The organism is Escherichia sp. MOD1-EC5950 (assembly GCF_002965345.1).
GTDB classification, from domain to species: Bacteria; Pseudomonadota; Gammaproteobacteria; order Enterobacterales; family Enterobacteriaceae; genus Escherichia; species Escherichia marmotae.
Genome location: NZ_PTSR01000002.1, coordinates 57,672 through 284,167, shown reverse-complemented (window position 1 = coordinate 284,167; position 226,496 = coordinate 57,672). Strand labels below are relative to the sequence as shown.

235 protein-coding genes, 2 tRNA genes, 1 other RNA gene, 7 pseudogenes and 1 other annotated feature (2 of these 246 cut by a window edge) are annotated in these 226,496 nt (G+C 50.0%); of the genes and pseudogenes, 124 read left to right on the top strand and 121 right to left on the bottom strand.

Features of this window, described 5'->3' with window-relative positions; genetic code table 11:
- Positions 1-127 carry the 5' end (the start) of a DNA-binding transcriptional regulator HexR gene (gene hexR / locus BEA93_RS03725; RefSeq protein WP_105224300.1) on the bottom strand. 743 nt of this gene lie to the left of the window's left edge, so the window shows 127 of its 870 coding nt (coding positions 1-127); it begins with the start codon at positions 125-127; its stop codon lies off the left edge, out of view.
- A 22-nt stretch (positions 128-149) separates the two neighbouring features.
- Here hexR and BEA93_RS25180 point away from each other — a divergent pair, with 22 nt between their 5' ends.
- From BEA93_RS25180 to kdgA, 4 genes are all read left to right on the top strand, one after another.
- On the top strand, positions 150-449 hold the full coding sequence (locus tag BEA93_RS25180) for a hypothetical protein (protein WP_000155615.1): 300 nt from the start codon (positions 150-152) through the stop codon (positions 447-449).
- A gap of 15 nt (positions 450-464) precedes the next feature.
- On the top strand, positions 465-1,940 hold the full coding sequence (zwf, locus tag BEA93_RS03715; protein ID WP_000301721.1) for a glucose-6-phosphate dehydrogenase: 1,476 nt from the start codon (positions 465-467) through the stop codon (positions 1,938-1,940).
- Positions 1,941-2,174: 234 nt separating this feature from the next.
- On the top strand, positions 2,175-3,986 hold the full coding sequence (gene edd, locus BEA93_RS03710) for a phosphogluconate dehydratase (RefSeq protein WP_001516259.1): 1,812 nt from the start codon (positions 2,175-2,177) through the stop codon (positions 3,984-3,986).
- Positions 3,987-4,023: 37 nt separating this feature from the next.
- Positions 4,024-4,665: a bifunctional 4-hydroxy-2-oxoglutarate aldolase/2-dehydro-3-deoxy-phosphogluconate aldolase gene (kdgA, locus tag BEA93_RS03705; protein WP_000800529.1), complete on the top strand. Its 642-nt coding sequence runs from the start codon at positions 4,024-4,026 to the stop codon at positions 4,663-4,665.
- A 55-nt stretch (positions 4,666-4,720) separates the two neighbouring features.
- Here the strand turns inward: kdgA and purT are convergent, their stop codons facing one another.
- Positions 4,721-5,899, bottom strand: a complete 1,179-nt coding sequence (gene purT / locus BEA93_RS03700) for a formate-dependent phosphoribosylglycinamide formyltransferase (protein ID WP_001516260.1) — start codon at positions 5,897-5,899, stop codon at positions 4,721-4,723.
- Positions 5,900-6,040: 141 nt separating this feature from the next.
- Between purT and yebG the strand changes: the two genes are divergently transcribed.
- From yebG to ptrB, 4 genes are all read left to right on the top strand, one after another.
- A complete protein-coding gene (gene yebG / locus BEA93_RS03695) occupies positions 6,041-6,331 on the top strand; it encodes a DNA damage-inducible protein YebG (RefSeq protein ID WP_000257577.1) in 291 nt (96 codons plus the stop codon).
- Between the two features lie 66 nt (positions 6,332-6,397).
- Positions 6,398-6,754: a protein YebF gene (gene yebF / locus BEA93_RS03690; protein WP_001516261.1), complete on the top strand. Its 357-nt coding sequence runs from the start codon at positions 6,398-6,400 to the stop codon at positions 6,752-6,754.
- Between the two features lie 306 nt (positions 6,755-7,060).
- Complete coding sequence (locus BEA93_RS03685) at positions 7,061-7,720, top strand: tellurite resistance TerB family protein (RefSeq protein ID WP_000024720.1); 660 nt, start codon at positions 7,061-7,063, stop codon at positions 7,718-7,720.
- Positions 7,721-7,928: 208 nt separating this feature from the next.
- Entirely contained in the window at positions 7,929-9,989 is a 2,061-nt protein-coding gene (gene ptrB / locus BEA93_RS03680; RefSeq protein WP_016248631.1) for an oligopeptidase B, read from the top strand.
- On the opposite strand, the gene exoX is transcribed toward ptrB, so the two are convergent.
- From exoX to holE, 3 genes are all read right to left on the bottom strand, one after another.
- Positions 9,986-10,648: an exodeoxyribonuclease X gene (gene exoX / locus BEA93_RS03675; protein WP_000944296.1), complete on the bottom strand. Its 663-nt coding sequence runs from the start codon at positions 10,646-10,648 to the stop codon at positions 9,986-9,988. The two genes, ptrB and exoX, sit on opposite strands and share 4 nt — an antisense overlap.
- 24 nt (positions 10,649-10,672) lie before the next feature.
- Positions 10,673-11,329, bottom strand: coding sequence for a carbon-nitrogen hydrolase family protein YobB (gene yobB / locus BEA93_RS03670; protein WP_105224301.1), 657 nt, complete (start codon positions 11,327-11,329; stop codon positions 10,673-10,675).
- Positions 11,330-11,429: 100 nt separating this feature from the next.
- A complete protein-coding gene (gene holE / locus BEA93_RS03665; protein ID WP_000916764.1) occupies positions 11,430-11,660 on the bottom strand; it encodes a DNA polymerase III subunit theta in 231 nt (76 codons plus the stop codon).
- A gap of 138 nt (positions 11,661-11,798) precedes the next feature.
- Between holE and yobA the strand changes: the two genes are divergently transcribed.
- From yobA to pphA, 4 genes are all read left to right on the top strand, one after another.
- Positions 11,799-12,173, top strand: a complete 375-nt coding sequence (gene yobA / locus BEA93_RS03660) for a CopC domain-containing protein YobA (protein WP_000168753.1) — start codon at positions 11,799-11,801, stop codon at positions 12,171-12,173.
- 3 nt (positions 12,174-12,176) lie between these two features.
- Positions 12,177-13,049: a copper homeostasis membrane protein CopD gene (gene copD / locus BEA93_RS03655; RefSeq protein WP_000879335.1), complete on the top strand. Its 873-nt coding sequence runs from the start codon at positions 12,177-12,179 to the stop codon at positions 13,047-13,049.
- Positions 13,050-13,061: 12 nt separating this feature from the next.
- Entirely contained in the window at positions 13,062-13,403 is a 342-nt protein-coding gene (locus tag BEA93_RS03650) for a YebY family protein (protein WP_000976465.1), read from the top strand.
- A 409-nt stretch (positions 13,404-13,812) separates the two neighbouring features.
- Positions 13,813-14,469: a protein-serine/threonine phosphatase gene (gene pphA / locus BEA93_RS03645; RefSeq protein WP_000806226.1), complete on the top strand. Its 657-nt coding sequence runs from the start codon at positions 13,813-13,815 to the stop codon at positions 14,467-14,469.
- Here pphA and BEA93_RS03640 read toward each other — a convergent pair whose 3' ends face one another.
- The 5 genes from BEA93_RS03640 to yebS form a co-directional block, all read right to left on the bottom strand.
- Complete coding sequence (locus tag BEA93_RS03640; RefSeq protein WP_001516263.1) at positions 14,470-14,661, bottom strand: YebW family protein; 192 nt, start codon at positions 14,659-14,661, stop codon at positions 14,470-14,472.
- A gap of 104 nt (positions 14,662-14,765) precedes the next feature.
- Positions 14,766-15,002 (bottom strand): YebV family protein, encoded by a 237-nt coding sequence (locus tag BEA93_RS03635; RefSeq protein WP_001516264.1) that lies wholly within the window; start codon positions 15,000-15,002, stop codon positions 14,766-14,768.
- A 115-nt stretch (positions 15,003-15,117) separates the two neighbouring features.
- Positions 15,118-16,557: a 16S rRNA (cytosine(1407)-C(5))-methyltransferase RsmF gene (rsmF, locus tag BEA93_RS03630; protein WP_024193571.1), complete on the bottom strand. Its 1,440-nt coding sequence runs from the start codon at positions 16,555-16,557 to the stop codon at positions 15,118-15,120.
- A gap of 79 nt (positions 16,558-16,636) precedes the next feature.
- Positions 16,637-19,270: a lipid-binding membrane homeostasis protein YebT gene (gene yebT, locus BEA93_RS03625; protein ID WP_105224302.1), complete on the bottom strand. Its 2,634-nt coding sequence runs from the start codon at positions 19,268-19,270 to the stop codon at positions 16,637-16,639.
- The gene (yebS, locus tag BEA93_RS03620; RefSeq protein WP_105224303.1) at positions 19,239-20,522 is read right to left on the bottom strand and encodes a membrane integrity lipid transport subunit YebS; all 1,284 of its coding nucleotides are present in this window, start codon (positions 20,520-20,522) and stop codon (positions 19,239-19,241) included. Before yebS ends, yebT begins: the two co-directional genes overlap by 32 nt.
- Before the next feature lie 129 nt (positions 20,523-20,651).
- Between yebS and msrC the strand changes: the two genes are divergently transcribed.
- The 4 genes from msrC to htpX all read left to right on the top strand — a co-directional run bounded on the left by msrC (position 20,652) and on the right by htpX (position 25,085).
- Positions 20,652-21,149 (top strand): L-methionine (R)-S-oxide reductase, encoded by a 498-nt coding sequence (gene msrC, locus BEA93_RS03615; RefSeq protein WP_001043873.1) that lies wholly within the window; start codon positions 20,652-20,654, stop codon positions 21,147-21,149.
- 96 nt (positions 21,150-21,245) lie between these two features.
- On the top strand, positions 21,246-21,944 hold the full coding sequence (proQ, locus tag BEA93_RS03610) for an RNA chaperone ProQ (protein ID WP_105224304.1): 699 nt from the start codon (positions 21,246-21,248) through the stop codon (positions 21,942-21,944).
- A gap of 19 nt (positions 21,945-21,963) precedes the next feature.
- Complete coding sequence (prc, locus tag BEA93_RS03605) at positions 21,964-24,012, top strand: carboxy terminal-processing peptidase (protein ID WP_001516268.1); 2,049 nt, start codon at positions 21,964-21,966, stop codon at positions 24,010-24,012.
- Positions 24,013-24,203: 191 nt separating this feature from the next.
- Positions 24,204-25,085: a protease HtpX gene (gene htpX, locus BEA93_RS03600; RefSeq protein WP_000984500.1), complete on the top strand. Its 882-nt coding sequence runs from the start codon at positions 24,204-24,206 to the stop codon at positions 25,083-25,085.
- Between the two features lie 46 nt (positions 25,086-25,131).
- Here the strand turns inward: htpX and BEA93_RS03595 are convergent, their stop codons facing one another.
- Positions 25,132-26,505, bottom strand: coding sequence for an MFS transporter (locus BEA93_RS03595; protein WP_010376166.1), 1,374 nt, complete (start codon positions 26,503-26,505; stop codon positions 25,132-25,134).
- A 176-nt stretch (positions 26,506-26,681) separates the two neighbouring features.
- Here BEA93_RS03595 and kdgR point away from each other — a divergent pair, with 176 nt between their 5' ends.
- Entirely contained in the window at positions 26,682-27,473 is a 792-nt protein-coding gene (gene kdgR, locus BEA93_RS03590; protein ID WP_001262177.1) for a DNA-binding transcriptional regulator KdgR, read from the top strand.
- Between the two features lie 154 nt (positions 27,474-27,627).
- On the opposite strand, the gene BEA93_RS03585 is transcribed toward kdgR, so the two are convergent.
- The gene (locus BEA93_RS03585; RefSeq protein ID WP_001211005.1) at positions 27,628-27,867 is read right to left on the bottom strand and encodes a YobH family protein; all 240 of its coding nucleotides are present in this window, start codon (positions 27,865-27,867) and stop codon (positions 27,628-27,630) included.
- Positions 27,868-28,024: 157 nt separating this feature from the next.
- On the opposite strand from BEA93_RS03585, the gene mgrB reads away from it, so the two are divergent.
- The 5 genes from mgrB (at position 28,025) to rlmA (ending at position 30,531) form a co-directional block, all read left to right on the top strand.
- Positions 28,025-28,168: a PhoP/PhoQ regulator MgrB gene (gene mgrB, locus BEA93_RS03580; protein WP_000714549.1), complete on the top strand. Its 144-nt coding sequence runs from the start codon at positions 28,025-28,027 to the stop codon at positions 28,166-28,168.
- A gap of 74 nt (positions 28,169-28,242) precedes the next feature.
- Entirely contained in the window at positions 28,243-28,530 is a 288-nt protein-coding gene (locus tag BEA93_RS03575; RefSeq protein ID WP_001006870.1) for a YebO family protein, read from the top strand.
- Positions 28,531-29,189: 659 nt separating this feature from the next.
- Positions 29,190-29,306, top strand: a complete 117-nt coding sequence (locus BEA93_RS03565) for a DUF2627 domain-containing protein (protein ID WP_032141266.1) — start codon at positions 29,190-29,192, stop codon at positions 29,304-29,306.
- Between the two features lie 39 nt (positions 29,307-29,345).
- Positions 29,346-29,555 carry a transcription antiterminator/RNA stability regulator CspE gene (gene cspE, locus BEA93_RS03560; RefSeq protein ID WP_001062678.1) on the top strand — a complete coding sequence of 70 codons (210 nt, stop codon included), beginning with the start codon at positions 29,346-29,348 and terminating at the stop codon, positions 29,553-29,555.
- Between the two features lie 166 nt (positions 29,556-29,721).
- Entirely contained in the window at positions 29,722-30,531 is an 810-nt protein-coding gene (rlmA, locus tag BEA93_RS03555; RefSeq protein ID WP_000010094.1) for a 23S rRNA (guanine(745)-N(1))-methyltransferase, read from the top strand.
- Here the strand turns inward: rlmA and mntP are convergent.
- From mntP to manX, 5 genes are all read right to left on the bottom strand, one after another.
- The gene (mntP, locus tag BEA93_RS03550; RefSeq protein WP_001027737.1) at positions 30,528-31,094 is read right to left on the bottom strand and encodes a manganese efflux pump MntP; all 567 of its coding nucleotides are present in this window, start codon (positions 31,092-31,094) and stop codon (positions 30,528-30,530) included. The genes rlmA and mntP overlap by 4 nt on opposite strands.
- 417 nt (positions 31,095-31,511) lie before the next feature.
- Positions 31,512-31,970 (bottom strand): DUF986 family protein, encoded by a 459-nt coding sequence (locus tag BEA93_RS03540; protein ID WP_105224305.1) that lies wholly within the window; start codon positions 31,968-31,970, stop codon positions 31,512-31,514.
- Between the two features lie 54 nt (positions 31,971-32,024).
- Positions 32,025-32,876, bottom strand: coding sequence for a PTS mannose transporter subunit IID (gene manZ, locus BEA93_RS03535; RefSeq protein WP_001516270.1), 852 nt, complete (start codon positions 32,874-32,876; stop codon positions 32,025-32,027).
- Between the two features lie 12 nt (positions 32,877-32,888).
- Complete coding sequence (gene manY, locus BEA93_RS03530; RefSeq protein WP_000406934.1) at positions 32,889-33,689, bottom strand: PTS mannose transporter subunit IIC; 801 nt, start codon at positions 33,687-33,689, stop codon at positions 32,889-32,891.
- A gap of 62 nt (positions 33,690-33,751) precedes the next feature.
- Positions 33,752-34,723, bottom strand: coding sequence for a PTS mannose transporter subunit IIAB (manX, locus tag BEA93_RS03525; protein ID WP_000150534.1), 972 nt, complete (start codon positions 34,721-34,723; stop codon positions 33,752-33,754).
- A gap of 316 nt (positions 34,724-35,039) precedes the next feature.
- Between manX and BEA93_RS26050 the strand changes: the two genes are divergently transcribed.
- Both BEA93_RS26050 and yoaE read left to right on the top strand, forming a co-directional pair.
- The gene (locus BEA93_RS26050) at positions 35,040-35,198 is read left to right on the top strand and encodes a protein YoaL (RefSeq protein ID WP_269471531.1); all 159 of its coding nucleotides are present in this window, start codon (positions 35,040-35,042) and stop codon (positions 35,196-35,198) included.
- Positions 35,186-36,742 (top strand): CNNM family cation transport protein YoaE, encoded by a 1,557-nt coding sequence (gene yoaE / locus BEA93_RS03510; RefSeq protein ID WP_000395006.1) that lies wholly within the window; start codon positions 35,186-35,188, stop codon positions 36,740-36,742. The genes BEA93_RS26050 and yoaE overlap by 13 nt, the downstream gene beginning before the upstream one ends.
- A gap of 3 nt (positions 36,743-36,745) precedes the next feature.
- Here yoaE and BEA93_RS03505 read toward each other — a convergent pair whose 3' ends face one another.
- The 4 genes from BEA93_RS03505 to pabB form a co-directional block, all read right to left on the bottom strand.
- Positions 36,746-38,344, bottom strand: a complete 1,599-nt coding sequence (locus BEA93_RS03505; RefSeq protein WP_001516271.1) for an EAL domain-containing protein — start codon at positions 38,342-38,344, stop codon at positions 36,746-36,748.
- Positions 38,345-38,473: 129 nt separating this feature from the next.
- Positions 38,474-39,838, bottom strand: coding sequence for an L-serine ammonia-lyase (gene sdaA / locus BEA93_RS03500; protein ID WP_000624308.1), 1,365 nt, complete (start codon positions 39,836-39,838; stop codon positions 38,474-38,476).
- Positions 39,839-40,021: 183 nt separating this feature from the next.
- A complete protein-coding gene (locus BEA93_RS03495; protein ID WP_000456725.1) occupies positions 40,022-40,600 on the bottom strand; it encodes a CoA pyrophosphatase in 579 nt (192 codons plus the stop codon).
- A gap of 3 nt (positions 40,601-40,603) precedes the next feature.
- Entirely contained in the window at positions 40,604-41,965 is a 1,362-nt protein-coding gene (gene pabB, locus BEA93_RS03490) for an aminodeoxychorismate synthase component 1 (RefSeq protein WP_016261954.1), read from the bottom strand.
- Between the two features lie 73 nt (positions 41,966-42,038).
- Here pabB and BEA93_RS03485 point away from each other — a divergent pair, with 73 nt between their 5' ends.
- Together BEA93_RS03485 and BEA93_RS03480 are read left to right on the top strand one after the other, a co-directional pair.
- Positions 42,039-42,218, top strand: a complete 180-nt coding sequence (locus tag BEA93_RS03485) for a YoaH family protein (RefSeq protein ID WP_000457334.1) — start codon at positions 42,039-42,041, stop codon at positions 42,216-42,218.
- A 6-nt stretch (positions 42,219-42,224) separates the two neighbouring features.
- On the top strand, positions 42,225-42,677 hold the full coding sequence (locus BEA93_RS03480) for a pentapeptide repeat-containing protein (protein ID WP_105224306.1): 453 nt from the start codon (positions 42,225-42,227) through the stop codon (positions 42,675-42,677).
- 91 nt (positions 42,678-42,768) lie between these two features.
- Here the strand turns inward: BEA93_RS03480 and BEA93_RS03475 are convergent, their stop codons facing one another.
- Together BEA93_RS03475 and BEA93_RS03470 are read right to left on the bottom strand one after the other, a co-directional pair.
- Positions 42,769-43,068 (bottom strand): DUF1889 family protein, encoded by a 300-nt coding sequence (locus BEA93_RS03475; protein ID WP_001112001.1) that lies wholly within the window; start codon positions 43,066-43,068, stop codon positions 42,769-42,771.
- 419 nt (positions 43,069-43,487) lie between these two features.
- Positions 43,488-43,832, bottom strand: a complete 345-nt coding sequence (locus tag BEA93_RS03470) for a RidA family protein (RefSeq protein WP_010376144.1) — start codon at positions 43,830-43,832, stop codon at positions 43,488-43,490.
- Between the two features lie 131 nt (positions 43,833-43,963).
- On the opposite strand from BEA93_RS03470, the gene BEA93_RS03465 reads away from it, so the two are divergent.
- The 5 genes from BEA93_RS03465 to rnd all read left to right on the top strand — a co-directional run bounded on the left by BEA93_RS03465 (position 43,964) and on the right by rnd (position 50,335).
- On the top strand, positions 43,964-45,874 hold the full coding sequence (locus BEA93_RS03465) for an ATP-dependent DNA helicase (RefSeq protein WP_000128825.1): 1,911 nt from the start codon (positions 43,964-43,966) through the stop codon (positions 45,872-45,874).
- Positions 45,875-45,931: 57 nt separating this feature from the next.
- Positions 45,932-46,627, top strand: a complete 696-nt coding sequence (tsaB, locus tag BEA93_RS03460; RefSeq protein ID WP_061090873.1) for a tRNA (adenosine(37)-N6)-threonylcarbamoyltransferase complex dimerization subunit type 1 TsaB — start codon at positions 45,932-45,934, stop codon at positions 46,625-46,627.
- 39 nt (positions 46,628-46,666) lie between these two features.
- A complete protein-coding gene (gene yeaY, locus BEA93_RS03455; protein ID WP_000290579.1) occupies positions 46,667-47,248 on the top strand; it encodes a Slp family lipoprotein YeaY in 582 nt (193 codons plus the stop codon).
- Positions 47,249-47,452: 204 nt separating this feature from the next.
- Positions 47,453-49,138, top strand: a complete 1,686-nt coding sequence (fadD, locus tag BEA93_RS03450; protein WP_105224307.1) for a long-chain-fatty-acid--CoA ligase FadD — start codon at positions 47,453-47,455, stop codon at positions 49,136-49,138.
- Positions 49,139-49,219: 81 nt separating this feature from the next.
- Positions 49,220-50,335 (top strand): ribonuclease D, encoded by a 1,116-nt coding sequence (rnd, locus tag BEA93_RS03445; protein ID WP_123057406.1) that lies wholly within the window; start codon positions 49,220-49,222, stop codon positions 50,333-50,335.
- Between the two features lie 97 nt (positions 50,336-50,432).
- Here the strand turns inward: rnd and BEA93_RS25545 are convergent.
- Positions 50,433-50,543, bottom strand: a pseudogene (locus BEA93_RS25545) (tartrate dehydrogenase); the annotation flags it as partial.
- Between the two features lies 1 nt (position 50,544).
- On the opposite strand from BEA93_RS25545, the pseudogene BEA93_RS03435 reads away from it, so the two are divergent.
- The 5 genes and pseudogenes from BEA93_RS03435 to BEA93_RS03415 form a co-directional block, all read left to right on the top strand.
- Positions 50,545-50,865 (top strand): annotated as a pseudogene (locus BEA93_RS03435) (LysR substrate-binding domain-containing protein); the annotation flags it as partial.
- Between the two features lie 126 nt (positions 50,866-50,991).
- Positions 50,992-51,630 (top strand): leucine efflux protein LeuE, encoded by a 639-nt coding sequence (gene leuE, locus BEA93_RS03430; RefSeq protein ID WP_000457213.1) that lies wholly within the window; start codon positions 50,992-50,994, stop codon positions 51,628-51,630.
- Positions 51,631-51,801: 171 nt separating this feature from the next.
- A complete protein-coding gene (gene yeaR / locus BEA93_RS03425; protein ID WP_000939314.1) occupies positions 51,802-52,161 on the top strand; it encodes a DUF1971 domain-containing protein YeaR in 360 nt (119 codons plus the stop codon).
- A 3-nt stretch (positions 52,162-52,164) separates the two neighbouring features.
- Positions 52,165-52,347: a DUF1869 domain-containing protein gene (locus BEA93_RS03420; RefSeq protein ID WP_000513737.1), complete on the top strand. Its 183-nt coding sequence runs from the start codon at positions 52,165-52,167 to the stop codon at positions 52,345-52,347.
- 148 nt (positions 52,348-52,495) lie between these two features.
- A complete protein-coding gene (locus tag BEA93_RS03415) occupies positions 52,496-52,744 on the top strand; it encodes a GlsB/YeaQ/YmgE family stress response membrane protein (protein WP_000512152.1) in 249 nt (82 codons plus the stop codon).
- Between the two features lie 58 nt (positions 52,745-52,802).
- Here BEA93_RS03415 and yoaJ read toward each other — a convergent pair whose 3' ends face one another.
- The 3 genes from yoaJ to BEA93_RS03400 are packed head-to-tail and all read right to left on the bottom strand — an operon-like array spanning position 52,803 to position 54,036.
- Positions 52,803-52,877, bottom strand: coding sequence for a protein YoaJ (yoaJ, locus tag BEA93_RS03410; RefSeq protein WP_001386836.1), 75 nt, complete (start codon positions 52,875-52,877; stop codon positions 52,803-52,805).
- A 2-nt stretch (positions 52,878-52,879) separates the two neighbouring features.
- Positions 52,880-52,978 (bottom strand): YoaK family small membrane protein, encoded by a 99-nt coding sequence (locus BEA93_RS03405; protein WP_001219350.1) that lies wholly within the window; start codon positions 52,976-52,978, stop codon positions 52,880-52,882.
- A gap of 32 nt (positions 52,979-53,010) precedes the next feature.
- Positions 53,011-54,036 (bottom strand): sensor domain-containing diguanylate cyclase, encoded by a 1,026-nt coding sequence (locus BEA93_RS03400; protein WP_001516275.1) that lies wholly within the window; start codon positions 54,034-54,036, stop codon positions 53,011-53,013.
- A 184-nt stretch (positions 54,037-54,220) separates the two neighbouring features.
- Here BEA93_RS03400 and BEA93_RS03395 point away from each other — a divergent pair, with 184 nt between their 5' ends.
- On the top strand, positions 54,221-54,475 hold the full coding sequence (locus tag BEA93_RS03395; protein WP_001516276.1) for a putative hemolysin: 255 nt from the start codon (positions 54,221-54,223) through the stop codon (positions 54,473-54,475).
- Positions 54,476-54,496: 21 nt separating this feature from the next.
- Here the strand turns inward: BEA93_RS03395 and BEA93_RS03390 are convergent, their stop codons facing one another.
- Positions 54,497-54,844 carry a DUF488 domain-containing protein gene (locus BEA93_RS03390; RefSeq protein ID WP_001516277.1) on the bottom strand — a complete coding sequence of 116 codons (348 nt, stop codon included), beginning with the start codon at positions 54,842-54,844 and terminating at the stop codon, positions 54,497-54,499.
- A 97-nt stretch (positions 54,845-54,941) separates the two neighbouring features.
- Positions 54,942-55,388: a DUF441 domain-containing protein gene (locus tag BEA93_RS03385; RefSeq protein WP_001516278.1), complete on the bottom strand. Its 447-nt coding sequence runs from the start codon at positions 55,386-55,388 to the stop codon at positions 54,942-54,944.
- Positions 55,389-55,557: 169 nt separating this feature from the next.
- Here BEA93_RS03385 and yoaI point away from each other — a divergent pair, with 169 nt between their 5' ends.
- Positions 55,558-55,662, top strand: coding sequence for a small membrane protein YoaI (gene yoaI, locus BEA93_RS03380; RefSeq protein ID WP_050558860.1), 105 nt, complete (start codon positions 55,558-55,560; stop codon positions 55,660-55,662).
- On the opposite strand, the gene yeaK is transcribed toward yoaI, so the two are convergent.
- The 5 genes from yeaK to yeaG form a co-directional block, all read right to left on the bottom strand.
- On the bottom strand, positions 55,663-56,166 hold the full coding sequence (gene yeaK, locus BEA93_RS03375) for a mischarged aminoacyl-tRNA deacylase (RefSeq protein ID WP_016248639.1): 504 nt from the start codon (positions 56,164-56,166) through the stop codon (positions 55,663-55,665).
- A gap of 42 nt (positions 56,167-56,208) precedes the next feature.
- Positions 56,209-57,699, bottom strand: coding sequence for a diguanylate cyclase DgcJ (gene dgcJ / locus BEA93_RS03370; RefSeq protein WP_001516279.1), 1,491 nt, complete (start codon positions 57,697-57,699; stop codon positions 56,209-56,211).
- Positions 57,700-57,879: 180 nt separating this feature from the next.
- Positions 57,880-59,223, bottom strand: a complete 1,344-nt coding sequence (locus BEA93_RS03365) for a sensor domain-containing diguanylate cyclase (protein ID WP_001516280.1) — start codon at positions 59,221-59,223, stop codon at positions 57,880-57,882.
- 278 nt (positions 59,224-59,501) lie between these two features.
- Entirely contained in the window at positions 59,502-60,785 is a 1,284-nt protein-coding gene (locus BEA93_RS03360; RefSeq protein ID WP_000219671.1) for a YeaH/YhbH family protein, read from the bottom strand.
- Positions 60,786-60,908: 123 nt separating this feature from the next.
- Positions 60,909-62,843 (bottom strand): protein kinase YeaG, encoded by a 1,935-nt coding sequence (gene yeaG, locus BEA93_RS03355; protein WP_001019882.1) that lies wholly within the window; start codon positions 62,841-62,843, stop codon positions 60,909-60,911.
- Positions 62,844-63,278: 435 nt separating this feature from the next.
- On the opposite strand from yeaG, the gene mipA reads away from it, so the two are divergent.
- The gene (gene mipA, locus BEA93_RS03350) at positions 63,279-64,025 is read left to right on the top strand and encodes a scaffolding protein MipA (RefSeq protein ID WP_000163778.1); all 747 of its coding nucleotides are present in this window, start codon (positions 63,279-63,281) and stop codon (positions 64,023-64,025) included.
- Between the two features lie 89 nt (positions 64,026-64,114).
- Positions 64,115-64,969: a methylglyoxal reductase YeaE gene (yeaE, locus tag BEA93_RS03345; RefSeq protein WP_001186329.1), complete on the top strand. Its 855-nt coding sequence runs from the start codon at positions 64,115-64,117 to the stop codon at positions 64,967-64,969.
- A 50-nt stretch (positions 64,970-65,019) separates the two neighbouring features.
- Here the strand turns inward: yeaE and BEA93_RS03340 are convergent, their stop codons facing one another.
- Positions 65,020-65,904: a D-hexose-6-phosphate mutarotase gene (locus tag BEA93_RS03340; RefSeq protein WP_105224309.1), complete on the bottom strand. Its 885-nt coding sequence runs from the start codon at positions 65,902-65,904 to the stop codon at positions 65,020-65,022.
- Positions 65,905-65,987: 83 nt separating this feature from the next.
- Positions 65,988-66,983: a glyceraldehyde-3-phosphate dehydrogenase gene (gapA, locus tag BEA93_RS03335; RefSeq protein WP_000153502.1), complete on the bottom strand. Its 996-nt coding sequence runs from the start codon at positions 66,981-66,983 to the stop codon at positions 65,988-65,990.
- Positions 66,984-67,324: 341 nt separating this feature from the next.
- Between gapA and msrB the strand changes: the two genes are divergently transcribed.
- Both msrB and BEA93_RS03325 read left to right on the top strand, forming a co-directional pair.
- Positions 67,325-67,738 (top strand): peptide-methionine (R)-S-oxide reductase MsrB, encoded by a 414-nt coding sequence (gene msrB, locus BEA93_RS03330; RefSeq protein ID WP_038355617.1) that lies wholly within the window; start codon positions 67,325-67,327, stop codon positions 67,736-67,738.
- Between the two features lie 41 nt (positions 67,739-67,779).
- Positions 67,780-68,052, top strand: a complete 273-nt coding sequence (locus BEA93_RS03325; RefSeq protein ID WP_010376102.1) for a YeaC family protein — start codon at positions 67,780-67,782, stop codon at positions 68,050-68,052.
- Positions 68,053-68,205: 153 nt separating this feature from the next.
- Here the strand turns inward: BEA93_RS03325 and pncA are convergent, their stop codons facing one another.
- The 4 genes from pncA to sppA form a co-directional block, all read right to left on the bottom strand.
- Positions 68,206-68,847: a bifunctional nicotinamidase/pyrazinamidase gene (pncA, locus tag BEA93_RS03320; RefSeq protein ID WP_001120524.1), complete on the bottom strand. Its 642-nt coding sequence runs from the start codon at positions 68,845-68,847 to the stop codon at positions 68,206-68,208.
- Between the two features lie 155 nt (positions 68,848-69,002).
- Positions 69,003-70,019 carry an asparaginase gene (gene ansA / locus BEA93_RS03315; protein ID WP_001516285.1) on the bottom strand — a complete coding sequence of 339 codons (1,017 nt, stop codon included), beginning with the start codon at positions 70,017-70,019 and terminating at the stop codon, positions 69,003-69,005.
- A gap of 131 nt (positions 70,020-70,150) precedes the next feature.
- The gene (locus BEA93_RS03310; protein WP_001030440.1) at positions 70,151-70,861 is read right to left on the bottom strand and encodes an SIMPL domain-containing protein; all 711 of its coding nucleotides are present in this window, start codon (positions 70,859-70,861) and stop codon (positions 70,151-70,153) included.
- A 115-nt stretch (positions 70,862-70,976) separates the two neighbouring features.
- A complete protein-coding gene (gene sppA, locus BEA93_RS03305; protein ID WP_001259890.1) occupies positions 70,977-72,833 on the bottom strand; it encodes a signal peptide peptidase SppA in 1,857 nt (618 codons plus the stop codon).
- 161 nt (positions 72,834-72,994) lie between these two features.
- Here sppA and BEA93_RS03295 point away from each other — a divergent pair, with 161 nt between their 5' ends.
- From BEA93_RS03295 to topB, 3 genes are all read left to right on the top strand, one after another.
- The gene (locus BEA93_RS03295) at positions 72,995-73,546 is read left to right on the top strand and encodes an NAD(P)H nitroreductase (RefSeq protein WP_016261959.1); all 552 of its coding nucleotides are present in this window, start codon (positions 72,995-72,997) and stop codon (positions 73,544-73,546) included.
- Between the two features lie 116 nt (positions 73,547-73,662).
- Positions 73,663-74,706, top strand: coding sequence for a selenide, water dikinase SelD (selD, locus tag BEA93_RS03285; protein WP_061090877.1), 1,044 nt, complete (start codon positions 73,663-73,665; stop codon positions 74,704-74,706).
- Between the two features lie 4 nt (positions 74,707-74,710).
- Entirely contained in the window at positions 74,711-76,666 is a 1,956-nt protein-coding gene (gene topB, locus BEA93_RS03280; RefSeq protein WP_016248644.1) for a DNA topoisomerase III, read from the top strand.
- Between the two features lie 165 nt (positions 76,667-76,831).
- Here topB and gdhA read toward each other — a convergent pair whose 3' ends face one another.
- On the bottom strand, positions 76,832-78,175 hold the full coding sequence (gdhA, locus tag BEA93_RS03275) for an NADP-specific glutamate dehydrogenase (protein WP_000373052.1): 1,344 nt from the start codon (positions 78,173-78,175) through the stop codon (positions 76,832-76,834).
- Positions 78,176-78,506: 331 nt separating this feature from the next.
- Between gdhA and BEA93_RS03265 the strand changes: the two genes are divergently transcribed.
- Entirely contained in the window at positions 78,507-78,779 is a 273-nt protein-coding gene (locus BEA93_RS03265) for a YnjH family protein (RefSeq protein ID WP_000085224.1), read from the top strand.
- Here BEA93_RS03265 and BEA93_RS03260 read toward each other — a convergent pair.
- Positions 78,739-79,152 carry a pyrimidine (deoxy)nucleoside triphosphate diphosphatase gene (locus tag BEA93_RS03260; protein WP_000781858.1) on the bottom strand — a complete coding sequence of 138 codons (414 nt, stop codon included), beginning with the start codon at positions 79,150-79,152 and terminating at the stop codon, positions 78,739-78,741. The two genes, BEA93_RS03265 and BEA93_RS03260, sit on opposite strands and share 41 nt — an antisense overlap.
- An 86-nt stretch (positions 79,153-79,238) precedes the next feature.
- Here BEA93_RS03260 and BEA93_RS03255 point away from each other — a divergent pair, with 86 nt between their 5' ends.
- Positions 79,239-79,859, top strand: coding sequence for a CDP-alcohol phosphatidyltransferase family protein (locus tag BEA93_RS03255; protein ID WP_001516289.1), 621 nt, complete (start codon positions 79,239-79,241; stop codon positions 79,857-79,859).
- Between the two features lie 8 nt (positions 79,860-79,867).
- On the opposite strand, the gene ynjE is transcribed toward BEA93_RS03255, so the two are convergent.
- From ynjE to xthA, 9 genes are all read right to left on the bottom strand, one after another.
- Positions 79,868-81,175 (bottom strand): thiosulfate sulfurtransferase YnjE, encoded by a 1,308-nt coding sequence (ynjE, locus tag BEA93_RS03250; protein ID WP_016248645.1) that lies wholly within the window; start codon positions 81,173-81,175, stop codon positions 79,868-79,870.
- Positions 81,176-81,241: 66 nt separating this feature from the next.
- On the bottom strand, positions 81,242-81,895 hold the full coding sequence (locus tag BEA93_RS03245; protein ID WP_016248646.1) for an ATP-binding cassette domain-containing protein: 654 nt from the start codon (positions 81,893-81,895) through the stop codon (positions 81,242-81,244).
- Positions 81,895-83,430, bottom strand: coding sequence for an ABC transporter permease subunit (locus BEA93_RS03240; RefSeq protein WP_016261962.1), 1,536 nt, complete (start codon positions 83,428-83,430; stop codon positions 81,895-81,897). Before BEA93_RS03240 ends, BEA93_RS03245 begins: the two co-directional genes overlap by 1 nt.
- On the bottom strand, positions 83,403-84,569 hold the full coding sequence (locus BEA93_RS03235; protein ID WP_105224310.1) for an ABC transporter substrate-binding protein: 1,167 nt from the start codon (positions 84,567-84,569) through the stop codon (positions 83,403-83,405). The genes BEA93_RS03240 and BEA93_RS03235 overlap by 28 nt, the downstream gene beginning before the upstream one ends.
- Positions 84,570-84,578: 9 nt before the next feature.
- On the bottom strand, positions 84,579-85,127 hold the full coding sequence (locus BEA93_RS03230; RefSeq protein WP_105224311.1) for a carboxymuconolactone decarboxylase family protein: 549 nt from the start codon (positions 85,125-85,127) through the stop codon (positions 84,579-84,581).
- Positions 85,127-85,834 carry a TVP38/TMEM64 family protein gene (locus BEA93_RS03225; RefSeq protein WP_016248648.1) on the bottom strand — a complete coding sequence of 236 codons (708 nt, stop codon included), beginning with the start codon at positions 85,832-85,834 and terminating at the stop codon, positions 85,127-85,129. The genes BEA93_RS03230 and BEA93_RS03225 overlap by 1 nt, the downstream gene beginning before the upstream one ends.
- A 14-nt stretch (positions 85,835-85,848) precedes the next feature.
- Positions 85,849-86,526, bottom strand: a complete 678-nt coding sequence (ydjY, locus tag BEA93_RS03220) for a lipoprotein YdjY (RefSeq protein WP_016248649.1) — start codon at positions 86,524-86,526, stop codon at positions 85,849-85,851.
- 4 nt (positions 86,527-86,530) lie between these two features.
- Positions 86,531-87,241 (bottom strand): TVP38/TMEM64 family protein, encoded by a 711-nt coding sequence (locus tag BEA93_RS03215; RefSeq protein ID WP_016242631.1) that lies wholly within the window; start codon positions 87,239-87,241, stop codon positions 86,531-86,533.
- A gap of 166 nt (positions 87,242-87,407) precedes the next feature.
- Positions 87,408-88,214, bottom strand: coding sequence for an exodeoxyribonuclease III (gene xthA / locus BEA93_RS03210; protein ID WP_000673938.1), 807 nt, complete (start codon positions 88,212-88,214; stop codon positions 87,408-87,410).
- 444 nt (positions 88,215-88,658) lie between these two features.
- Here xthA and astC point away from each other — a divergent pair, with 444 nt between their 5' ends.
- From astC to ves, 7 genes are all read left to right on the top strand, one after another.
- Complete coding sequence (gene astC / locus BEA93_RS03200) at positions 88,659-89,879, top strand: succinylornithine/acetylornithine transaminase (RefSeq protein WP_016248650.1); 1,221 nt, start codon at positions 88,659-88,661, stop codon at positions 89,877-89,879.
- Positions 89,876-90,910: an arginine N-succinyltransferase gene (gene astA / locus BEA93_RS03195; RefSeq protein WP_016248651.1), complete on the top strand. Its 1,035-nt coding sequence runs from the start codon at positions 89,876-89,878 to the stop codon at positions 90,908-90,910. The genes astC and astA overlap by 4 nt, the downstream gene beginning before the upstream one ends.
- Positions 90,907-92,385, top strand: a complete 1,479-nt coding sequence (gene astD / locus BEA93_RS03190; protein WP_001516297.1) for a succinylglutamate-semialdehyde dehydrogenase — start codon at positions 90,907-90,909, stop codon at positions 92,383-92,385. The genes astA and astD overlap by 4 nt, the downstream gene beginning before the upstream one ends.
- Positions 92,382-93,725: an N-succinylarginine dihydrolase gene (gene astB, locus BEA93_RS03185; protein WP_000993902.1), complete on the top strand. Its 1,344-nt coding sequence runs from the start codon at positions 92,382-92,384 to the stop codon at positions 93,723-93,725. The genes astD and astB overlap by 4 nt, the downstream gene beginning before the upstream one ends.
- Positions 93,718-94,686, top strand: coding sequence for a succinylglutamate desuccinylase (gene astE / locus BEA93_RS03180; protein ID WP_001516299.1), 969 nt, complete (start codon positions 93,718-93,720; stop codon positions 94,684-94,686). Before astB ends, astE begins: the two co-directional genes overlap by 8 nt.
- A 328-nt stretch (positions 94,687-95,014) precedes the next feature.
- Positions 95,015-95,500, top strand: coding sequence for an ATP-independent periplasmic protein-refolding chaperone Spy (spy, locus tag BEA93_RS03175; RefSeq protein WP_001228965.1), 486 nt, complete (start codon positions 95,015-95,017; stop codon positions 95,498-95,500).
- 202 nt (positions 95,501-95,702) lie between these two features.
- Positions 95,703-96,278 (top strand): environmental stress-induced protein Ves, encoded by a 576-nt coding sequence (gene ves / locus BEA93_RS03170; protein WP_016248653.1) that lies wholly within the window; start codon positions 95,703-95,705, stop codon positions 96,276-96,278.
- A 59-nt stretch (positions 96,279-96,337) separates the two neighbouring features.
- On the opposite strand, the gene nadE is transcribed toward ves, so the two are convergent.
- Positions 96,338-97,165, bottom strand: coding sequence for an ammonia-dependent NAD(+) synthetase (nadE, locus tag BEA93_RS03165; RefSeq protein ID WP_016248654.1), 828 nt, complete (start codon positions 97,163-97,165; stop codon positions 96,338-96,340).
- A gap of 200 nt (positions 97,166-97,365) precedes the next feature.
- Here nadE and osmE point away from each other — a divergent pair, with 200 nt between their 5' ends.
- The 7 genes from osmE to chbG all read left to right on the top strand — a co-directional run bounded on the left by osmE (position 97,366) and on the right by chbG (position 103,259).
- A complete protein-coding gene (gene osmE / locus BEA93_RS03160) occupies positions 97,366-97,704 on the top strand; it encodes an osmotically-inducible lipoprotein OsmE (RefSeq protein WP_001039038.1) in 339 nt (112 codons plus the stop codon).
- Positions 97,705-98,004: 300 nt separating this feature from the next.
- Complete coding sequence (gene chbB, locus BEA93_RS03155; RefSeq protein WP_000412169.1) at positions 98,005-98,325, top strand: PTS N,N'-diacetylchitobiose transporter subunit IIB; 321 nt, start codon at positions 98,005-98,007, stop codon at positions 98,323-98,325.
- A gap of 80 nt (positions 98,326-98,405) precedes the next feature.
- Positions 98,406-99,764, top strand: a complete 1,359-nt coding sequence (gene chbC / locus BEA93_RS03150; protein ID WP_016248655.1) for a PTS N,N'-diacetylchitobiose transporter subunit IIC — start codon at positions 98,406-98,408, stop codon at positions 99,762-99,764.
- A 51-nt stretch (positions 99,765-99,815) separates the two neighbouring features.
- Positions 99,816-100,166, top strand: a complete 351-nt coding sequence (gene chbA / locus BEA93_RS03145) for a PTS N,N'-diacetylchitobiose transporter subunit IIA (RefSeq protein ID WP_001516303.1) — start codon at positions 99,816-99,818, stop codon at positions 100,164-100,166.
- 7 nt (positions 100,167-100,173) lie between these two features.
- A complete protein-coding gene (gene chbR, locus BEA93_RS03140) occupies positions 100,174-101,016 on the top strand; it encodes a transcriptional regulator ChbR (protein WP_072274912.1) in 843 nt (280 codons plus the stop codon).
- Positions 101,017-101,135: 119 nt separating this feature from the next.
- Positions 101,136-102,488, top strand: a complete 1,353-nt coding sequence (gene celF, locus BEA93_RS03135) for a 6-phospho-beta-glucosidase (RefSeq protein WP_001072165.1) — start codon at positions 101,136-101,138, stop codon at positions 102,486-102,488.
- A gap of 12 nt (positions 102,489-102,500) precedes the next feature.
- On the top strand, positions 102,501-103,259 hold the full coding sequence (chbG, locus tag BEA93_RS03130; RefSeq protein WP_105224312.1) for a chitin disaccharide deacetylase: 759 nt from the start codon (positions 102,501-102,503) through the stop codon (positions 103,257-103,259).
- A gap of 141 nt (positions 103,260-103,400) precedes the next feature.
- Here the strand turns inward: chbG and katE are convergent, their stop codons facing one another.
- Positions 103,401-105,662: a catalase HPII gene (katE, locus tag BEA93_RS03125; protein WP_001516306.1), complete on the bottom strand. Its 2,262-nt coding sequence runs from the start codon at positions 105,660-105,662 to the stop codon at positions 103,401-103,403.
- Positions 105,663-105,844: 182 nt separating this feature from the next.
- Here katE and cedA point away from each other — a divergent pair, with 182 nt between their 5' ends.
- On the top strand, positions 105,845-106,108 hold the full coding sequence (gene cedA, locus BEA93_RS03120) for a cell division activator CedA (RefSeq protein ID WP_001241549.1): 264 nt from the start codon (positions 105,845-105,847) through the stop codon (positions 106,106-106,108).
- 45 nt (positions 106,109-106,153) lie between these two features.
- Here the strand turns inward: cedA and tcyP are convergent, their stop codons facing one another.
- The 3 genes from tcyP to hxpB all read right to left on the bottom strand — a co-directional run bounded on the left by tcyP (position 106,154) and on the right by hxpB (position 109,100).
- Positions 106,154-107,545 (bottom strand): cystine/sulfocysteine:cation symporter, encoded by a 1,392-nt coding sequence (gene tcyP / locus BEA93_RS03115; RefSeq protein WP_016261973.1) that lies wholly within the window; start codon positions 107,543-107,545, stop codon positions 106,154-106,156.
- Between the two features lie 132 nt (positions 107,546-107,677).
- Entirely contained in the window at positions 107,678-108,268 is a 591-nt protein-coding gene (locus tag BEA93_RS03110; protein WP_001516308.1) for a metal-dependent hydrolase, read from the bottom strand.
- 163 nt (positions 108,269-108,431) lie between these two features.
- Positions 108,432-109,100, bottom strand: coding sequence for a hexitol phosphatase HxpB (hxpB, locus tag BEA93_RS03105; protein ID WP_000106844.1), 669 nt, complete (start codon positions 109,098-109,100; stop codon positions 108,432-108,434).
- A gap of 146 nt (positions 109,101-109,246) precedes the next feature.
- Between hxpB and BEA93_RS03100 the strand changes: the two genes are divergently transcribed.
- A complete protein-coding gene (locus BEA93_RS03100) occupies positions 109,247-109,783 on the top strand; it encodes a YniB family protein (RefSeq protein WP_000222161.1) in 537 nt (178 codons plus the stop codon).
- Positions 109,784-109,823: 40 nt separating this feature from the next.
- Here BEA93_RS03100 and BEA93_RS03095 read toward each other — a convergent pair whose 3' ends face one another.
- From BEA93_RS03095 to pfkB, 3 genes are all read right to left on the bottom strand, one after another.
- Positions 109,824-110,684 (bottom strand): fructosamine kinase family protein, encoded by an 861-nt coding sequence (locus BEA93_RS03095; RefSeq protein ID WP_000267664.1) that lies wholly within the window; start codon positions 110,682-110,684, stop codon positions 109,824-109,826.
- Positions 110,685-110,789: 105 nt separating this feature from the next.
- Positions 110,790-111,080: a type V toxin-antitoxin system endoribonuclease antitoxin GhoS gene (gene ghoS, locus BEA93_RS03090; protein ID WP_000896961.1), complete on the bottom strand. Its 291-nt coding sequence runs from the start codon at positions 111,078-111,080 to the stop codon at positions 110,790-110,792.
- Between the two features lie 100 nt (positions 111,081-111,180).
- The gene (gene pfkB / locus BEA93_RS03085) at positions 111,181-112,110 is read right to left on the bottom strand and encodes a 6-phosphofructokinase II (protein ID WP_000251744.1); all 930 of its coding nucleotides are present in this window, start codon (positions 112,108-112,110) and stop codon (positions 111,181-111,183) included.
- 286 nt (positions 112,111-112,396) lie between these two features.
- Between pfkB and BEA93_RS03080 the strand changes: the two genes are divergently transcribed.
- On the top strand, positions 112,397-113,155 hold the full coding sequence (locus BEA93_RS03080; RefSeq protein ID WP_016261976.1) for a DUF481 domain-containing protein: 759 nt from the start codon (positions 112,397-112,399) through the stop codon (positions 113,153-113,155).
- A 62-nt stretch (positions 113,156-113,217) separates the two neighbouring features.
- On the opposite strand, the gene yniD is transcribed toward BEA93_RS03080, so the two are convergent.
- Complete coding sequence (gene yniD, locus BEA93_RS03075) at positions 113,218-113,325, bottom strand: small membrane protein YniD (RefSeq protein ID WP_001142445.1); 108 nt, start codon at positions 113,323-113,325, stop codon at positions 113,218-113,220.
- A 301-nt stretch (positions 113,326-113,626) separates the two neighbouring features.
- Between yniD and thrS the strand changes: the two genes are divergently transcribed.
- The 14 genes from thrS to selO all read left to right on the top strand — a co-directional run bounded on the left by thrS (position 113,627) and on the right by selO (position 126,379).
- The gene (gene thrS / locus BEA93_RS03070; protein WP_001144185.1) at positions 113,627-115,555 is read left to right on the top strand and encodes a threonine--tRNA ligase; all 1,929 of its coding nucleotides are present in this window, start codon (positions 113,627-113,629) and stop codon (positions 115,553-115,555) included.
- 3 nt (positions 115,556-115,558) lie between these two features.
- Complete coding sequence (gene infC / locus BEA93_RS03065; protein ID WP_001700733.1) at positions 115,559-116,101, top strand: translation initiation factor IF-3; 543 nt, start codon at positions 115,559-115,561, stop codon at positions 116,099-116,101.
- Positions 116,102-116,193: 92 nt separating this feature from the next.
- Entirely contained in the window at positions 116,194-116,391 is a 198-nt protein-coding gene (rpmI, locus tag BEA93_RS03060) for a 50S ribosomal protein L35 (RefSeq protein WP_001124225.1), read from the top strand.
- A gap of 51 nt (positions 116,392-116,442) precedes the next feature.
- A complete protein-coding gene (rplT, locus tag BEA93_RS03055) occupies positions 116,443-116,799 on the top strand; it encodes a 50S ribosomal protein L20 (protein ID WP_000124850.1) in 357 nt (118 codons plus the stop codon).
- A 116-nt stretch (positions 116,800-116,915) separates the two neighbouring features.
- Positions 116,916-117,040 (top strand) — a sequence feature (Phe leader region).
- Positions 116,922-116,966 (top strand): pheST operon leader peptide PheM, encoded by a 45-nt coding sequence (gene pheM / locus BEA93_RS03050; RefSeq protein WP_001386830.1) that lies wholly within the window; start codon positions 116,922-116,924, stop codon positions 116,964-116,966. (Overlaps the previous feature by 45 nt.)
- A 208-nt stretch (positions 117,041-117,248) precedes the next feature.
- A complete protein-coding gene (pheS, locus tag BEA93_RS03045; RefSeq protein WP_000018588.1) occupies positions 117,249-118,232 on the top strand; it encodes a phenylalanine--tRNA ligase subunit alpha in 984 nt (327 codons plus the stop codon).
- Between the two features lie 14 nt (positions 118,233-118,246).
- Entirely contained in the window at positions 118,247-120,634 is a 2,388-nt protein-coding gene (pheT, locus tag BEA93_RS03040) for a phenylalanine--tRNA ligase subunit beta (protein WP_000672317.1), read from the top strand.
- 4 nt (positions 120,635-120,638) lie between these two features.
- The gene (gene ihfA, locus BEA93_RS03035) at positions 120,639-120,938 is read left to right on the top strand and encodes an integration host factor subunit alpha (RefSeq protein WP_001229265.1); all 300 of its coding nucleotides are present in this window, start codon (positions 120,639-120,641) and stop codon (positions 120,936-120,938) included.
- A gap of 100 nt (positions 120,939-121,038) precedes the next feature.
- Complete coding sequence (btuC, locus tag BEA93_RS03030) at positions 121,039-122,019, top strand: vitamin B12 ABC transporter permease BtuC (protein WP_000956546.1); 981 nt, start codon at positions 121,039-121,041, stop codon at positions 122,017-122,019.
- 61 nt (positions 122,020-122,080) lie between these two features.
- A complete protein-coding gene (gene btuE, locus BEA93_RS03025) occupies positions 122,081-122,632 on the top strand; it encodes a bifunctional thioredoxin/glutathione peroxidase (RefSeq protein WP_105224313.1) in 552 nt (183 codons plus the stop codon).
- On the top strand, positions 122,632-123,381 hold the full coding sequence (btuD, locus tag BEA93_RS03020) for a vitamin B12 ABC transporter ATP-binding protein BtuD (protein ID WP_000029478.1): 750 nt from the start codon (positions 122,632-122,634) through the stop codon (positions 123,379-123,381). Before btuE ends, btuD begins: the two co-directional genes overlap by 1 nt.
- A gap of 77 nt (positions 123,382-123,458) precedes the next feature.
- Positions 123,459-123,923 (top strand): C40 family peptidase, encoded by a 465-nt coding sequence (locus BEA93_RS03015; RefSeq protein ID WP_001209789.1) that lies wholly within the window; start codon positions 123,459-123,461, stop codon positions 123,921-123,923.
- Positions 123,924-124,166: 243 nt separating this feature from the next.
- Positions 124,167-124,880, top strand: coding sequence for an EAL domain-containing protein (locus BEA93_RS03010; protein WP_000866247.1), 714 nt, complete (start codon positions 124,167-124,169; stop codon positions 124,878-124,880).
- Between the two features lie 62 nt (positions 124,881-124,942).
- Positions 124,943-126,379 carry a protein adenylyltransferase SelO gene (gene selO / locus BEA93_RS03005; protein WP_001516312.1) on the top strand — a complete coding sequence of 479 codons (1,437 nt, stop codon included), beginning with the start codon at positions 124,943-124,945 and terminating at the stop codon, positions 126,377-126,379.
- 3 nt (positions 126,380-126,382) lie between these two features.
- On the opposite strand, the gene hemP is transcribed toward selO, so the two are convergent.
- From hemP to ppsR, 3 genes are all read right to left on the bottom strand, one after another.
- Positions 126,383-126,574: a hemin uptake protein HemP gene (gene hemP, locus BEA93_RS03000; RefSeq protein ID WP_001516313.1), complete on the bottom strand. Its 192-nt coding sequence runs from the start codon at positions 126,572-126,574 to the stop codon at positions 126,383-126,385.
- A 131-nt stretch (positions 126,575-126,705) separates the two neighbouring features.
- Positions 126,706-127,752, bottom strand: a complete 1,047-nt coding sequence (aroH, locus tag BEA93_RS02995) for a 3-deoxy-7-phosphoheptulonate synthase AroH (protein WP_001082210.1) — start codon at positions 127,750-127,752, stop codon at positions 126,706-126,708.
- Between the two features lie 156 nt (positions 127,753-127,908).
- Entirely contained in the window at positions 127,909-128,742 is an 834-nt protein-coding gene (gene ppsR, locus BEA93_RS02990) for a posphoenolpyruvate synthetase regulatory kinase/phosphorylase PpsR (RefSeq protein WP_105224314.1), read from the bottom strand.
- A gap of 332 nt (positions 128,743-129,074) precedes the next feature.
- On the opposite strand from ppsR, the gene ppsA reads away from it, so the two are divergent.
- Positions 129,075-131,453 carry a phosphoenolpyruvate synthase gene (ppsA, locus tag BEA93_RS02985; protein ID WP_000069391.1) on the top strand — a complete coding sequence of 793 codons (2,379 nt, stop codon included), beginning with the start codon at positions 129,075-129,077 and terminating at the stop codon, positions 131,451-131,453.
- A gap of 56 nt (positions 131,454-131,509) precedes the next feature.
- Here ppsA and BEA93_RS02980 read toward each other — a convergent pair whose 3' ends face one another.
- The 7 genes and pseudogenes from BEA93_RS02980 to ydiK all read right to left on the bottom strand — a co-directional run bounded on the left by BEA93_RS02980 (position 131,510) and on the right by ydiK (position 137,129).
- Positions 131,510-132,469 carry a CoA-transferase gene (locus BEA93_RS02980; RefSeq protein ID WP_085448953.1) on the bottom strand — a complete coding sequence of 320 codons (960 nt, stop codon included), beginning with the start codon at positions 132,467-132,469 and terminating at the stop codon, positions 131,510-131,512.
- A gap of 127 nt (positions 132,470-132,596) precedes the next feature.
- Positions 132,597-133,355 (bottom strand): type I 3-dehydroquinate dehydratase, encoded by a 759-nt coding sequence (aroD, locus tag BEA93_RS02975; protein ID WP_085448837.1) that lies wholly within the window; start codon positions 133,353-133,355, stop codon positions 132,597-132,599.
- Positions 133,356-133,385: 30 nt separating this feature from the next.
- A complete protein-coding gene (ydiB, locus tag BEA93_RS02970; RefSeq protein WP_105224340.1) occupies positions 133,386-134,252 on the bottom strand; it encodes a quinate/shikimate dehydrogenase in 867 nt (288 codons plus the stop codon).
- Positions 134,232-135,138: pseudogene (locus BEA93_RS02965) on the bottom strand (MFS transporter); the annotation flags it as partial. The pseudogene BEA93_RS02965 and the gene ydiB, both read right to left, overlap by 21 nt.
- A 96-nt stretch (positions 135,139-135,234) precedes the next feature.
- Positions 135,235-135,591 carry a YdiL family protein gene (locus tag BEA93_RS02960; RefSeq protein WP_000995294.1) on the bottom strand — a complete coding sequence of 119 codons (357 nt, stop codon included), beginning with the start codon at positions 135,589-135,591 and terminating at the stop codon, positions 135,235-135,237.
- Positions 135,592-135,726: 135 nt separating this feature from the next.
- Positions 135,727-135,832, bottom strand: an RNA gene (gene rprA, locus BEA93_RS02955) — antisense sRNA RprA.
- Between the two features lie 184 nt (positions 135,833-136,016).
- Positions 136,017-137,129 (bottom strand): AI-2E family transporter YdiK, encoded by a 1,113-nt coding sequence (gene ydiK / locus BEA93_RS02950; RefSeq protein WP_001516319.1) that lies wholly within the window; start codon positions 137,127-137,129, stop codon positions 136,017-136,019.
- A 213-nt stretch (positions 137,130-137,342) separates the two neighbouring features.
- Between ydiK and ydiJ the strand changes: the two genes are divergently transcribed.
- From ydiJ to ldtE, 10 genes are all read left to right on the top strand, one after another.
- The gene (gene ydiJ, locus BEA93_RS02945) at positions 137,343-140,399 is read left to right on the top strand and encodes a D-2-hydroxyglutarate dehydrogenase YdiJ (RefSeq protein WP_105224315.1); all 3,057 of its coding nucleotides are present in this window, start codon (positions 137,343-137,345) and stop codon (positions 140,397-140,399) included.
- Positions 140,396-140,806, top strand: a complete 411-nt coding sequence (menI, locus tag BEA93_RS02940; RefSeq protein ID WP_000637992.1) for a 1,4-dihydroxy-2-naphthoyl-CoA hydrolase — start codon at positions 140,396-140,398, stop codon at positions 140,804-140,806. The genes ydiJ and menI overlap by 4 nt, the downstream gene beginning before the upstream one ends.
- Before the next feature lie 99 nt (positions 140,807-140,905).
- Positions 140,906-141,094, top strand: coding sequence for a YdiH family protein (locus BEA93_RS02935; RefSeq protein WP_001516321.1), 189 nt, complete (start codon positions 140,906-140,908; stop codon positions 141,092-141,094).
- A 550-nt stretch (positions 141,095-141,644) separates the two neighbouring features.
- The gene (gene sufA, locus BEA93_RS02930) at positions 141,645-142,013 is read left to right on the top strand and encodes a Fe-S cluster assembly scaffold SufA (RefSeq protein WP_000367150.1); all 369 of its coding nucleotides are present in this window, start codon (positions 141,645-141,647) and stop codon (positions 142,011-142,013) included.
- A gap of 8 nt (positions 142,014-142,021) precedes the next feature.
- A complete protein-coding gene (sufB, locus tag BEA93_RS02925; protein WP_001516322.1) occupies positions 142,022-143,509 on the top strand; it encodes a Fe-S cluster assembly protein SufB in 1,488 nt (495 codons plus the stop codon).
- Positions 143,510-143,518: 9 nt separating this feature from the next.
- Entirely contained in the window at positions 143,519-144,265 is a 747-nt protein-coding gene (gene sufC / locus BEA93_RS02920; RefSeq protein ID WP_016248669.1) for a Fe-S cluster assembly ATPase SufC, read from the top strand.
- Complete coding sequence (sufD, locus tag BEA93_RS02915; protein ID WP_105224316.1) at positions 144,240-145,511, top strand: Fe-S cluster assembly protein SufD; 1,272 nt, start codon at positions 144,240-144,242, stop codon at positions 145,509-145,511. The genes sufC and sufD overlap by 26 nt, the downstream gene beginning before the upstream one ends.
- Positions 145,508-146,728 carry a cysteine desulfurase SufS gene (sufS, locus tag BEA93_RS02910; RefSeq protein ID WP_000144599.1) on the top strand — a complete coding sequence of 407 codons (1,221 nt, stop codon included), beginning with the start codon at positions 145,508-145,510 and terminating at the stop codon, positions 146,726-146,728. The genes sufD and sufS overlap by 4 nt, the downstream gene beginning before the upstream one ends.
- 12 nt (positions 146,729-146,740) lie before the next feature.
- Positions 146,741-147,157, top strand: coding sequence for a cysteine desulfuration protein SufE (sufE, locus tag BEA93_RS02905; RefSeq protein ID WP_105224317.1), 417 nt, complete (start codon positions 146,741-146,743; stop codon positions 147,155-147,157).
- Between the two features lie 148 nt (positions 147,158-147,305).
- A complete protein-coding gene (gene ldtE / locus BEA93_RS02895; protein WP_000817073.1) occupies positions 147,306-148,310 on the top strand; it encodes a L,D-transpeptidase LdtE in 1,005 nt (334 codons plus the stop codon).
- A gap of 63 nt (positions 148,311-148,373) precedes the next feature.
- Here ldtE and lpp read toward each other — a convergent pair whose 3' ends face one another.
- The 3 genes from lpp to ynhH all read right to left on the bottom strand — a co-directional run bounded on the left by lpp (position 148,374) and on the right by ynhH (position 150,535).
- On the bottom strand, positions 148,374-148,610 hold the full coding sequence (lpp, locus tag BEA93_RS02890) for a murein lipoprotein Lpp (RefSeq protein WP_000648420.1): 237 nt from the start codon (positions 148,608-148,610) through the stop codon (positions 148,374-148,376).
- A gap of 310 nt (positions 148,611-148,920) precedes the next feature.
- The gene (gene pykF / locus BEA93_RS02885) at positions 148,921-150,333 is read right to left on the bottom strand and encodes a pyruvate kinase PykF (protein ID WP_000751442.1); all 1,413 of its coding nucleotides are present in this window, start codon (positions 150,331-150,333) and stop codon (positions 148,921-148,923) included.
- Between the two features lie 7 nt (positions 150,334-150,340).
- A complete protein-coding gene (gene ynhH / locus BEA93_RS26045; RefSeq protein ID WP_242664678.1) occupies positions 150,341-150,535 on the bottom strand; it encodes a protein YnhH in 195 nt (64 codons plus the stop codon).
- Between the two features lie 338 nt (positions 150,536-150,873).
- On the opposite strand from ynhH, the gene fumD reads away from it, so the two are divergent.
- From fumD to BEA93_RS25175, 3 genes and pseudogenes are all read left to right on the top strand, one after another.
- Positions 150,874-151,083, top strand: coding sequence for a fumarate hydratase FumD (fumD, locus tag BEA93_RS02880; RefSeq protein WP_000528337.1), 210 nt, complete (start codon positions 150,874-150,876; stop codon positions 151,081-151,083).
- Between the two features lie 122 nt (positions 151,084-151,205).
- Positions 151,206-151,274 (top strand): annotated as a pseudogene (locus tag BEA93_RS25540) (ferredoxin-like protein); the annotation flags it as partial.
- A 54-nt stretch (positions 151,275-151,328) separates the two neighbouring features.
- Positions 151,329-151,475 (top strand): annotated as a pseudogene (locus BEA93_RS25175) (protein YdhT); the annotation flags it as partial.
- Between the two features lie 11 nt (positions 151,476-151,486).
- Here the strand turns inward: BEA93_RS25175 and BEA93_RS02870 are convergent.
- The 4 genes from BEA93_RS02870 to BEA93_RS02855 all read right to left on the bottom strand — a co-directional run bounded on the left by BEA93_RS02870 (position 151,487) and on the right by BEA93_RS02855 (position 153,789).
- Positions 151,487-153,091 (bottom strand): FAD-NAD(P)-binding protein, encoded by a 1,605-nt coding sequence (locus BEA93_RS02870; protein ID WP_001516324.1) that lies wholly within the window; start codon positions 153,089-153,091, stop codon positions 151,487-151,489.
- A gap of 125 nt (positions 153,092-153,216) precedes the next feature.
- Entirely contained in the window at positions 153,217-153,522 is a 306-nt protein-coding gene (locus BEA93_RS02865; protein WP_001516325.1) for a monooxygenase, read from the bottom strand.
- A 109-nt stretch (positions 153,523-153,631) separates the two neighbouring features.
- Positions 153,632-153,708, bottom strand: a tRNA-Val gene (locus BEA93_RS02860).
- Positions 153,709-153,712: 4 nt separating this feature from the next.
- A tRNA-Val gene (locus tag BEA93_RS02855) sits at positions 153,713-153,789 on the bottom strand.
- Between the two features lie 307 nt (positions 153,790-154,096).
- Between BEA93_RS02855 and BEA93_RS02850 the strand changes: the two genes are divergently transcribed.
- Complete coding sequence (locus tag BEA93_RS02850; protein WP_000534319.1) at positions 154,097-155,353, top strand: AIDA repeat-containing protein; 1,257 nt, start codon at positions 154,097-154,099, stop codon at positions 155,351-155,353.
- 40 nt (positions 155,354-155,393) lie between these two features.
- On the opposite strand, the gene mdtK is transcribed toward BEA93_RS02850, so the two are convergent.
- A complete protein-coding gene (gene mdtK / locus BEA93_RS02845) occupies positions 155,394-156,767 on the bottom strand; it encodes a multidrug efflux MATE transporter MdtK (RefSeq protein ID WP_001174974.1) in 1,374 nt (457 codons plus the stop codon).
- 215 nt (positions 156,768-156,982) lie between these two features.
- Here mdtK and BEA93_RS02840 point away from each other — a divergent pair, with 215 nt between their 5' ends.
- A complete protein-coding gene (locus BEA93_RS02840) occupies positions 156,983-157,609 on the top strand; it encodes a riboflavin synthase (protein ID WP_000493961.1) in 627 nt (208 codons plus the stop codon).
- 59 nt (positions 157,610-157,668) lie between these two features.
- Here the strand turns inward: BEA93_RS02840 and cfa are convergent, their stop codons facing one another.
- Positions 157,669-158,817, bottom strand: a complete 1,149-nt coding sequence (gene cfa / locus BEA93_RS02835) for a cyclopropane fatty acyl phospholipid synthase (RefSeq protein ID WP_000098885.1) — start codon at positions 158,815-158,817, stop codon at positions 157,669-157,671.
- Between the two features lie 290 nt (positions 158,818-159,107).
- Positions 159,108-160,319 carry a purine nucleoside transporter PunC gene (gene punC, locus BEA93_RS02830; protein ID WP_016261990.1) on the bottom strand — a complete coding sequence of 404 codons (1,212 nt, stop codon included), beginning with the start codon at positions 160,317-160,319 and terminating at the stop codon, positions 159,108-159,110.
- Positions 160,320-160,431: 112 nt separating this feature from the next.
- Between punC and punR the strand changes: the two genes are divergently transcribed.
- Positions 160,432-161,364, top strand: a complete 933-nt coding sequence (gene punR / locus BEA93_RS02825; protein WP_000269487.1) for a DNA-binding transcriptional activator PunR — start codon at positions 160,432-160,434, stop codon at positions 161,362-161,364.
- Here the strand turns inward: punR and purR are convergent.
- Entirely contained in the window at positions 161,361-162,386 is a 1,026-nt protein-coding gene (gene purR, locus BEA93_RS02820) for an HTH-type transcriptional repressor PurR (protein ID WP_000190977.1), read from the bottom strand. The two genes, punR and purR, sit on opposite strands and share 4 nt — an antisense overlap.
- A 298-nt stretch (positions 162,387-162,684) precedes the next feature.
- On the opposite strand from purR, the gene cydH reads away from it, so the two are divergent.
- Positions 162,685-162,774 (top strand): cytochrome bd-I accessory subunit CydH, encoded by a 90-nt coding sequence (cydH, locus tag BEA93_RS02810; RefSeq protein ID WP_000102278.1) that lies wholly within the window; start codon positions 162,685-162,687, stop codon positions 162,772-162,774.
- 165 nt (positions 162,775-162,939) lie between these two features.
- Positions 162,940-164,109, top strand: a complete 1,170-nt coding sequence (locus tag BEA93_RS02805; protein WP_000701022.1) for an MFS transporter — start codon at positions 162,940-162,942, stop codon at positions 164,107-164,109.
- 146 nt (positions 164,110-164,255) lie between these two features.
- Here BEA93_RS02805 and sodB read toward each other — a convergent pair whose 3' ends face one another.
- Both sodB and mepH read right to left on the bottom strand, forming a co-directional pair.
- The gene (gene sodB, locus BEA93_RS02800) at positions 164,256-164,837 is read right to left on the bottom strand and encodes a superoxide dismutase [Fe] (RefSeq protein ID WP_000007276.1); all 582 of its coding nucleotides are present in this window, start codon (positions 164,835-164,837) and stop codon (positions 164,256-164,258) included.
- A gap of 127 nt (positions 164,838-164,964) precedes the next feature.
- Positions 164,965-165,792: a peptidoglycan DD-endopeptidase MepH gene (mepH, locus tag BEA93_RS02795; RefSeq protein ID WP_038354310.1), complete on the bottom strand. Its 828-nt coding sequence runs from the start codon at positions 165,790-165,792 to the stop codon at positions 164,965-164,967.
- Positions 165,793-166,126: 334 nt separating this feature from the next.
- On the opposite strand from mepH, the gene grxD reads away from it, so the two are divergent.
- Positions 166,127-166,474, top strand: coding sequence for a monothiol glutaredoxin 4 (gene grxD / locus BEA93_RS02790; protein ID WP_000108172.1), 348 nt, complete (start codon positions 166,127-166,129; stop codon positions 166,472-166,474).
- Between the two features lie 48 nt (positions 166,475-166,522).
- Here the strand turns inward: grxD and BEA93_RS25535 are convergent.
- The 6 genes and pseudogenes from BEA93_RS25535 to nemR all read right to left on the bottom strand — a co-directional run.
- Positions 166,523-166,786, bottom strand: a pseudogene (locus BEA93_RS25535) (ATP-dependent helicase); the annotation flags it as partial.
- Positions 166,775-166,894, bottom strand: a pseudogene (locus tag BEA93_RS26285) (hypothetical protein); the annotation flags it as partial. The pseudogenes BEA93_RS26285 and BEA93_RS25535, both read right to left, overlap by 12 nt.
- A 95-nt stretch (positions 166,895-166,989) precedes the next feature.
- Positions 166,990-167,637, bottom strand: coding sequence for a ribonuclease T (gene rnt, locus BEA93_RS02780; RefSeq protein WP_001282288.1), 648 nt, complete (start codon positions 167,635-167,637; stop codon positions 166,990-166,992).
- A 102-nt stretch (positions 167,638-167,739) separates the two neighbouring features.
- Positions 167,740-168,147 (bottom strand): lactoylglutathione lyase, encoded by a 408-nt coding sequence (gloA, locus tag BEA93_RS02775; protein WP_001237802.1) that lies wholly within the window; start codon positions 168,145-168,147, stop codon positions 167,740-167,742.
- Positions 168,148-168,227: 80 nt separating this feature from the next.
- Entirely contained in the window at positions 168,228-169,325 is a 1,098-nt protein-coding gene (gene nemA, locus BEA93_RS02770; RefSeq protein ID WP_000093624.1) for an N-ethylmaleimide reductase, read from the bottom strand.
- A 41-nt stretch (positions 169,326-169,366) separates the two neighbouring features.
- Positions 169,367-169,966, bottom strand: coding sequence for a DNA-binding transcriptional regulator NemR (nemR, locus tag BEA93_RS02765; RefSeq protein WP_061091132.1), 600 nt, complete (start codon positions 169,964-169,966; stop codon positions 169,367-169,369).
- A 102-nt stretch (positions 169,967-170,068) separates the two neighbouring features.
- On the opposite strand from nemR, the gene BEA93_RS02760 reads away from it, so the two are divergent.
- From BEA93_RS02760 to sodC, 3 genes are all read left to right on the top strand, one after another.
- The gene (locus tag BEA93_RS02760; RefSeq protein ID WP_024191872.1) at positions 170,069-170,308 is read left to right on the top strand and encodes a DUF1289 domain-containing protein; all 240 of its coding nucleotides are present in this window, start codon (positions 170,069-170,071) and stop codon (positions 170,306-170,308) included.
- A 48-nt stretch (positions 170,309-170,356) separates the two neighbouring features.
- A complete protein-coding gene (locus BEA93_RS02755) occupies positions 170,357-171,253 on the top strand; it encodes an aldo/keto reductase (protein WP_000250649.1) in 897 nt (298 codons plus the stop codon).
- A 79-nt stretch (positions 171,254-171,332) separates the two neighbouring features.
- A complete protein-coding gene (gene sodC, locus BEA93_RS02750) occupies positions 171,333-171,854 on the top strand; it encodes a superoxide dismutase [Cu-Zn] SodC (RefSeq protein ID WP_000819798.1) in 522 nt (173 codons plus the stop codon).
- Here the strand turns inward: sodC and BEA93_RS02745 are convergent.
- The 3 genes from BEA93_RS02745 to BEA93_RS02735 are packed head-to-tail and all read right to left on the bottom strand — an operon-like array spanning position 171,851 to position 174,959.
- Positions 171,851-173,863 (bottom strand): FUSC family protein, encoded by a 2,013-nt coding sequence (locus BEA93_RS02745; protein WP_105224318.1) that lies wholly within the window; start codon positions 173,861-173,863, stop codon positions 171,851-171,853. The genes sodC and BEA93_RS02745 overlap by 4 nt on opposite strands.
- Complete coding sequence (locus tag BEA93_RS02740) at positions 173,863-174,720, bottom strand: efflux RND transporter periplasmic adaptor subunit (protein WP_105224319.1); 858 nt, start codon at positions 174,718-174,720, stop codon at positions 173,863-173,865. Before BEA93_RS02740 ends, BEA93_RS02745 begins: the two co-directional genes overlap by 1 nt.
- Positions 174,721-174,722: 2 nt before the next feature.
- The gene (locus BEA93_RS02735) at positions 174,723-174,959 is read right to left on the bottom strand and encodes a DUF1656 domain-containing protein (protein WP_000670973.1); all 237 of its coding nucleotides are present in this window, start codon (positions 174,957-174,959) and stop codon (positions 174,723-174,725) included.
- Positions 174,960-175,159: 200 nt separating this feature from the next.
- Here BEA93_RS02735 and slyA point away from each other — a divergent pair, with 200 nt between their 5' ends.
- A complete protein-coding gene (gene slyA / locus BEA93_RS02730) occupies positions 175,160-175,594 on the top strand; it encodes a transcriptional regulator SlyA (RefSeq protein ID WP_001516330.1) in 435 nt (144 codons plus the stop codon).
- Between the two features lie 46 nt (positions 175,595-175,640).
- Here slyA and slyB read toward each other — a convergent pair whose 3' ends face one another.
- A complete protein-coding gene (slyB, locus tag BEA93_RS02725) occupies positions 175,641-176,108 on the bottom strand; it encodes an outer membrane lipoprotein SlyB (RefSeq protein WP_000597202.1) in 468 nt (155 codons plus the stop codon).
- A 274-nt stretch (positions 176,109-176,382) separates the two neighbouring features.
- Between slyB and anmK the strand changes: the two genes are divergently transcribed.
- The 5 genes from anmK to pdxY all read left to right on the top strand — a co-directional run bounded on the left by anmK (position 176,383) and on the right by pdxY (position 180,957).
- A complete protein-coding gene (gene anmK, locus BEA93_RS02720) occupies positions 176,383-177,504 on the top strand; it encodes an anhydro-N-acetylmuramic acid kinase (RefSeq protein ID WP_105224320.1) in 1,122 nt (373 codons plus the stop codon).
- An 84-nt stretch (positions 177,505-177,588) separates the two neighbouring features.
- On the top strand, positions 177,589-177,918 hold the full coding sequence (gene mliC / locus BEA93_RS02715; protein ID WP_000480882.1) for a C-type lysozyme inhibitor: 330 nt from the start codon (positions 177,589-177,591) through the stop codon (positions 177,916-177,918).
- A 58-nt stretch (positions 177,919-177,976) separates the two neighbouring features.
- Positions 177,977-178,633, top strand: a complete 657-nt coding sequence (gene pdxH, locus BEA93_RS02710) for a pyridoxamine 5'-phosphate oxidase (protein ID WP_001516332.1) — start codon at positions 177,977-177,979, stop codon at positions 178,631-178,633.
- Positions 178,634-178,761: 128 nt separating this feature from the next.
- On the top strand, positions 178,762-180,036 hold the full coding sequence (gene tyrS, locus BEA93_RS02705) for a tyrosine--tRNA ligase (RefSeq protein ID WP_001516333.1): 1,275 nt from the start codon (positions 178,762-178,764) through the stop codon (positions 180,034-180,036).
- 60 nt (positions 180,037-180,096) lie between these two features.
- On the top strand, positions 180,097-180,957 hold the full coding sequence (gene pdxY, locus BEA93_RS02700) for a pyridoxal kinase PdxY (protein WP_000789755.1): 861 nt from the start codon (positions 180,097-180,099) through the stop codon (positions 180,955-180,957).
- A 43-nt stretch (positions 180,958-181,000) separates the two neighbouring features.
- Here the strand turns inward: pdxY and gstA are convergent, their stop codons facing one another.
- From gstA to blr, 12 genes are all read right to left on the bottom strand, one after another.
- Positions 181,001-181,606: a glutathione transferase GstA gene (gene gstA / locus BEA93_RS02695; RefSeq protein ID WP_000765734.1), complete on the bottom strand. Its 606-nt coding sequence runs from the start codon at positions 181,604-181,606 to the stop codon at positions 181,001-181,003.
- 105 nt (positions 181,607-181,711) lie between these two features.
- Positions 181,712-183,214 carry a dipeptide/tripeptide permease DtpA gene (dtpA, locus tag BEA93_RS02690; protein ID WP_000100948.1) on the bottom strand — a complete coding sequence of 501 codons (1,503 nt, stop codon included), beginning with the start codon at positions 183,212-183,214 and terminating at the stop codon, positions 181,712-181,714.
- 609 nt (positions 183,215-183,823) lie between these two features.
- Positions 183,824-184,459 (bottom strand): endonuclease III, encoded by a 636-nt coding sequence (nth, locus tag BEA93_RS02680; RefSeq protein ID WP_001030339.1) that lies wholly within the window; start codon positions 184,457-184,459, stop codon positions 183,824-183,826.
- Positions 184,459-185,154 carry an electron transport complex subunit RsxE gene (rsxE, locus tag BEA93_RS02675; RefSeq protein ID WP_001289639.1) on the bottom strand — a complete coding sequence of 232 codons (696 nt, stop codon included), beginning with the start codon at positions 185,152-185,154 and terminating at the stop codon, positions 184,459-184,461. The genes nth and rsxE overlap by 1 nt, the downstream gene beginning before the upstream one ends.
- Positions 185,155-185,157: 3 nt before the next feature.
- Positions 185,158-185,778: an electron transport complex subunit RsxG gene (rsxG, locus tag BEA93_RS02670; protein ID WP_000920812.1), complete on the bottom strand. Its 621-nt coding sequence runs from the start codon at positions 185,776-185,778 to the stop codon at positions 185,158-185,160.
- A 3-nt stretch (positions 185,779-185,781) separates the two neighbouring features.
- Positions 185,782-186,840, bottom strand: a complete 1,059-nt coding sequence (gene rsxD / locus BEA93_RS02665; RefSeq protein ID WP_001516335.1) for an electron transport complex subunit RsxD — start codon at positions 186,838-186,840, stop codon at positions 185,782-185,784.
- Entirely contained in the window at positions 186,841-188,967 is a 2,127-nt protein-coding gene (gene rsxC, locus BEA93_RS02660; protein WP_105224321.1) for an electron transport complex subunit RsxC, read from the bottom strand.
- Entirely contained in the window at positions 188,960-189,538 is a 579-nt protein-coding gene (gene rsxB / locus BEA93_RS02655) for an electron transport complex subunit RsxB (RefSeq protein WP_000991825.1), read from the bottom strand. Before rsxB ends, rsxC begins: the two co-directional genes overlap by 8 nt.
- On the bottom strand, positions 189,538-190,119 hold the full coding sequence (rsxA, locus tag BEA93_RS02650; protein WP_000133193.1) for an electron transport complex subunit RsxA: 582 nt from the start codon (positions 190,117-190,119) through the stop codon (positions 189,538-189,540). Before rsxA ends, rsxB begins: the two co-directional genes overlap by 1 nt.
- 76 nt (positions 190,120-190,195) lie before the next feature.
- Complete coding sequence (locus tag BEA93_RS02645; protein WP_001516338.1) at positions 190,196-190,636, bottom strand: DUF2569 domain-containing protein; 441 nt, start codon at positions 190,634-190,636, stop codon at positions 190,196-190,198.
- 86 nt (positions 190,637-190,722) lie between these two features.
- A complete protein-coding gene (ydgT, locus tag BEA93_RS02640; protein ID WP_000126621.1) occupies positions 190,723-190,938 on the bottom strand; it encodes a transcription modulator YdgT in 216 nt (71 codons plus the stop codon).
- A 268-nt stretch (positions 190,939-191,206) separates the two neighbouring features.
- On the bottom strand, positions 191,207-191,332 hold the full coding sequence (gene blr, locus BEA93_RS02630) for a division septum protein Blr (protein WP_032141301.1): 126 nt from the start codon (positions 191,330-191,332) through the stop codon (positions 191,207-191,209).
- 240 nt (positions 191,333-191,572) lie between these two features.
- On the opposite strand from blr, the gene BEA93_RS02625 reads away from it, so the two are divergent.
- On the top strand, positions 191,573-192,613 hold the full coding sequence (locus tag BEA93_RS02625; protein WP_001282501.1) for an oxidoreductase: 1,041 nt from the start codon (positions 191,573-191,575) through the stop codon (positions 192,611-192,613).
- Between the two features lie 96 nt (positions 192,614-192,709).
- Here BEA93_RS02625 and add read toward each other — a convergent pair whose 3' ends face one another.
- The 3 genes from add to malX all read right to left on the bottom strand — a co-directional run bounded on the left by add (position 192,710) and on the right by malX (position 196,589).
- On the bottom strand, positions 192,710-193,711 hold the full coding sequence (add, locus tag BEA93_RS02620; protein ID WP_000567479.1) for an adenosine deaminase: 1,002 nt from the start codon (positions 193,709-193,711) through the stop codon (positions 192,710-192,712).
- 103 nt (positions 193,712-193,814) lie between these two features.
- The gene (locus BEA93_RS02615; protein WP_001516339.1) at positions 193,815-194,987 is read right to left on the bottom strand and encodes a MalY/PatB family protein; all 1,173 of its coding nucleotides are present in this window, start codon (positions 194,985-194,987) and stop codon (positions 193,815-193,817) included.
- A gap of 9 nt (positions 194,988-194,996) precedes the next feature.
- The gene (gene malX, locus BEA93_RS02610; protein WP_001516340.1) at positions 194,997-196,589 is read right to left on the bottom strand and encodes a PTS maltose transporter subunit IICB; all 1,593 of its coding nucleotides are present in this window, start codon (positions 196,587-196,589) and stop codon (positions 194,997-194,999) included.
- A 174-nt stretch (positions 196,590-196,763) separates the two neighbouring features.
- Here malX and malI point away from each other — a divergent pair, with 174 nt between their 5' ends.
- From malI to uidC, 6 genes are all read left to right on the top strand, one after another.
- Positions 196,764-197,792: a mal regulon transcriptional regulator MalI gene (gene malI, locus BEA93_RS02605; protein WP_001516341.1), complete on the top strand. Its 1,029-nt coding sequence runs from the start codon at positions 196,764-196,766 to the stop codon at positions 197,790-197,792.
- A 113-nt stretch (positions 197,793-197,905) separates the two neighbouring features.
- Entirely contained in the window at positions 197,906-198,673 is a 768-nt protein-coding gene (gene hdhA, locus BEA93_RS02600; protein WP_000483368.1) for a 7-alpha-hydroxysteroid dehydrogenase, read from the top strand.
- Positions 198,674-198,902: 229 nt separating this feature from the next.
- The gene (uidR, locus tag BEA93_RS02595) at positions 198,903-199,490 is read left to right on the top strand and encodes a DNA-binding transcriptional regulator UidR (RefSeq protein WP_000369704.1); all 588 of its coding nucleotides are present in this window, start codon (positions 198,903-198,905) and stop codon (positions 199,488-199,490) included.
- A gap of 383 nt (positions 199,491-199,873) precedes the next feature.
- On the top strand, positions 199,874-201,685 hold the full coding sequence (uidA, locus tag BEA93_RS02590; RefSeq protein WP_001516343.1) for a beta-glucuronidase: 1,812 nt from the start codon (positions 199,874-199,876) through the stop codon (positions 201,683-201,685).
- Positions 201,682-203,055 carry a glucuronide transporter gene (gene uidB / locus BEA93_RS02585; protein ID WP_016248680.1) on the top strand — a complete coding sequence of 458 codons (1,374 nt, stop codon included), beginning with the start codon at positions 201,682-201,684 and terminating at the stop codon, positions 203,053-203,055. The genes uidA and uidB overlap by 4 nt, the downstream gene beginning before the upstream one ends.
- Positions 203,056-203,093: 38 nt before the next feature.
- Positions 203,094-204,359, top strand: a complete 1,266-nt coding sequence (gene uidC / locus BEA93_RS02580; RefSeq protein ID WP_105224322.1) for a glucuronide uptake porin UidC — start codon at positions 203,094-203,096, stop codon at positions 204,357-204,359.
- A 42-nt stretch (positions 204,360-204,401) separates the two neighbouring features.
- On the opposite strand, the gene BEA93_RS02575 is transcribed toward uidC, so the two are convergent.
- Both BEA93_RS02575 and manA read right to left on the bottom strand, forming a co-directional pair.
- On the bottom strand, positions 204,402-205,910 hold the full coding sequence (locus BEA93_RS02575) for a YdgA family protein (protein WP_016248682.1): 1,509 nt from the start codon (positions 205,908-205,910) through the stop codon (positions 204,402-204,404).
- A 98-nt stretch (positions 205,911-206,008) separates the two neighbouring features.
- Positions 206,009-207,184 carry a mannose-6-phosphate isomerase gene (manA, locus tag BEA93_RS02570; RefSeq protein ID WP_016261997.1) on the bottom strand — a complete coding sequence of 392 codons (1,176 nt, stop codon included), beginning with the start codon at positions 207,182-207,184 and terminating at the stop codon, positions 206,009-206,011.
- A 198-nt stretch (positions 207,185-207,382) separates the two neighbouring features.
- On the opposite strand from manA, the gene fumB reads away from it, so the two are divergent.
- Positions 207,383-209,029, top strand: coding sequence for a class I fumarate hydratase (gene fumB, locus BEA93_RS02565; protein ID WP_001516347.1), 1,647 nt, complete (start codon positions 207,383-207,385; stop codon positions 209,027-209,029).
- 206 nt (positions 209,030-209,235) lie between these two features.
- Positions 209,236-210,639, top strand: a complete 1,404-nt coding sequence (gene fumC / locus BEA93_RS02560) for a class II fumarate hydratase (RefSeq protein ID WP_105224323.1) — start codon at positions 209,236-209,238, stop codon at positions 210,637-210,639.
- Here the strand turns inward: fumC and tus are convergent.
- From tus to rstA, 3 genes are all read right to left on the bottom strand, one after another.
- Positions 210,636-211,565 carry a DNA replication terminus site-binding protein gene (gene tus, locus BEA93_RS02555; RefSeq protein WP_105224324.1) on the bottom strand — a complete coding sequence of 310 codons (930 nt, stop codon included), beginning with the start codon at positions 211,563-211,565 and terminating at the stop codon, positions 210,636-210,638. The two genes, fumC and tus, sit on opposite strands and share 4 nt — an antisense overlap.
- A gap of 74 nt (positions 211,566-211,639) precedes the next feature.
- The gene (gene rstB, locus BEA93_RS02550) at positions 211,640-212,941 is read right to left on the bottom strand and encodes a two-component system sensor histidine kinase RstB (protein ID WP_000732531.1); all 1,302 of its coding nucleotides are present in this window, start codon (positions 212,939-212,941) and stop codon (positions 211,640-211,642) included.
- Between the two features lie 3 nt (positions 212,942-212,944).
- Positions 212,945-213,664, bottom strand: a complete 720-nt coding sequence (gene rstA / locus BEA93_RS02545; protein ID WP_001092496.1) for a two-component system response regulator RstA — start codon at positions 213,662-213,664, stop codon at positions 212,945-212,947.
- 128 nt (positions 213,665-213,792) lie between these two features.
- Between rstA and BEA93_RS02540 the strand changes: the two genes are divergently transcribed.
- Complete coding sequence (locus BEA93_RS02540; RefSeq protein WP_000524883.1) at positions 213,793-214,128, top strand: GlpM family protein; 336 nt, start codon at positions 213,793-213,795, stop codon at positions 214,126-214,128.
- Here the strand turns inward: BEA93_RS02540 and folM are convergent.
- The 3 genes from folM to ydgH all read right to left on the bottom strand — a co-directional run bounded on the left by folM (position 214,125) and on the right by ydgH (position 217,395).
- On the bottom strand, positions 214,125-214,847 hold the full coding sequence (folM, locus tag BEA93_RS02535; protein WP_000528572.1) for a dihydromonapterin reductase: 723 nt from the start codon (positions 214,845-214,847) through the stop codon (positions 214,125-214,127). The two genes, BEA93_RS02540 and folM, sit on opposite strands and share 4 nt — an antisense overlap.
- A gap of 36 nt (positions 214,848-214,883) precedes the next feature.
- Positions 214,884-216,266 carry an amino acid permease gene (locus tag BEA93_RS02530; RefSeq protein WP_000412361.1) on the bottom strand — a complete coding sequence of 461 codons (1,383 nt, stop codon included), beginning with the start codon at positions 216,264-216,266 and terminating at the stop codon, positions 214,884-214,886.
- A 184-nt stretch (positions 216,267-216,450) separates the two neighbouring features.
- Positions 216,451-217,395: a DUF1471 family protein YdgH gene (ydgH, locus tag BEA93_RS02520; RefSeq protein WP_001516349.1), complete on the bottom strand. Its 945-nt coding sequence runs from the start codon at positions 217,393-217,395 to the stop codon at positions 216,451-216,453.
- Between the two features lie 522 nt (positions 217,396-217,917).
- Between ydgH and pntA the strand changes: the two genes are divergently transcribed.
- Together pntA and pntB are read left to right on the top strand one after the other, a co-directional pair.
- On the top strand, positions 217,918-219,450 hold the full coding sequence (gene pntA / locus BEA93_RS02515) for a Re/Si-specific NAD(P)(+) transhydrogenase subunit alpha (protein ID WP_001516350.1): 1,533 nt from the start codon (positions 217,918-217,920) through the stop codon (positions 219,448-219,450).
- A gap of 10 nt (positions 219,451-219,460) precedes the next feature.
- Positions 219,461-220,849: a Re/Si-specific NAD(P)(+) transhydrogenase subunit beta gene (gene pntB, locus BEA93_RS02510; RefSeq protein WP_000014047.1), complete on the top strand. Its 1,389-nt coding sequence runs from the start codon at positions 219,461-219,463 to the stop codon at positions 220,847-220,849.
- 24 nt (positions 220,850-220,873) lie between these two features.
- On the opposite strand, the gene tqsA is transcribed toward pntB, so the two are convergent.
- A complete protein-coding gene (gene tqsA / locus BEA93_RS02505; RefSeq protein ID WP_001516351.1) occupies positions 220,874-221,908 on the bottom strand; it encodes an AI-2 transporter TqsA in 1,035 nt (344 codons plus the stop codon).
- A gap of 125 nt (positions 221,909-222,033) precedes the next feature.
- Between tqsA and BEA93_RS26280 the strand changes: the two genes are divergently transcribed.
- The 3 genes from BEA93_RS26280 to mdtI all read left to right on the top strand — a co-directional run bounded on the left by BEA93_RS26280 (position 222,034) and on the right by mdtI (position 222,991).
- Entirely contained in the window at positions 222,034-222,204 is a 171-nt protein-coding gene (locus BEA93_RS26280) for a protein YdgV (protein ID WP_085947940.1), read from the top strand.
- A gap of 105 nt (positions 222,205-222,309) precedes the next feature.
- The gene (gene mdtJ, locus BEA93_RS02495) at positions 222,310-222,675 is read left to right on the top strand and encodes a multidrug/spermidine efflux SMR transporter subunit MdtJ (RefSeq protein ID WP_000276139.1); all 366 of its coding nucleotides are present in this window, start codon (positions 222,310-222,312) and stop codon (positions 222,673-222,675) included.
- Positions 222,662-222,991 (top strand): multidrug/spermidine efflux SMR transporter subunit MdtI, encoded by a 330-nt coding sequence (gene mdtI, locus BEA93_RS02490; RefSeq protein ID WP_000046672.1) that lies wholly within the window; start codon positions 222,662-222,664, stop codon positions 222,989-222,991. The genes mdtJ and mdtI overlap by 14 nt, the downstream gene beginning before the upstream one ends.
- A gap of 38 nt (positions 222,992-223,029) precedes the next feature.
- Here mdtI and BEA93_RS02485 read toward each other — a convergent pair whose 3' ends face one another.
- From BEA93_RS02485 to asr, 3 genes are all read right to left on the bottom strand, one after another.
- Positions 223,030-223,851 carry a trypsin-like serine peptidase gene (locus tag BEA93_RS02485; RefSeq protein WP_001260827.1) on the bottom strand — a complete coding sequence of 274 codons (822 nt, stop codon included), beginning with the start codon at positions 223,849-223,851 and terminating at the stop codon, positions 223,030-223,032.
- A 99-nt stretch (positions 223,852-223,950) separates the two neighbouring features.
- Complete coding sequence (locus BEA93_RS02480) at positions 223,951-224,034, bottom strand: hypothetical protein (RefSeq protein ID WP_000233090.1); 84 nt, start codon at positions 224,032-224,034, stop codon at positions 223,951-223,953.
- A 92-nt stretch (positions 224,035-224,126) separates the two neighbouring features.
- Positions 224,127-224,432, bottom strand: coding sequence for an acid resistance repetitive basic protein Asr (gene asr / locus BEA93_RS02475; protein ID WP_000756318.1), 306 nt, complete (start codon positions 224,430-224,432; stop codon positions 224,127-224,129).
- Positions 224,433-224,686: 254 nt separating this feature from the next.
- Here asr and BEA93_RS26275 point away from each other — a divergent pair, with 254 nt between their 5' ends.
- The gene (locus tag BEA93_RS26275) at positions 224,687-224,806 is read left to right on the top strand and encodes a KPN_01571 family protein (RefSeq protein WP_220131396.1); all 120 of its coding nucleotides are present in this window, start codon (positions 224,687-224,689) and stop codon (positions 224,804-224,806) included.
- 47 nt (positions 224,807-224,853) lie between these two features.
- On the opposite strand, the gene BEA93_RS02470 is transcribed toward BEA93_RS26275, so the two are convergent.
- On the bottom strand, positions 224,854-226,107 hold the full coding sequence (locus BEA93_RS02470) for an MFS transporter (protein WP_000091861.1): 1,254 nt from the start codon (positions 226,105-226,107) through the stop codon (positions 224,854-224,856).
- Between the two features lie 106 nt (positions 226,108-226,213).
- On the opposite strand from BEA93_RS02470, the gene BEA93_RS02465 reads away from it, so the two are divergent.
- On the top strand, positions 226,214-226,496 hold the 5' portion of the coding sequence (locus tag BEA93_RS02465) for a LysR family transcriptional regulator (RefSeq protein WP_001516353.1). 608 nt of this gene lie beyond the right edge of the window; the window shows 283 of its 891 coding nt (coding positions 1-283); it begins with the start codon at positions 226,214-226,216; its stop codon lies off the right edge, out of view.

Genomic DNA, 226,496 nt, shown 5'->3' with positions numbered 1-226,496 from the left:
CCAGCGCCAGAGCAGCAATACTCGAATAGATCGCGTTGTCGGGCGAAGCAAGAATGACCTCGGCAACTTTGCGTTCTGATTTGCTCAAATGTTCCAGTTGAGACTGGATTTTTTCCAGCATATTCATGATGTAAAGAGACTCACGGGTAATGACGATTTCCGCACTGAAAGAAATCGAAATGCAGTTTTGTCAGATATTACGCCTGTGTGCTGGGTTAATGACAAAAGCAGATAAAAAAGTTGTTATTTTTTTTCATAACATGATCAGTGTCAGATTTTTACCCAATGGAAAACGATGGTTTTTTTATCAGTTTTGCCGCACTTTGCGCGCTTTTGCTGTAATCGCACGGGTGGATAAGCGTTTACAGTTTTCGCAAGCCCGTAAAAGCAGTACAGTGCACCGTAAGAAAATTACAAATATACCCAGGCTTAAGTACCGGGTTAGTTAACTTAAGGAGAATGACATGGCGGTAACGCAAACAGCCCAGGCCTGTGACCTGGTCATTTTCGGCGCGAAAGGCGACCTTGCGCGTCGTAAATTGCTGCCTTCCCTGTATCAACTGGAAAAAGCCGGTCAGCTCAACCCGGACACCCGGATTATCGGCGTAGGGCGTGCTGACTGGGATAAAGCGGCATATACCAAAGTTGTCCGCGAGGCGCTTGAAACCTTCATGAAAGAAACCATTGATGAAGGTCTGTGGGATACCCTGAGTGCGCGTCTGGATTTTTGTAATCTTGATGTCAATGACACGGCCGCATTCAACCGCCTTGGCGCGATGCTGGATCAAAAAAATCGTATCACCATTAACTACTTTGCCATGCCACCAAGCACCTTTGGTGCGATCTGCAAAGGGCTGGGTGAGGCAAAACTGAATGCTAAACCTGCTCGCGTGGTCATGGAAAAACCGCTGGGAACATCACTGGCGACTTCGCGTGAAATTAACGATCAGGTAGGCGAATATTTCGAGGAGTGCCAGGTTTACCGTATCGACCACTATCTGGGTAAAGAAACGGTACTGAACCTGCTGGCGCTGCGTTTTGCTAACTCTCTGTTTGTGAACAACTGGGACAATCGCACCATTGATCATGTTGAGATCACGGTGGCAGAAGAGGTCGGAATCGAAGGGCGCTGGGGGTATTTTGATAAAGCCGGTCAGATGCGCGATATGATCCAGAACCACCTGCTGCAAATTCTTTGCATGATTGCGATGTCTCCGCCGTCCGACCTGAGCGCCGACAGCATCCGTGATGAAAAAGTGAAAGTACTGAAGTCATTGCGTCGAATTGACCGCACCAATGTGCGTGAAAAAACAGTACGCGGGCAATACACCGCAGGCTTCGCTCAGGGCAAAAAAGTACCAGGCTATCTGGAAGAAGAGGGTGCGAATAAAAGCAGTAACACGGAAACCTTCGTGGCTATCCGCGTCGACATCGATAACTGGCGTTGGGCTGGCGTGCCGTTCTACCTGCGAACAGGTAAACGTCTGCCGACAAAATGCTCTGAAGTTGTGGTCTATTTCAAAACACCAGAACTGAATCTGTTCAAAGAGTCGTGGCAGGATCTGCCGCAGAACAAACTGACTATTCGTCTGCAACCCGATGAGGGCGTGGATATCCAGGTGTTGAATAAAGTCCCTGGTCTTGATCACAAACATAATCTGCAAATCACCAAACTGGATCTGAGCTATTCAGAAACCTTTAATCAGACGCATCTGGCTGATGCTTATGAGCGTCTGTTGCTGGAAACGATGCGCGGTATTCAGGCGTTGTTTGTGCGTCGCGATGAAGTGGAAGAAGCGTGGAAATGGGTAGATTCCATTACTGAAGCATGGGCGATGGACAACGATGCGCCGAAACCGTATCAGGCCGGAACCTGGGGCCCGGTTGCCTCGGTGGCGATGATTACCCGTGACGGTCGCTCCTGGAATGAGTTTGAGTAATATCTCGACTTATCCTTACGGGTTATTTTACCGGTAACATGATCTTGCACAGATTGTAGAGTAATTTTTACACTTTTGAGCCTCGTGTGGATTCACCCACGAGGCTTTTTTTATTACACTCACTGAAACGTTTCTGCCCTATGAGCTCCGGTTACAGGCGTTTCAGTCATATTTTTCTTGAGTGAAACGCATTGTGAATCACCCTGCTCTGACAACTCAATTTCAGGAGCCTTTATGAATCCACAATTGTTACGCGTAACAAATCGAATTATTGAACGTTCTCGCGCGACTCGTTCTGCTTATCTCGCCCGGATCGAACAAGCGAAAACCTCGACCGTTCATCGTTCGCAGTTGGCATGCGGTAATCTGGCACACGGTTTCGCCGCTTGCCAGCCAGAAGACAAAGCCTCCCTGAAAAGCATGTTGCGTAACAATATCGCCATTATCACCTCCTACAACGACATGCTCTCTGCCCACCAGCCTTATGAACATTATCCAGAGATCATTCGTAAAGCACTGCATGAAGCTAACGCGGTCGGCCAGGTGGCGGGGGGTGTTCCGGCAATGTGCGATGGTGTCACCCAGGGGCAGGACGGAATGGAGCTGTCGCTGTTAAGCCGCGAAGTGATTGCCATGTCGGCGGCGGTGGGGCTGTCTCATAACATGTTTGATGGCGCGCTGTTCCTCGGCGTGTGCGACAAGATTGTCCCAGGGCTGACGATGGCTGCACTGTCGTTCGGTCATCTGCCTGCGGTATTTGTGCCATCAGGCCCGATGGCAAGTGGTTTGCCAAACAAAGAGAAAGTTCGCATTCGCCAGCTTTATGCTGAAGGAAAAGTGGATCGTATGGCGCTGCTGGAGTCAGAAGCCGCGTCTTATCATGCGCCGGGTACGTGTACTTTTTACGGTACAGCCAACACCAATCAGATGGTGGTTGAATTTATGGGGATGCAGTTGCCAGGCTCTTCTTTTGTTCATCCGGACTCTCCACTGCGTGATGCATTAACTGCAGCCGCTGCGCGCCAGGTTACACGCATGACCGGCAATGGTAATGAATGGATGCCAATCGGTAAGATGATCGATGAGAAAGTGGTGGTGAACGGTATCGTGGCGCTGCTGGCAACAGGTGGTTCCACTAACCATACAATGCACCTGGTGGCGATGGCGCGTGCGGCGGGTATTCAGATTAACTGGGATGACTTCTCTGATCTTTCTGATGTCGTACCGCTGATGGCGCGTCTCTACCCGAACGGCCCGGCCGATATTAATCACTTCCAGGCGGCGGGAGGCGTACCGGTGCTGGTGCGTGAACTGCTCAAGGCGGGTCTGCTGCATGAAGATGTGAATACGGTAGCGGGTTTTGGTCTTTCTCGTTATACCCTCGAGCCGTGGCTGAATAACGGTGAGCTGGACTGGCGAGAAGGTGCAGAAAAATCGCTCGACAGCAATGTGATCGCTTCCTTCGAACAACCTTTCTCTCATCATGGTGGGACAAAAGTGTTAAGCGGTAACCTGGGCCGTGCGGTTATGAAAACCTCCGCTGTACCCGTTGAAAACCAGGTAATTGAAGCGCCTGCGGTTGTTTTCGAGAGCCAGCATGACGTTATGCCAGCCTTTGAAGCGGGTTTGCTGGACCGTGATTGTGTGGTTGTTGTTCGTCATCAGGGGCCAAAAGCGAACGGAATGCCAGAATTACATAAACTCATGCCGCCACTTGGTGTATTATTGGACCGGCGTTTCAAAATTGCGTTAGTTACCGATGGACGCCTCTCCGGTGCTTCAGGTAAAGTGCCGTCAGCTATCCACGTAACACCAGAAGCCTACGATGGCGGGTTACTGGCGAAAGTGCGCGATGGAGACATCATTCGTGTGAATGGACAGACAGGCGAACTGACGTTGCTGGTAGACGAAGCGGAACTGGCTGCTCGCGAACCACACATTCCTGACCTGAGCGCGTCACGCGTAGGAACAGGACGTGAATTATTCGGCGCCTTGCGTGAAAAACTGTCCGGTGCCGAACAGGGCGCAACCTGTATCACTTTTTAAGACGACAAAATTTGTAATCAGGCGAGAGAAAACTCTGATGAAAAACTGGAAAACAAGTGCAGAATCAATCCTGACCACTGGCCCGGTTGTACCGGTTATTGTGGTAAACAAACTGGAACACGCGGTGCCAATGGCAAAAGCGTTGGTTGCTGGTGGCGTGCGCGTTCTGGAAGTGACTTTGCGTACCGAGTGTGCAGTTGATGCTATCCGTGCAATCGCCAAAGAAGTACCGGAAGCGATTGTGGGTGCTGGTACTGTGCTGAACCCACAGCAACTGGCAGAAGTGACCGAAGCAGGCGCACAGTTCGCCATTAGCCCGGGTCTGACTGAACCACTGCTGAAAGCAGCGACTGAAGGCTCCATTCCTCTGATTCCAGGTATCAGCACTGTTTCTGAACTGATGCTGGGTATGGACTACGGCCTGAAAGAGTTCAAATTCTTCCCGGCGGAAGCTAATGGCGGCGTGAAAGCACTGCAGGCGATCGCAGGCCCGTTCTCCCAGGTTCGTTTTTGCCCGACTGGTGGTATTTCTCCGGCTAACTACCGTGACTACCTGGCGCTGAAAAGCGTGCTGTGTATCGGTGGTTCATGGCTGGTTCCGGCGGATGCGCTGGAAGCAGGCGATTACGACCGCATCACTAAGCTGGCACGTGAAGCAGTAGAAGGCGCGAAGCTGTAAAAGTCAAAATGCCCGATCCATGATCGGGCATTTTTGCAGCGTGTTTCTGACGGACTTAACCTTGTACTTTCACCTGTGCGGCGGCGTGCTTCGCGCGTTCAATTGCCTCATCAATGCTCTCCGCTGTAGCCAGCGTCACACCCAGACGACGGCTGCCATCAATTTCCGGCTTACCAAATAAACGAATCTGCAAACCTGCGCCAACGGCATTCTGCACATTATCAAACGTGACATTCTGACTGGTCAGTTGCGGCAGGATAACAGCAGAAGCGGCAGGGCCATTCTGACGAATCCCGCCAACAGGCAGTCCGAGGAACGCGCGTACATGCAGGGCAAATTCCGAGAGATCCTGAGAAATTAACGTCACCATCCCGGTGTCATGCGGGCGAGGGGAGACTTCACTGAAAATCACCTCATCGCCACAGACAAACAACTCCACACCAAACAGACCATAGCCGCCCAGCGCCAGCACCACTTTGCGGGCAATCTCCTGCGCACGTTCCAGAGCCAGTGGACTCATTTGCTGCGGTTGCCAGGATTCGCGATAGTCACCATCTTCCTGACGATGACCTATTGGTGCACAGAAATGGACGCCATCCACCGCACTGACGGTTAGTAGGGTAATCTCAAAGTCAAACTTAACCACGCCTTCAACAATCACGCGGCCCGCCCCGGCGCGACCACCTTGCTGGGCGTACTCCCACGCCTGAGCAAGCTGGTCGGCAGAGCGAATAAACGTCTGCCCCTTGCCGGAAGAACTCATGACCGGTTTAACGATACAGGGATAGCCAATGGCGGTAACCGCCTCGCGGAAAAGACTTTCGCTATCGGCAAAACGATACGTTGAAGTGGGAAGCTGAAGTTCTTCTGCCGCCAGGCGACGGATCCCTTCGCGATTCATCGTTAGCTGAGTCGCACGAGCGCAGGGGACAACATTCAACCCTTCCTTTTCAAGCTGGATCAGCATATCGGTGGCAATAGCTTCGATCTCCGGCACGATATAGTGCGGTTTTTCCAGTTCAACCACACGGCGCAACGCATCGCCATCCAGCATATTGATGACATGAGAACGATGCGCGACATGCATGGCTGGCGCGTCGGCATAGCGATCGACCGCAATCACTTCTACACCGAGGCGTTGGCACTCGATGGCTACTTCTTTACCCAGTTCACCGGAGCCTAATAACATCACGCGAGTTGCTGCCGGACGCAGCGCAGTGCCTAATAACGTCATAACGAATATCCCCTGATTAATTCCGCGCGCAGTATAAACGAAAACGTTTGCTTATGTCTTTATTGCTTGATTGCTCGTGTTGATTTCAAGACCGAAAAGAATTATACTGTATAAAATTACAGTTATTGTGAGAGGCTGCAAATGGCGGTTGAAATTAAATACGTAGTCATTCGTGAGGGCGAAGAGAAGATGTCGTTTACCAGCAAAAAGGAAGCCGATGCTTATGACAAAATGCTTGATACGGCGGATCTGCTCGACACCTGGCTGACAAATTCTCCAGTACAAATGGAAGACGAGCAACGTGAAGCGCTTTCGCTGTGGCTGGCAGAACAGAAAGATGTGCTTAGCACGATTCTGAAAACTGGTAAATTACCGTCTCCCCAGGTGGTCGGTAGTCGCTCTGATGTGGCAGATGAGACACACGCCGCCTGAAGCCACTTGCGCTCCTGATAATTTGTACCATGCTTTCTCCTGAATCATTGTGCTATGGAGAAAAACATGAAAAAAAGAGGGGCGTTGTTGGGGCTGTTACTGCTTTCTGCCTGTGCATCAGTTTTCGCTGCAAATAACGAAACCAGCAAGTCGGTCACTTTCCCAAAGTGTGAAGGTCTGGATGCTGCCGGAATCGCTGCGAGTGTAAAACGCGATTATCAACAAAACCGCGTCGCGCGCTGGGCAGACGATCAAAAAATCGTTGGTCAGGCCGATCCGGTAGCGTGGGTCAGTGTGCAGGATATTCAGGGTAAAGATGATAAATGGTCAGTTCCGCTGACAGTGCGTGGTAAAAGCGCTGATATTCATTATCTGGTTAATGTGGACTGTAAAGCGGGAATGGCGGATTACCAGCGTCGTTAATTGCTGTCAGTCATTGCACATAACCCCTGGCGGATGCGGCGCGAGCGTCTTATCCGCTCTATAACGCACCAGATCCCGCAGGCCTGATAAGGCGCGACAGCGTCGCATCAGGCAATCAGCATAAGGCAACTCCAATTACGGCTACAAACCTCTACCATCGCAATTACCCTAAATAACCCGATCACCATTTTCCGTGGCTGGCTTCCTTGCTGTCCGCTAATTTGCGCATCTTTTGCCTCAATATACACTTTCTGACATCCTCATCCGCTATGCTACAGGCATTAAAATGGTTATTGAGGAGCAAACATGGCTAACTGGTTAAATCAACTGCAATCCCTTCTCGGGCAAAACAGTTCTTCTACCTCCTCGTCTACGGATCAGGGATTGGGCAAACTTTTAGTGCCGGGCGCATTAGGCGGGCTGGCTGGGTTACTGGTAGCGAATAAATCAGCACGTAAACTTTTAACGAAGTATGGCACGAACGCGTTGCTGGTAGGCGGTGGCGCGGTGGCTGGTACGGTGCTGTGGAACAAATACAAAGATAAAATTCGCGCGGCGCACCAGAACGAACCGCAATTCGGCACCCAGAGCACGCCGCTGGATGAGCGCACGGAACGTTTGATCCTCGCGCTGGTATTTGCCGCTAAAAGTGATGGTCATATTGATGCCAAAGAGCGTGCGGCTATCGATCAGCAATTGCGTGAAGCGGGTGTGGAAGAGCAGGGCCGTGTTCTTATCGAGCAGGCAATCGAACAGCCATTGGATCCTCAGCGTCTGGCCCTGGGGGTTCGAAACGAAGAAGAGGCGCTGGAAATCTATTTCCTGAGCTGTGCAGCTATTGATATTGACCATTTTATGGAGCGTAGTTACCTGAATGCACTGGGCGACGCGCTGAAAATTCCCCAGGATGTTCGCGAAGGGATCGAACGCGATCTCGAACAGCAAAAGCGTACTTTGTCTGAATAATCCTTCTCTCTGTATAGCCCTATATTTACGTTTTTCGGGCTATACAAACTCGCACAGCTAGTTGAACCGACTGATTTTATCTGCCTGCTACCTTTCGATTTTCACTTCATAACGTGTCATCATCGCTGCAATGACTGTCCTGTTTCGCTTGCATCCCGGGTGAGTTTTGCCACCCTTATAAGATGCTTCAACCAGAAAGAACAATAACATGCTACCAAAAGCTGCTCGAATTCCCCATGCCATGACGCTTCATGGTGATACGCGTATCGACAATTACTACTGGTTGCGGGACGACACGCGCTCGCAGCCGGAAGTACTGAATTACCTGCAACAGGAAAATAGTTACGGGCACCAGGTGATGGCTTCGCAACAAGCCCTGCAGGATCGGATACTAAAAGAAATCATTGAGCGTATCCCGCAAAGAGAAGTCTCTGCGCCTTATATTAAAAACGGTTATCGTTACCGGCATATTTATGAACCCGGCAGTGAATATGCCATTTATCAACGCCAGTCTGCATTCACTGAAGAGTGGGACGAATGGGAAACGTTGCTTGATGCCAACAAGCGGGCGGCACACAGTGAATTTTATTCTATGGGCGGCATGGCTATAACGCCCGATAACACCATTATGGCGCTGGCAGAAGATTTCCTTTCCCGACGCCAGTACGGCATCCGTTTTCGCAATCTTGAAACGGGCAACTGGTATCCCGAACTGCTGGATAATGTGGAACCCAGCTTTGTCTGGGCGAATGACTCATGGACTTTTTATTATGTGCGTAAGCATCCGGTAACTCTGCTGCCTTATCAGGTCTGGCGGCACGCCATCGGGACTCCGGCATCGCAAGATAAACTGATCTACGAAGAAAAAGACGATACTTTTTATGTCAGTTTGCATAAAACGACATCAAAACACTATGTGGTTATTCACCTTGCCAGCGCCACGACCAGTGAAGTTCGTCTGCTGGATGCCGAGCTGGCCGATGCAGAACCGTTTGTCTTTTTGCCGCGGCGTAAAGATCACGAATACAGTCTCGATCATTATCAGCACCGCTTTTATCTACGCTCTAACCGTAACGGCAAAAACTTTGGTTTATATCGTACCCGAATGCGTGAAGAGCAGCAGTGGGAAGAGTTAATTCCGCCACGCGATAACATCATGCTGGAAGGATTTACGCTGTTTACCGACTGGCTGGTGGTTGAAGAGCGCCAGCGTGGGTTAACCAGTCTGCGGCAAATCAATCGCAAAACGCGGGAAGTTATCGGTATTGCTTTTGACGATCCGGCTTACGTCACCTGGATTGCCTATAATCCGGAACCTGAAACTTCGCGATTGCGTTACGGCTATTCCTCCATGACCACGCCAGACACGCTGTTTGAACTGGATATGGACACCGGTGAACGCCGCGTATTAAAACAAACTGAAGTGCCCGGTTTTGATGCAGAGAATTACCGTAGTGAACACCTGTGGATCACCGCCCGTGATGGCGTCGAAGTTCCGGTTTCGTTGGTTTATCATCGCAAACATTTCCGCAAAGGGCACAACCCGCTGCTGGTGTACGGATATGGTTCTTACGGCGCAAGTATTGATGCCGATTTCAGTTTTAGTCGCCTGAGTTTGTTGGATCGCGGCTTTGTCTACGCCATTGTGCATGTTCGTGGCGGTGGTGAACTGGGGCAGCAGTGGTACGAAGATGGCAAATTCCTGAAAAAGAAAAATACTTTCAATGATTATCTTGATGCCTGCGACGCACTGTTAAAGCTGGGTTACGGTTCTCCTTCGCTCTGTTATGCGATGGGTGGTAGCGCGGGTGGCATGTTGATGGGGGTCGCTATCAATGAACGACCAGAATTGTTCCACGGCGTTATTGCCCAGGTGCCGTTTGTCGATGTGGTGACGACGATGCTTGATGAGTCGATTCCGCTCACTACGGGCGAGTTTGAAGAGTGGGGGAATCCGCAGGATCTACAATATTACGAGTACATGAAAAGCTACAGCCCGTATGACAATGTCACGGCGCAGGCTTACCCACATTTGCTGGTGACGACAGGTTTACACGATTCACAGGTGCAATACTGGGAACCGGCAAAATGGGTGGCTAAATTGCGCGAGCTTAAAACAGACGACCATCTGTTGCTGTTATGTACCGACATGGACTCGGGGCATGGCGGCAAATCCGGTCGCTTTAAATCTTACGAAGGTGTGGCAATGGAATATGCTTTTCTGGTCGCGCTGGCGCAGGGAACATTACCTGGTCAGCCAGCGGCTTAAGCATCCGCCAAATAGTGCTTCAAGGTTAAACGCAGTTCCGGGCTCATACTGTCGAGGTTATTAAACAACCAGCGCAGATAGCCCGGATCGCGCTCTGCAACTTCTGATACCGCTTTGCCGCGATACTTGCCAAACGTGAATGTCGTTAACAATGACGGACGCCCGGTGATATCCGCCATTTGTTCTACCGTCCAGCCGGATGTGTTCATAATATCGATAAGTAAGGCCGCGGTGATGTAACAGTCATACAGCGCACGGTGGTGATGCAGCCCCGGCGGCGTTTGCACATTGAGCTTACGTGTTTTATACAGCGCCATGTTGCTGTACTTGATCCCCGGCCACAAACGACGGGCCAATTTCATCGTGCAGATCCACTCACCGGGCATTTCAGGCAGTACACGGCGGTCAAAGCTGGCGTTGTGGGCGACATACCATTCACTACCGTAGTAGTGTGGGAGCACGTCTTCAATCCACGGTTTGTCAGCAACCATGGCTTCAGTAATACGGTGGATCGCCATAGCCTGCGGAGTGATAGGGCGGTCGGGGCGAACCAGGTGGCTCATAGGGTTAACGATTTTCCCGTCAACAACATCAACAGAGGCAATCTCCACGACCCCTCCCTGTAAACCGCAGGTTTCAGTATCGATAATACGCAACATGGCAAAACTCCGGGTCGAAAACGCCTAGCGTAATGGAATGATATCGCCTTGCCAACCCTGCGATGTACGCTGACCAACTAACAATAACGAACCGTAATCGGCGCGGACGATGAGGCGACCATATTCATCCCACAATGCACTATTACCGCGGGCATTAGCCATTAGAACAGCGATGGAATATTGATGTGAGAAAAATTGTAAGTGGCGAGTAGAAGTCAATAAATCTGGCTCGCTGATGCACTGACCGGTGGTAAAGAGTGAGCAGCTCGGGTCCATATCAATACCTTCAGGTTGTCCATCCACCACCGTGATGGTTTTGGAATGTCGCCCCAGGCATGCTCCGTGACTTTGATGATAAATTGCTGGCGCATTCATCCACGGTGCAAATACGGCAATTCCACGAATAAATCGATCGTTATATTCAACGGGAAGGCCGGTAATAATGGTCATTCGATAAGTCATTGCGGCATAACAAAGCGGGTCTAATAGCGAGAGGTCGGGCGGGGCAGGAAGAGGGCGTCGTTTATAATCACATCCCAGTAGAGAAAGCGAGGGGAAAACCAAAAGTTCACACTGCTGTCTGGCGGCAGCCCTCACGAACTCCAGATGATGGGCTACCTGCTCAGTGAGTGAGGCTTTACGAGGCTCATATTGTGCTGCTGCGACTTTCCTGCATGACATGATGACTTCCTTTTCACAGTGTCCGCAAATATTGGTGAGAATAAGAAAATACTCATAATTTAGCAGGCATCATGTAAGGAAGTGTAACTTAATATAAGGTTTATTTAAGTTTAGGTTCGTAAGGTAAACGTGACAGATTTACAGAGGTGAGACGGTGGGCGATAAGGCGCTCACGAAACCAGCTTCGCAGGTGTTCTGGTTGTTCACGTTCAACCGCTTCAGCAATCACCGGCATATTGTAACGTTCTTTAAATGCTACCCCGGCGGCCGCCAGATCGACATTAACTTTATCCATTTCAGTTTGATCCAGTTTGGCCAGATTCTTCAACATGCTGTGTCTCCTCATTAATCGCGGGCAAAAGTTACTAAGAGTTAGCCAGGATGGCAAGCCGGAATTGATGATCCTCGACTCTATCATTAGACAAGGTTATGCTCTGTAAAAAAGTTATTACAAAAAGGAATAGATAATATGGCTTCAACTGCACGTTCCCTTCGTTATGCGCTGACATTTCTGACAGCTTCGCTGGGAGTACCTTCTGCCTGGGCGCATGCGCACTTGACGCATCAGTATCCTGCGGCGAATGCTGAGGTTATCGCTGCTCCACAGGCCATTACTTTAAACTTCTCTGAAAGTATTGAACCCGGGTTCAGCGGCGCAAAAGTCATTGGCTCAAAGAATGAAAATATTAAAACGTTACCCGCGAAGCGTAATGAACAGGACAAAACCCAATTGATTGTTCCGCTTGCCGACGCCCTGAAGCCCGGGAGTTATACCGTTAACTGGCATGTTGTTTCGGTGGACGGGCATAAAACCAAAGGGCAATACACCTTTACAGTGAAATAAAGCATGTTGGCGTTTACCTGGGTCGCACTACGATTTATCCATTTTATCTCCCTGATGCTGGTCTTTGGCTTCGCGATGTATGGAGCATGGCTGGCACCAGTAACAATTCGTCGATTACTGACGAAACGTTTTCTGCGTATACAACAGCACGCCGCCGTCTGGAGTTTGAGCAGTGCCGCTGCGATGTTCGCCGTTCAGGGAGGGTTGATGGGCGCGGGATGGCCGGATGTGGTGTCGTTGAACATTTGGTTGTCGGTGTTACAAACACAGTTTGGTGGTGTCTGGATTTGGCAAATCGTTCTCGCCCTCGTTACGCTGACCGTGGCTCTGATGCAACCACGGAATATGCCTCGTTTGTTGTTTATGTTAACTACCGCGCAATTTATTTTGATGGCGGGAGTAGGACACGCGACATTAAACGAAGGATTAACGGCGAAAATCCATCAGACGAATCACGCCGTACATCTGATCTGTGCGGCGGCATGGTTTGGTGGCTTGCTGCCGGTCGTCTGGTGTATGCAGTTGGTGAAAGGGCGTTGGCGACGTGAGGCCATTCATGCACTGATGCGATTTTCCCGGTGTGGACATTTTGCTGTGATAGGTGTACTGGGCAGTGGTGTGCTTAATACATTGTTAATCACTGGATTTTCCCCCACACTTGCGACGTACTGGGGGCAGCTTTTATTACTTAAAGTCATACTGGTAATGGTTATGGTGGCCATCGCGCTGGCAAATCGTTATGTTCTTGTTCCGCGCATGGGGCAGGACGAAGACCGTGCGGCACCCTGGTTTGTGTGGATGACTAAACTCGAATGGGCGATAGGTGCGGTAGTGCTGGTGATTATCAGCCTGCTTGCGACTCTCGAACCTTTTTGATGGATTACGAAAATGATGAAAAAAAGTATTCTGGCGTTTCTGTTACTCACCAGTTCGGCAGCGGCGTTGGCGGCTCCGCAGGTGATTACCGTCAGCCGTTTTGAAATGGGTAAAGACAAATGGGCGTTTAATCGCGAAGAGGTGATGCTGACCTGTCGTCCGGGCAATGCTTTGTATGTCATTAACCCAAGTACCCTGGTGCAGTATCCTTTAAACGATATCGCACAAAAGGAAGTAGCCAGCGGGAAGACTAAAGCCCAGCCCATTTCGGTGATCCAGATTGATGATCCCAATAAACCAGGTGAAAAAGTGAGTCTGGCACCGTTTATTGAAAGAGCAGAGAGACTCTGTTAATTATCTATAGTAATTTTTTGATTTTAAATAAAAAACCGCCCGGGTGCTTTCACCAGAACGGGCGGTTTTTAACATTTTAGAGGATGATAAACGCGCTTTTTTTCTGACCACTTTACGCGCGGACTGGAAAACCTGGCGTCGTCATCTATTCTTAAAAGGCAAGGCAACTAAGCCTGCATTAATGCCAACTTTTAGCGCACGGCTCTCTCCCAAGAGCCATTTCCCTGGACCGAATACAGGAATCGTGTTCGGTCTCTTTTTATCTATAAAGCCAGTTTGATAATGGCATTACTGCTTTTCCCTCACTGACTTCACAATCAACCATAACACACACTCTACTGCTTCAGTCCAGGCTTTTTTAACATTTTTGTTAAAATAATGTGATCTTATGCGCGGGAGTAAGGAATTGATGAAACAGGCAGGCCACATCTATCAGAGAATTGATGGTAGTCAGTGGCGACATATTTGGCTGGTGGGTGATATTCATGGCTGCCTGGCGCAACTGCGAGAGAAATTATGGTTCTGCCGGTTTGACCCGTGGCAAGACTTGTTAATCTCGGTTGGTGACGTTATCGATCGTGGCCCGGAGAGTTTGCGTTGCCTGCAATTACTGGATCAACGCTGGGTCAGGGCGGTAAGAGGCAATCATGAGCAGATGGCGATGGATGCGCTGGCATCGCAGCAGATGTCTTTGTGGTTTATGAATGGTGGCGACTGGTTTGCCGCACTGACAGAGCACCAACGTGAGCAAGCGAGAAGGGCGCTGGAAAAGTGCGGGTCTTTGCCGTGGATAATTGAATTAAGCTGTAGTAGCGGACTGCATGTCATCGCCCATGCGGATTACCCCAATGATATTTATGAGTGGCATAAGGAAGTCGATCTGCATCAGGTGTTGTGGAGTCGCTCGCGATTGCGTGAAGGCCGAAAAGGGCAGGGAATTACCGGCGCTGATCATTTCTGGTTTGGTCATACGCCATTACGCCATCGCGTAGATATCGGTAACTTGCATTATATTGATACCGGCGCGGTCTTTGGTGGAACACTCACGTTGGAACGACTCCAGTAATTAAAAGTCACTGTAATCTTGCGCAGGCCGCCAGAACCCATCAATAAAATCTTCAACGGGAAAACAGCCACCGTGACGGATCCGTTGATCGTCCATTGAGTAGAGGCACTGCTGTTCCGTATTGTAGACATCAACCACAATATCTTCACAACCAGCGTCCAGATAGCAAACAAAAAGTACCAGCGCGAACATTTCATCCTCGAAGTGCGTTGCCGTACCGTTAAGTTTAGGAGAGATTTTACAACGGGAAAATAACCGGGATAAATAACCCGTCATGCCGACGGGTTCTTTTTGGATCAGGCAAGACGCATAATCCAGGCATCGGACTGTTGATCGTAGCGGGTACGGTAAAGGACAGAGTGTTCGCCGTTTAGCAGGGCAGGAATGCTGGTGTCGGCGTCCCAGGCATCCAGTTGCATACATAAATCCGGGTCAGATTTACAGGGAATGGTCAACGTTCGGTCACCAGGCGATTCGCCGTGTAACTCGCCGTCATCGATTTCAAAAGCGCCTATGCGCACACTGGTTTTCATCTTCGTGCTCTCCATTGAAGTGCTGGTTGTGGTACGACCAGTCCGATCGCACCATTTTTCAGCCTAGTCAAGGCAGTCAGATTCGCCAGTCAAAACGTGCGCTTTTTGTGTACTGTCAGGCTTTACCCGTAAAAAGTTTTCCGTCGCGCACTAGCTCACGCGGGTAACTGTTTTTCAGTCGCGAGCCAATACGTTTGGCTAAACCGATTGGCTGGCGCTGGAAGGTGACCAACACATCATCCCCGGTTGGTGCGGTCTGCGGGTAAACATCGCGCCCGCGATACCACTCTTCTGCTTCTTGTGGTGTTAGCTCAAACGCGTTAGCGTGGTCGGGTGAGGCAAGGGCAATGACCGCTTCATGCTGCCAGCGGTAACCTTTGTTATGCGTTTCGGCAAGTTTTACTCCCAGACGAGAAAATCGGACTTTACCGATCAACGCTTCAATGCCCACCGGGAATAACCAGATTTCTTTATCACGCTGCCAGAGACGCAGGTTTTTGTCCCACTGTAAGCCAACATTCGCAGCCGCCTGCCGAATTTGTGCGGTTTCGCGATCTTTCACTGGGCTAAACGGGAAATTGCCCACTTTGTATTTCGGTGCGGGTAAGGCAGGAATGGCCTGAGTTTTACGCAGACGAGCAACGAAGAAGCCTTCGCAGTCATAAATTTGTGGGAAGACGTGCAAGAAGCCTTCTTCGGTCAGCGCTTTTTTTGCATCAGGGAAGAGATCGCCCAACGGCAAAAACTCTACTGCATCGGGATAAGTCTCTTTCAGCCACAGGCAAACGGCCTCGTTTTCGTCACGGTTTAAGGTACAGGTCGAGTAAACCAGCGTACCGCCAGGACGTAAGGCATGAAATGCACTGTCAATCAGTTCACGCTGGGTGGCGGCGATTTCCAGGTTGCTTTCCGGTGACCAGTTTTTCAGCGCGTCGGGGTCTTTACGTACCACACCTTCACCGGAGCAGGGAGCATCCAGCAAAATGGCGTCGAACATTTCTGGCAACGCTGCACCAAACACGCGGCCATCAAAATGCGTTAAAGCTACATTACTGATACCGCAGCGGCTGATATTGGCATATAACACCTTTACCCGGCTGGCGGAAAACTCATTGGCAAGGATCGCGCCTTCATTATTCATACTCGCAGCAATCTGCGTGGTTTTTGATCCCGGCGCAGCCGCCACATCCATCACCCGTTGCGGGGAGTTACCATCGGCAAACAACGCCGCAACCGGTAACATCGAACTGGCTTCCTGAATATAAAACAGGCCACTTAAATGTTCGGCGGTACTGCCCAACGGTAATGCCTCTTCATCGTCGCGTTCAATCCAGAAACCCTCCTTACACCAGGGAACCGGTGTTAACGTCCAGCCGTAAGGTGCGGTTAATTGCAGGAAATCAGCAACGGAGATTTTCAGCGTATTAACGCGAATGCTGCGGCGCAACGGGCGCTGGCAGGCGGCGAGAAAATCATCAAAAGAGAGTGTCGAAGGCATCGCTTCGCGCATTTGCGTCAGAAAGGCGTCCGGGAAATAAACGGTGTGTTGAGCCACAAGTATGTACCAGCGGAAAAAAACAGGCGCGCAGTTTAGCATAAACGCTCCGGCGCAGGCACGCCGGAGCAGGAGGAGATTAACGAGGCAGGGCGGTGCCCCATTCACGCCACTCTTTCGGTTCGCTTTCCAGCAACAGGAAGTGTTTGCCTTCCTGAGCTTTCGGTGCCAGTGGCGTTCCTGGTGGGGTAGCGAAGGCGATCCCTCCACGGATAAACTGATTAAAGGTGCCGGTTTTCACCACACCACCCGTCAGGCCAAAGTCCAGACTGTAGCCCGATGCCAGCCAGAAGACGGAATTGTTACGCACCAGGTGCTGGTATCGCTTACTGATGCGCATCGCAATCATCACCCGATCTGACAATGTCCCCAGCGTCATTCCGGTAACCGTACCTACTTCCAGACCACGGAACAGTACCGGAGTACCAATGCCTAATGACCCAGCTTCTGGCGCTTCAACAATAATGCTTAAGCCATCAAGGTAACGAGAATCGGTAATGGTGGCTTCTTGCAACTCAAAGTCACGGCGAGGATTACCCCGACCAGGTTCGACATTGATATACGGCTGAAGGATGGTATCAAGGTGCTCAACGCCCGCTGCCGAAATCTGTGGTGTGACCACCGAGAAGCGCGTACCTCCGCGGGCGAAGGTCTGGACATATTCTGGATAGAGCACCGCTTTTGCCTGTACTTCATTGCGTGCGGTGATCAGATCCAGCGTCTGGATCTGCCCGATATCAATACCGAGATAGCGAATTGGCATACCAACAGCCAGTTTTCCGGCATCGAAAGCATGGAGCGTAATCTGCCCGCCAACCGCACGAGCGGCTGTTTCGGAAGCATATAGAATTCGCTTGTCGCCTTTACGCTGACTGGCGCTGGCACCGCTGAGGTTATCGAAACTGATAGCCCCCTTTAATGCCCGTGAAAGCGGTGATGCCTGTACGGTCAGGCCGCTGCCGTTAAGCTGAACTTTTGCGCCACCTTCCGCCCAGAACACACTGTTGCTGGTCAGGAGATTGCGATATTCCGGCTTAATATGCAGATCGATATCAAAGGCATTGGCCCGAGGACGTACGGTAATAACTTCACCAACCTCAAATTTGCGGTACAGCACTACCGATCCCGCCTGCACATCTGGCAGCGTTTCCGCGCTCAAACTCACGGTCGTTGTAGGCAAATCGCTCAGGCTGTTTTCCAGGGCTTTTTCCAGATTGGCATACAGCGGATAGCTGGCTTTCATCTCGCCTTTTTCGCCCGGCAGAATGCGGATGCCACCGTTGAGCCATTCTGAGGCGCTGGCACCGAGGAACTCGACGCCATCCAGTCCCACTTTCACGTCAACACGGCTATTAACGACAAATTTGCTGTCACCTTTTACCAGTTCACGATGCTGCGGTTCGATGGCAACGGTAAAGGTGACGCCTTTGCTGGTAAGTTTACGTTCAATTACCTGGCCTACCTGTACACCATGCAGAATTAACGGCTGACCGGCATCAATACCGTAACTTTCCGGCGCGGTCAGGGTCAGTGTCATAACATCCGGTTCATGCAGCAGGGCTTTCTCGCCAGGCACAACAACAAACTCTTTGCGTGGCTCGCCATTACCTGGCACCAGTTCGAAGGTTTTGCCGGTCAGTAGGGAACTCAGATTGGCATCGCTGAGGGATAATTTCGGGTTACGTAACTCAATGCGAGTATTTTCACGAAGTAGGGTAACTACGCTGGGATCAACGGTCATTTCACCAGTAACTTTGCCACCTGGATTTAAATTCAGTTTGGTCAGTTGCCCGACTTCCAGTCCCTGGTACATGAGCGGCGTTGAATCGGCGCTTAATCCGACTCCGTTTGGCAGTTCCAGTTTTATGAGCACCCCACGCTGGCTGTGGGCGAGATCTTCATACAGACCAAAGGTATCTTCCGGATCGGCAGGTTTCGACTCTTCCGGCGAGTCGAAGGCAATCGCACCGTTAACCAGAGCAGCCAGACTTTCCAGTTTCACCTTCGCGCCACTGATACTGACATTGGCATCAACGCCAGAAACGTTCCAGAAGCGACTGCCTTTTTTCACCAGGTCGGTAAAGCGCCGCTCAATCAGGACATCAATCACCACGCCTTGCTTATTGGGATTGATCGCATAGTCATAGACTCGCCCCACCGGGATTTTGCGGAAATAGACCAACGAGCCGCTGTTCAGCGAACCAAGATCGGGGGCTTGCAGATGGATCATAAGATCACCATTATCCAGCCGATATTTGGGCTGGGTATCGAGGGCGACAAAGTGATCTTGCTCTTTACCTTTACCTGGCATCATGCCGATATAGTTTCCGCCGACCAGCGCATCCAGCCCGGAAACACCTGCCAGCGAAGCTTTTGGCGTCACCAGCCAGAACTGCGTCTCTTCGCGCAACGCATCTTTCATATCGGACTTGATGCTGACCTTCACTTCAATCTTACGCAGATCGTCGCTCAGACTGACATCCTGCACCGTTCCGACTTCAACGCCCTGATAGCGAACAGGTGTGCGACCCGGAACAATGCCATCCGCCGACATAAAATCGATGGTGACGGTATTGCCTCGATTCTGATAACTCCCCCAAATTAGCCAACCGGCTATCATTAGCGCGATGAATGGCAGTAGCCAGAAAGGTGAGATACGGCGTTTAGTTTTAATTTGCGCTTCAGTCGTCGAAGCGGGCGTTTCCTGACTCATGTGCATCCCAAAGTAAGCGGCTGTCCAGCCATTCCACTGCAAGAATAGTCAAAATAACCGCTGCGCCGAAATAAAACGCAGCCGGTCCCATAGTAAAAGCGAGGATTTGATCGCGATTAATCAGCGACATGGTTAAAGAAATGACAAACAGATCCAGCATCGACCAGCGGCCAATCCAGGTCACTATTCGCAGTAACATTATTCGTGTACGTAACCCCTGTTGGCACTTAAAATGAATGCTCAACAATAAAGTGAACATAACAATCACTTTGGTAAATGGCACCAGAATACTGGCGATAAATACGATTCCGGCAACGGCAATATTGCTGTTCGCCAGCGACATAATCCCGGAAAGGATCGTATCTTCTTGTCGACCACCGTTCAGATAAATGATCGAAATAGGTAACAGGTTGGCAGGAAACAACAAGATGATTGAAGCTAACAGCGCCGCCCAACATTTTTGAATACTATGATGGCGACGCAGGCGAAGCGGGATATGGCAACGGGGACAGCGACCGCGCGGATCAGGGTAGCCGGTAAAGTGACACCCCAGACAAACGCGTAGTTTTTTATCCCTACGCGTGGCAGGGCGTTCAGGGTAAAATCGCTCCCACAACTGTTCAACATTAAGATGTGACAACGTCACCGTCGTTAAAATAACCAGCGCTACAAAAGAGAATAGGCCGACACCGGCCTGGATATGGGCATAGTCCTGCACCTTTATAGAGGCAACGGCAATGCCGACCAGGTAGATATCCAGCATTACCCACTCTTTCAGCCGCTCAAGCATCAGCAACACCGGACGTAAATTCATTCCCAGCCGATTACCAAACCACAACCAGGCAATAGATGTCACCAGAATGAGGGGGGCACCGATAACGCAGAAAAAAACCATTGCGCCCGTTACCGCATCTCCCTGTTTGGTCATTTGCCAGATGCCTTGCATTACGTTGGCGTCAATACGAATACCTAACAACCAGATATGCAATAGTGGTTCGCCCCACGCAAAAGGCATCAGCAACAGCATTGTGAAGGCCATTGCCGCCAGGCGCGTTAGCGACCAGTCGCGTCCGTCACGGATTTTTGCCTGGCAGCGTGGGCAATAGGCACTTTGGTGTGAATTTATCTCTGGCAGGCTGAACAGCATGTCACATTGCGGGCAGCGTTGGTAATCACCACGCGGCAACGCTTCGCCAATTGATCTCACTGTTATTTTTTTTGTTGGCGTAACTTGTGGGGTGTAAAGAGCCATGACGCGCCAAATGTAATAAGAATTAACACTAATCTTAACTCATGATGGGAATGATCTTGAGCATTAACGCATTTAATGCTTATTTTAATAGGCTGGCAGTTCCAGGTAAGACAACCAAGTGATTATATAATGAACAAAACAGAATTTTACGCGGACTTAAACCGCGACTTTAATGCGCTGATGGCGGGAGAAACCAGTTTTCTGGCAACACTGGCTAATACCAGCGCGTTATTATACGAACGTCTGGCCGACGTAAACTGGGCGGGGTTTTATCTACTCGAAGATGAGACGTTGGTTCTCGGACCGTTTCAGGGCAAAATTGCCTGCGTAAGGATCCCCGTCGGGCGCGGCGTGTGTGGCACCGCGGTTGCCCGTAACGAAGTACAGCGAATCGAGGATGTTCACGCATTCGATGGGCATATTGCCTGTGATGCGGCGAGTAATTCTGAAATTGTTCTACCGTTGGTGGTGAAAAATCAGATTATTGGCGTTCTCGACATCGACAGTACCGTCTTCGGTCGCTTCACCGACGAGGACGAACAAGGCTTACGTCAGCTTGTGGCACAGCTTGAAAAGGTGCTTGCAACGACGGATTACAAAAAATTCTTTGCGAGCGTCGCAGGATAATCAACGGATAACGTAGCATTTACTGATGGCGTCATTATAATGACGCCTGTTCATGCCTGCGCTTGTTGGCTACGTCCGTTGTAATCAGGAAATTTCATGGAAAATCAACCTAAGTTGAATAGCAGTAAAGAAGTAATCGCGTTTCTGGCCGAACGTTTTCCCCACTGTTTCAGTGCGGAAGGTGAAGCGCGTCCGCTGAAAATCGGTATTTTTCAGGATTTGGTCGATCGTGTTGCCGGGGAAATGAACCTGAGCAAAACGCAACTGCGATCCGCTTTACGTCTCTACACTTCGAGCTGGCGCTACCTGTATGGTGTTAAACCAGGCGCGACGCGTGTCGATCTTGACGGCAACCCTTGCGGTGAGCTGGACGAGCAACATGTAGAACATGCTCGCAAGCAGCTTGAAGAAGCGAAAGCGCGCGTTCAGGCCCAGCGTGCTGAACAGCAAGCTAAAAAACGCGAAGCTGCCATCGCTGCTGGTGAGAAAGAAGATGCACCACGTCGTGAACGTAAACCACGTCCTGCTGCGCAACGCCGTAAAGAATGCGCCGAGCGCAAACCTCGTGCGCAAAAACCGGCTGAGAAAGCGCCAAAAACAGTAAAAGCACCTCGCGAAGAACAGCATACCCCGGTTTCTGACATTTCAGCTCTGACTGTCGGACAAGTCCTGAAGGTGAAAGCTGGTCAAAACGCGATGGATGCCACCGTATTAGAAATCACCAAAGACGGCGTCCGCGTCCAACTGAATTCGGGTATGTCTTTGATTGTGCGCGCAGAACACCTGGTGTTCTGAAACGGAGGCCGGGCCAGGCATGAACATGTTTTTTAGGCTTACCGCGTTAGCTGGCCTGCTTGCAATAGCAGGCCAGACCTTCGCTGTAGAAGATATTACGCGTGCTGATCAGATTCCGGTATTAAAGGAAGAGACGCAGCATGCAACTGTGAGTGAGCGCGTAACGTCGCGCTTCACCCGTTCCCATTATCGACAATTCGACCTCGATCAGGCGTTCTCGGCCAAAATCTTTGACCGCTACCTGAATCTGCTTGATTACAGCCACAACGTGCTGTTGGCTAGCGATGTCGAACAATTCGCGAAAAAGAAAACCGAGTTGGGCGATGAACTTCGTTCCGGCAAACTCGACGTTTTCTACGATCTTTACAATCTGGCGCAAAAACGCCGCTTCGAACGTTACCAGTATGCGTTGTCGGTACTGGAAAAACCGATGGATTTTACCGGTAATGATTCTTATAACCTTGACCGCAGCAAAGCGCCCTGGCCGAAAAATGAGGCTGAGTTAAACGCGCTGTGGGACAGCAAAGTTAAATTCGACGAGTTAAGCCTGAAGCTGGCGGGAAAAACGGATAAAGAAATTCGTGAAACCCTGACGCGTCGTTACAAATTTGCTATTCGCCGCCTGGCGCAAACTAACAGCGAAGATGTTTTCTCGCTGGCAATGACGGCTTTCGCACGCGAAATTGATCCGCATACCAACTACCTTTCCCCGCGCAATACCGAACAGTTCAATACTGAAATGAGTTTATCGCTGGAAGGTATTGGCGCAGTGTTGCAAATGGATGATGATTACACCGTTATCAATTCGATGGTGGCGGGTGGTCCGGCTGCGAAAAGTAAAGCGATTAGCGTTGGTGACAAAATTGTCGGGGTCGGACAAACCGGTAAACCGATGGTTGATGTGATCGGTTGGCGTCTTGATGATGTTGTTGCCTTAATCAAAGGGCCGAAGGGCAGTAAGGTTCGTCTGGAAATTTTACCTGCGGGTAAAGGCACTAAAACCCGCACGGTGACGTTGACGCGTGAGCGCATTCGTCTGGAAGACCGTGCCGTTAAAATGTCTGTGAAGACGGTTGGCAAAGAAAAAGTCGGTGTGCTGGATATTCCGGGCTTCTATGTTGGCTTGACGGACGATGTCAAAGTTCAACTGCAGAAACTGGAAAAACAAAATGTCAGCAGTGTCATCATCGACCTGCGTAGCAATGGTGGCGGTGCGTTGACTGAAGCGGTATCGCTCTCTGGTTTGTTTATCCCATCAGGTCCGATTGTGCAGGTTCGCGATAACAACGGTAAAGTCCGTGAAGACAGTGATACCGACGGCCAGGTCTTCTATAAAGGCCCGCTGGTGGTGCTGGTTGACCGTTTCAGTGCTTCGGCTTCGGAAATCTTTGCTGCCGCAATGCAGGATTATGGTCGCGCGCTGGTTGTGGGCGAGCCGACATTTGGTAAAGGCACAGTCCAGCAGTATCGCTCTCTGAACCGCATCTACGATCAGATGTTGCGCCCAGAATGGCCTGCGTTAGGCTCAGTACAATATACAATCCAGAAATTCTATCGCGTTAACGGTGGCAGTACGCAACGTAAGGGCGTAACGCCAGATATCATCATGCCTACGGGCAATGAAGAGACGGAAACGGGTGAGAAATTCGAAGATAATGCGCTGCCGTGGGATAGCATCGACGCAGCAACCTATGTGAAATCAGGAGACTTAACGGCATTTGAGCCGGAGTTGTTGAAGGAACATAATGCGCGTATCGCGAAGGATCCTGAATTCCAGAATATCATGAAGGATATCGCTCGCTTCAACGCCATGAAGGATAAGCGTAACATCGTCTCTCTGAACTACGCCGTGCGTGAAAAAGAGAATAACGAAGATGATGCGACGCGTCTGGCGCGGTTGAACGATCGCTTTAAACGCGAAGGAAAACCGGCATTGAAGAAACTGGATGATCTGCCAAAAGATTATAAGGAGCCGGATCCATATCTGGATGAGACAGTGAACATCGCGCTTGATTTGGCGCGTCTGGAAAAAGCCAGACCCGCGGAACAGCCCGCTCCCGTCAAGTAACATCAATCAGGCACAAGAAATTGTGCCTGATTTTTTAACAGCGGCAAGATGCCGTAAATCAGATGCTACAAAATGTAAAGTTGTGTCTTTCTGGTGACTTACGCTCTATCCAGACTTGAAAATAGTCGAGTAACCCATACGATGTGGGTATCGCATATTGCGTTTTGTTAAACTGAGGTAAAAAGAAAATTATGATGCGAATCGCGCTCTTCCTGCTAACGAACCTGGCCGTTATGGTCGTTTTCGGGCTGGTACTGAGCCTGACAGGGATACAGTCGAGCAGCGTTCAGGGGCTGATGATTATGGCCTTGCTGTTCGGCTTCGGTGGTTCCTTCGTTTCGCTTCTGATGTCCAAATGGATGGCATTACGATCTGTTGGCGGGGAAGTGATCGAGCAACCGCGTAACGAAAGGGAACGTTGGCTGATCAATACTGTTGCAACCCAGGCGCGTCAGGCTGGGATTGCTATGCCACAAGTGGCTATCTACCATGCGCCGGACATTAACGCTTTTGCAACCGGTGCGCGCCGGGATGCCTCTCTGGTTGCTGTCAGCACGGGTTTGTTGCAAAACATGAGCCCGGATGAAGCCGAGGCGGTAATTGCCCACGAAATTAGCCACATTGCTAATGGTGACATGGTTACCATGACGCTGATTCAGGGCGTGGTGAACACCTTTGTTATCTTTATTTCCCGTATTCTGGCACAACTGGCCGCTGGCTTCATGGGCGGTAACCGCGACGAAGGCGAAGAGAGTAACGGCAACCCGCTGATCTACTTTGCAGTTGCGACGGTACTGGAGTTAGTGTTTGGTATTCTGGCGAGCATTATCACCATGTGGTTCTCGCGTCACCGTGAATTTCACGCTGATGCCGGTTCAGCCAAATTGGTTGGCCGTGAAAAAATGATTGCTGCGCTACAGCGCCTGAAAACCAGCTATGAACCGCAAGAAGCAACCAGCATGATGGCTTTCTGCATTAACGGTAAGTCAAAATCGCTGAGCGAGCTGTTCATGACCCACCCGCCGCTGGATAAACGTATTGAGGCTCTGCGCACGGGTGAATACCTGAAGTAAGATGAAATAAATACTCAAAAAGCGCGTCCAGGTTGACGCGCTTTTTTTATGCCTGGGATCGTGGCTGGGTGATCCGTAAACCACTAACACCGGCAGCGATTACTGCCAGAATAGCCGCGGTCATCAGCGAGACGTGCGTACCATTATCACCAAACTGATTTAACATCAGTGCCACCAACGCTGCGCCACTACTCTGACCAAGCAGACGAGCCGTACCTAACATGCCACTGGCACCGCCGCTACGTTCCCGCGGGGCGGAAGTAATAATGGTGTGGTTATTGGGTGACTGGAATAATCCAAAACCGGCACCGCACAAGATCATAGGCCAGATGATATTGATATCGGCAGGTGAAGCAGGCAAGAGAACCAGCGAAAAAAGCCCCGCCGCCATAATAAACAACCCTAAAGCTCCAAGTAACCCAGCATGCACGCGTTCTATCAGATAACCTGCCAGCGGTGCCATCACCATTGTTGCCAGCGGCCATGGGGTCAGAAGTAGACCTGTTTCCACTTCACTACGTCCGAGCACCGTTTGCAGATAAAAGGGCAGGGAGACCATTGCCAGCATCTGTGCGCAGAAAGAGCAAATAGACGTGCAAATAGACAGTGAAAAAAGCGGAATACGCAGTAAATCCACTGGCAACAGCGGCACGGGAAGAGAAAGCTGACGACGAATAAAGAAAATACCAACGACAACCATTACCGCCAGTTCTACACCAATCAACGTCAGCGATTGCCCCTGAGCAAAACCACTCAACGCGGTAATAAGCAGACCAAATGTTAACGCGTTCATCACGGCGCTGGGCAGGTCAAAACGTGGTTTACTGGCACGAGAACCATTAGGTGGCAGAAAACGCATTGCCAGAAGCAGGGCGATAATACCCAACGGTACGTTGATTAAAAATAGCCACTTCCATGACGCGATGGAGAGGATTACCGCGGCGATAGTTGGCCCGGCAGCAGAGGAGACGGCGACAATAAACGAGTTAATTCCCATTCCCCGCCCCAGAAAACGCTGTGGATAGATTAGCCGGATAAGAGCAGTATTGACGCTCATTAGTGCTGCGCCACCAAAACCTTGTATTACACGCGCCAGAGTTAGCATTTGCAGCGAATCAGAAAGGGCACAGAACAACGATGACAGCAGAAATACGACCAGGCCGCATTTATAAATGCGTCGATAGCCAAACATATCTCCCAGAAACGAAAACGAAAGCAGGGAGACGACAATCGCGATTTGATAGGCATTCACAACCCAAATAGAACTGGCTGGCGTGGCGTGAAGATCAGTAGCAATAGTTGGCAAGGCGACGTTGGCGATAGCGCCGTCGAGGACCGCCATCGAAATACCGATAATAATGGTTAAAATCGCGCCGTATCGCTGAGGCAACGGCAGGCCATCGGCCTGAACTTTTGGCATAGGAATTTTATATCTTTGGATGATAATCAACAGGGTTATGATTCTAGCACTGATATTCACGGCGGATGTCGCAGAATTGTAACTAACCGGCAAAAGATGGATTGCGACCACCCAGGCGCGAAATTATAATAAAAAACAGTTCTGATTTTTATAAAACACTCGCAATGAGGTGATAAATGGCTAACGCAGATCTGGATAAACAGCCTGATTCTGTATCTTCTGTACTGAAGGTTTTTGGCATTTTACAGGCGCTGGGCGAAGAGCGCGAAATAGGGATAACCGAGCTGTCACAGCGCGTCATGATGTCAAAAAGCACCGTTTATCGCTTTTTACAGACCATGAAAACCCTGGGGTATGTGGCGCAGGAAGGGGAGTCGGAGAAATATTCTCTGACCCTGAAATTGTTTGAGTTGGGGGCTCGTGCCTTACAAAACGTCGATCTCATTCGTAGCGCAGATATCCAGATGCGCGAAATCTCCCGCCTGACGAAAGAAACCATCCACCTTGGCGCACTGGACGAAGACAGCATTGTTTACATCCACAAAATTGACTCTATGTACAATTTGCGCATGTATTCACGGATTGGTCGTCGTAATCCGCTTTACAGCACCGCGATTGGTAAAGTGCTGCTGGCCTGGCGCGATCGTGATGAAGTGAAGCAGATCCTTGAGGGCGTTGAGTATAAACGCAGTACCGATCGTACCATTACCAGTACCGAAGCGTTACTACCGGTGTTGGACCAGGTGCGCGAGCAAGGTTATGGGGAAGATAACGAAGAGCAGGAAGAAGGACTACGCTGTATCGCGGTTCCGGTATTTGACCGCTTTGGTGTGGTTATTGCCGGTCTGAGCATCTCCTTCCCAACGCTGCGTTTCTCTGAAGAGCGTTTGCAGGAGTACGTAGCTATGTTGCATACGGCCGCACGTAAAATTTCCTCGCAAATGGGGTATCACGACTATCCGTTCTGATTAGAGTTAGAACCTGTCTGTATAATATTCAGACAGGTTCTTATCTGGTGGGGGTTAAATAAAGTTACTGATGGCTGGCGTAATATCGTATACGTTGGTGATAAGTGTACGTTTTATTCATTGAGTTTAATGTGGGTATTTATACCTTAATCTATTAGCCATTATCGACGACGATATTGTTTTTACGTAACAGTGGGCAATCGGTTATCCCGAAAAAACCACTTTTAGTGTGCAGGTATTGTACCGTACTGGTATCCCGGGCCGTCAGATAGGTGCATTGCAACCCTAACCCAGCGGCATTTTCCTTGCTTCCAATCAGAACACCATATCCGCTTAGTAATAATCCTGTCCATACCAGTGCTATCAACATAATTGTGCGAATAATGAATCGCATTATGACCTCTTCTCTTTTTTGTTCGCTTAATCGTAGCGGTAATATGGACTGAAGCAAGCGTATAGTTCCGAAAAAGCACGAATATCGACATGGTTAGGCGCTGTTTAACTAACGCATGATAGTTTAATGACATAAGGTAGGTTAAACGGAGAATGGAGTGAAAAAGTTTCGATGGGTCGTTCTGGTTGTTGCTGTGCTGGCTTGCTTGCTGCTATGGGCGCAGGTATTCAACATGATGTGCGATCAGGATGTACAATTTTTCAGCGGAATTTGTGCCATCAATCAATTTATCCCGTGGTGATATCATTTTTTCAGCAGTAGATTTCCTTCCTGTGTGGCAGTGGTAGAATGACACCTCTACTTAGAGGTGGTGAAATGAACGAAGTTGTAAATTCAGGCGTAATGAACGTTGCGTCTTTGGTTGTATCGGTGGTAATTCTCGCTATTGGGCTCATCTTGTGGTTTTTCATCAACCGTGCCAGTTCACGGACTAACGAACAGATTGAACTTCTTGAGGCATTGCTGGAACAGCAAAAACGGCAAAATGCACTGTTACGTCGTTTGTGCGAAGCAAACGAACCTGAAAAAACGGATGCGAATACTGCTGAGAACCTAAAAACGGCTGAAGATGAAGATATCATCCGCCTGGTAGCGGAACGGTAATCTTTCCTCAAAATTTGAGTAGCCCTAATGCTGATGGGTTACTCATCTTATCCGCACTATAGTGGTGCAATTGATTCAAATTAATACTCTGGTCTGACTTCGATTATTTATCGTGTTATTTATTTCATAATAGCGGTATCGGAAAAAGATATTAATCGCACTAAGCTATTGGGATGTTTACATCGGAATTGTGATCAATTGCGGTATTATTTATTAGCGAAACGTTTCTCCCTTCACTTTTTAGTAATTCATCAATTTTTCTTATTTTAAATTAATAATGAGCATTAAGTCTGGTTTCTTCATTTCACCTGTGTATGTTGTTAACTATCTGTTTTATTGGGTGAAGTTATATAACATTTTATTCGTTATATATCATAAAAAGTGATATCGCTCGCATTGCGTAATAACTTGTACTGCTGCTCTGGAAGAACTGAACTTATTGAACTATGTTAGAAACTGCATCAGGTCAAGTATCTGCGTGTAATGGTATGGTTAAGTGCATCGATATATCGGCACGTATTCCGTTGCATAAGTGTGCAAAAAAAGTGGAAGGCGTATCGAGATTTGTGCGGCTGATCGAGACATGTTTAAAAATGGCTTGCCATAATTAACGTTGTATGTGATAACAGTTTCGGGTTAAACGAGGTACAGTTCTGTTTATGTGTGGCATTTTCAGTAAAGAAGTCCTGAGTAAACACGTTGTCGTTGAATACCGCTTCTCTGCCGAGCCTTATATTAGTGCCTCATGCAGTAATGTGTCAGTTTTATCTCTGTAATGCCTGCGGGCGAAGAAAACAATCTAAGGAATTTTTCAAATGGCAAAGATTAAAGGTCAGGTTAAGTGGTTCAACGAGTCTAAAGGTTTTGGCTTCATTACTCCGGCAGATGGCAGCAAAGATGTGTTCGTACACTTCTCTGCTATCCAGGGTAATGGCTTCAAAACTCTGGCCGAAGGCCAGAACGTTGAGTTCGAAATTCAGGACGGCCAGAAAGGTCCGGCGGCTGTTAACGTAACAGCTATCTGATCGAATCCACTGATCTGAAGTGTAAACGCGCTTCAATCTCGCTATAAAGCCTCGTCGAATTTGCGAGGCTTTTTACTTTGTTTTATTTTCGTTCCTGTCTCCGGATATTTGCCAGTCGTGCGATTCGCGTTACACTTGCGGCCTTTAGTATCCTGCCGGAGTTGTCATGTCATTTTCCTGTCCACTTTGTCATCAGCCTTTAGCGCTTGAAAAAAACAGCTATATCTGTCCCCAACGGCATCAATTTGATATGGCGAAAGAGGGATATGTTAATTTGCTGCCCGTTCAGCATAAACGTTCTCGCGATCCGGGCGATAGTGCGGAAATGATGCAAGCGCGGCGTACATTTTTAGATGCCGGTCATTATCAGCCGCTTCGCGATGCGATTGTCGCTCAATTGTGTGAATGTCTTGAGCAGCACGCAACGGCGATACTGGATATTGGTTGTGGGGAAGGGTACTACACCCATGCTTTTGCCGATGTCTTACCTGGCGTGACGACTTTTGGTCTGGATGTCTCTAAGGTCGCGATTAAAGCTGCTGCGAAACGCTATCAGCAGGTCACCTTTTGTGTCGCTTCCAGCCACCGTCTGCCGTTTTCTGATGCCAGTATGGATGCCATTATCCGTATCTACGCACCGTGCAAAGCAGAAGAATTAGCGCGAGTAGTCAAACCGGGTGGGTGGGTCATTACCGCTACTCCTGGGCCACGGCATTTAATGGAGCTGAAGGGTTTAATTTACGACGAAGTACATCTACATGCGCCCCATGCTGAGAAACTGGATGGTTTTGAGCTGCAGCGGAGTAATGAATTACATTATCCGATGCGCCTGCGCGGAGATGAGGCGGTTGCGTTGTTACAGATGACGCCGTTTGCCTGGCGCGCAAAGCCAGAGGTCTGGCAAGCGTTGGCAGCAAAAGAAGAATTTAATTGCCAGACGGATTTTAATATTCACGTCTGGCAACGAATAAATTAGCTGTGGTAGTGCGTCCAGAGGATCTGGACGCCAATGCCAATAAGCACCAGCCCGCCAAGAATTTCCGCTTTTTTCCCAATAATTGAACCGATAAAGCGACCCACCATCATGCCTAATGTTGACATGATTAAGGTGGCGCAGCCAATCGCCAGCGCAGTCGCGATAATGTTCACTTGCAGGAAGGCCAGACCAACACCAACAGCCATTGCATCCAGGCTGGTGGCAATTGCGGTAGTCACCAGCAACCAGAAACCGTGACGACGACGCGGTTCTTCATCTTCATCATCTCCACCGCGAAAACCCTCAATAATCATTCGCCCGCCGAGGAATATCAGCAGTACAAACGCAATCCAGTGGTTCCACTCGAGGACAAAACGGCTGGCCAACATGCCCATCCCCCAGCCAATCAGCGGCGTCAGCGTTTCGACGGCACCGAAAATAAGGCCAGTTCGCAGAGCTTCAGAAAATTTCGGTTTATGGAGGGTGGCACCTTTACCGATTGATGCAGCAAAGGCATCCATCGACATACCAAAAGCAAGAAGAACAGTAGCAGTGATATTCATGACAATGTCCTGACCGGGGTATCCATAAAACACATCATCGCCCCCAGCAAACATGCACACACGAACGACAAGAAGCGCTCATGCAGGCATAGCGATTGATGTGCATATGGTCTCGCCTGACTGAAAATGTTCAGTCCGTACGCGCCACGTTTTGCAACGAGTATGTTGACACGTACATTTCCGGAGTCTGGAAATCGGCTACTCCCCAAATGAGGGCGCAACCTTAACATATTTTGAGAATATAAAACAACTGTCAGAATATATTATTCTATTGCTATTACTGATAACGATTTTCATTTAGATTTATATATCAATAAAACGTTAAAAATAATAACAAATAAGGGACGGCGTAATATAGCCTAAGCTATGTCTGGTTATTAAAAATACACTACACATAGCTTTGGCTAAGTTGATAACTTATTGAGTTGAAACTAGAAGTTTATAAATCTTTTCCAGATCGTCGATATTTCGGACGTGGATTAACAAACGGCGCTGTTCTAATTGCATCACCAGTACACCATCTTCCGATAAGTTCATCGCTTTAATTCGGCTATATTCAATCCAAACATTGGCGAAGAAAAACCCTTTTTGTTTGAAGATGATTTTCGGAACCCGGATCCAGAAAGTATAAAATCCCATTAGCGCCAGTGCACTTAATAACCAGGTGGTTATTTGTGCGCCATGGCTGGTTACATTGTTATAGATAAGAATGACAATCAGCCCGACAAAGATAACGCTATCGATGCGACCGCGCCGGAGCAAAGGAATTGCCAGCAGGGTGGGGCCGTTGCGGCGGGGCATGATGAACTGATCGTATATCGCAAAAGCAAGCAGTGCGGCGATGAACAGAATCAGTACCAGTTCCGTGATTGTCATTAATCCTCCAGATAAAAAAACGGGGCCAAAAGGCCCCGGTAGTGTACAACAGTATTACAGTCCCAGCAGGCCGCAAGCGTAACCAGCGATACCAATGACGAAGAAGCCAACGATAATCCACAGCGGGTTAACTTTTTTGCGCAGCAGCCACATACAGGCAAAGGTCAGCAGCAGCGGCACCAGGCCTGGCATTAACTGGTCAAGAATGGTCTGGACAGTGGTAACGTGCTCTTTACCCGTCTGGTCGGTGATGCGAGAGACGACCAGAGGGATGTTGACATGTGTCCACTTGTTAACCAACGCCCCCATGACAAACAGGCCGAGAATAGACGCCCCTTCCGTCAGTTTTTGCAGGAAGCCGCCACCCATATCTTTAACGATATCGATACCTTTGGAGTAACCATACGCTACGCCGTAGTAACGTGTTGCCAGACGCACCAGGTTAAACAGGATAAAGAACAGCAGCGGACCTAACAGGCTGCCACTCATCGCGATACCGGCTCCCAGAGCTGCAAAAACCGGACGTACCGTACCCCAGAAGATCGGGTCACCCACGCCTGCCAGCGGACCCATCAGACCTACTTTGATACCGTTGATAGCACCGTCGTCGATCTCTGCGCCGTTAGCACGCTGTTCTTCCAGAGCCAGGGTTACGCCCAGAATTGGCGCAGCCACGAACGGTTGGGTGTTAAAGAATTCGAGGTGACGTTTAATCGCCTGTTTACGGGCATCATTGTTCTCAGGGTAGAGGCGACGAATCGCCGGAACCATAGAGAAGCAGAAACCCAGTGCCTGCATACGTTCGAAGTTCCATGAACCCTGGAAGAGGTTAGAACGCAGGAAGACGCCACGAATATCACTCGGAGTGAGTTTTTTCTCGGTGGTAGTTTTAGTTGTATCAACCATTTCGCTCACCTGTTAGTCCAGTTCGTTATCGAGATCGTTGTTACCAGCAGCCTGAACAGGCGCACCAGCTACGCGGTTATATTTCGGGCTAAGTTGGATGTAGAGCACTGCCATAACAGTACCAATTACACCCAGAGCAACCAGGTTAAAGTTGGTGAATGCTGCGGTTACGAAGCCGAGGTAGAAGAACGGCATCAGGTAGCCTGCACGCATCATGTTGATAACCATTGCATAACCAACAACCACGATCATGCCGCCAGCAATGTTCAGACCATTGGTCACCACTTCCGGAATGGCGTTCAGCATGTTCTGAACTTCACTGGTGCCTACAGACAGCGCAACAATTACGGCCGGGATAGCCACACGCATCGCTTGCAGGAACAGCGAAGAAACGTGGATCCAGGAAATTGCCGTCAGGTTGCCATTCTCAGCAGCCTTATCCGCAGCGTGCTGGAAAGCAACGGTGATGGTACGAACGATGATGGTCAGCACCTGGCCCGCAGCGGCCAGCGGGATTGCCAGCGCGATACCGGCACCGATGCTCTGATGACCTGCAATAACCAGAATGGTAGAAATGATAGAAGCCAGAGCGGCGTCAGGCGCAACTGCGGCACCGATATTCATCCAGCCCAGAGCGATCATTTCCAGAGTACCACCGATAATAATACCGGTTTTCATATCCCCAAGAACGATACCCACCAGGGTACAGGCGATTAACGGACGGTGAAACTGAAATTCATCGAGGATAGATCCCATACCTGCGATACAGGCTACGATAAATACCAGCACAATTTGAAGAGTGGTAATCTCCATTGTACTTCTCCTGTTTACGTAAGACTTAAGTGTGAAAACTGAGTGATAATCAACACAATACGTTACTTATCGATTTTGCTGATCAGATCCATCATTTTCAGTTTCGGATCGGTGGAAACCTTACGGACTTCCAGTTCGATACCGCGTGCATTCAGTTTCTTGAACGCTTCGATATCTTTTTCATCAACCGAAACCGCGTTATTCACCTGGGTTTTGCCCTGACGGAATGCCATACCACCGACGTTAACAGAGGTAATTTTCACGCCGCCTTCAACGAGGCGCTCAACATCTGTCGGGTTGGTGAATAACAGCATTACACGTTCGCCAGCATATTTCGGGTTGTTGTAGACGCGAATCATCTTGGCAACATCAACCACGTGTGCTGTTACGCCCGGAGGTGCGACCTGGGTGAGCAGTGTCTTACGAACGGTATCCGCAGCCACTTCATCACTAACAACAATAATACGGGAGACATTGGTTTCTTTGGTCCAGCGGGTAGCTACCTGACCGTGAATCAGACGGTCGTCGATACGCGCAAGGCCAATAACCATGTAGTCATTTGGTCCCATTGGTTTTGCCGGAGTTGGGGCCGCTTTGGGTGCCGCCGAAGCGGGGGCGGGAGCTGCTTTTTCAACCGGTTTGGCTTTCAGTGCTTTCACACCTTCACGGCCTGTTTCTACTGCCAGCGCCACCAGTTCATCAAAGCCCGGGTCATCATCACGAGCCATTAACGTTTCCACCAGCATTGGAATGTTAACGCCTGCGATCACTTCATAATGCTCTTTGTCGACGACAATGCGGCTGGCAGCATTGAACGGGCTGCCTCCCCATGTATCAACGAGAAACAGCACGCCTTTAGTGGTGTCGAGTTTTGCCAACTGAGCGTTGTACTTTTCGATCAGCGTTTCGGCATTTTCGCCTGGAACGAAATCGATCCAGCCGACGTTTTCCTGCTCGCCTAACAGCATCTCTGCCGTTTTAAGCAACTGCTCTGCAGCCCAACCATGTGTGCCTATAACAATAGCAATGGTCACTTGCTACCTCCTTTATTATTGTTAACACCTCAACGTGCCAGATGTATTTTTGAATCGTCGTCCACAATCGAATCGATTCAGATAAGGGTTACAACCAAAAACCCCCTGCGTTTCGCGATTTATTTTAGATATCGAAAAAAATATTTTATGTGATGAAGATCCGTAATTTAACTTTGGATTATCAAAATTCCGAAAGAGAAAATATTTTCGTCACATTTGTTTGCAAAGGAAGGTAAATCTTTGCCAAATCAGAGGTCTCTCTGATATGTTTAACTCCCGTTTAACAACCAAGGAGTATAGGGCAGCAGCCCGCAGTATGGATCGTCACCGACGTCATTTCAGCATCAGGCCTTTCAGCGCCTGCCTTTCTGGCACTTTTTGCCGCACCTTTTGTTTGCATTTTGTTGTTACGCCTGCATTATTTCTGGCGCCGAATAGCTATTCCTTAAGCAGGAGCTTGTCATGGAATTCTTAATGGACCCCTCGATTTGGGTGGGGCTACTCACGCTTGTCGTTCTTGAAATCGTGCTGGGTATCGATAACCTGGTTTTCATCGCCATCCTTGCCGACAAACTGCCACCGAAACAACGTGATAAAGCTCGTTTGTTAGGACTGTCGCTGGCGCTGATCATGCGTCTGGGACTGCTGTCGCTGATTTCATGGATGGTCACGCTGACCAAACCGCTATTTACCGTGATGGATTTTTCCTTCTCTGGTCGCGACCTGATTATGTTGTTCGGGGGGATATTCTTGCTGTTTAAAGCGACAACGGAGCTGCATGAACGGCTGGAAAACCGCGATCATGATTCCGGTCACGGTAAAGGTTATGCCAGCTTCTGGGTGGTAGTAACGCAGATTGTCATTCTCGATGCCGTCTTCTCGCTGGATGCGGTGATTACCGCAGTTGGGATGGTCAACCACCTGCCGGTGATGATGGCGGCGGTGGTGATTGCGATGGCGGTCATGTTGCTGGCGTCGAAACCGTTGACGAGATTCGTTAACCAGCATCCTACAGTGGTGGTGCTCTGCCTGAGCTTCTTGTTAATGATTGGTCTGAGCCTGGTTGCTGAAGGGTTTGGCTTCCATATTCCGAAAGGTTACCTGTATGCCGCGATTGGCTTCTCGATCATCATCGAAGTGTTTAACCAAATTGCGCGCCGTAACTTTATTCGTCATCAGTCAGCTTTACCGCTGCGTGCACGTACTGCCGATGCCATCCTGCGTTTGATGGGGGGTAAACGTCAGGCGAACGTTCAGCACGATGCCGATAACCCGATGCCGATCCCTGTGCCGGAAGGCGCGTTTGCGGAAGAAGAGCGATATATGATTAACGGCGTGCTGACACTGGCGTCTCGCTCTCTGCGTGGGATTATGACACCGCGCGGCGAAATTAGCTGGGTTGACGCTAATCTCGGTGTTGATGAAATCCGTGAGCAGTTGCTTTCTTCGCCACATAGTCTGTTCCCGGTATGTCGCGGTGAACTGGATGAAATCATCGGTATCGTGCGTGCTAAAGAACTGCTGGTGGCGCTGGAAGATGGCGTTGATGTCGCAGCAATTGCCTCGGCTTCTCCGGCGATTATCGTTCCGGAAACCCTCGATCCGATCAACCTGCTGGGCGTGCTGCGTCGTGCTCGCGGTAGTTTTGTTATCGTTACCAACGAGTTTGGTGTGGTGCAAGGCCTGGTCACGCCTCTGGATGTGCTGGAAGCCATTGCCGGTGAGTTCCCGGACGCTGATGAAACGCCGGAAATCATTACTGACGGCGACGGCTGGCTGGTAAAAGGCGGTACAGACTTACATGCCTTACAGCAGGCGCTTGATGTTGAGCACCTTGCCGATGACGATGATATCGCGACGGTGGCAGGTCTGGTGATTTCTGCAAATGGTCACATCCCGCGTGCTGGCGATGTGATTGACGTAGGGCCGTTACATATCACCATTGTTGAAGCTAACGATTATCGTGTTGATCTGGTTCGCATTGTTAAAGAGCAACTGGCGCACGACGAAGACGAATAATCATTAACGAAATGGCATGACGGGCGTGATATGCCCATTATGCCGGGCGGGCGGCGGTTGGCTGCCCGCCAGCCATTTTGGGAAATCACGCAGTGGCATCGGCTGCGCGTACAAATACCCTTGTAAAATATGCACCCCATGACGGCGTAAATACTTCGCCTGTTCTTGCGTTTCTACGCCCTCCGCCACCAGTTCAATATTCAGTCTTTGCCCCAATGCGATGATGATATCGGTTACCGTCGAGTTAACCGCATCGGAACCAATTGCAGCGGTGAAAGACTTATCGATTTTCAGCACATCAGGGCGTAACGTTTCCAGCCAGGAAAACGAACTGTTGCCGGTGCCGAAGTCATCAATCGCCAGTTTGACGTTTTTACGATGCAGTTCGCGGGCAATCCGATAATCGACATCCAGTAAGGCATCGCGCTCGGTGATTTCGAGGATGAGTTGCTGAATCGGGTTAGCACTAAACCAATATTGATTGAGATCCTTCAATAACACGCCGCGGCGAAAATGGCTGGGGGCGACGTTAATCCCAATGTGAAACTGGCTGCTCATTGGAAAAACGTGGATTTGGCGGATGGTTTCCATCATCACATAACGGGTAAGCGGCACTATCAGATGATGTTCTTCCGCGATAGGGATAAATACATCTGGTGAGATCCACCCCTGACGCGGGTTATTCCAGCGCAGCAATATTTCTACACCAACACATTGCTGGCTACGAGCGTTTAGTAAAGGTTGACAGAATAGCTCGAATTCATGTTGCGCGAGGCCAAGATTAATTTCGCGCGAAAAGCTCATTCTATGGGCGGTTGCCAGCCATGCGATGTAACCCACCAGTAAACTCAACAGTACCGCCAGTGGAAACTGGCTGGGAAGATGATGTAACGCCAGCGCTGTCGCACCAGGGCCGCTAACGCTGATGGTAAAAGGGAAGTTCTGCGATGAAACCTGGTAACGTTCATTGCCATTAAGTGGAGGTAAAGCGTCAACCAGACCGTCACCATAGAGTAAATGGCGATCAGCCACCGTCAGGCTGGCGTTTCTAATTTGCGGCAACTGCGGTTCCAGTAACATCGTCGTCAATAGGTCAATGTTGATCATCTCCAGAACGCCATCGCCAGTATGTGATTGAGAGGGATACCACTGGATCAGCACTGGACTACCTTTAATCAATACGCGATCGGTGGTAAGGCGCAAAAGAGCCTGTGGGGCGGGCAAATCGGCCTGAATATCATGAACCGGAACATTGCGATAGCCAAAGATACTGGAGCAGTAAAGTGTACCGTTTTGTACCAGACCAATAGAACGCACCGTTTGCAGTTTTGCGGCTTGTTTGCGTAGAGGCAAATGAGTGACTGAGCAAGGGAGGCCAATCAACGGAAGTAACATCTCGCGTCCCGCCTGAAGGGGTTGCAATATATTATCCAGCTCTTCAACCGCGTGATTGGCGAAAAGTATCACCCGCTGTTGATTTAAATTACGCTGTGAAATAAATCGCACGCTTAGTGTCGCCACAAGCGTAAAGAGTGCGCAAATTGTACAAACAATCATTCGATTACGGCGATAAGTTTTGATGATCCGTTGTGCTTTTTGCATGCGGGCCGCCCTGTAAGCGTATGGCAACAAACGCCTGACGCAACAGTGGAAGTGTAGTGGGGAAATTTACAGCAGACGAGAAAGCGGGGGAAATTCGCCCATCCGTTGCAGATGGGCGAAAGAAAAGTATTAGTCACACTGGACTTTTATTGCCAGACCACCGCGAGAGGTTTCACGGTACTTGGCGTTCATATCCTTACCGGTTTCGTACATTGTCTCGATGACTTTATCCAGCGAGACGCGCGGAGCACTGGTGCGGCGTAAAGCCATGCGTGCGGCGTTGATCGCCTTCACCGATGCAATAGCATTACGCTCAATGCATGGCACCTGAACCTGACCGGCCACCGGATCGCAGGTCAGACCGAGGTTGTGTTCCATCCCAATTTCCGCTGCCACACAAACCTGTTCCGGGCTACCGCCCAACAATTCAGCCAGGCCTGCGGCGGCCATTGAACAGGCTACGCCGACTTCGCCCTGACAACCCACTTCAGCACCGGAAATAGAAGCGTTCATTTTATACAACGCGCCAATTGCCCCAGCGGCCATAAAATAGCGGGTATAGATATCCGGGCTGACCGATTCAATAAAGTGGTCGTAATAGGCCAACACTGCCGGAACAATGCCGCACGCACCGTTGGTAGGCGCTGTCACCACGCGACCACCTGCGGCGTTTTCTTCGTTCACTGCCAGCGCAAACATGTTCACCCAGTCGATAACATTCATCGGATCGTTAGACAGTTTATCGCTGGAAACCAGCATCCGGCGCAGGGCAGATGCACGGCGCGGAACACGCAGCGGCCCAGGCAATACGCCTTCGGTATTCATTCCGCGATCGATACACGCCTGCATGGTCTGCCAGACATGCGCGAAATAGTCATCGATCTCTTTCTTACTGTGCAGCGCCAGTTCGTTCTGCATTGCCAGGCCGGAAAGGGAATAGCCAGTTTCATTACAGTACGCCAGCAACTCGGTTGCAGATTTAAACGGATACGGCACACTGACTTCGTTGGTGGCATCGTGACCAAAATGTTCTTCATCGACGATAAAACCGCCGCCGATGGAATAATAAGTTTTGCTGTAAACAACTTTATCGCCATTATACGCGTGGATCTGCATCCCGTTTTCATGCAGCGGCAGGTTGCCGTTATGAAAACGCATCCCATTGTCACGGGGGAAATCCACTTCATGCCGTCCCTGCGCCAGCAGCAGACGTTCGCGCTCTTCTACGTCGCGAATAAAACCGGGAATACTGTCGATATCCACGGTGGCAGGTTCGTTACCTGCAAGACCCATAATAATGGCGATATCGGTATGATGGCCTTTACCCGTCAGCGATAGAGAACCGTAAACGTCCACGGCAACGCGGGTAACGCTATCCAGTAAGCCTTTTTCGACCAGATCATCGACGAACTGTTTACCCGCCTTCATAGGCCCTACAGTATGGGAAGATGAGGGACCAATCCCCACCTTAAACATGTCGAATAGACTAATCACGATAATACTCCTGACAAGGTGACTGGACTTCCAGTAACGAACTAATAACAGCGCATAGTGTAAGAGGGAACGCGGCGATCGGCTTAACTATTCACATGAATTAAACTAATCAAAAACCGCGATTTAACTAATATTGCGATGATTGTCTCAAGTAGTGTTTTGTAGATGTAAAGATAAGTATAGTCAGGGTTTCACACCAATTTGCAGCGCCAGCTCACGAATTATGCCTGCGGTCATTCCCCATACAAAATACTGTTCGTACCAGGAAAGCCATACCCGATGTGAATCGCCACGGCGGTAGATATCTAAAGGGTGATAGCGCCCCAGATGTAATGCCTGAGCGAGCGGCATTTCAAACACTGCGGAGACTTCATCTTCACTGGCGCGATAGGGTAAATCGGGCGGGATAATACCGACGACTGGGGTTACCTGGTAACCCGTTACGCTATCGACGGGCGGCAGCACGCCGATAACTTCAACGGCTGAAGGCGGTATAGCGACTTCTTCTTCGGCTTCGCGTAGCGCGGCGGCGATAACTGACGCGTCGGTGTCATCTACTGCGCCACCTGGAAACGCCACCTGTCCGGCGTGTTTACGCAGGTGAATTGAACGCTGAGTAAGTAACAAACCCGGTTGCGGTCGGCGCACGATGGGGATTAACACAGCAGCCTGACGATGATTTAAGGTTTCCCGGTTAATTTGCGGGCGCAAAAGTTGAAAGCGTGATAAAAAATCATCAAGCGTCAGGCTACGGTATTCCACGTCTTACTTCTCCAGTTGCTTCAGAATACGATTAACTTTATCAAAAGTTTCCTGATATTCCGCCTCTTCCTGGCTATCGGCGACAATACCGCCGCCCGCAGAGCAGTAAATTTGCCCGTTAACCGCGGTCAGGGTGCGGATAGTGATGCTGGTGTCCATATTGCCGCAAAAACTTAAATAGCCAATGCTGCCACACCAGGCGTTGCGTCGCTGAGGTTCCAGTTCGTCGATAATTTCCATTGCCCGTACTTTCGGTGCGCCGGTGATTGAGCCTCCGGGAAAAGCCGCGCGCAGCAGATCGCTGGCATGCAACTGCTCGGGAAGGCGTGCCGTTATGGTGCTGACCAGATGATGCACTGCAGGGAAGGGCTCCACCACGAACAGCTCCGGCACTTTTACCGAACCTGCGACGGCAACACGGCCAATATCATTACGCATTAAATCGACAATCATCAGGTTTTCGGCGCGATCTTTCGGTGAGTTCGCCAGTTTTTCTGCCTGTTTGCTATCTTCCTGAGGATCGGCCAGACGCGGCAGAGTGCCTTTAATCGGACGGGTCTGGATCTCACCATCAGCACAAAGAATAAAACGTTCTGGCGAGAGGCTTAAAATCGCACCTTGCTCCAGGCGCAGGAAGGCACTAAATGGTGCACGGTTGGCCTGGTTGAGTTTAACGAACGCCAGCCACTCATCACCAGAATAGGTAGCTTGAAAACGCTGGGCAAGATTCACCTGGTAACAATCGCCGCTGTGCAGATATTCCTGCACCTGGCGAAATTTCTCGCCATACTGTTCGCGGCTCATATTAGATTGCCAGGCAGAGGTTAGCGTGAAATCACCCTGCGGTGTAATTTGCTGGTTTTCCAGCCACGCCAGACGGGCATTGACATCATTATGACTCAGCAAAGAAACAACCCGGCGCTGGTTGTCGACAATCAACGCCCAGTCGTAGATACCTACCGCCATATCAGGAAGGTTGATATCTCTCAGCGCCAATTCCGGCAGGGACTCAAAACGGCGGCCCAGGTCATAGCCAAATAAACCCAGTGCGCCACCCTGAAATGGCAAATTACCATTATGCAACGGGTGAATGTTTGCATGCTCCAGCGCCTGTTGGAGTACCTTTAACGGGTCATCAGTGGTCGTTGTACGGGTTTCTCCTTCACACACCACGGTTTCATTACCGTGAGTTGTTAAGGTGCAAACGGGGTCTGCCACCACAATATCAAACCGACTATGCGGATGATCGGCATAGCCGGAGTGCAAAAGCATCGCCCACGGCAAGTGGCTCAAGCGGGAGAAATAAAATTCAGCGGCGTCCTGACGCCAGGGTAAAGTAATCACAGCGGGAGATAACGTCTTCATTAGTCCTGACTCTACTGGCTATGTGCCGGGTAGCATGAAATAATTAGCGCCAACAATTTAGCAGGAGTTAACAATGTTTGCAGGTTTACCTTCACTCACCCATGAACAGCAGCAAAAAGCCGTTGAGCGGATTCAGGAATTGATGGCACAGGGGATGAGCAGCGGTCAGGCAATCGCACTGGTAGCCGAAGAGTTACGCGCCAACCATTCCGGCGAACGGATTGTGGCGCGTTTTGAGGATGAAGACGAATAATACACAATGATCCGTATCGATTTCGTCACGGATGACGTTCTGTATCTTGATACGGATAGCCTCATCGGCTGGGATTTTTCCGGCATGAATTTACATCGCGCTATTTTTGATGGCATGTGTCTGGATGGTGCTCGGTTTAATGATGCGCATCTGCGTAATATCAGTTTTATCACATCCTCCCTTATTGGGGCCGACCTCTCGTCTGCCGCCCTGATGTGTGCCTGGCTAAATCACGCCGATCTGACGAATTGTAATTTTTATCAGTCACGCCCCATTGCTGCTGATTTTAGACATTCACGACTTTGTGGGGTAGATTTTACCGCTGCCGATTTAAGAGGTGCTAATTTCGCTGGGACAGATCTTCAGAATGTTTGTTTCAACGGGGTGCATTATGACAAGCGAACCATTTGGCCTGCAGCGTTTGAACCAAAGAAACGCGGGGCTGTTTTGCTTGATTGAATTCAGCGGTTTTATTGATAACGAGAAAAAAGGACGCTTTTCTAAGATCAATGAAAGCGTCCGGATTGATTTTTAGTGCTGGAGTTTTGACTCACACAAGGGCTTTAAGTTCTTCCTGCATATAAGACGAGAAGTATTCAGGGTTTTTAATCACCACGCGTTCACCAGACTCCATTTTTTTTGCCCAGCCAACCATTTTTTCCGTGAATCCAGGATTCCAGCCTTCCTGTTCAGCTCGCGCAGTAATATCGGTGGCCGTCGCGGGTACACCCAGAGCATGCAAATATTTAAATATTCCCTTCGCCGTACTTTCATTCATAGAGCTGGGGGTTGGTGCTGATATATCCATAGCACTAATGAAATCCAGGGCTTTATCTATTACAGCAGGCATATTCTTGTCCTTAAATTAACCACGTTTTCGATAAGGCTATATATGACATTAAATTGTGCCTAATATCAAAAGGATTATGACAATATCTCATTCGTTAACCTGTTGACATTCAGGTATTTTAAAGGTAGCAGGTCATGGCGGGTTATCTAGTGATGTGCCGAAATTAACAGAGAATCGTAGTACCGTAGCCAGGTTGTTCAGGTAAGTAAGGGCAACAGCGGAAAACAGGTTAGGTTAATTGAGTGATTAACACGTGGTTTAGTTTTTATGATTAATATCGTTTCTTTATAAATAAACTTGAAATCAAAAAAATAAATAATAAAGCCCCCGACTGGGGCACCGTCCATCTAAGGTAAGAGCTTAAGCACTGGTCGATTTGTTCATGATCGACCAGTATTTTCGATAATTCTCTTCCGGAATTAAACCGCCGCAATAATCTTAATTTCAACTTTATACTGCGGATTCATCAGTCCCGCTTGCACCGTGCAGCGTACCGGAGCATGACCCGCGACAACCCAGGCATCCCACGCTTTATTCATTGCCGCAAAGTCGTTTTTATCGGCCAGGAAAATGGTGGCATCCAGAATGCTCGACTTATTGCTGCCCTGTTTTTCCAGCACCGCGTCAATTTGCGCCAGTGTATTTGCCGTTTGCTCAAAAGCATCGGCGTCGAGGTTTTCCGGTACGCCAGTGTAGTAGAGCGTGTTGTTGTGGATCACCACATCAGACCAGCGGGCTTCGGCGTCTATACGAACGATAGTCATCATTTTGTCCTCATTATCATTCCATTTTTGTGCTGCAAAGACTGCCACAATGTGAAGTCGCCGTCATCACTTCAACTGGCGAAAAATAGCCTGGCCTGACATAATCCCTGTTCAAATCAACAGGGGGTAGTGTGACGGACGATTTTGCACCAGACGGTCAGTTGGCGAAAGCGATACCAGGCTTTAAGCCGCGTGAACCACAGCGACAGATGGCGGTAGCCGTCACCGGGGCGATAGAAAAAAGCCAACCGCTGGTGGTGGAAGCGGGAACCGGTACGGGCAAAACCTACGCTTACCTTGCCCCTGCGCTGCGGGCGAAAAAGAAAGTCATTATCTCGACTGGCTCGAAAGCATTACAAGATCAACTCTACAGCCGTGATTTGCCGACGGTGTCAAAGGCGCTGAAATACACCGGCAATGTGGCATTGTTGAAAGGACGTTCAAACTACCTCTGCCTCGAACGTCTCGAACAGCAGGCGCTGGCGGGCGGCGATCTGCCGGTACAAATCTTAAGCGATGTGATCCTGCTACGCTCCTGGTCCAATCAAACCGTCGATGGTGATATCAGCACCTGCGTCAGCGTTGCGGAAGATTCTCAGGCATGGCCGCTGGTCACCAGCACTAACGATAACTGCCTCGGCAGCGACTGCCCGATGTATAAAGATTGCTTTGTGGTCAAAGCACGCAAAAAAGCGATGGACGCCGATGTAGTGGTGGTAAACCATCATTTGTTTCTGGCGGATATGGTGGTCAAAGAGAGCGGATTTGGCGAACTGATCCCGGAAGCGGACGTGATGATCTTCGACGAAGCCCATCAGTTGCCGGATATTGCCAGCCAGTACTTTGGTCAGTCACTTTCCAGCCGACAACTGCTCGACCTGGCAAAAGACATCACCATCGCCTATCGCACTGAATTAAAAGACACTCAACAGTTACAAAAGTGCGCCGACCGCCTTGCTCAGAGTGCGCAGGATTTTCGCCTGCAACTCGGTGAGCCGGGTTATCGTGGCAATCTGCGCGAATTGTTAGCCAATCCGCAAATTCAGCGGGCGTTTTTACTGCTCGATGACACGCTTGAACTCTGTTACGACGTGGCGAAATTGTCGCTGGGTCGTTCCGCGTTGCTGGATGCGGCATTTGAACGTGCCACGTTATATCGCACACGTCTGAAGCGGCTGAAAGAGATTAACCAACCGGGTTACAGTTACTGGTACGAATGCACCTCACGTCATTTCACTCTGGCGCTGACGCCGCTCAGCGTGGCGGATAAATTCAAAGAGTTAATGGCACAAAAACCCGGAAGCTGGATTTTTACCTCGGCAACGTTGTCAGTGAATGACGATCTGCATCATTTTACCTCCCGGCTTGGCATCGAACAGGCCGAGTCGTTGCTGTTACCCAGCCCATTTGATTACAGCCGCCAGGCGTTACTCTGTGTGCCGCGTAACCTGCCGCAAACTAATCAACCGGGTTCCGCACGGCAACTGGCAGCAATGTTGCGACCGCTCATCGAAGCCAACAATGGGCGCTGCTTTATGCTTTGCACCTCACACGCCATGATGCGCGATCTGGCCGAGCAGTTCCGTGCCACCATGACGCTTCCCGTTTTGTTGCAGGGTGAAACCAGTAAAGGGCAATTGTTGCAGCAGTTTGTCAGTGCCGGTAACGCGCTTCTTGTCGCAACCAGTAGTTTCTGGGAAGGGGTGGATGTGCGCGGCGATACGCTGTCACTGGTGATTATCGACAAGTTGCCGTTTACCTCGCCGGACGACCCACTACTAAAAGCGCGAATGGAAGATTGTCGTTTGCGCGGTGGCGACCCGTTCGATGAAGTGCAACTGCCAGATGCGGTCATTACTCTCAAACAGGGGGTAGGGCGACTGATTCGCGACGCCGACGATCGCGGTGTGCTGGTGATTTGCGACAATCGGCTGGTGATGCGCCCTTACGGCGCGACGTTCCTCGCCAGCCTGCCGCCTGCGCCGCGCACCCGTGATATAGCCCGTGCGGTTCGTTTCCTTGCGATACCTTCCTCCAGGTAATTTGTGATGGAGTATGGTATGATGCGCGCCTTTTTATTGATCTAAGCACGAAGACCCATGCGAATTCTGGCTATCGATACCGCGACAGAGGCCTGCTCTGTCGCCCTGTGGGATGACAGCACTGTCAACGCTCATTTTGAGCTTTGCCCACGTGAACATACTCAACGAATCTTACCGATGGTGCAGGATATCCTGACCACCAGCGGAACCTCCCTGACTAACATAAACGCATTAGCTTACGGGCGTGGTCCCGGTAGCTTCACCGGTGTGCGTATCGGTATTGGTATTGCACAAGGGCTGGCGCTTGGCGCGGAGCTGCCGATGATTGGCGTCTCCACGCTAATGACCATGGCGCAAGGGGCATGGCGCAAAAATGGCGCGACCCGCGTGCTGGCGGCCATTGACGCGCGAATGGGCGAAGTTTACTGGGCCGAATATCAGCGTGATGAAAATGGTATCTGGCACGGTGAAGAAACCGAAGCTGTACTCAAACCAGAACTCGTTCATGAGCGGATGCAGCAGCTTTCCGGTGAATGGGTGACGGTGGGGACAGGCTGGCAAGCCTGGCCGGATCTCGGTAAAGAGAGCGGGCTGGTTTTGCGCGATGGCGAAGTGTTACTGCCCGCCGCAGAAGATATGCTGCCGATTGCCTGCCAGCTCTTTGCTGAAGGCAAAACGGTGGCAGTGGAACATGCCGAGCCGGTTTATTTGCGTAACAACGTCGCGTGGAAGAAACTTCCGGGCAAAGAATGAATCTTAAGAGTATGCCCTGAGAAAAAAAGGAGTCGCATCATGGCGGTTCAAAAGAATGTTATCAAAGGCATACTGGCAGGTACGTTTGCGCTAATGTTGAGCGGTTGTGTCACTGTGCCGGATGCCATTAAAGGCAGCAGTCCCACGCCGCAACAAGATTTAGTTCGGGTGATGAGCGCGCCGCAATTGTATGTTGGTCAGGAAGCGCGCTTTGGCGGCAAAGTGGTCGCGGTACAAAACCAGCAGGGGAAAACCCGTCTGGAAATTGCCACCGTACCGCTCGATAGCGGAGCCAGGCCGACGTTGGGGGAACCTTCTCGCGGGCGCATTTATGCCGATGTGAACGGTTTTCTTGATCCAGTTGATTTCCGCGGACAACTGGTGACGGTTGTCGGGCCAATCACCGGTACGGTTGACGGTAAAATCGGCAATACACCCTATAAATTTATGGTTATGCAGGTAACGGGCTATAAGCGTTGGCATTTAACCCAGCAGGTGATTATGCCGCCGCAGCCGATTGATCCGTGGTTTTATGGTGGCCGTGGCTGGCCCTATGGCTACGGCGGATGGGGCTGGTATAATCCCGGCCCTGCAAGAGTACAAACAGTTGTAACTGAATAATTGCTTGTTTTTAAAGAAAAAGAAACAGCGGCTGGTCCGCTGTTTCTGCATTCTTAGAGTAAAGATAAAAATAAATAGTGACGCGCTTCGCAACCTTTTCGTTGGGGAATTATCAAGCTGGTATGATGAGTTAATATTATGTTAATAATATGTATATCACTTGGGGTTGCGATGACGACGAACACGCATTTTAGAGGTGAAGAATTGAAGAAGGTTTGGCTTAACCGTTATCCCGCGGATGTTCCGACGGAGATCAACCCTGACCGTTATCAATCTCTGGTAGATATGTTTGAGCAATCGGTCGTGCGCTATGCCGACAAGCCCGCGTTTGTGAATATGGGGGAGGTGATGACCTTCCGCAAACTGGAAGAGCGCAGTCGTGCGTTCGCCGCGTATTTACAACAAGGGCTGGGGCTGAAGAAGGGCGATCGCGTTGCGCTGATGATGCCTAACTTATTGCAATATCCGGTGGCGCTGTTCGGCATTTTGCGCGCCGGGATGATCGTCGTAAACGTCAATCCGTTATATACCCCGCGCGAGCTTGAGCATCAGCTCAACGACAGCGGCGCATCTGCGATTGTCATCGTGTCCAACTTTGCCCATACCCTGGAAAAAGTGGTTGATAAAACCGCTGTCCAGCACGTGATTCTGACACGTATGGGCGATCAGCTTTCTACGGCGAAAGGGACGCTGGTTAACTTCGTTGTTAAATACATCAAGCGTCTGGTGCCGAAATATCATCTGCCAGATGCCATTTCATTTCGTAGCGCTCTGCATAATGGTTACCGGATGCAGTACGTAAAACCTGAACTGGTGCCGGAAGATTTAGCCTTCCTGCAATACACCGGCGGCACCACTGGCGTGGCGAAAGGCGCAATGCTGACTCACCGCAATATGCTGGCAAATCTGGAACAGGTTAACGCGACCTACGGGCCGCTGTTGTATCCGGGTAAAGAGCTGGTGGTGACGGCATTGCCGCTGTATCACATTTTCGCATTGACCATTAACTGCCTGCTGTTTATCGAACTGGGCGGGCAGAATCTGCTTATTACTAACCCACGTGATATTCCGGGGCTGGTGAAAGAGCTGGCGAAATATCCGTTTACCGCGATCACCGGCGTTAACACGTTGTTCAACGCGTTGCTGAACAATAAAGAATTCCAGCAACTGGATTTCTCCAGTCTGCATCTTTCCGCTGGTGGTGGGATGCCTGTTCAGCAAGTGGTGGCAGAACGCTGGGTGAAACTGACCGGACAATATCTGCTGGAAGGTTATGGCCTGACCGAGTGTGCACCGCTGGTCAGCGTTAACCCGTATGATATTGATTATCATAGCGGTAGCATTGGTTTGCCGGTGCCGTCGACCGAAGCCAAGTTGGTTGATGACGACGATAACGAAGTACCGCCGGGTCAACCGGGTGAGCTTTGTGTCAAAGGGCCGCAGGTGATGCTGGGCTACTGGCAGCGTCCGGATGCTACCGATGAAATCATCAAAAATGGCTGGTTACACACCGGCGACATCGCGGTGATGGATGAAGAAGGATTCCTGCGCATTGTCGATCGTAAAAAAGACATGATTCTGGTTTCTGGCTTTAACGTCTACCCCAATGAGATTGAAGATGTGGTCATGCAGCACCCAGGTGTACAGGAAGTGGCGGCTGTTGGCGTACCTTCCGGTTCCAGCGGTGAAGCGGTGAAAATTTTCGTGGTGAAAAAAGACTCGTCACTCACGGAAGAATCACTGGTGACTTTTTGCCGCCGTCAGCTCACAGGCTATAAAGTACCGAAGCTGGTGGAGTTTCGTGATGAGTTACCGAAATCTAACGTCGGAAAAATTTTGCGACGAGAATTACGTGACGAAGCGCGCGGCAAAGTGGACAATAAAGCCTGAGCGTTAAGTCAGTCGTCAGACGCCGGTTAATCCGGCGTTTTTTTTGACGCCCACTAAAGAGAATACAATTTGAATTACCAAATGATTACCACGGACGATGCGCTGGCTTCTTTGTGTGAAGCCGTCCGTGCCTTTCCGGCGATAGCCCTGGATACTGAATTTGTACGTACGCGCACCTATTACCCGCAACTTGGGTTGATTCAACTTTTTGATGGCGAACATCTGGCGCTAATCGATCCACTCGGGATCACCGACTGGTCACCGCTGAAAGCGATCCTGCGCGATCCTTCCATCACCAAATTTCTCCATGCGGGCAGTGAAGATCTGGAAGTGTTCCTCAATGTCTTTGGTGAGTTACCACAACCTCTGATTGACACGCAAATCCTCGCCGCATTCTGTGGACGCCCGATGTCATGGGGCTTTGCCTCTATGGTGGAAGAGTATTCCGGCGTTACGCTCGACAAGAGCGAATCGCGCACCGACTGGCTGGCCAGACCGCTAACCGAGCGTCAATGCGAATACGCGGCGGCGGACGTCTGGTATCTGTTACCGATCGCCGCAAAGCTGATGGTTGAAACGGAAGCCTCTGGTTGGCTACCTGCGGCACTGGATGAATGCCGCCTGATGCAAACGCGTCGTCAGGAGATCGTTGCGCCAGAAGACGCATGGCGTGATATCACCAATGCCTGGCAATTACGCACGCGCCAACTCGCCTGTCTGCAACTGCTAGCCGACTGGCGGCTGCGTAAGGCTCGGGAGCGCGATCTGGCGGTGAACTTTGTCGTGCGTGAAGAGCATTTGTGGTCGGTAGCGCGTTATATGCCGGGCAGTCTGGGCGAGCTGGATAGCCTGGGCTTATCCGGTAGCGAAATCCGCTTCCACGGTAAGACGTTGTTGGCGCTGGTAGAGAAAGCGCAGGCATTGCCAGAAGAGGCCTTGCCGCAGCCGATGCTTAACCTGATGGATATGCCAGGTTATCGCAAAGCGTTTAAAGCGATTAAGTCGCTGATTACTGACGTGGGTGAAACGCACAAGATCAGCGTCGAATTGCTGGCATCGCGTCGGCAAATCAACCAACTGCTGAACTGGCACTGGAAATTAAAACCACAGAATAATTTGCCAGAGCTGATTTCCGGCTGGCGTGGTGCGCTGATGGCGGAAGCATTACACAATTTATTGCAGGAATATCCGCAATAAAACGTGCGTAAGCCGGACAAGGTGCGTTATGCGCTGCATCCGGCTTCGGATAAACTACAAATCCAACACCAGTCGGTTCAAATAAACTGGTTTGACCTTAACGCAAAATAATTTTGCAAATAGCGTCAGTAAATTGTGGCGTGGTGGCATTGCCTTTCATATCCGGTGTTTTTGGCCCGTGAGTAATCACTTCTTCAATCGCTGCCAGGTTTGGTGTCTGGCAATTGTGCAATAAAGAAGGGCAGCATACGATTAAAGTTACCGGGCCGATGTTGTCTAACCATGGGTAAATTGTGCATCAGTGGTGCTTCGATGGCCAGGGGATTGCGCTGCGCTCCTGGTGGGATGTCAGTGAAAATATTGCCAGTGGTCATTTAGCGCAAGTGCTACCGGAATATTACCAGCCAGCGAATGTCTGGGCGGTATATGTATCAAGGCTGGCGATGTCAGCGAAGGTGCGGATAACGGTAGAGTTTTTACGCCAGTATTTTTCCCAACACTATCCGAATTTTTCACTGGACCAGGCATGAATAACAATTCAATTGTCCAGTTATTGTCAGGTTAAAACCTGATTTTCTCCTTTCTAAGCCGTTGCGGATTGGTTAGCATATTCACCTTTAATCGCGCATGATCCAAAGAGAATTAAAGAGGTTAATGTGTTCGCAGAATATGGGGTTCTGAATTACTGGACCTATCTGGTTGGTGCCATTTTTATCGTGTTGGTGCCTGGGCCGAATACCCTGTTTGTGCTTAAAAATAGCGTCAGCAGTGGAGTGAAAGGCGGTTATCTTGCGGCCTGCGGTGTATTCATCGGTGACGCGGTATTGATGTTTCTGGCGTGGGCTGGTGTCGCAACCTTAATTAAGACCACACCGATATTATTCAATATCGTACGTTATCTTGGCGCGTTTTATTTGCTCTATCTGGGGGGTAAAATTCTTTACGCCACCCTGAAAGGTAAAAATAACGAGGCTAAATCAGATGAGCCACAATATGGTGCCATCTTCAAGCGCGCATTAATTTTGAGTCTGACCAATCCGAAAGCCATTTTGTTCTATGTGTCGTTTTTCGTACAGTTTATTGATGTCAATGCGCCACATACTGGGATTTCATTCTTTATTTTGGCGACAACACTGGAATTGGTAAGCTTCTGTTATTTGAGCTTCCTGATTATTTCAGGTGCATTTGTCACGCAATACATTCGCACCAAGAAGAAACTAGCCAAAGTGGGCAACTCGCTGATTGGTCTGATGTTTGTTGGTTTTGCCGCACGACTGGCGACGCTGCAGTCTTAATGCTTTCAGCCCGCGATGCTGCGGGCTTCCCTCCTGAAATGCATCTGTATTCACCGTTTGATGATGCTAAAAAGTAACCAATAAATGGTATTTAAAATGCAAATTATCAGGCGTACTCTGAAACGGCTGAAATAAATGGTTTTCAGCATATTTACTGAAGGAGGGAAAAGGATGCTGCAAATCCCACAGAACTACATTCATACGCGCTCAACACCTTTCTGGAATAAACAAACTGCGCCTGCCGGAATATTCGAACGTCATCTTGATAAAGGAACGCGTCCGGGTGTTTATCCACGCCTGTCCGTTATGCATGGGGCGGTCAAATATCTCGGCTACGCCGATGAACATAGCGCAGAACCTGATCAGGTGATCCTCATCGAAGCAGGTCAATTCGCGGTGTTCCCGCCAGAAAAGTGGCACAATATTGAAGCCATGACTGACGATACTTATTTCAACATTGACTTCTTCGTTGCTCCTGAAGTCCTGATGGAAGGTGCAAAACAACGGAAAGTCATTCATAGCGGGAAATGAATCATGGGCAAAGCAACGTATACCGTAACCGTCACCAATAACAGTAATGGTGTTTCTGTCGATTACGAAACAGAGACGCCGATGACCTTGCTGGTGCCAGAAGTGGCGGCTGAAGTAATAAAAGATCTCGTCAATACCGTGCGTTCATATGACACGGAAAACGAACATGATGTTTGTGGTTGGTAATAATTGCTAATGTCAGATGGCGCTAATTCAGCGCCATCGCAAAAAAAATCCTCTGTGACACACATCACAATTCTTGCTTCTCTTATGTTGTGCTATGCTTTTTATCAGCGACTAACCCGCTAATGCAAAACAGATAAGTGAGGAAACAATGGGCATTCTGTCATGGATTATTTTTGGACTTATTGCCGGTATTCTGGCGAAGTGGATCATGCCTGGTAAAGATGGTGGTGGATTCTTTATGACCATCCTGCTGGGAATTATCGGTGCCGTAGTTGGTGGATGGATCAGTACACTGTTTGGTTTTGGCAAAGTCGATGGCTTTAACTTTGGTAGTTTTGTTGTTGCCGTGATTGGTGCGCTTGTCGTGTTGTTTATCTACAGAAAAGTCAAAAGTTAATGCTGAAAAACACAAAGGCTGCCGACAGGCAGCCTTTGCTATTTTTACCGACGTAGTGTTACCACCATCCCAGCTCGGTGCCAAGAACGACAATAATCGCCACGCCCATCATGATAATCGTTGTTTTTTTCATCTTCATGCCCCTGGGGCCGCATAGCCGCCAATAAAAAACCACGCTAAAAATACGACTGCCGTAATAAAGATTACGACGGGAAAGATAATACCGATTCGCATGTTACCACCAAAGAAAAGGATGTGAATATGCCTCAGGAATGCCTGTCAGAATGCGCGATAAAAGGTGTTTTTTCTTTGTGTTTTTTCTCCTGATACATCGCGATATCGGCAGCATGCAGGGCACTGTCTGCGTCGGTTGTTTCAGGATCCACTTCAACTATGCCAAGACTGGCACCAGGATAAAACAGCTCAATATCGCCCAAGTGATATTCTCCACGTATTTGCTGTTGAATACGCTCACGCAGTGATGGGATATCCGCGTTTTCATTAACCAGAGATACGACTAAAAATTCATCGCCGCCGAGACGACCAATAATCTCGCCATTTTGATGCAGCTTATTGAGGCGCTCACCAACCTGAATAAGAAACAGATCGCCGCTATTGTGGCCAAAACGGTCATTGATTAGCTTGAAGTTATCCAGGTCGATAAAGGCAATCATGGCTTTACGCTTCAGATGCCGGGCAAGAGAAAACAGCGTCTTCAGGTTATCAAAAATCGCCCGCCGATTAGGTAGCCCAGTTAAAGAGTCAGTATACGACTGCGCAATCAAAGCGGCATTGGCTTCACGTAATTGCTCAACCAGCGCCTCTTTTTGAATATATTGTGCAATCAGCCCGGCGAATAACTGTAAAACCTGCTCTGCGCGCTCACTCCACGGACGCTTCTCGCTGCTGGCGGCGCAAAGCGTGCCATAGAATGAACCATCCGGTAAGTGAACCGGCGTGCTCAGGAATGTCGTGATGCCGAGATTGCGGGCTGCGATGCAGTCACCCCAACGATCGGGAACTTCATCGCTGAAAAAACAGTTTTCATCAATGGCGCGTTTGCACAACGAGTAATCCCACGAGACAGTAAAATTCTCCGGAATGTGCATTTTCTGGCTATTACGGGCGAACAGAATATGTTGCAGGCGCGCGTCAATATCCACTTTTGTCAGATAAGTCGACTCCATGTCGGTGACCATTTCCAGCATCTCCAGAAGCTGCCGAACCAGACTTTCGAGAGAATGTTCTGAGGCGAGAGACTGCGAAACGCGGGCAATGATCTGATCTGACACGAAAGAACTCCAGGATGCTGCGGGTAAAATGCTGATTATTTAATCTTTACAGGCATGATAAAACATCATCAACGAAGATGAAACTAGCTGTAATATATTTTAAGTGAATGTAAAAGAAATAGTGCTGCAAAACAAAACGATACCGCGATATTCTAAGGCGTAGATAAATGTGCGGGATCAATATATGAAAATTCTCAGTTTTGCTCTGCCTTGCCTGCTAATTCTGGCAGGGTGTTCAACTACTTCTCAGCCGGATGCGCCAAAACCGCCGCAGGTTGGCATGGCGAATCCGGCTTCGGTCTACTGTCAGCAGAAAGGCGGTACGCTCATTCCGGTGCAGACACCGCAAGGGGTCAGTAACAATTGCAAATTGCCGGGTGGTGAAACGATTGATGAATGGGCGTTATGGCGGCGGGATCATCCGGCTGGTGAAAAATAACAGCCGGATGCCATGCTAAAATCACAAGCTGCGTAGCCAGTCGGCCAGTACCAGTGCATGGTTTTGCGTGGTATTTTTTGCCGAGTAGAGCAGGGTCAGCGGCTGTTTTTGAGCGATTTCCGCCAGCCGTTTCCCTTCCGACTCGTGTTGCGCCAGTTCAGCAAGATATTGTTCGCGAAAGGTTTTAAAATCGACCACTTCTCCGTGAAAGGCTTTGCGCAACTCTGTTGATGGTGTGATCTCTTTATCCCACTCATCAAGTGCTAAATCAGTTTTTTTGATACCACGCGGCCAGAGGCGGTCGACCAGTACGCGATAACCATCGCTCTGTTCAGCCGGATCATAAACGCGTTTACACTGAATATTCATCGTGTTTGTTCTCCCTTTCACGCATGATTTACCACGTCACTATAGCACTTTGTGGCTGTTGGTTTTTTGTTGTGCCAGTTTTGAGTTCGAAAACAGTCTACTGTTTCCCGATGATCAGAGAGACCAGTCCCGCGGCAATAAGCGGGCCGACCGGTACACCGCGAAACAGTGCCACACCTAAAATTGTGCCTACCAGCAGCCCGGCGACCAGTTGCGGCTGGCTGCCCATTAACGTCACGCCGCGTCCGCCAAGCCAGGAGACAATCACTCCCACGGCAATCGCTACCAGCGATTTCCAGTTCAGAAACGAGTGAATCAGTGTCGAGGGGGGCAGTGTTCCGCTGGCAATAGGGGCCATTACGCCAATGGTCAGAATGATTATCCCGATACTCAGTCCCTGTTTCTCGATCCACGGAAAAAAGGTGCTTAACGGTGTGACGCGGACAATGATCAACACCAGAATTGAAACGGCGACAGTGGTGTTGTGGCTGATAAAGCCCAGCGCAGCTAAGCCGAGCAGGATCAGCAAAGTGACATCAAACATCGTGGTTTCCTTGCCAAAAAATAATAACCCCGCCTACTTTACGCCTGCTGCTGAAAGGAAGCAGAAAAAAATTACGTGTTATGCATAAAAAATCAGGCAAATTGTCATCAAATTGCCACTTGTACACGCTAACAATAACGTGAAAACAGGTATCTTCTGGGGGAAAACCATGAACGATCAAATGCTCGTTGAGACACTGATTATCACGTCATCGTTTTTTGCCATTGCAGTTGTGTTAGTACTGTCCGTTCTGCTTATTGAACGGACCAGCTAGTTACGCAGTACGGCGGAATTTGACCAGTTCTGGTTGCGCAATGCGCAAGTAATCTGTGGTGTTCAGAATTACAGATTTATCCAGCATGCCTGCGTTGAAGGCAATCTCATCGAATCGCTCAAAGAGTAGTGGGTCGGCAACCAGTTTGAGTTTTGGGTGGAAGCTGAAGGGGGGGATAGCGCCAAAGACACAGCCTGTCAGTTCATCGACTTCCGCCGGGCTGGCCAGCGAAGCGCGTAGCCCACCGATGTGACTGGCGAGTTTACTAAGATCAGCCTGTTGATCGGCTGCGAGGATCGCCAGAACATGCTGATTTACGCCATTACCTTTGACTTTACACACCAGTGCTTTAGCTCCCTGACCCAAAGCGGTGCCACGAATTTCTGACACCGCTTCGCATTTACCTACCGCTTCGTGGGTAACGATGCGGTAGTTAGCACCTTCTTGTGATAATAAAGCGATTAACCGCTGATGCGTCACGCTTCCTTTAGTCATTTCAGTCATTTCACGCTCCTGGAATTATAACCAAATAACCACAGAAGATTATCATGAACGGCTGTTTTTGTTCTGCTTATTGACATATAAACGTTCATCAGAAGCTTTATACGCATCATGTAACGTATCGTTTTCCTTCATCGCGTAAATACCTGAAGAGAAGCCGATCTCTTTCTTCGGCGCGATATGTTGCAGGCGTTTTTCGATACGTTCAGGCAGTTGCGCGGCAATTTGCGGCGTCGAATCGACCAGAATGATGCAAAATTCATCGCCACCGAGACGGATGGCATAATCGCTTTTACGAATCGACTGCTTAATCGCCTGGGCTAATAATGTAATCGCTAAATCGCCCTCCTGATGACCAAGGGTGTCATTAATTTGCTTTAACTTGTCCATGTCAATTGCAATAAACATGACAGAAGAACCGGATTGCACCAGTTTCTGCAAACGCTGCTCCAGTTCAGGCGTTAATATTTTGCGATTATACAGTCCGGTCATCGCATCACTGATATTTTCGCGCGTCACGTTCTGGTACAAGCGGAAGTGCATCCGGACCATATTCAGCAAAATTAACGCTGTCAAAATCCAGAACAGAACGCTTTTCCACGAAGACGTGATAAAGTAAAGAATATCAATGGATAACGAAACGCGAATACCGCCAGGTAAGTCGTGGACGTAACTGACATACTGAAACAGGTTATCTTCGCTCTGGTTGATAATAATGTCCCGTCCCGAATCTGTATCGGTTAGCGTGACATTAAGAAAACGCCAGAGGAGAGGGCGATCATGAGTGTAAAAGATATTTCGTAGATTATTCTTATTAATATCCAGCAGTACAATACCTTTTAACTGCCTTGCAACATAAACCGGTGTCAGCAAACTCATCACGTTCTGTTTAGTACGCTGATCCTGGTAAATGCTCGATAACACAGTACGTCCGGTAAACACTTTTTCAATATCTTTACGATCAATGCCAATGCTTCCTGATTGCAGGAAGGACCAGTTATTCATCGCGAAGTACTCAACATTGACTGGCTCATAAAAATAGACATAGCGGTCATTGAGATCGAGATAATAGTGAAATTTCTCTTCGGCCATGCCAAGACCGGAACCATAATCATCCTGATGGCGGTTGCCTTCAACTGCCTGATCAAATGCCGGTAAGAGCGCCGCAGCTTCCACAATCGTGTCGCAGTCAGTGGATGCAGTCTGCAATGTTCCGTGTAAACCCGCGTAAGTATGGGCTGTCAGGTTTAAGCCATGGGTATTGTTGGCAGATTCAAAAGCTTCACAGATGGCACGTCGCTGTTCTGGCGACACCTCAGACTGTTTCGCAGCAAGCGCGCGCATCACATGTGCGGCGATACTCTGATTTTGATACTTGTCGTAGAGAAAGGAGGAATCTGCTTTCTGGACGATATAGCGCAAATAAGCACTCATTGCCCTGTCGCTGGCGACAAGTTCAAAAATAAGGAAGGAAGATGTCAGCACAATGACACTTGCGGCGATAAAATGCCGGAGCATTCTATGGTGCAATTTCATGATAAATGGCACTCCTTCGGTTAGTGAAACGAGAAAACCAGATAAAGTTCGATTGCGGCCTGGTACAGGGGCGCTAATTATACTCATCTCTGCGCCGCTGGGGAGGGGAAATTTAGGGGTATTGATAATAAATTGTATGCCAAAGCCACGCAAAACGCATGGCTGTGAATAATTTTGCACTCAAATATAATGAATAATCACTTTGTTGCCACCATCATTTTTCGCTTCTCGTAACGCTTTATCAGCTTCCGTCATGACAAGCGAGATATTACGCGTGTCGCCAGTGGAAAAAACACAGCCAATGCTGATGGTCATTTGTTCAGGGACATTATATCTATTACTAAAACCGGTCAGTAGTTCGACATTTTTACGCACCCGATCGGCGATAATTTTTGCCTGGGCAGCATTCAATTCGGTAAATAGTAAACCGAACTCTTCACCTTCCAGACGCGCGAAGATGTCATCGGGGCGGATACTTTGCTGGATAATATCGACAATTGAAACCAGAACTTTATCGCCCACATGATGACCCCACTGAGCATTTATGCGTTTGAACTGGTTAATATCTACCAGCATGATACAAAAATCCTTCACAACAGGGCGAGAGAGTAATGACTCTACACTGTTGAAAAAGTGACGGCGGTTATAAATATTGGTCAGTACATCATAAACCGCCAGTTTACTGGCAAGTTGTAGTTCCTGAAAAATGTTATAAATCAGGAAAGAAACCACAAACAGTTTACTGGAAACCTCAATACCGCGGCTGATATACCAGATGGTGTAATTATATTCATCCAGAGTCAGTAGCAACAAGTTACAACAGAGTGAGGCCAGACATAATAACGCGATTGACGGCCAAAGTTCGCTCGCTAAACCTGTCCGTGTGATAATAAAAAATAGTAAACATGCCCACAGACAAACCAGAATCTTGGTGTAGTTAATACCCCAACTCGCAGTATTATTATTCGGGCAGTAATCTACGACATATAAGGCATAGTCAGGATTATAACTGCTCAGGTTGTGCGCCAGTAATGGAAACAACATAAAAGGTATTAGTGCCAGCAACAGGATGCAGGTTTTTTTCTTGTTGTTTGTCAGAATGCTGTTTCGGTCATAACAGAAAAGAGCCAGCGATGCTAAGCTAATAAAACTTAGTTGGCGAAAAAGATAGAAAATGGAAACGTCATTCGATTTCGTCTGGATCAGCGTACTATCGCTGATAGGCTTGTGAATAATAACGATCGTTTCAGTTAAATAGACAAGGCCACTTAAAAAAGCAAGACTTAAAATTAGGGTTGGGAAAATATCTCGATTAGTAAAATACTTCATTAACATGAAAAGGAAAATGACGGCGTTAAGGAAAAATAAAGCCACAACGACCATCAGGTAGTTCATCTGAGGGATGAGCTTTATATTGGCGTTTTCATTATATAAGGTGGTAATGCAAAATAAAATTAATGTCAATAGTAAGCTGAAAATAAAAAAGCTGTGTGCTTTTAATTTTTGTGTACCCATGGGAACCATAAAAAAGGAGAGCAATCTGAGTAGTCAATTTTATTGATTGCAGAGAAATGGAGTTTTGACCGGGATCAATTATCATTATCAGTAAAAAAGAATTAAAGTATAGCATTGAGAAAAGCGTGCTAACAGAATCATTTTTCCGAATGATTGTTTCATGAAACTAAGTTCTGTAAAGGTTACGCTGTTATATTTAAGTTGTTTGTAAACTAATGTAGATAATAAATAACTGTATTTACAATTAACTAAAAATCAGCCAGGGAATAATGACCTGGCTGATGGTTTTAGTCTTTAGTAGTTGCATTTTGTTTATGAAATAGTTCGCGAAACACCGGATAAATATCATCCTGATCGCGGATATGCTGCATCGCAAAGTTTTCGAATGTAGATTGCAGATGCTCATATTCCCGCCACAATGTCTGATGAGCGCGACGGGTAATTTCGATATAGCTGTAATAACGAACAACGGGCAACAATTTTTTCGCCAGAATTTCATGGCAAAGCGGAGAGTCATCGGCCCAGTTATCACCGTCCGACGCCTGCGCGGCATAAATATTCCATTGTGCCGGGTTATAACGCTCTTTCACCACCTCATCCATCAGTTTCAGAGCGCTGGAAACAATGGTGCCACCCGTTTCCTGCGAGTAGAAAAACTCATGTTCATCGACTTCTTTCGCCTGGGTATGGTGGCGGATGTAAACGACCTCCACGTTCTTGTAAGTTCTGCTCAGGAACAGATACAGCAAAATATAAAAACGTTTGGCCATATCTTTGGTGGATTGATCCATTGAACCAGAAACGTCCATCAGACAAAACATTACCGCCTGACTGGAGGGATCGGGTCGTTTTTCGTAGTTCTTATAACGTAAATCGAAGGTGTCGATGAACGGAACGCGTTCAATTTTGGCGCGTAATTCGGCAATCTCTTTGCGTAGCCGTTCCTCTTCCAGCAATTGCGCAGGTTCACTGTTGCTGATGATTGCCAAATCTTCTTCCAGAGCATGAAGTTCCCGCCGTTTACCTGCGGTCATCGCGGTACGTCTCGCCAGTGAGTTTTGCAATGAACGCACCACGCTGATATTGGCCGGAACGCCGTTAGCGGTATAACCCGCCCGATGCGTTTTAAACTCGGTCAATTGGCGTTGCTGGTTCTGTTTTAAATTCGGTAAGGCTAAATCTTCAAACAGCAGGTCGAGATATTCGTCTTTCGAAATCTGGAAGACAAATTCATCCTGACCTTCACCGTCCTGACTAGCCTGGCCCTGACCACTACCGGAACCGCCGCTGCCGCCCTGGGGACGTTCAATGCGATCGTTCTGGATGAAATGGTCGTTACCCGGGTGAACGCGATGGCGCAGGCCGCCACGCCCCTGATGAAACATCGGTTCGCTAATATCTTCCGTTGGAATGGAGACGGACTCGCCGCTGTCGACGTCAGTCACCGAACGCTTATTAATGGCCTCGGAGATCGACTGTTTAATTTGCGCTTTATAACGGCGTAAAAAACGCTGGCGATTCACCATGCTTTTGTTTTTGCCGTTCAGACGCCGGTCAATAAACCAGGTCATATGCCCCCCGTACTGCATTTGCCAACTGTATGCTGCACCTGTATTGCCGGACACGCTTCGCTTATCCGGCCTACGGTTCGCTGTCGTTGTAGGCCCATGAGCATGTGCTCCGGGCCATGGTTGTTAAGAGGATTTACGTACGCGCAAATACCATTCGCACAGTAAACGCACCTGTTTACGGGTGTAGCCTTTCTCCATCATACGGTCGACAAAATCGTCGTGTTTCTTCTGCTCGTCGGTTGAGGTTTTAGCGTTAAACGAAATGACTGGCAGTAATTCTTCGGTATTGGAAAACATTTTTTTCTCAATAACCGTGCGCAGTTTTTCATAACTGGTCCAGTTCGGATTGCGTCCGCTGTTATTTGCTCTGGCGCGCAGCACGAAGTTGACAATCTCGTTACGGAAATCTTTCGGATTGCTGATCCCCGCTGGTTTTTCGATTTTCTCCAGCTCGGCGTTCAGCGACTCGCGATCAAACAACTGACCGGTATCCGGGTCGCGATACTCCTGATCCTGGATCCAGAAATCCGCATAGGTGACATAACGATCGAAAATGTTCTGTCCATATTCGGAATAAGACTCCAGATAAGCCGTCTGGATCTCTTTGCCGATAAACTCGGCATATTTCGGGATCAGATAACCTTTCAGGAACTCCAGATAGCGTTCTGCCTGCTCTTGCGGGAACTGCTCGCGCTCAATCTGCTGTTCAAGAACGTAGAACAGATGGACCGGGTTAGCTGCCACTTCCACGTGATCGAAGTTGAACACGCGAGAGAGGATCTTAAACGCAAAACGTGTGGACAGACCGTTCATCCCTTCATCGACGCCCGCGTAATCCCGATACTCCTGATACGATTTGGCTTTCGGATCGGTATCTTTCAGACTTTCGCCATCATAAACGCGCATCTTTGAATAAATGCTGGAGTTTTCTGGCTCTTTCAGACGCGAAAGAATGGAAAAACGTGACAGAGTTTCCAGCGTGCCAGGTGCGCATGGTGCGTGAGTCAGTTCACTATGATTAAGTAATTTCTCGTAGATTTTAATCTCTTCGGAAATGCGCAAGCAGTACGGCACCTTCACGATATAGACACGGTCGAGGAAGGCCTCGTTGTTTTTATTGTTACGGAAAGTGACCCATTCGGATTCGTTCGAGTGGGCGAGAATAATCCCGTTGAACGGCAGGGCGGAGATACCTTCCGTCCCGTTGTAGTTGCCTTCCTGGGTGGCGGTCAACAGAGGATGCAGCACTTTAATCGGTGCTTTAAACATCTCGACAAATTCCATGATCCCCTGGTTGGCGCGGCACAGCGCACCGGAATAACCATAGGCGTCTGGATCGTTCTGCGCGTAGTGTTCGAGCTTACGAATATCGACTTTCCCTACCAGCGCTGAGATATCCTGGTTGTTCTCATCGCCGGGCTCCGTTTTAGCGATGGCAATTTGTTGTAGAATCGACGGCCAGACCTTCACAACCCGAAATTTAGTGATATCGCCACCAAATTCATGCAGGCGCTTCGCGGCCCACGGCGACATGATAGTGCCGAGGTAGCGGCGCGGAATGCCGTACTCTTTTTCGAGGATCTGCGCATCTTCCTGTGGATTGAACAGACAGAACGGATGATCGTTGACCGGGCTGCGCTCACCATTGGCGCTCAATACATAAATAGGCACGAGTTGCATTAATGATTTCAGTCGCTCCGCAAGCGACGATTTCCCCCCACCCACAGGCCCCAGCAGATACAGAATTTGTTTCTTCTCTTCCAGCCCCTGAGCCGCGTGTTTCAGATAAGAGACAATCTGTTCAATCGCGTCTTCCATGCCGTAAAACTCTTCAAACGCCGGATAACGTGCGATGACCCGGTTCGAGAAGAGTCGAGAAAGTCTGGGTTCCTGGGCTGTATCGACCATGACAGGCTCACCAATAGCCATCAGTAGCCGCTCAGCCGCGTTGGCATAAGCACTGCGATCTTGCCGACAAGTGGTAAGAAACTCCTGCAGTGTGAACTCTTCGTCCTTGGCAGCTTCATATCGCTGGCGATAGTGATCGAATATATTCATGGTATGCCGTCCTTTCGTTTTTTAGCACAGGTTAAGAGCCGTTCATATGAATAGTAGAGGCTCCCGGAAGAGGTAAACTGAACGACGTCTCTTGCTAAAACACAGCAACTCTCATGCCATCTTACCGACTGCGAGAAGAACGTGCCCGGTGATACACCTTCAAAATTAAGCGTAGATGGCAAATGGAAAACTTGCCTGCACGGCTTTCTGGATTTCAATGGCATATCAACAACTCACCCATAAAAATTGCATAACTAATGTAAAGAATATTGCCGTCGGTAATGCAAAATTCATTCAGGTGTAAGCCTGATGTCACCAGCGTCAGGAAAATTAAACAGTTACCTTTAGAAATGAAAATGTAAAAAGGTTGGGTTTCGATGTATTGACGGGTAAACTTTGTCGCCCGCTAAACATTTGTTTAAGGAATGATTAATTGTGACCAAACTCAAACTTCTGGCACTTGGAGTGCTTATCGCAACGTCTGCAGGCGTAGCACACGCTGAAGGTAAATTTTCCCTGGGCGCAGGCGTAGGTGTCGTTGAACACCCTTATAAAGATTACGATACCGATGTTTACCCAGTACCGGTAATCAACTATGAAGGCGATAACTTCTGGTTCCGTGGCTTAGGTGGTGGTTACTACCTGTGGAACGATGCAACGGATAAACTTTCGATTACCGCTTACTGGTCGCCGCTCTACTTCAAAGCTAAAGACAGTGGCAACCACCAGATGCGCCACCTGGATGACCGTAAGAGCACTATGATGGCCGGTCTGTCCTACGCTCACTTTACCCAGTACGGTTATCTGCGTACCTCTCTGGCAGCCGACACACTGGATAACAGCAACGGTATCGTCTGGGATACGGCCTGGTTGTACCGTTACACTAACGGTGGTCTGACTCTGACCCCGGGTATCGGTGTGCAGTGGAACAGCGAAAACCATAACGAATACTATTATGGCGTATCGCGTAAAGAGTCTGCGCGCAGCGGTCTGCGTGGCTATAACCCGAATGATAGCTGGAGTCCGTATCTGGAACTGAGCGCCAACTACAACTTCATGGGCGACTGGAGCATTTACGGTACTGCGCGCTACACCCGTCTGTCCGATGAAGTTACCGATAGCCCGATGGTTGATAAGTCCTGGACAGGTCTGATTTCTACCGGGATCACCTACAAATTCTGATAGTGCATCTTTCCAGGGCATTTTGTGCATAAAAACAGGGCGTCACGCCCTGTTTTGCATTACGGTGGTGCGTAACCTGGGAGGAAACAATGCAACAAAAAATGATTCAGTTTAGTGATGGGGACTCAGTGCCAGCCATAGGGCAGGGAACATGGTTTATGGGCGAAGATGTCAGTCAGCGCAAAACAGAAGTCGCTGCACTGCGCGCGGGCATTGAACTCGGTTTAACCCTCATTGATACCGCCGAAATGTATGCGGACGGTGGTGCTGAAAAGGTAGTTGGTGAAGCATTAACTGGCCTGCGTGATAAGGCCTTTCTCGTCTCTAAGGTCTATCCGTGGAATGCTGGCGGACAAAAAGCGATTAATGCCTGCGAAGCCAGCTTACGCCGTCTTAATACCGATTATCTCGATCTTTATTTATTACACTGGTCTGGCAGTTTCGCTTTTGAAGAAACTGTTGCCGCGATGGAAAAATTGATCGCCCAGGGCAAAATCCGCCGCTGGGGCGTTTCTAATCTTGATTATGCCGATATGCAGGAGCTCTGGCAGGTGCCGGGGGGAAATCAGTGTGCGACTAATCAGGTGCTTTATCATCTTGGCTCACGGGGTATTGAGTTCGATTTACTCCCCTGGTGCCAGCAACAGCAGATGCCGGTGATGGCTTACAGCCCGTTAGCCCAGGCTGGGCGGTTGCGCAATGGACTGCTAAAAAACGCGGTCGTCAACGAAATCGCACATGCCCACAATGTCAGCGCGGCGCAAGTTCTGCTGGCGTGGGTAATCAGCCATCAAGGCGTGATGGCGATTCCAAAAGCGGCAACTATCGCGCATGTTCAACAAAATGCGGCTGTGCTGGAGATTGTGCTTTCGCCAGAAGAATTAGCGATGCTGGACAAAGCGTATCCGGCACCAAAAGTAAAAACTGCGCTGGATATGGTGTGATGCTGAGCAGTGCCGGATACATCGCATCCGGCACACAAAACTAGCGCAGATTAGCGTTTGGCAACGCGGATGGATTGTGCCAGACGAGAGGGCATATCTTTGGACGTTTTTTGTGCTTCAGAGGCGTAAGCGGTTTCTACGCAGACAAAGGTTTTGTAGCCGTCATCTGGCATATCGCCCATGCTGACTGAAAGCGCCGGACCTGGATTCCAGCCAACAACGTTCAGATGATGTTGGTGACCAACGGAAATAATGCGGTTCAACGCTTCGTCATTAATCACACTACAATCTTGCGGATTCAGATACACGCGATCGGTACGATCCGGGAATGTCTGAATCCCCCCGGTCAAAGTGCCTTCTTTCGCGTCATTGACTTTATCAATGAAGCGATCGCCCAGGCCACTGACGCTCACCTTAGCAATATCACCCACGTTAAAGTAGGTATGCAGGGCAGAGGTGGTTTCAAATTCGCCGTGCGCTTCAAGATCAATTTCACAAGTCTTACCCACGCGGAAATGCGCTAACAGCGTAAAGTCGTGCGGCCAGTATTTTTTCGTCTCGTCGCTTTGTGTCAGTTCAAAAGTCAGCGCTACGCCATCGGCATCTTCACTGTGCGATTTCAGCGTCCACGGCAGAATGCGGGCAAAACCGTGAGCAGGCAGACCTTGCTGTGCTGCCGGACCAAACCACGGCCAACAAACCGGCACGCCGCCGCGAATGGCGACGCCATTTTTAAACGGCGTGTTATTACTCAACCACAGAACGTCTTCTTCACCTGTAGGTTTCCAGGAGAGAAGGTGTGCGCCCTGTAATGCAAAAGAGGCTTTTACCTGGGGATGATCGACCACAATAAGGTCCAGTTCATCCAGTTTACGACGGGAGAGGACAGGGGAAATTTGTTCGATGACCGGAAGGGCAAAAATTTTCTTAATCATGACGCAGTCCTTTAACTTCATTTCATCAGGTAAAAAAAAGAGCGACCGAAGTCGCTCTTTTTAGATCACAGAGTCATCTCAACTTATTTGGAGATGTGAGCGATCAGATCCAGAACTTTGTTGGAGTAACCGGTTTCGTTGTCGTACCAGGATACCAGTTTCACGAAGTTGTCGTTCAGAGCGATACCCGCTTTAGCATCGAACACGGAAGTGCAAACTTCGCCGTTGAAATCGGTAGATACTACGTCATCTTCGGTGTAGCCCAGAACGCCTTTCATTTCGCCTTCAGCAGCAGCTTTAACGGCAGCTTTGATCTGCTCGTAAGTTGCAGCTTTTTCCAGACGAACGGTCAGGTCAACTACGGATACGTTCGGAGTCGGAACACGGAACGCCATACCAGTCAGTTTGCCATTCAGTTCTGGCAGTACTTTACCTACAGCTTTAGCAGCACCGGTAGAGGACGGGATGATGTTCTGGGAAGCGCCACGGCCGCCGCGCCAGTCTTTGTGAGACGGGCCGTCAACGGTTTTCTGAGTAGCGGTAGTAGCGTGAACGGTGGTCATCAGACCTTCGATGATGCCGAAGTTATCGTTGATAACTTTAGCCAGCGGAGCCAGGCAGTTGGTGGTGCAGGAAGCGTTAGAAACGATGTCCTGGCCAGCATATTTGTCGAAGTTAGCGCCTTTAACGAACATCGGAGTGTTGTCTTTAGACGGACCAGTCATAACCACTTTTTTCGCACCAGCGGTGATGTGTTTACGAGCAGTTTCGTCAGTCAGGAACAGACCAGTTGCTTCAGCGACAACGTCAACACCAACTTCGTCCCATTTCAGGTTAGCCGGATCACGTTCAGCGGTAACACGGATTTTTTTACCGTTTACGATCAGATGACCGTCTTTCACTTCAACGGTGCCGTCGAAACGACCGTGAGTGGAGTCATATTTCAGCATGTATGCCATGTAATCAGCGTCTAACAGGTCGTTGATTGCAACGATCTCAATGTCAGAACGTTTCTGAGCAGCACGGAAAACAATGCGACCGATACGGCCAAAACCGTTGATACCTACTTTGATAGTCATATATTCCACCAGCTATTTGTTAGTGAATAAAAGGTTGCCTGTAAAATTACAAAAACCTTACGCAGCGTCAAGCGGAATCGTGTCAATCATTGCGACAAATCAATCCTGTGCCTTGGCATTACACGACTGACTCGCCTCACTCTTCCTTTGGGCTTGAAACCACATGAGGGCGGCGCCCAGAATTTTAAAGGGCAATTATGATAAAAATGTGATTTTCATCACGATTTAGGTGCAGCTATTTCGTCGAGATCAAGTTTAGGACAAAATTTTGCCAGTAGGTGTTAATGTTTTGTTAGAATGAGTCACGTAATGTGAGCGTGATTAAAGTGAGATGTGAGCAAATGGCTAACAAACCTTCGGCAGAAGAACTGAAAAAAAATTTGTCCGAGATGCAGTTTTACGTGACTCAGAATCACGGGACGGAGCCGCCATTCACTGGACGTTTACTGCATAACAAGCGCGGCGGTGTTTACCACTGTTTGATTTGCGATGCACCTCTGTTTCACTCCCAAACCAAGTATGATTCAGGCTGTGGCTGGCCCAGTTTTTATGAGCCGGTGGGTGAAGATTCGATCCGTTATATCAAAGACTTGTCACATGGTATGCAGCGGATAGAAATTCGTTGTGGAAACTGTGATGCCCATCTGGGGCACGTCTTTCCCGACGGCCCGCAACCCACAGGCGAACGTTATTGTGTTAACTCGGCATCATTGCGCTTTACTGATGACGAAAATGGCGAAGAAATCAACGGTTGAAAAAACGATTCAGCAACTTATTCCACAGGAGCGGGAAAATTATGGATCTTGATGAAATAATCAACAGCATGACGCCTGAGGTTTACCAGCGTTTATCGACTGCCGTTGAACTGGGAAAATGGCCAGATGGTGTTGCGCTGACTGAAGAACAAAAAGAGAACTGCCTGCAACTGGTGATGTTATGGCAGGCCCGAAACAATACCGATGCGCAGCATATGACAATCGACACTAACGGTCAGATGGTCATGAAGAGCAAACAACAGTTGAAAGAAGATTTTGGTATCTCGGCAAAGCCGATAGCCATGTTTAAGTAAGAGATTTGTTCCCTTTATCAGACGTTTATGAAGAGAGGGATAATCTTTACTGTTACGAGTTGATTGTTTGATTTAACTACGAGCACGCCAGATGCGCCGTTGATGTGTCTTATCTGGCCTACAACGTCAGTACTGAATCGTAGGCCAGCAAAATTATCCCTGCGTCTCTTCCCAGTCCGCCAGCGTGTACAGTGTTGCTCCAGCCGCTGACATCTCCATAAATGCGTGTGCACTGTCCTGCGGCTGAATATTTACGCCACGACAGCCATCGGTAATCACGCTCACGCTATAACCTAACTGCAACGCGTCCAGCACGGTAAACTTCACACAATAGTCAGTAGCCAGCCCCATAACGATCAATTCATTGATTTCATGGTCGCGTAACCAGCCATCGAGCGCGGTTTTCTGCCGACGTCCGTTATCAAAAAAAGCACTGTAACTGTCAACTAAAGGGTTTTCGCCTTTATGGAACACTGCTGCGATCGCATTTTGATTGAGTAACGGATGTAATTGCGCGCCTTCACTGCTCTGCACGCAGTGTTCAGGCCAGAATGTTTGCGGCAAACCGTCGAGCGTCCCCTGGCTGTATGGCTCCACCTGATGCTGGCTGGCAAAACTGCCGTGATTAGCCGGATGCCAGTCCTGACTGGCGATAACTGGTTCACCGCGCAACTGACACCAGTCAATCAAGCGGTTAGCGACATCCACAGTGCTGTCACCTTCTGGCACGGCGAGCGCGCCACCGGCACAGAAATCATTTTGTAAATCGACCAGTAACAGGGCGCGATGGGGCATTGCAATCTCCTTGTATCTTGAAAATTGGTTAATATAACAGCGATTAGATTTGGCAATGTGTATGCAGCCTGTTGTCTCCTGGGGTTTATAGCCCGTGATTAAGCGTTTGGCGCATACACTGAGCCACTCATCTGAAACCCGAACAAGACAGTTGCTTAATCATCCGGCGTCAGCTCGCCGCGTAGGTTTTGGCTCATAGCCTTGCGAATGGTTTCAGTATCCAGTCCCTGGCTAAGTAGATAGTGCAGCTTGGTGAGAGTGGCTTCCACAGTCATATCCGCGCCGCCAATAACGCCGGCGTGGGCGAGGGCGTTACCGGTGGCATATCCCCCCATATTCACTTTACCGGACATACATTGCGTCAGATTAACCACCACGATACCGCGATCGCTGGCCTCCTGTAATTCTTGCAGGAAAGCTTTGTTTTGCGGCGCATTACCCACGCCGTAAGAGCGAAGAATCAACGCCCTAACCGGTTGGCGCAGGAAATTACGCACAACATCGGCAGAGATCCCCGGATAAATTGTCACCACGCCGATCGGTTGTGGCGTAATTGGATGAACGATCAGTTCTCCATCACCGTGCGGGGCGGGTGGTGTATTCAAACGACGAATATGGATACCTGCCTCCAGTAACGGTGGAAGATTGGGGGAAGCAAAGGCATCAAAACCATCGGCATGGGCTTTAGTGGTTCGGTTTCCGCGATACAGGCGGTTATTAAAAAACAGCGTTACTTCGTTGATCGGGTAGTTAGCAGCAACGTACAACGCATTCAGCAGATTGATTTGTCCGTCAGAGCGTAGCTCGGCTAACGGGATTTGTGACCCTGTCACAATGACCGGTTTACCAAGATTCTCCAGCATGAACGACAGTGCAGAGGCGGTATATGCCATGGTATCGGTGCCGTGCAGAATGACAAAACCATCGTACTCGTTATAGTGCGCTTTAATGTCTTCAGCGATATGCTGCCAGTCTTCCGGCGTCATATCGGAAGAATCCATTAGCGGCGTATATTCATGAATAGTGAAATCTGGCATCTCCGGGCGATGGAATTCCGGCATCAACGCCAACTGGCGTTGCAGATGACCTGACACTGGAATATAACCCTGCTCGGAACGCTGCATCCCGATGGTTCCGCCCGTGTAGGCAACGTAAATTGATTTCTTTTGCATGATATTGATATGAATGATATCGAAAGAGCAAAAGTATATACGTGAGGGGCAGGGAGCGCACCTGGATACTCTGTGGATATGAGAAAAGTCTGGCGGAACAGAGGGTGTAGCGTCCCGCCGGAGAAAAGTGATTAATCCTGCAACGCATAGGTTACGGTCGTTACCACGCGCACCGTTTTATTAATCGCCGTAGGATCATCTTCATCACTGCCACTGGCGAAGATCTGGAACACCCCTTGCGAAGCATCGCTGATTGACCCCACCTGACTACCTGAATCTGTCGCAAACTGTAATGCTGCGTTGCGTGCGTCTTTTGTCGCGGCGGCAATCATCTCAGCGCGAAGTGCGCCAATGCCATTAAAACGATAGGCGATTTTGCTATCAGCGATAGCACCATCCGTGGCGACTTGCAGTTCGTTTAGTTTAGCGACGACTTTTTCGACGGCAGCAACGTTATGGGTTTTTATCGTCACTGACCCGTCGGCATTATAGCGAGGCATCGTTGGATCATCTTTGAGATAAAAGGAGTCCGTTCGCTTGCTTGTCCATTGGCCCAGGTTTATCTCTGTGCTGCTAATCCCCTGAGCGTTGAGTTCGGCAACAATTTTTTTCTGCGCGTCTTCCAGTTTTGGGAAAAGCTCGCCGGGAACATTGCCCTTAAAGTTAATCGCAATGGTTAATTCAGCCGTATCTGCGCGAACTTCTTTTTCCGAAAGCCCCCGCACGTTCACATAACGGTTGTTAGTTTTTAAATGCTTAACTCCATCGCCAACGAAATAACCACAGGCGCTGATCCCCAGTCCGAGGACAATAGCGGCAATTAAAGAGGGTGCCTTATTCACTGATGACTCCTTATCAGATGCAGAATGAGCAAGGCAATGTAGTGGAGAGAGGAAGTGAAAGACAGTCCGGTTCAGGAGTGTGGCCGACAGCATATCGGCCACATATTTGCAGGGATTACCGCACGTTGGCGCAGGTCAGGCAAAACGCGTAACGGTTTTGCGGATCGTTAAAGGCCGCCAGCTTGTCGCTTTCGCTTTTAACGGTTGAAGCCACCGAGGCCAGCGGTGCAGGCAACATAGCCTGGAGCGTATCTGGCAACATCGCCCGTACAGAACCTGACATGTTGTCCATCACTTTGTCGAAGAAGGTTGGTTCATCGACGTAATATTCCAGATGCCACTGTTTCATTTTGGCCAGTTCTGCCGCTTTGGCAACTGCATCATCGAAATCACCGAGACTATCGACCAGACCGTTAGCTTTCGCATCCTGACCAGTCCAGACGTGGCCCTGAGCGATTTTATCGATCTGCTCTGGCGTCGAGTTACGCGAATCCGCAACCAGCGTGATGAAGCGTTTATAACCGTTCTCAATGCTTAACTGCATCATCTGCTGCGCTTCCGGCGGCAGTGCTTTAGTAATGGAAACATCCGCCAGAGGTGAGGTTGAAACGCCATCAGTATGTACACCAATCGAATCCAGACTGTTTTCTACGGTAGTGATCACGCCGAAGATACCGATAGAACCGGTCAGAGTGCTGGGGTTAGCCACAATGTAATTGGCCGGCGTGGAGATCCAGTAACCACCAGATGCCGCCATGCCGCCCATCGATACAACCACAGGCTTGCCAGCCGCTCGGGCTGCTGCCAGTTCAGATCGAATCACTTCAGACGCAGTAACGCTGCCGCCAGGGCTATTAACACGCAGAACAATCGCTTTCACTTTCGGGTCAAGACGAGCGTCGCGGATTTGCGCTGCGGTTGTGTCGCCGCCAACATTACCCTGGGTTTCTTCGCCATCCATAATTGCGCCATTTGCGAAGACGACACCGATGCTGTCGCCGGTATCTGCCGGAGTTTTCAAAGCATAATCGTAATAACTGATGGCGCGATAATTTTTATCCGCCTTACTCCAGCCGAACTCTTTGGTCAGGGCTTTTTCGATTTCGGCACTTGATGCCAGTGCATCGACCAGTTTGTTATCCAGCGCGTACTTCGCGGTATCGCCACCGGTTTTGGTTAAGCCATCAAGCACCCCTTGTGCGCCAGGGAATACTTGCTGGGCGGTGATCTGACGATTAGCAGCCACAGTGTTGAGATAGTTTTGCCACAGCTCACCAATCCAGCGGCTGTCAGCCTCGCGGGCTGCCGGTGACATATCATCACGAATAAACGGCTCAACGGCAGATTTATACGTACCGACGCGGAACACATGGGTGGAAACTTTTAACTTATCCAACAATGACTTGTAATACAGTCCGTTGGTCGCAAAACCATGCAGATCAACCACGCCTTGTGGTGATAGCCAGATTTTGTTGGCAAAACTGGCAAGATAATATTGCCCCTGGCTGTAGTTCTCGCCAATGGCATAAACCGGTTTGCCGCTGTCACGAAACTCTTTCAGGGCTTTACCAATGTACTGCATGGAAGGCTGATCGCCGCCCGCGAAGTTTTTCAGATCCATCACGATACCGGTGATGTTCCGGTCATCTTTTGCCTGGCGAATGGTGTTTACAATGTCAAACAGTGAGTTTTCCTGCAAACGATCAGAACTGGCACCAAGCAACTGACGGCTCAGCTTGCTAAACCGCTGCGAACTGTCAGGCTTATCGACGATCACGCCGGAGATATCGAGCAGCAACGCGCCACGACTGGCGGTTTCTTTGCTATCGCTACCACTGACCTGCATCCAGATACCCACGACAACAAGCACGAGAAAAATAAAAAACAGGTTAAGTACCATTTCACGGACAAAATTCAGTAGACGCCACGTCCATTTAAAAAATCCGGCAATAAGTCGCCAAAGGGTTCGCATGTATTCTCCCAGACTAAAAGTTACACCTGTCGCAGGTGCAATAGATGTGGTTATCGTAATGACCCAACCGGCACTTGTCAGCAGGAATCGCGGCCTGTGCTGTAACAAAATCCACTCTCGTGTTAATTTTGTGAATAAACATCATGACAGGAGTTAATCAAATGGATGCACTCGAACTATTGATCAATCGCCGTAGCGCCTCCCGCCTGGCGGAACCCGCACCAACAGGTGAGCAACTGCAAAACATCCTGCGTGCGGGGATGCGTGCGCCGGACCATAAGTCCATGCAACCGTGGCATTTTTTTGTGATTGAGGGGGAAGGGCGCGAACGTTTCAGCGCCGTTCTGGAACAAGGCGCAGTTGCTGCGGGGAGTGATGAGAAAGCGATCGACAAAGCCCGTAATGCGCCGTTCCGCGCGCCACTTATCATAACGGTGGTGGCGAAATGCGAAGAAAATCATAAAGTCCCGCGCTGGGAACAGGAAATGTCTGCCGGTTGCGCGGTCATGGCAATGCAAATGGCTGCGGTTGCCCAGGGCTTTGGCGGGATCTGGCGTAGTGGGGCGTTAACCGAAAGCCCGGTGGTACGTGATGCATTCGGTTGTCGGGATCAGGATAAAATTGTCGGGTTTCTCTACCTCGGCACACCGCAGTTGAAAGCGTCAACGTCAATTAACGTTCCGGACCCGACACCGTTTGTGACTTATTTCTGATAATTGCGGTGAAACTGAGTGGATTGTGAGCAAAGACGCAGGAATTCAGACACTCTCACTTATCACTTCACGGAATGAGGGTTACCATACCCGGATTGCATTGACAGGAGATGTCCATGAGCGAGAACTCGATTCGTTTGACCCAATACAGCCACGGAGCTGGTTGCGGCTGTAAAATTTCCCCAAAAGTGTTGGAAACCATCCTGCACAGTGAGCAGGCGAAGTTTGTTGATCCGAATTTGCTTGTGGGTAACGAAACCCGCGACGACGCGGCGGTGTACGATCTGGGCAATGGCACCAGCGTCATCAGCACCACCGACTTCTTTATGCCGATTGTTGATAATCCTTTCGATTTTGGTCGCATTGCGGCGACTAACGCCATCAGCGATATTTTTGCGATGGGCGGCAAACCGATTATGGCAATTGCGATCCTCGGCTGGCCGATTAACAAACTGTCCCCGGAAATTGCCCGTGAAGTGACCGAAGGTGGCCGTTATGCATGCCGTCAGGCGGGTATCGCGCTGGCCGGTGGTCACTCCATCGACGCGCCGGAACCGATTTTTGGTCTGGCGGTGACGGGGATCGTACCGACTGAACGGGTGAAGAAAAACAGTACCGCACAAGCGGGATGTAAACTGTTCCTGACGAAACCGCTGGGGATTGGTGTTCTTACCACTGCCGAGAAAAAATTACTGCTGAAACCGGAACATCAGGGACTGGCGACGGAAGTGATGTGTCGGATGAATATCGCGGGAGCGTCCTTTGCCAACATTGAAGGCGTAAAAGCGATGACCGACGTTACCGGTTTTGGTCTGCTGGGCCATTTAAGCGAAATGTGCCAGGGCGCAGGCGTGCAGGCGCGCATTGACTATGAAGCAATCCCGAAACTGCCGGGCGTGGAAGAGTACATTAAGCTGGGCGCTGTGCCGGGGGGCACCGAACGCAACTTTGCCAGCTACGGTCATCTGATGGGTGAAATGCCACGCGAAGTGCGCGATCTGCTGTGCGATCCGCAAACCTCCGGCGGCCTGCTACTGGCGGTTATGCCAGAGGCGGAAAACGAAGTTAAAGCTACCGCAGCCGAATTTGGTATCGAACTGACAGCGATTGGCGAACTGGTGCCTGCGCGCGGTGGTCGTGCCATGGTTGAGATCCGTTAATTCAATGCGGTTATTTATTGCCGAAAAACCGAGTCTGGCGCGCGCTATTGCTGATGTCCTGCCCAAACCGCACCGTAAAGGCGATGGCTTTATCGAATGCGGCAATGGTCAGGTGGTGACCTGGTGTATCGGTCACCTGCTTGAGCAGGCGCAGCCAGACGCCTACGACAGCCGCTATGCGCGCTGGAATCTGGCAGATCTGCCGATTGTCCCGGAAAAGTGGCAATTGCAACCGCGGCCTTCCGTGACCAAACAACTTAACGTCATCAAACGCTTTCTGCACGAAGCCAGCGAAATCGTTCATGCCGGAGACCCGGATCGTGAAGGGCAATTGCTGGTGGATGAAGTGCTGGATTACCTGCAACTTGCGCCGGAAAAGCGCCAGCAAGTTCAGCGTTGTTTAATCAACGACCTGAACCCGCAGGCGGTTGAGCGGGCGATCGATCGTCTTCGTTCCAACAGTGAGTTTGTACCGTTGTGCGTTTCTGCGCTGGCGCGAGCGCGTGCCGACTGGTTGTACGGCATTAATATGACCCGCGCATATACCATTCTGGGGCGTAATGCTGGCTACCAGGGGGTACTTTCCGTTGGGCGCGTGCAGACGCCAGTGCTTGGGCTGGTGGTGCGCCGCGACGAAGAGATTGAAAACTTCGTCGCGAAAGATTTCTTTGAAGTCAAAGCGCATATCGTGACGCCTGCCGATGAGCGGTTTACCGCCATCTGGCAACCGAGCGAAGCGTGTGAGCCGTACCAGGATGAAGAGGGGCGTTTGTTGCATCGTCCGCTGGCGGAGCATGTAGTTAACCGCATCAGCGGCCAACCGGCGATTGTCACCAGTTATAACGATAAACGGGAATCAGAATCCGCGCCGCTGCCATTTTCGCTTTCGACGTTACAGATTGAAGCGGCAAAACGTTTTGGCCTGAGTGCGCAGAACGTGCTTGATATCTGTCAGAAATTGTACGAAACGCACAAGCTGATTACCTATCCACGTTCCGATTGTCGTTATTTGCCGGAGGAACATTTTGCCGGACGCCATGCGGTGATGAATGCCATCAGTGTCCATGCGCCGAGTCTTCTGCCGCAGCCCGTGGTTGATCCAGATTTACGCAACCGCTGCTGGGATGACAAAAAGGTGGATGCCCACCACGCCATCATCCCGACCGCGCGGAGTTCGGCTATCAACCTGACGGAGAACGAAGCGAAGGTTTATAGTCTGATTGCTCGTCAGTATCTGATGCAATTCTGCCCGGACGCGGTGTTCCGCAAGTGTGTGATCGAACTGGACATAGCAAAAGGCAAATTTGTTGCAAAAGCACGTTTTCTTGCCGAAGCGGGCTGGCGCACGCTGTTAGGCAGCAAAGAGCGTGACGAAGAAAACGACGGCACGCCACTTCCTGTGGTGGCAAAAGACGATGAGTTGCTGTGCGAGAAGGGCGAAGTGGTAGAGCGGCAAACCCAGCCGCCGCGCCATTTCACCGATGCAACACTGCTTTCGGCAATGACCGGGATTGCGCGCTTTGTACAGGACAAAGATCTGAAGAAGATCCTTCGTGCGACCGATGGTCTGGGCACAGAAGCGACCCGCGCGGGGATTATTGAACTGCTGTTCAAGCGCGGCTTCCTGACCAAAAAAGGGCGCTACATCCACTCTACTGATGCCGGAAAAGCGTTATTCCATTCGCTGCCAGAAATGGCGACGCGACCGGACATGACAGCGCACTGGGAATCGGTGCTGACGCAAATCAGCGAAAAACAGTGCCGCTACCAGGACTTTATGCAGCCGCTGGTGGGGACGCTGTACCAACTGATTGATCAGGCTAAGCGCACGCCGGTGCGGCAGTTTCGCGGCATAGTGGCTCCGGGCAGCGGCGAAGAGAAGAAAAAGGCTTCACCACGCAAGCGAACGCCGAAAAAAAGCCCACCATCGGAAGATGCGGGCAGTGGAGCGATAACATAAAGGCGTGATGCTGAAGATTTTCAGGGTGTTTACGTCGCACCCGGACAAATGCCTGATGCGACGCTTGCGCGTCTTATCAGGCCTACAGAGCTGTTCTCTGATTCAGAGGGTTTTCGTAGGCCGGATAAGGCGTTCACGCCGCATCCGGCACAAACGCCTGATGACTTAAATCACCCCTTGCGCCAGCATCGCATCGGCAACCTTCACAAAACCAGCAATATTCGCGCCCTGCACGTAGTTGGTTTGCTCACCTTCACCACCATGCTCAACACAGGCATGGTGGATATCCAGCATAATGTGGTGTAAACGCGCATCAACTTTTTCGGCTTTCCAGCCCAGACGCGCAGCGTTTTGCGCCATTTCCAGCCCCGATGTTGCAACGCCACCTGCATTAGCCGCTTTACCTGGCGCAAACAGCACGCCTGCCTGCTGGAACAGCTCAGTCGCTTCGATGGTCGTTGGCATATTTGCCCCTTCGGCCACCGCTTTAACGCCGTTGGCGATAAGCTGATGTGCAGCGTCAACATCCAGTTCGTTCTGGGTCGCGCACGGCAGGGCGATATCAACCGGCACAGACCACGGTTGTTGGCCTTCGAGATAGACCAGACCAAATTCTTTGGCGTAATCCGCAACGCGACCATCACGGCTGGATTTGATTTCGATAAGACGCGCCAGTTTCTCTTTGGTAAATCCACTTTCATCAACCACGGTGCCGCTGGAGTCTGATGCTGTAACCACGCGAGCGCCAAATTCCATCGCTTTTTCGATAGCGTACTGGGCGACGTTGCCGGAGCCAGAAACGGAAACACGCATTCCTTCAAAACCCATACCGTGGCGTTTCAGCATCGCTTCAGTGAAATAAACCAGACCGTAACCGGTGGCTTCCGGACGAATCAGACTGCCGCCAAAAGAAAGCCCCTTACCGGTGAAGACGCAGGCGGTATTGTTAGACAGTTTTTTCATCATCCCCGCCATAAAGCCGACTTCACGGCCACCAACGCCGATATCGCCCGCCGGAACGTCGGTATCCGCGCCCAGGTGGCGATACAGTTCAGTCATCAGCGCCTGGCAGAAACGCATCACTTCGCCTTCGCTTTTCCCTTTCGGATCGAAATCGCTACCACCTTTACCACCGCCCATTGGCAGGGTAGTCAGAGCATTTTTAAAGGTTTGTTCGAAGCCGAGGAATTTAAGGATGGAGAGGTTTACTGAAGGATGGAAGCGCATACCGCCTTTGTACGGGCCGATGGCGGAGCTGAACTGGACACGCCATGCGCGGTTAACCTGTACCTGATTGCGATCGTCAACCCAGACTACGCGAAACTGAATCACGCGCTCCGGTTCAACCAGGCGCTCCAGTAACGACATTTGGCGATATTTTGGATTTTGTTCAAGAAAAGGCCAGAGTGTGGTCATGACTTCACGAACGGCTTGCGCGAACTCGGTTTGATTCGGGTCGCGCTTTTGGACATGGTTGAGGAATGACTCCAGAGAATATGTCTGATCCATAGATATAAAACCCTTATATATTAATACGATTGTGCTGGTGTTGTTTGTTTTAGATGCTTCTGCAGTTTTCGACTATACCATCAAGAATGTGACGGTAAGCAAGAAAAAAATGACGCAGGAAAGCAAATTAATGATCTGCGGGTTTTATAAACGTCACCTAATGTTTGCTGTGACTCTGGTGCGTTTTATCAGACCTGGAAAACCGTGCGCATTTTCAAGAGTGGTTCGAGGCGGATAAGACGTGCACGTCGCATCCGGCAACCAGACGCTAAAGTTTTTCTGCCCGGTTACCGTTATCAGTAGCAGAGACAACGAATATAAGGAGTTTCCTGTGAGTAGAGCATTATTCGCCGTAACATTGGCATTTCCATTCTTTGCGCTGGCCAACCCGCAATATCGTCCGGATGTAGAGGTGAATGTGCCGCCGGAGGTGTTTAGTTCTGGCGGACAATCGGTGCAGCCCTGTAACCAGTGCTGCGTTTATCAGGATCAAAACTATTCGGAGGGGGCAGTGATTAAAGCGGAGGGGATATTGCTGCAATGCCAGCGGGATGACAAAACCATTAGCACCAATCCGCTGGTCTGGCGGCGCGTAAAGCCATAAACGCCTGTAAAAGTGGAATATCAGCAGGAGCCAGCGGATATTGCAAAGCCTCTTCTGGCGAACACCAGACCAGCGCCTGATGTTCGAGTGCCTGGCACGTACCGTGGAAGTCCGGTACGTGCCAGGCATGAAGATGGATAATCCGGCCAGACACTTCCTTCTGATGGCTGGCAACGTAAACACCGACAGTAGCTTCGATGCCGAGTTCTTCGCGCAATTCCCGCACCAGCGCCTGCGGCTGGCTTTCATCCGGCTCGACTTTGCCACCTGCAAACTCCCATAACCCCGCCTGATCGCTATGAGCGGGGCGCTGTGCGAGTAAAATTTTGCTATCCCGTTCGATAATGGCGGCAACAACATCAATCATTTTCATAAATTACCCACAGGCAGATAAGCGAAAAATGCCATAATATCCGCAGTGTTGCCCGAGCTGAAGGGCTTTATATTTAAGGAGTGCCCGTGTTAGACCGCCATCTTCACCCCCGGATTAAACCTTTGCTGCATCAATGCGTGCAGGTGCTTGATAAACCCGGCATCACGCCAGATGGTTTAACGTTAGTCGGGTTTGCTGTTGGTGTGCTGGCACTGCCGTTTCTGGCGTTGGGCTGGTATCTGCCTGCGCTGATCGCCATTTTGCTGAACAGATTACTTGATGGTCTTGATGGCGCGCTGGCGCGGCGTAGAGGATTAACTGACGCAGGCGGTTTTCTTGATATTTCTCTCGATTTTCTCTTTTATGCGCTGGTGCCGTTTGGCTTTATTCTCGCGGCACCAGAACAAAATGCGCTGGCGGGCGGCTGGCTGCTGTTTGCGTTTATCGGCACGGGCAGCAGTTTTCTTGCTTTTGCTGCGCTGGCGGCGAAGCATCAGATCGATAACCCCGGTTATGCGCATAAATCGTTTTACTATCTGGGGGGATTAACTGAAGGCAGCGAGACGATTTTGCTGTTTGTTCTGAGTTGCCTCTTTCCAGCGTATTTCCCGTGGTTTGCGTGGATATTTGGCGCGCTGTGCTGGATGACGACATTTACACGGGTGTGGAGTGGGTATCTGACGCTGAAGGGGCTTCAGCGTCAGTAATTGCAGTGTTATTTGCTACTGTCCGGGCCGCGTTCACCGGTTGCTACCGGGTTTTTCGGATCGCTGCTCCATTCGTACCAACCACCGTCGTAAACAGAGACATTATTCCAGCCCATTGCCCGCGCATACATAAAGGTTTCTGATGCGCGCCAGCCGGTGCCGCAGTAGAACGAGACTTGTTGATCCGGCAGGATGTTCCATTCTTTCCACATCGCTGTGATGTCATCCGCAGTACGCATAGTGCCGTCTGGGTTATGGAAATCTTCCATATGCGTTGAGTCGCTGCCCGCATGACCCCAACGTGCGCCAGGGATATCACCTTTTGGCTTGATGTAGTCATAGCCGCTGGTGGTGCCGATAAATTCAGCCCATGAACGAATGCTGACCAGTGACGCATCCTGGCGATGCAGCAGACCGCGCGCCTGTTCCATATCGAGCATCAGTTGCGGTTGCGCCGGGATCTTCACGCCGAAGTCAGGTTCGGGTTTCACTGTCGGTAGCGTACCGCGTTCAACGGGCAGACCCGCATCAGACCAGGTTTGCCAACCACCGTCCAGCAAGCGCACATCTTTCACGCCAGCGTAGAGCATAATCTGCGCCACGCGTGCGGCGGCGTAAACGTCACGCCCGTACAGAATTACTGTGGTGTCATGACGAATGCCATGTTTTGCCAGCATTGCTTTAAGTTGTTCGTCAGAGACTTTATTCCACAGTGGTTCGCTTTCCACTTCGTTGGTGTCAATGTAATCGGCACCAGGAATATGGCTGAGGAGGTAAAGTTTCGGAGCGCCCCATGCTGCTTCGATCACTTTCCAGTCACCCGCAGGTTTCGCCGTAACTTCTTTGCCTTGTTGCAGGTCATGCAGCCATTGCGGGTAAACCAGTTGCTCAAAGTGCGGCAATTTTTGCAGACGGGAAGGTTCGCTTAGCGCGCCACTCAAGATGGAGATATGCGTAAAGCCTGCTTTTTGCAGACGCGTTTTAACGGCTTCGACGTCTTTGTCATTACCGTATAACGCCACCGGCGCATCGGCTTTCAGGTTATGTTGCGTAATCCACGCGTTGAGCTGTTCAGTGCTCATTTTGTCGAGCCAGCTTGCAGAAAGGTTTAAGGCGGCAGGTTCATGGCCGGAAGGGCCATTTAAGGTTTGTGGCCAGCCGTTATAAAACGCGCTTGGGCGGGTATCTATTGCTGCGCCATTTTGTTGTTGAAGCTGGTCAAGTGTAAGAGGCTTCGCCAGTTCAGCGGCCCACGAAGAAGCGCAAGCCAGCCCTAAAGCCATTGCCAGCGCGGTCATTTGAGAAACACGTTTCATCGAAAATCCCGACATTGTAGTTTTGAGTGCGCCATTCTGAACTGACGCATCGGGAAAAACTTTGCGTTATCGCAGTTTGTTGTAATTTTCTGACCACTGAGCCATATCCAGAACGGGACTATCGGCAGGAACATCCTGAAAATCGTGGGTGACTTGAACGACGGGGATCGCCAGTTCGCGGACTTCATTGAATACCCACTGACGAAAATTATCGCGCAGAGCTACGTCAAGACGGCTGAACGGTTCATCAAGCAATAATGCCTTTGGCTGGGCGAGAAGGGCGCGCAGCAGAGCCACCCGCGCACGTTGGCCACCAGACAGCGTGGCCGGGTCCTGATGGAAAGTTCCGCCAAGTCCCGCACGCTCAAGCGCATCATCCACTGCATTGCGTCTTGCGTCACCTTTGAGCGTTGACGGTAGTGCCAGTAGTAAATTTTGTCCAACGCTGAACTGATCAAACAACAGCGCATCCTGGAAAAGAATACCAATCTGACGCCGGGCGGTGGGCAGGGTGTCGAGGCGTTGCTCATTGAGCCATAGTTCACCGGTGCAAGAAAATTGTCCCGCCAGTGCGCCAATCATCCAGGAAAACAGCGTAGATTTTCCGCAGCCAGACGGGCCCATTAACGTGACAACGTCACCTTTATTGACTGTGAAATTAACGTTTTCCAGTAAGCAGGTTTCAGGCAAACGTAGCGAAACATCTTTTACGCAGAGCATTAACGGAGTCCTTGTCTGGCAAAACCTACCCATTTTGCAAGCAGGGCGGTAAGGGCAAAAATAATAAGTGGTAATAGCAGTTGCCATAAAGCCTGAGCGGCGAGGATACCGTTGCTGCCGCCACTGCTTAACGCCACTGCTTCAGTCGTCAGCGTCGGGAAGCGCCCCGCGCCCAGCCACAGCGTCGGCATATATTGCGCAATGCTGACTGAAAATCCGACAGCGAAGGCAATAAGCGCAGGACGCAGCATGAGCGGGCATTTCACGTAAAAGAATATTTTGCCTCGCGACCAACCCAGCGTTTGGGCAATCAGAATTAACCGTGAGTCAATACGCTGCCAGGCCGGTTGCAGGATAAACAACATCCACGGCATCACCCACAGCAGATGTCCCCACACCACCACAGCCCAGCAGCCATCCAGATGTAACCACAGCGCCAGCGTGTACTGGCCTGCCACCAGCGGCAGCGCTGGTAATAAAATGGGCAGCCATAACCACAACTGGCGACGCTTTGCTCCCCATTCCAGCCACAGCAGTAATAGGATCAAAGCGATGAATGTCGTTGCCAGTCCCATCGTCAGGCTATTGAATAGCGCCTCGTCATTGATCGTCGATTGATCTGCAAGGATCGCCAGCAGAACCACACAGAGCACGCCAGTCAATGGTAATAATCTCGCCAGCGTACTACCGGGCAATAAAGGCGTGGCTGGTTTGCGAACGCCATCTTTGCGGGGAATTGTGCGCCGCCAGGTGCGCCATAAAAGATAGCCCAGCAAAACACAGGTGGCGAGTAACAGCATCAGCAGCAGGCTGGCAAGTGCGCCTTTTATCTGTTGATCGGTGTCGCCCTGGGTTAACCACTGCCAGCTAATTACCGCCAGCGTCGGTGGATTACCCGGCCCAAGGATAATTGCGATATCCACGACCGATAGCGACCAGGCCACAATTGCCAGCATCGCCATTGCCAGTGCGGGAGCGACTGAGGGTAACAGCAGCCAGTTCAGGCATTGCCAGCGGCTGTAGCCCAGTGAATCCAGCACGATGACTTGTTGCAACAGCCTTTTTTCACTCAATACTGCCGCCAAAATCCACAGCAGAAATGCGCTTTCTTTCACCGCCAGAGTAATGCCCAGACCGATACCCAATCTGTCTGTCGGCGGAGTGAGGAAAGGGAAAAACTGATAAACCAGGCCGCCTTCGGCAAACAGTAGCAGGACGCTGGTGGCAAAAGCGACGTGGGGGATGGCGAGCAGCCACGGCAGACGGGCGCACAAATGCAGCCATTTCGCGCCAGGCCACAGCGCCACAATCACCAGCAGGGCAATCAACAACGCACCTACCGCCGCGATAGTTGTCGACACCAGCGTTGCCAGTATTGCCTGTGATAACTGCGGATCGGCAAATAACGCCTGCCAGTGTGTCAACGACAAGGCAGGCGTTATCAGCGTGAGCGCTGCCGGGATCAGCGGTGCGTAAATCACCGCCATCACCACCCACAGCAATAAAATTAATGCGTACCGTAACGGCGTAGCCATTCTTGTTCCAGCACATTTACCCAACCAGCATGCGGTTCCGCCAGTACTGGCGGCAGATCCTGCGGCATTCTTGATTGTAATGTTTCGCGCTGACCGGCAGGCAGTTTTTGTGGATCAAGAACAGAAGGATCGCCCCAGACCGCAGGATCCGCTTTACGCAGTTGCGCTTCGGGTGAGAGCAGGAAGTTGGCGACCACCTTCGCCGCAGCACTGGCACTGGCGTTGGCAGGAATGGTGACGAAATGCACGTTGCCAATCATTCCCTCGCTAAAGCCAAAGCTGTAACTGCTCGCTGGCAAATCGCCACTGGCTATTTTTTGCCGGGCATGAGCGGGGTTAAAGGTCAGCGACAGGCGCAATGTGCCGGATTTCAGCAGGGCATCCATTCGCGCGGGCGAAGGGGGGAAATCCTTTCCTTCGCGCCACAAATACGGATGCAGCGCATCGAGATACTGCCACAGCGGTGCAGTAATCTGGGCGAAAGTAGCATCGTTCGGCGCTTCTTTTAATGCAGCGGGATCTGGCGTCAGCATAATCAATAACTGTTCAAGAAATGCTGTGCCGGTAAAGTCTGGTGGGCGTGGATAGGTAACTGCGCCTGGATTGGCTTTGGCAAACTCCAGCAAGGCTTGCGGTGTTTTCGGTGGTTGTGGTGTCAGATCGCGGCGAGCGATAAACGTAAGTTGTGCGCCGCCCCAGGGGGATTCTGCCCCCTCGGTAGCGACAGAAAAATCTTCCCGTACAGGTAGTTGCGTGTCGACATAACGCCAGTTAGGTAATGTTTCCGCCCAGCCGGTTTGCAGCAAGTTCGCCTCTTTTAACGTGCGGAAATTTTCACCATTTACCCACAAGAGATCTACCGAGCCGCCCGTTTTACGTCCGGCTGCGGCTTCGGTCTGAATGCGTTTTACTGCGTCAGCGGCATCAGCCAGGCGAACAATCTTCAGGTTTATATCGTAATGCGTTTTCATCTCACCGCTGACCCAGTCGAGATAGCGGTTAATCGCGGTGTCGCCGCCCCAGGCGTTAAACCAGACGGTTTGCCCTTTGGCGTCGTTCTTAGTTTCCTGCCAGTCACTGGCATGTGTTGCCAAAGAAAACAGCGATAACAGTCCCAGCAACCACCCACAATGGCGCATCATTTCTCCTTAAGAACGTTTTTCAGGAAGTCGGCACAGTCCCTGGGCGGGAATGGCCATAGCAGAATTAAAACGGGCCGACAGGTTTTGCAGGCCGATTAATGCCGTCAGTTCGGTGAGCGCCTGAGCGTCAAAATGGGCTGCCAGTCGGGTGCGCAGGGCATCATCTACCGTTGGCGGCGTAACGCTGGCGGCTTCGGCGTATTCCAGCGCCAGCCGCTCCTCATCGCTGAACAGCGGGCTTTGCCGCCAGTCGGCCACCGCCAGCAGTTTATCGGTGCTGCCGGTTCGTTCAGCGACTTTCATGCTGGTGATGTCTACGCAAAACTCACACAGGCACATTTGCGCAATGCGCGCGCTGACAAGCGATCGCACCACCGGATCGAGCGGGGAGCGTTTGCGCTCCAGCCAGCCGACAAACATCGACACCAGATAGAAAATAAATGGGATCCGCCCCCACCAGCGAATCGGACTTAGCACCTCACCGTAATGGAGACGATGTAGCCACGCCTGCGGACGTAAAATTAAAGGAATTTTGCTAAGCGGCGGTAAACCCATCAGACATTCCTCTTCTGGCGCTCAAACCATATTTTTTTCGCCATGAAAATCACCACAGTCAGGGCAAACAGGATAAACAGTCCGGTAACAAACCAGAATGTGCCGCCCGTTAACATGCTGCCCGCCCAGGAATAGACAATGGTTGCGGGTAACTGACCAAGCCCGGTGGCGATAAAAAACGGACGAAAACGTATTGATGTCAGGCCGGCAGCATAGCTGATTGGATCAAAAGGGACAAAAGGCAATAACCGACATACCAGGATGGTATGTTTGCCGTAGCGAGTGAAAAAACCGTCCATGCTATCGAGCACGGTTTTACCGGTTAACTTTTCCACTACTTCGCGGCCCATCACTCTGGCGATAAAAAAGCACAGCGCCGCACCCGCCATCGAACTGGTCCACGACAGCAAGCCCCCCCAGAACGCGCCAAACAGCGACGCATTGGCAAAGGTGATCAAAAACGCAGGCAGCGGTGCGGCAATGGCCTGCAAAATCATCAACAAGAATGAGACAACTGCCGCCAGTGTGCCGTAAGACTGAATAAATCGTTCTATACCCTGTTGGTCCACAGCGGCAAACGCCGCAAGGCTGCGGTTGATAAAGTCATGGACGCCAGGAACCAGCGCCCATGCGAGCAGCGTAGCGAACAACAGGATGATGATGGCTGTACGGTAGTACCAGATTTTACGCGAATGCATCTTCATCATCTTTTATCCATGTTTTATTCTGTGATTTTAAAGGTCACCGTTGCCAGCGTGCTATCTGCCGGGAGAACTGACGCATTGCCTTTGAATTTCACTTCGCCACGTTTTTCCACCGCACCATAAGTGTATGTCGCATTGCTGACAATACCGACCGGGCAGCTATCCAGGCACACCAGACAACCGGTTTTTTTCTCTTCTGCCGCCGCTAAATTGCCACCAAAGCGCATGTCCAGTTTCTTGCCATTACTATCAACAATCACTTCATCGAAGGAATACGCTTTTGCCGCCCCTTGCCAGTTCACCGAAATATCCAGTTTACTGCCTGCAACATGGGTAGCTTCTTTGTTATCCATAGTCATATTTTCGCCCGGTGTGCCACCGGCCTGTTTCAGAGCGTCATAAAATGCTTTCGGGGTGGCATATCCCATAAACAGTGATTTATGCCCGTTGGAGCCGTCTTTAAACACAATGCCGTGACGGGTATCGTCGGTGAGGAAACGACCATTAATTTGCACCAGCATAGTTACCGTATGTGCCTGTGTATCGACGCGCAGTGGCTCACTGGCCGAAAGCCCATCGTATTCCACTTTGGCCTCGGTATTCTCTTTTTGATCACAGCCGCTAAGCCCTGCCGCTGCCAGTAAACACAGCGCAGCCAGTCCTTTTTTCCATGACACTGAATATTGTTGCAACATCGTTCTATCCTTCGTTTTTAGGGTGAGTAAGCGGTTGGCTGTCAGAAGCAGTCAGATCCACGTGTTTAAAGCGGGCGTAGCGTTTGGCGAGTTGGACGAGAATAAACAGCGTCAGTCCAGCCAGACAGAGGTTTAAAATAAAGTGCACGGTAATGCCTTCACGGGCGAGATCGCTGGCCATCACGGTATAAATAATAATCCCAGGCAGGGTAGTTAATGCCGAAATAAGGGTAAAAGGCCAGAAGGCTATAGCAGTTAATCCGTAAGCGTAATTTTGAATATTGTAAGGAAACAGCGGGATTAAGCGGGTCAGAATAAGAAAATCGATACCATTACGCGCAATACCTTTTTCAATAGCCTGAAAAGTATGGCTATGACCGACGTATTTCAGCAGCAAGTCACGCCCCAGCCAGCGCGCCAGCAGGAATGAGCACGACGAGGCCAGCGTAGCGGCAATTAACGAAAGTAGCGTTCCCAACAACGGGCCAAAGACTATTCCACCGGCGATCACCAGTACGCTACCGGGTAACAGAAAGAGGGTAGCGATAATGAATAACAGAATATAGAGGCTATAACCGAAAAATCCGCTCTGGCGAATGAGCGTTTGTAAGTGGGGTAAATCGGTGACCAGATCGAATAAACCGAAAGCGTGGATAGCGTAAATTATCAGTGCAAAAAGCAGACAGGCAAAAAGAAATTTACGCTCAGCGTTCATCGTAGAGTTTCCTATATCAAACTTGATAATAGAGAAGTGGTCAGACAACTAAAAACGCAGTGACGGTATAACAAAGGAAGGCAGGCAACAAATCATTACTGACAGTTTGTTGATTTTTCTCAAGGTTAATTCTCCTGACCTCGTGCGGGTCAGGAGAGCAGATAAATTAGCGGCGGAAGGTCGCCCACACAGGTGCGTGATCTGACGGTTTTTCCATACTGCGGATTTCATAGTCGATGCCGGTTTCTACGCAGCATTCCGCCAACGGCTGGCTGGCGAGCAGCAGGTCGATACGCAGACCACGGTTATCGTCAAAACCTTTTGAGCGGTAATCAAACCACGAAAAGCGATCTGCTGTTTCCGGATTAGCGTGACGGAAGGTATCTACCAGCCCCCAGCCGATCAGTCTGTCCATCCATTCGCGTTCTTCCGGCAGGAAGGAGCATTTACCGGTACGCAGCCAGCGTTTGCGGTTCTCTTCGCCAATGCCGATATCCAGGTCGGTGGGGCTGATGTTCATATCGCCCATAATCAGCACCGGATTATCGCGCTTAAGCTCAGTTTCCAGATAGTTTTGCAGGTTCTGGTAGAACTGCGCTTTTGCCGGGAATTTAATTGGATGGTCGCGGCTTTCGCCCTGTGGGAAGTAGCCGTTGATCACGGTGACATTGCCCAGCGGCGAGGGGATTTCTGCCATAATAATCCGCCGTTGAGCCTCTTCGCCGTCGCCCGGGAAGCCGCGACGCACAGCAATCGGCGTCTCTTTGGTCAGCAGCGCCACGCCATAATGGCCTTTCTGCCCGTGATAAAACACGTTGTAGCCGAGCTTTGCCACCTCTTCGAGCGGAAACATATCGTCATGAACTTTTGTCTCCTGCAGACCAATCACATCCGGTTGGTGCTTTTCGACGATGGCTTCAAGTTGGTGAGGTCTGGCGCGCAGACCGTTGATATTAAAAGAGACAAATTTCATAGTCGCTGCCGTTTATTCATATTAAGAGTGCGTGGATGGTAGCAGAAATTCGCTGTACTTACCGCCCGTTGTTAAGTGATTTGATCGATGGTTGTTAATGATGTCAACGATGGCGCAAAAAATGCCCGCTTTTGGTGCGGTCTGCGTCAGAATGGCGCAGTAATTTCCAGTAAATTTCGTCAATGATCACAATTCCAGAATTATATTTTACTTCTGCATAACATTGCGTTTTTTATTCTTTTTATTCATCCGTATCGCAAACGTATTCACTTTATATGCACTTTAAATGCATATCAGTTGGTTATAACTCGTTGATTTTCAGTTGGCCGCCGTCGCTTATGCAATTTTACCCCTGGCTGGTACGAACCCTGCAATCTACATTTACAGCGAAAACATTACTTATAATTAACATATAAATAACTATTTATTTACTGTGGGGTCGCTATGTCTCAGTCAATTACGCGTGAAAACTTTGATGAATGGATGATACCTGTTTACGCTCCGGCACCGTTTATTCCGGTACGCGGCGAAGGTTCGCGCTTGTGGGATCAGCAGGGGAAAGAGTATATCGATTTCGCGGGTGGCATTGCAGTGAACGCGCTGGGCCATGCGCATCCGGAATTGCGCGAGGCGCTAAACGAGCAAGCGAGTAAGTTCTGGCATACCGGTAACGGCTATACCAACGAACCAGTGCTGCGACTGGCGAAAAAACTTATCGACGCGACGTTTGCCGATCGCGTGTTCTTTTGTAACTCCGGTGCGGAGGCCAACGAAGCAGCGTTGAAACTGGCGCGCAAATTCGCCCATGACCGCTACGGCAGCCATAAGAGCGGCATCGTGGCGTTTAACAATGCGTTCCACGGGCGCACGCTGTTTACCGTTAGCGCAGGTGGCCAGCCAGCCTATTCTCAGGATTTTGCGCCACTGCCGCCGGACATCCGTCATGCCGCGTATAACGATCTCAATTCTGCCAGTGCGCTGATTGACGACGCCACCTGCGCGGTAATTGTCGAGCCAGTGCAGGGTGAAGGCGGCGTGGTGCCAGCCAGCAAAGCGTTTTTACAGGGGCTGCGAGAATTGTGTGACCGCCACAATGCATTGCTGATTTTTGATGAGGTACAAACCGGCGTCGGGCGTACCGGTGAACTGTATGCCTATATGCACTACGGCGTAACCCCCGATCTGCTGACCACCGCCAAAGCGCTGGGCGGCGGTTTCCCCGTTGGTGCGCTGCTGGCAACGGAGGAGTGCGCCAGCGTGATGACCGTTGGCACCCATGGCACCACCTATGGCGGTAATCCGCTGGCATCAGCAGTGGCGGGCAAAGTGCTGGATCTTATCAATACGCCGGAAATGCGTAATGGCGTCAAACAGCGCCACGACGGGTTTGTTGAGCGGCTTAACGCTATTAATCATCGCTGCGGTTTGTTCAGTGAAATTCGTGGACTGGGTCTGCTGATTGGCTGTGTTCTGAATGCCGACTATGCCGGACAAGCGAAACAGATTTCTCAGGAAGCGGCAAAAGCAGGCGTGATGGTGCTGATTGCGGGCGGCAGCGTGGTGCGTTTTGCTCCGGCGCTGAATGTCAGCGAAGAAGATATGGCTACCGGGCTGGATCGCTTTGCGCTGGCCTGTGAACGCGTTGTTAGCCGAGGTTCATCATGATGGTCATTCGTCCCGTTGAGCGCAGCGATGTCGCGGCGTTAATGCAACTTGCCAGTAAAACGGGCGGCGGTTTAACGTCGCTTCCTGCCAATGAAGCCACACTTTCGGCGCGTATCGATAGAGCCATCAAAACATGGCAAGGCGAATTACCCAAAAGTGAGCAGGGTTATGTGTTCGTGCTGGAAGAGAGTGAAACAGGTACGGTGGCGGGCATTTGCGCCATTGAGGTGGCTGTTGGGCTAAACGATCCCTGGTACAACTATCGCGTCGGCACGCTGGTTCATGCTTCGAAAGAGCTGAATGTTTATAACGCGCTACCGACGCTTTTTCTCAGTAATGATCACACCGGAAGTAGCGAATTGTGCACGCTGTTTCTCGATCCGGACTGGCGCAAAGAGGGCAACGGCTATTTGTTGTCGAAATCTCGCTTCATGTTTATGGCAGCCTTTCGCGACAAGTTTAACGACAAAGTGGTTGCCGAAATGCGTGGGGTGATTGACGAACACGGCTATTCGCCGTTCTGGCAAAGCCTCGGTAAACGCTTCTTTTCGATGGATTTTAGCCGAGCCGATTTTCTCTGCGGTACTGGTCAAAAGGCATTTATTGCTGAGTTGATGCCAAAACATCCGATCTATACGGACTTTTTATCCCAGGAAGCGCAAGACGTTATCGGTCAGGTACATCCGCAAACGGCACCCGCGCGGGCGGTGCTGGAAAAAGAGGGCTTTCGCTACCGCAACTATATCGACATTTTCGACGGTGGGCCGACGCTGGAGTGTGACATCGACCGCGTTCGCGCCATGCGCAAAAGCCGGCTGGTGGAAGTGGCAGAAGGGCAACCCGCACAGGGCGATTTTCCGGCCTGTCTGGTCGCCAATGAAAATTATCATCATTTCCGCGTGGTGCTGGTGCGTAGCGATCCGGCTACCGAGCGTTTGATTTTAACCGCCGCACAACTGGACGCTCTCAAGTGTCATGCCGGGGATCACGTTCGTCTGGTACGCCTGTGCGCAGAGGAGAAAACAGTATGACTTTATGGATCAACGGCGACTGGGTGACGGGCCTGGGTGCGCTGCGCGTGAAGCGTAATCCGGTATCTGGCGACGTTTTATGGCAAGGCAATGATGCCGATGCTGCTCAGGTGGCGCTGGCATGTCGTGCTGCTCGCGCAGCGTTTCCGCGTTGGGCGCGGCTCTCCTTTGGCGATCGTCAGGTAAGAGTTGAACGATTTGCCGGACTGCTGGAAAGCAATAAAGCTGAATTAACGACGATTATTGCCAGAGAAACGGGTAAGCCGCGTTGGGAGGCGGCAACCGAAGTGACGGCGATGATTAATAAAATTGCTATTTCAATCAAGGCATATCACGTGCGCACGGGTGATCAGCGCAGTGAAATGCCAGATGGGGCGGCAAGCTTACGCCATCGCCCACACGGCGTGCTGGCGGTGTTTGGTCCGTACAATTTTCCTGGGCATTTACCTAACGGGCATATTGTTCCGGCGTTGCTGGCAGGCAACACAATTATCTTTAAACCCAGTGAGCTGACACCGTGGAGCAGCGAAGCGGTAATGCGCTTATGGCAGCAGGCTGGATTGCCGCCAGGGGTGCTGAATCTGGTGCAGGGTGGGCGCGAAACCGGTCAGGCGCTGAGTGCGCTGGAAGATCTCGATGGTTTGCTGTTTACCGGTAGCGCCAACACTGGCTACCAGTTGCATCGTCAGCTTTCCGGTCAGCCAGAAAAAATCCTCGCCCTCGAAATGGGCGGCAATAACCCGCTGATTATTGATGAAGTGGCGGATATCGACGCCGCAGTGCATCTGACTATCCAGTCGGCATTTGTTACTGCCGGACAACGCTGCACCTGCGCCCGTCGTATATTGTTGAAAAGTGGAGCGCAGGGCGATGCGTTTCTTGCTCGCCTGGTTGCCGTCAGCCAGCGATTAACACCGGGCAACTGGGATGACGAACCACAGCCGTTTATCGGCGGGCTGATTTCTGAACAGGCCGCGCAGCATGTTGTTACCGCCTGGCAGGAGCTGGAAAACATGGGCGGACGGACGTTGCTTACGCCACGCTTACTGCAACCAGGTACTTCACTGCTTTCACCTGGAATCATTGACATGACGGGCATTTCTGGTGTGCCGGATGAAGAAGTGTTCGGGCCGTTACTGCGTGTCTGGCGTTATGACACCTTCGATGAGGCGATTAAGATGGCGAACAACACTCGCTTTGGCCTCTCTTGTGGGCTGGTTTCACCAGTGCGGGAAAAATTCGAACAACTGTTACTGGAGGCACGAGCGGGGATCGTTAACTGGAACAAACCGCTGACCGGTGCGGCCAGTACTGCACCATTTGGTGGCGTAGGCGCTTCCGGCAATCATCGCCCCAGTGCATGGTATGCCGCTGATTATTGTGCCTGGCCGATGGCAAGCCTGGAATCGGACTCGTTAACGCTGCCCACTACGCTTAACCCCGGGCTGGATTTTTCCGATGAGGTGGTGCCATGAACGCTCGGGAAGTTAATTTCGACGGGCTGGTGGGGCTGACGCATCATTACGCTGGCCTGTCGTTTGGTAATGAAGCTTCTACCCGCCACCGTTTTCAGGTATCTAACCCGCGACTGGCGGCAAAACAGGGCTTGCTGAAAATGAAAGCCCTTGCCGATGCGGGATTCCCGCAGGCGGTGATCCCGCCTCACGAGCGCCCGTTTATTCCGGTTTTGCGTCAATTGGGATTCAGCGGCAGCGATGAGCGAGTGCTGGAAAAGGTTGCTCGTCAGGCGCCGCACTGGCTTTCCAGTGTCAGTTCCGCTTCGCCAATGTGGGTCGCGAATGCGGCGACGGTGGCACCTTCTGCCGACACGCTGGATGGCAAAGTGCACCTGACGGTTGCCAATCTGAACAACAAATTTCACCGTTCGCTGGAAGCACCGACCACCGAATTGCTGTTAAAAGCCATTTTTATTGATGAAGAGAAATTCACCGTGCATTCGGCACTGCCTCAAGTGGCGCTGCTCGGTGATGAAGGGGCGGCAAACCACAATCGGCTCAGTGGTAACTATGGTGATCCGGGTATACAGGTTTTCGTCTATGGCCGGGAAGAGGGCACTGGCACGCGACCTTCCCGTTATCCGGCGCGGCAAACCCGCGAAGCCAGCGAGGCGGTAGCAAGGCTGAATCAGGTTAATCCACAACAGGTAATTTTCGCTCAACAAAACCCGGAAGTTATCGATCAGGGGGTTTTTCATAATGATGTGATTGCCGTGAGCAACCGCCAGGTGCTGTTTTGCCATCAGCAGGCATTCGCCCGTCAGGCGCAATTACTGGCAAATCTGTGTGCGCGGGTGAGCGGTTTTATGGCAATAGAAGTTCCGTCGGCACAGGTTTCCGTAGCGGATGCTGTCTCGACCTATCTGTTTAACAGCCAGTTGTTGAGCCGTGATGACGGTTCGATGGTGTTGGTGCTGCCGCAGGAGTGTCGGGAACATGCCGGGGTATGGCGTTATCTCAATGAATTACTTGTTGCCGATAACCCGATCAGTGAACTGAAAGTTTTTGATTTACGCGAAAGTATGGCAAACGGTGGCGGCCCTGCGTGCCTGCGTTTGCGCGTGGTGCTGACGGCAGAAGAACGTCAGGCGGTGAATCCGGCGGTGATGATGAACGAGACACAGTTTAATGCGCTCAATGACTGGGTGGATCGTTACTACCGCGATCGTCTTACCGCTGCCGATCTTGCCGATCCGCAATTGCTGCGCGAAGGAAGGGAAGCTCTGGATGCACTGACTCGTTTGCTGAATCTCGGTTCGGTTTACCCGTTCCAACGGGAGGGGAGTGGCAATGGATAATTTTCTTGCCCTGACGTTAACGGGTAAAAAACCAGCCGTAACAGCGAGAGAAAGCAACGGTGTCCACTGGCGCTGGCTGGGTGACGGGCTGCTGGAACTGACGCCAGTCACCCCACCGCAAGGTGCGCTGGTGATATCAGCGGGGATCCACGGTAATGAAACGGCACCTGTTGAGATGCTGGAGGCGTTGCTTGGGGCAATTTATCACGGTGAGATTCAGTTGCGCTGGCGGCTGCTGGCGATCCTCGGAAATCCTCCCGCCCTGAAGCAAGGCAAGCGTTATTGTCATAGCGATATGAATCGAATGTTTGGCGGACGCTGGCAGCTATTTGCCGAAAGCGGCGAAACCTGTCGCGCCCGCGAACTGGAACAGAGTCTGGAAGATTTTTATCAACAGGGTAAAGAGTCCGTTCGTTGGCACCTTGATTTGCATACCGCAATTCGTGGTTCATACCATCCGCGTTTTGGTGTTTTACCGCAACGTGACATTCCCTGGGATGAGAAGTTTCTGACGTGGCTGGGCGCAGCGGGGCTGGAGGCACTGGTGTTTCACCAGACGCCTGGCGGCACGTTTACCCATTTTAGCGCCGAACATTTTGGCACCCAGGCGTGTACGCTGGAACTTGGCAAAGCGTTGCCATTTGGGCAAAACGATCTTTGCCAGTTTGCGCCAACGTCCAGCGCGATTGCCGCGCTGTTATCCGGGATGAGCGTCGGTTTTGATAAAAAGCCGCCATTACGTTACCGGGTGGTTTCGCAAATTACCCGCCACTCCACTGATTTTGAACTGCATATGGCGAGCGAGACATTGAACTTCACGGCGTTTAAGAAGGGGACGTTGTTAGCGCAGGATGGCGAAGAACGCTTTACGGTGACTCATGATGTTGAATATGTGTTATTCCCTAATCCATTGGTGGCGCTGGGATTGCGTGCAGGGTTAATGCTGGAGCAAATAATCTGATGCTTACCTGCAGAAATCATCTGCGGGTATTTACTGGGTTTTTAATGAAATAATACGGATTAATCCTGGTTATTTGCTTTAATTATCACCAGCTATAAGGTATATTTCTTCATAATTCCTGCAAAATCAGCGTGTTGTAATATTTATTCATCACTCTCCATCAAATTTTCTTTTTTTCTCCATAATTGGCGCAAAAGTGTTTTTTACACTTTCATTGATTTACCGTTGCTCTGATTAATTGACGCTAAAGTCAGTAAAGTTAATCTCGTCAACACGGCACGTTACTTAAGAAAGCCGTAATAAATAACTGAAAGGAAGGATATTGAATATGCGTAAATTAACTGCACTGTTTGTTGCCTCTACCCTGGCTTTTGGCGCGGCTAACCTGGCCCATGCCGCTGATACCACTACCGCAGCACCGGCTGACGCCAAGCCGATGATGCACCATAAAGGTAAATTTGGTCCACATCACGACATGATGTTTAAAGACCTGAACCTGACCGACGCGCAGAAACAGCAGATCCGCGAAATCATGAAAGGTCAGCGTGATCAGATGAAACGTCCGCCGCTGGAAGAACGCCGCGCAATGCATGACATTATTGCCAGCGATACCTTCGACAAAGCAAAAGCTGAAGCGCAGATCGCAAAAATGGAAGAGCAGCGCAAAGCTAACATGCTGGCGCACCTGGAAACCCAGAACAAGATTTACAACATCCTGACGCCGGAGCAGAAAAAGCAATTTAATGCCAATTTTGAGAAGCGTCTGACAGAACGCCCTGCGGCAAAGGGTAAAATGCCTGCAACTGCTGAATAATCTTTCAGCCTGACAACTTAAGACCGCCGGTCTTGTCCACTACCTTGCTGTAATGCGGTGGACAGGATCGGCGGTTTTCTTTTCTGCTGTTCAACTTTTGCAAAAAAAGCCTAATCACCACTAAGGTAAATCACCCGAGTTGCCGATAACAATCCCCGGTTGCCTGAACGATAACAATGAAAAGAGCATGCCGGGAGCGAGTATGGAATACTTTGATATGCGTAAAATGTCGGTGAACCTGTGGCGAAACGCTGCCGGTGAAACTCGCGAAATCTGTAGTTTTCCCCCGGCAAAACGTGATTTTTACTGGCGCGCCAGCATTGCTTCCATTGCCGCAAATGGTGAGTTTTCTTTGTTTCCGGGCATGGAAAGGAGTGTGACGCTGTTGGAAGGTGGCGAGATGCTCCTTGAAAGCGCAGGCCATTTTAGCCATACCTTAAAACCGTTACAGCCTTTTGCCTTCGCGGCGGACCAGGTGGTAAAAGCAAAACTGACCGAAGGGCAGATGTCGATGGATTTCAACATTATGACGCGCCTTGATGCCTGTAAGGCGAAAGTCAGAATTGCCGATCGCACGTTCACCACTTTTGGCTCACGTGGTGGGGTGGTGTTTGTTATTAGCGGAGCGTGGCAACTGGGCGACAAGCTGTTGACTACCGACCAGGGCGCATGCTGGTACGATGGCAGGCACACCCTGCGGCTTTTACAACCGCAAGGCAAACTGCTGTTCAGTGAAATTAGCTGGCTTGCAGGCTATTCACCGGATCAAGTTCAGTAATTCATTATTAGAATGCTGCGCCCGATAACACTGGTGATATCTGACACAGCATGTCTGCGTTATTTTTTCCAGAAATCATCAAAAACGGTAATGGGCGGGCGGCGTTTATGCTCGGTTTTCAGATACCAATTCTCAATGGTTCTGGCGACCTGTTCCGGTACGGTTTTCCCTTCCAGATAGTCATCAATGTTGTCATAAGTGACGCCAAGCGCGACTTCATCCGGCAGTGACGGACGATCATCTTCCAGATCGGCGGTTGGTGCTTTCTTATAGAGATGCTCCGGGCAACCTAACGCTGCCAGTAATTGTTTACCCTGACGCTTGTTCAAACGGTATAGCGGGTTAATGTCAGTGCCTCCGTCACCGTATTTAGTGAAGAATCCGGTAATGGCTTCTGCCGCATGATCGGTGCCCACCACGACGCCGTGGGTCATGCCTGCAATGCTGTATTGTGCTTTCATCCGCTCACGTGCTTTTTCATTGCCACGAACGAAATCACTTAATTCAATACCCGCTTCGCGCAGTGCCTGTTCGCTGGCCAATACCGCGCCCTTGATATTAACGGTTAATACGCGATCCGGTTGAATAAAGGCAATGGCATCCTGACAATCCTGTTCATCGGCCTGAACACCGTAGGGCAGGCGTACTGCAATAAATTGCAGTGCCTCGTTGCCCGTTTCCTGACGAAGTTCGTTAATCGCCATCTGACACAGTTTCCCGGCAAGCGTGGAGTCCTGACCGCCACTAATACCAAGTACCAGTGATTTAATGAACGGATAGGTTTGCAGATAGCTTTTCAGAAAATCGATACTGCGGCGAATTTCCTCTTCGGCATTAATCTGCGGTTTTGCGCCCAGCGCCTTTATTATTTGTTGTTGCAATGTCATTGAACCCCTCCAGACAAAAAAATAAAACTTCCTTAAAGCTAACCCGTTGCTACAGAAACGACAAGCGACAGCAAGTTGAATGGCGGTTAAAACGTCATACAGGAATCCTCTGAAAGCGGAGCCGTTTCGTTCACGGGCTTGAAAAAGCCCCCGATGTATTCCAGGCTTATCTAACACGCTGATAAACAAGAGGACGAAATATGAACAAGAATATGGCAGGAATTCTGGGTGCAGCGGCGGTATTAACCATGCTGGCAGGTTGTACGGCGTATGATCGTACCAAAGACCAGTTTGTACAGCCTGTGGTGAAAGACGTCAAAAAAGGCATGAGCCGGGCGCAGGTTGCACAAATTGCGGGTAAACCTTCGTCTGAAGTGAGCATGATCCATGCTCGTGGTACTTGCCAGACCTATATCCTGGGTCAACGTGATGGTAAAGCAGAAACCTATTTTGTCGCGTTAGATGATACCGGACATGTCATCAACTCCGGCTATCAGACCTGTGCCGAATACGACACCGATCCACAAGCAGCGAAGTAATTTCTTCGCCAGAAAGCTTGAGTTACAACAGAAACCGGCCATTGCGCCGGTTTTTTTTTGACCCTTGTTCTTATTTATTGTCGCGAATTATTTAACTGAAATGTGAAGAAGGTCATAACAGCAGGTCAAGGAGAGACAATTTATGAGGTCAAGGAAATACTATCGTTCAGGTCAATACCGTATACTCTTTTCAGCCACCAAAAAAAGTCATGTTGGTTTCGCAAGTTACCCAGAGCATGGAAGCAGGTTAAGACTTGCGGAGTGTCTGGCTGACAGATAGTCGTTGATGAGGGCAGTTTTATGGAAAAGAAACACATTTATCTGTTTTGTTCTGCGGGCATGTCTACCTCTTTACTGGTATCAAAAATGCGCGCTCAGGCAGAAAAATATGAAGTTCCGGTCATTATTGAAGCATTTCCGGAAACACTGGCTGGTGAAAAAGGTCAGAATGCCGATGTCGTGTTATTGGGGCCGCAGATTGCTTATATGTTGCCCGAAATCCAGCGTTTGTTACCCAACAAACCGGTTGAAGTAATTGACTCACTGTTATATGGCAAAGTCGATGGTTTAGGCGTGCTTAAGGCTGCAGTTGCAGCAATTAAAAAAGCCGCAGCAAATTAATTTTTAAATTTTCCGTCAAAGAGTTATTTCATAAATCTATACCGCAATATTTTAATTGCGGTTTTTAAGGGTATTTTTCTATGAGTAATGTTATTGCATCGCTTGAAAAGGTACTCCTCCCTTTTGCAGTCAAAATAGGAAAGCAGCCACACGTTAATGCAATCAAAAACGGCTTTATTCGCTTAATGCCGTTAACCCTCGCAGGGGCCATGTTTGTATTAATCAATAACGTTTTTCTGAGCTTTGGGGAGGGGTCGTTTTTTTACTCGTTAGGTATTCGCCTTGATGCCTCAACTATTGAAACACTCAATGGGCTGAAGGGTATTGGCGGCAACGTTTATAACGGAACGTTAGGGATTATGTCTTTAATGACACCGTTCTTTATCGGCATGGCGCTGGCAGAAGAGCGTAAAGTCGATGCACTGGCGGCAGGATTGTTATCCGTTGCGGCATTTATGACCGTCACTCCTTATAGCGTCGGTGAAGCCTATGCGGTCGGCGCAAACTGGTTAGGCGGCGCGAATATTATCTCCGGGATTATTATCGGCCTGGTGGTAGCAGAAATGTTTACCTTTATTGTCCGCCGCAACTGGGTCATTAAATTACCCGACAGCGTACCGACATCGGTATCGCGTTCTTTCTCTGCATTAATTCCCGGCTTTATTATTCTTTCCGTGATGGGGATTATTGCCTGGGCGCTGACTACCTGGGGCACTAACTTCCACCAGATTATTATGGATACCATTTCGACGCCGCTGGCATCGTTGGGTAGCGTGGTTGGCTGGGCCTATGTGATCTTTGTTCCGCTGCTCTGGTTCTTCGGTATTCATGGCGCGCTGGCGTTGACCGCCCTGGACAACGGCATTATGACGCCGTGGGCGCTGGAAAACATCGCCACCTACCAGCAATATGGTTCCGTCGAAGCGGCGCTGGCAGCCGGTAAGACTTTCCATATCTGGGCCAAGCCGATGCTGGACTCCTTTATTTTCCTCGGCGGCAGCGGCGCGACCCTGGGGCTTATTCTGGCCATTTTTATCGCTTCTCGTCGTGCTGATTATCGTCAGGTGGCAAAACTGGCACTGCCGTCAGGCATCTTCCAGATTAACGAACCGATTCTGTTTGGTCTGCCGATTATCATGAATCCGGTAATGTTTATCCCGTTCGTGCTGGTGCAACCAATTCTGGCGGCAATTACCCTGGCGACGTACTACATGGGCATTATCCCGCCGGTGACCAACATTGCGCCGTGGACCATGCCAACCGGTCTGGGAGCCTTCTTTAATACTAACGGTAGCGTCGCCGCATTGCTGGTCGCACTCTTCAACCTTGGTATCGCAACGCTGATTTATCTGCCATTTGTTGTGGTGGCGAACAAAGCGCAGAACGTGATTGATAAAGAAGAGAGTGAAGAAGATATTGCTAACGCCCTGAAATTTTAATCGACACCGGCGCGGGCAACTCGTGCCGGTAAGAATAGAGAGGAACGATGTATGATGGATCTCGAAAACATTCCTGACACGCAAACCGAAGCCGAAGAACTGGAAGAAGTGGTGATGGGGCTTATCATCAACTCCGGACAGGCACGTAGTCTGGCGTATGCCGCGCTGAAGCAGGCGAAGCAGGGCGATTTTGCAGCCGCCAGAACGATGATGGATCAATCGCGGATGGCCTTGAATGAAGCGCATCTGGTACAGACAAAGCTGATTGAAGGCGATCAGGGCGAAGGAAAGATGAAAGTTAGCCTGGTGCTGGTCCACGCGCAGGATCATTTAATGACTTCAATGCTCGCGCGTGAACTGATTAGTGAATTAATTGAGCTTCATGAAAAACTGAAAGCATAAGGAGTCAATGATGCAGCCAGTGATTAACGCGCCGGAAATTGCCACTGCCCGTGAGCAGCAATTATTTAATGGCAAAAATTTCCATGTGTTTATCTACAATAAAACCGAAAGTATTACTGGGTTGCATCAGCATGACTATTATGAATTTACCCTGGTTTTAACCGGTCGTTATTTCCAGGAGATTAACGGCAAGCGTGTGTTGCTGGAACGGGGCGATTTTGTTTTTATTCCGTTAGGATCACACCATCAAAGTTTTTATGAGTTTGGTGCCACGCGCATATTGAACGTTGGGATCAGTAAACATTTTTTTGAACAGCATTATTTACCGTTGTTACCTTATTGCTTTGTTGCTTCACAGGTTTACCGCACTAATAATGCTTTTCTCACTTATGTGGAAACGGTAATTTCTTCATTGAATTTCAGTGAAACCGGGCTGGAAGAATTTGTTGAGATAGTCACTTTTTATGTCATTAACCGTTTACGCCATTACCGCGAAGAACAGGTGATTGATGATGTGCCACAGTGGCTAAAAAATACGGTTGAAAAGATGCATGATAAAGTGCAGTTCAGTGAAAATGCGTTGGAAAACATGGTGACGTTATCGGCTAAATCGCAGGAGTATTTGACGCGTGCGACTCAGCGATACTATGGCAAAACGCCGATGCAGATTATTAATGAAATCCGCATTAACTTTGCCAAAAAACAACTGGAAATGACCAACTATTCTGTGACGGATATTGCATTTGAAGCTGGTTATAGTAGCCCAAGTCTGTTCATTAAAACGTTTAAGAAACTAACGTCTTTTACGCCAAATAGCTATCGTAAGAAATTGACTGAATTTAATCAGTAGCTGTTATCGCTGATCATTAAATTTACATGCGTGCCTTGTTTATCCTGGGGAAACCGGGATATTCCTGACACAGAGGCAGGCATGAAGAATATCAGTATTTCCTGATGAAGGGAGAAATTATGAACCAGAAATTAAAAATCGTCACTATTGGTGGCGGGAGTAGTTATACCCCGGAGTTACTGGAAGGGTTTATTAAGCGTTATCACGAATTGCCGGTTACTGAATTATGGCTGGTGGATGTCGAAGGTGGTAAAGCGAAACTGGATATTATTTTTGAACTCTGTCAGCGCATGATTGATAACGCTGGCGTACCGATAAAGCTTTATAAAACGCTTGATCGTCGTGAGGCGCTGAAAGGGGCTGATTTTGTCACTACCCAACTGCGCGTAGGTCAATTACCGGCACGTGAACTGGATGAACGCATTCCGTTAAGTCATGGCTATCTTGGCCAGGAAACCAACGGTGCGGGAGGCCTGTTTAAAGGTCTGCGCACCATTCCGGTGATTTTCGATATTGTGAACGATGTTGAAGAACTATGTCCGAATGCGTGGGTTATCAACTTTACTAACCCGGCGGGAATGGTCACTGAAGCGGTTTATCGTCACACTGGATTTAAACGCTTTATCGGCGTGTGTAATATTCCTGTGGGTATGAAAATGTTTATCAGCGATGTTTTAGCGTTGAATGAGAGCGATGATTTATCTATCGATCTGTTCGGCCTGAACCATATGGTGTTTATTAAGGATGTGCTGGTAAATGGCAAATCGCGCTTTGCCGAATTGCTCGACGGCGTGGCATCCGGGCAGTTAAAAGCGTCTGGCGTAAAAAACATTTTCGATCTGCCGTTTAGCGAAGGCTTAATCCGTTCGCTGAATCTGTTGCCATGTTCTTATCTGCTTTATTACTTCAAGCAAAAAGAGATGCTGGCGATTGAAATGGGTGAATACTACAAAGGCGGTGCGCGTGCGCAGATAGTGCAGAAAGTCGAGAAACAACTCTTTGAGCTGTATAAAAACCCGGAGCTGAAAGTTAAACCGAAAGAGCTGGAGCAGCGCGGTGGGGCTTATTACTCAGACGCGGCGTGCGAGGTGATTAACGCTATCTACAACGACAAGCAAACGGAACATTACATTAATATCCCGCATCATGGGCATATTGATAATATTCCGACTGACTGGGCGGTAGAAATGACCTGTACGCTGGGTCGCAATGGCGCGACGCCACATCCGCGAATTACCCATTTTGATGACAAAGTCATGGGGCTGATCCACACCATTAAAGGCTTTGAAATTGCCGCCAGCAACGCAGCACTTAGCGGTGAATTTAACGATGTGTTACTGGCGCTAAACCTTAGCCCGTTGGTGCATTCCGATCATGACGCAGAGTTGCTGGCACGTGAGATGATTCTGGCGCACGAGAAGTGGCTACCAAACTTTGCTGACTGTATTGTAGATCTCAAAAAAGCACATTAACCGGGGCTGATTATGGAACGCTTACTGATTGTTAATGCAGATGATTTTGGCTTAAGTAAAGGTCAGAACTACGGCATTATCGAGGCCTGTCGCAACGGGATTGTCACGTCGACGACGGCGCTGGTAAATGGTGAAGCCATCGACCATGCGGTGCAGTTGAGTCGTGATGAGCCGAGCCTGGCCGTCGGGATGCATTTTGTCCTCACCCTGGGCAAGCCGCTAACTGCAATGCCCGGTTTAACCCGCGAAGGCGTGTTGGGGAAATGGATCTGGCAACTGGCAAAAGAAGATGCTTTACCACTGGAGGAAATTGCTCAGGAACTTGCCAGCCAGTATCTGCGTTTCATTGAGCTGTTTGGGCGCAAACCTACCCATCTTGATAGTCATCATCATGTGCATATGTTTCCGCAGATTTTCCCGATTGTGGCCAGGTTTGCCGCTGAAGAGGGGATTGCGTTGCGCATCGATCGTCAGCCAGTATTTAACGATAGTGATTTACCGGCTAAATTGCGCAGTTCGCAGGGCTTCAGTAGCGCATTCTATGGTGAAGAGATCAGCGAGTCCCTGTTCCTGCAAGCGGTGGATGATTCCAGTCATCGCGATGAGCGCTCGCTGGAAGTGATGTGCCATCCGGCGTTTATTGATAATACGATTCGCCAGAGTGCTTACTGTTTTCCACGGTTAACGGAGCTGGAAGTGTTGACATCAGCATCGTTGAAGTATGCCATTGCCGAGCGAGGTTATCGGTTGGGTAGTTATCTTGATGTGTAGGTAATGTTGTTTTGCCGGATGTAGCGTAAATACCTTATCCGGCCAGCAAAGTGTCGCAATTTCAATATATTATGAATTATTACGCTAGACCTGATAAGCACAGTGCATCAGGCAAAGGCGGCGCAACTGCGCCGCCTATATTCAGGCAGGGATTTTGTCAATCTTAGGGATACGTGACCAGACGCGGTGCGCCGCTATCAGAGTCAGTAACTCATTCATAAAATTGCCGTCAGCTCTGTCGGCTTCAACAATCCCTTCTTCACCCTGGTCATCGACCTTGATTGTTGCCTTGAACTTGCGTGCATCTCCCGTCAGGGCTATCGGTTTAAGGTGTTTATAGGCTTCCATCAGGTAGTAGTTTGCGTCGCCGTTGTCTGCGATATCCGCGATATTGCCGCATGGGACAATAACCGCATCAACCGTCAGTGAGGGGGCTCCAGCAAAGGTAGCGGCTATTGGCAATACTGTACCGTCATCTGCTGTCACTTCTCCCATCCGTGAATAAAGCAGTTTGGCATGAACGCCTTTAGCTTTCAGTGCCTTGAGCATTTCCAGAAGGTCTGCCGATCTCACCTCATCATTAAGCAAAATCGCGACCACACGGCCTTTCACATCCCCATCCGGAATGGCATACAGACTTAACGCAGGATCTTTTTTCAGCCCGTTCACGTCCGGTGGTGGCGTAATGTTCAGTTGGTCGTCTGTCAGTGCAATACCGAGATTTTTTGCTACCGCTTGCGCCAGGTTGAGATCGATATGCGCTAGCTGGTCAACAACGCGCTCACGAATATATGGGCGTACAACTTTACTCAACTCAAAGCTGAAAGCATCGATAATATGGCGCTGTTCGAATGGTGTCTGGCTTAACCAGAACAGGCGCGGATGGGAATAATATTCGCCAAACGATGGGCTACGCTCGCGCACCTTATTGCCTTCTACGCGCTCCTGATAGGATTCAAAACCTCCGCGTTTCGGCCCCGGCGGTGTTTCTCGCGGCCAGTTATCGTTGATCGAATTCGGTTCGTAGTTTGCTGGGTTAGTGTCGATTCCCATCCGATGCATGCCGTCACGCTGGTAATTGTGGTACGGGCAGGTTGGGCGGTTAATTGGAATTTCATGGAAATTCGGCCCGCCAAGACGGCTGATTTGTGTGTCGGTGTAGGAGAACAAACGCCCCTGCAACAGCGGATCGTTGGTGAAATCCAGACCGGGGACAATGTGTCCAGGATGGAAAGCCACTTGTTCATTTTCGGCAAAAAAGTTATCCGGGTTACGATTGAGCACCATTTTACCGATGCGCTGAACGGGGACTAACTCTTCCGGGATAAGTTTTGTTGGGTCAAGCAGGTCGAAGTCGAATTTGAATTCATCCTCTTCCGCAATCAACTGGAAGCCAAGTTCATATTCCGGGAAGTCGCCCGCTTCAATCGCTTCCCACAGTTCGCGACGGTGGAAGTCCGGGTCTCGCCCCGTCAGTTTCTGCGCCTCATCCCATACCAGCGAGGCTTTACCTGCCAGTGGTTTCCAGTGGAAACGTACAAAGGTTGCTTTACCTTCGGCGTTAATCAGGCGGAAGGTGTGAATGCCGAAGCCTTCCATTGTGCGATAACTGCGGGGGAGCCCACGGTCTGACATCGCCCACATTACGTTATGCAGGGTTTCAGGTTGCAGGGAAACATAATCCCAGAAAGTGTCGTGGGCGCTGCCTCCCTGTGGGATCGCCCAGTGCGGCTCCGGTTTTACCGCATGAACAAAATCGGGGAATTTGTGTGCATCCTGAATAAAGAAGATCGGCGTGTTGTTGCCAACGAGATCAAAAATACCTTCTTCGGTATAGAACTTGGTGGCGAAACCACGGATATCACGCACGGTATCTGCCGAGCCAGCGCCCCCCTGAACGGTAGAGAAGCGCACAAATACCGGAGTGATTTTGTTCGGATCAGACAGAAAATCGGCTTTGGTGATGTCGCTCAAGTTTTTATACGGCTGGAAATAGCCGTGAGCAGCAGAACCGCGTGCGTGAACAATACGCTCCGGGATGCGTTCGTGGTCAAAGTGAGTGATTTTCTCACGCAGAATAAAATCTTCCAGCAGCGTAGGCCCACGGCTACCGGCACGCAGGGAGTTTTGATCGTCGGCTATGCGTACGCCCTGATTGGTGGTCAGTGCATAATTCTCGCTACCTTTACGCACATCTTCCAGGGAATTTATTTTTTCATTACGCGTATCCGGCGCTTTCAGGCTACCTGGCGCAGTAGGTTGCGCACCAGGCGGGGTCGGTTCAGCCGCTGGACGATGAGAGCCGTCCTCAGGTGCCAGTGAGTCCATCCCGGGTTTCGCTTCGCTCGAATCGTGCAGGGGGGACTGGTGCTGATGTGGGTTCTTTTCGTTATGTTGCGACATTGAACTCGTCTCCTTATTTCATTGCTGAAAGGGCCGCTGTTTTGGTCAAAAAACCTTCTAACTATAGACCACCAGGGGGATCTCGCTCTGGAAGTGGTGCCAGAGAAGGTTTTTGGGAATGTACGCAAAGCAGGACGGACGGGGGCTAAATCGGCTAAACTACAGTTTTTCTGATTTTTAATATGCGTTTAGTGAAGCCAGTAATGAAGAAACCGCTACGTCAGCAAAACCGCCCGATTATTAGCTATGTTCCGCGCACAGAACCCGCGCCGCCAGAACATGCGGTTAAAATGGATTCGTTTCGTGATGTCTGGATACTGCGCGGCAAGTATGTGGCGTTTGTCCTGGTGGGGGAATCATTCTTGCGCTCACCGGCGTTTAGCGTACCGGAGTCGGCCCAGCGTTGGGCAAATCAGGTGCGGCAAGAAAATGAGATCGAAGAATAAATAAACGCCTGTCGGATGACAGGCGTTTTGCGTTATAAACCAGGATTAACGGTGTGCCAGCTCGGCGTCGTCTTCGCTGTCCAGAATGGACTTATCGGTTTGCTTCAGCCACTGGCTGGTCAGCGTACCTGCGGTCATTGAGCCGCTAACGTTCAATGCAGTTCGGCCCATATCGATAAGCGGTTCAACGGAGATTAGCAGAGCCACCAGCGTTACCGGTAAGCCCATTGCTGGCAGAACAATCAACGCGGCGAATGTCGCACCACCACCAACACCTGCAACACCTGCTGAACTCACCGTGACGATACCGACGAGTGTCGCAATCCACACTGGATCCAGTGGGTTAATGCCAACTGTAGGCGCAACCATCACCGCCAGCATTGCCGGATACAAACCAGCACAGCCGTTCTGACCAATGGTCGCACCGAAAGAAGCGGCGAAACTGGCAATGGATTCAGGAACACCCAGACGGCGCGTTTGCGCTTCTACGTTCAGCGGAATAGACGCGGCGCTGGAGCGACTGGTGAAGGCAAACGTCAGTACTGGCCATACTTTACGGAAGTATTTCAGCGGGCTTACGCCGTTAATACCCAGCAGAATGCCATGTACCGCAAACATAATGATAAGACCCAGGTAGGACGCGACAACGAAGCTACCCAGCTTAATGATGTCTTGCAGATTGGAACCGGCAACGACTTTGGTCATCAGCGCAAGCACGCCGTAAGGGGTCAATTGCATGACCAGGCGAACCAGTTTCATCACCCAGCTTTGCAGCGTGTCGATAGCGGTTAAGACGCGTTCACCTTTCGGCGCATCATCTTTCAGCAGTTTTAGCGCGGCGACACCAAGGAAGGCGGCAAAAATTACCACGCTGATAATTGACGTCGGATTGGCACCAGTCAAATCGGCAAACGGGTTTTTCGGAATAAAGGACAGAATGAGTTGCGGAACACTTAAGTCTGCAACTTTACCAACATAGTTGCTTTCGATAGCGTTCAGACGCGCCGTCTCTGCGCCACCCTGAACCAGACCTTCAGCAGTCAGACCAAACAGGTTGGTCACCAGCACACCGACCAGCGCCGCAATCAGCGTGGTAAACAGCAGCGTACCGATGGTCAGAAAACTGATTTTGCCTAACTGAGATGCGTTATGCAGGCGAGCAACCGCGCTCAGAATAGAGGCGAATACTAACGGCATGACGATCATTTGCAGTAGCTGAACATAGCCGTTACCGACAATGTTAAACCACTGTACAGAATCTTTAAGTACCTGGCTGTCAGAACCATAAATGGTGTGCAGAGCAAGGCCAAAGACCACGCCCATCACCAGACCCACCAGCACTTTTTTTGCCAGACTCCACTGTTTGTGGCGAGTCTGGGCCAACGCAAACAGCAGCACAACGAACACCACGATGTTCGCAATTAATGGAAAGTTCATCCCCGTTCTCCTGATCTTATTATTTCTATCACTGTGTAACAGTCATAGTGTTGTCGCAAGATTAACAGAACTGTGAGCTGGTTCTTATATTCAAATGGAATTGCTTATTCCAGAAAGACGGTTTTTGCCGCTTTAATATTCAACCTGATGCTTAATAAGGCGATGAAACTGGATCTGCAAGGTATTGATCATTTCCGATGACCAACGCACGGCACTGTTTTCGGGCAATGAATGGGGCATCCACACCGACCAGACAAATAATGCCATGCAGAGAAAACGTTCCAGTTGATTGCCCTTTTGTGGCACCAGAATTGGCAGGCGGAAGCGCCAGCGACATGGCCAGAGGAGGGGAACGCCAGCCGGTGTCAGCATATCGGCAAGGATATGGCTCAAATAACCCAGCACCATACCTTGCAAAGCATCAGCCGGAATAAACCAGCTTTCCGGAACTTTAAGATAAAAGGTCGCCAGCAACGCAAAGACCGCCAGCAGACTGTGGGTAAATCCACGGTGTCCAAATGCCCGGGCAATGGGTTTTGATATCCACTTTAATCGCTGCCCAAGAAACGATTTTGGGTGGTCGATGTCCGGTAACAGACACGTTAAGATTGCGGAAGGGACAATATGCCACCAGTCACCCTGTGCCAGCACGGGCGTTAGTTCGGCATTTTTGGCAAATACCGCGCAAGCAATAGAAAAAAGAAGGTGACCTTCCGCCGTCATGATAAAACTCACTAAACTGTCGATACGTACAGTATAGGATTTTTATACAGTGCGCGGAAGTGGTGACGGTGTAACTCTTTATCACAAAATGATGATAAATCCGCCAGTTGAATAAAAATTCAGATAAAAAACCAGGGGCAGTGATGACACTGCCCGATTTTTATTAGCCGAGGAGGTCTTCCGCGGTGAGTTCGGTGAGAGATGAAAGCTTCACGTTTGCCAACACAAAACGTGGATCATTTTGCGCTTCTGGCGCAGGAACGACGATGGAACGCATACGGGCTGCTTTAGAGGCGATCATACCGTTTACAGAATCTTCCAGCGCCACGCAGGCCAGCGGATCAATACCCAGTTTTGCTGCGCAGTCGAGATACACTTGCGGGTGCGGTTTGCTGTAAGGCAGTTTTTCTGCGGAGGCGAGGGCATCGAAACTGTCACGTAAGTCAAACATGGTCAGCACTTTTTCCAGCATATGTAACGGCGACGCAGAGGCCAGGCCAACCAATAAACCGTGTTCTTTGCACAGCGCAACGGCCTCACGCACACCAGGCAGTAATGGCCGAGTCTCTTCAACCAGTGAAATGGCACGAGCAATAACCCGTTCTACCACTTCCTGACGACCCGGCCCACGCCACGGTTGCCGGGCGTACCACAGATCAACCACCATATCGATGCGTAAACCTAAGGTGTCCGGTAGCTCGTTACGACGGGAGATGTCCACCCCCAGGCTTGCCATCACATCCAGTTCGGCTCGATCCCATAAAGGTTCAGAGTCGATAAGTAATCCATCCATATCGAAAATTGCAGCAAGAATCTGTCGCGGGGTTGACATTACAACCTCTCCTTTAGAGCATTAAGTGTAAGGTATTAAGCAGTGCTTATGATTAAGCGCCTATCATATCGCCTTTAAAGAATGGGCGAAAACAGATATCTACAGGTAAACTAAGTGAATCGACGCGTCTTAATCAAGGAGAACTCATGACGTATCAACAAGCTGGACGCATTGCTGTTTTGAAAAGGATTTTCGGTTGGGTGATTTTTATACCCGCACTGATCTCTACGCTGATTTCTTTGCTGAAATTTATGAATACCCGGCAGGAAAATCAGGAAGGCATTAATGCGGTCATGCTCGACTTTACCCATGTCATGATCGATATGATGCAGGCGAATACGCCTTTTTTGAATCTGTTCTGGTACAACTCACCGACGCCCAATTTTAATGGCGGTGTGAATATTATGTTCTGGGTGATTTTCATCCTGATATTTGTTGGACTTGCGTTGCAAGACTCCGGTGCCCGTATGAGCCGCCAGGCGCGTTTCTTACGTGAAGGTGTTGAGGATCAACTCATTCTGGAGAAGGCTAAAGGAGACGAGGGGTTAACGCGTGAACAGATTGAGTCACGCATTGTTGTTCCGCACCATACCATTTTCTTGCAGTTTTTTTCACTCTATATCCTGCCGGTCATTTGTATTGCTGCTGGGTATGTGTTTTTTTCTCTGCTTGGGTTTATTTAATCAAAAGGCCGCGCGAAGCGGCCATTATCATCAACTCACATCACGCCGCTAATAATCTATCCAGTGACTGCTGAGCAATAACCAAATGCTGCCCGCCAAACAACCTTGCACGATTAAGTAACGTGTAGAGCTGGTAAATTGGTTGACGTTCGAGGAAATCAGCCGGTAGCGGTGAAACTGACTGATAGCCGTCATAGATTTGCGGCGGTTGTTCAGTGTGCAGCGGCAACATCGCCAGATCGCACTCTCTGTCGCCCCAGTAACAAGCGGGATCGAAGATGTACGGGCCATTCGGACCCAGCGCACAGTTTCCGGACCATAAATCACCGTGTAACAGTGACGGCTGCGGCTGATGTGAGGCCAGACGTTGCTGAATGTGTTCGACGATGGCGTCGATATTGCCGAAGGCGATCCCTTTTTCTGCCGCCAGTTCCAGTTGCCAGCCAATACGTTGTTCAGCAAAAAACGTTGCCCAGCGACGTTGCCAGGTGTTGGGTTGTGGAGTAGTCGAAAGTGCGTTATCGAAATCGAGGCCAAATTGTGGCTGATCACTCCATTGATGCAGGCGCGCAATTTGCTGCCCTAAAATAAATGCGTTATGTGCATCCAACGGGCGAGGCGGGAGATAGTCCATCACCAAAAAACTGTAGTCCCGGTCAGCGCCAACAGCCCAGACTCTGGGCACAGTAACGGTTTTACTGCGTGATAATAATTCCAGTTGATCGGCTTCGGCGGTAAAACCGGAAAGCAGGTCCCTTTCATCACATTTGACGAAAAAATCACGTCCAGCATAGCGCAAATGCCATGCGGCATGGACTTCCCCGCCAGGCAGTTCATTACGCAGTTCGATTTCGCCTTCACCTAACTGCTCGCTCAAAAGACGACTGATTGCCTGCCACATGATGTCTCTCCCATGTTGTCTGCCAGATCATAAAGTTAGCGCAAGAATGCGGTGAAAAAACACGAGCTAACGCACACCACAGACTGATTATTGCCCAAAAACCATTTATTTTCTGTCGCTATACCATTTCTCCCAGGTGGTGATTGTGATTTCCGGGGATTTGCCGGTTGCACTTTGGGTAAGCCCGGCAACCAGCTCTCTTATTTCATCTTCATTTTGAGTACTGATAAGCCCAAAGGTGTTCGTTCCCAGCTCATGGATATTTCCGTCATCATCCGTCATGGTCAGTAAAAAACCGTCGCGTGTCAGAAAGTTATTTAACTCATTAATTTCAGTTAATGTGTCTTCATGCAACATGACGGTAATGACATAACGGACAAGGTCGCCACCGGCCATAATTCACCTCTTTGTTATCACGTGATTTTTTAGCATAGTCGGAGAAACGCGTTGCCGACAGGTTTGTGGTGATTCCCCCAATGTTGGGGGAATATCTCTGTTAGTGGGAAAGGTAAGCGTAAATTTTTTGCGTATCGTCATGGGAGCACAGGCGAGTTCCTTGATTGAGCGTGGCGGCACTACCTGCGGCTACGCCAAAACGAACCATTTCTTCAAGAGGGGCATTTTCCGCCAGCTTCAGCGTCATCGCGCCGACCATGCTGTCACCTGCACCGACGGTACTCTGGCTTTTCACCGGTGGCGGCACTACCTGAATGCAGTTTTCGCTGTCCACTCCCAACGCCCCTTGCGGGCCAAGAGAAACAACAACCCGTTTGGCCTTACCACTATTTACGATTTCCTGCGCGGCTTTGCGCACATCATCTGGCTGGGTGAGTTCGCGATTGACCAGTGCGCTGAGCTCTTTCTGGTTAGGTTTCACCAGTTCGATATTGCCAATGGCCAGTGCCGCGCTTAGTGCATCGCCGGAACTGTCGACAATGCAACGAATCCCTTGTTTTTGTGCAGCGGAGATAAGTTGAGTTAATTTTTCCAGCTTCACACCTGGGGGCAGACTGCCGCTTATGACCAGGATAGCCCCAGATTCAATTTCCAGAACCTGTTCTTCAAGTTGACGAAATTCATCTTCACTTAACGTCGCGCCAGGCATGACAAATCGGTACTGCTCACCCGTAGATTCTACATGTACGTGCAGATTCTGGCGGGTCCAGTCTTTTGCTTCGACAGTGGCGACCGGGACATTTTCATCAGCCAGCAGTGAAACCAGATGTTCGCCGGTTGCGCCGCCAGCCGGGAAGATTGCCGTGGCGCTACCCCCAAGGTGAGCAATGGCGCGGGCGACGTTAATACCGCCGCCACCAGGCTCAAACACCGGGGCGGTACAGCGCAGTTTTCCTTCGGGATAAATTTGCGGGGTAATTGTTGCGCTATCGAGAGAAGGCGCAAGTGTCAACGTATAGATACGTACCATCATTTCCTCCTATAGGCTGATTTCAGTCTGGCACTGAATCAGTGGAAAGTGAAGAAATTAACAATATGATTTATTGGATATTTATATAAAATTAATCGGGTAAAGATATATAAATAAATATCTGTTTTCGCAATGTGCTTATTCAAAAAATGAAATAAGAAGTCATTGCTAAGTTTTTCACTCCTTTTTATAATTTGTTACCTTTCCAGGGACGCTACTCTTTGATCCTCAAGAAAGTTTCCGGGACCGCGATGGTCTCTTTTTTTGTTGTACGGACTTTTAATAAATGAAGCTTTTGAAGACAGTTCCTGCCATCGTTATGTTGGCGGGGGGTATGTTTGCGTCTCTGAATGCAACTGCCGATGATTCCGTTTTTACTGTCATGGACGACCCTGCCAGCGCCAAAAAACCTTTCGAAGGTAATCTGAATGCAGGTTACCTTGCACAATCAGGTAACACGAAAAGTTCTTCACTAACGGCTGATACCACTATGACCTGGTATGGGTATACTACTGCCTGGTCGCTGTGGGGGAACGCCAGCAATACGTCTTCTAATGATGAACGTTCTTCGGAAAAATATGCGGTGGGCGGGCGTAGCCGTTTTAATTTAACTGACTATGACTATTTATTTGGTCAGGCTAGTTGGCTGACAGACCGTTATAACGGTTATCGCGAACGCGATGTGCTGACTGCGGGTTATGGTCGCCAGTTTTTGAATGGTCCGGTACACAGTTTCCGCTTTGAATTCGGTCCTGGCGTGCGTTACGACAAATATACCGACAATGCCAGTGAAACTCAGCCGCTGGGTTATGCTTCCGGGGCTTATGCGTGGCAGTTGACCGACAACGCTAAATTTACCCAAGGTGTTTCCGTCTTTGGCGCGGAAGACACGACGTTAAACTCGGAAAGTGCGCTGAATGTTGCCATCAATGAGCATTTCGGTCTTAAAGTGGCTTACAACGTCACGTGGAACTCTGAACCGCCTGAATCGGCTCCAGAACATACTGACCGCCGAACAACGTTATCGCTGGGATATAAAATGTAACTATTACTGCCGGACTGCGACGTGCGGTCTGGCTTTTACGTTAGCGGATAGAGTCTTACCATTCAGCCCCAAATCATTGCTGCCCAACGCAGTAACAGCATCGCGCCACAGATAGCCAGTAGTACCACCACCATCTTCCAGTGTTTTTTGTCAAAACGTTTTGTCGGCATGCGATTTTCCTGCGTATTTCGAGTAGTCGATAATCGAGTGTAACAAAATGGGCAGGTGTTGCCTGTGTTGATTTATATCATATCGATCATGGTGATTGTCGCTTTGCCCGACAACAAATACCGTGTAAACTGCCAGGCGGTATTATCAGAAAGTGGGTGTAGGTCTGGCATCACCAACCGGTATGCTGTGACATATTTCGCAGAGTGAAGCGGGAATCAACCCAAACCTTTTTGGTAAATTTCATATGAATCTTTGTATGTGATCTTTCGTGTGGGTCACCACTGCAAATAAGGATATAACATGCCTGTTATTACTCTTCCTGATGGCAGCCAACGCCATTACGACCACGCTGTAAGCCCCATGGATGTTGCGCTGGACATTGGTCCAGGTCTGGCGAAAGCCTGTATCGCAGGGCGCGTTAATGGCGAACTGGTAGATGCGTGCGATTTGATTGAAAACGACGCTAAACTGGCGATCATTACCGCTAAAGACGAAGAAGGTCTGGAGATCATTCGTCACTCCTGCGCGCACCTGTTAGGGCACGCAATTAAACAACTTTGGCCGCATACCAAAATGGCAATCGGCCCGGTTATTGACAACGGTTTCTATTATGACGTTGATCTTGACCGCACGTTAACCCAGGAAGATGTCGAAGCACTCGAGAAGCGGATGCATGAGCTTGCTGAGAAAAACTACGACGTCATTAAGAAGAAAGTTAGCTGGCACGAAGCGCGTGAAACGTTTGTTAAACGCGGCGAGAGCTATAAAGTCTCCATCCTGGACGAAAATATTGCCCATGATGACCTGCCGGGTCTCTATTTTCATGAAGAATATGTCGATATGTGCCGCGGTCCGCACGTACCGAACATGCGTTTCTGCCATCACTTCAAACTGATGAAAACGGCAGGGGCTTACTGGCGCGGCGATAGCAACAACAAAATGTTGCAGCGTATTTACGGTACTGCGTGGGCAGACAAAAAAGCCCTCAACGCTTACCTGCAGCGCCTGGAAGAAGCCGCGAAACGCGACCACCGTAAAATCGGTAAGCAGCTTGACCTGTACCATATGCAGGAAGAAGCGCCGGGTATGGTGTTCTGGCACAACGACGGCTGGACAATCTTCCGTGAACTGGAAGTGTTCGTACGTTCTAAACTGAAAGAGTACCAGTATCAGGAAGTAAAAGGTCCGTTCATGATGGACCGCGTCCTGTGGGAAAAAACCGGACACTGGGAAAACTACAAAGATGCGATGTTCACCACGTCTTCAGAGAACCGTGAATACTGCATTAAGCCGATGAACTGCCCGGGTCACGTACAAATTTTCAACCAGGGGCTGAAGTCGTATCGCGATCTGCCGCTGCGTATGGCCGAGTTCGGTAGCTGCCACCGTAACGAGCCGTCAGGTTCTCTGCATGGACTGATGCGTGTACGTGGTTTCACCCAGGATGACGCGCATATCTTCTGTACTGAAGAACAAATTCGCGATGAAGTTAACGGATGTATCCGTTTAGTCTATGATATGTACAGCACTTTTGGCTTCGAGAAAATCGTGGTCAAACTTTCCACTCGTCCTGAAAAACGTATTGGCAGCGACGAAATGTGGGATCGTGCTGAGGCGGACCTGGCAGTTGCGCTGGAAGAAAACAACATCCCGTTTGAATATCAACTGGGTGAAGGCGCTTTCTACGGTCCGAAAATTGAATTTACCCTGTATGACTGCCTCGATCGTGCATGGCAGTGCGGTACGGTACAGCTGGACTTCTCCTTGCCGTCTCGTCTGAGCGCCTCCTATGTGGGCGAAGACAACGAGCGTAAGGTTCCGGTAATGATTCACCGCGCAATTCTGGGGTCTATGGAACGTTTCATCGGTATCCTGACCGAAGAGTTCGCTGGTTTCTTCCCGACCTGGCTTGCGCCGGTTCAGGTTGTTATCATGAACATTACTGATTCGCAGTCTGAATACGTTAACGAATTGACGCAAAAACTATCAAATGCGGGCATTCGTGTTAAAGCAGACTTGAGAAATGAGAAGATTGGCTTTAAAATCCGCGAGCACACTTTGCGTCGCGTCCCGTATATGTTGGTCTGTGGTGATAAAGAGGTGGAATCTGGCAAAGTTGCCGTTCGCACCCGCCGTGGTAAAGACCTGGGAAGCATGGACGTAAATGAAGTGATCGAGAAGCTGCAACAAGAGATTCGCAGCCGCAGTCTTAAACAATTGGAGGAATAAGGTATTAAAGGCGGAAAACGAGTTCAAACGGCGCGCCCTAACCGTATTAATGGCGAAATTCGCGCCCAGGAAGTTCGCTTAACAGGTCTGGAAGGCGAGCAGCTTGGTATTGTGAGTCTGAGAGAAGCTCTGGAGAAAGCTGAAGAAGCCGGAGTAGACTTAGTCGAGATCAGCCCTAACGCCGAGCCGCCGGTTTGTCGTATCATGGATTACGGCAAATTCCTCTATGAAAAGAGCAAGTCTTCTAAGGAACAGAAGAAAAAGCAAAAAGTTATCCAGGTTAAGGAAATTAAATTCCGTCCTGGTACAGATGAAGGCGACTATCAGGTAAAACTCCGCAGCCTGATTCGCTTTCTGGAAGAGGGTGATAAAGCCAAAATCACACTGCGTTTCCGCGGTCGTGAGATGGCGCACCAGCAAATCGGTATGGAAGTGCTTAATCGCGTGAAAGACGATTTGCAAGAACTGGCAGTGGTCGAATCCTTCCCAACGAAGATCGAAGGCCGCCAGATGATCATGGTGCTCGCTCCTAAGAAGAAACAGTAAGGCCATCAAGTAATCATTCCTGTGGGCCTCGGCTCACAGGGTGATTCGCCTTTGTTTCTGTTTATCAACAATGCGAAGTGGAAGTTATTAAAATGCCAAAAATTAAGACCGTACGCGGTGCTGCTAAGCGCTTCAAAAAAACCGGTAAAGGTGGTTTTAAGCACAAGCACGCTAACCTGCGTCATATTCTGACCAAAAAAGCGACCAAACGTAAACGTCACCTGCGTCCGAAAGCCATGGTTTCTAAAGGCGATCTGGGCCTGGTAATCGCGTGCCTGCCGTACGCATAAGCCGTTAACGTTTTTTAACTTTTTAATTAGAATAGATACAGGAGAGCACATATGGCTCGCGTAAAACGTGGTGTTATTGCACGCGCACGTCACAAGAAAATTTTGAAACAAGCTAAAGGCTACTACGGTGCGCGTTCTCGCGTATACCGCGTTGCCTTCCAGGCTGTTATCAAGGCTGGTCAGTATGCTTACCGTGACCGTCGTCAACGTAAGCGTCAGTTCCGTCAACTGTGGATTGCGCGTATCAACGCAGCAGCACGTCAGAACGGTATTTCTTACAGCAAATTCATCAATGGCCTGAAAAAAGCCTCTGTTGAAATCGACCGTAAGATCCTGGCTGACATCGCAGTATTCGACAAAGTAGCGTTCACCGCTCTGGTTGAAAAAGCGAAAGCAGCTCTGGCATAAGCCAGTTGAAAGAGGGAGCTTGTCTCCCTCTTTTCGTTTCAACACTATCAGAACATTGACTTTTATCGTCGTAGCCTTTTCAATAAAGGTCTTTTGAAAAGTTCCAAAAGGTAACGCAAGCAATGAATGCTGCTATTTTCCGCTTCTTTTTTTACTTTAGCACCTGACTCCAGGAGGCTAGCGCGTGAGAAGAGAAACGGAAAACAGCGCCTGAAAGCCTCCCAGTGGAGGCTTTTTTTGTATGCGCGTTCTGAAAAATAAAAAGCCTGTCTCATCAGGCGTAATTGTCGCAGTCAGTTTGGACACGGCCAGCGCGGAGAAACCGGAGCGTACTTAAGTACGTGAGGATTTCGAGCACTGTCCGGGACAAAATGGCAAGTAAAATAGCCTGATGGGATAGGCTCTAAGTCCAACGAACCAGTGTCACCACCGACACAATGAGGAAAACCATGTCACATCTCGCAGAACTGGTTGCCAGTGCGAAGGCGGCCATTAGCCAGGCGTCAGATGTTGCCGCGTTAGACAATGTGCGCGTCGAATATTTGGGTAAAAAAGGGCACTTGACCCTTCAGATGACGACCCTGCGTGAGCTGCCGCCAGAAGAGCGTCCGGCAGCCGGTGCGGTTATCAACGAAGCAAAAGAGCAGGTGCAGCAGGCGCTGAATGCGCGTAAAGCCGAGCTGGAAAGCGCGGCGTTGAATGCGCGTCTGGCAGCAGAAACTATTGATGTCTCCTTGCCGGGGCGTCGTATTGAAAACGGCGGTCTGCATCCGGTGACCCGTACTATCGACCGTATCGAAAGTTTCTTCGGTGAGCTTGGCTTTACCGTGGCTACCGGGCCGGAAATCGAAGACGATTATCATAACTTTGATGCTCTGAACATTCCAGGTCACCACCCGGCGCGCGCTGACCACGACACTTTCTGGTTTGATGCTACTCGCCTGCTGCGTACCCAGACGTCTGGCGTACAGATCCGCACCATGAAAGCCCAGCAGCCACCGATTCGTATCATCGCACCTGGCCGTGTTTATCGTAACGACTACGACCAGACTCACACACCGATGTTCCATCAGATGGAAGGCCTGATTGTTGACACCAACATCAGCTTTACCAACCTGAAAGGCACACTGCACGACTTCCTGCGTAACTTCTTTGAAGAAGATTTGCAGATCCGCTTCCGTCCTTCCTACTTCCCGTTCACCGAACCGTCTGCAGAAGTGGACGTTATGGGTAAAAACGGCAAATGGTTGGAAGTGCTGGGTTGCGGCATGGTGCATCCAAATGTGCTGCGTAACGTCGGTATCGACCCGGAAGTTTACTCCGGTTTTGCCTTTGGGATGGGGATGGAGCGCCTGACTATGTTGCGTTACGGCGTCACCGACCTGCGTTCATTCTTCGAAAACGATCTGCGTTTCCTCAAACAGTTTAAATAAGGCAGGAATAGATTATGAAATTCAGTGAACTGTGGTTACGCGAATGGGTGAACCCAGCGATTGATAGCGATGCGCTGGCGAATCAAATCACTATGGCGGGTCTGGAAGTTGACGGTGTAGAACCGGTTGCCGGTAGCTTCCATGGCGTGGTTGTTGGTGAAGTAGTTGAGTGCGCACAGCATCCAAACGCTGACAAACTGCGAGTGACGAAAGTCAACGTTGGTGGTGATCGCCTGCTGGATATTGTCTGTGGCGCACCAAACTGCCGTCAGGGCCTGCGTGTGGCGGTAGCGACCATTGGTGCTGTTCTGCCGGGTGATTTTAAAATTAAAGCGGCGAAACTGCGTGGCGAACCGTCTGAAGGGATGCTGTGCTCTTTCTCCGAGCTGGGCATTTCTGACGATCATAACGGCATTATTGAACTGCCAGCGGATGCGCCGATTGGTACTGACATTCGTGAATACCTGAAACTCGATGATAACACTATCGAAATCAGCGTTACGCCAAACCGTGCCGACTGTTTAGGCATCATTGGTGTTGCGCGCGACGTTGCTGTGCTGAACCAGTTGCCGCTGGTTGAACCGGAAATCATTCCGGTTGGTGCAACCATTGACGATACGTTGCCGATTGCAGTAGAAGCGCCTGAAGCCTGCCCGCGTTATCTTGGTCGCGTCGTAAAAGGCATTAACGTTAAAGCCCCAACTCCGCTGTGGATGAAAGAAAAACTGCGTCGCTGCGGCATTCGTTCTATCGATGCGGTCGTTGACGTGACCAACTACGTGCTCCTTGAACTGGGTCAACCGATGCACGCTTTCGATAAAGATCGCATTGAAGGCGGTATTGTGGTGCGGATGGCGAAAGAGGGTGAAACGCTGGTGTTGCTCGATGGCACTGAAGCGAAGCTGAATGCTGACACTCTGGTTATTGCTGACCACAACAAGGCACTGGCAATGGGTGGCATCTTCGGCGGCGAACATTCTGGCGTAAATGAAGAAACGCAAAACGTTTTGCTGGAATGCGCTTTCTTCAGCCCGCTGTCTATCACCGGTCGTGCTCGTCGTCATGGCCTGCATACCGATGCGTCTCACCGTTACGAGCGTGGTGTTGATCCGGCACTGCAGCATAAAGCAATGGAACGTGCGACTCGTCTGCTGATTGACATTTGCGGCGGTGAAGCAGGTCCGGTTATCGATATCACCAACGAAGCAACGCTGCCGAAGCGTGCGACTATCACTTTACGTCGCAGCAAACTGGATCGCCTGATCGGCCATCATATTGCCGATGAGCAGGTTACCGACATTCTGCGTCGCCTCGGCTGCAAAGTGACCGAAGGTAAGGACGAGTGGCAGGCAGTTGCGCCGAGCTGGCGTTTCGACATGGAGATTGAAGAGGATCTGGTCGAAGAGGTCGCTCGTGTTTATGGCTACAACAACATTCCGGACGAGCCGGTGCAGGCGAGCCTGATTATGGGCACTCACCGCGAAGCTGACCTGTCGCTCAAGCGTGTGAAAACGCTTCTCAACGACAAAGGCTATCAGGAAGTGATCACCTACAGCTTCGTGGATCCGAAAGTTCAGCAGATGATCCACCCGGGTGCAGAAGCGTTACTGCTGCCAAGTCCGATCTCGGTTGAAATGTCAGCAATGCGCCTTTCTTTGTGGACTGGCCTGCTGGCAACGGTAGTGTACAACCAGAACCGTCAGCAAAACCGTGTGCGTATTTTCGAAAGTGGTTTGCGTTTTGTTCCGGACACCCAGGCACCATTGGGCATTCGTCAGGATCTGATGTTAGCTGGTGTTATTTGCGGTAACCGTTATGAAGAGCACTGGAACCTGGCAAAAGAGACCGTTGATTTCTATGATTTGAAAGGTGATCTGGAATCCGTTCTCGACCTGACTGGTAAACTGAATGAGGTTGAGTTCCGTGCAGAAGCGAATCCGGCGCTGCATCCTGGACAATCCGCAGCGATTTATCTGAAAGGTGAACGCATTGGTTTTGTTGGGGTTGTTCATCCTGAACTGGAACGTAAACTGGATCTCAACGGTCGCACTCTGGTGTTCGAACTGGAGTGGAGCAAGCTCGCAGACCGCGTGGTGCCTCAAGCGCGCGAGATTTCTCGCTTCCCGGCGAACCGTCGCGACATCGCGGTTGTGGTCGCAGAAAACGTTCCCGCTGCGGATATTTTATCCGAATGTAAGAAAGTTGGCGTAAATCAGGTAGTTGGCGTAAACTTATTTGACGTGTACCGCGGTAAGGGTGTTGCGGAGGGGTATAAGAGCCTCGCCATAAGCCTGATCCTGCAAGATACCAGCCGTACACTCGAAGAAGAGGAGATTGCCGCTACCGTCGCCAAATGTGTAGAGGCATTAAAAGAGCGATTCCAGGCATCATTGAGGGATTGAACCTATGGCGCTTACAAAAGCTGAAATGTCAGAATATCTGTTTGATAAGCTTGGGCTTAGCAAGCGGGATGCCAAAGAACTGGTTGAACTGTTTTTCGAAGAGATCCGTCGCGCTCTGGAAAACGGCGAGCAGGTAAAACTCTCTGGCTTTGGTAACTTCGATCTGCGTGATAAGAATCAACGTCCGGGACGTAACCCGAAAACGGGCGAAGATATTCCCATTACAGCACGGCGCGTGGTGACCTTCAGACCAGGGCAGAAGTTAAAAAGCCGGGTCGAAAACGCTTCGCCCAAAGACGAGTAATCTGATCTAACTAAAAAGGCCGCTCTGCGGCCTTTTTTCTTTTCACTCCCGCTGAGTCACCGTAAAATCAACAGCATTATTCTGAAGCTGAACGGATATCATGCTGACACTTGCCCGCCAACAACAGCGACAAAATGTACGCTGGTTATTTACCTTGTCAGCATTAATGCTGCTGGCGCTTCTTTTAAGCCTTTGTGCTGGTGAACAATGGATCTCGCCAGATGACTGGTTTACCCCCCGAGGCGAGCTTTTTATCTGGCAAATACGTCTTCCGCGCACGCTGGCTGTGCTATTGGTTGGAGCGGCGCTGGCATTGTCCGGTGCAGTGATGCAGGCGTTATTTGAAAACCCATTGGCAGAACCCGGGCTACTCGGCGTCTCTAACGGTGCAGGTGTGGGGCTTATTGCTGCTGTATTGCTGGGGCAAGGGCAATTACCTGAGTGGGCGCTGGGACTTTGTGCTATTGCTGGTGCGCTCATTATCACTTTAATTCTCTTACGTTTTGCTCGTCGTCATCTTTCGACCAGCCGATTATTGCTGGCGGGGGTTGCATTAGGGATTATCTGTAGTGCATTAATGACGTGGGCCATCTACTTTTCCACTTCTGTTGATTTACGGCAGTTGATGTATTGGATGATGGGCGGCTTTGGCGGCGTTGAGTGGCGGCAAAGTTGGTTGATGCTGGCGTTGATTCCCGTGCTGCTGTGGGTCTGCTGCCAGTCCAGACCGATGAATATGTTAGCGCTTGGTGAGATCCCGGCGCGACAGTTAGGTTTGCCTCTGTGGTTCTGGCGCAATGTGCTGGTGGCCGCGACCGGCTGGATGGTCGGCGTCAGTGTGGCGCTTGCTGGTGCTATCGGATTTATTGGGTTGGTGATCCCGCATATTCTGCGGCTGTGCGGGTTAACCGATCATCGTGTATTGCTTCCCGGCTGTGCGTTGGCGGGAGCTACCGCATTGCTTCTCGCTGATATTGTCGCTCGCCTGGCGCTGGTTTCCGCCGAGTTGCCCATTGGTGTGGTCACCGCAACCCTGGGAGCGCCGGTGTTTATCTGGTTATTGTTAAAAGCAGGGCGTTAGCCGCAAAAGACGGTCTATGATTAAAAGCTAAGATTTTTACTGACCTCATCCAGGAGACACGATGCAAGATTCCATACTGACCACCGTAGTGAAGACGATTGACGGTGAAGTGACCACGCTGGAGAAATATGCCGGTAATGTGCTACTGATTGTCAATGTCGCCTCAAAGTGTGGCTTAACGCCGCAATATGAACAGTTAGAGAACATTCAGAAAGCTTGGGCCGATCGTGGTTTTATAGTATTGGGATTTCCGTGCAACCAGTTTCTTGAGCAAGAGCCGGGCAGCGATGAAGAAATTAAAACTTACTGTACAACGACCTGGGGTGTGACGTTCCCGATGTTCAGTAAGGTTGAAGTTAATGGCGAAGGTCGTCATCCGCTGTACCAAAAATTGATTGCCGCAGCGCCGACCGCCGTTGCGCCGGAAGAAAGCGGATTCTATACGCGCCTGGCCAGTAAGGGGTGGGCACCACTGTATCCTGATGATATTTTATGGAATTTTGAAAAATTCTTAGTGGGCAGGGATGGTAAGGTTATCCAGCGTTTTTCCCCGGATATGACGCCGGAAGATCCTATTGTGATGGAAAGCATTAAACTGGCGTTGGCGAAATAATGTCTATTGTGATGCAGTTACAGGATGTTGCGGAATCAACCCGCCTGGGGCCGCTTTCTGGCGAAGTCCGGGCAGGGGAGATCCTGCATCTGGTGGGGCCGAACGGCGCAGGCAAGAGTACGTTGCTGGCGCGGATGGCCGGAATGACCAGCGGTATGGGAAACATTCAGTTTGCTGGCCAGCCACTGGAAGCATGGTCCGCGGCGAAGCTCGCGCTGCATCGTGCTTACCTTTCGCAGCAACAAACGCCGCCATTTGCTATGCCGGTATGGCATTACCTGACCATGCATCAGCATGATAAAACGCGTACTGACCTGCTAAATGATGTTGCCGGGGCGCTGGCCCTTGATGACAAGCTCGGACGTAACACGAATCAACTTTCCGGCGGTGAATGGCAACGAGTGCGTCTTGCTGCGGTGGTACTGCAAATCACGCCGCAAGCCAATCCTGATGGTCAATTGCTGCTTCTCGATGAACCCATGAACAGCCTTGATGTTGCCCAGCAAAGTGCGTTAGACAAAATTCTGAGCGCGCTGTGCCAGCAAGGACTGGCGATAGTGATGAGCAGTCACGATCTCAATCACACATTGCGTCACGCGCATCGGGCCTGGTTACTTAAACAAGGGAAACTGTTAGCCAGTGGACGCCGGGATGAAGTTTTGACGCCGCCGAACCTGGCCCAGGCTTACGGGATGAATTTCCGCCGTCTGGACATTGAAGGACACAGAATGCTGATTTCGACTGCCTGATAGCAATAGCATCTTGAAAATCGGGTAATTTCGACGCTAAATTAATGCAAGAATAAAAAACAGAGGATTCGTACGGAATGCGTTTCTGCCTTATTTTAATCACAGCACTGTTTCTGGTTGGGTGTAGCCATCACAAAGCGCCGCCGCCAAATGCCAGACTTTCTGACTCTATTACCGTCATTGCCGGTTTGAACGATCAACTACAAAGCTGGCATGGCACACCTTATCGTTATGGCGGCATGAGTCGTCGTGGGGTGGACTGCTCAGGCTTTGTGGTCGTAACGATGCGCGATCGTTTCGATTTGCAGTTGCCGCGTGAAACAAAGCAGCAGGCCTCTATCGGTACTCAAATTGATAAAGAAGAGTTGCTGCCAGGCGATCTGGTTTTTTTCAAAACTGGCTCCGGGCAAAATGGTTTACATGTGGGTATTTATGATACCAACAACCAATTTATTCATGCTTCTACCAGCAAAGGGGTGATGCGCTCTTCCCTTGATAATGTCTACTGGCAGAAAAATTTCTGGCAAGCAAGACGGATCTAGTATGTCAAAAAGGACGGTGATGATACATCGCCGTCCTTTTACTTCTGAATAAAGTAGTATTTTTCAGACAAAAATTCCGTAAATGGAATATTCGTTTATAATTAGGATAATCTTAAAAGGGACCCCTGAAAAAGTGGTTAACAAGGAAAAAATGAAAGTTATCCGATCTGTATTTTTTATGCCTTATGGTCTCATCTTTTTTAGCCGGAATTGCAAAAACCTTCCTGGAGAAGGGTGGTTACCATGAAGGTTCTACTGGAGAATGTTTATCATTCTGATTGCTATTTTCTGCCGATAAGAGATAGTCAGCAAAATCTTGTTGGGATTGAATTAATAACCCATTTCTCCAGTGAAGACGGTACGGTTCGCATCCCAACGACGCGGGTTATGGCGCAACTTTCCGAGGAGCAGCATTGGCAGTTATTTGTCGAGCAGTTGGAATTACTTAAATCATGCCAACATTTTTTTATTCGACACAAACTCTTTGCATGGGTTAATTTGACACCGCAAGTGGCAAGGTTATTATTAATTGATAATAATTACGCAGCCCAACTATTAAAAATCCCCTTTGTTGAATTGCGGATTAATGAAAATTATCCACAGCTTAATGAGGGGAAAGATAATTACAACCTTTTGCACTTATCGCAAATTTTTCCATTGGTATTGGGAAATTTAGGTGCGGGAAACAGTACCATGAAAGCGATATTTGATGGTCTTTTCACCCGAGTTATGTTGGATAAAGGCTTTGTTCAGCAACAAATAGCTAATACATCCTTCGCGCCATTTATTCGTGCTATTCATGCGCAAATATCACCCTGTTGCAACTATATCATTGCGGCGGGTATTGATACCTCAGGAATGTTGGCGAAAATAACGCCGTATGGTTTCCATGCCCTACAAGGAAGCTTATGGCCAGCCGTTCCCGTAAGCAAGGTAACAACTCTGGTTCAGCGATAACCCCTTTGTTTGCTGGTGTTTAAGACGAGGGTTACCGTCTACACTATCAGACAGGAGGATCTATGACCCTGTCTTTTATTACTCGCTGGCGTGATGAATTACCTGCAACTTATACATCACTTTCCCCCACGCCTTTAAATAATGCCCGGCTGATCTGGTATAACGCCGAACTGGCTAATACGCTGGGTATTCCATCGTCGCTGTTTGAAAGTGGCGCGGGCGTCTGGGGAGGAGAAACATTACTACCGGGCATGTCACCACTGGCGCAGGTCTACAGTGGTCATCAGTTTGGCGTCTGGGCGGGCCAGTTGGGTGACGGGCGCGGCATTCTACTTGGTGAGCAACAGCTTGCCGATGGCACCACAATGGACTGGCATTTGAAAGGTGCGGGGCTGACGCCTTATTCGCGAATGGGCGATGGACGGGCGGTATTACGCTCTACGATTCGCGAAAGCCTCGCCAGCGAGGCGATGCATTACCTGGGCATTCCAACGACGCGCGCTTTAAGTATTGTCACCAGCGATACGCCGGTTTATCGGGAAACGGTGGAATCGGGCGCGATGCTGATGCGTGTGGCGCGCAGTCACTTACGATTTGGCCACTTCGAGCACTTTTATTATCGCCGCGAGCCGGAAAAAGTTCGCCAGTTGGCTGATTTTGCCATTCGTCATTACTGGCCGCACCTTCAGGATGATGAGAACAAATACCGTCTCTGGTTTACCGATGTTGTTGCACGTACCGCGTCGTTAATTGCTAACTGGCAGACAGTCGGCTTTGCACATGGCGTGATGAACACTGACAATATGTCAATTCTCGGATTGACGCTCGATTACGGACCGTTTGGTTTTCTTGATGATTACGAACCGGGCTTTATCTGTAATCACTCGGATCATCAAGGGCGTTACAGTTTTGATAATCAACCTGCCGTCGCGTTGTGGAATTTACAGCGTCTGGCACAGACATTATCGCCATTTATTTCTGTGGATGCGTTGAATGAGGCACTGGACAGCTATCAGCAGGTTTTGTTGAGCCAATATGGGCAACGGATGCGCCGAAAACTGGGCTTCATGACGGAGCAAAAAGAGGATAACGTTTTGCTGAGTGAATTATTCAGCCTGATGGCGCGAGAGCGCAGCGATTATACCCGCACATTCCGCATGTTGAGTCTGACCGGGCAGCACAGCGCGGCATCACCACTGCGTGATGAATTTATTGATCGTGCGGCGTTTGATAACTGGTTTGCGCGTTATCGGGCGCGTTTGCAGCAAGATGAAGTCACCGACAGCGAACGTCAGCAACTTATGCAGAGCGTCAATCCGGCGCTGGTGTTGCGTAACTGGCTGGCACAACGGGCCATCGAGGCGGCAGAACAAGGCGATATGACGGAGTTACATCGCCTGCATGAGGCGTTGCGAAATCCTTTCAGCGACAGAGATGATGATTATGTCAGCCGTCCACCGGACTGGGGCAAACGGCTGGAAGTCAGTTGTTCAAGTTAAACGCTACTTGGTCAGCAACAGTTTGCCTGCCTGTGTTTTACGTAGCAGATATTCTTGTCCGTCATGATCAATGATGAGCTTGCCATCCGGACCTAGCAGTGTCTGGCTGGCAATCCGCCGAATGGGCTGTGGAGAAGGAGCCTTCTGATTTGCATCCGTTTTAGGCGTGAGTCTGCTGCTATCCGTATAGCTCATAAAAATTAATAATAATTGATATAACAATGATTCTTATTATCAATATAATATTGCGTCAGGGCAAGTAATAATTCGTTGAGAAGACAACAGGTTGAGCAGAAATGCCCATTCCCGACGGAATGGGCACGCATTCAGAAGCGGGTATCTACCGCAGAGGCGAGTTTTTCGATCAGGTGTTCGGTATCTTCCCAGCCTAAACACGGGTCGGTAATGGATTGGCCATAGGTGAGCGGCTGACCGCTGACAATTTTTTGCGTACCTTCGCGCAGGAAACTTTCCGCCATAATGCCGGCAATCGCCGTAGAGCCATTGCGGATTTGCTGACAAATATCTTCACAGACTTCTAACTGGCGACGATGCTGCTTTTGGCAATTGCCGTGGCTGAAATCCACCACCAGATGTTCTGGTAAATCAAACTCGTGCAATGTATCGCAGGCGGCGGCGATATCATCGGCATGGTAATTCGGTTTTTTGCCGCCACGCATAATAATGTGGCCATACGGGTTGCCGCTGGTCTGGTAAATGGTCATCTGGCCGTTTTTGTCTGGCGAGAGGAACATATGGCTGGCGCGGGCAGCACGGATTGCATCTACGGCAATCCGCGTGTTGCCATCAGTGCCATTTTTAAAACCTACCGGGCAGGAGAGAGCTGAAGCCATTTCACGGTGGATCTGGCTTTCGGTTGTGCGTGCGCCAATCGCCCCCCAGCTAATCAGATCGGCAATAAACTGACCGGTCACCATATCGAGAAACTCAGTGGCAGTGGGCACACCCAGTTCATTCACCTGCAACAGTAACTTGCGCGCCAGTTCGAGGCCGTGATTTACGCGATAGCTGCCGTTTAAATCCGGGTCGGAAATTAATCCTTTCCAGCCGACAACGGTGCGCGGTTTTTCAAAATAAGTGCGCATTACGATTTCCAGCCGTGACTGGTACTGATTACGCAGCGCCTGCAGACGGGTGGCGTACTCCATTGCAGCGGTAAGATCGTGGATCGAACAGGGACCAATAACGACCAACAGTCGCTTGTCTTCACCATTCAATATTTTTTCAATTCTACGCCGGGAATCAATTACATGGCTGGCAACGCCAGGCGTTACGGGATACCGCAGCGCGAGTTCAGCGGGCGTTACCAGACTCTCGATACGCGCAGTACGGAGTTCGTCAGTTCTGTTCATTACAAGTCTCAGAAATTTGTTGCTTCAACGGCAGGGTTGCCAGGAAGTGATGCGCATCACGATAAACCAATCCCTGCTGATTTCAAGTGCGAGGCAGGCAACACCTCGCGCAATTGACGGCATAGTAACAAAAAAACGAACTTCTATACTAGTTTTCTAGTACATTCTCCGACTAAGTCCCATGATATCAAGGATTTTGGTGGCAATCTCTTCTACCGAATAATTGGTACTGTTGAGCCACGGGATCTGATTTTTACGGTACAACGCTTCCACTTCTGCGACTTCCATCCGGCACTGACGCAACGAGGCATAGCGGCTGTTCTCTCTACGTTCTTCGCGAATGGCTGCCAGCCGCTCCGGGTCAATAGTCAGGCCGAACAACTTATGCTGAAGTGGTTTGAGCGACGCAGGCAGGACCAGGTTGTCCATATCATCGGCAATAAAGGGGTAGTTTGCTGCGCGAATGCCAAACTGCATCGCGAGGTAAAGGCTGGTAGGTGTTTTACCACAGCGAGAGACGCCGAGCAGGATCACTTGCGCCTGATCCAGATTGCGCAACGAAATGCCGTCATCATGGGCGAGGGTGTAATCAATCGCCGCAATGCGCGCATCATATTTATTAAGATTATTAGGGTTCAGGCCGTGGGTACGGTGAGCAATTGGTGTCGGGTCCAGCTTCATCTCTTGTTGTAGCGGAGCAACCAGCGCCTGAACAATATCCTGACAAAACCCTTCGCTTTGCAAAATGATGTTGCGAATCTCCGGTAACACAATGGAGTAAAAGACCAGCGGGCGCACGCCCGTCTGCTGGTAAATCGCGTCGATCTGATCTTTCACCGCCCGTGCACGGCTCTCATTTTCGACAAACGGCAGCGTAATGCTGCTGATAGTAACGGGAAATTGCGACATGACTGCGTGACCTAATACCTCCGCAGTAATTGCCGTACCATCAGAAATATAAAAAACGTGGCGATCAACAGCATTATCCATTTTGTTCTTCCCGAGATGCAGACATAATTCTATGAAAGCATAAATTAAAAATGCACAGAAGCGTAGAACGTTATGACTGGTTTATAAAATGAACCTTCAATTTTATTTTTTATGAAAATAGCATTTCATTTTTATGGTTTCGTTTATACCGATGGTTTATGTGGGAATTATCGAAGATAGTGGATTTGCGCAACGCTGGGAGCAGTCTTAAAAAGCAAAAAAATATATTTGCTTGAACGATTCACCGTTTTTTTCATCCGGTTAAATATGCAAAGATAAATGCGCAGAAATGTGTTTCTCAAACCGTTCATTTATCACAAAAGGATTGTTCGATGTCCAACAATGGCTCGTCACCGCTGGTGCTTTGGTATAACCAACTCGGCATGAATGATGTAGACAGGGTTGGGGGCAAAAATGCCTCCCTGGGTGAAATGATTACTAACCTTTCCGGAATGGGTGTTTCCGTTCCGAATGGTTTTGCCACAACCGCCGATGCGTTTAACCAGTTTCTGGATCAAAGCGGCGTAAACCAGCGCATTTATGAACTGCTGGATAAAACGGATATTGACGATGTTACCCAGCTTGCGAAAGCGGGCGCGCAAATCCGCCAGTGGATTATCGACACTCCCTTCCAGCCTGAGCTGGAAAATGCCATCCGCGAAGCCTATGCCCAGCTTTCTGCCGATGACGAAAACGCCTCTTTTGCAGTGCGTTCCTCCGCCACCGCAGAAGACATGCCGGATGCCTCCTTTGCCGGTCAGCAGGAAACTTTCCTTAACGTTCAGGGGTTTGACGCCGTCCTCGTAGCTGTGAAACATGTCTTTGCGTCCCTGTTTAATGATCGCGCTATCTCTTATCGCGTTCACCAGGGGTACGATCACCGTGGCGTGGCGCTCTCCGCCGGTGTTCAGCGGATGGTGCGTTCCGACCTCGCATCCTCTGGCGTGATGTTCTCCATTGATACCGAATCCGGTTTCGACCAGGTGGTGTTTATCACTTCCGCATGGGGCCTCGGTGAAATGGTGGTGCAGGGCGCGGTTAATCCGGATGAATTTTACGTGCATAAACCGACGCTGGCGGCGAATCGTCCGGCTATCGTGCGCCGCACGATGGGATCGAAAAAAATCCGCATGGTCTACGCGCCGACTCAGGAACATGGCAAACAGGTTAAAATTGAAGATGTGCCACAGGAACAGCGTGACATCTTCTCGCTGACCAACGAAGAAGTGCAGGAACTGGCAAAACAGGCCGTACAAATTGAGAAACACTACGGTCGCCCGATGGACATTGAGTGGGCAAAAGATGGTCACACCGGCAAATTGTTCATTGTGCAGGCGCGTCCAGAAACCGTGCGTTCACGCGGCCAGGTCACGGAACGTTATACCCTGCATTCACAGGGCAAGATTATCGCAGAAGGCCGTGCTATCGGCCATCGCATTGGCGCAGGCCCGGTGAAAGTCATTCATGACATCAGCGAAATGAACCGCATCGAACCAGGTGATGTGCTGGTCACCGACATGACCGACCCGGACTGGGAACCGATCATGAAGAAAGCGTCGGCCATCGTCACTAACCGTGGTGGGCGTACCTGTCACGCGGCGATCATCGCTCGTGAACTGGGTATTCCGGCGGTAGTCGGCTGTGGTGATGCAACCGAACGGATGAAAGACGGTGAGAAGGTTACCGTTTCCTGTGCCGAAGGCGACACCGGTTACGTTTATGCCGAACTGCTGGAATTCAGCGTGAAAAGCTCCAGCGTGGAAACCATGCCGGATCTGCCGCTGAAAGTGATGATGAACGTCGGTAACCCGGATCGTGCGTTTGACTTCGCCTGCCTGCCAAACGAAGGCGTGGGTCTGGCGCGTCTGGAATTTATCATCAACCGCATGATTGGCGTTCACCCGCGCGCACTGCTCGAGTTTGACGACCAGGAACCGCAGTTGCAAAACGAAATCCGCGAGATGATGAAAGGTTTTGATTCTCCGCGTGAATTTTATGTTGGTCGTCTGACCGAAGGGATCGCGACGCTGGGCGCTGCGTTTTATCCGAAGCGCGTCATTGTTCGTCTCTCGGACTTTAAATCTAACGAATACGCCAACCTGGTGGGCGGCGAGCGTTACGAGCCGCATGAAGAGAACCCGATGCTTGGCTTCCGTGGCGCGGGGCGCTACGTTTCCGAAAGTTTCCGCGACTGCTTCGCGCTGGAGTGTGAAGCGGTGAAACGTGTGCGCAACGACATGGGGTTAACCAACGTTGAGATCATGATCCCGTTCGTGCGTACCGTTGAGCAGGCGAAAGCGGTTGTTGAAGAACTGGCGCGTCAGGGGCTGAAACGTGGTGAGAACGGGCTGAAGATCATCATGATGTGTGAAATTCCGTCCAACGCCTTGCTCGCTGAACAGTTCCTCGAATATTTCGATGGTTTTTCTATCGGCTCAAACGATATGACACAGTTGGCGCTCGGTCTGGATCGTGACTCCGGCGTAGTTTCTGAACTGTTCGATGAGCGCAATGACGCCGTGAAAGCACTGTTATCAATGGCGATCCGTGCCGCGAAGAAACAGGGCAAATATGTCGGGATTTGCGGTCAGGGCCCGTCTGACCACGAGGACTTTGCTGCATGGTTGATGGAGGAAGGGATCGATAGCTTGTCCCTGAACCCGGATACCGTGGTGCAAACATGGTTAAGTCTGGCTGAACTGAAAAAGTAAAATAAATACCCGGCGGCGTCCTGTCGCCGGGCTTACGCTATTTCCGCATACGAAACTTATTCCATGATTTCGCAATAACGCTGGGTTAATCGCTGAATAATATCTTTCCTTAACAAAAACTTTTGTATTTTACCGGATGGTTTACGTTGGTTAAGGGGCAGGCTAAGTTTGGTGCTGTCATCAAGCGTGAAGTCACCAGAAATAAAGCGATTAACCGGTGCGCCGCCATAAAGCTGAGTTTGATCGGGATCGACAACAACGATATCCACCAGATAACCCGGAATACGGACAGATTTGGGATGCAGCGTGGCTTTCTTAACCATCTTCTGCACCTGCATCATCACGATACCGCCGTTATTGTGCACCGCCTGGGTAATAACCAATGCGTCGAGATACATCACTTCATCTTCAAAGGTGGCATAGCCTTCGCTGTCGCAGGTGGTGGCGCGAATAAAGGCGATATTCGGCGCAATCGCTTTGTAATAGAGATATTCTTTATTATCAAACTCGACCATTTTAATCAGGTCTTCGTTGGTCACTTCCTTAAGTTTTCCGCCTTGTTGGCGAGGGTCGACAAATGTGCCGATACCAATATCGCTAATAATCCCCGGCTGGTGGGTAGCGGCGGCGCGCAATGTTTGGGTGAGCACACCTTGTGGATAGTTATAGGCAACAATTTTATTTTGTTCTGCAAGGTCAGAAATACGCGGCGATTGTCCCCAGTGTCCGCATAATGCCCATTTCACAAGACCTTCTTGCGCCAGCGGACTAATACCGCGATCGCCAAGCCCTGTAGGGCTAATAATTGATAAATTACGCGGTGTCTGGGTCTGCTTATATTTATCAGCAAGAACGGTAATTAATGTGGTGGCCTCCAGAATACCGCCGCCAGCGCCTAATATACAAAGCCTTGCTTCGTCGGGGATATAATTTACTGCTTCCTGTGCCGACAGGATCGGCACTCGTCCATTAATACGAGATGGTTTACAGGTTTCATTATTTTTTTCCTGATTCAGGTGTGAATTTCCCTGCGTCAGCCAGAAAAATAGCGCGCAGATATTCACGGAATATTTTTATTAAATACTCTTAAAATACTTACTTTTATTTCGGCGGGTAAGGAAGTTCCCGCCGGAGCGTTATTTATTATGCCTGATGCAAAATAGTTAATACTGTGCGTAAATCATTCACCGATATTTGCCCCGGCGCAGAGGCTTTTTTTACTGCGCCAAAGGTTGCCGCCGAACCAAATACTTCACCGGCCAGACGAGAAATTACGCCAGTTTTTGCCATCGACATCGTAATGATTGGACGATCGGCATACTGTTCCTGCATCTCCAGGGTCGCGGCAAGTAATGTCAGCACATCGCTGGTGCTTTGTGGCATCAGTGCAATTTTGGGAATATCGGCGTCGAAGGACTGCATTTTGCGCAGACGGGCGATGATTTCTTTGGCCTCTGGCGTTTTATGGAAATCATGATTGGACATGACAACCTTCACATCATGCGCGTGAGCGTAGGCGATGGTTTCTTTAACCTGATCATCGCCGGTAAATAACTCCAGATCGATCATATCGACCAGACCACTGTCGATGGCTGCGCGATTGAGCGCAATATACGCTTCTGTCGAAAGTGCCTGCTCACCGCCTTCTTTGGCGCTGCGGAAGGTAAACAGCAGTGGTTTTTCCGGCATTATCTCACGGATAGCTTTTGCCGCTGCCATGACCGACTCTACACAGGAGAGGTCGGCAAAGTGATCCACGCGCCATTCCAGAATATCAAAGTCCGCTTCACGATAGATGAGAGCTTCAGATTTCACGCTGGCGATATCTTTCGCCATCAGCGAGACGATGATTTTTGGTACGCCCGTGCCAATGACGAGATCTTTTACGGTTACGGTTTTCATTTTTTACCCTTTCTGCACGCGGTCAGCCTGTCAGGCGTCGAACCCCATGACCTGTTTAACGTATTCCAGAGGGAAATCTTTGCCAGTCCATAACGTGAACTGTTCAGCCCCTTGCCACAACAACATGCCGTATCCATCAATCGTTTTGCAACCTGCTTGTTGCGCCTGCTGTAATAACTTCGTCATATGCGGGTTATACACGCATTCAGTGACCAGAAGTCCTGGATGTAACAAACTGATATCATTAACTAAAGACTCATTCTTAAGGGGTTTCATTCCTACTTTTGTGCCGTTGGTTAAAATGTCGGCAGAAGCCAGCGCTTCAGCAAAGGCTTGCTGGTCGGCAAGATCGGTGACTGTTACGACACAATCGGTGTTTTCATTAACCCGTTGCGCGAAGGCGAGGGCTTTATCGAAAAACTCATCCCGACGGTTAAAGCGTTTAATTTCTTTTAAACCTTCAATTGCACCCTGAGCGCCAATTGCCGTTGATGCACCACCGGCACCTAAAAGCACCATAGTTTTGCCTTTGATATCAAAACCGCTCTCTTTAATAGCGCGAATATGACCCGTGCCGTCAGTGTTATAGCCGCGCAGGTAGCCGTCATCATTGACGATGGTATTGATCGTCCCCACCAGTTTTGCCGCTGGCGTTAATTCATCAACATATTCACACGCCAGTTGTTTGTTTGGCATCGACACACCGGTTCCGCGCATTTTCAAGGCTTTTAATCCTTCAATTGCACCGGCAAAGCTGTCGTTATCCACCTCAAAGGCCATATAGGTAAATGGCAATCCCGCTTTTTCTAAGGCTTTATTCTGCATTTCAGGCGATAAGCTATGGCGGATAGGATAAGCCATCAGCCCAATTAATTCATATTTAGCCGTAACATCCATAATTAACACCAGAGCCAGCAGAGCAAAAGTGAAATCGAGAACGATGATATATTGCAGGCCGATATTCGACAGATAACCGGTAATCAGTGGAATAACAAAGTTAGCCAATCCCCCCATCATCATATAAATACTGGTGACTTTGGCTTTGCTTTTTGGGAAGAACTCTGACATGACCGAAATACCGAGCTGTAAAATACCGCCAGCAGCAGAGAAACCGATAACAAAGGCTCCGGCATTACACACCAGCGGAGAAGGGTAGAGATAGATAATGGCGGCAGTGATCGTTGCCAGCGCAGAGCTAAAAACATTAGCCCAGATGGGGCGTACCATTTTTTCAGTAGCGCAGCAAAGATAAAGACACAGACCAGCGAACCCATACGGTTTTTAAAGCCTCGGCCTCCGACATACCGGCAAATGCCATCGCATATTTGGGCATCCACACCACTATCACATAAAAGGTCGAGAATGCCGCGACACCGAACACTACCGATGAAACACCTTCCAGCCAGACTAACGGTTTGCTGTTCATTTGCGGTAATTCTCCGGCAACGCCAGCATCAACCCGTTGGCTGGGGAATTTGCTTTTCAATAGCATCAATGTAATAAGTACAAATAATATGCCTGGGATAATTAACCCATAGCCGTACCAGATGTTATTCAGCAGCATATAACTCACCAGCATTGGATAGAACATTTGCCCGAATGAGATCATCGCTTTAACCAGAATTACCGCTGAACCGGAGGCTTTCGGGAAACATTCCATCAGCGCGGGGTAGCCACCAGTATCCAGTGCTGAGTTGGCGATACCGACGCACACAGCCAGACAGTAAGCGAGGGTTAAATTCGGGCAGGCAGGAATACCAAATAAAAACAGCATTTTCATAAGTTCCACTTAGCAATTTTGCTTTAAAAAGTGTGGCGATGTTGCGTCAATATCCGGTCATTATTCTTGTAATAATGGCTATTGATTCCCGTTAAAATATCAACAAAGACGCTCAAGGTCGTGCGCATATAATTCAGCGGCTACCGATTGATAAATCTTCCAGTCAATAAAATTGCCATCAGGGTAGACACGTTGAAACGCAGTTAAGTCAGGGAAGGAACGCATGGTATTATTGCCGATGCGGTTATTTATTTTCTTTATGATAGCGTGAAGATGTTTTTTTCTTTGCTGACGCATAGCCAGCAGTTGTTCAACAACGCGATCAGGAATGGCACGTTTGCCGTCTTCCCACTGTTTCCAGCTTTCACTGTCACCCGTCAGGGCAATCCAGGTCGCGCATTCATCAATAGTCATGGCAAAAATATGGCGTAGTGCCTGGAGTTCATAAGCGTTCATTGTGTAATGGCTGCATGAATAAAAGGATAAAATATAAATAACACTATCAGCCAGCTAACGGCTTGAAGAGAATCACAGTATCTTGTGCAATATTCCTGGATATATCGAGAGGCGAGTTGTTGGGGCGAAAAAGTGTTAAAAAAAAGCCCATCATGGGAGATGGGCAAAGACTACACACAGCAATTCGTTTTTCACTCAGGGGATTCCATGCTTATAAATCAATATGTTGATTTATAACCGTGAGCTAATAGTAGGCATACGGACTTTTTGCGTCGATCAGATTCGTCTCATTAGTTTAAAAACTGTAAAGGATTTGCGACAGGTAAGCGTTGCTGAATGGCAGTAAGCAAGAGGGTGAATGAAAAAAAGGAAATATTAATTAGCCCTGATTAACAATCAGGCGGCAAAGCCGCCTGATGAGAGATTTACTTATTCGTTTTTTCAATTTCGCCCAGTTCTTCGATAATTTCCTCCGGCTGGTCAGTCGGCGGCGGGACTTCTTCCACCCACGCGGCAAACAGACGCCAGGAAACAGCCAGAAGTACCGGACCAATAAACAAGCCGATCATACCGAAGGCAATCAAACCACCGATGACCCCGGAGAGGATGAGGATGAGCGGTAAATCTGCCCCCATGCGAATTAACATCGGGCGAATAACGTTATCCAGTGTGCCGACCACGCCACTCCACACTAACAATACCGTGCCCCAGGTGGTATCGCCGGTCCAGTAAAGCCAGATGATCGCCGGAATCAACACCGGCAACGGACCAAGCTGGACAAGGCAGGAGAGGATCATTAATACCGTCAGCAGTGTGGCGTAAGGAACGCCGGAAACGGCCAGACCGATCCCACCAAGAACGGCTTGTACTAACGCAGTCACCACAACGCCCAGCGCTACTGCGCGGATAGCCTGCGCCGCCAGCAGTACAGCGGCATCACCGCGAGCGCCTGCCAGACGAGTCGCAAAATGGCGAATACCTTGCGCTACCTGTTCACCGCGCCAGTACAACAGGGCGCTGAATAACAGCATCAGCGCACAATGCACCATAAAGCGACCAATATGTGCCGCTTGTCCGACGAACCAGGTGGTGGTGGTGCCAATATAAGGACGGACTTTCGCCATGATCGCCGTCCCCCCCATATCCAGCAAATTGTGCCAGCCTGCATACAGCTTCGCGCCAATCACCGGAATGGTATTAAGCCACGCTAAATCGGGTAACGTCATGTCACCGCTGGAAATGGCTTTAATTACCGGACCGCTGCCATCGACAATACTGTTAACCAGTAAGGCAATAGGGATGATAAACACCATCACCAACAACAGCGTCATTACCAGAACGGCGAGAGAGCGGCGGCCAAACATGATTTTTTGCAAACGTAACAATACCGGCCAGGTGGCGATAACCACCGTACCGGCCCATGCAAAGCCGAGAATAAAGGGTTGAACAATCCACAGACATGCCACAATCATGATGGCTAAAAACAGCACCGAAAGCAGAATTTGTGCGACATCCCTGGGCTGACGAACATTTACCATAACTACTTTTCACCTTTTTTGTGCGTCAAATCGTCGACGCGACGTGAACACGCGAAACTCACCTGCATAATGATGAGCAATTTCAGCGGTTTTTAACAGGCCGATTCTGCCCTTAATTCTGATGGGCGTGTAAGAAAAAAATGTGGTACAACAAGTGACATAACACGCAAACGATTAATCTCTCATCACAGACCGCAGGAAAGGGTCAATATAATGATTCCACAGATTTCCCAGGCACCCGGCGTCGTTCAACTGGTGCTTAATTTTTTGCAAGAGCTGGAGCAACAGGGTTTTACTGGCGATACGGCGACAAGTTATGCCGATCGTCTGACAATGTCGACCGACAACAGCATTTACCAACTTCTCCCCGATGCGGTGGTATTTCCACGTTCAACCGCAGATGTGGCGTTAATCGCCCGTCTGGCTGCGCAGGAACGCTATTCATCGCTGATCTTCACCCCACGCGGCGGTGGCACCGGCACTAACGGTCAGGCGCTCAACCAGGGGATTATTGTTGATATGTCTCGCCATATGAACCGCATCATCGAAATTAATCCTGAAGAGGGCTGGGTGCGCGTTGAAGCTGGGGTGATTAAAGATCAACTTAACCAGTATCTGAAACCGTTCGGATATTTCTTTGCACCGGAACTTTCGACCAGCAACCGGGCAACGCTCGGCGGGATGATTAATACCGATGCTTCCGGTCAGGGATCGCTGGTCTATGGCAAAACGTCAGATCACGTGCTGGGCGTGCGGGCGGTGTTGTTGGGGGGCGATATTCTCGATACGCAACCTTTACCCGTAGAACTGGCTGAAACGCTGGGTAAAACCAACACCGCTATCGGGCGTATCTATAAAACGGTTTATCAACGCTGCCGCCAGCAGCGGCAGTTAATTATCGACAAGTTCCCCAAACTTAACCGTTTTCTTACCGGTTACGATCTGCGCCATGTCTTTAACGATGAGATGACCGAGTTCGACCTGACTCGTATTCTGACGGGTTCAGAAGGGACGCTGGCCTTTATTACCGAAGCGCGACTGGATATTACTCGTTTGCCTAAAGTGCGCCGTCTGGTGAATGTCAAATATGAATCTTTTGACTCCGCGCTGCGTAATGCGCCGTTTATGGTTGAGGCGCGCGCGCTTTCAGTAGAGACGGTGGACTCTAAAGTGCTGAATCTGGCGCGGGAAGATATCGTCTGGCATTCCGTTAGCGAACTGATTACCGATGTGCCCGACAAAGAGATGCTCGGGCTGAACATTGTTGAATTTGCCGGGGACGATGAGGCGTTGATCGACGAGCGGGTAGACGCACTCTGTGCGCGGCTGGATGAGCTGATCGCCAGCCAGCAAGCGGGCGTGATCGGCTGGCAGGTGTGTTGTGAGCTAGCTGGAGTCGAGCGCATTTATGCGATGCGTAAAAAAGCTGTTGGCCTGCTTGGCAATGCTAAAGGGGCAGCCAAACCGATCCCATTTGCCGAAGATACCTGCGTACCGCCGGAACATCTGGCGGATTATATTGCTGAATTTCGCGCACTGCTCGACAGTCACGGTTTAAGCTATGGCATGTTTGGCCACGTCGATGCGGGGGTCTTGCACGTCCGTCCGGCGCTGGATATGTGCGATCCGCAACAAGAGATTTTGATGAAACAAATCTCTGATGACGTGGTGGCGCTTACCGCGAAATACGGTGGTTTGTTGTGGGGGGAGCACGGTAAAGGTTTTCGTGCCGAATACAGCCCGGCGTTTTTCGGTGAGGAACTTTTCGCTGAACTGCGCAAAGTTAAAGCGGCGTTTGATCCGCATAATCGGCTTAATCCGGGGAAAATTTGTCCGCCAGAAGGTATCGACGCGCCGATGATGAAAGTGGACGCGGTGAAACGCGGTACGTTTGACCGGCAGATCCCTATCGCAGTTCGTCAGCAGTGGCGCGGGGCAATGGAATGTAACGGCAACGGTTTATGCTTCAACTTTGATACTCGTAGCCCAATGTGCCCGTCGATGAAGATAACTCAGAATCGTATCCATTCACCGAAAGGGCGCGCGACACTGGTGCGCGAATGGTTACGTTTGCTGGCTGACCGTGGTGTTGACCCATTAAAACTGGAACAAGAACTGCCTGAAACGCGAGCCAGTTTGCGCACGTTGATTGCCCGCACTCGTAATAGCTGGCATGCCAATAAAGGTGAGTATGACTTCTCCCACGAAGTCAAAGAGGCGATGTCTGGCTGCCTGGCCTGTAAAGCCTGTTCAACCCAGTGCCCTATCAAAATTGATGTGCCGGAGTTCCGCTCTCGTTTCCTGCAACTTTATCACACCCGTTATTTACGCCCGCTGCGTGACCATCTGGTGGCGACGGTCGAGAGTTATGCGCCGCTAATGGCGCGAGCGCCGAAGACGTTTAACTTCTTCATTAACCAACCGCTGGTGCGCAAACTGTCGAAAAAACATATCGGCATGGTCGACTTGCCGCTGCTTTCGGTGCCGTCGTTGCAACAACAAATGGTGGGGCATCGCTCGGCAAACATGACGCTGGAACAGCTTGAAGTGCTTAATGCTGAGCAGAAAGCACGCACGGTGCTGGTGGTGCAAGACCCTTTCACCAGTTATTACGATGCACAGGTGGTAGCGGATTTTGTCCGTCTGGTCGAGAAATTAGGTTTCCAGCCCGTGTTACTGCCGTTCTCACCAAATGGTAAAGCGCAGCATATCAAAGGCTTTCTCAATCGTTTTGCAAAGACAGCGAAAAAGACGGCGGATTTCCTCAACCGCATGGCGAAGCTGGGAATGCCAATGGTGGGCGTCGATCCAGCTCTGGTGCTTTGTTATCGCGACGAATATAAGCTGACGCTGGGCGAGGAGCGCGGTGATTTTCAGGTCTTACTGGCAAATGAATGGCTGGCAAACGCACTTCAGCCACAGCCGGTGGCAGCGGTTAGTGGCGAGCCGTGGTATTTCTTTGGCCACTGTACCGAAGTCACCGCCTTGCCGGGTGCGCCAGCGCAGTGGGCCACGATATTTGCCCGTTTTGGCGCGAAGCTGGAAAATGTCAGTGTGGGTTGCTGCGGCATGGCGGGGACTTACGGACATGAAGCGAAAAATCATAAAAATTCGCTCGGGATCTATGAGTTATCCTGGCATCAGGCGATGCAGCGACTGCCGCGTAATCGCTGCCTGGCAACCGGATATTCCTGCCGAAGCCAGGTAAAACGGGTTGAAGGCACGGGGGTACGCCATCCTGTGCAGGCATTACTGGAGATTATTAAATGATATGGAAACGTAAAATCACCCTTGAGGCGCTGAATGTCATGGGTGAAGGAAACATGGTGGGGTTACTGGATATTCGCTTTGAACATATTGGTGATGACACGCTGGAAGCGACAATGCCAGTAGATCAGCGGACGAAGCAGCCTTTTGGGTTGCTGCATGGCGGGGCGTCTGTGGTTCTGGCTGAGAGTATCGGTTCCGTTGCCGGTTATTTATGTACCGAAGGCGAGCAAAAAGTCGTTGGTCTGGAAATCAATGCCAACCATGTCCGGTCGGCGCGAGAAGGGCGGGTTCGCGGCGTTTGCAAACCGCTGCATCTCGGTTCAAGGCACCAGGTCTGGCAGATTGAAATCTTCGATGAGAAAGAGCGTTTGTGCTGTTCGTCACGATTGACGACCGCCATTTTGTGACGTTGTCACCAGAAAAATGTGACGCATATTGTTTTTGGTTATTATCTGCGCAGTAAACGGTGGTATACTGTGCAGGTCTTGTCTACAAACGAGGATGCTATGTCTACTCAACTTGATCCCACCCAACTGGCTATGGAATTTTTACGCCGTGACCAGAGCAATCTTTCTCCTGCCCAATATCTCAAACGACTGAAACAATTAGAACTTGAATTCGCTGACCTGCTCACACTCTCTTCTGCTGAATTAAAAGAAGAAATCTACTTCGCCTGGCGTCTGGGCGTGCATTGATTGTGGTGTAATGCCGAAAGCTCGCCAAATCGACCTGGATTAACCTCCGTCCAGGCTCGACGGCTTCCTTAATGCTGCTTATTTTACCCGCTTGATCTCGCTTAAAAAGAATACAAATCGCAGTTTGTGTTAAAACGGTGGCCTGGTCTTATGAGATTATTCTTATCACCCCTTCAAGAGCTAAGCCACTGTGAGTGCCGGAGATAAGCGCCGGATGGGGTAGAAACCCTTAAGTCTGTGTCGAACAGACTTAAGGGTTTTCTTATTTCTGAACTCGCTACTTTTTTACCTATCCCTTAAATAGTCATTTTCGATACAACTTTTCCTTTTCCATCACCGCCTTAACTCTATTTCTATAATAATCATTATCTAACAATGAGATACCTAATTCTTAGCGTGCCTGTTAACCCACAAATCAGGGTCTATGCTTATTAAATGCAGGCAAAAAGCATGTTTTATGGGAAAGCCCCTGCGTTTGCTGGGTTGAACTGATAATCATTATCACTAACATGCTGTTATCCGCGGTAAGCGATTTAAGTGAGGTAAATCGATGGACATGCATTCAGGAACGTTTAATCCAGAGGATTTCGCCTGGCAAGGCTTAACGCTAACACCGGCAGCGGCAGCACACATCCGTGAGTTGGTGGCGAAGCAGTCGGGCATGGTCGGCGTGCGATTAGGTGTTAAACAAACGGGCTGTGCGGGCTTTGGCTATGTACTCGACAGCGTCAGCGAGCCGGACAAAGACGATCTGCTGTTTGAACACGACGGCGCGAAGTTGTTCGTCCCGCTGCAAGCGATGCCGTTTATTGATGGCACGGAAGTCGATTTCGTTCACGAAGGACTTAATCAGATATTCAAATTTCACAACCCGAAAGCCCAGAATGAATGTGGCTGTGGCGAAAGCTTTGGGGTATAGGCGGTACTATGTCTCGTAATACTGAAGCAACTGACGATGTCAAAACCTGGACCGGCGGCCCACTGAATTATAAAGAAGGATTCTTCACCCAGTTAGCCACTGATGAGCTGGCTAAGGGCATAAACGAAGAAGTGGTGCGCGCAATTTCGGCTAAGCGTAATGAGCCAGAATGGATGCTGGAATTTCGGCTCAATGCCTACCGCGCATGGCTGGAGATGGAAGAACCGCACTGGCTGAAAGGCCACTATGACAAGCTGAATTATCAGGATTACAGCTATTACTCGGCACCATCGTGCGGTAACTGTGATGATACTTGTGCGTCGGAACCTGGTGCCGTGCAACAAACGGGTGCGAACGCTTTTTTAAGTAAAGAGGTGGAAGCGGCATTTGAGCAGTTGGGCGTACCGGTGCGTGAAGGCAAAGAGGTGGCGGTGGATGCCATTTTCGATTCTGTTTCGGTTGCCACCACCTACCGTGAAAAACTGGCAGAGCAAGGGATCATCTTCTGCTCCTTTGGCGAAGCGATTCATGAACACCCGGAACTGGTGAGGAAATATCTCGGCACTGTGGTGCCAGGTAATGACAATTTCTTTGCCGCACTCAATGCGGCAGTAGCTTCCGATGGTACGTTTATTTATGTACCTAAAGGTGTGCGCTGCCCAATGGAACTTTCGACCTATTTCCGTATTAACGCGGAAAAAACCGGGCAGTTTGAGCGCACTATTCTGATAGCCGACGAAGACAGTTATGTCAGCTACATCGAAGGCTGCTCCGCACCAGTGCGAGATAGCTATCAGCTACACGCAGCGGTGGTGGAAGTCATCATCCATAAAAACGCCGAGGTGAAATATTCCACGGTGCAAAACTGGTTCCCAGGCGATAACAATACTGGCGGTATTCTCAACTTCGTCACCAAGCGCGCCTTGTGTGAAGGAGAAAACAGTAAAATGTCGTGGACGCAATCGGAAACCGGTTCAGCGATTACCTGGAAATACCCAAGCTGCATTCTGCGCGGCGATAACTCAATCGGTGAGTTCTACTCGGTGGCGCTGACCAGTGGCCATCAGCAGGCTGATACCGGCACCAAGATGATCCACATCGGTAAGAACACCAAATCGACCATTATCTCGAAAGGGATCTCCGCAGGGCACAGCCAGAACAGTTATCGCGGCCTGGTGAAAATCATGCCAACGGCAACCAATGCGCGCAATTTCACTCAGTGCGACTCAATGCTGATTGGCGCTAACTGCGGGGCGCATACTTTCCCGTATGTCGAGTGTCGCAATAACAGCGCGCAACTGGAGCACGAGGCGACTACGTCGCGCATTGGCGAAGATCAGTTGTTTTATTGCCTGCAACGCGGGATCAGTGAAGAGGACGCCATCTCGATGATTGTTAACGGTTTCTGCAAAGATGTGTTCTCTGAACTGCCGCTGGAATTTGCCGTTGAAGCACAAAAACTCCTCGCCATCAGTCTTGAACATAGCGTCGGATAAGGAATAAATATGTTAAGTATTAAAGATTTACACGTCAGCGTGGAAGATAAAGCTATCCTGCGCGGATTAAGCCTCGACGTTCGTCCAGGTGAAGTTCACGCCATTATGGGGCCAAACGGTTCGGGGAAAAGTACCTTATCGGCAACGCTTGCCGGGCGCGAAGATTATGAAGTGACGGGGGGGACGGTTGAGTTTAAAGGCAAAGATTTGCTTGAGTTGTCGCCGGAAGATCGTGCAGGTGAAGGTATCTTTATGGCCTTCCAGTATCCGGTGGAAATCCCTGGCGTCAGTAACCAGTTTTTCCTGCAAACGGCGCTCAATGCGGTGCGCAGCTATCGCGGCCAGGAAATACTCGACCGCTTCGATTTTCAGGATTTGATGGAAGAGAAAATCGCCCTGCTGAAAATGCCGGAAGATTTATTAACCCGTTCGGTTAACGTTGGGTTTTCCGGGGGCGAGAAAAAGCGCAACGATATTTTGCAAATGGCCGTGCTGGAGCCGGAACTGTGTATTCTTGATGAGTCGGACTCCGGGCTGGATATTGACGCATTAAAAGTGGTTGCTGATGGTGTGAACTCGCTGCGTGATGGCAAACGCTCGTTCATCATCGTTACGCATTACCAGCGCATTCTTGATTATATCAAACCTGATTATGTCCATGTTTTGTATCAGGGGCGAATTGTGAAATCCGGTGATTTCACGTTGGTCAAACAACTGGAGGAGCAGGGTTATGGCTGGCTTAGCGAACAGCAGTAACATGCTGCAACAGTGGCATCACTTGTTTGAGGTCGGAGGGGCGAAACGCTCCCCGCAAGCACAGCAGCATTTACAACAACTGCTGCGTACCGGACTGCCGACACGTAAACATGAGCACTGGAAATATACGCCACTGGAAGGACTGACCAATAGCCAGTTTGTCAGCATTGCGGGTGAGATATTCCCGCAACAGCGAGATGCTTTAGCACTCACTTTAGACGCCGTGCGGCTGGTGTTTGTCGATGGACGCTACGTGCCATCACTTAGCGATACGACCGAAGGCAGCGGCTATGAGGTGAGTATTAACGACGAACGTCAGGGACTGCCTGATGCCATACAGCCGGAAGTGTTTCTGCATCTGACGGAAAGCCTGGCACAAAGCGTGACACATATTGCCGTGAAGCGCGGTCAACGGCCCGCGAAGCCATTGCTGTTAATGCATATTACCCAGGGCGTGGCAGGTGAAGAAGTGAACACCGCCCACTATCGGCATCATCTGGATCTGGCGGAAGGTGCCGAAGCCACGGTGATTGAACATTTTGTCAGCCTGAATGACGCTCGTCATTTTACCGGAGCGCGGTTCACTATCAACGTTGCCGCGAACGCCCACTTGCAGCATATCAAGCTCGCGTTTGAAAATCCTGTAAGCCACCACTTTGCACATAACGATTTGCTGCTGGCGGGCGATGCCTCCGTATTTAGCCACAGCTTCCTGCTTGGTGGCGCTGTTTTACGCCATAACACCAGTACGCAACTCAATGGCGAAAACAGCACGTTACGTATTAATAGCCTGGCGATGCCGGTGAAAAACGAGGTATGTGATACCCGCACCTGGCTTGAACATAATAAAGGGTTTTGTAACAGCCGTCAGTTGCACAAAACCATCGTCAGCGACAAAGGGCGCGCGGTATTTAATGGTTTGATTAACGTCGCGCAGCACGCCATTAAAACTGACGGCCAGATGACCAACAATAATCTGTTGATGGGCAAGCTGGCGGAAGTGGATACCAAACCGCAACTGGAAATCTATGCTGATGATGTGAAATGTAGCCACGGCGCAACGGTCGGGCGCATCAATGACGAACAGATGTTCTATCTGCGTTCGCGCGGGATCAATCAGCAGGATGCCCTGCAGATGATTATCTACGCCTTTGCTGCTGAACTGACAGAAGCATTGCGTGATGAGGGGCTTAAACAGCAGGTGCTGGCCCGTATCGGTCAACGGCTGCCGGGAGGTGCAAGATGACTTTTTCCGTCGACAAAGTGCGGGCCGACTTTCCGGTGCTTTCGCGTGAGGTGAACGGTCTGCCGCTGGCTTATCTCGACAGCGCCGCCAGCGCGCAGAAACCGAGCCAGGTGATTGACGCTGAAGCCGGGTTCTATCGTCACGGCTATGCGGCGGTGCATCGCGGTATTCATACGTTGAGCGCCCAGGCGACCGAGAAAATGGAGAACGTGCGCAAGCGGGCGTCGCTGTTTATCAATGCCCGCTCGGCGGAAGAACTGGTGTTCGTTCGCGGTACAACGGAAGGCATCAATCTGGTGGCCAATAGCTGGGGCAACAGCAACGTGCGGGCGGGCGATAACATCATTATCAGTCAGATGGAGCACCACGCTAACATCGTTCCCTGGCAAATGCTTTGTGCGCGCGTTGGTGCAGAGTTGCGGGTGATCCCCCTCAACCCCGATGGTACGCTGCAACTGGAGACGCTGCCTAATCTGTTCGATGAGAAAACCCGCCTGCTGGCGATTACTCACGTGTCTAATGTGCTGGGGACGGAAAATCCGCTACCGGAAATGATTGCTCTTGCGCATCAGCATGGCGCAAAAGTGCTGGTGGATGGCGCTCAGGCAGTGATGCATCATCCGGTGGATATGCAGGCGCTGGATTGCGATTTCTACGTTTTCTCCGGGCATAAACTGTATGGTCCCACCGGGATTGGCATTCTTTATGTTAAAGAAGCCTTGTTGCAGGAGATGCCGCCGTGGGAAGGGGGCGGATCAATGATCGCCACCGTTAGTCTTAGCGAAGGCACCACCTGGGCCAAAGCGCCGTGGCGGTTTGAAGCAGGTACGCCCAATACCGGCGGCATTATTGGACTTGGCGCGGCGCTGGAATATGTTTCGGCGCTGGGGCTTAAGCACATTGCTGAGTATGAACAGAATCTGATGCATTACGCGCTGTCACAACTGGCAGCAGTGCCGGATCTTACTCTCTATGGCCCACAGAACAGACTTGGCGTTATTGCCTTTAATCTCGGTAAACATCATGCCTATGACGTCGGCAGTTTTCTTGATAACTATGGCATTGCTGTGCGTACCGGTCATCACTGCGCGATGCCATTAATGGCGTATTACAACGTGCCCGCTATGTGTCGGGCATCGTTGGCTATGTATAACACCCATGAAGAAGTGGATCGTCTGGTAACAGGATTACAACGTATTCACCGTCTGCTGGGATAACAGGGAGGCTCTATGGCTGTGTTGCCAGATAAAGAAAAATTGCTGCGTAATTTTTTACGTTGCACCAACTGGGAAGAAAAATACCTCTACATTATTGAGCTGGGCCAGCGTCTGCCTGAATTACGTGACGAAGACAGAAGTCCGCAAAATAGCATTCAGGGCTGCCAGAGTCAGGTGTGGATTGTGATGCGCCAGAATGCGCAGGGAATTATTGAATTACAGGGCGACAGCGATGCCGCCATTGTGAAAGGGCTTATCGCGGTCGTCTTTATTCTCTACGACCAGATGACGCCGCAGGATATTATTAATTTTGACGTGCGTCCGTGGTTTGAAAAAATGGCGCTCACCCAACATCTCACCCCGTCTCGCTCACAAGGTCTGGAAGCGATGATTCGTGCAATTCGCTCCAAAGCCGCTGCACTTAGCTAAACTAAAAGAACAGCTTTCATCCGGATGACTCACATTGCCGGATGGTCGATGTTTACTCTGGCCAGCACAGGAGTGTTTTGGCTTCAGGTAAGCAAAAGCACCATCCGACGTCTCAGCGTGAGTCTCCGGCAAATACAGGAGGTTTACAATGAAACGCGCGTCTCTGCTTACACTGACTCTTATCGGTGCTTTTAGCGCCATCCACGCGGCCTGGGCGGTAGATTATCCGCTTCCACCAACCGGAAGCCGACTGGTTGGGCAGAATCAAACCTATACGGTTCAAGAGGGGGATAAAAACCTTCAGGCTATCGCACGACGTTTTGATACTGCGGCAATGTTGATCCTTGAAGCCAATAACACCATTGCACCAGTACCAAAACCTGGCACGATGATAACCATCCCTTCGCAATTGTTATTACCTGATGCGCCGCGTCAGGGAATTATTGTTAACCTTGCTGAGCTGCGACTTTATTATTATCCGCCGGGAGAAAATATCGTACAGGTCTACCCGATAGGAATTGGTTTGCAGGGACTGGAAACGCCGGTGATGGAAACACGGGTAGGGCAAAAAATCCCGAATCCTACCTGGACGCCAACTGCAGGTATTCGTCAACGCTCACTGGAGCGAGGCATCAAATTACCGCCAGTTGTACCCGCCGGGCCAAATAACCCACTAGGACGCTACGCACTGCGCCTGGCGCATGGTAATGGCGAGTATCTCATTCATGGCACCAGCGCGCCGGACAGCGTTGGTTTGCGCGTCAGTTCGGGCTGTATTCGTATGAATGCGCCGGATATTAAAGCGTTGTTCTCCAGCGTGAGAACGGGAACGCCGGTTAAAGTGATCAATGAGCCGGTGAAATACTCCGTAGAACCGAACGGAATGCGTTATGTGGAAGTGCATCGACCGCTATCGGCAGAGGAACAGCAGAACGTTCAGACGATGCCGTATAAACTGCCCGTTGGTTTTACACAATTCAAAGATAATAAGGCGGTAGATCAGACGCTAGTTGATAAAGCATTATATCGTCGGGCAGGGTATCCGGTTGCGGTGAGCAACGGAGCGACGCCCGCAGCCAGCAATGCGTCCGCAGTTGAGTCAGCGCAGAATGGCGAGCCTGAGCAGGGAAATATGTTACGCGCGACGCAATAGCAGTCATTAGCAGGCAAAAAAAATGGCGCACAATGTGCGCCATTTTTCACTTCACAGGTACTATTACTTGCGGTATTTAGTAGCCATGTTGTCCAGACGCTGGTTAGCACGAGCTGCGTCATCTTTAGCAGCCTGAACGTCGGAACGCATTGCGTTCACGTCGTTGCTCAGCTGGTCAACTTTAGCGTTCAGAGTCTGAACGTCAGAAGACAGCTGATCGATTTTAGCGTTGCTGGAGCAACCTGCCAGCAGAGTAGAACCCAGGATTACCGCGCCCAGTACCAGTTTAGTAGCTTTCATTATTAATACCCTCTAGATTGAGTTAATCTCCATGTAGCGTTACAAGTATTACACAAACTTTTTTATGTTGAGAATATTTTTTTGATGGGAAGGCACTTATTTTTGATCGTTCGCTCAAAGAAGCATCGAACGCTGGGTTTTAGATAAAAAAATTGAGAGAAAACAGGATGCTTCCATCGGATTCATCTTAGATAAAGTGAGATTATATAGTGAAATCCGATTTGATTTTTTATTGTTTCTGATTATCGATTAAATAAAAAAAGCGCCCATCAGGGCGCTTCGATATACAAATTAATTCACAAAAGCAATATTACAGGACGTGAACAGATGCAGTGTTGGTAGTGCCGCTCGGGACAAGTGCGCCAGAAACCATTACTACAACGTCGCCTTTGTGCGCCAGACCGCTCTGCAGAGCCAGTTCTTTACCCAGACGATAGAAATCATCAGTAGAGGTGATTTCTTTAACCAGTTGCGGTACAACGCCTTTGCTCAACACTAATTGATGTGCAGTTTTTTCATTAGTGGTCAGGGCCAGGATAGTTGCATCCGGGAAGTATTTACGCACTGCACGAGCAGATTTACCGCCCTGGGTTGCGACGACGATCAGCGGAGCATCCAGTTTTTCAGCCGTTTCAACCGCGCCACGGCAAACTGCTTCGGTAATGCGTAGTTTACGGTTATCGTTGTTGAACTCGAGACGGCTGTTCATCACGCGGTCAGTACGTTCGCAAATGGTTGCCATGATAGAAACAGCTTCCAGCGGGTATTTACCTTTTGCGGATTCACCAGACAGCATGACTGCGTCAGTACCGTCAAGGATGGCGTTCGCGACGTCACCGGCTTCTGCACGGGTAGGACGCGGGTTTTTGATCATAGAATCCAGCATCTGGGTCGCAGTAATAACGACTTTACGTGCACGGATACATTTTTCGATCATCATCTTCTGGGCGAAGATAACTTCTTCAACCGGGATTTCTACGCCCAGGTCACCACGTGCAACCATGATGCCGTCAGAGGCTTCGAGAATTTCGTCGAAGTTGTTGAGGCCTTCCTGGTTTTCGATTTTGGAGATGATTTGGATGTTTTCGCCACCGTGCGCTTTCAGATGTTCACGGATTTCGATAACGTCAGAACGCTTACGGATAAAGGAAGCTGCAACAAAGTCTACACCTTGTTCGCAACCGAAGATCAGATCCTGTTTGTCTTTTTCAGCCAGTGCCGGCAGGGCAATAGAAACACCCGGCAGGTTCACACCTTTGTTTTCGCCCAGGTCACCGTTGTTCAGTACTTTACAGATAACTTTGTTACCTTCGATAGCGGTAACTTCCATACCGATCAGACCATCGTCAACCAGCACGGTGTTGCCGACGGACAGGTCGGTAGTGAAACCTTCATAAGTTACCGCAACCATTTCGCTGTTGCCGATAACAGATTTGTCAGTGGTGAAAGTAAAGGTCTGGCCTGCTTTCAGAGAAACGTCATTACCGCCTTCCAGTTTCATGGTGCGGATTTCCGGACCTTTGGTATCGAGCAGGATAGCGGCAGTTTTGCCGGTTTTGCTCATCACGTTGCGCAGATTCTGAATGCGCTGACCGTGTTCTGCATAGTCACCATGAGAGAAGTTCAGACGCATGACGTTCATGCCTGCGTCCAGCATTTTAGCTAACATCTCTTCAGATTCGGTTTTTGGTCCGATGGTGCAAACAATTTTGGTCTTTTTCATGACAGTCTTAGTCTTTAAGTTGAGAAGGATAGGAGAAACTTGCTTTCTGGGCGCACTGCCGGAAAGCGAATCCGGTATTACGAAAGTGATGATGCCTCGCTCTAAGGATAGGTGACATCGAAAAAGCGTGCAGAGGAATGTGTGCTTGTGTCTCAGCCCAACGTGAGTGCCTGTTTTTGAGTCGTTGAGTTCTACAGTCCAAAGTGCTGAAACCATTCAAGAGTCAATTGGCGCGCATTATACGCTGAATTTAATCCAAAAGGAAAACAAAAACAGCGTTTCAAAAAACAATCATCCATATTCACAATAAATTGTTATCAAAGATTTAACGTCCTCAGAAAGAGATTACGCAAAAACATCACTGTTTGCGCAACGTGAAAACGATAGCTGGAGAGAGAAGGTCTGCTGGCGCAAAGTCATACCATTCAACTGATACAATTAAAATAATTTATCGTGTTATTTGTTTGATTTTGTTTGTTTTTTGTTTAATTGATGAGATTGATATATGCTGATGACTGGCATGATAAATGGGTATGAATAATGGGCAACCGGACAAAAGATGACGAGCTGTACCGCGAAATGTGCAGAGTGGTAGGGAAGGTGGTTCTGGAGATGCGCGATTTGGGTCAGGAGCCAAAGCACATAGTCATCGCTGGTGTGTTGCGTACAGCATTAGCAAATAAACGTATTCAGCGTAGCGAATTGGAAAAGCAAGCGATGGAAACAGTTATTAACGCACTGGTGAAATAATTGTTCGGGGATGGAGTGCAATACTTCATCCTCTATTATTTTATTGCTCTATGAGGATTTGTTTTAAGAAAGGTATAAAAGGGAATTATCATAATTTCGATATGTATTTTAATTTATAGCGTATTGGCTGTAGTGCCTGTACTACGGCATGTCCGTGGATGATGGCCACCGTAAATACCAAAAGTAAAAAATAACCGAGTGGAAAGATATTACTGTGTGAGTCTTGCAAAGGAAAAATCATGGCTAATATTCTCGGTCCAGGTTGCAGCGCCGTGCTGGCATATCATGACGGCGAAAGAGTGCGCTTTGCCGTCGCCGTTGAAGGCGAAAATAATATTTGTGCCGGAGTTCGCTATCGTCTCAATGAGCAACATCAGTTTGTTGAGTGCTGATAACTTTACCTTTAATCAAACGTAAGACGCCGGCGTGAACGGGAAGCAGGCTTTGCGATGGCCTGTGCCATAGCCTTGCCAATTTCTGCACAAGCCGTAAGCCCCTGAACGAAAGGCTGGTCGTGCATCAGCCAGGGTAACGCGCCGAATGCCACGCGCCCCCGTAATTCTTCAGGCTGCTGTAACGAATAATCTTCACCAACATCAGGGATTTCCTCGCCTGTTTTCTGCAACTGTTCGCGCAGCCCAGGGAAAGGAATATCTTGTATTTTGAGTGGACGTTGACCCCGGGCATCAATAAAAACATCAAACGAGTAGCTGTTGTCTGCTGTTTTCAGAACGGTGTGCGTTTCGTTGGTTTCCATCTCGTAGTCCTCACCAAGGGCGAGAATATGAATGATCCCCGCCTCGCGCAAGGCCAGCAGGCGACGAATAGATTCTGAAGGGATTGCCGCATAATTATCGATAAAGACTCTGGCAAGTCCTTTACTGAATCGTTTATGGTCGTGTTCATTCAGATGCGGCACAATTTCCTGTACGGCTTCATGCAAACGCAGAATGGCATAACGCCAGGGGACAGTATGTTTTTCCCGTTTATTTTGCTCGACTTCGGCTAAGTTCTCTTCCGCCCAGCCAAAAGGATCATGTTGTTTACGCTCGGCAAACCAGGCTTGAGCAAAGGTATCTACATTGAGGCTCTCTAACGCTATACGTTGACTCCAGTCAGGATCGGCAGAACTAATTTCTTGTTGTATCAATTTGAATACCCGATCCAACAGACCGTCTGCACCTTTTTCTATTTCTCTATTTAAAGCCTGTTCTGTGACGATGCGTAATGGTTTGTAGGGGATAGGGCAATAGAAATCGGCTTCCGGCAAAATACCTGTACGGGACATCAACGTAATATGCAAATTTTCACTGTTACTATCGCGTTGAAAGCGAACGTGTTGATTATCTTCTTCAATAAACGAACCGTGCTGAATGGCAACCGCCATTGCTGCATCCAGTCCGCTCAAGGATGTGCCTATAATGCCGACGTTACAGGCATCAATTTTCGCTTCCAGTAATCCTGACCACGGGCTGGGGAAATACGTTCGGGTGACTTCTTCTTCATCAGGCCAGACGTGACCGGTAGCTATCAGCGCTAAATCAAACGTCTCTGTGAGTAGATCCTGATTTGTGGCAAGAATGACACCGGAGTCTGTGACCTGCAGATCGGTCACCTGACATGATTCATACACGTTTATCTCAAAATTCAACTGCCGGGCTTGTTCAACTAATTGTAAAAAGCAATTGCGAAAATACTCACCCAGCAGAATACGCGGTAAAAACTGGCGATCGTGCAAGGTATCTTTTTTAACGCCGTAACGTTGCAGGTGACTGGCCTCTTGCCTTTGTAACCATTCCAGATAAGTACAATAAATCGGTGGTATTTCAATACTGGCAATATTTGCCAGCATAATTTTAGAATTTTCTTCATCGCTGTACGGCATACCGACACCGGCTTCGTCGGCCTGCTCGAAGATGGAAATAGAAAGCGGCGTTTGTTGTTGTAAAAGTGAGAAGAAAGTATAAATCCCTGTTGGTCCGGCACCCACAATGGCGATTTTTTTCATTGTTACTTACCTGTGTGCATTCTTTCGAATTTAGCGTTATCAGATAAGTTTGGTTGAAATCTATATAAAATGAGAAATTTCAGACAGGGATGAAAAGGGCGCTAACCGCCCTTCATTAAGATCTGTCAGGCGAGTTTTGCCTGATTGATGTGACTCAGTGGCTCATTGACATCGAAAACTTTGGCAATAACTTCATCGACACCGAGATTTTTCAGGCGAGCTGTATGTTTGTCCAGATAGGCAAGAGCGCTTTTTTCATCAGCAAAGAGATAGATGCCACCGGCTTCGTGGTTCTTTTCACTTTCCGTCCACACCTTCCACAGAAAACCGGGTTCCTGATTAATCGACTCGGCAAGTGGTTTAAGCTGTTCGGCCATTTCATTGCCAAAGGGACCATTAAATGAAAAGTGAAGCTGTAACAAAGTCGCCATCGTTATTCTCCTTCTGATAACACATACGAAAATAGTGTAAGTCTTTTAACGTATTGGATACAGAGAATAAATAAGGGAATAAAAATGAGGATACCAGACTAAGAAAATCTGGTGCGTCCGAGTGGACTCGAACCACCGACCCCCACCATGTCAAGGTGGTGCTCTAACCAACTGAGCTACGGACGCAGGATGGTGCGTTCAATTGGACTCGAACCAACGACCCCCACCATGTCAAGGTGGTGCTCTAACCAACTGAGCTATGAACGCAACGTTGTAGGTGACAACGGGGACGAATATTAGCGGCAGAGTGGAAAGGTGGCAAGAGGTAAAACGTAATTTTCTGCACCATTTCGACCGTTTGCAGAGCTTTTAAGCAAATTGTCTATATTTTGTTGATTTTAAAGGGCAGTTTTTGTTCAGAGTCATATTTACATCTGACACAGTCAATGGCCTCGCGCATCAGGATGTAAACCGTGCCGTTTGCCTCCATATCAATTCTGGCGTGGATAAATCCTTCGTAGCCTTTACACTTAGGTGGTGATAAGGGCACACAGATGCAGCAAAGGAATAAATCATGGGATCTGATGAAAAAAATTTGATGAGCGACGGGAACGTGCAAATTGTTAAGACAGGCGAGGTCGTCGGTGCGACTCAACTTACGGATGGTGAGTTGATTATTGAGGCTGGCGGAAGGGCAGAAAACACCATAGTGACTGGTGCGGGCTGGCTGAAAGTGGAAGCAGGCGGGATCGCCAGGGGGGCACAGTACGGCAACAATGGCACGTTATCAGTCAGTGACGGGGCCATTGCCACAGATATTGTTCAGTCCGACGGTGGAGCAATTAGCCTTTCAACGCTCGCCACTGTTAATGGCCGCCATCCTGAAGGTGAATTTAGCGTTGATCAGGGCTATGCCTGCGGTTTGTTGCTGGAGAACGGCGGTAACTTGCGCGTACTGGAAGGTCATCGGGCAGAAAAAATCATTCTCGATCAGGCTGGTGGTTTGTTGGTTAACGGAACAACTTCATCTGCAATAGTGGATGAAGGCGGTGAATTGTTGGTTTACCCAGGTGGAGAAGCTTCCAACAGTATGATTAACCAGGGCGGTGTCTTTATGCTGGCGGGGAAAGCCAGCGATACGACACTTGTGGGCGGTGCCATGAATAATCTTGGTGGAGAAGACATCCACACCCTGGTTGAGAATAGCGCCGTTTATCGCCTGGGGACGGACGGTCTACAGCTCTACAGTTCCGGTAAGGCCAAAGATTTGGCGGTGAATACGGGAGGACGGGCTGAAATTCATGCGGGGACGGTGGAAAATGTGGTGGTGAAAGGTGGCACGATGATTGTCATGTCTCCCACCAGCGCGGACGATAAATTTGTAGTGGAAGAGGATTGTGCGCCAGTTGAACTGATGGGTAACGTCGCCGTACAAGAAAGTAGCTCTTTGATTATTGGTTATGGTGCCGATTTACAGCAGTCAACGGTTACGGTACAGCAGGGTGGCGTGTTAATCCTCGATGGTAGCACGGTGAAAGGTGACAGTGTCACTTTTCGTATTGGAGAGTTAAAGCTTGACGGTGGAAAAGTGTGGCTGATCACGGCGGCAGCAACGCATGTACAACTGAAAGCGAAAAGCCTGCGCGGAGAAGGAACGATCTGCCTGCAAACCAGTGCGAAAGAGATTTCGCCTGACTCTATCAGTGTGAAAGGGGAAGTTAGCGGTGATATTCACGTTGAGATAACGGATGCCAGTCGGCAACCTGTCTGTAGCGCGCTTAAACTTCAGCCAGACGAAGACGGGATTGGCGCAACGCTCCGGCCTGCATGAAAACAAAGGCGCAACCCGCGAAGGTTGCGCCTTGTCTTTATTAACGAGCGGCTCGTTGCAGAATAATGGCTGACGGTAAACGTTGCAGAAAACGCATACGCAGCATCATCATAATGGCAGCAGAAGTCAGGCCGATAATAAAACCGATCCAGAAGCCTGCTGGCCCCATTGGTTCAACCACCAGATCGGTCAGAGCCAGAATGTAGCCGCTCGGCAAACCCAGCACCCAGTAAGCCGTAAAGGTGATATAGAAAATGGAACGCGTATCTTTATAACCACGCAAAATCCCACTGCCGATCACCTGTATGGAGTCAGAAATCTGATACACCGCTGCCAGTAACATTAAGTGAGCCGCCAGCGTCACAACCTCTGGGTTATCGTTATACAACAGGGCGATTTGCTCCCGCAGTGAAATCGTGAAAATTGCGGTCAGAGTCGCCATACAAACGCCAACCATAAGCCCTGTCCGTGCGGCTGTTTGTGCATCCAGCGTCGAACCCTGGCCCAGACGATAACCTACGCGGATGGTTACCGCTGCAGCCAGTGACATTGGAAGAACGAACATCAACGAACTGAAGTTCAGTGCAATCTGGTGGCCTGCCACATCGACAATACCGAGTGGGGATACCAACAGCGCCACCACAGCAAACAGCGTCACTTCAAAGAACAGCGCCAGCGCGATAGGAAGACCAAGTTGCACCAGGCGTTTCATGGCGGCTGGATCCGGTTTAGCGGTGCCTTTTTCGTTGCGGATATCGCGCATGGAGCGGGCACGTTTAATATAAGAAACCATAGCGAGGAACATCACCCAATACACAGCCGCAGTCGCCACACCACAGCCGACGCCACCGAGTTCTGGCATCCCAAAATGACCATAAATAAAGATATAGTTCACTGGAATGTTCACCAACAGGCCAATAAAACCCATCACCATCCCAGGTTTGGTTTTTGCCAGACCTTCACACTGGTTACGTGCGACCTGGAAGAATAGATAGCCCGGTGCGCCCCACAACAGTGCTCGCAGATAACCTACCGCTTTATCAGCGAGCGCCGGATCGATATTTTGCATGGAGCGGATGATATAACCCGCATTCCACAGTACCACCATAATGAGCACTGAAACGAAACCGGCAAGCCAGAAACCTTGTCGCACCTGGTGCGCAATGCGCTCACGGCGACCAGAACCATTTAATTGCGCGATAACCGGCGTTAATGCCAGTAGCAGTCCGTGGCCAAAGAGGATGGCCGGAAGCCAGATTGACGTACCGATAGCCACCGCCGCCATGTCGGTGGCACTATAGCCGCCCGCCATCACGGTATCGACAAAACCCATTGCGGTTTGGGCGATTTGCGCGAGAATCACCGGGATTGCTAATGCTAATAACAGACGCGCTTCACTGATATACTTCTGCACGTGAACACCTTTTATATTGTTGTTATATGAGAGACTAAAAAGCCGCCTGAATGGGCAGCAAAAAGAAGAAGCAGGGGAAATTCAGTCTATTGTAGCGAGGATTTATTAATTCTCCAGTGAAAAAATAACCATTCAGCCCCCTTTACTGGCAAGGGTGTTTCCCACCTGCTATTGTGCTGAACAGAATGCCTTAACTGATTTCAGGAGTTGTAAGTATGTTTACGGGGATAGTGCAGGGCACTGCAAAACTGGTGTCGATTGACGAGAAACCAAATTTTCGTACTCATGTGGTTGAGTTACCTGACTACATGCTTGATGGTCTGGAGACCGGTGCGTCTGTAGCACACAACGGTTGTTGCCTGACCGTGACGGAAATCAACGGTAACCATATCAGTTTTGACCTGATGAAAGAGACGTTACGCATTACCAATCTTGGCGATTTACAGGTTGGGGATTGGGTAAATGTAGAACGTGCGGCGAAATTCAGTGATGAAATAGGTGGGCATTTAATGTCGGGTCATATTATGACCACCGCCGAAGTCGCGAAAATATTAACCTCTGAAAATAATCGCCAGATCTGGTTTAAAGTGCAGGATAGTCAGTTGATGAAATATATCCTGTATAAAGGATTTATCGGAATCGACGGTATTAGCCTGACCGTAGGCGAAGTAACGTCGACCCGTTTCTGTGTGCATTTAATTCCGGAAACGCTGGAACGTACCACCCTCGGTAAGAAAAAACTCGGCGCGCGTGTCAATATCGAAATCGATCCACAAACTCAGGCAGTGGTAGATACAGTAGAACGTGTGCTGGCAATGCGTGAGCAGGCCTTGAATCAATAAGATACTGAAGCCTGATTTGAAATGACATCGCCCCCAAAACGGGGGCGATAGAATGACATTTAGCGTGCAACCCGAAGACCGCTTTCGATCCCACGTGAGAACACCACTTGCCAGAGCTGAATATCGCGGGCGCGGAAAGCACCAGCGCAAGCATTCAGATAATAGGTAAACATCCGTTTAAAGCGCTCACTGTAGTTATCAGCAATTTCTGGCCATGCGGCGAGGAATCGCTCATACCAGGCCATTAACGTGGTGTCGTAATCGGCACCAAAGTTATGCCAGTCTTCCATCACGAAATGCGGTTCGCTGGAGCGAGCAATTTGCCGAACAGAGGGCAGACAACCGTTCGGAAAAATATATTTATTTATCCACGGGTCAACATTCAGGTCGGTTTTTTTCGAGCCGATAGTATGCAACAGGAAAATACCTTCCGGTTTCAGATTACGATCCACCACTTCGAAATAGGTATCGTAATTTTTCGGCCCGACATGTTCGAACATTCCAACCGAAACAATACGGTCAAACTGGTCGTTCAGGTCCCGGTAATCTTGCAGCAAGATGGTGACATCCAGACCTGCGCAGCGCTCCTGAGCCATTTTTTGCTGTTCGGCAGAAATCGTGACACCCACCACACTTACGTCATAATTAGACGCCATGTAATGTGCCAGACCGCCCCAACCACAGCCAATATCCAGTACGCGCATACCCGGTTTTAACTGCAATTTTTCACAGATCATTTTGAGCTTCGCTTGCTGGGCTGATTCCAGATTATCGGCATCTTTCCAGTAAGCGCAGGAGTATTGCATGAAGGGATCAAGCATGCGGCTAAACAAGTCATTACCGAGATCGTAATGCTCTTTGCCAACTATCCAGGCACGTTTTTTACTTTGTAGATTGAAAAGGCGTGCACCAGCAATGCGCAGTGTGTCTTTGAAATGATGGGGGAGTTGGTTTTCGAGACCTGCGCGCAAGACCTTGCTAAAAAACATATCCAGTCGGTCACATTCCCACCAACCATCCATATAACTTTCGCCTAACCCTAACGATCCTTCTTGCAGGACGCGTTTAAAAAAATCGGGGTTTTTAACACGAATATCTGCCGGAGCAGGGCCATTAATAGCAATGCCAGCACGGCTAAGTAATTCGTTGGCGATACGATACCAGTTGTCATCCGGTACACTGACTTCTTCTATACACGATGAACTCATAGTTTCTCCATCACTGGTCGGTGATCAGAACCTTAAAACAGCGTAGACGCTTTTTGGGCTTTGTGAGAAATCTCGCAGAAAAAACCGCGAGTCTATAATCCGACGTAGAACAGAGGGAAAGGAGGAACCCTTGCCGAAATGACCATCCATAGTAAACCGGGAACACTCCTGTCCCCGTAGAAACATAATATTTATCGTAATCTTAACAACTGAAAATTAGTATAGGCCGCTAATTTCAATCATACAACAAAATTTTGTTAGCGGCCTAAGTATAAAGATATCGATATATATCAATGCGATTCACTATGAGCGACTTCGGCATTGCTTTGATTCTGGCAGTCTCGTTCTTTACAACGTTGCATCATGTAACCCAGAGCGGCCAGCACCACAGTTGATAACATCACGCTAGTGGTGGTGAACAGAGGTGTGCTAACGCTGATAAGCCAGGAAACCACCAGGCTTGCGAGGAAGCACAGTCCCAGTTGCAGAGTGTTCTGCAAGGCTGCGGCGCGTCCGGTTGCATGTGGGAAGGGCCGCAACGCCTGTGCGACAACAATCGGGTAGATTGCGCCGTTGGCAATCGCCATCACACAGAATGGGACCAGAATTTCGACCAGTGAAACATGGCTAATGAATCCTGCCGCCCAGGTTGCCACGACGCTGACAGCAAACAGCATCAGTAGCCACGGCAACAACTGCTTACCTTGCCATTTCTGCAACGCGGCGCGACAGCCATAACCACCAATCAGAAACGCAATAGTTTGCGGGACATAACTTAAACCAATGACGGCCGGGCTGTAACCCATTTCGCTAAGGATGAACGGAGAACCGGTCAGCCAGGCAAAGAAACTGGCTGAACAGGCAGCATAAATCAGTACGTTTCCGCGATAGATTTTTGAACGCAGCAGATCGGTAAAGGTCAGACCATCCTGGCTATCATTACGTGCTTTAGTCGTGGGTTTAAGCCAGAAAATGGGCAGAATCAGTACTACGGTAATGGCAAACAGGGTGGCGAAAATCGCCTGCCAGGAAAAATGGACCAGCAGCCAGCTACCTAAAAGAGGAGCAAGCGCCGGAGACAGCCCCACTAACGGCATGATAGTGGCGAAAATACGATTCACTTTTTGTGAAGGGTAGTAGTCCGTCACCAACGCCTGCCAGATAACTGCCGCGGCGCAGACCCCCACAGCTTGCACGAACCGCAATACCAGCAGAGTGACGGCGTTTTCCACCCATAACATCCCCAGACTACCCAGAGCAAAAATTGTCAGGCCGATCAATAACACCGGTTTACGACCATATCGGTCGGAGAGCGGCCCCCACAAGAGCTGGGCTGCGGCAAAACCGGCAAGGAACAGACTAAGGCTGGCACTGACAGCAGACGCAGGCGTTTGCAGATCGGCCTGAATGGCGGCGAAAGCAGGCAGATACATATCGGTTGCCAGAAAACCGAGTACGCTCAAACCCGCCAGCCAGACTAAAAATCTTTTCCCAGGTTGCATGTATATTCTCTAAATCTCTCAATTAAACACCGTCGCAAAGTGTAGGGAGTGAAATTCGTGTTGTGAAACGGTAATATTTGATGACTGGTTTCAAAAATTTTGCAGGCAAACTATGTGGTCTGAGTATTCTCTCGAAGTGGTTGATGCGGTGGCGCGTAATGGTAGTTTTAGCGCCGCGGCCCAGGAGTTGCATCGCGTTCCTTCTGCGGTCAGCTATACCGTTCGTCAGTTGGAAGAGTGGCTGGCAGTGCCGCTTTTTGAAAGGCGTCATCGTGACGTGGAACTGACCGCTGCCGGGGCGTGGTTTCTCAAAGAAGGGCGTTCTGTTGTCAAAAAAATGCAGATCACTCGCCAGCAATGTCAGCAGATAGCGAACGGTTGGCGCGGTCAGTTAGCCATCGCGGTAGATAATATTGTCAGGCCAGAACGCACGCGGCAGATGATTGTTGATTTCTATCGCCATTTTGATGACGTCGAACTTCTGGTTTTTCAGGAGGTGTTTAACGGTGTCTGGGATGCGCTTTCCGACGGACGTGTGGAACTGGCGATTGGTGCGACACGGGCGATTCCGGTAGGTGGGCGTTACGCCTTCCGTGATATGGGAATGTTGAGCTGGAGTTGTGTTGTTGCCCGCCACCATCCGCTTGCGTCGATGAATGGGCCGTTCAGCGATGATACGTTGCGCAACTGGCCGTCACTGGTGCGCGAAGACACGTCACGGACGCTGCCCAAACGTATTACCTGGCTGCTCGATAACCAAAAGCGCCTGGTTGTCCCGGACTGGGAATCATCGGCAACCTGTATCTCGGCCGGGTTATGCATTGGCATGGTGCCGACCCATTTCGCTAAACCGTGGCTGAACGAGGGGAAGTGGGTAGCATTAGAACTGGAAAATCCATTCCCTGATTCGGCATGTTGTCTGACCTGGCAGCAGAATGATATGTCGCCTGCGTTAACCTGGCTGCTGGAGTATCTCGGTGATAGCGAGACGCTGAATAAGGAATGGCTGCGGGAGCCGGAAGAGACTCCCGCAACGGATGATTAACGACGATAGTCGCGGAACGGGCCGTCAGCCACGGAGCGGCGTTCAATAAGCCGCGGATGAACTTCAATTGACTGCGGTTCTTCGCGTTTGTTGACGATACGATCCAACAGCATGTTGAACGCCGTTTCGCCCAGCGAATCTTTTGGCTGATGGATAGTCGTCAGCGCCGGAGTAAAATAACGGGCGTTGCGCACGTTATCATAACCGATCAGCGAAATATCTTGCGGTACGCGCAGACCCATTTCATCAGCGGCGCAAAGTGCGCCCATAGCCATGATATCGCCGCCACAGAAGACAGCAGTAGGGCGGTGCGGTTGCGACAGGATTTGCTGCATGGCGCGATAACCCGATTCAGGCTCAAAGTCACCCTGCACAATCCAGTTTTCCGGCACCTTGATCATGGCTTCTTCCATCGCTTTCATAAAACCCGCCAGACGGCCAGCGCCGGTGTTGCGCTCCAGCGGACCAGGAATAACGCCAATTTCGCGATGACCGCGTTCAATCAGATAGCGCCCGGCCATGTAGCCGCCTTCAAAAGCGTTATCGATAACTGCATCGGTAAAGTCCGCTTTTGCTTCGCCCCAGTCCATCACCACCATCGGGATATGGCGATACTCTTCCAGCATCGCCAGCAATGGTTCCGGATACTCAGAACACATGACCAGCAGGCCATCGACGCGTTTTTGCGCCATCATCGACAGATAGGCCCGCTGTTTCTCAAGATTGTTCCACGCATTGCCCAGAATCAGTGTGTAGCCTTTCTGGAAGCAATTTTTTTCTACCGCTTCAATGATCTCGGCAAAATAGGCCGCTTCGCTGCTGGTCGCCAGCAAACCGATAGACTTGGTGTGGTTAACCTTCAGGCTACGCGCCACCGCGCTAGGAGAGTAGTGTAATTCTTTAATCGCTGCCCACACAGCGTTACGAGTCTCTTCCGCGACAAAACGCGTTTTGTTTATAACGTGTGACACAGTTGTAGTGGAAACGTTTGCTCGTTTCGCTACATCTTTTATTGTTGCCATTCCATTTCACTCCAGACCCTAACTTCAGCTCCTGCAAAATCGCAAGGTAAACGTTTGCCTTTACACACCTTACGCACAACGAAAGTGTTGCGGTACGCCGGAAAAATGACACGGAGCGTCAGGAAGGGGTCAATGGCCAGTACGCAAATAGTGTAAGCGTGGAATTTTGGCCGATCTTGATGAAAAGGGGAAGTAGTAAAAACACTTATCATTATAAATGCCGGGAGATTTTTTCATCACACTGTGTAAAAATGAGTAATATCATTTTTTGTGTGGTAATAAAAAAGGAGAAAACTTGATGAGCACCGACCTTAAATTTTCATTGGTAACAACCATTATCGTTCTTGGTTTGATCGTGGCAGTGGGTTTGACTGCCGCGCTGCACTGATTTCCCCTCGAGGGAGCGCGTTCTCCCTCGCATCTCTCTCCTCTTTGTTAGCAAAATGGCAAAAGTGTTTTCTCTTTTTGTTATTTTCATTCTTTTGTGATTGATGTCATGCTTTCGCCACTTTGATGAACATCGCGTGATGACGCGAAGAGGTGGAGATTAGGCATGAAAATTAACTATCCGTTGCTGGCGCTGGCGATTGGCGCATTTGGTATCGGGACAACGGAGTTCTCGCCAATGGGCCTGTTGCCCGTCATTGCGCGCGGTGTGGATGTCTCGATCCCTGCTGCCGGAATGTTAATCAGTGCCTATGCGGTTGGTGTGATGGTTGGCGCGCCGCTGATGACATTATTACTTTCTCATCGTGCCCGCCGCAGCGCGCTGATTTTCCTGATGGCGATTTTTACCCTTGGTAATGTACTTTCTGCCATTGCCCCGGATTACATGACACTGCTACTTTCACGTATTTTGACCAGTCTGAATCACGGTGCATTTTTTGGCCTGGGGTCAGTTGTGGCCGCAAGCGTTGTGCCAAAACATAAACAGGCCAGCGCAGTTGCGACCATGTTTATGGGCTTAACTTTGGCGAATATCGGCGGTGTTCCGGCGGCGACCTGGCTGGGTGAAACTATTGGCTGGCGAATGTCGTTCCTGGCAACGGCGGGGTTGGGCGTGATTTCGATGATTAGCCTGTACTTCTCTTTACCGAAAGGTGGCGCAGGGGCGCGACCAGAAGTGAAAAAAGAGCTGGCGGTGCTGCTGCGTCCGCAGGTGTTATCGGCTTTACTGACGACGGTGTTGGGGGCTGGCGCAATGTTTACGCTCTACACTTATATTTCTCCGGTGCTGCAAAGTATCACCCACGCGACGCCGGTGTTTGTTACAGCCATGCTGGTGCTGATTGGTGTCGGATTCTCTATCGGTAACTATCTCGGCGGTAAACTGGCAGATCGTTCGGTCAACGGCACGCTGAAGGGATTTTTGTTGCTGCTGATGGTGATTATGCTGGCAATCCCGTTCCTGGCCCGTAATGAGTTCGGTGCGGCAATCAGCATGGTGGTGTGGGGCGCGGCAACCTTTGCGGTCGTACCGCCCTTGCAGATGCGAGTGATGCGAGTCGCCAGCGAAGCGCCGGGTCTGTCATCATCGGTGAATATTGGTGCCTTTAACCTTGGAAATGCATTGGGAGCGGCTGCTGGTGGTGCGGTGATTTCCGGTGGGCTGGGGTACAGTTTTGTGCCGGTGATGGGGGCGATTGTCGCGGGACTGGCATTATTGTTGGTGTTTATGTCAGCCAGAAAACAACCTGAAGCAGTTTGCGTTGCCAACAGCTAATAAAACAAAAACGCAGAAGGATAACCTTCTGCGTTACAGTTTGCAGGCAAAGTGCGATTTATCTTGCCAGATGTGGTGTTAACGCCTCATCCGCGTAGGTCTGATAAGCGCAACGCATCAGGCAATGTTGCATTTGCCATCAGTTATTATGCCGCGAGATTTTTCGCCACGAACTCCCAGTTCACCAGCGCCCAGAAGTGTTCCAGGTAGCCAGGACGCGCATTGCGATAGTCGATGTAGTAAGCGTGTTCCCAGACATCAACGGTCAGCAGCGGGGTCGCATCGGTGGTCAGCGGAGTACCGGCATTAGAAGTAGAAACGATAGCCAGTTTGCCATCGCTGTTTTTCACCAGCCAGGTCCAGCCAGAACCAAAGTTTTTGATCGCAGCATCAGTAAACTGCGCTTTAAAATCGGCAAAGCTACCAAAAGAAGCGGCGATAGCGTCAGCCAGTTCACCAGTCGGTTCGCCACCGGCGTTCGGTGCCAGGCAGTTCCAGTAGAAAGTATGGTTCCAGACCTGAGCAGCGTTGTTGAATACGCCACCTTCAGAGCTACGAATAATCTCTTCCAGTGATTTACCTTCAAACGCAGTACCTTTGATCAGGTTGTTCAGGTTAGTGACATAAGTTTGATGATGTTTGCCGTAGTGATACTCGATAGTTTCCGCAGAAATGTGCGGTGCCAGAGCATCTTTAGCATATGGTAGTGCAGGTAATTCAAATGACATTGCTACTCTCCTTTATTATTAATTGGCATACGTACAATAGCCTTATTGTGCGTGAGGATAGGGTAGCAAAATAAAAGGTGAGACAAAAGATGAACTTACCCTGTTGCTGTAACAACAGGGTAAAGTTTTAGCGAAGTGTTTTTGGGGTCATTACCCGACGAGCACCTACATAGTGGCGCTGCCAGTAATCTTCGCTTAAAGAAGTGATTTTAATTTCCTGTCCACTGCGCGGAGACTGAATAAATTTGCCGTTGCCAACATACACGCCAACGTGATCGGCGGTTCCGCGACCCTGAGTGCGGAAGAAGACCAGGTCGCCATTTTTCAATTCACTGCGATCGATCGGTGCGGCGTCACGCAGGTGATACATTTCGTTAGCTGTACGTGGAATACGGATCTTCACCAGATCTTTATAGGCGTAATAAACCAGCCCGCTACAATCGAAACCGGTACGCGGTGAGCTGCCGCCCCAGCGATATGGCTTGCCAATTTGTTGCATCAGTTTATTCATTGCCACGGTAGTGGCTTTCTGTACTTTGGCTTTATGCGCGTCAGCGAGGGTTCCTGGTGCGGCATTTTTAACTTTCACGCAATGTGTTTTATAACCCTTACGTTTAGTGCACTTTTCCGTAAAGCTGGCTGCCGCTGTTTTATTCACAACTTGTTTGCTGCGGTTTTTGGCGTTTTTAGAAGCGGTAATGGAGGATTTTTTTACGGAAGAAGCAGTTCTACTTTTAGTGGTACTTTTACTGGCGGCTTTTTTCGCTGTTTTCTGGCTGGCTTTATTGGTCTTTTTGGTGGTTGCCGTGCTTTTCTTTTTATCTGCTTTTTTGGTGATGTGAGTAGTAGCAGAACTCTCCCTGGCTTGCTTTGAAGCATGGGCCATAGGTGTTAAAGGCAGGGTGGTAAAAAGTAAAGCACAGAGCGTGATCGAAATACGGTTTATCCGCGCCACTGAGCGTCCCTCTGTTAAGGCAGGTCTATCATGCCTGCGTCTGATTTACAAAACTTGATGATTCTAATGCATAGAAGAAGAGAAAGTTAATAGCTTTTATTGTTAAAAAATATATTTCGTCGGTGAGCGTAAAAAAATGCAGCAGTGAAAGCTGGAAATGGTCATAAATACGCCAGTTTGCAGCGCAACAGCGAAGAAACGAATATTTGAAATGCAACAAATAGAGCAAAGGGATAAAATAGCAAAAGCGTGATGAAAATGTTATTTTCCGTTGCCGCACTGACCCGCTACAATGTCAGATTACTGCCGTAAAGAAGTTTGAGGAAGCAAGACAATGAGCACCACTATCGAAAAAATCCAACGCCAGATTGCTGAAAATCCGATCCTGCTGTACATGAAAGGTTCACCGAAACTGCCAAGCTGCGGTTTTTCTGCCCAGGCAGTTCAGGCGCTTGCCGCATGTGGCGAACGTTTTGCCTACGTTGATATCCTGCAGAATCCGGACATTCGCGCGGAACTGCCGAAATACGCTAACTGGCCGACTTTCCCACAGTTGTGGGTGGACGGCGAGCTAGTAGGTGGCTGTGATATCGTGATCGAAATGTATCAGCGTGGCGAACTGCAGCAGCTAATCAAAGAAACCGCCGCTAAATACAAGTCTGAAGAGCCGGACGCGGAATAATCCGTCCCGCAATACTGACGGAGGCTAACGGGCATCCGTCAGTGTTTTTTATCCCCAATCCAGCCCTTGTGGCGAACTGGAAAATCCCGCCTCACGCAGCAGCGTAAACATCGGCGTTTGCCGTACCGGTTGATCATTCACTTCTGTCAATGTAAAGCGTAGCCGTGGTTCGCGGCGTAGTGCGGTTGCCAGTGCGTGGAATACTTCTGGGGGGAGCAGTTCATCTTTTTCTTACCATACCAGCATCTTCTTGCCGCCTTGTGCCAGGTAGAGCAACAATTTTCCGCCAGCAATGACTACCAGCGCCCCCGCCCACGGTTCATGCACTCGTCGCCCATAAGGGGAGTGTAAAATAATACGCCAGTCGCCAATTTCATCGTGACAGCGTTCGAGAACCAGGTGGCGACTTCCCGGAACAACAATTAACGCTATTCCCCGTGAATATCATGCATGATTCGTGGAATAGCCTCACTATAGATGCCTGAGTCATTACATGTCATCAGGCATCGACTCGATTACACCTCTTCAGCGGCAGGGAGCGGCCAGCCGCCCAGTCGTTTCCAGCGGTTGACGATTTCACAAAACAGCACGGCGGTGCGTTCAGTGTCGTACAGCGCGGAATGCGCCTGGGTGCTGTCAAAATCCATGCCAGCGGTCTGGCAGGCTTTTGATAATACGGTTTGTCCGAGAGCCAGCCCGGCCAGTGCCGCGGTGTCGAAAGTGACAAAAGGGTGGAACGGGTTACGTTTCAGTGAGGCGCGTTCTGCGGCAGCCATCATAAAACTGTGGTCGAAATTGGCATTGTGCGCCACCATAATGGCGCGGTTACAGCCGCTCGCTTTAATGCCTTTACGGACAACTTTGAAAATCTCATGCAACGCCTCATATTCGCTGACTGCACCGCGATCGGGATCGTTCGGGTCAATACCATTGAAGGCGAGGGCTTCTGGTTGCAAATTAGCGCCGACAAACGGCTCGACGTGAAAATGTAATGTGGTGTCCGGCATCAGCCAGCCTTGTTCATCCATTTTCAGGGTGATGGCGGCGATCTCAAGCAGTGCATCGGTTTTGGCGTTAAATCCGGCAGTTTCGACATCGATCACAACAGGATAAAAACCACGAAAACGGTCGCACAGACCGGTAAGTTGAGCGTTATCGGACATCTGATTCTCTTAATACGGAAAAATTGCAGCGTGCATTATGACAAATATTACCCGCTGATGCAGTAAAGATGCGGGCGCGATGAGTTCACGCCCGGCAGGAGATTAGTTGCCCAGACCGCGACCGGCGTCTTTCTCTTCAATCAATTCAATTTTGTAACCGTCTGGATCTTCCACAAAAGCGATAACCGTAGTACCGCCTTTTACCGGACCCGCTTCACGGGTAACGTTACCGCCGTTCTGACGGATTTTTTCGCAAGCTTCTGCGGCGTTATCGACGCTAAGGGCGATGTGACCATAAGCGGTGCCAAGTTCGTATTTATCCACGCCCCAGTTATAGGTCAGTTCAATTACCGCTTCTTCTGTTTCCGGGCCGTAGCCAACAAACGCCAGCGAGTATTTGTATTCCGGATTTTCGCTGGTACGCAGCAGTTTCATGCCCAGCACGTTGGTATAAAAATCGATGGAGCGTTGCAGATCGCCAACGCGCAGCATGGTGTGAAGAAGACGCATCTTTATATCCTCAAAATGGCTAACAGATTCAAAATGTTGTTTTAGTATAGCGGCGGTTTTGCGCCGCTCGCAATGTTGGATTACAGCGTAGGGTAGTCGGTATAACCTTCCGCACCGCCGCCGTAAAAACTTTCGGCACGCTGTGGGTTAAGCTCAGCTTTGCGCTGCAATCGAGCGACCAGATCCGGGTTTGCAATCCAGTCACGACCAAACGCCACCGCATCAATTAACCCTTTGCCGATCAGCGTTTCTGCTTTTTCTACCGTATATGCACCAGCCCCGATAATCGGGCCGTGGAAACGGGCGCGTACTTTTTCGCGGAACGCCTCGGTATATGGTTTGCCGCCTGCCCAGTCTGGTTCGGACATATGCAGATAAGCAATGCCGCGTTTACCCAGTTGTTCAATCAGATACAGCGCATCGGCTTCTTCATTCGGGCCGTTATCGGTGTTCTGGAAAGTACCAATTGGCGAAACGCGAATACCAATGCGATCGGCACCCCATTCTTTAATCCCGGCATCAACAACTTCCAGCACCAGACGAGCGCGATTTTCCACGCTGCCGCCGTACTGATCGGTACGATGGTTGGAGGATGGAGAGAGGAACTGATGCAGTAAATAACCGTGAGCGGAGTGGAGTTCCACCAGATCAAAACCGGCTTCACGGGCGTTGGCGATAGCCTGGCGGAAATCGTTGACAATACCCGGGATTTCTTCCAGCTCCAGCGCACGCGGCATGGTGGTTTCGACGCGGATCGCCTGACCATTTTCATCGCGCAGAGAAGTTCGTGTACCCGCACTAAGTGCAGAAGGCGCTACCGGTGCCTGGCCACCAGGTTGCAGGCTGGCGTGAGAAATGCGCCCCGTGTGCCAAAGTTGCACGGCGATATGACCATTTTCAGCATGAACACCGGCGGTAATTTTTTTCCACGCGGCGATTTGCTCCGGACTATGAATGCCTGGCGCGCCCGCATACCCTTTTGCCTGGGCGGAAACCTGGGTGGCTTCGCTAATGATCAAACCTGCACTGGCGCGTTGGCGATAATATTCCGCCATCAACGGAGTAGGGATATCACCCGGTTCAATGCTACGCAGGCGCGTCAGAGGAGCCATAAAGATACGGTTTGCCGCCGTGATTGCGCCCACTTTCAGTGGGGAATACAGTTTTTCAGATGACATAAAGACTCCCGGTCGTCTGGTGATAAAATAAAAAATGCCTGCTAAACGGCAGGCGTCGCAATAATGGTTTTGACATGTGTTAGCGCGTTTTCCAGAGGCCCGGAGCTGCGCGAAATTTTGGCTTGCAGATTGGCCCCCAACCACAGCGCATAGAGAACTTGCGCCTGTTGCAGCGGATCTCCGCAAAAGGTTAAACAGTGGCTATCGCGGCCATTTTCCAGCGCCTGGGCGAGCAGAGCGATTACCTGGCGCGCACCTTTATCCATCGCGCTGCGCATATCTTCTGACAGGTCGCACACTTCAGCAGAAAGTTTTACTGTCAGACAACCGCTGATCGTCCCATGCTGGCAGAACTGGTTCAGCGTTTGCTGGTAATAGGCCAGAATACGGTCGCGGTAATTTCCCTCGCCAGATTGCAGCAACTCCGTCAGTCGTTGGTGGTATGCCGCGTAATGGCGTTCAAGCATGGCAACACCAAACGCCTCTTTAGAACGAAAGTAGTGGTAGAAAGACCCTTTTGGCACTTCGGCGGTCTTCAGTAATTCGCTTAACCCCATTCCGGTAAACCCACGCTGCAGGCAGAGTTGCTCTCCGGTTGCCAGGAGGTGTTCGCGAGTATCGTGTTCAGGATGTTTGTTCATGCGCTTGAGTGTAGTAGACCGGTCGGTCTAGTGCAAGCAAAGTTGCTACTTTGGGCATTAACAGCTTCAATAGTGGTAATAATCTTATATAAGGAGGGCGAGGTGGCGGAGCAATTAGAGTTCTTTCCCGTCCAGAGCCCATGCCGGGGAATTTGCCAGTCTGACGAACGCGGATTTTGCCGTGGCTGTTTTCGTAGCCGGGATGAGCGTTTTAACTGGAATAAAATGAGTGATGGTGAAAAACAGGAGGTTCTGCGACTTTGCCGACAACGACTTATGCGTAAATTACGCGCGAACAGGCCAACGTCATCAGACGAACCAGAGCAACCATCACTCTTTTGAGAGCAATCTTGCGTATACTCCTCTCATATCTGATAAGAGGAAGCGATTATGGTTCAGCGTATTACTATTGCGCCGCAAGGCCCGGAGTTTTCCCGTTTTGTGATGGGCTACTGGCGACTGATGGACTGGAATATGTCCGCACGCCAGTTAGTTAGTTTTATTGAAGAGCATCTGGATCTCGGTGTGACCACCGTGGATCACGCTGATATTTATGGCGGCTATCAGTGCGAAGCGGCATTTGGCGAGGCGCTGAAACTGGCACCGCATTTGCGTGAACGGATGGAAATTGTCAGCAAATGCGGCATCGCGACGACTGCGCGTGAAGAAAACGTTATTGGTCATTACATCACCGATCGCGACCATATTATTAAAAGTGCCGAACAGTCGCTAATTAATCTCGCGACCGATCATCTGGATTTACTGTTAATCCACCGTCCCGACCCGTTAATGGATGCCGATGAAGTGGCGGATGCGTTTAAACATTTGCATCAGAGCGGCAAAGTGCGCCATTTTGGCGTATCGAACTTCACGCCTGCGCAATTTGCCCTGCTGCAATCGCGTTTGCCATTTACTCTTGCCACTAATCAGGTGGAAATTTCTCCGGTGCATCAGCCGTTGTTGCTGGATGGTACGCTCGATCAACTACAACAACTGCGTATTCGCCCGATGGCCTGGTCTTGTCTTGGCGGTGGCCGTTTATTTAATGATGATTATTTCAGGCCGCTACGTGATGAACTTGCTGTGGTGGCGGAAGAATTAAACGCGGGTTCTATCGAGCAGGTGGTTTATGCCTGGATATTGCGTCTGCCATCGCAGCCGCTGCCGATTATTGGCTCCGGTAAAATTGAGCGTGTGCGTGCCGCCGTTGAAGCGGAATCCCTGAAAATGACACGCCAGCAGTGGTTCCGTATCCGTAAAGCGGCATTAGGTTACGACGTCCCGTAAGCACTTTCGGAATCGCCTCCGTTCAAATATGTGTCACTGGTTTACACTTATTCAGGTATGCACATTGAGCGGAGGTCTTATGAAACGTTTTAGTCTGGCTATTCTGACGCTGGTTGTTGCGACCGGCGCGCAAGCCGCCAGTGAAAAAGTCGAGATGAACCTCGTCACATCACAGGGGATTGGGCAGTCAATTGGCAGCATAACGATTACTGAAACCGATAAAGGTCTGGAATTTTCGCCCGATCTGAAAGCATTACCGCCCGGTGAGCATGGCTTCCATGTTCATGCCAAAGGAAGCTGCCAGCCAGCAACGAAAGATGGCAAAGCTACTGCGGCGCAATCTGCAGGCGGACATCTTGATCCCAAAAATACCGGTAAACATGAAGGGCCAGAAGGTGCAGGGCATTTAGGCGATCTGCCTGCGCTGGTGGTCAACAATGACGGTAAAGCAACCGATGCCGTCATTGCGCCTCGTCTGAAATCACTCGACGAAGTTAAAGACAAGGCGCTGATGATCCACGTTGGCGGCGATAATATGTCCGATCAACCAAAACCGCTGGGCGGCGGCGGTGAACGCTATGCCTGTGGTGTTATTAATTAAGAGACTAGCGTACCCTGTGGTGGTGCCTGCTCAAGTTGCGAAAGCGAGCAGTACAGTCGCCAGACAATCGCCGCCAGCTCACGGGCAGCGGGTTGATGATGGCGGGCAAGGCTGTCGCAGATTCGCTGTAACTCTTCAAGTGTGGCCGCCAGTGATTTTTGCTGAACGCCACGCTCGCTCATCACTCCTCGCAACAATGAAATACAGTTATCTCGCACCTGCGATAAAGGATCGGAACGTGATTCCCAGTCGCGCAATTGCCAGACAACATGTGAACAGTTCAGCAGCACCACGCCCCAGCGTAATAACCAACGGCGAGCCAGCGCGTCCTGGCTGTTACTCAACTGGCTGACGTGATGATAAGTGAGCGATTCAAATTCGCTTTCACTCAGGGTTGGGTGACGGCTAAGTTGATCGACAAAATCCCGTCGCAGTGCGCGAATATGACGGCGGCTTTTGCGGGCATCGGACCCCGGTCGCAAAATGGCGAATGCTAACCATGCCAGCGCCACGCCAACGATTTTTGCCAGGTTATCGTTAAGAAAATCAGCAAAATCATACACCGGAGGATTAGTGACAGCGATAAACGATCCCATAAATACAATCAGTTGTCCCCACAGCGCGGCCAGTTTTGGCATCTGCAACTTGAGAAGCTGCATTGTCGCCAGTAGCGGGAAGAGAAACAGCAAAAATTGCCACAGATCGCTAATCTGAACCATCAGGCCAAACTTAACCACAAAACTGAATAGCGAAAGTAATACCAGCGTGCGCATCAGTAGCGACAACGACTTAAACGGTGCCGCGACTGCGGAGTAAAGTACGCAACTAATTGCTGCCAGCGTTAATGCATTGGCACCAGCATCCCATTGCGAGGCAATACTCCATGCGCCAATCATCATCAATGTACAAAATGTACGCAGTCCGCTCCACATAGCTTCGGCATTATCGGTATGACGTGCCAGACCAGATGCGCGAGGGAGCCTGGTATGATCATCTGAGCTGTTTTCCAGGCGATGCAATTCCTGACTACTTTGCAGATAAAGGTGGCAAAAATAACGTAATCGGTGCCAGAAGGCGACGTGCCGGTAGTCGGCTAAGTTGGTTGGGCGTAGCGGGGCAATAATGCGCGCAACGGTGTAAAAATTTGTTTGCGAGTTGGCGAGCACCGTCAGTAACTGTTCGATAATTTCCCGTGTGGCACCGGGCGGTGAGGGCCAGTTGAGCAACATACGTCGCAGGCTGGAGATGACGCTGGTCATACGTAATTGCTGGTGGAGTAGTGCATTCAGGCGTGCATTTTGCTGGCGGAAACGATAGTGGCTCCAGAACGCCTGAATACGCAGCAAATTCATGGTCAGTATTTGCCCAATTACCGATTCATGTGCTGTGCGAATGGCATCGGTCGTTTCGGGCTGCCAAAGCAAACTGGCATGCTCCAGTAAACGAGCATGCATGTTTTTCAGTGCGGTTAAAAGAGCGGTGGCATCAGAACTGCTCGGCAGGATCATCATCATCATGCCGCCGCAAAGAATACCGACAATCACTTCACAAACACGTGCCTGAGCGATATCCCATAGCTGGCTGGCTTCAGTAATATTGACCATCGGAAAGGCGATAATGGCCGCAGTATAGCCCGCCAGTTGAAATGCATAGGCCACGTTATTCGTGAAATGCGCGCAGGCCCAGGTACAAAAGCCAAGCCACGCAGACATGCTCAACAGAAAAAACCACGGCTCGTTGAGAGTATGTCCGGCAAGAATCAGTGCCGCGATAGCTCCGAGCAAACTGCCAGCAATACGTCCCATGCTTTTGCTGATGACACCGCCAACGGTGGGGAAGCTGACCACCGCCGCCGAGGTCATTGCCCAGTAAGGTTCATCAAGATTTAAATAATAGGCAACCGTCAGCGCCAGACACATGGCAATGGTGTTGCGTAACGCATAACGCCATTGCGCCAGCGTGGCTCTGAACCAGGGGAAATTGTGCAGCGACCATGGCGGTACGTTCATTACGGGCCTACAGCGATACTACAGGTGGTGCCGGATACCAGCGTGACATCGCCGAGGACGTTATCGAGAGCAAAACGAACAGGAACACGTTGGGCGAGACGAACCCAGGGAACGTTAGGTTTAACGTCGGGAATCAGGCTGGAATCATTTTCCACACTCTGATCATAAATCGCCCGACCAATACTGGAAACGTGACCCTGTAACGTTTTATTGTCGCTGTAGAGTGTAATTTGTGCTGGCGCACCGCCCCGGATATGGCGCAATTTGGTTTCTTCAAAATAACCAATGGCGTAAAACGAGTGGCTGTCCACCAGAGCAAACAGTGGTTTTCCGGTGTCGGCGTAGTCACCGATGCGGGTGGTGAGATTAGTGACCCATCCACTCACCGGGGCGCGAATTTCCGTTTGCGCCAGTTGCCATTGTGCCTGTTTCAGCGTTGCTTGTGCGGCATCGACACTTGCCTGCATCGCTTTAACATTGAGGTTAGCGGTATCCAGCTCTTCGGCAGAGATAAAGTTTTGTGAGAGATGGCGGCGACGGTTAGCTTCATTATTGGCTTTGGCGAGGTCAGATTGCGCTTTTGCCAACTGAGCCTGGGCATTAAGCACAGCAATCTGAAAGGGCGTTTTATCGATAGAGAACAGAATATCACCCGCGTTAACCAACTGGTTGTCTTTTATATTCAGCTCAACAATACGTCCAGACACCTGTGGCGTGATAGAAACCTGTTCTGCGCGTATTTTTCCGTCGCGTGTCCAGGGGGACTGCATGTAGTAGTTCCATAGCCACCATCCGGCAAGAACTGCAAAAACCGCTACAATAATTGTTGAGAAATATTTAATGGTTTTAATTGACATAGTTACCACGCAATCAGTATTGCCAGGGCAAAGCAAACGCAAATCGCAAACAGCGACAAATCCATTAACAAGGGATGCCAGATGTCTCCGGCGTAGATTTTGTCGCGAAGCAGGCGGTGTATAACGAGCCAGATGACAAATCCAAGCGCGAACGCTTTGAAAAACGGAGGAAAGTAGATGGATGCACCGAACACCAGATCTTGTAAGGGTAATCCTGTTGCACTATGCATAAACTTCACAAAATAGATTCCTTTACGGCTGAATATATTGCTTTAGATTAATAAATATTCTTTATGTGCGAGAAAGTTACTCGCTATTTCTGAAAAGCATGTCTGATGGTAAGCAAATGCAGCAATACATTTGTTTTAGCAATACAATTGCTGCACACTATTCTAAAAGCTGTATAATATCTTAGCAAGCTAATTATAAGGAGATGAAATTGGAATCGCCACTAGGTTCTGATCTGGCACGGTTGGTGCGCATATGGCGTGCTCTGATAGACCATCGCCTGAAACCGCTGGAGTTAACGCAAACCCATTGGGTAACGTTGCACAATATCCATCAGTTACCTCCAGACCAGTCGCAAATTCAACTGGCAAAAGCGATCGGCATTGAGCAGCCTTCACTGGTTCGTACGTTGGACCAACTGGAAGAAAAAGGGTTAATTTCGCGTCAAACTTGTGCCAGTGATCGTCGGGCCAAACGCATTAAACTGACGGAAAAGGCGGAGCCGCTGATTAGCGAAATGGAAGCTGTGATTAACAAAACCCGGGCGGAAATTTTGCATGGGATTTCCGCAGAGGAGCTGGAACAATTGATTAAGCTCATTGTAAAAATTGAGCATAACATCATAGAGTTACAGGCCAAAGGGTGAAATGAAGGAGGCGTGTGGCCAGTTACCTGACCACACGTTAACGTGTTTAGCGCGGGGAAACAGTCACCTGGCTGCCGTTGCTGGCCAGAATGACACGTTGTCCCGGAGAGAAGTGGGTATTGCCCTGTTTCTGTACCACCATGATGGTGTTGCCATCATCTTTACGAATTTCCAACTCCACACCCTGGGTTTTGTTTATTGCGCTCTGCACGCCCTGACCGGCTACACCGCCTGCGATAGCACCTGCCGCGGTAGCCAGAGAACGCCCGGTTCCGCCGCCAACGGTATTTCCAAGGAAGCCACCGAGAACCGCACCGCCAATTGCGCCGATAACGTTGGAATCATCACCACCCTGAATTTGTACCTGTCGTACATTAACGATTGTGCCATAGCTGACATTCTGCACTTGCTTCGCTTCAGAGGCGGTATAGACATCACCAGAAAGGGTATCGTTGTTGACACAACCGACAAGAGACAGACCGACCATTGATACAACCAGTACGCGCTTAATCATTGAAAAATCTCCTGATTACCATGAAACGCCTCACAAGCATCCCTCATGGCCAAAGTAAATGGCATTGGTATAACTATGATTACATGTTCCACTAAAACATGATGGAATCATAATTAGAATACGGTTAACCAAGTATAAACAAAACATTCATAGTAGTTATTGATATAAATATAATGTTTTCCTACCAACGGTAAAAATCGGCACTCATGCATGGAATTCGCGAGAGGTTTGTGTTTGAGTGGAGCGCAAACGTCAGGTTGAAAAAGGATGAACTATGAAATCAGGCCGCTTTATTGGCGTAATGTCAGGCACTAGTCTGGATGGTGTCGATGTTGTGCTGGCGACAATCGATGAACACAGGGTGGCGCAGTTGGCAAGTTTGAGTTGGCCGATCCCTCCATCACTTAAACAAGCGGTGCTGGATATTTGCCAGGGACAGCAGCTTACACTTTCGCAGTTTGGTCAACTGGATACTCAACTTGGTCGCCTGTTTGCCGATGCCGTTAACGCATTGCTCAAAGAAGAAAATTTGCAGCCGAAAGATATCGTTGCTATTGGTTGTCACGGTCAGACTGTATGGCACGAACCTACGGGCGTCGCGCCGCATACTCTACAGATTGGGGATAACAACCAAATTGTGGCGCGCACTGGAATTACTGTCGTCGGGGATTTTCGCCGTCGCGATATCGCCCTGGGTGGACAGGGCGCACCGCTGGTGCCAGCGTTTCATCATGCATTGCTGGCTCATCCTACTGAGCGGCGTATGGTGCTCAACATTGGTGGTATTGCCAATTTGTCACTGCTCATTCCTGGGCAACCGGTGGGTGGCTACGATACCGGACCGGGTAACATGCTGATGGATGCGTGGATCTGGCGTCAGGCGGGTAAACCTTACGATAAAGACGCTGAGTGGGCACGCGCGGGCAAGGTCATTCTCCCTCTGCTGCAAAATATGCTTAGTGATGCGTATTTTTCCCAGCCTGCGCCAAAAAGCACCGGGCGTGAATACTTTAACTACGGTTGGCTGGAACGTCACCTGTGTCAATTCCCGGGCGTTGATGCGCGCGATGTCCAGGCGACGCTGGTGGAACTGACAGCAGTGACCATTTCTGAACAGGTGTTATTGAGTGGTGGTTGTGATCGTTTGATGGTATGTGGTGGCGGAAGCCGTAATCCATTAGTGATGACGCGACTTGCTGCCTTGTTGCCAGGAACGGAAGTGACCACCACTGATGCTGTCGGCATTAGCGGTGATGACATGGAAGCATTGGCCTTCGCCTGGCTTGCCTGGCGGACGCTGGCGGGGCTGCCTGGCAATCTGCCCTCGGTCACTGGCGCAAGCGAGGCGACGGTATTGGGCGCAATTTTTCCCGCAAACCCGCGATATCAGAGTTAACTGAATTTTTCCTACTGCGTCTGCCGTTACACTTGGATGTTGAGGAGAGCGTTTTGCTCTCCGGACCAGGAAAGTCTTCGGGATATGTTTATGAAAAAACTGTTACTGATCTGTTTACCGGTGCTTCTCACCGGCTGTAGCGCGTTCAATCAACTGGTTGAGCGCATGCAAACCGATACGCTGGAATACCAGTGTGATGAAAAACCGTTGACGGTAAAACTGAATAATCCGCGTCAGGAAGTCAGTTTTGTCTACGACAATCAATTACTGCACCTTAAACAGGGCATTTCAGCATCAGGCGCGCGTTATACCGACGGTATCTACGTTTTCTGGTCGAAAGGCAATGAGGCGACGGTCTATAAGCGTGACCGCATTGTCTTGAATAACTGTCAGTTACAAAATCCACAGCGTTGAGATTTTTCCAGGGGCGGCGCACAATAGCGTCACCCACTGACAATCCGTAAAGAAAACCATGTCTGATAACGACGAATTGCAGCAAATCGCGCATCTGCGGCGTGAATACACCAAAGGCGGTTTACGCCGCCGCGATCTTCCCGCCGATCCATTAACCCTTTTCGAACGCTGGCTCTCCCAGGCGTGTGAAGCTAAGTTGGCTGATCCTACAGCGATGGTCGTCGCGACCGTTGATGAACATGGTCAGCCTTATCAGCGCATCGTTTTACTCAAACATTACGACGAAAAAGGTATGGTGTTTTACACTAACCTTGGCAGTCGAAAAGCGCATCAAATCGAACAAAATCCGCGCGTTAGCCTGCTTTTCCCCTGGCATACTCTTGAGCGCCAGGTGATGGTTATCGGTAAAGCGGAACGTCTTTCGACTCTCGAAGTGATGAAATATTTTCATAGCCGTCCCCGTGACAGCCAGATTGGCGCGTGGGTATCGAAGCAGTCCAGCCGTATTTCCGCGCGCGGGATCCTTGAGAGTAAATTCCTTGAGCTGAAGCAGAAGTTTCAGCAGGGTGAAGTCCCTTTACCGAGTTTCTGGGGCGGTTTCCGCGTCAGTCTTGAGCAGGTTGAGTTCTGGCAGGGTGGTGAGCATCGTCTGCATGACCGCTTTTTGTACCAGCGTGAAAATGAGGCGTGGAAAATCGATCGTCTCGCACCCTGAAAAGATGCAAAAATCTTGCTTTAATCGCTGGCACTCCTGATTCCGGCACTTTATTCTATGTCTCTTTCGCATCTGGCGAAAAGTCGTGTACCGGCAAAGGTGCAGTCGTTATATACATGGAGATTTTGATGGCAAGCAGTAACTTGATTAAACAATTGCAAGAGCGGGGGCTGGTGGCCCAGGTGACGGACGAAGAAGCGTTAGCAGAGCGACTGGCGCAAGGCCCGATCGCGCTCTATTGCGGCTTCGATCCTACCGCTGACAGCTTGCATTTGGGGCATCTTGTTCCATTGTTATGCCTGAAACGCTTCCAGCAAGCGGGCCACAAGCCGGTTGCGCTGGTAGGCGGCGCGACGGGTCTGATTGGCGACCCGAGCTTCAAAGCTGCCGAGCGTAAGCTGAACACCGAAGAAACTGTTCAGGAGTGGGTGGACAAAATCCGCAAGCAGGTTGCCCCGTTCCTCGATTTCGACTGTGGAGAAAATTCTGCTATCGCCGCGAACAACTATGACTGGTTCGGCAATATGAACGTGCTGACCTTCCTGCGCGATATCGGTAAGCACTTCTCCGTTAACCAGATGATCAACAAAGAAGCGGTTAAGCAGCGTCTCAACCGTGAAGATCAAGGTATTTCGTTCACCGAGTTTTCTTATAACCTGTTGCAGGGCTATGACTTCGCCTGCCTGAATAAACAGTATGGTGTGACGTTGCAGATTGGCGGTTCTGACCAGTGGGGGAACATCACCTCTGGTATCGATCTGACTCGCCGTCTGCATCAGAATCAGGTGTTTGGCCTGACCGTTCCTTTGATCACCAAGGCTGACGGCACTAAGTTTGGTAAAACTGAAGGCGGAGCCGTATGGCTGGATCCGAAGAAAACCAGTCCGTACAAGTTCTACCAGTTCTGGATCAATACCGCTGATGCCGACGTTTACCGCTTCCTGAAGTTCTTCACCTTCATGAGCATTGAAGAGATCAATGCCCTCGAAGAGGAAGATAAGAACAGTGGTAAAGCACCACGCGCCCAGTATGTACTGGCGGAGCAGGTGACGCGTCTGGTTCACGGTGAAGAGGGTTTGCAAGCCGCGAAACGTATTACCGAATGCCTGTTCAGCGGTTCTTTGAGTGCGCTTAGTGAAGCGGACTTCGAACAGCTAGCGCAGGACGGCGTACCGATGGTTGAGATGGAAAAAGGCGCTGATCTGATGCAGGCACTGGTCGATTCTGAGCTTCAACCGTCCCGTGGTCAGGCGCGTAAAACTATCGCGTCCAATGCCATCACCATTAACGGTGAAAAACAGTCCGATCCTGAATACTTCTTTAAAGAAGAAGATCGTCTGTTTGGTCGTTATACCTTACTGCGTCGTGGCAAAAAGAATTACTGTCTGATTTGCTGGAAATAATGCACTAAGTGGAAAAGGGGAGTGAGAAATCACTCCCCTGGTTTTTATACAGGGAACACGATGAAAAATATTCTCGCTATCCAGTCTCACGTTGTCTATGGTCATGCGGGTAACAGTGCGGCAGAGTTTCCGATGCGCCGCCTGGGCGCGAATGTCTGGCCGTTGAATACCGTTCAATTTTCTAATCACACCCAATACGGCAAATGGACTGGCTGCGTAATGCCGCCCAGCCATTTAACCGAAATTGTTCAGGGCATTGCCGCCATCGATAAATTACATACCTGTGATGCTGTACTCAGTGGTTATCTGGGGTCGGCGGAACAGGGGGAACATATCCTCGGTATTGTCCGTCAGGTGAAAGCGGCGAATCCACAGGCGAAATATTTTTGCGATCCGGTAATGGGGCATCCTGAAAAAGGTTGCATCGTCGCGCCGGGTGTGGCGGAGTTTCATGTGCGTCACGGTCTGCCTGCCAGCGATATCATCGCGCCGAATCTGGTGGAGCTGGAAATCCTCTGTGAGCATCCGGTACATACCGTCGAAGAAGCCGTTAAAGCTGCGCGCGAACTCATTACGCAAGGGCCACAAATTGTGTTGGTTAAACACCTGGCGCGTGCGGGTTACAGCCGCGATCGTTTTGAAATGCTGCTGGTTACTGCCGATGAAGCCTGGCATATCAGCCGTCCGCTGGTAGATTTTGGTATGCGTCAGCCGGTCGGTGTTGGTGATGTGACGAGCGGTTTACTGTTGGTGAAACTGTTGCAGGGCGCAACGTTGCAACAGGCGCTGGAACATGTGACTGCCGCAGTATACGAAATTATGGTGACCACCAAAGCAATGCAGGAATATGAGCTGCAGGTGGTTGCAGCACAAGATCGTATAGCCAAACCGGAACATTATTTCAGCGCAACGAAACTCTGAAATACCTCTTTTCGGCCCACAGTTTCCTGTGGGCCGATGACTATTACTGCAATCCTTCCGCCGTCAACGCAGCTTTCACCGCCGGACGTTCAGCCATACGTTGCATAAATGCCGCAATGTGCTCTAAACCCTCCAGATTCAGTTTCACCGCGTATGCCCAGCGCAGAACCGTAAACAGGTAGGCATCAGCAATAGTAAAACGTTGCCCACAGATCCAGTGCTCATCTTTCAGCGCGTCGTTAACATACTGCAGTTTTTTCTCCAGTTGTGCGCGCGCAATCGGTTTGAACTCTTCTGGTGTAGCCGGGTGAAACAGCGGGGTAAAGCCTTTATGTAGTTCGGTGGCAATATAGTTCAGCCATTCGATGGTTTTATAGCGCGAAATACTATTTACCGGAGCCAGTAATTGACGGTCGGGTACGCTATCGGCAAGGTATTGCATAATCGCCACGCCTTCTGTCAGTAGCGTGGCATCATCGAGCAGTAACGCAGGAACCTGTCCCTTAGGGTTAATGGCAAAGTAATCATCACCATTTTCGAGGCGTTTTTTCATCAAATCCACACTGACGAGCGTAAAATCCTTTCCGCTCTCACGCAGGGTGATATGGGAAGCAAGAGAGCAGGCACCCGGTTTATAGAACAGTTTCATCGGTAACTCCTTTTGGCTGTGGTTTAAAGAATGGTAGTGCGTTGTTGAATAAAAAAAAAGCCGCTAACGAAAAGTTAGCGGCTTGTAAAAGAGTTTCCCTGAAATTTATGCTACGGCAGCTTTCGCTGCTTTGTCTGCAGCATCGTCCTGAGTCATGCGATGCAGTTTCGGTGCGGTCAGCAGCATCAGCACTGCGATAACGGCAGTGGCGACACCAATCTGCAAGAACACGCGGCCATACACATCCAGCGACATCAGCGGATCGGTTACGTTATCCGGAACAGCCATCATGCCCGCAACATAACCACCAATCAGGTTTGCACCGGCAGTGGTCAGGAACCAGCTACCCATAATGAAGCCCATCAGACGCTGAGGAACGAGCTGAGCAACCATTGCCAGACCCAGACCGGAGATCATCAGTTCACCGATACTCTGCAGGCCATAGCTTGCTACCAGCCAGCCTACAGAAACGATACCGGCGTCAGATGCGAATTTCGCGCCCACTGGCAGGATCAGGAATGCGCCGGAACACATCACCATACCGATTGCAAATTTGGTCGGCATCGGCAGAGTGTCGCCCATCTTGTTATAGATAGCGGCCAGAATCGGGCTACCAATGATGATCCAGAATGGGTTCAGCGCCTGATACTGTTCAGGTTCAACCGCCATCCCCAGAATGGAGTGTTCAACGTTACGAATCGCAAAGAAGTTCAGCGACGTCGGCATCTGGCTGTACAGCACGAAGAAGATGATTGCTTCAAGCATCAGAATGAAGGCAACGATCATTTTACGACGCGCAGCACCTTTCATGGCGAACGCTTCTTTACCGAAGATAACAACGATACCGAAGGCAACAACGCCCAGCGCCATACGCGCAACTTCCTGGTTGTGCAGCAGCCAGGTTGCAACCGCGATCAGTGCCACAACGCCAATAATGGTCAGCAGCAGGTTACGGTAGTTGACTGGTTCAAAGTCAGGTTTCGAACCGTACTGTTTAACCCAGCGCTGGCAGAAGGCAAAGTTAACAATGGTGATCAACAGACCGACTACGCTAAGCGCAAACGCGACGCTCCAGCCGTATTTAACCGCCAGCCACGGGGTTGCAATCATAGAGAAGAAAGAACCGATGTTGACGGACATGTAGTACATGGTAAATGCACCGTCCAGACGCGGGTCGTTTTTCTCATAGCAAGTCGAGAGCAGCGAAGACGGGTTGGCTTTAAACAGGCCGTTACCGACAGCAATTGCCGCCATACCCATATAGACGATACCTGCGTCGTGACCAGACCACGCAACCAGCGCATAGCCAATCGCCAGCACGATAGCGCCAAGCATAATGACGCGTTTAGTACCCAGTACCTTGTCACCTAACCAGCCGCCGATAGCGACCAGACCATAAACCAGGGCACTAAAGGAAGAGAAAAGTGTGATTGAATCCGCTTCAGACATACCCAGTTGTTTAACCAGGTAGACAGCCATAATTCCTTGTAGGCCGTAATAACCAAAACGTTCCCATAACTCAATCGAGAAGATGAGATAGAACGCCTTCGGTTGTTTGAAAGCGTTCAAACTAACGCTTTCTGTTGGTTTTTGGTTTGCAGTGGACACTTTTACCTCTTTTTTTACATCCCATATTAACGGGGGTGCATTCTCGCGTGATGTCTAAAAAACATACGCGCAATTGTTATAGTGGGAGGGGAAACGGCAGGTAATGTTCACTATCTTGCACTTTCAGACAAGTCCTTTGTAATAATCTGTTACATATAACTGGCCTGGAGAATTCATCGGTTTTGGGAAATGTTATCCAGCGTTAAATTTTTCAAAAAACGTAACGGCAGATTTTTTCACTACTGGAGCCGGGTAATAATTCCTCTTTGGCGATATGTTCTGCTATAAGGTGTTTCATGTAGTGGGATAGTCCATTATCTGAAAAATAGCCAGTGTAATGTTTTGTAGGTTTCAGGTCGGATTGAATCAATGCTTTGTCAAATTTAACTTTTGAGGTGCATTATTTTTACATTTGTGTATCAGTGTGATTTCGATCACAAATGAATAGAAAATTTCGCTATTAAAAAAACAATTAACCTGCATTTTTGGTTATTCACAAACGGATTGCCTAATGATGCCGCAGCGAGGCGGCATCATTAACGTTAGAAAGTTGTTTTTGAAGAGGATGAGTAGCGGTAATGGATGAGGAAACAGCAGTACCTGTTTGTGTCAGATGTCAACTTTCTCTTTGTATTCACAAAGATCTTCAATAATGCAGGAGCCACAGCGCGGTTTGCGGGCAATGCAGGTATAACGCCCGTGAAGGATTAACCAGTGATGGCAGTCGACTTTAAATTCTGCAGGAACTACTTTTAGCAGTTTTTCCTCAACTTGTTCGACGTTTTTCCCGGGAGCAAATTGGGTGCGGTTGCAGACACGGAAAATGTGGGTATCTACAGCAATGGTCGGCCAGCCGAAAGCGGTATTCAACACCACGTTAGCTGTTTTGCGTCCAACGCCGGGCAATGCTTCCAGCGCAGCGCGATCTTCCGGAACTTCGCCATTATGCTGCTCCAGTAAGATACGGCAGGTCTTGATGATATTTTCCGCTTTGCTGTTATATAACCCAATGGTTTTGATATACGTTTTCACGCCTTCAACACCCAGTTCGAGCATCGCGGCAGGCGTATTGGCTACCGGGTAGAGCTTCGCTGTTGCTTTATTAACGCTGACATCAGTGGCCTGGGCAGAAAGTAGTACAGCAATCAGCAATTCAAAAGGCGAACTGAAATTAAGCTCGGTTGTGGGATGAGGATTGTTCTCACGCAGGCGGGTGAGGATCTCCAGTCGTTTTGCTTTGTTCATCAGACATTCCCTGTTTCACCGTTTTGCAACTCGCGTTCAGCGGCTGCTTCAGTGCGGCGCTTTTTCATTTTTTCATCAATCAGGTATTTTCCTGCCAGCATCAGTCCCAGGCCAATAAATGCCCCTGGTGGTAACATTGCGAGCAGGAAAGGGGAATCAGTGTGGAAGATCTCCACGCGCAATACTTTTGCCCAGTTACCCAACAGCGCATCGGCACCGTCAAATAACGTTCCGTTGCCGATAATTTCGCGCAGTGAACCCAGCACGAACATTGCGCAGGTTGCACCCATGCCAATCGAAAATCCGTCCAGCGCCGAAAGCGCCGGACCTTTTTTTGCAGCGAAGGCTTCAGCGCGACCAACAACGATACAGTTAGTGACAATCAGCGGAATAAAAATTCCTAACGATTGATACAGACCAAAGGCGTAGGCGTTGATCAGCATTTGTACGGCACTGACCACCGAGGCGATGATCATCACGTAAATAGGGATACGGATCTCGGCTGGCGTCCAGTGACGCAGCGTCGAGATAGTCAGGTTGGTGAGAGTCAACACCAGCGTAGTCGCAAGCCCTAAACCCAGTGCGTTGGTGGCAGTTGACGTGACTGCCAGCAGCGGGCAGAGACCGAGCAACTGAACCAGTGCGGAGTTGTTCTTCCATAACCCCTGAACAATAACGTCTTTAATTTCGCTCACGGTCTATTCTCCACAGGCAGGAAGTTGAGAAAGTTGTTCTGGTAACGTTTGGGCGTACAACCCGGCGCGTTTTACCGCATTCACCACCGCGCGAGGCGTAATGGTCGCGCCGGTGAACTGGTCGAAATCACCGCCATCTTTCTTTACCGCCCAGTGAGCGTCATTTGCGGTGCTGATTTTTTTACCCGCAAAATGAGTGATCCAGTCAGAGAGGCGCAGTTCGATTTTATCGCCAAGCCCTGGCGTTTCGTGATGTTCTGTCACGCGTGTGCCAAGTACAGTGCCGTTAAAATCGGCTCCGACCAGTAGCTGAATCGCGCCTGAATAGCCATCCGGCGCAGTCGCTTCCAGAACGGCAGCTACCGGCTGGCCATCCTGTTTAGCGATGTAAACCCGATGTTCACCTTTACCCAGCTCAGGCGCATTCACTAAATAGCAACTTTGTGCCAGCTCATTGTTATAGCGTTCGGCTGGCAACACCTGATCAAATAACGTCTTTTGTTGCAGGCTGGCCTGTTCAGCAATCGTCGTTTTGGTCATCTGGTTGATGGCCGCCGTTAAACCTGTTGAACCGGCGGCAAACAGTGCCAGCGTAATACCGTGTTTTCGGATAGTTTTCAGCATGGTTTATCCTTTGCGATGGCCGTAAACGCGCGGACGCGTATAGTAATCGATCAGAGGAACCGTGATGTTCGCCAGCAGGACAGCAAAAGCCACGCCGTCAGGATAGCCGCCGAAACTGCGGATCAACCAGACTAATAAGCCCGCCAGTGCGCCAAAAATCAGACGACCACGATTAGTCGTAGAAGCGGTCACCGGATCGGTCAGAATAAAGAATGCGCCAAGCATGGTCGCGCCAGACAGCAGATGAATTTGCGGTGATGCCAGCGTCTCCGGTGAGAACAACCAGCCCAGCGTTGCGCATAGCGCCAGCGTCACTAAGAAGCTGACGGGAATATGCCAGCGAATCGCTTTCTGCCATAGCAACCACACGCCGCCAACCAGCCAGGCGAGGTTTACCCATTGCCAGCCAGCGCCTGCCAGAATACCGCTGTAGATCGGATACTGCATAATTTGCTCAACCGAATGACCGGCGCGGACAGAGGTTTTGAACGTATCCAGCGGCGTCGCCTGGCTGATACCATCAATGCCTAAGCGTAGCGTGTTCATATCACCGCCGCTGACGGTATGGCCGCTGAAGATAACCTGCACAGCGTCGATAAATCCAGGGATGTTGACCGCAATCTCATGCGGCGGCAACCAACTGGTCATCTGTACCGGGAAGGAGATCAGTAATACTACATAACCAATCATTGCCGGGTTGAATGGGTTTTGCCCCAGACCGCCATACAACTGTTTAGCGATGATCACCGCAAACACCGTACCCAGCACGACCATCCACCACGGCGCGAGAGGTGGAATACTTACCGCCAACAATAAGCCTGTTAGTAATGCTGAGTTATCTTTTAACGTTGCGGCTACTGACTGCTTGCGCAGCTTAAGCACAAGCGCTTCGGCTAACAATGCACTGACCGATGCCAGCAGGATCTGAACGAGAGTGCCCCAGCCAAAAAACCACAGTTGTGCCGCGATTCCAGGCACGGCTGCGAGCAGTACCAGCAGCATAATGCGCGATGTCTGGCGCTGGTTATGGGTATATGGGGAGCTAGCTATTCTGAATACCATTTAGTCCTCGTTTACAACCTTTTGCTGGGCGGCTTTTTTTGCCTGAACGCGGGCAATAGCCGCGGCAACTGCCGCTTTGCGCGGATCAACCTGTTCTTCTGACTCGGCGTTAGCCTGCTGTTGTTCCAGTTTACGCGCTTTGGCGCGGGCAATAGCGGCCTCGACGGCAGCCTTGCGCGGATCAACCTGTTCTTCCGGCTCGGCGTTAGTCTGCTGCTGTTCCAGTTTTCGTGCTTTGGCACGAGCAATAGCGGCCTCGACGGCAGCTTTGCGCGGATCAACCTGTTCTTCCGGCTCGGCGTTAGCCTGCTGCTGTTCCAGTTTACGCGCTTTGGCACGGGCAATAGCGGCCTCGACGGCAGCTTTACGCGGATCAACCTGTTCTTCTGACTCGGCGTTAGCCTGCTGCTGTTCCAGTTTGCGTGCTTTGGCGCGGGCAATAGCGGCCTCGACGGCAGCCTTGCGCGGATCAGCAACGGTTGTTGCGTCGTTGATCTGTTGTAATTCTGCCTGCTTCGCTCTGGCTTGCGCTTTACGCGCTTCCCGTGCTGCAATAATTGCGCTGTTATCCGGACGTTCGCCAGCTTTGATCACAATAGGCTGCGTGGCCTGGGCCTGCTTCTCTTTCACACGTGCCAGTGCGGCAGCAATCGCGTCTTTGTCTTTGGCTGCAGGTTGTACCGCCGCGCTCTTATGTCGTTCAAGACGCGCGGCTTTTTCGCGCTCCAGACGTGCCTGACGGGCTTCAAAACGCGCTTTTGCTTCTGCGGCGCGTTTCTCTTCCTGACGAATGGCGGCAATTTCTGCTTTTTCCTGACGGAAATATTGCACCAGTGGAATGTTGCTCGGGCAAACCCAGGCGCAGGCCCCACATTCAATACAGTCGGCAATGTTGTGCGCGGTGGCTTTATCGTGCTGCTGACCTTTGCTGAACCAGTACAACTGTTGCGGCAGAAGATCGGCAGGGCAGGCGTCAGCACAGGCGCTACAGCGGATGCAGCTTTGTTCTTCCTGCGGTTCACCGAGTTCACTGGCCGACGGTGCCAGCAGGCAGTTAGTGATTTTGACGACCGGCACATCCAGCCACGGCAATGTAAAGCCCATTAGCGGGCCGCCCATAATCACCATTTGATCAGCAGAAGGACGGAATCCGGCATCATCCAATAAATGACGCACAGGTGTACCCAGTCGCGCCCAGACGTTGCCCGGACGTGCAATGGCTTCACCAGTCAGCGTCACCACGCGCTCGGTAATGGGCTCGCCATCGATAACAGCGCGTTTCACCGCGTAAGCGGTGCCGACGTTTTGCATTAACACACCGATATCTGATGAACGGCCGCCGTGTGGCACCTGCTTCCCGGTCAGGATGTACGTTAACTGTTTGGCACCGCCGGAAGGATATTTAGTTGGAATAACCCGTAGAGCGATATCGCGGGAGTCTGCCAGCACTGCGCGCAGCATGGAAATCGCCTGTGGTTTGTTATCTTCAATACCGATAAGAATTTCGCGCGGTTGTAGGATATGCGCAAGAATGCGAATGCCTTCCACCACCTGAGCGGCGCAATCCTGCATCAGACGGTCATCGGCGGTAATATACGGTTCGCACTCGGCAGCATTGATAATCAAGGTTTCGATTTTATCGCCGCCACCCTGCAATTTAACACCCGTAGGGAAGCCCGCACCCCCCAGCCCGGCGACGCCAAACTGATGAATACGTTCAATTAACTCTTCCCGGCTACGTGAGCGGTAATCGCTCCAGCCATCACGTGGGATCCAGCAGTCTTCACCATCAGCATCAATAATCACGCTTAATTCAGCTAATGCTGAAGGATGAGCCGTAGAGTGGGGGGCAATAGCTGTAACGGTGCCGGAGGTTGGTGCGTGAACCGGCAGCATTTTGCCGCGACCGCGAGTGAGTGGCTGACCGCGCAGCACTTTATCCCCGACGCTAACACACAGCTCACCTTCAGCGCCAATATGTTGCTTCAGCGGAATGACAAATCGCTGCGCCAGTGGCACCTGGCGTAGAGGCGTACCGTTGGACTGGGTTTTCATTTCCGGTGGATGAATACCGCCGTTGAAGTCCCAGATTTTATTTTTTTTGAAAGCAGAAAATAACTTAAACATGGTGTTCCACGGGAATGATGCGCACGGGAATGGTGTTCAGATCCCATTTCCAGGAGTCAGGCGTTTCTGCGACCGGTTGTAAGGAGATGCAGTGTGTAGGGCATGGGTCAACGCAAAGATTGCAGCCCGTGCACAGATCGCTCATCACTGTATGCATTGCGCGGGTAGCGCCAACAATGGCGTCTACCGGACACGCCTGAATGCACTTAGTGCAGCCAATACAGTTATTTTCATCAATAACTGCCACCATGCGCGCAGGCGTCAACTCTTGCGCTTCGCCATCCAGCGGCTGTGGCTCGACATTAAGCAACTCGGCAATTTTCAACATCACAGCTTCGCCACCAGGTGCGCAGCGGTTGATTTTTTCGCCATTACAACTGATGGCTTCCGCATACGGACGACAGCCTGGATAACCGCACTGACCACACTGGCTTTGCGGTAAAATTTCGTCAATTTTCTCAACGACCGGATCGTCTTCCACCGCAAAACGGCGGGAGGCATAACCCAGAATGGCGCCAAACACCAGGCCCAGCAGGCTCACGGCGGCAACGGCAATCCAGATAGCATTCATTACAACTTCACCAAACCACTAAAGCCCATAAAGGCCAGAGACATAAGACCCGCAGTAATCAGCGCAATGGCATTACCACGAAAAGGGGCCGGAACATCGGCCACAGCAAGACGTTCGCGAATGGCGGCAAAAAGCACCATCACCAGCGAGAAGCCGACAGCAGCAGAAAAACCGTACAGCGCCGACTGCAAGAAATTGTGCCCGAGGTTGATATTCAGCAACGCTACGCCGAGCACCGCACAGTTGGTGGTGATAAGCGGCAGAAAAATCCCGAGTAGCCGATAAAGTACCGGGCTGGTTTTACGCACCACCATCTCGGTGAACTGCACGACTACGGCAATCACCAGAATAAACGCCAGGGTGCGCAGATAAATCAGATTGAGTGGGATTAAAATCCACGTGTCGATAAGCCAGGCGCAAATAGACGCCAGCGTCATCACAAATGTTGTTGCCAGCCCCATGCCCATCGCGGTTTCCAGCTTTTTGGAAACCCCCATAAACGGACAGAGCCCCAGAAACTTGACCAGTACAAAGTTATTGACCAGTACAGTTCCGACAAACAGTAACAGGTAGTCAGTCATTTTTCGGCCTGAAATAAAAAAGCCGCCTATTATCCGTTAATCCAGAGCAGGCGACAACAGGTTAACTGTAAGGTTATTACGGATTCACAAACGTCGCTTTCACCCGCGACGAGCGTTTGAAATAGGGGACGATCAATGCAGTTGCCAACAAAGTAAACAGCAACTGGCGAACGGCTACACCATCTTCAACCGGAGAAAACGCGAAGGCTTTAACTGCCAGTAATACGGAAATCAGTAGCCAGATAATATAATGTTTAGGAACACAACGCCGACGTTTAAAGAAAGCGATGGTTAACCACAGTGTGTAATACCACATAGCGATGGCGGTAATAAACGAAACGCCCCATGAGATTTGCGTTGTCAGGGATTGTTCGCTGAGCGTTTTAAATGTTTGAGGAGAAGATAACGCTGCGGAGTACAGCAACAGCGCCAGCGTCGTACTCAGTAAGGCAACTAACAGCCAGGCTAACGGGCCAAGCAACCAGCCTCCAATACGTTGTGGCGTTGTGGTGGTCATAAGTTCTCCAGAATAGCGACAGCAAACGGGCAAATCTAATTTTAGGGGCGTCATTATAAAGCTTTTATAACCGATCGCTACTTTCTTTATTGAACGTAGTGCCAGACCGATTTCGGAACCTGCCCGAGGTCAAACAAACGCCCGCCAGAAACCAGCTCTGCTCGGCGGTGATCGGCTGCACGATACATATTTATAATATCCTGATCGTCCGTCAGGGTGTAATTAAGATGATCGTAGAGTTTTTCCAGGCTTTCGAGTGAATTGATTTTACGAAATTTTAATAAGTATTCCTGAGCTGTCATAAAAGATCCATTAAATAACTAATACCAAAGTGGTAGGCATTATATGTAATGATAAAATCTCACCATAGGTGAACGTTAAAGCAATAATAAGAATGTGCTGATGGCAAATAATTCTGGGATGAAATACTGCTAATAAAAGAGTAACGCGCTTTACTATCCCTGACAATCGTCAACAACACCATGCAAAATAATAAATTCCTGGTTTAAATACCCGACAAGTCAAAACATGCACCCGGACGGGCTGCATGTTGCCCTGCAAACGCAGAGATTACTTGTGTTGTACCGGGGTACTCTGTTCAGGCGGCTGGTAGTTGTCAATGTGACTCGCCACGCCAAGAAGAATGACTGAAACGATAAGAACGATCCAACCTGTTAATTCAATAAGACGATTCATTACTGCCCACATCTATGTTGATTGATCCATTAACTAAGGCCGTAAATGTTACTTAGCAATAATTGCTCCAGCAAGATTTTTACTGATGTTTTTGCGATATTTATCTTTTGCCTTCAGAAAATTCGCTCTTTTTTTGACTTAAGTTAAATAACCCCCCGTATTGCAGGCAGGTTATTAAACTGTTGAGAGAGGGTAAAGGATAGTGTCAAATAGCATCATACTTCAATGAGAGGCAATGACATGAGCGACAACATCCGTGTTGGGTTGATTGGGTACGGTTATGCGAGCAAAACCTTCCATGCTCCCCTGATTGCGGGCACGCCCGGGCTGGAGCTGGCGGTGATCTCCAGCAGTGACGAAACAAAAGTGAAGGCTGATTGGCCAACAGTTACGGTTGTCTCTGAACCGAAGCATCTCTTTAATGATCCTAATATTGACCTGATTGTCATTCCTACGCCCAACGATACCCATTTTCCGTTAGCAAAAGCGGCACTGGAAGCGGGTAAACATGTGGTTGTTGATAAGCCTTTCACCGTGACACTGTCACAAGCACGGGAGCTGGATGCTCTGGCAAAGAGTCTTGGGCGCGTGTTGTCAGTGTTTCATAACCGTCGCTGGGATAGCGATTTCCTGACGCTAAAAGGTTTGCTCGCGGAAGGCTTGCTGGGGGAAGTGGCTTACTTTGAGTCTCATTTCGACCGCTTCCGTCCACAGGTGCGCGATCGCTGGCGTGAACAGGGCGGCCCCGGTAGCGGTATCTGGTACGATTTAGCGCCGCATTTGCTCGATCAGGCTATTACGCTGTTTGGCTTACCCGTCAGCATGACCGTAGATTTAGCACAGTTACGCCCGGGAGCGCAGTCGACAGATTATTTCCACGCCATTTTGTCCTACCCACAGCGGCGGGTCATTTTACACGGCACTATGTTGGCGGCAGCAGAGTCGGCACGCTATATCGTTCATGGTTCTCGCGGCAGCTACGTTAAGTATGGACTCGATCCACAGGAAGAGCGGCTGAAAAATGGCGAACGTTTGCCGCAGGAAGATTGGGGCTATGATATGCGTGACGGCGTACTTACCCGTGTTGAAGGTGAGGAACGCGTCGAAGAAACACTGCTGACGGTGCCGGGAAATTATCCGGCTTACTACGCTGCTATTCGTGATGCGTTGAATGGTGACGGAGAAAATCCGGTGCCGGCAAGTCAGGCGATTCAGGTGATGGAACTCATTGAACTTGGTATCGAATCCGCCAAACATCGCGCGACGCTGTGCCTGGCGTGATAATCGATTTTTGGAGCCGGATAAAGCGACTACACTGCATCCGGCGATGAATTCAAATGCCTGATACGACGCTTACGCGCCTTATCAGGCATGTTCTTACTTCGCAGTCACTTTTTCTCTCAGAGCACGTTTCTCATCGGCGCTCAAAAACGCCATTTCCAGACCGTTAATCTGCGCCTGGCGAATTTGCTCGCGAGATAAACCCGCAGCGGGTGCGGCGACGGTATATTCGTGAATGATATCTACGCCCTGAACCCCCGGATCATCAGTGTTAATGCTGGCGCAAATACCATGCTCAAGGAACGTTTTCAGTGGATGTGCCACCAGAGAGGCTACGGTACTGGTCTGAATATTTGAGGTCAGACAGGATTCAATACCAATTTGCTGTTCGGCAAGAAAATCCATCAGCGCCCGATCTTCAATGGCTTTTACGCCATGTCCAATACGTTCCGCCCCCAGTTCACGAATAGCCTGCCAGATGCTTTCCGAGCCAGCAGCTTCACCTGCATGAACAGTAATATGCCAACCCGCATCACGTGCGCGATTGAAGTGAGAAAGGAACAGACTACCCGGGAAACCAAGTTCATCACCGGCTAAATCCAGCGCGGTAATCTGGTCACGGTGGGCTAAAAATGCCTCCAGTTCTTGCTGGCAGGCGGCTTCGCCAAAGGTTCGACTCATAATGCCGATAAGATTCGCCTGCACACCAAAAGTGCGGCAACCTTCACGCACGCCATCAATGACGGCTTCGACCACGCCCGCAACAGGCAACTGATGCGTCATCGCCATGTAGCCTGGCGAAAAACGTAGTTCGACATAGTGCAGGCCGTTTCGAGCGGCATCTTCAATATTTTCAAATGCCACGCGACGGCAGGCATCAAGAGAAGCGAGAACTTTAACGCCCCAGTCAAGTTTGCTCAGGAAGCTGACCAGATCGGGTTCGTTGGCGATGACCTGAACGTGGGGGATCAGCGTTTCCAGCGATTGTGCAGGAAGTGAAATATTATACTGGCGGCCAAGTTCAAGGATGGTCTGGGGACGAATGTTGCCATCAAGGTGGCGATGGATATCAGTTAATGGCAGGGTGGTATCAATCATGGTCGCACTCTTTTTCTGGATATAAAAGTGCGCACCATTATAAAAACAAAGCAGGGTAAAAATCTACGATTGCGCAACGATTATTTGCGTTGCGCAATCGCAATCAACGTACAGTGCGGATGGCGTTAATTAATCCGGCGACACCTTTTTCCAGTTTCGAACGAGGGCATCCGGCATTGAGACGAACAAAGCCACGGCCTTCTTCGCCGTAGGTATATCCCGGCATGATCGCCACTTTTTCTTGCTCAATCAGGACTTTTTGCAGTGCATTGTCATCAATGTTCAGAGGCCGTAAATCAAGCCAGGCGAGATAAGTGGATTGTGGGGGCTGCCAGTTGAGTTCCGGGAACGCGGCGTTCATTGTATTGGCGATATACCTCAGATTGTCTTTCAGATAGACACGTAAGGCATCCAGCCACGCTGCGCCTTGCTGATAGGCGGCGATATGTGCTGTTAATGCCAGTACAGAAGGGGAGGAAAGCCCATCACGACCTTTCAGTGCTGATAAATACGTCTCGCGGCTCTCGCTGTTTTCAATGATACCGTAAGCTCCGGTCAGGGCAGGAATATTGAAACTTTTCGAACCAGAAGTCAGCAGCGCCCAGTCTCCGCGCGCCACGTTGCTCCAGGGAATATGTGGTTGCTCATCCCATACCATATCCATATGGATTTCATCGGAGATAACGCGTACACCATAGCGTTCGCAAAGGTCTGCCATTATCTCCAGTTCATCGCAAGTCCAGACTTTACCCGTGGGGTTCTGCGGGCTACACAGGAGCATAATTTTACATTCTGGTTTCGCCAGTACAGCTTCCAGTTTTGCCATATTGCAAAACCAACCGTCCTCCCGCTTCTCTAAAGCAACGGGCATCACGGTGCGCTGATTACCTTCAATGGCTTTGTAAAATGCGTCGTAAGCGGGGGTATGGATCATCACGCCTTCACCGACGGCAGACCACTGGCGAATCAATTCCGACACCATATAGATAACAGAAGGACCATAAACCACCGACTGCGTATCAATGGCGGTGTTATGTTGGGTGGAAAACCAGTGGGCAATTGCCGCGAGAAACTCATCGTTTTTCCAGCGGCTGTAGCCAAACACACCGTGCATCAGGCGCTGATTCAGCGCCTCGATAATGCAGGGTGCGGTGGCAAAATCCATGTCTGAAATCGTGAACGGCAGCAGATCCGCAGAGCCGAAACGGTCAGCGACATAGTCCCATTGTGTACACCATGTTCCATGACGATCCACGACCTTTGAAAAATCGAACATATTTTATCCTTATGCCTGAACAGTGCGCATCAAACCGGCCATTTCATCTTTTACCGATTGAACTTGCGGCCCAATAACAACCTGCAGGTTATGTTGATTCAATTGAACTACGCCAATTGCCCGATTGTCCTTCAGCGCCTGCACATTCACAAGCGACATATCTTTCACAGACAAACGCAGGCGAGTAATACAGTTATCAAGGCTGACAATATTGTCGGCACCACCCAGGGCTTCGAGGATTGCCGGAACGTTGTAACCTGATTTACCCGGCGTACCGACAACGGCTTTTTCGATTGAGCTGGCGATTTCACTGTCGCGCCCCGGTGTTTTCAGATTGAAGCGGGTGATAGCGAAACGGAAGATGACGTAGTAAACAACAAACCAAATTGCCGCCACCACTGGCACCATGTACCACTTAGTCGACAGACCATGCAAAATACCGAATACCACAAAGTCGATGATATTACCGTCGGTATTACCGATGGTGACACCGAGAACGGACATGACAGTGAAGCCGAGGCCGGTTAACAGTGCGTGGATGACATACAGGACTGGCGCAACGAACAGGAACAGGAACTCCAGCGGTTCTGTGGTGCCGCCAACGACACAGGCGATCAGGCCAGAAATCAGCAGGCCTTTAATTTTATGGCGATTTTCCGGGCGTGCGCAGTGATACATGGCTAATGCCGCACCAGGCAGGCCGCCGAGGAAGGCAGGCATTTTTCCCTGGGAGAGGAAACGCGTGGCGCTTTCAGAGAAACCGTGTGTGGTCGGGCAGCTTAATTGCGCCTGGAAGATAGTCAGCGCGCCGCTTACGGTTTGACCGCAGACTTCCTGCGTGCCGCCCGCATCAGTAAAGCGAATTAATGCCACCAGAATGTGATGCAGACCAAACGGCAACAGCAGACGTTCGCCAGTACCAAACAGCATCGGTCCGAAATCGCCTGCGCTATTGATCATATGACCTAATCCACTAATGCCCATAGCAAATATCGGCCAGACTAACGGAATTACCAGACCGACAAGTCCCATCACCAGTGAGGAGATAATGGGCACGAAGCGGGTGCCGCCGAAGAACGCCAGCGCATCTGGCAGGCGGATATTATGGAAACGCTCATGCAGCATCCAGACAATGATACCGGCGATCACTGCACCGAGGATCCCGGTGTCGATCGACTGGATCCCAAGAATACTCTGGATATTATTGGCTTTCAGAACGGCTGCATCGGTGGTTGGTAGAATGCCTTTATTGGTCAACCAGAAGTTAACCGCAAGGTTCATGACCGCGTAACCGACAAAACCCGCGAATGCTGCAACACCTTTGTTTTCACGCGCCAGCCCGAGTGGGATTGCAATACAGAACATCACTGGCAGAAAGCTAAAAGCAAACGAGCCAACCTTACTCATCCAGGTAAAGATGGCCTGCAACACGGGGTTACCCAATGCCGGGATTAGGGTGATGACATCGTGGCTGCTAAGGGAACTGCCAATTCCGAGCATAATGCCGCAGAACGACAATAACGCCACGGGTAACATAAAGGTTTTGCCTAACTGCTGGAAGAATTCCCACAGCGTGACTTTCGGTGCTGCTTTCGCCGTCATAAAACGACTCCTTGTTGAGAACAGTCTGGATTCAATAAATTGCGCGAGAAGATAAAACGTTTTATCAAATTTTAGTGAGGCATAAATCACATTACGCAACGATAATAGCGGGTATAAGATAAATTAAAGGTAAAACGTTTTATCTGTCACATAATCAGGGAGTAGGTCATCTGCATGGCTACCGCCAAAAAAATCACTATTCATGATGTTGCGCTGGCTGCGGGCGTGTCAGTCAGTACCGTTTCGCTGGTGCTTAGTGGCAAAGGGCGAATATCTGCCGCCACGGGAGAACGGGTTAACGCGGCCATTGAAGAGTTAGGCTTTGTGCGAAATCGCCAGGCATCTGCGCTGCGCGGCGGGCAGAGTGGCGTAATTGGCTTAATTGTGCGCGACTTATCTTCGCCGTTTTACGCTGAATTAACGGCCGGGCTGACAGAGGCACTGGAAGCACAGGGGCGGATGGTTTTTTTGCTCCACGGCGGTAAAGATGGCGAGCAACTGGCCCAGCGATTTTCACTGCTACTGAATCAGGGTGTCGATGGTGTGGTGATTGCCGGTGCGGCAGGAAGCAGTGATGACCTGCGGCGCATGGCAGAAGAAAAAGACATCCCGGTGATTTTTGCATCCCGTGCCAGCTATCTTGAAGATGTGGATACTGTTCGCCCGGATAACATGCAGGCAGCGCAGTTATTGACGGAACACCTTATTCGCAATGGGCATCAGCGTATCGCCTGGCTGGGAGGGCAAAGTTCCTCTTTAACCCGCGCGGAACGAGTGGGTGGATATTGCGCAACACTATTAAAATTTGGTCTGCCGTTTCACAGCGATTGGGTACTGGAATGTTCTTCCAGCCAGAAGCTGGCTGCGGAAGCTATAACGGCGCTTTTGCGCCATAACCCGACCATCAGCGCGGTGGTGTGCTACAACGAAACCATTGCGATGGGCGCGTGGTTTGGTTTACTGAAAGCAGGGCGGCAAAGCGGCGAAAGCGGGGTCGATCGTTATTTTGAGCAACAGGTTTCATTAGCGGCATTTACTGATGTAACGCAAACTGCTCTTGATGATTTTCCGATTGTCTGGGCCTGCACACCTGCGCGGGAACTGGGCTTTACGCTTGCCGATCGCATGATGCAAAAAATCAGTCACGAAGAGAATCACTCTCGAAATCTGATTATCCCCGCGCGGCTCATTACGGCGAAATAATCTCTCTTTATCTGCTATACCTGGTAGTGTCTTTTCCCCGAGGTTAATGATAAAAAATGTGGCACACAGGCGGTGCCTTTTAATTTATTTACTGAAGTTCACAGGAGGTTTATGTGTTTAATTCTGACAACCTGAGACTCGACGGAAAATGCGCCATCATCACCGGTGCGGGTGCTGGTATTGGTAAAGAAATTGCCATTACATTCGCGACAGCAGGTGCATCTGTGGTGGTCAGTGATATTAATGCTGATGCAGCAAATCATGTTGTTGATGAGATTCAACAGCTTGGTGGACAGGCATTTGCCTGGCGTTGTGATATTACTTCCGAACAGGAATTATCTGCTCTGGCAGACTTTGCCATCAGTAAGTTGGGCAAAGTGGATATTCTGGTTAACAACGCGGGTGGCGGTGGTCCTAAACCGTTTGATATGCCAATGGCGGATTTCCGCCGCGCTTATGAACTGAATGTGTTTTCTTTTTTCCATCTGTCACAACTCATTGCGCCAGAAATGGAAAAAAATGGCGGAGGCGTTATTCTGACTATCACTTCTATGGCTGCAGAAAATAAAAATAAAAACATGACTTCCTATGCGTCATCTAAAGCTGCGGCCAGTCATCTGGTGAGAAATATGGCATTTGATCTGGGTGAAAAAAATATTCGGGTGAATGGCATTGCGCCGGGGGCAATATTAACTGATGCTCTAAAATCCGTTATTACGCCAGAAATTGAACAAAAAATGTTGCAGCACACGCCAATCAGACGTCTGGGTCAACCGCAAGATATTGCTAACGCGGCGCTGTTTCTGTGTTCACCTGCTGCCAGTTGGATAAGCGGGCAAATACTCACCGTATCCGGCGGTGGGGTACAGGAGCTTAATTAATCGCTAGCAGGCCGGTAAACAACTGAGTGAGTGTTGTTTACCGGTACAGCGAGTTCAGCAGTGAAAAAACGCCAGAAAACTGGTAACCAGGTTATGTTCATTGGTTGACCAATTATCGTGTGAATAGTAAACGAATCGGGTGTGCCTTCGCACTATTCAACAGCAATGATAGGCGCTCACCTGACAACGCGGTAAACTAGTTATTCATGCTAACTATATTGGTTTAACGATGGATAACATGCAGACTGAAGCACAACCGACACGGACCCGGATCCTCAATGCTGCCAGAGAGATTTTTTCAGAAAATGGATTTCACAGTGCCTCGATGAAAGCCATCTGTAAATCCTGCGGTATAAGTCCCGGGACGCTTTACCACCATTTCATTTCTAAAGAAGCCTTGATTCAGGCAATTATCCTCCAGGATCAGGAGAGGGCGCTGGCCCGCTTCCGGGACCCTATCGAAGGGATTCATTTTGTAGAATATATGGTCGAGTCGATAGTCTCCCTGACGCATGAAGCCTTTGCCCAGCGGGCGCTGGTGGTAGAGATTATGGCGGAAGGAATGCGCAATCCGCAGGTTGCCGCTATGCTCAGGAATAAGCATCTGACAATCACCGAATACATCGCCCAGCGTATGCGTGATGCCCAGCAAAAAGGTGAGATAAGTCCTGACATTAACACGGCGATGACCTCTCGTTTATTGCTGGATCTGACCTATGGCGTACTGGCCGACATTGAAGCCGAAGACCTGGCGGGTGACGCGTCATTTGCCCAGGGATTACGTGCGATGATTGGCGGTATTTTAACCGCATCCTGATATCTTCTTGCCGCGGGCCGGTGACCACTGCGCCCGCATTTAATGTCCTTAACAGCACCATACCAAAACGTTCTCGCCTGATCGCAAAATCCCGTTAACACATACACCACAACCATATGTCACGGAAATTTAGCGTTTTAAATCACTCGAACGAGCGTTCGGTTGCTTATTTTGCAGCTTCTGTCAACGTTGTTTTAGAGATTAATGCGATCCATGTCACGCTGTGGGTATTGCAGTTTTTGGTTTTTTGATCACGGTGTCAGTTCTTTTTATTTCCATTTCTCTTCCGTGGGTTTCTCACAGATAACTGTTTGCATTGCTTAATTGGTTAACTAATCAAATTAAAGGTTGACCAGTATTTTTATCTTAATGAGGAGTCCCTTATGTTACGTCCTGTAGAAACCCCAACCCGTGAAATCAAAAAACTCGACGGTCTGTGGGCATTCAGCCTGGATCGCGAAAACTGTGGAAATGATCAGCGTTGGTGGGAAAGCACGTTGCAAGAGAGTCGGGCGATTGCCGTACCAGGCAGTTTTAACGATCAGTTTGCTGATGCGGATATTCGTAATTATGTGGGCAATGTCTGGTATCAGCGCGAAGTCTTTATACCCAAAGGTTGGGCGGGCCAGCGTATCGTGCTGCGTTTCGATGCGGTCACTCATTACGGCAAAGTGTGGGTTAATAATCAGGAAGTGATGGAGCATCAGGGCGGCTATACGCCGTTTGAAGCCGATGTGACTCCATATGTGATTGCCGGAAAAAGTGTGCGTATCACCGTTTGTGTGAACAATGAGCTGAACTGGCAGACTATCCCGCCGGGAATGGTGATTACCGACGAAAACGGCAAGAAAAAGCAGTCTTATTTCCATGATTTCTTTAACTACGCCGGGATCCACCGCAGCGTAATGCTCTATACCACGCCGAACACCTGGGTGGACGATATCACCGTGGTGACGCATGTAGCGCAAGACTGCAACCACGCTTCCATTGACTGGCAGGTGGTGGCCAATGGTGATATCAGCGTCGAACTGCGTGATGCTGATCAGCAGGTTGTCGCAGCCGGACAAGGTCACAGCGGAACCTTGCAAGTGGTGAACCCGAATCTCTGGCAACCCGGTGATGGGTATCTCTATGAACTGTGCGTCACCGCAAAAAGCCAGACAGAGTGCGACATCTATCCACTGCGCGTCGGTATCCGCTCGGTGGCAGTAAAGGGTGAACAGTTCCTGATCAACCACAAACCGTTCTACTTCACTGGCTTTGGTCGTCATGAAGATGCGGATTTGCGTGGCAAGGGATTCGATAACGTGCTGATGGTGCACGATCACGCATTGATGGACTGGATTGGTGCCAACTCTTACCGCACCTCGCATTACCCTTACGCTGAAGAGATGCTCGACTGGGCTGACGAACATGGCATTGTGGTGATTGATGAAACTGCCGCCGTCGGCTTTAACCTTTCTTTAGGAATTGGTTTCGAAGCGGGCAACAAACCGAAAGAACTGTACAGCGAAGAGGCGGTCAATGGGGAAACCCAGCAGGCGCACTTACAGGCGATTAAAGAACTGATTGCGCGTGACAAAAACCACCCAAGCGTGGTGATGTGGAGCATTGCCAATGAACCAGATACCCGCCCGCAAGGTGCCCGGGAATATTTCGCGCCACTGGCAGAAGCAACGCGTAAACTCGACCCGACACGACCGATCACCTGCGTCAATGTGATGTTCTGCGACGCTCACACCGATACCATCAGCGATCTCTTTGATGTGCTGTGTCTGAACCGTTATTACGGCTGGTATGTCCAAAGCGGCGATCTGGAGACGGCAGAAAAGGTACTGGAAAAAGAACTGCTTGCGTGGCAGGAGAAACTGCATCAGCCGATTATCATCACCGAATACGGGGTGGATACGTTAGCCGGTCTGCACTCGATGTACACCGATATGTGGAGTGAAGAGTATCAGTGCGCGTGGCTGGATATGTATCACCGCGTCTTTGACCGTGTTAGTGCTGTCGTTGGTGAACAGGTATGGAACTTCGCTGATTTTGCGACTTCGCAGGGCATTCTGCGCGTTGGCGGTAACAAGAAAGGGATTTTCACTCGTGACCGCAAACCAAAATCGGCGGCTTTCTCGCTGCAAAAACGCTGGACTGGCATGAATTTCGGTGAAAAACCGCAGCAGGGAGGCAAAAAATGAATCAACAACTCTCATGGCGCACCATCGTCGGCTACAGCCTCGGTGACGTTGCCAATAACTTCGCCTTCGCCATGGGGGCGCTCTTCCTGTTGAGTTACTACACCGACGTCGCTGGCGTCGGTGCCGCTGCGGCGGGCACCATGCTATTACTGGTGCGGGTATTCGATGCTTTTGCTGACGTCTTCGCCGGACGGGTGGTAGACAGCGTAAATACCCGTTGGGGCAAATTCCGCCCCTTCTTGCTGTTCGGCACTGCACCGTTAATGATCTTCAGCGTGCTGGTTTTCTGGGTGCCGACCGACTGGAGTCATAGCAGCAAAGTGGTGTATGCATATTTGACTTATATGGGGCTGGGGCTTTGTTACAGCCTGGTCAATATACCTTATGGCTCACTGGCAACTGCCATGACCCAACAACCACAATCCCGCGCCCGTCTGGGCGCGGCTCGCGGGATTGCCGCTTCGCTGACCTTTGTCTGCCTGGCTTTTCTGATTGGCCCGAGCATTAAGCACTCCAGCCCGGAGGAGATGGTGTCGGTATACCATTTCTGGACGATTACCCTGGCGATTGCCGGGATGGTGCTTTACTTCATTTGCTTTAAATCGACGCGCGAGAATGTAGTGCGTATCGTGGCGCAGCCGTCATTGAAGATCAGCCTGCAAACGCTGAAACGGAATCGTCCGCTGTTTATGTTGTGCATCGGTGCGCTATGCGTGCTGATCTCGACCTTCGCGGTCAGTGCTTCGTCGTTGTTCTACGTGCGCTATGTACTGAATGATGCCGGGTTGTTTACTGTGCTGGTGTTGGTGCAAAACCTGGTCGGCACAGTGGCATCGGCACCGCTGGTGCCGGGAATGGTTGCCAGAATCGGTAAAAAGAATACCTTCCTGATTGGCGCTCTGCTGGGAACTTGTGGTTATTTGCTGTTCTTCTGGGTTTCAGTCTGGTCGCTGCCGGTGGCACTGATCGCGTTAGCCATCGCTTCAGTTGGTCAGGGCGTTACCATGACGGTGATGTGGGCGCTGGAGGCCGATACTGTAGAATATGGTGAATACCTGACCGGTGTACGCATTGAAGGGCTTACCTATTCATTATTCTCATTTACCCGAAAATGTGGACAGGCAATAGGGGGTTCAATTCCCGCCTTTATTTTGGGATTAAGCGGATATATTGCGAATCAGGCACAAACGACGGAAGTTATTATGGGGATCCGCACATCAATTGCCTTAGTCCCTTGCGGATTTATGCTACTGGCATTCGTTATAATTTGGTTTTATCCGCTGACTGATAAAAAATTCAAAGAAATTGTGGTCGAAATTGATAATCGTAAAAAAATGCAGCAGCAATTAATCAGCGATATCACTAATTAATATCTTATAAAAATAATCAGAACATCAAAGGTGCAACTATGAGAAAAATAGTGGCCATGGCCGTTATTTCCCTGACGGCTGCCTCTGGCCTTACCTCCGCTTACGCTGCACAACTGGCTGACGATGAAGCGGGACTACGAATCAGACTGAAAAATGAATTGCGCCGGGCTGACAAGCCCAGTGCTGGCGCGGGAAGAGATATTTACGCATGGGTGCAAGGAGGATTGCTCGATTTTAATAGCGGTTATTACGCTAATATTATTGGCGTCGAAGGTGGAGCCTATTATGTTTATAAATTAGGTGCTCGTGCTGATATGAGTACCCGATGGTATCTTGATGGCGATAAAAGTTTTAGCTATGCATTGGGTGCGGTAAAAATAAAACCGAGTGAAAAGAGTTTACTTAAATTAGGTCGTTTCGGGACAGATTATAGTTATGGTAGTTTACCTTATCGTATTCCGTTAATTGCTGGCAGTTCGCAACGTACATTACCGACCGTTTCTGAAGGAGCATTAGGTTATTGGGCTTTAACGCCCAATATTGAACTGTGGGGAATGTGGCGCTCCCGGGTATTTTTATGGACTGATTCAACAACCGGTATCCGTGATGAAGGTGTTTATAACAGCCAGACCGGAAAATACGATAAACATCGCGCTCGTTCTTTTTTAGCTGCCAGTTGGCATGATGATACCAGCCGTTATTCTTTGGGGGCATCGGCACAGAAAGATGTTTCTAATCAGCTACAAACTATTTTTGAGAAAAGCATTTCGCTCGCCCGGGATTATGCGCTGAAAGGGGAGTTGCTCGGCTTTTATGCGCAACTGGAAGGCTTAAGTCGTAACACCAACCAGCCCAATGAAACGGCGCTGGTTAGCGGCCAACTGACGTGGAGCGCGCCGTGGGGAAGCGTGTTTGGTAGCGGTGGTTATCTGCGTCATGCGATGAACGGAGCCGTGGTGGACACCGATATTGGTTATCCTTTCTCGTTAAGTCTTGATCGTAACCGGGAAGGTATGCAGTCCTGGCAATTGGGTGTCAATTATCGTTTAACCCCGCAATTTACGCTGACATTGGCACCGATTGTGACTCGCGGCTATGAATCCAGTAAACGAGATGTGCGGATTGAAGGCGCAGGTATCTTAGGCGGTATGAACTATCGGGTCAGCGAAGGGCCGCTACAAGGGATGAATTTCTTTCTTGCAGCCGATAAAGGACGGGAAAAGCGCGATGGTAGTACGCTGGGCAATCGCCTGAATTACTGGGATGTGAAAATGAGTATTCAGTATGACTTTATGTTGAAGTGAAAAAACGCCGGAGAGAAAACTCTCCGGCGTTTTGGCTGTGAATTACTGTTGCGGGATGGCCGGTACAGCCGGAACGGTAAGTGCTGGCATCGCAAACATACCGACAAAATCTTCCAGCGACATTTTCTGACCATTCAACGTGATCTGACCGTTAGCATATTGCAGGCTGGTGGTGATGGCATTGTCCTGCAAGGTGGTCAGACGGAACATCTGGCCCATTGCTGATGCACCTTCAACTTGCTGTTTCGCCAGCTTTTTAGCTTGATCTTCCTGATAGCCTTCCAGCTTCGCCACCTGAGTCATCAGTTCGGTTGCCATATCGACCGGAATAGTCAGTTTTGCATCCAGAGATTTAACCGAGCGATCAACTTCCTGCGCCAGTGTTTGCGGCGCTTCTTTAGTCGCTGCCGGATCTTTCAGGAACAGCGACAAATTCAGCGCGCTTTCACCCTGACTGTTTTTCCAGCTTAACGGCGCAATCGTAATTACCGGATCGCCTTTTAACATCAGCGGCAGGGCGCTAAAGAAGGCTTCCGTCACTTTCTCCTGATAAAGTTCGGCATTGTTGGCAATCTCTGGCTGTGCCAGTAACGCCTGTGTTTGCGCGTTATATTGCTGGCTAAACTGATGCCAGGCTTCACCGTCAATCTGACCGACTTTTAAAGTCAGTTTGCCGCTGCCCAGATCCTGATTCTGTACCTTCAGGCTGTTTAGCGAGTAATCCAGTTGGCTATTGATCGTTTTACCGTCATTAACCAGGTCTGATTTACCACTGATCTCCATGCCTTCCAACAGAGCCAGTTCTTTGCCTTCCACTGAAATGGTCATTTTTTCCAGCGACAGTTTTTGGTTACCCACGCGCTCACCGAAACTTGCCAGCGTGCTGGAACCATCGGTTTTCAGATTATTAAAGGTCAACTGCACTTTCTGGTTGTATTCGTTAACTGCATCGACCCGACCGCTTTGCGCCTCCCCGGAAAGGGAGATGGCTTTACCGTCTCGGTCAGCATTTAACTGGAACTCACCGCCGCTAAAGGCGACTTTTTCATCTTTTTGCTCGTAATTCAGTGGCTTGAGCGAGATATCTGAACTGGAATCGCCGCTGTAACCGATGCGAGAGTTAATCTCAAAAGGTGTATCTCCTTTTGCCATATCAAACAGTGGCTTGCTCACAGCGTTATTGACCAGCGTGGTTTGAATCGACGCCATCGACGGGATCAAATTCAGTTTTTTAAGCTGGGCCAGAGGGAAGGGACCGTGGTCAACAGATTCATTGAAGATGACGCTCTGGCCACTTTTAATCCACGGATTTTCTTTCCCGGCGATGGGCTTCACCACTAATTGCAACTGGCTGCTGAACACGCCGCGATGATAGTTTTGATAACTCACTTCCAGGTTGGATTCAGGAGCTGTCAGTTTGAGTTGCGCGTTCGCCTGTGCGACCATGTCTTCGAGATGGGTTTCAATCTTCTTGCCTGTGTACCATGCGCCGCCTGTCCAGACTACGCCGAGCGCAACAATGACGCCTACCGCTACCAGCGATTTATTCATAATGATTATCCATAAATGAAATCAGGCGGACTGGCCGCCTGAAGTGTTATAAGCCTTTAATAAGCTTAGCAAGAGATGTTAATTATTTCAGTAAGCTCTTACAGCTTGTTGTAAACACGCGCTAAACGTCCGTGGCCTTTCACCGTCACCGGCGACTCATTGGCGGCAATAAATGCGGACTCACCCGGTTTAAGCGCTAACTGTTGAGAACCTTTACCCAGTGTTGCTTCGCCTTCAACGCAGAACAAAATGGCGGCACTTTGCTGGCTGATGGTAGTTTCTTCATCGCTAAGGTCATGCAGCGAGAAAGCAAAATCATCAACCGGAATCGGGAAGTCCAGCTCTGCACCTTGTTTCACCGGCTGGGTCAGCAACTGGCTGGCCGGTTTGGCTTCAAACTTAACGTTGGCAACCAGCTCCGGAATATCAATATATTTTGGCGTCAGACCCGCACGCAGCACGTTATCGGAGTTCGCCATCACTTCCAGCGCCACGCCTTGCAGGTAGGCGTGTGGTGTTTCTGCGAACAGGAACATCGCTTCACCAGGGTTCAGTTTTACCACATTCAGTAACAGTGGGGAGAACAGGCCGCTGTCATCCGGGTAAAATTCAGCAATTAAACGAATCGTTTGCCACGGCTCACCCTGTTGGCTGTCGAGCGCCGATTTCAAAATCGCCAGCGCGCGGGATTTCTCTTCACCCTGCATATTCAACAGGCTGGCGAACAGTTCGCTTAAACGTTCGGCATTGGGCTGCTGTAAAAAATGAGCAATCGCCGGATGCGCGCCCGCGACGGGCTGGAGCAGGGAAACAATCTCGGAAAACTCACGAAACGCGTTCATCGCGAGGAAAGGGGTCAGGGCAAAAACCAGCTCTGGCTTGTGGTTAGGATCTTTATAGTTACGCTCGGCGGCATCCATTGGAATGCCGGCGGCATTTTCTTTGGCAAAACCGATTTCAGAATTGCGTTTATTTGGATGAACCTGAATGGAGAGCGGCTGGGCTGCGCATAACACTTTAAACAGGAAAGGCAGTTCGCCAAAGCGCCTGGCAACGGCATCTCCCAGCAGAGTTGATTTATCACCCTCAATCACATCACGCAGTGAAACGATATCTCCGGCGGCATTGTGCACACGTGAACTGCTCTTCGGATGTGCGCCCATCCACAATTCAGCCATCGGCTGGTTGGATGGATTTTCCATGCCATAAAGTTCAGTCAGTGCCGTTTTGCTTCCCCAGGCATAGTTTTGCACTGAGTTAATAAGTTTTTGCATGATCAATCCCTGTTTGAATGTGGAAATTAATCCCGCTATTAAAGCAAGAATCCTACGGGAAGTAACCTGGAGCCGCAAAAAGTCGTACTAGTCTCAGTTTTTGTTAAAAAAGTGTGTAGGATAATGTAACTCGCTTTTAACAGGGCAATGGAACACCCGCCCAGAGCATAACCAAACCAGGCAGTAAGTGAGAGAACAATGTCAAACAAACCCTTTCATTATCAGGCTCCTTTCCCACTCAAAAAAGATGATACCGAGTACTACCTGCTGACCAGCGAACACGTTAGCGTATCTGAATTTGAAGGGCAGGAGATTTTGAAAGTCGCGCCAGAAGCGTTAACTTTGTTGGCGCGTCAGGCGTTTCATGATGCGTCATTTATGCTGCGTCCAGCTCACCAGCAGCAAGTGGCCGATATTCTGCGCGACCCGGAAGCCAGCGAAAACGACAAATATGTGGCGCTGCAATTCCTGCGCAACTCCGACATCGCCGCAAAAGGCGTTCTGCCAACCTGCCAGGATACCGGCACCGCGATAATCGTCGGTAAAAAAGGGCAGCGTGTATGGACCGGTGGTGGTGATGAAGCGGCGCTGGCGCGCGGTGTCTATAACACCTATATCGAAGATAACCTGCGCTACTCGCAAAACGCAGCGCTGGATATGTATAAAGAGGTGAATACTGGCACCAACCTGCCAGCGCAGATCGATCTTTATGCTGTTGATGGCGACGAGTATAAATTCCTCTGTATCGCCAAAGGTGGCGGTTCAGCAAACAAGACGTATCTCTATCAGGAAACCAAAGCGTTACTGACGCCAGGGAAACTGAAAAATTATCTGGTTGAGAAAATGCGTACGCTGGGCACGGCGGCGTGTCCTCCGTATCACATTGCCTTCGTGATCGGTGGTACATCTGCGGAAACTAACCTTAAAACAGTAAAACTGGCTTCCGCTAAATACTATGACGAGCTGCCAACGGAAGGGAATGAGCACGGTCAGGCGTTCCGTGATGTGGAGCTGGAAAAAGAGTTGCTGATTGAAGCGCAAAATCTTGGTCTGGGGGCGCAGTTTGGCGGTAAATATTTTGCCCATGATATCCGCGTGATTCGTCTGCCACGCCACGGCGCATCCTGTCCGGTTGGTATGGGCGTTTCCTGTTCTGCTGACCGTAATATCAAAGCGAAAATCAATCGTCAGGGGATCTGGATCGAAAAACTGGAACATAATCCAGGCAAATATATCCCGGAAGAATTGCGTAAAGCAGGGGAAGGCGAAGCGGTGCGCGTTGACCTTAATCGTCCGATGAAAGAGATCCTCGCACAGTTGTCGCAGTATCCCGTTTCTACCCGCTTGTCGCTGAACGGCACGATTATTGTCGGTCGTGATATTGCCCACGCCAAACTGAAAGAGCGCATGGACAACGGCGAAGGGTTACCGCAATACATCAAAGATCACCCGATTTACTATGCTGGTCCGGCAAAAACGCCAGAAGGTTATGCCTCCGGCTCTCTTGGCCCAACGACCGCCGGACGGATGGATTCTTACGTCGATCAACTGCAAGCGCAGGGCGGCAGTATGATCATGCTGGCGAAGGGTAATCGCAGTCAACAGGTGACCGATGCTTGTAAAAAACATGGTGGCTTTTACCTTGGCAGTATCGGCGGCCCGGCAGCAGTGCTGGCGCAGGGCAGTATTAAGAGCCTGGAATGTGTTGAATATCCGGAACTGGGTATGGAAGCTATCTGGAAAATTGAAGTGGAAGATTTCCCGGCATTTATCCTTGTTGATGATAAAGGGAATGACTTCTTCCAGCAGATTCAACTCACGCAGTGTACCCGCTGCGTGAAATAAGCGGGCGGATAAGGCGTTTACGCCGTATCCGGCATGAACAAAGCGTATTTTGCAAACAATCTGAGCCGCCCTTTACTTCGGGGCGGCTTTTTTACATGGCACGAAAGACCAAACATTTGTTACCAAATAGTAAATAATGAGTGAGCTAAAAGTTGCTTAACGAAAGCAAAACAGAAAGAAAAAATTAATCAGGTGAGGAGCAGGCCATGAATACAGTACGCAGCGAAAAAGATTCGATGGGTGCGATCGATGTCCCGGCAGATAAGCTGTGGGGCGCACAAACTCAACGCTCGCTGGAGCATTTCCGTATTTCCACGGAGAAAATGCCCACCTCACTGATTCATGCGCTGGCGCTGACTAAGCGTGCAGCGGCAAAAGTTAACGAAGATTTAGGTTTACTCTCTGAAGAGAAAGCGAGTGCTATCCATCAGGCAGCGGATGAAGTGCTGGCGGGACAGCATGACGATGAATTTCCGCTGGCTATCTGGCAGACGGGTTCCGGCACGCAAAGCAACATGAATATGAACGAAGTGCTGGCCAATCGGGCGAGCGAACTGCTCGGTGGCGTGCGCGGAATGGAACGTAAAATTCACCCTAACGACGACGTGAACAAAAGCCAAAGTTCAAATGATGTCTTTCCGACAGCAATGCACGTTGCGGCGCTGCTGGCGCTACGCAAGCAACTCATCCCGCAGCTTAAAACACTGACACAAACGCTGAATGAGAAATCGCGCGCATTTGCCGATATCGTCAAAATTGGTCGTACCCACTTGCAGGACGCCACGCCGCTGACACTGGGCCAGGAGATTTCCGGCTGGGTAGCGATGCTGGAGCATAATCTCAAACATATTGAATACAGCCTGCCGCATGTGGCGGAACTGGCGCTGGGCGGTACAGCGGTAGGGACGGGGCTGAATACCCATCCGGAATATGCCCGTCGCGTAGCGGATGAGCTTTCGGTAATTACCTGTGCGCCGTTTGTTACTGCTCCGAACAAATTTGAAGCACTGGCGACCTGCGATGCACTGGTTCAGGCTCATGGCGCGTTGAAAGGGCTGGCGGCGTCACTGATGAAAATTGCGAACGATGTCCGCTGGCTGGCTTCAGGCCCTCGCTGTGGCATTGGCGAAATCTCAATTCCGGAAAACGAGCCGGGCAGCTCAATCATGCCAGGGAAAGTGAACCCAACGCAGTGTGAAGCGTTAACCATGCTTTGCTGTCAGGTGATGGGAAACGACGTGGCGATCAACATCGGTGGCGCTTCCGGTAATTTCGAACTGAACGTCTTCCGCCCGATGGTGATCCACAATTTCCTGCAATCGGTGCGCTTACTGGCGGATGGCATGGAAAGTTTTAACAAACATTGTGCAGTGGGAATTGAGCCGAATCGTGAGCGAATCAATCAATTGCTCAATGAGTCGCTAATGCTGGTGACTGCGCTCAACACCCACATTGGCTATGACAAAGCCGCTGAGATCGCTAAAAAAGCACACAAAGAAGGGCTGACTTTAAAAGCCGCAGCCCTTGCGTTGGGGTATCTTAACGAGGCCGAGTTTGATAGTTGGGTACGACCAGAACAGATGGTCGGCAGTATGAAAGTCGGGCGTTAATCTGCAACATACAGGTGCAGCCGTGGAATGATTAAGCGAAGCGGCTGCGCCTGGGGTTTGTAACGGTGCTGCACATTGTCGGCATCATAATTTAGCAGCTCGCCAACGTCCGGCACACCAGCACCATTATCCCGATTAACCAACGCGATAAGCGGCGTAGGGCAGGCATGTTGTACCTGTTTTTGATCTCCCTTATACCAGACACGGGCAATTGGCTGCACCTTCACCGGACGTTTGATTTTTAATTTCGCATCCTGCGGCAGGGCGGCGATATCCTGATACTCACGCTCCAGTTTTCCTTGCCACTCCTCGCGCGTCCACGGCGCGACGCTGCGTGGTGATTTCAGGCTTTTTTCCAGTTGAGCCAGTACTTCATCACGATGCAAATTCTTAATGATATGCTTATTCGCCCAGCCAAAACGTAAAGTGGCAGGATCGTGAAGAACCGTGAGCGTGCGGTAAGCGTTAAGGGTAATCAGTCCCGGCAAATGACGATGTACCCATTCAAAACGCGCCGCCGTGGGGAGTTCTGACTCAACCGTGACGATATGTTCAAAAGTGGTTTTGAGTTGATTGATGCGCTGAATATGACTTGCCAGCGCCGCTTGTGAAAGATTATCGACCTGATAACACAGCACGCCAGGCAGACGAACAGCGGCCTTGCTGCTGCGGTTTTCGGACTGTTGCTGAATAAACAAATGGCGGAAATGACGTAGTGCCAGCACCTGCGCCTCTTTGCCGAGATGTTGCTTAACTTCAATGCAATTCAGCGGATTATGCTCATCCGCTTTTTTGACTTCCGGTAAAGAGAACACGCGGGCAACCAGCAACTTGTGCTGCTCAAGCTCAGCGGCAAACGCGGCCAGTTCTTGCTCCATCTGACGAAAGGTAGTATTGAGTCGGTCAACGAGATCGTAACGAGCCATAAAATCACCACTTTAGTTACAACATACTTATTATATAACACAACGGCGGTAACTTGACCACCGTGCGCGTAGTGTCAGGCAGAGGTAAATTGCGGGATGTTATGCCATAACGGCCAGCTAAACGAGAAGCGGGCACCACCCAGTTCGCTGGAGTCACAGTTAACCGTGCCGCCCATTGCCAGTGCAATAGAGTGGACAATCGCCAGTCCCAACCCACAACCGCCGGTTGAACGGTCACGGCTAGGATCGAGACGCACAAAGGGTTCAAAGACATGCTCGCGATCCTGTGGGGCTATTCCTGGCCCATCATCTTCGACAATTAATGTCGCTCTGTTTCCTGCCAGTAGCAGGCTGGTTTCTACGGTTGAATGGCAGTAGCGCAGGGCGTTATTGATCAAGTTATCCAACACGCGCGCCATTAAGCGCATATCCAGCGCCGCATAATGACCTTGCATGAGCGTTTTTATCCGTACCGTTTTGTCGGGGTTAACAGCCTGGATATCGGCCAGATGTGTTGACAGCCATAACGGTAGGTCTGGCTCGCTAAGATGCAACTCATTTTGCGGGCGGTCTAATCGGGCATAGGTCAGCAGTTCTTCGATCAAGGCTTCCAGTTGGCTGATATCACGATTCAGAGCCTGAGACTCTGTTTCACTCAGGTTATCGCTCATCTCCAGCCGATAACGCAGGCGCACTAACGGCGTTCGCAGTTCGTGAGCAATCCCGTCGATAAGCTGTTTTTTGCTGGCAATTAATGCATTGATATTGTCCGCCATCTGGTTAAATGCTACGCCCAGTCGTTCAAAGCTCGAACCATCATCAAAGTGAATGCGTTCATTGAGATGGCCATCGCCAAATCGTTGCGCCGCTGCTTCCAGTTTTAACATGTCCTGCCAGTGCGGACGCATCCAGATAAACACTGGAAAGGCGAGAGAGATGGCAATAAAGGCAATCAGCGCGATATCCAACAAACGCATTTGATGGAGGTAATAGAGATAAGGAACGGGACCGACGGCCAGCACGTAGTGGCTGCGTGGGATGCGTTGCAAAAAAGTGTACTGATCATCCAGAGCAACAATCTCACCGCCACGCAGTCGGTGCATGGAAATTTCATCGAGATGATACTTACTCAAGGGTTCGACACGCAGATCGAAAGAGAGATTTAAATCCATCTCCTTCAGCGTTTTTCCCCAGTCGTGCGGGGGGATCTCCCGCAACTCGCTACGCATCAGGTACAGCGAACTGTTCATCAAATCATCCAGCGACTGTTTGCCCGCGCGTTCGGCGGTAAATTTGTACACCAGTCCAACCAGCAGGGACATCACCAGAAAGCAGACAAACAGTAAAAGATAAAACTGGATAAACAGTTTTTTCATCGCTCATTCCCATGCATGGGGCGCAAAAAGATAGCCTTTGTTACGCACAGTTTTAATACGATACGGTTCAGCAGCGTTATCGAGCAGTTTTTTTCTTAACCGCGAAATAGCCACGTCCACGCTACGATCCAGACCGTCATAACTGACGCCGCGTAAATTTCGCAACAACGCATCGCGATCCATAATTTGCCCCGCATGAGTGGCTAATTCCCAGAGCAGTTCGAAATCGGCGGTAGAGAGTGAAATCTCAGTGTTAGCAAGGGTGACTACGCGGTTAATAGGGTCGATGGTCAACGTGCCGAAATGCAATGCTTTGTAGGGCGTCAGAGGCGTTTCCTGAATGCCTTTGGTCAGCGTCGCTTGCTCATTCTGACGCAAATGTAAACGTAGCCGAGCCAGCAGAACTGCAGGAGGAGTCGTTTTGAGAATATAGTCGCAGGCACCCATTTCCAGCGCCAGAATGTGGTTCATATCACTGTCGAGGGAGGTCAGCAGAACGATTGGTCCGGACCACTTAGAACCTAAATCGCGACAGATAGTCATGCCGTCTTTGCCTGGTAGCATGATATCGAGTAGCACCAGATCCGGATTTTCCCGCAGGATCGTTTCTTCTGCATGGTCGCCGCGAGGTTCTATGGTTACCTGCATATCATGTTTCGCCAGGTATGCGGCAATCAGTGAACCAACTTCTGCGTCATCTTCCACAAATACGATAGTGTTCATATTATTCACGGTAGATATAAAAACGTCACAATACACTGCACCGTTTTTACTTACTATCAATCGTTTCTAAACAAGTTTGCATCAGGTATTCTACTAAGGACTTGTTATGGAAGTGTTAAGGTAAAAAGATGGGGCTGGTAATCAAAGCCGCGCTTGGTGCGCTGGTGGTGGTGTTGATTGGTGTATTAGCAAAAACGAAAAATTACTACATAGCCGGGCTGATCCCGCTTTTCCCAACCTTTGCGCTCATCGCGCATTATATTGTTGCCAGCGAACGCGGCATTGAAGCCTTACGCGCAACCATCATTTTCAGTATGTGGTCGATCATTCCTTATTTTATTTATCTGGCGTCGCTGTGGTATTTCACTGGAATCATGCGCTTGCCCGCGGCTTTTGTAGGTTCTGTGGTGTGCTGGGGACTAAGCGCATGGGTGCTGATTATTTGCTGGATGAAACTGCATTAACGCAGATGTCGACCTCCATCAAGCGGGAAACTGCGCCCGGTAACAAAGCAACTGGTGAGCAAGTAATCGACCAGATCGATCACCTCTTTCTCGCCAGGCGCGGTTTTCATCAGCGATTTATTCAGCGCCTGTTGGCGATATTCAGCATCATCATGTTCATTAAACAGGATCAGCGACGGTGCAATAGAATTCACTTTCACTTCCGGTGCCAGCTTGCGGGCAAATGAGCGGGTCATATTATCCAGGGCTGCTTTGCTTGCTGCATAGGCGATATGGTTGTCGCTGCCTCGTTCCACCACATAATCGGTGAAGTGAATAATATCGCTGGCGGCGTGCCCGTGACCACGCAGTAATCTTTCCAGAGCGTGGTTAAGAAGGTATGGGGTATTAACGTGGATTTGCATCATGCAGGCCAGCACGTCAGCCAGTGGCGTACCTGGTTTTTCTGCCATCCACGCGCTGGCATTGTGCAAAATGGCACGCAGGCCGTGGGTGCTTTTTAATACTTTATCGGCAAACGCCATCACGCCATCATTCGTCGAAAAATCAGCCTGAATACACTGTGCTCCCGCCTGAATCAGGCTATCAATGGCAGGATAGTGCGTCCGATAGCTGACAATCACCGGTTGCTTTTGATTAATGAAATGCCAGGCGAGGGCGAGGCCGATGCGACGGCCTCCGCCAGTGATTAATATTGGCAAGGGCTGGGTATTACCCATCGTTATCTCCTTTGCTATCCAACGATGGGACGAACGTTATCCCACCAGCATCCAGGTCGCCGGAACTGCGGCAATTAACAGCATGCCAATCAGTACCATTTCCTGACGATTCAGAACATTATCATGTGTATGCGTTTTACGCGCGTACAGGAATACCAGCAACCCCGGCGCATACAGAACGACGGACAACAACAGGTGCATTGGACCAGAGGCGTACAATAACCATAAGCCATAAATGCAGGCACCGACACCTACCGCTTTATGCAGCGGGCGGGTTGCGATTTTCAGCAAGAACGCGCCAACAAGGAAATAGGGCACCAGAATCATTTCTGAGGCAATGGTTAGCAACGTGTTGTAATCGGAACCGGTCAGCCAGATTAGCACCAGACAAATTTGCACGCAGATGTTGGTCAGCCACAGCGAGGCGGATGGCGCAGCCTGTGCGTTCTGGCGGGCAAAAATGCGCGGGAATGCTTTATGGGTCGCTGCCAGGAAGGGGACTTCTGCCGCCATAATGGTCCAACTTAAATATGCGCCACAAACGGAAACGATCAATCCGGCAGCGATGATAATCTCGCCCCACGGCCCCATCATTTTCACCATCAGGCCCGCCATAGACGGGTTACGAATTTCCGCCAGTTCAGGACGCGCAACCACGCCCAGCGAAAGCAGAGTGACCAGTAAATAAACGCCCAGCGCGGAAAGTACCGCCAGGAGTGTCGCTTTGCCGACATCATGTTTATTACGCGCACGCGCAGAAACCACCACCGCACCTTCCACACCAATGAATACCCACAGGGTGATCAGCATGGTGTTTTTCACCTGTTCCCACACCGGTACACCAAGTGCAAGGCCAGAGAAGTCGAGTCTGAAGGTGTCCAGTTTGAACATCATCAGCGCCAGTACAATAAACAGTCCCAATGGCAACAATTTTGCCAGCGTTGCCACCAGGTTAATGCTGGCAGCGGTCTGTACACCGCGCAGGATCAAAAAGTGAACAATCCACAAAAGTGCGGATGCACCGACGATCGATTGCCAGGTGTTGCCATCGCCAAACAGGCGCAGTTCCGGGGTATCGGTGAAGAAACTCAATGCAGAAAAGACGATCACCAGATAGGAGACGTTAGCGATAACCGCGCACAGCCAATATCCCCATGCGGAGCAGAAACCAATGAGTTCGCCAAAACCTTCACGAGCATAGGTAAAGATGCCGCCGTCAAGATCGGGACGAATGCGTGTCAGGATCAGCATGGCAAAGGCGAGTAATAAAATGCCAGCGCCAGTAATGCCCCAACCGATGAGCAGTGCTGCCGGGCTGGCAACCGCGGCCATATTTTGTGGCAGACTGAAAACACCTGCGCCCAGCATTGAGCTTAATACCAGCGCGGTGAGTGCGCTCAGTCCCAGTTTCTTTTCCATCGATATCCAGTGTTTAAAAGGTGTTCAAAAGAATAAATATTAGGGCAGGACGCATAAAAATGGTGTTTGCCACTGAAGCGCGGGATTTTACGAAGAGATGTGTCTGCATGCAATGGTCACGGGGAAATTTGTGACTAAAAATGCTAAAGGCGGCATAAAGCCGCCTCATTGGGATACTGAATAGTTATTTATACAGGTCTGCGCTGATGGTCAGATTATTACCACGTTCCTGCCACTGGCGGGTGATGTGGTAATACTTCGCACCTTTCTTCGCGGCACGTTTAGCAACCTGGTAGGAGACTTCGGTCATGTTACCGTAGTTACCTGAGAACTTAATGCTGTCGAACGGCACCATCATCGCTGCGGTTGCCTTGTTCAGTTCTTCGACTTTAGTGCCGTCAGGAAGCGTGACAGTGTAACGTCCGCCTTTTGAGGACTGAGTTTCGAAGAAACGACCAACTTCGGAACTGGGTGATGCGGTAGTGGCAACACCCGGGATTTCAACTTTCTTCGCGGCTTCGCCACCGGCAGCCAGGGCTGCACGTCCGGCTTCGGAGTCTGCCGGGATCACATCCGGGCTTTGGACTACACGTTTCTTAGCATCTTTTTTATAGATGAACGCTGTAATGCGTTGGTTACCGCCCTGGTTGGCATCGATTTGGCGAACGATGTAGAAAGAGTATGCGCCTTTTGCTTTCGCCGCTTTGGTGATGGCGTCATTCACTTCCGGTTGGCTACGGTAGAAGCCCTGGACGGTGACAGTGTCAAACGGCTCAATCAGAACGGCCTGGTCTTTTGGCAGTTCAACCACACCGTTAATCACGCGATTTTTTTCGGTTTCTGCTTTTTCAGCATCAGACTTATAGAGATCGGCAACCACTCGCCAGTTACCGCTGTTACCGAAATCTGACGTGTCGACAACATAAAAGGAGGCTGCACCTTCTTTATCAGCACGACGGGAAACGGCTTTCACCGCCTCGCCAATGGCATTGAAACGTCCGGTAACCACTACACGATCAAAAGGTTTAACCGCTGCCGCTTGCTCCGGTGTCAGTTCTGTTGCTGCGTTAACGGAGAATGCCGTAGCAGAAAGCAGTGCCGACGCCAGGAGGGTGTTCTTAAGCTTCATAAAAATAATCCTTCGCCTTGCGCAAACCAGGTACTGGTATTGTTATTAACGAGAAACGTGGCTGATTATTGCATTTAAACGGTGTAACTGTCTGCGTGATTTTTCATATCAGACTTCCTGATTTGATTTTAAACCTGATCGAATAACCATCTGTGATTAAAAAGTAACCGTAGCAACATACAACGGCTGAAACGGCTGAATTGTATAAGTTAATTTAATGTTAAGTGACAGTTTGCACCGGGGTGATCTCATGTTTTACCTGGCTATCGGAGACAATTATCGCCCTTTATCCGTTGTTCTATGGTGTTTATCTCACTATCAAGGCTGAATCGTTAATATTTTTCGAGTTAACGCCGAAATAGTGATTTTTGGCGCTAGATCGCAAGCATTATTTTCAGTACGTTATAGGGCGTTTGTTACTAATTTATTTTAACGGAGTAACATTTAGCTCGTATATGAGCGGCTTGTGTGGTTCCTGACACAGGCAAACCATCATCAATAAAACCGATGGAAGGGAATATCATGCGAATTGGAATACCAAGAGAACGGTTAACCAATGAAACCCGTGTTGCAGCAACGCCCAAAACAGTGGAGCAGTTGCTGAAACTGGGTTTTACCGTCGCGGTAGAGAGCGGCGCGGGTCAACTGGCAAGTTTTGACGATAAAGCGTTTGTGCAAGCGGGCGCTGAAATAGTAGAAGGGAATAACGTCTGGCAGTCAGATATCATTCTGAAGGTCAATGCGCCGTTAGATGATGAAATTGCGTTACTGAATCCAGGAACAACGCTGGTGAGTTTTATCTGGCCTGCGCTGAATCCGGAGCTAATGCAAAAGCTTGCGGAACGTAACGTCACCGTGATGGCGATGGACTCCGTACCGCGTATCTCACGCGCGCAATCACTGGACGCGTTAAGTTCGATGGCGAACATCGCTGGCTATCGCGCCATTGTTGAGGCGGCGCATGAGTTTGGGCGTTTCTTTACAGGGCAAATCACCGCGGCAGGTAAAGTGCCTCCGGCAAAAGTGATGGTGATTGGTGCGGGTGTTGCGGGTCTCGCGGCCATTGGTGCGGCAAACAGTCTCGGTGCGATTGTGCGTGCGTTTGATACCCGCCCGGAAGTGAAAGAACAAGTTCAAAGTATGGGCGCGGAATTCCTCGAACTGGATTTCAAAGAGGAAGCAGGCAGCGGCGATGGCTATGCCAAAGTGATGTCGGAAGCGTTCATCAAGGCAGAAATGGAACTCTTTGCTGCGCAGGCAAAAGAGGTCGATATCATTGTGACCACCGCGCTTATTCCAGGTAAACCGGCACCGAAACTGATTACCCGCGAAATGGTTGACTCCATGAAGTCGGGCAGTGTGATTGTCGATCTGGCCGCACAAAACGGCGGTAACTGTGAATACACCGTGCCGGGTGAAATCTTCACTACGGAAAATGGCGTCAAAGTGATTGGTTATACCGATCTTCCGGGGCGTCTGCCAACACAATCCTCACAGCTTTACGGCACCAACCTTGTCAATCTGCTGAAGCTGTTGTGCAAGGAGAAAGACGGCAACATTACTGTTGATTTTGATGATGTAGTGATTCGCGGCGTGACCGTGATTCGTGCTGGCGAAATTACCTGGCCGGCACCGCCGATTCAGGTTTCAGCCCAGCCACAGGCGACACAGAAAGCCGCACCGGAAGTCAAAGCTGAGGAAAAATGCACCTGTTCACCGTGGCGTAAATACGCCCTGATGGCGTTGGCAATCATCCTCTTCGGTTGGCTGGCAAATGTTGCACCAAAAGAGTTCCTCGGGCATTTCACCGTGTTCGCGCTGGCGTGCGTTGTGGGCTATTACGTGGTGTGGAATGTATCGCACGCGCTACATACGCCGCTGATGTCGGTCACCAACGCGATTTCAGGGATTATTGTTGTCGGAGCACTGTTGCAGATTGGCCAGGGCGGCTGGGTTAGCTTCCTTAGTTTTATCGCGGTGCTTATAGCCAGCATTAATATTTTCGGTGGCTTCACCGTGACTCAGCGTATGCTGAAAATGTTCCGCAAAAACTAAGGGGTAACATATGTCTGGAGGATTAGTTACAGCTGCATACATTGTTGCCGCGATCCTGTTTATCTTCAGCCTGGCCGGGCTTTCGAAACATGAAACCTCTCGCCAGGGTAACAACTTCGGTATCGCCGGGATGGCGATTGCGTTAATCGCTACTATTTTGGGGCCGGATACTGGCAATGTTGGTTGGATCTTGCTGGCGATGGTCATCGGTGGCGCAATTGGTATCCGCCTGGCGAAGAAGGTCGAAATGACTGAAATGCCGGAACTGGTGGCGATCCTGCATAGTTTTGTGGGGCTGGCGGCGGTGCTGGTTGGTTTTAATAGCTATCTGCATCACGATGCGGATATGGCTCCGATTCTGGCCAACATTCACCTGACGGAAGTATTCCTCGGTATCTTCATTGGTGCGGTGACCTTCACCGGCTCGGTCGTGGCATTCGGTAAGTTGTGCGGCAAAATTTCGTCTAAACCGCTGATGCTGCCAAACCGTCACAAAATGAATCTGGCTGCTCTGGTCGTTTCCTTCCTGCTGCTGATTGTGTTTGTCCGCACCGAAAGCGTTGGCCTGCAAGTTCTGGCATTGCTGATAATGACCGCCATTGCACTGGTCTTCGGCTGGCATTTAGTGGCTTCCATCGGTGGCGCAGATATGCCAGTGGTGGTGTCGATGCTGAACTCTTACTCTGGTTGGGCGGCAGCGGCCGCGGGCTTTATGCTCAGCAACGACTTGCTGATTGTGACCGGTGCGCTGGTCGGTTCTTCGGGGGCAATCCTTTCTTACATCATGTGTAAGGCGATGAACCGTTCCTTTATCAGCGTCATTGCGGGTGGTTTCGGCACCGATGGTTCCTCTACCGGCGACGATCAGGAAGTGGGTGAACATCGCGAAATTACGGCGGAAGAGACGGCGGAACTGCTGAAAAATTCGCATTCAGTGATCATCACCCCAGGTTACGGCATGGCAGTCGCGCAGGCGCAATATCCGGTGGCAGAAATCACCGAGAAACTGCGTGCCCGCGGTATCAACGTGCGTTTCGGTATTCACCCGGTTGCGGGGCGTTTGCCTGGGCATATGAACGTATTGCTGGCAGAAGCGAAAGTGCCGTATGACATCGTGCTGGAAATGGACGAGATCAACGATGACTTTGCTGATACCGATACCGTGCTGGTAATTGGTGCGAACGATACGGTTAACCCGGCGGCGCAGGACGATCCGAAAAGCCCAATTGCCGGTATGCCTGTGCTGGAAGTGTGGAAAGCGCAGAACGTGATTGTCTTTAAACGTTCGATGAACACCGGCTATGCTGGTGTGCAAAACCCGCTGTTTTTCAAGGAAAACACCCACATGCTGTTTGGTGACGCCAAAGCCAGCGTGGATGCGATTCTGAAAGCACTGTAACCTCAACGGCCTCTGCGGAGGCCGTTACTCTTTCTTGAGATCGCTTAACAGCACGGCGATACTTTGACCTCCCGCTGTTTGTTCAAGCGCAATTTTGACAATAATCGTCAACGGCACCGAAAGCAGCATCCCCACCGGTCCTAACAACCATCCCCAAAAAATTAACGACAAAAAGACCACCAGTGTGGAAAGCCCCAATCCGCGTCCCATAATGCGTGGTTCCAGAATATTACCGAAGACCAGATTAATCAGCAGATATCCCGCCAGCACCAACAACGCTTCGTAGAAACCATTAAACACCAGTACCTGGGCAATAGGGGGAATAGCCGCAAGGACCGAACCAATATTAGGAATGTAATTAAGCGCGAAGGCCAGCAATCCCCAGACAAAAGCAAAGCGAACGTCCAGTGCTGCGAGCATCGCCCAGGCGACCAGTCCGGTGATGATGCTGATGGCCGTTTTCAGCACCAGGTAATGCGACACACTGTCAATCGCGCGCTGAATCGCCGCCATTCCTTCGACCGGACGTGCCATCATTTGCTGGAGTTTGCCGGGCAGTTGCGGAACTTCGAGCAGCATAAACAGCACCGTCAACAGCAATAAAAATATTGATGACATGGCGTTAGATAACTGCGTCAGTAAGTTGGTCAGCAACGTCATCGCCGCGTTCGGGTCAATGTAATGCGCCAGTTGGTCAACTGAGACATCAATACCCACGCGCTGTAATAAAGGCTCCAGAGCTTGCAGAGGCTTTATGATTGAGCTGCGATACTGTGGCAAAGTGCGGGTCAGTTCATTGAGTGTTGAGCCGAGATAGGCCAGCATAAGCACCATCGCCATTACGATGATGGTCATTAAAATCGACACCGCCAGTACGCGCGGTACTCGCCAGCGAACCATGCGTTGTACCAGCGGGTTAAGAATGACTGCGATAAATAGGGCGAGGATAAAGGGGACGATGATATCGGCGGCAAACCGGATACCGCAGAGAATAATGACCAGCATTCCCAACATAATGACGATTTTTAGGCCATTGAGCGTGATGATCGGCTTTGCCATGTTTATCCCCGTTTTTTTCTTCGCTAATAATATTTTTTCTGCGGCATTATAACGAAAATCAAACCACTCAGGTAAAGATATGAAAATGTTTTGAGTTAATTCTTAAGCTATGATACAAATCAGGCGTGTACAACTACCGAGGACAATTATCATCCGCGATGACGAGAAGCAACACTGCGGATAATTGTAATATTATGGACAATTTGTTCAGGACGTTATTTTCTACATTTACCCATCTTCGTACCTCATCCAGCATCTTGCTCGCAGGCGAGCAACACTGGCGCAACGCGCTTTAGTCCTTTCTTCTGTCAAAGCTGGCGCTCTGCGCTGGACTGAATACTTTTCTTTGGTTTCGCTGAATTCAGCGAACATTAAAATAATTCTCTTGCAGGGGAAGGACGATGTATATTTATTGGGCTTTATTAGGTCTGGCTATTGCCACAGAAATTACCGGAACGCTGTCAATGAAATGGGCGAGCGTCAGTAACGGTAACGGTGGATTTATTTTAATGCTGGTGATGATTTCACTGTCATATATATTTCTTTCTTTCGCCGTGAAAAAAATAGCGCTTGGTGTGGCTTATGCTCTGTGGGAAGGCATCGGTATTTTATTTATTACGCTATTTAGCGTTCTGTTATTCGATGAAAGCTTATCGCTGCTAAAAATTGCCGGGTTAACAACCCTGGTTGTCGGGATTGTGTTGATTAAATCTGGTACACGCAAAGTACGTAAACCCTCGCTGGAGGTGAACCGTGGCGCAGTTTGAATGGGTTCATGCCGCCTGGTTGGCACTGGCAACTGTGCTGGAAATCATGGCTAACGTCTTTTTGAAATTTTCTGACGGCTTTCGCCGCAAAGTTTATGGCTTGCTCTCGCTGGCGGCGGTGCTTGCTGCCTTTAGCGCGCTTTCGCAGGCCGTTAAAGGGATCGACTTGTCTGTAGCCTATGCATTGTGGGGTGGGTTTGGTATTACCGCCACTTTAGCTGCGGGGTGGATCTTGTTTGGTCAACGTTTAAATCGCAAAGGCTGGGTTGGCCTGATCTTGCTATTGGCCGGAATGATCATGGTGAAACTCGCCTGATGACCACGCTGCCCGACAATGCGGGCAGCGTTTGAACATTATTGCCGGGTCAGTTCTTCTAACTTGTCGCGAAAACCGGTGACAGAAATGGCCCGGTTATCGGCGCGCCAGCGATCTTTCGCTGCAGGAGCTGAACTTTGCACACCAATTAACTGCCAGCCGTCATCAGTATGCAGCATCAGTGGCGAACCGCTGTCACCCGGCAGGGTATCGCACTGATGCGACATCACCGAGGTTTGCGCCCAGCCAGTCACTTCGCAATTTTGATGGCTGTATAAGGTATCAAGATGATCTTCGGGATACCCCGCCTGAGTCACTTTACGACCAGCCGCTTTTAATGCGGCGGTAAGCGCGGCTTTATCTCCCTCAAATAATGGCAACGGCGTAATGCCAGAAGGGGGATTGCGCAGCACAATCAAACCGAAATCCCACGGCGCGGCTGCGGGCGGGACAATCCAGCCATCACCATCAGCCTTTAACCGTTTCCCTAGCGTCGGATCAACACGACCTTCAATATCGTGGATCTCATAGCGCCATAGCCCTTTATTCGAAACAAAACGCAGCGCAATTGCTTTGTCTGGTTTACCTTTTGGTGGCGTTAATAAACAGTGGCCCGCAGTTAATGCGAGATTAGGCGCAATCAGCGTCGCCGTACATAAATTGCCGCTGGCCGTTTCCAGTTGCCCAACCGCATCCCACGGCGATTGGGTCGTGTTATTTACCGGTACACGATCATCATGACCAAAAAATAGGGTGCTGACCTCATCATGAGCCGATTTAGGATCGTCCGGTTTATCCGCAAACACAAATGCAGATGTCAGACTAATTGCACCCAGTACTACAGCAATGGTTGTACGCATATCACACTCTGGCGAGTAATTATGATTATTAAAAGCAAACCCTCGTAAATACTATAGACGGGACGGGATGAAAGTGGGAGTAAAATCAGATAACTACGCTCAGGAAAGATAAAAACGGGCGGCAATCAGCGCACATAAAATAAGGATGATAAGAATGAACTCAAAGCGATAACGGCCCACCATAGTACCCTCCGCTAAAGGCGGTGCTAAACGTTACCCGCTTAGCACCGTAATTTTCAGGCGCGAGGGGGCGCGCCACTATTGCTGTCGAAAACTTATGCGGCTGGCTGTGCTGCAGGTTTTGTCGGTTGTTGCTGGCTGTGTTTTTTGCTGTGCTTTTTGGCGGCCTGTGCTTTTTGCTCAGGTGCTTTCTGTTCAGTTTTTGCTTTTTTATGATGTTTTTTAGCCGCTTGCGCTTTCTGGGCGGGCGCTGCTTTATGCTGTTTTTTATGATGAATGGTTTTTGCAGGTGCTGCTTTGGTAGCAGCAGTCGGAGCAGGCGTGGTCGCAGTCTCTGCGGCAAAGGCAGCAGAAGAGAGACCCATAGCAGCGGCAACAACCAGAGCTAATACTTTTTTCATTGTCATACCCTCAATTTGGTTTTTTATGCAACCCCACTGCGGGGCCGATGTAATGACTATATCTCTGGAAATAGCAGGCTTCCGTGAGTGGTTGGTTTCGGCATGTAACGATATGTACAAAGCGAGTAGCGATGACGTGAGAAATAATAACGCATTGTGACTTAAGGAGATTTTCCCACCAATATCGGTAGTATTGATTGACTTAACTTTTTCATTACCTATAAATTGGTAGAATCACCGTGTATTAACAATAAATGACACACAGCAAAATGAATCCGTTTATTTGGGTGCTTATTATCCTGATGGCGTTAGATGCACTGCGAGAAATGGCCGGCACTTCGTCTATTTTGGGATGGTTATTAACGTTGAGTTGAGCAGACAATAAGCCCGGACAGGTTTTAACTCAGTCCGGGCTTATTTTTCAGGCGTGCAGGCGATGATGTAAACGTGTTCCGACCAGAATAGCGACCACCAACATCACGGCAATAAATGCACCGACGCCGTTCCAGCCATAGTTATGCCAGAAGACGCCACCTAATGTCCCTGCAATACTTGAACCCAGATAGTAACAAAATAGATACAGCGAGGAAGCCTGGCCTCTGGCGCGTTTAGCACGTGGGCCAATCCAGCTACTGGCGACAGAGTGAGCGGCAAAGAATCCTGTAGAGAAAAGCATCATACCGGCAAAAATCAACCACAGTGGGTTGAACAATGTCAGGAGAAGGCCAAAAAGCATGACACCTGTCGAAAATAACATCACCGGACCACGACCGAAGCGGGTAGTCATGGTGCCTGCTTTTGGCGAACTCCAGGTGCCAGTCAAATAGACTAGCGATAATAAGCCAACCACGGCCTGACTGACATGCCAGGGGGGAAGCATCAACCGATAACCAATGTAATTAAACAGAGTGACGAACGACCCCATCAGCAAAAAACCTTCGACGAATAATAAGGGTAATCCCTGATCACGGCAGTGCAGACGGAAGTTAATAAACAGCGTTTTTGGGCGCAACGAGGATGGGCGGAAATGGCGTGACTCCGGGAGGATTTTCCAGAACATTAACGCTGAGGTCAGAGCGAAACAGCCAATAACCGCCAGAGCAATTCGCCAGTTAAAGAAGTCAGTAAATACCCCGCTGATTAAGCGCCCACTCATACCGCCAATTGAGTTGCCGCTGATGTACAGTCCCATTGAAAATGCCACAAAACTGGGGTGGATCTCTTCGCTAAGGTAGGTCATGCCAACGGCAGCTACGCCGCTTAACGACAGACCAATCAAGGCGCGCATAATCAAAATACCGTGCCAGCTAGTCATCATCGTCGAAAGTAACGTGCAGATGGAGGCCAACAGTAGTGCCGTCACCATCACCGGCTTGCGACCTATGGCATCGGAAAGTGGGCCAGTAAATAGTAAACCAATGGCAAGCATGATCGTTGAAATTGACAGTGAAATACTACTGTTAGCAGGCGTTAAGCCAAATTCTTGCGAAAGCACCGGAAGAATAGGCTGCACACAATAAAGAAGCGCAAAGGTTGCCAGCCCGGCCGAGAATAGAGCCAGAGTGACACGCATAAATTGCGGCGTACCGCGTTTAATGAATTCGTTTGTCCGGGAAAGGTTTTTCTTGTCAGTGTCACTTGCCGGAGTGCCATCAACAGTTGTAGTACGACTCACTTGAAATCCTTGCTAAATATGCCCGTGATGTGGGATTAGGAATAGATTAGGAAAATCGAATTGTTATGTCTAATATATTAATAGTCTCAAATAAGATGTTTAAAATATGAATATTGAATTGCGCCACCTTCGTTACTTCATTGCTGTTGCGGAAGAGCTGCATTTTGGTCGCGCTGCTGCCCGACTGAATATTTCACAACCGCCGCTAAGCCAGCAGATTCAGATACTGGAGCAACAAATTGGCGCGCGACTGCTGGCACGAACCAATCGCAGCGTAATGCTGACGGCAGCAGGGAAGCAGTTCCTTGCTGATAGTCGGCAAATCCTGTCTATGGTGGATGACGCTGCCGCTCGCGCTGAACGCCTGCATCAGGGAGAGGCGGGAGAGT

What these genes read in the sequence shown, in the direction of transcription:
- BEA93_RS25180 (WP_000155615.1), top strand. Translation starts at nt 150, where the DNA reads ATGACGATTTCCGCACTGAAAGAAATCGAAATGCAGTTTTGTCAGATA.
- zwf (WP_000301721.1), top strand. Translation starts at nt 465, where the DNA reads ATGGCGGTAACGCAAACAGCCCAGGCCTGTGACCTGGTCATTTTCGGC.
- edd (WP_001516259.1), top strand. Translation starts at nt 2,175, where the DNA reads ATGAATCCACAATTGTTACGCGTAACAAATCGAATTATTGAACGTTCT.
- kdgA (WP_000800529.1), top strand. Translation starts at nt 4,024, where the DNA reads ATGAAAAACTGGAAAACAAGTGCAGAATCAATCCTGACCACTGGCCCG.
- purT (WP_001516260.1), bottom strand. Translation starts at nt 5,899, where the DNA reads ATGACGTTATTAGGCACTGCGCTGCGTCCGGCAGCAACTCGCGTGATG.
- yebG (WP_000257577.1), top strand. Translation starts at nt 6,041, where the DNA reads ATGGCGGTTGAAATTAAATACGTAGTCATTCGTGAGGGCGAAGAGAAG.
- yebF (WP_001516261.1), top strand. Translation starts at nt 6,398, where the DNA reads ATGAAAAAAAGAGGGGCGTTGTTGGGGCTGTTACTGCTTTCTGCCTGT.
- BEA93_RS03685 (WP_000024720.1), top strand. Translation starts at nt 7,061, where the DNA reads ATGGCTAACTGGTTAAATCAACTGCAATCCCTTCTCGGGCAAAACAGT.
- ptrB (WP_016248631.1), top strand. Translation starts at nt 7,929, where the DNA reads ATGCTACCAAAAGCTGCTCGAATTCCCCATGCCATGACGCTTCATGGT.
- exoX (WP_000944296.1), bottom strand. Translation starts at nt 10,648, where the DNA reads ATGTTGCGTATTATCGATACTGAAACCTGCGGTTTACAGGGAGGGGTC.
- yobB (WP_105224301.1), bottom strand. Translation starts at nt 11,329, where the DNA reads ATGTCATGCAGGAAAGTCGCAGCAGCACAATATGAGCCTCGTAAAGCC.
- holE (WP_000916764.1), bottom strand. Translation starts at nt 11,660, where the DNA reads ATGTTGAAGAATCTGGCCAAACTGGATCAAACTGAAATGGATAAAGTT.
- yobA (WP_000168753.1), top strand. Translation starts at nt 11,799, where the DNA reads ATGGCTTCAACTGCACGTTCCCTTCGTTATGCGCTGACATTTCTGACA.
- copD (WP_000879335.1), top strand. Translation starts at nt 12,177, where the DNA reads ATGTTGGCGTTTACCTGGGTCGCACTACGATTTATCCATTTTATCTCC.
- BEA93_RS03650 (WP_000976465.1), top strand. Translation starts at nt 13,062, where the DNA reads ATGATGAAAAAAAGTATTCTGGCGTTTCTGTTACTCACCAGTTCGGCA.
- pphA (WP_000806226.1), top strand. Translation starts at nt 13,813, where the DNA reads ATGAAACAGGCAGGCCACATCTATCAGAGAATTGATGGTAGTCAGTGG.
- BEA93_RS03640 (WP_001516263.1), bottom strand. Translation starts at nt 14,661, where the DNA reads ATGTTCGCGCTGGTACTTTTTGTTTGCTATCTGGACGCTGGTTGTGAA.
- BEA93_RS03635 (WP_001516264.1), bottom strand. Translation starts at nt 15,002, where the DNA reads ATGAAAACCAGTGTGCGCATAGGCGCTTTTGAAATCGATGACGGCGAG.
- yebT (WP_105224302.1), bottom strand. Translation starts at nt 19,270, where the DNA reads ATGAGTCAGGAAACGCCCGCTTCGACGACTGAAGCGCAAATTAAAACT.
- yebS (WP_105224303.1), bottom strand. Translation starts at nt 20,522, where the DNA reads ATGGCTCTTTACACCCCACAAGTTACGCCAACAAAAAAAATAACAGTG.
- msrC (WP_001043873.1), top strand. Translation starts at nt 20,652, where the DNA reads ATGAACAAAACAGAATTTTACGCGGACTTAAACCGCGACTTTAATGCG.
- proQ (WP_105224304.1), top strand. Translation starts at nt 21,246, where the DNA reads ATGGAAAATCAACCTAAGTTGAATAGCAGTAAAGAAGTAATCGCGTTT.
- prc (WP_001516268.1), top strand. Translation starts at nt 21,964, where the DNA reads ATGAACATGTTTTTTAGGCTTACCGCGTTAGCTGGCCTGCTTGCAATA.
- htpX (WP_000984500.1), top strand. Translation starts at nt 24,204, where the DNA reads ATGATGCGAATCGCGCTCTTCCTGCTAACGAACCTGGCCGTTATGGTC.
- BEA93_RS03595 (WP_010376166.1), bottom strand. Translation starts at nt 26,505, where the DNA reads ATGCCAAAAGTTCAGGCCGATGGCCTGCCGTTGCCTCAGCGATACGGC.
- kdgR (WP_001262177.1), top strand. Translation starts at nt 26,682, where the DNA reads ATGGCTAACGCAGATCTGGATAAACAGCCTGATTCTGTATCTTCTGTA.
- BEA93_RS03585 (WP_001211005.1), bottom strand. Translation starts at nt 27,867, where the DNA reads ATGCGATTCATTATTCGCACAATTATGTTGATAGCACTGGTATGGACA.
- BEA93_RS03575 (WP_001006870.1), top strand. Translation starts at nt 28,243, where the DNA reads ATGAACGAAGTTGTAAATTCAGGCGTAATGAACGTTGCGTCTTTGGTT.
- BEA93_RS03565 (WP_032141266.1), top strand. Translation starts at nt 29,190, where the DNA reads ATGTGTGGCATTTTCAGTAAAGAAGTCCTGAGTAAACACGTTGTCGTT.
- cspE (WP_001062678.1), top strand. Translation starts at nt 29,346, where the DNA reads ATGGCAAAGATTAAAGGTCAGGTTAAGTGGTTCAACGAGTCTAAAGGT.
- rlmA (WP_000010094.1), top strand. Translation starts at nt 29,722, where the DNA reads ATGTCATTTTCCTGTCCACTTTGTCATCAGCCTTTAGCGCTTGAAAAA.
- mntP (WP_001027737.1), bottom strand. Translation starts at nt 31,094, where the DNA reads ATGAATATCACTGCTACTGTTCTTCTTGCTTTTGGTATGTCGATGGAT.
- BEA93_RS03540 (WP_105224305.1), bottom strand. Translation starts at nt 31,970, where the DNA reads ATGACAATCACGGAACTGGTACTGATTCTGTTCATCGCCGCACTGCTT.
- manZ (WP_001516270.1), bottom strand. Translation starts at nt 32,876, where the DNA reads ATGGTTGATACAACTAAAACTACCACCGAGAAAAAACTCACTCCGAGT.
- manY (WP_000406934.1), bottom strand. Translation starts at nt 33,689, where the DNA reads ATGGAGATTACCACTCTTCAAATTGTGCTGGTATTTATCGTAGCCTGT.
- BEA93_RS26050 (WP_269471531.1), top strand. Translation starts at nt 35,040, where the DNA reads ATGGATCGTCACCGACGTCATTTCAGCATCAGGCCTTTCAGCGCCTGC.
- yoaE (WP_000395006.1), top strand. Translation starts at nt 35,186, where the DNA reads ATGGAATTCTTAATGGACCCCTCGATTTGGGTGGGGCTACTCACGCTT.
- BEA93_RS03505 (WP_001516271.1), bottom strand. Translation starts at nt 38,344, where the DNA reads ATGCAAAAAGCACAACGGATCATCAAAACTTATCGCCGTAATCGAATG.
- pabB (WP_016261954.1), bottom strand. Translation starts at nt 41,965, where the DNA reads ATGAAGACGTTATCTCCCGCTGTGATTACTTTACCCTGGCGTCAGGAC.
- BEA93_RS03485 (WP_000457334.1), top strand. Translation starts at nt 42,039, where the DNA reads ATGTTTGCAGGTTTACCTTCACTCACCCATGAACAGCAGCAAAAAGCC.
- BEA93_RS03480 (WP_105224306.1), top strand. Translation starts at nt 42,225, where the DNA reads ATGATCCGTATCGATTTCGTCACGGATGACGTTCTGTATCTTGATACG.
- BEA93_RS03475 (WP_001112001.1), bottom strand. Translation starts at nt 43,068, where the DNA reads ATGCCTGCTGTAATAGATAAAGCCCTGGATTTCATTAGTGCTATGGAT.
- BEA93_RS03470 (WP_010376144.1), bottom strand. Translation starts at nt 43,832, where the DNA reads ATGACTATCGTTCGTATAGACGCCGAAGCCCGCTGGTCTGATGTGGTG.
- tsaB (WP_061090873.1), top strand. Translation starts at nt 45,932, where the DNA reads ATGCGAATTCTGGCTATCGATACCGCGACAGAGGCCTGCTCTGTCGCC.
- yeaY (WP_000290579.1), top strand. Translation starts at nt 46,667, where the DNA reads ATGGCGGTTCAAAAGAATGTTATCAAAGGCATACTGGCAGGTACGTTT.
- rnd (WP_123057406.1), top strand. Translation starts at nt 49,220, where the DNA reads ATGATTACCACGGACGATGCGCTGGCTTCTTTGTGTGAAGCCGTCCGT.
- yeaR (WP_000939314.1), top strand. Translation starts at nt 51,802, where the DNA reads ATGCTGCAAATCCCACAGAACTACATTCATACGCGCTCAACACCTTTC.
- BEA93_RS03420 (WP_000513737.1), top strand. Translation starts at nt 52,165, where the DNA reads ATGGGCAAAGCAACGTATACCGTAACCGTCACCAATAACAGTAATGGT.
- BEA93_RS03415 (WP_000512152.1), top strand. Translation starts at nt 52,496, where the DNA reads ATGGGCATTCTGTCATGGATTATTTTTGGACTTATTGCCGGTATTCTG.
- BEA93_RS03405 (WP_001219350.1), bottom strand. Translation starts at nt 52,978, where the DNA reads ATGCGAATCGGTATTATCTTTCCCGTCGTAATCTTTATTACGGCAGTC.
- BEA93_RS03395 (WP_001516276.1), top strand. Translation starts at nt 54,221, where the DNA reads ATGAAAATTCTCAGTTTTGCTCTGCCTTGCCTGCTAATTCTGGCAGGG.
- BEA93_RS03390 (WP_001516277.1), bottom strand. Translation starts at nt 54,844, where the DNA reads ATGAATATTCAGTGTAAACGCGTTTATGATCCGGCTGAACAGAGCGAT.
- BEA93_RS03385 (WP_001516278.1), bottom strand. Translation starts at nt 55,388, where the DNA reads ATGTTTGATGTCACTTTGCTGATCCTGCTCGGCTTAGCTGCGCTGGGC.
- yoaI (WP_050558860.1), top strand. Translation starts at nt 55,558, where the DNA reads ATGAACGATCAAATGCTCGTTGAGACACTGATTATCACGTCATCGTTT.
- yeaK (WP_016248639.1), bottom strand. Translation starts at nt 56,166, where the DNA reads ATGACTGAAATGACTAAAGGAAGCGTGACGCATCAGCGGTTAATCGCT.
- dgcJ (WP_001516279.1), bottom strand. Translation starts at nt 57,699, where the DNA reads ATGAAATTGCACCATAGAATGCTCCGGCATTTTATCGCCGCAAGTGTC.
- BEA93_RS03365 (WP_001516280.1), bottom strand. Translation starts at nt 59,223, where the DNA reads ATGGTTCCCATGGGTACACAAAAATTAAAAGCACACAGCTTTTTTATT.
- BEA93_RS03360 (WP_000219671.1), bottom strand. Translation starts at nt 60,785, where the DNA reads ATGACCTGGTTTATTGACCGGCGTCTGAACGGCAAAAACAAAAGCATG.
- yeaG (WP_001019882.1), bottom strand. Translation starts at nt 62,843, where the DNA reads ATGAATATATTCGATCACTATCGCCAGCGATATGAAGCTGCCAAGGAC.
- yeaE (WP_001186329.1), top strand. Translation starts at nt 64,115, where the DNA reads ATGCAACAAAAAATGATTCAGTTTAGTGATGGGGACTCAGTGCCAGCC.
- BEA93_RS03340 (WP_105224309.1), bottom strand. Translation starts at nt 65,904, where the DNA reads ATGATTAAGAAAATTTTTGCCCTTCCGGTCATCGAACAAATTTCCCCT.
- gapA (WP_000153502.1), bottom strand. Translation starts at nt 66,983, where the DNA reads ATGACTATCAAAGTAGGTATCAACGGTTTTGGCCGTATCGGTCGCATT.
- msrB (WP_038355617.1), top strand. Translation starts at nt 67,325, where the DNA reads ATGGCTAACAAACCTTCGGCAGAAGAACTGAAAAAAAATTTGTCCGAG.
- BEA93_RS03325 (WP_010376102.1), top strand. Translation starts at nt 67,780, where the DNA reads ATGGATCTTGATGAAATAATCAACAGCATGACGCCTGAGGTTTACCAG.
- pncA (WP_001120524.1), bottom strand. Translation starts at nt 68,847, where the DNA reads ATGCCCCATCGCGCCCTGTTACTGGTCGATTTACAAAATGATTTCTGT.
- ansA (WP_001516285.1), bottom strand. Translation starts at nt 70,019, where the DNA reads ATGCAAAAGAAATCAATTTACGTTGCCTACACGGGCGGAACCATCGGG.
- sppA (WP_001259890.1), bottom strand. Translation starts at nt 72,833, where the DNA reads ATGCGAACCCTTTGGCGACTTATTGCCGGATTTTTTAAATGGACGTGG.
- BEA93_RS03295 (WP_016261959.1), top strand. Translation starts at nt 72,995, where the DNA reads ATGGATGCACTCGAACTATTGATCAATCGCCGTAGCGCCTCCCGCCTG.
- selD (WP_061090877.1), top strand. Translation starts at nt 73,663, where the DNA reads ATGAGCGAGAACTCGATTCGTTTGACCCAATACAGCCACGGAGCTGGT.
- topB (WP_016248644.1), top strand. Translation starts at nt 74,711, where the DNA reads ATGCGGTTATTTATTGCCGAAAAACCGAGTCTGGCGCGCGCTATTGCT.
- gdhA (WP_000373052.1), bottom strand. Translation starts at nt 78,175, where the DNA reads ATGGATCAGACATATTCTCTGGAGTCATTCCTCAACCATGTCCAAAAG.
- BEA93_RS03260 (WP_000781858.1), bottom strand. Translation starts at nt 79,152, where the DNA reads ATGAAAATGATTGATGTTGTTGCCGCCATTATCGAACGGGATAGCAAA.
- ynjE (WP_016248645.1), bottom strand. Translation starts at nt 81,175, where the DNA reads ATGAAACGTGTTTCTCAAATGACCGCGCTGGCAATGGCTTTAGGGCTG.
- BEA93_RS03245 (WP_016248646.1), bottom strand. Translation starts at nt 81,895, where the DNA reads ATGCTCTGCGTAAAAGATGTTTCGCTACGTTTGCCTGAAACCTGCTTA.
- BEA93_RS03240 (WP_016261962.1), bottom strand. Translation starts at nt 83,430, where the DNA reads ATGGCTACGCCGTTACGGTACGCATTAATTTTATTGCTGTGGGTGGTG.
- BEA93_RS03235 (WP_105224310.1), bottom strand. Translation starts at nt 84,569, where the DNA reads ATGCGCCATTGTGGGTGGTTGCTGGGACTGTTATCGCTGTTTTCTTTG.
- BEA93_RS03230 (WP_105224311.1), bottom strand. Translation starts at nt 85,127, where the DNA reads ATGGGTTTACCGCCGCTTAGCAAAATTCCTTTAATTTTACGTCCGCAG.
- BEA93_RS03225 (WP_016248648.1), bottom strand. Translation starts at nt 85,834, where the DNA reads ATGATGAAGATGCATTCGCGTAAAATCTGGTACTACCGTACAGCCATC.
- ydjY (WP_016248649.1), bottom strand. Translation starts at nt 86,526, where the DNA reads ATGTTGCAACAATATTCAGTGTCATGGAAAAAAGGACTGGCTGCGCTG.
- BEA93_RS03215 (WP_016242631.1), bottom strand. Translation starts at nt 87,241, where the DNA reads ATGAACGCTGAGCGTAAATTTCTTTTTGCCTGTCTGCTTTTTGCACTG.
- xthA (WP_000673938.1), bottom strand. Translation starts at nt 88,214, where the DNA reads ATGAAATTTGTCTCTTTTAATATCAACGGTCTGCGCGCCAGACCTCAC.
- astC (WP_016248650.1), top strand. Translation starts at nt 88,659, where the DNA reads ATGTCTCAGTCAATTACGCGTGAAAACTTTGATGAATGGATGATACCT.
- astA (WP_016248651.1), top strand. Translation starts at nt 89,876, where the DNA reads ATGATGGTCATTCGTCCCGTTGAGCGCAGCGATGTCGCGGCGTTAATG.
- astD (WP_001516297.1), top strand. Translation starts at nt 90,907, where the DNA reads ATGACTTTATGGATCAACGGCGACTGGGTGACGGGCCTGGGTGCGCTG.
- astB (WP_000993902.1), top strand. Translation starts at nt 92,382, where the DNA reads ATGAACGCTCGGGAAGTTAATTTCGACGGGCTGGTGGGGCTGACGCAT.
- astE (WP_001516299.1), top strand. Translation starts at nt 93,718, where the DNA reads ATGGATAATTTTCTTGCCCTGACGTTAACGGGTAAAAAACCAGCCGTA.
- spy (WP_001228965.1), top strand. Translation starts at nt 95,015, where the DNA reads ATGCGTAAATTAACTGCACTGTTTGTTGCCTCTACCCTGGCTTTTGGC.
- ves (WP_016248653.1), top strand. Translation starts at nt 95,703, where the DNA reads ATGGAATACTTTGATATGCGTAAAATGTCGGTGAACCTGTGGCGAAAC.
- nadE (WP_016248654.1), bottom strand. Translation starts at nt 97,165, where the DNA reads ATGACATTGCAACAACAAATAATAAAGGCGCTGGGCGCAAAACCGCAG.
- osmE (WP_001039038.1), top strand. Translation starts at nt 97,366, where the DNA reads ATGAACAAGAATATGGCAGGAATTCTGGGTGCAGCGGCGGTATTAACC.
- chbB (WP_000412169.1), top strand. Translation starts at nt 98,005, where the DNA reads ATGGAAAAGAAACACATTTATCTGTTTTGTTCTGCGGGCATGTCTACC.
- chbC (WP_016248655.1), top strand. Translation starts at nt 98,406, where the DNA reads ATGAGTAATGTTATTGCATCGCTTGAAAAGGTACTCCTCCCTTTTGCA.
- chbA (WP_001516303.1), top strand. Translation starts at nt 99,816, where the DNA reads ATGATGGATCTCGAAAACATTCCTGACACGCAAACCGAAGCCGAAGAA.
- chbR (WP_072274912.1), top strand. Translation starts at nt 100,174, where the DNA reads ATGATGCAGCCAGTGATTAACGCGCCGGAAATTGCCACTGCCCGTGAG.
- celF (WP_001072165.1), top strand. Translation starts at nt 101,136, where the DNA reads ATGAACCAGAAATTAAAAATCGTCACTATTGGTGGCGGGAGTAGTTAT.
- chbG (WP_105224312.1), top strand. Translation starts at nt 102,501, where the DNA reads ATGGAACGCTTACTGATTGTTAATGCAGATGATTTTGGCTTAAGTAAA.
- katE (WP_001516306.1), bottom strand. Translation starts at nt 105,662, where the DNA reads ATGTCGCAACATAACGAAAAGAACCCACATCAGCACCAGTCCCCCCTG.
- cedA (WP_001241549.1), top strand. Translation starts at nt 105,845, where the DNA reads ATGCGTTTAGTGAAGCCAGTAATGAAGAAACCGCTACGTCAGCAAAAC.
- tcyP (WP_016261973.1), bottom strand. Translation starts at nt 107,545, where the DNA reads ATGAACTTTCCATTAATTGCGAACATCGTGGTGTTCGTTGTGCTGCTG.
- BEA93_RS03110 (WP_001516308.1), bottom strand. Translation starts at nt 108,268, where the DNA reads ATGACGGCGGAAGGTCACCTTCTTTTTTCTATTGCTTGCGCGGTATTT.
- hxpB (WP_000106844.1), bottom strand. Translation starts at nt 109,100, where the DNA reads ATGTCAACCCCGCGACAGATTCTTGCTGCAATTTTCGATATGGATGGA.
- BEA93_RS03100 (WP_000222161.1), top strand. Translation starts at nt 109,247, where the DNA reads ATGACGTATCAACAAGCTGGACGCATTGCTGTTTTGAAAAGGATTTTC.
- BEA93_RS03095 (WP_000267664.1), bottom strand. Translation starts at nt 110,684, where the DNA reads ATGTGGCAGGCAATCAGTCGTCTTTTGAGCGAGCAGTTAGGTGAAGGC.
- ghoS (WP_000896961.1), bottom strand. Translation starts at nt 111,080, where the DNA reads ATGGCCGGTGGCGACCTTGTCCGTTATGTCATTACCGTCATGTTGCAT.
- pfkB (WP_000251744.1), bottom strand. Translation starts at nt 112,110, where the DNA reads ATGGTACGTATCTATACGTTGACACTTGCGCCTTCTCTCGATAGCGCA.
- BEA93_RS03080 (WP_016261976.1), top strand. Translation starts at nt 112,397, where the DNA reads ATGAAGCTTTTGAAGACAGTTCCTGCCATCGTTATGTTGGCGGGGGGT.
- yniD (WP_001142445.1), bottom strand. Translation starts at nt 113,325, where the DNA reads ATGCCGACAAAACGTTTTGACAAAAAACACTGGAAGATGGTGGTGGTA.
- thrS (WP_001144185.1), top strand. Translation starts at nt 113,627, where the DNA reads ATGCCTGTTATTACTCTTCCTGATGGCAGCCAACGCCATTACGACCAC.
- rpmI (WP_001124225.1), top strand. Translation starts at nt 116,194, where the DNA reads ATGCCAAAAATTAAGACCGTACGCGGTGCTGCTAAGCGCTTCAAAAAA.
- rplT (WP_000124850.1), top strand. Translation starts at nt 116,443, where the DNA reads ATGGCTCGCGTAAAACGTGGTGTTATTGCACGCGCACGTCACAAGAAA.
- pheS (WP_000018588.1), top strand. Translation starts at nt 117,249, where the DNA reads ATGTCACATCTCGCAGAACTGGTTGCCAGTGCGAAGGCGGCCATTAGC.
- pheT (WP_000672317.1), top strand. Translation starts at nt 118,247, where the DNA reads ATGAAATTCAGTGAACTGTGGTTACGCGAATGGGTGAACCCAGCGATT.
- ihfA (WP_001229265.1), top strand. Translation starts at nt 120,639, where the DNA reads ATGGCGCTTACAAAAGCTGAAATGTCAGAATATCTGTTTGATAAGCTT.
- btuC (WP_000956546.1), top strand. Translation starts at nt 121,039, where the DNA reads ATGCTGACACTTGCCCGCCAACAACAGCGACAAAATGTACGCTGGTTA.
- btuE (WP_105224313.1), top strand. Translation starts at nt 122,081, where the DNA reads ATGCAAGATTCCATACTGACCACCGTAGTGAAGACGATTGACGGTGAA.
- btuD (WP_000029478.1), top strand. Translation starts at nt 122,632, where the DNA reads ATGTCTATTGTGATGCAGTTACAGGATGTTGCGGAATCAACCCGCCTG.
- BEA93_RS03015 (WP_001209789.1), top strand. Translation starts at nt 123,459, where the DNA reads ATGCGTTTCTGCCTTATTTTAATCACAGCACTGTTTCTGGTTGGGTGT.
- BEA93_RS03010 (WP_000866247.1), top strand. Translation starts at nt 124,167, where the DNA reads ATGAAGGTTCTACTGGAGAATGTTTATCATTCTGATTGCTATTTTCTG.
- selO (WP_001516312.1), top strand. Translation starts at nt 124,943, where the DNA reads ATGACCCTGTCTTTTATTACTCGCTGGCGTGATGAATTACCTGCAACT.
- hemP (WP_001516313.1), bottom strand. Translation starts at nt 126,574, where the DNA reads ATGAGCTATACGGATAGCAGCAGACTCACGCCTAAAACGGATGCAAAT.
- aroH (WP_001082210.1), bottom strand. Translation starts at nt 127,752, where the DNA reads ATGAACAGAACTGACGAACTCCGTACTGCGCGTATCGAGAGTCTGGTA.
- ppsR (WP_105224314.1), bottom strand. Translation starts at nt 128,742, where the DNA reads ATGGATAATGCTGTTGATCGCCACGTTTTTTATATTTCTGATGGTACG.
- ppsA (WP_000069391.1), top strand. Translation starts at nt 129,075, where the DNA reads ATGTCCAACAATGGCTCGTCACCGCTGGTGCTTTGGTATAACCAACTC.
- aroD (WP_085448837.1), bottom strand. Translation starts at nt 133,355, where the DNA reads ATGAAAACCGTAACCGTAAAAGATCTCGTCATTGGCACGGGCGTACCA.
- ydiB (WP_105224340.1), bottom strand. Translation starts at nt 134,252, where the DNA reads ATGGATGTTACGGCTAAATATGAATTAATTGGGCTGATGGCTTATCCT.
- BEA93_RS02960 (WP_000995294.1), bottom strand. Translation starts at nt 135,591, where the DNA reads ATGAACGCTTATGAACTCCAGGCACTACGCCATATTTTTGCCATGACT.
- ydiK (WP_001516319.1), bottom strand. Translation starts at nt 137,129, where the DNA reads ATGGTAAATGTTCGTCAGCCCAGGGATGTCGCACAAATTCTGCTTTCG.
- ydiJ (WP_105224315.1), top strand. Translation starts at nt 137,343, where the DNA reads ATGATTCCACAGATTTCCCAGGCACCCGGCGTCGTTCAACTGGTGCTT.
- menI (WP_000637992.1), top strand. Translation starts at nt 140,396, where the DNA reads ATGATATGGAAACGTAAAATCACCCTTGAGGCGCTGAATGTCATGGGT.
- BEA93_RS02935 (WP_001516321.1), top strand. Translation starts at nt 140,906, where the DNA reads ATGTCTACTCAACTTGATCCCACCCAACTGGCTATGGAATTTTTACGC.
- sufA (WP_000367150.1), top strand. Translation starts at nt 141,645, where the DNA reads ATGGACATGCATTCAGGAACGTTTAATCCAGAGGATTTCGCCTGGCAA.
- sufB (WP_001516322.1), top strand. Translation starts at nt 142,022, where the DNA reads ATGTCTCGTAATACTGAAGCAACTGACGATGTCAAAACCTGGACCGGC.
- sufC (WP_016248669.1), top strand. Translation starts at nt 143,519, where the DNA reads ATGTTAAGTATTAAAGATTTACACGTCAGCGTGGAAGATAAAGCTATC.
- sufD (WP_105224316.1), top strand. Translation starts at nt 144,240, where the DNA reads ATGGCTGGCTTAGCGAACAGCAGTAACATGCTGCAACAGTGGCATCAC.
- sufS (WP_000144599.1), top strand. Translation starts at nt 145,508, where the DNA reads ATGACTTTTTCCGTCGACAAAGTGCGGGCCGACTTTCCGGTGCTTTCG.
- sufE (WP_105224317.1), top strand. Translation starts at nt 146,741, where the DNA reads ATGGCTGTGTTGCCAGATAAAGAAAAATTGCTGCGTAATTTTTTACGT.
- ldtE (WP_000817073.1), top strand. Translation starts at nt 147,306, where the DNA reads ATGAAACGCGCGTCTCTGCTTACACTGACTCTTATCGGTGCTTTTAGC.
- lpp (WP_000648420.1), bottom strand. Translation starts at nt 148,610, where the DNA reads ATGAAAGCTACTAAACTGGTACTGGGCGCGGTAATCCTGGGTTCTACT.
- pykF (WP_000751442.1), bottom strand. Translation starts at nt 150,333, where the DNA reads ATGAAAAAGACCAAAATTGTTTGCACCATCGGACCAAAAACCGAATCT.
- fumD (WP_000528337.1), top strand. Translation starts at nt 150,874, where the DNA reads ATGGGCAACCGGACAAAAGATGACGAGCTGTACCGCGAAATGTGCAGA.
- BEA93_RS02870 (WP_001516324.1), bottom strand. Translation starts at nt 153,091, where the DNA reads ATGAAAAAAATCGCCATTGTGGGTGCCGGACCAACAGGGATTTATACT.
- BEA93_RS02865 (WP_001516325.1), bottom strand. Translation starts at nt 153,522, where the DNA reads ATGGCGACTTTGTTACAGCTTCACTTTTCATTTAATGGTCCCTTTGGC.
- BEA93_RS02850 (WP_000534319.1), top strand. Translation starts at nt 154,097, where the DNA reads ATGGGATCTGATGAAAAAAATTTGATGAGCGACGGGAACGTGCAAATT.
- BEA93_RS02840 (WP_000493961.1), top strand. Translation starts at nt 156,983, where the DNA reads ATGTTTACGGGGATAGTGCAGGGCACTGCAAAACTGGTGTCGATTGAC.
- cfa (WP_000098885.1), bottom strand. Translation starts at nt 158,817, where the DNA reads ATGAGTTCATCGTGTATAGAAGAAGTCAGTGTACCGGATGACAACTGG.
- punC (WP_016261990.1), bottom strand. Translation starts at nt 160,319, where the DNA reads ATGCAACCTGGGAAAAGATTTTTAGTCTGGCTGGCGGGTTTGAGCGTA.
- punR (WP_000269487.1), top strand. Translation starts at nt 160,432, where the DNA reads ATGTGGTCTGAGTATTCTCTCGAAGTGGTTGATGCGGTGGCGCGTAAT.
- purR (WP_000190977.1), bottom strand. Translation starts at nt 162,386, where the DNA reads ATGGCAACAATAAAAGATGTAGCGAAACGAGCAAACGTTTCCACTACA.
- cydH (WP_000102278.1), top strand. Translation starts at nt 162,685, where the DNA reads ATGAGCACCGACCTTAAATTTTCATTGGTAACAACCATTATCGTTCTT.
- BEA93_RS02805 (WP_000701022.1), top strand. Translation starts at nt 162,940, where the DNA reads ATGAAAATTAACTATCCGTTGCTGGCGCTGGCGATTGGCGCATTTGGT.
- sodB (WP_000007276.1), bottom strand. Translation starts at nt 164,837, where the DNA reads ATGTCATTTGAATTACCTGCACTACCATATGCTAAAGATGCTCTGGCA.
- grxD (WP_000108172.1), top strand. Translation starts at nt 166,127, where the DNA reads ATGAGCACCACTATCGAAAAAATCCAACGCCAGATTGCTGAAAATCCG.
- rnt (WP_001282288.1), bottom strand. Translation starts at nt 167,637, where the DNA reads ATGTCCGATAACGCTCAACTTACCGGTCTGTGCGACCGTTTTCGTGGT.
- gloA (WP_001237802.1), bottom strand. Translation starts at nt 168,147, where the DNA reads ATGCGTCTTCTTCACACCATGCTGCGCGTTGGCGATCTGCAACGCTCC.
- nemA (WP_000093624.1), bottom strand. Translation starts at nt 169,325, where the DNA reads ATGTCATCTGAAAAACTGTATTCCCCACTGAAAGTGGGCGCAATCACG.
- nemR (WP_061091132.1), bottom strand. Translation starts at nt 169,966, where the DNA reads ATGAACAAACATCCTGAACACGATACTCGCGAACACCTCCTGGCAACC.
- BEA93_RS02755 (WP_000250649.1), top strand. Translation starts at nt 170,357, where the DNA reads ATGGTTCAGCGTATTACTATTGCGCCGCAAGGCCCGGAGTTTTCCCGT.
- sodC (WP_000819798.1), top strand. Translation starts at nt 171,333, where the DNA reads ATGAAACGTTTTAGTCTGGCTATTCTGACGCTGGTTGTTGCGACCGGC.
- BEA93_RS02745 (WP_105224318.1), bottom strand. Translation starts at nt 173,863, where the DNA reads ATGAACGTACCGCCATGGTCGCTGCACAATTTCCCCTGGTTCAGAGCC.
- BEA93_RS02740 (WP_105224319.1), bottom strand. Translation starts at nt 174,720, where the DNA reads ATGTCAATTAAAACCATTAAATATTTCTCAACAATTATTGTAGCGGTT.
- slyB (WP_000597202.1), bottom strand. Translation starts at nt 176,108, where the DNA reads ATGATTAAGCGCGTACTGGTTGTATCAATGGTCGGTCTGTCTCTTGTC.
- anmK (WP_105224320.1), top strand. Translation starts at nt 176,383, where the DNA reads ATGAAATCAGGCCGCTTTATTGGCGTAATGTCAGGCACTAGTCTGGAT.
- mliC (WP_000480882.1), top strand. Translation starts at nt 177,589, where the DNA reads ATGTTTATGAAAAAACTGTTACTGATCTGTTTACCGGTGCTTCTCACC.
- pdxH (WP_001516332.1), top strand. Translation starts at nt 177,977, where the DNA reads ATGTCTGATAACGACGAATTGCAGCAAATCGCGCATCTGCGGCGTGAA.
- tyrS (WP_001516333.1), top strand. Translation starts at nt 178,762, where the DNA reads ATGGCAAGCAGTAACTTGATTAAACAATTGCAAGAGCGGGGGCTGGTG.
- pdxY (WP_000789755.1), top strand. Translation starts at nt 180,097, where the DNA reads ATGAAAAATATTCTCGCTATCCAGTCTCACGTTGTCTATGGTCATGCG.
- gstA (WP_000765734.1), bottom strand. Translation starts at nt 181,606, where the DNA reads ATGAAACTGTTCTATAAACCGGGTGCCTGCTCTCTTGCTTCCCATATC.
- nth (WP_001030339.1), bottom strand. Translation starts at nt 184,459, where the DNA reads ATGAACAAAGCAAAACGACTGGAGATCCTCACCCGCCTGCGTGAGAAC.
- rsxG (WP_000920812.1), bottom strand. Translation starts at nt 185,778, where the DNA reads ATGCTGAAAACTATCCGAAAACACGGTATTACGCTGGCACTGTTTGCC.
- rsxD (WP_001516335.1), bottom strand. Translation starts at nt 186,840, where the DNA reads ATGGTATTCAGAATAGCTAGCTCCCCATATACCCATAACCAGCGCCAG.
- rsxC (WP_105224321.1), bottom strand. Translation starts at nt 188,967, where the DNA reads ATGTTTAAGTTATTTTCTGCTTTCAAAAAAAATAAAATCTGGGACTTC.
- rsxB (WP_000991825.1), bottom strand. Translation starts at nt 189,538, where the DNA reads ATGAATGCTATCTGGATTGCCGTTGCCGCCGTGAGCCTGCTGGGCCTG.
- rsxA (WP_000133193.1), bottom strand. Translation starts at nt 190,119, where the DNA reads ATGACTGACTACCTGTTACTGTTTGTCGGAACTGTACTGGTCAATAAC.
- BEA93_RS02645 (WP_001516338.1), bottom strand. Translation starts at nt 190,636, where the DNA reads ATGACCACCACAACGCCACAACGTATTGGAGGCTGGTTGCTTGGCCCG.
- ydgT (WP_000126621.1), bottom strand. Translation starts at nt 190,938, where the DNA reads ATGACAGCTCAGGAATACTTATTAAAATTTCGTAAAATCAATTCACTC.
- blr (WP_032141301.1), bottom strand. Translation starts at nt 191,332, where the DNA reads ATGAATCGTCTTATTGAATTAACAGGTTGGATCGTTCTTATCGTTTCA.
- BEA93_RS02625 (WP_001282501.1), top strand. Translation starts at nt 191,573, where the DNA reads ATGAGCGACAACATCCGTGTTGGGTTGATTGGGTACGGTTATGCGAGC.
- add (WP_000567479.1), bottom strand. Translation starts at nt 193,711, where the DNA reads ATGATTGATACCACCCTGCCATTAACTGATATCCATCGCCACCTTGAT.
- BEA93_RS02615 (WP_001516339.1), bottom strand. Translation starts at nt 194,987, where the DNA reads ATGTTCGATTTTTCAAAGGTCGTGGATCGTCATGGAACATGGTGTACA.
- malX (WP_001516340.1), bottom strand. Translation starts at nt 196,589, where the DNA reads ATGACGGCGAAAGCAGCACCGAAAGTCACGCTGTGGGAATTCTTCCAG.
- malI (WP_001516341.1), top strand. Translation starts at nt 196,764, where the DNA reads ATGGCTACCGCCAAAAAAATCACTATTCATGATGTTGCGCTGGCTGCG.
- uidR (WP_000369704.1), top strand. Translation starts at nt 198,903, where the DNA reads ATGGATAACATGCAGACTGAAGCACAACCGACACGGACCCGGATCCTC.
- uidA (WP_001516343.1), top strand. Translation starts at nt 199,874, where the DNA reads ATGTTACGTCCTGTAGAAACCCCAACCCGTGAAATCAAAAAACTCGAC.
- uidB (WP_016248680.1), top strand. Translation starts at nt 201,682, where the DNA reads ATGAATCAACAACTCTCATGGCGCACCATCGTCGGCTACAGCCTCGGT.
- uidC (WP_105224322.1), top strand. Translation starts at nt 203,094, where the DNA reads ATGAGAAAAATAGTGGCCATGGCCGTTATTTCCCTGACGGCTGCCTCT.
- BEA93_RS02575 (WP_016248682.1), bottom strand. Translation starts at nt 205,910, where the DNA reads ATGAATAAATCGCTGGTAGCGGTAGGCGTCATTGTTGCGCTCGGCGTA.
- manA (WP_016261997.1), bottom strand. Translation starts at nt 207,184, where the DNA reads ATGCAAAAACTTATTAACTCAGTGCAAAACTATGCCTGGGGAAGCAAA.
- fumB (WP_001516347.1), top strand. Translation starts at nt 207,383, where the DNA reads ATGTCAAACAAACCCTTTCATTATCAGGCTCCTTTCCCACTCAAAAAA.
- fumC (WP_105224323.1), top strand. Translation starts at nt 209,236, where the DNA reads ATGAATACAGTACGCAGCGAAAAAGATTCGATGGGTGCGATCGATGTC.
- tus (WP_105224324.1), bottom strand. Translation starts at nt 211,565, where the DNA reads ATGGCTCGTTACGATCTCGTTGACCGACTCAATACTACCTTTCGTCAG.
- rstB (WP_000732531.1), bottom strand. Translation starts at nt 212,941, where the DNA reads ATGAAAAAACTGTTTATCCAGTTTTATCTTTTACTGTTTGTCTGCTTT.
- rstA (WP_001092496.1), bottom strand. Translation starts at nt 213,664, where the DNA reads ATGAACACTATCGTATTTGTGGAAGATGACGCAGAAGTTGGTTCACTG.
- BEA93_RS02540 (WP_000524883.1), top strand. Translation starts at nt 213,793, where the DNA reads ATGGGGCTGGTAATCAAAGCCGCGCTTGGTGCGCTGGTGGTGGTGTTG.
- folM (WP_000528572.1), bottom strand. Translation starts at nt 214,847, where the DNA reads ATGGGTAATACCCAGCCCTTGCCAATATTAATCACTGGCGGAGGCCGT.
- BEA93_RS02530 (WP_000412361.1), bottom strand. Translation starts at nt 216,266, where the DNA reads ATGGAAAAGAAACTGGGACTGAGCGCACTCACCGCGCTGGTATTAAGC.
- ydgH (WP_001516349.1), bottom strand. Translation starts at nt 217,395, where the DNA reads ATGAAGCTTAAGAACACCCTCCTGGCGTCGGCACTGCTTTCTGCTACG.
- pntA (WP_001516350.1), top strand. Translation starts at nt 217,918, where the DNA reads ATGCGAATTGGAATACCAAGAGAACGGTTAACCAATGAAACCCGTGTT.
- pntB (WP_000014047.1), top strand. Translation starts at nt 219,461, where the DNA reads ATGTCTGGAGGATTAGTTACAGCTGCATACATTGTTGCCGCGATCCTG.
- tqsA (WP_001516351.1), bottom strand. Translation starts at nt 221,908, where the DNA reads ATGGCAAAGCCGATCATCACGCTCAATGGCCTAAAAATCGTCATTATG.
- mdtJ (WP_000276139.1), top strand. Translation starts at nt 222,310, where the DNA reads ATGTATATTTATTGGGCTTTATTAGGTCTGGCTATTGCCACAGAAATT.
- BEA93_RS02485 (WP_001260827.1), bottom strand. Translation starts at nt 223,851, where the DNA reads ATGCGTACAACCATTGCTGTAGTACTGGGTGCAATTAGTCTGACATCT.
- BEA93_RS02480 (WP_000233090.1), bottom strand. Translation starts at nt 224,034, where the DNA reads ATGGTGGGCCGTTATCGCTTTGAGTTCATTCTTATCATCCTTATTTTA.
- asr (WP_000756318.1), bottom strand. Translation starts at nt 224,432, where the DNA reads ATGAAAAAAGTATTAGCTCTGGTTGTTGCCGCTGCTATGGGTCTCTCT.
- BEA93_RS26275 (WP_220131396.1), top strand. Translation starts at nt 224,687, where the DNA reads ATGACACACAGCAAAATGAATCCGTTTATTTGGGTGCTTATTATCCTG.